Here is a 228571-nt window from a genome sequence, read left to right as displayed (position 1 = left end):
GATCAGCACGTACTTGATGTTGAAGCGGTCCGCGAGCCATCCGCCGCCGATCGCGCCGATCATCGCGCCGAAGTTCAGAACGAGCACGAACGTGAGCGCCGAGCCGAGGCTGTGCCCCGCGCCAGCCATCAGTTTCGTCAGCCACGAACTCAGCGCGTAGACCATGAAGAGGCACATGAAGAACGCGATCCACAACATGACGGTGCTCATGCCGCGTCCTTCGGCGAAGAGTCGCGCGATCGGCGAACCGGGCGCGGCTTCGCGATCGGAAAGCGCGAAGCGGTCGGCCTCTTGCGGCACATAGCGCGGATCGACGCGCGAAAGAATGTCCTTCAGGCGCGCCGCGCGTTCGTTTCGCACGAGGAATGCGAGCGACTCGGGCATGTACTTGAGGATCACAGGCGCGAGCAGCGCCGGAAGGCCCGCCGCGATGAAGACGGATTGCCAGCCGTAGCGCTCGATCATCCCCTTGCCGACGAGCGCCGCGAGCATGCCGCCGACGGAATATCCGCTGAACATCAGCGTCACCATCGTGCTGCGGATCTTGCGCGGCGAATACTCGGTCATTTGCGCGACGACATTCGGCATGACGCCGCCGATGCCCAGTCCCGCGAGAAAGCGCGCGATGCCGAACGTCACGGGATCGCGCGTCAATCCGGCCGCGGCCGTGAATACGCTGAACAGCAGCAGACAAATGACGATGGCGGGCACGCGGCCGATCCTGTCGGCAATCGTGCCGAGAAACACCGCGCCGATCATCATGCCGAGCAGCGCGGAACTCACCATGAATCCGGCGCTCGTCGGCTGAATGCCCATGTCGCTCATGATCGACGGAAGCGCGATCCCGACGACCGCGAGATCGTATCCGTCGAAGATGATGATGAGCGCGCACCAGAACAGAAGCAGCAAATGAAACTTGCTGAACCGGGCATCGTCGCATAGCTTTTGCACGTCTATTTGCCGCATGGGTGTCTCCAAGGATGTAGGACTTGCTTTGATTCCGCGATTTTTAATGTATTGATCAGGCGGAACGATGAACGCGCGCGCGTTCTCCTTGCTGCGTGCATGGCGCAGCAAGGTCGGTTCTTTTTACGTTGACGTTTCTTGCGTGTTACGACGCGCTCGCCGTCACTACGGCGACCGCCTTGATTTCGACGATATAACCCGCGGAACCACCGAGCATATGCGCGCCGATCGCGGTCCACGCCGGCAGCGGATGCGTGTTCAGATAACGCTCGCGCACCTGCATGAACAACGGCAGATCGCGCATGTCGGTATGAAAGCTCGTCACGTCGACGACATCGCTCAACGAAGCACCCGCCGCTTCGAGCACGAGCTCGAGATTGTCGAAAGCCTGCACGATCTGCGCTTCGCGGTCTTCGACCAGTTGCATGTTCGCATCGCGTCCGATCTGCCCGGACACGTAGATCGTATTGCCGGCCTTGATCGCGGGCGCATAGCGGATCTTTTCGTAGACCGCTTCCATTCCCGCGGGAACGATTGCCTTGCGTTCACTCATGATTGCGTCTCCCGTGAGATCAGCCGTTATCGCCGCCGGCGACGGGCAATACCGCGCCGGTGATATAGCTCGCTTCGTCCGATGCGAGGAAGAGAATCGGCGCGATCTGTTCGTCCAGCGTGCCGTAGCGTTTGAAGAACGTCGATTCGGTGACCTGCTTCACCGCTTCGCCCATCCACACTTTTTCCTGCTCGCTGTCGCCGCTCGCATTGCGCGGCACGCGTCGCGCGGGCGCTTCGGTGCCGCCCGGCGCGGCTGCGACCACGCGGATGTTGCGCTCGCCGTATTCCATCGCGAGCGCCTGCGTCATTGCGTTGACGCCGCCTTTCGCCGCCGAATACGGCACGCGACGAATCCCGCGCGTCGCGTTCGAAGACACGTTCACGATGGTTCCGCGCCCGCGTTCGAGCATATGGGGCAACACGGCATGGCACGCGTAGAGCGTCGGCATGAGCGAGCGCCGGATTTCGGCGTCGATCTGCGCGGGTTCGAACTCGGCAAACGGACGCATGCGGATCGCGCCGCCGACGCCGTTGATCAGGATATCGATGCCGCCGAACGTGCGCGCTGCGAACGCCATCGCGGATGCCGCGCCTTCATACGTTTCCATGTCGGCGACGAAGCCGGCCGTATCCGCGCCCTGCGCTTCGGCGGCCACTTCCCCGATGAAGTCCGCGCGATCGACGAGCACCACCTTCGCGCCTTCCGCCGCCGCACGCAGCGCCACGCCGCGCCCGATGCCCTGCGCCGCGCCGGTCACGACCATCACCTTGCCGGCAAATCGTTGCGTGTTCATGCTGCCACCGGCGCGGCGTTGGGCGTGAACTTCTCGTAGTGGAAGCTGTTGGGCTTCACGCCGCTATCGTCGAAGTGCTTGCGCACGGCATCGACCATCGGTGGCGGGCCGCAGAGATACACATCGACATCGCCGTCATTCAGCGATTCGGCGGGCATGTGCTGCGTCACCCAGCCTTTGCGCGGATGGTTCGAATCCGCATCCGCGACGACGGTGCTGAACGTGAAGTTCGGCAACCGCGCCGTATAGGCTTCGATCGCTTCGACTTGCACGAGATCGAGATCGCGCGTCACGCCATAGATGAGGTGAATCTTCTGCTGCGAGTTCGCGCGTGCGAGCACTTCGAGCATCGAGAGGAATGGCGCGAGACCCGTGCCGCCCGCGAGGAACAGCAGCGGACGCTCCACCCCGCGCAGATAGAAACTGCCGAGCGGACCGGTCAGCTCGACCGTGTGACCGGCCTGCGCGGATTCGAGCCATGTGCTCATCACGCCGCCGGGAATCTTCTTGATGAGAAAGCTGATCTTCGTCCCGCCCGGCGCCGACGAGAACGAATACGAACGATGCTGTCCGCTACCCGGGACATCGATATTCACGTACTGGCCCGGCAGAAAAACCGGCGCGGGCGTAGCGGCATCCACATCCAGTTCGAGCACGACGGCGGCGTCGTTGTGCGGCTCGATCTTCGTGACCGTCGCGGCGAACTTGCTCTGCGCGGTCTTGCATGCCGTCGACGATGCCGGGACCGCGATCACGCAATCGCTCGATGGCACCATCTGGCAGGTGAGCACGAGACCGCTTTCCTTTTCGTCGTCGGAAAGCGCGTCTTCGATGTAGTCGTCGCCGAGATCATAGTTGCCGCTTTCGGCGCGGCATTTGCAGGTGCCGCAGACGCCGTCGGAGCAATCCATCGGCAGATTGATCTTGGCGCGGAATGCGGCGTCGAGAACTTTCTCGCCCGCCTTGCATTCGACAAAACGCGTCACGCCGTCTTCGAAATTCAGTGCAATGTTGTAGCTGGACATGTTGCCTCCTACTTCCTGTCTCGTCACCGCGAGTGTCAGACGTGATAGACGTCGAGCACCTGGCGGATATAGTCGTTCTTCAGCACAATCTTCTTGTGCGCAATCACCAGAATGTCGTCGACCTTGCGCAGCGTCACGAAGATCGTGCCGAAGAAATGATCGGTGATCTTGTAGCGGTGATTGAGCGTGTCGAAGTTGTAGCGCACATCCACTTCGTTCTCGCGCTCGGCCAGCACTTCCACGTTGGTGACGTTGTGGCTCGTGCGCGGCTCGGGCATCGAAGCGCCACTGCGCTCGGTCTTGATGCGGAACACGCGATCTTCGAGGCCGCCGCGATCCGGGTAATACATCAACGAGATCTGACTTTCGTGGTCATCGGTGATCTGATCGTCGTCGTCCCATGCGGGCATCCAGTACGTGACGTCTTCCGCATAGCAGCCGAGCCATTCGTCCCATTGACGATCGTCGAGCAGACGCGCTTCGCGATACAGCGTCGCGCAGATTTTCAGGTAGTCGAAGCTCATGCCAGTGCCTCCCCTTGTTCCTTCTTCAACGCGTCGCGCATCACGTTGACCCAGTATTCGTGCTGCACGACGAAGAGTCCTTCGTCTTCGCTGCGCTCGCCCGAAATGAGCGGCTTGATACCCATGTTCTGCGCGTTCTCGTCAGGACCGTGGACCCAAAGCGGCGCGCCGCGCGAGAGGTCGTTCCACATCGCCGTGATGCCCGCATAACCCGACTGGCACGCGCGGAATTCCTCGAGGTCGTCGCTCGTGCCCATGCCGGTCACGTTGAAGAAGTCTTCGTACTGACGGATGCGCGTCGCGCGATCTTCGGCGCTCTCGCCCTTCGGCGCGAAGCAGAAGATGCTGACTTCGGTCTTGTCGACGCCAAGCGGGCGCACCACGCGAATCTGCGTGCTGAACTGATCCATCAGAAAGACGTTCGGATAGAGGCACAGATTGCGCGTCTGATTGACGATGTAATCCGCCTGCACTTCGCCCACGCGCGCCTTGATCTCTTCGCGATGCTGATACACCGGCCGCACTTCCGGATTCATCGTCTTCGTCCACAACAGGATGTGGCCATGATCGAATCCGTACACGCCCGCGACCGACTTGCTCCAGCTATTCGCATCGACGGCCTTGGTGCCTTCGATCTTGCGGCGGCCCATCGTCGCGGCGTAATTCCAATGCACGGTGCTGACGTGATAACCGTCGCAGCCGTTTTCCATCTGCATCTTCCAGTTGCCGTCGTAGATGTACGAGGAATTGCCGCGCAAGACTTCGAGGCCGTTCGGCGCCTGATCGACGATCTGATCGATGATGACCTTCGTCTCGCCGAGATAGTCTTCGAGCGGCATCGAATCCGCATTCAGGCTGCCGAAGAGAAAGCCGCGATAGTTCTGGAAACGCGGCACGCGGCGCAGATCGTGCGAGCCGTGCGTGTTGAACTGGATCGGGTATTCGGTCGTCTTCTCGTCCTTCACCTTCAGCAGCTTGCCGGTGTTGGAGAACGTCCAGCCATGGAACGGACAGGTGAAGCTGCCCTTGTTGCCGTGCTTGCGGCGGCAGAGCATCGCCCCCTTGTGCGCGCATGCATTGATGACCGCGTGCAACTCGCCGGTCTTGTCGCGCGTCACCACGATGGGCTGACGGCCGATCCACGTCGTGTAGTAATCGTTGTTGTTCGGGATCTGGCTTTCGTGCGCGAGATACACCCAGTTGCTCTCGAAGATGTGTTTCATCTCGAGATCGAACAGATCGGCGTTCGTGAAGATGTCGCGGCGGCAACGGAAGATGCCACTCTCCTTGTCGTCCTGGACGGCGTTTTGCAGCAGTTCATCGAGCTGCGTGGCTTTGTCGGTGATGGCGGACATATGAGTTCTCCCTATGCGCGTTCCGGCGACGGAGCGCATGCATCGGTATCGAAGGGGTCGTACGGAGATTCGGGCGGCGGCGGGCTGACCGCCGCTGTTGCGTAATTACGCGGTGACGGATGCGCGCGGGCGCTGGACGAGCTGGTTGTCCTTGCCCTGCACGAGCGGCGTCAACTGGATGTCGAACACGATTTCGTTGTACGCGTCGGCCTTCAGCCCCAGCGCCGTGCCGCCCGTCTTTTCGACGACATGCGGAACGAGTTCTTCGCGAGTCGCATAAGCGAAGTCATCCCAGATCAGCGGATCGCCTTCGATGTTGATCTGCGTCGTCAGCTTGCGATGCTTCTCGCTCGTCGCGAAGAAGTGCACGTGCGCCGGACGATTGCCATGACGCGCGAGCGAGTTCAGCAGTTGCTGCGTCGCGCCGTGCGGCGGGCAGCCGTAGCCGACCGGCATCAGCGTGCGGAATTCGTACTTGCCGTCCGCGCCCGTTTTCACTGCGCCGCGCAGATTGAAATCGCTTTGCGCGCCGGTCGGGTCGAAGTGCGAGTAGAAGCCGTTCGAGTTGGCGTGCCAGCATTCGACGACCGCATTCGCAACCGGCTTGCCATCGTGACCCGTGACCGTGCCGCGAATGACGAGCGGGCCGGCGTTCGCATCGGGATCGAGATCGATCTTCGACACGCCCTCGCGCACCGGCGCACCGGCCACATACAGCGGGCCTTCGATGGTGCGCGGCGTGCCGCCGTGGATATCGGCTTCGCGGTCTGCGGCATCCATGCGGATGTCGAGATACTTCTCCAGACCGAGGCCGGCGGCGAGCAACGCCGCTTCGCCATCCTGACCGAGCTTGTTGAAATAATTGACGCCGGCCCAGATTTCATCGGGCGTCATGTCGAGGTCGTCGATCGCCTTGAAGAGGTCGCTCAACAGGCGATGCGTGATCTCTTTGGCGCGAGCATTGCCGTCCTGACTCCCGATGTTCGCAGCGGCCTTCAGCAGGTCCTGCACTTCCTTCGTATCGAACACTTTGATGCTCATGTCTTCTCCTGAATCTCGCAATTTTCTGGTGGGGGTTAACCCTCGCTTCATCACCTGTGCAGATATGCTCGGAAGGTATAGTCGGGTGTTGAAACAGAGCGTGAAGGCAGGATAATGGACGTAAAGAAGCCCAGTCCAACACTGATTTAGTATCGGGCCATATCCAGGAGGTATTGAATGGAGTTGCGACACCTGCGTTACTTCGTGGCGGTGGCGGAAGAAAGAAACTTCACGCGCGCGGCCGAAAGGCTGCATATCGCACAACCGCCTTTGAGCCGTCAAATACAGCAACTCGAAGAAACGCTCGGCGTGCAACTCTTCGAACGCAACTCGCGGCCGCTCAAGCTCACGGAGACCGGCAAGTTCTTTTATTCGCATGCGGTGCAGTTGCTCGCGCAGACCGCCGAACTCGAATCGATGACGCGCCGCGTAGGCAATATCGAGCGCAGTCTTTCGGTGGGATTCGTCGGCTCGACGCTCTACGGCATGCTGCCGAAGATCATCCGGCGCTTTCGCGACGAGAACGCGACCGTCGAACTGAGCCTGCACGAAATGTCGACGATGGACCAGATCCGCGCGCTCAAGGATGGCCGCATCGATGTGGGCTTCGGGCGCATTCGTCATGAGGATGCCAACATCCGTCGCGTGATCTTGCGCGAAGAGCAACTGATCGTCGCGCTTCCGCTCGGGCACCCGCTCTCGCTCGCGAAGCCCATTCTCTCGCTGCGCGATCTCGTCAACGAGACGCTCATCATCTTTCCGAAGTCGCCGCGCCCGAGTTATGCGGATCAGGTGCTCGCGGCGTTTCAGGATCGCGGGCTCGCGCCGCGCAAGATCTACGAAGTGCGCGAATTGCAGATCGCGCTGGGGCTCGTCGCGGCGGGCGAAGGCATTTCCGTCGTGCCGAGCAGCGTCCACGGCCTGAAGCGCGACGACGTGAGCTACAAGGAACTCGACGATCCCACGCTCGTTTCGCCGGTCATCATGAGCATGCGCGCGCTCGACGAATCGCGCGACATCAAGGAAATGCTCGAACTCATTTACCGGCTGTATGACGAGGAGAAGATTCCTTACACGGCGCGCACGGATCGGGGGCGATGACGCACGTCATACCTGGGGGGTATCGCACTAGACGCGAATGGTCTTGGACAGGCGGCAAACGGGCGCGCAATACTGCATCAACCTCTCCATTCCGACATTTCAGGTATGAACGCCCAAATCACCTCCGTCGAAGCGATTCTGGTTGATCTCCCGACCATTCGCGCGCATCAACTCGCGATGGCGACGATGCAGCAGCAAACCCTCGTCATCGTCCGTCTGCGCACGAGCGACGGCATCGAGGGCATTGGCGAAGCCACGACCATCGGCGGCCTGTCTTACGGCGATGAAAGCCCCGAAGGCATCAAGCTGACGATCGATACCTATCTCGCGCCCGCGCTCATCGGACAGGATGCGAGCAACATCAACGCGGCGATGCTGAAGCTCAACAAGGTCGCGCGCGGCAATCGCTTCGCGAAGTGCGCGCTCGAAACAGCGCTGCTCGACGCGCAAGGCAAGCGGTTGAACGTGCCGGTGTCGGAGTTGCTCGGCGGCGCGGTGCGCAAGACGCTTCCGGTGCTCTGGACGCTCGCGAGCGGCGACACGCAGCGCGATATCGAAGAAGCCGAAATGCTGCTGGCCGAACGCCGTCACAACACATTCAAGCTGAAGATCGGCCGGCGCGGCGTGCGCGATGACGTCGCCCATGTATCGAAGATCAAGGCCGCGCTCGGCGATCGCGCGAAAGTCACCGTCGACGTGAATCAGGCATGGAGCGAGACCGATGCGTCGCTCGGCATCGAAGCGCTTCAGGCAGCGGGCATCGATCTCATCGAACAGCCGACTCCGCGCGAGCAGCGCGGCACGCTCGCGCGGCTCGCGGCGCGCTTCATCGTGCCGATCATGGCCGACGAAGCGGTGACGGGCCCCGAGGACGCGCTCGAACTCGTTCGTCACGCATGCGCCGATGTGTTCGCGCTGAAGATCGCGAAGTCCGGCGGCATCTACGGAATGATGCGCACGGCCGCCATCGCCGATGCGGCGGGCGTGTCGCTCTACGGCGGCACGATGCTCGAAGGCAGCATCGGCTCGATTGCATCGGCGCATGGTTTCAGCGCGTTGCCGCAGCTCGCGTGGGGCACGGAACTGTTCGGGCCGCTGCTGTTGAAGGACGACATCGTCACGGCGCGTCCGCAGTATCGCGACTTCGATCTGCACTTGCCGGAAGGACCGGGCCTCGGGCTTCAGATCGATGAAGCGAAGCTCGCGTTTTATCGTCGCGACAAGCGCGCTTGAATCATCGAATCAACGCATCAACAACGATTGGGGACATCATGCTTTATCTCGTCAGAATGGACGTTCATCTGCCGCACGACATGCCCGCCGCCAAAGCCGATGAAATCAAGGCGCGCGAGAAGGAATACTCGCAGGAACTGCAGCGGCAAGGCAAATGGCAGCAGTTGCATCGCGTGGTCGGCGAATATGCGAACTACAGCGTCTTCGATGTCGATTCGCACGATGAACTGCACACGATCTTGTCCGGCCTGCCGCTCTTCCCGTACATGACGATGCAAGTGACGGCCCTCGCGCATCATCCGTCGTCGATTCGCTGAAGCCGCGCATGTCGATTCCGGTATCGCGGGAAGGAAGCGGGTCGGTATCGGCGGTGAGCGCCGGGTTGCTTGCCGTCATCATCTCGTATGCCGGACCGCTCGCGATTCTCTTCCAGGCCGCGCACGCGGCACATGTCGGCAACGACGTGATCGCGTCGTGGGTCTGGTCCATCTCGATGGGCGCGGCCGTTTCGGGCATCGCGCTGGGTGTGTGGCTGAAGCAGCCGATCATCACCGCGTGGTCGGCGCCCGGTTCGGCGCTGCTCGTCACGCTGTTTCCCGGCATGCCGGTGAGCGAGGCGATCGGCGCGTATATCGTCGCGGGCGCGTGCATCTTCGTGCTCGGCTTGTCGGGATGGTTCGATGAGATCGTCAAGCGCATACCGAAGGGCATCGCCTGCGCGATGATGGCCGGCATTCTCTTTCAGTTCGGCACGAACGTATTCAAGTCGATTGCCGTTACGCCGTGGCTCGCGTTGGGCATGATCGCGAGCTTCCTCGTTTTTCGCCGATGCGCGCCGCGCTACTGCCTCATTCTGGTTCTCGCGTCCGGCTGCGCGCTGGCGATGGCACTCGGCCTGACGCATTTCGAGTCGGTCAGCCTTCATCTCACGCCCCCCGTATTCACGATGCCGACTTGGTCCTGGCAATCGACCGTGAGTCTTGCGTTGCCGCTCGTCATCGTCAGTCTGACGGGGCAATTCCTGCCTGGCTTTTCGATCTTGCGCGTGTCGGGTTATCAGACGCCGACGCGTCCCGTGCTCATGACGACGGGCCTCGCATCGATGCTCGTCGCGTTTTCGGGCGGCATCACGATCGTCATCGCAGCGATTACGGCGGCGCTATGCACCGGGCCCGATGCGCATCGCGACCCGGCGAATCGTTATGTTGCGGGCATCGCCAATGGTGTCTTCTATCTGATCGGCGGATGCTTTGCGGGGACGGTCGTCATGCTGTTCGCCGCGCTGCCGAATGCGTTCGTTGCGGTGCTCGCCGGTCTCGCGCTGCTCGGCGCGATCGCGGCGAACGTCGTGGGGCTGGTGCAGGATGAGGCGCATCGGGAAGCTTCGTTTATCGCGTTTATCGCGACGGCTTCGAATATGAGTTTTCTCGGGTTGGGGTCGGCGTTTTGGGGGATCGTGCTGGGGACGATGGCGCATTTGGTGTTGGGGCGGGCGAGGGACAGGGGCTAATTCGGACTTTGCGTGTACGCCTTCAAAACGCACGGTTATCCCGAGAGCCATCCTCACGACGCGCAAGTCAGGCGGGACGCCGCTCGACTTCCAGAAGTTCACGCTTGAAGACGTGCGTATTAGCGGCGTCGATCCTATTGGATCGGGTGGCTACCATGCCGAGAATGTTTAACTCCCGTTTGCGAGCGTTAAACAGGAATACACCACTCAAAATGCGCAGGGCGGTAGCAATGGTGTCATTACGGCTGCGTTCGATCTTCGGGCACGCTCAATTCGGCAAATGCGTTGATCGTGCTCCGGAGCATGAGTAAGGGACTTGTCGATGGCGGTAGCTTTACGTCGTCGATCGGCGTGCTTACTTACCAAGGACAATATTTCAACTGACTGCAGCCGGCATCGCACCCGCTTGGCCGAATGTACACCTGGTACTTAAGGCCTCCCGACACCAGAACCCAATCGCCGCCCGATTCACCTTCCCTTGCTCGGTAAGCGGCACGCGCTGCACGGCAGCCATCCGCACAACCTTCGCCACTGCGACCCCACACGCCGATTCAAGCGCCCGCATGCAACGCGCGACATCCACACGCCTTCCTGTCCACGGCACCACTACGACATCCCACACATAACCGCGCGCAGCATCGGCCGATGCAACAGCGCGCGCATAGCGCACATCGGGCAACGCACAAAGCGGCGTTTCGATCTGCGCCGGACCGACGACGGCACCATCGATTTCGGCGACATCCCCTCCACGTCCGATCACATGCAGATAACCCCTCCCGTCGATGAAACCGATATCGCCCGTCATGCACCAGCCATCGCGAAACTTCTGCGCCGCTTCGATCGGCTGCCGGTAATAGCCCTGCGCCACCGCCTTCGATTTCACCTCGATCGCGCCGTGCTCGCCATGACGCGCGAACGTGCCGTCGGCGCGGCGAATCCGCACCTCGACGCCCGGCCGGATACGCCCGGCGCTCTCGAGCAGACTCGCATCGACGAGATAGTCCGACGGCGTCAACACGCTCACGAGCCCCGCTTCGCTCGCGCCGTACATGTGCGTGAGCACCGGGCCGAGGCGCTCGATCGCGCGCCGCCGCAAAATCGCGGGCGCCGATCCGCCGATATGCGCGACCGAGCGCAACGAAGACAGATTGCGCCGATGAACGTCCGGATGATCCATCGTTTCGAACAGTTGCGGTTCGACGAGCAAGACGTCCGTAATGCGCTCGGCTTCGATCGTCGCGAGCGTTTCGGCGGGATCGTAGCCTGGCTTCAGCACGACGATGCCGCCGCCCATCAACGTGTTATCGACGAGCACTTGCGACAGATACGCAAGCGCGCCGTTGACAAGCTGCCGCCGATCCTCGGGGCTCGGCGCGCTCACCATCGTCGAATATGCGGCGAAGCTGCGGCGGCTCGCTTTCGGCACGCCGGTCGAGCCGCCCGATGACACCACCACGGCGAGATCGTCGGGTCGTGCGCGGCTCTCAACCGGCAGATCGTGCTGCACGCGCGCCCGGATATCCAGCCGCAAACGCGCCGGCCCCGTTCCGACATACGCGAGACGCGCGCCGCTATGCGCCGGCACGAGATGCTTCGTCTGTTCGAAGGCGATGAGCAACGTCGGCTGCATGCGCGTGACAAACGCGGCGCGCTGTTCCGCGCGCGTGATCGCGGGCAGGAACATCGTCGTTGCGCCGAGCAGGCCGGTCGCGTAGCGGATCGCGAGCGCATCGGGGCAGTTCGGCGCGAACATCGCGACGAACCCGCCGCGCGTGACGCCGAACGACGCAAGCGCCCGCGCATATCGATAGATCGATGCGCGAAACGCCGCGCCGGTCACGTCGTCGCCGAGATAGCGCAGCACCGTGCGATCGGCGTGCGCGTCGAGCTGCTCGAGCAGCCCATCGACATAAGAGCGAAACGTTTCCATGGCTGCATCCCTCCTTCATCAGCGATGGATGCAGTGTGCCCGCGCACAATGAGGCGAAAATGAGCGGCTACGCGATCGCTTTCGACAGCACTTCGCCGATGGCACTTGCGGTCGCATCGACGTTGCGCTCGTTCAGCGCCGCGACGCACATGCGGCCCGAGCGGATCAGATAGACGCCGTGCCGTTCGCGCAGCACATCGACCTGCGCGGCGGAAAGCCCCGTGTACGTGAACATGCCGCGCTGCTCGACGTAACGCGCAAGCATCGCATCGGGCACGTTGCCGGAAAGACGCGCGTGAATCGCGCTACGCATGCGCGCGATGCGCGTGCACATCGACGCCAGTTCTTCCTGCCACGATTGCCGCAACGCGGGCGTCGTCAAGACGCGCGCGACGATCTTCGCGCCATGCGTCGGCGGATTGCTGTAGTTCGCGCGCACGGCGCTCGTCAGTTGACCGAGCACGCGCGCCGCTATCTCCGCCGATTCGCAGATCACCGACAACGCGCCGCAACGCTCGCCGTAGAGCGAAAAGTTCTTCGAGAACGAATTGGCGATCAGCGCGGGCACGTTGCGGCGAACCAGCTCGCGAATCGCGAACGCATCCGCATCGAGTCCCGCGCCGAAGCCCTGATACGCCATGTCGATGAACGGAAGCAAGTCGCGCGCTTTGATGGCGTCGATGAGCATCGCCCATTGCGCATCGTTCAGATCGACGCCCGTGGGGTTATGACAGCACGCGTGCAGCAGCACGACGCTCTTCGCAGGCAGATCGCGGATCGCCGAGAGCATCGCGTCGAACTTCAGGCCGCCGCTCGCTTCGTCGTAGTACGGATACGTGCCGACCGTGAAGCCCGCGCGCTCGAAGATGAAGCGATGGTTATCCCACGTCGGATCGCTCACCCAGACGTGCGACGCCGGGAAATAGCGCTTGATGAAGTCCGCGCCGACCTTGAGCGCGCCGGAGCCGCCGAGCGTCTGCACGGTCGCGATGCGGCCTTCGATGCGCGCGGCGGAATCGTCGCCGAATACGAGCGACTGCACGGCATCGCGATACGCCGCGAAGCCCGCCATCGGCAGATACGGTTTCGCAGCGGGTTCCGCGAGCAACTGCGCTTCCGCTTCGCGCACGGCGCGCATCACCGGCAGACGGCCTTCGTCGTCGTAGTAGATGCCGATGCTCAGATTGACCTTGTCCGCGCGCGGATCCTTCGCGAAGTCTTCGTTGAGCGAAAGGATCGGATCGCCGGGATAGGCATCGATGTGTTCGAACATGACCGTCTCCTTCAGACGCGCGACAAGGCCGCACTCGCGCGACGGCGATTGCGAATCGCATAGCCGACGCCGAGCACCGCGAGCCACACGGGAATCAGATAGACCGAGATGCGCAGATCGGGGATCAGGCACATCACCACGAGAATGCCCGCGAGGAACGCGAGGCACAGATAGTTGGTGAGCGGATAGCCGAGGCTCTTGAACACGGTCGTTTCGCCGTTGCGCGCCTTCACGCGTCGGAATTGCAGATGGATGAGCGAGATCATCGCCCAGTTGATGATGAGCGCCGACACGACGAGCCCCATCAGCAACTCGAACGCCTTGCCCGGCATCAGATAGTTGATGAGCACGCAGACGGCCGTCGCGAGCGCGGAGACGCCGAGCGCGGCGAGCGGAATGCCGCGCCGGTTGACCTTGAGCAGCGCGCGCGGCGCATTGCCCTGCTGCGCGAGACCATAGAGCATGCGGCTGTTGCAATATACGCCGCTGTTATAGACCGAGAGCGCCGCCGTGAGCACCACGGCATTGAGCACATGCGCGACGAAGTTGCTGTTCATCGCATGGAAGATGAGCACGAACGGGCTGCCGCCGGTCACGACCTTCTGCCACGGATACAGCGAAAGGAGCACGCCGAGCGCGCCTACGTAGAAAATCAGAATGCGATAGATCACCTGATTGGTCGCGCGCGGAATCGTGTGCGAGGGATCGTCCGCTTCGGCCGCGGTGATGCCGACCAGCTCCAGCCCGCCGAACGAGAACATGATGACGGCCATCGCCATGACGAGACCGGAGACGCCGTTCGGGAAGAAGCCGCCGTGACGCCAGAGATTGGTCACGCTCGCGTCCGGCCCGGCGCTGCCCGAGAACAGCAGCCAGCCGCCGAAGCCGATCATGCCGACGATCGCGACGACCTTCACGATCGCGAACCAGAACTCCAGCTCGCCATACGATTTCACGCTCGTCAGATTGATCGCGTTGATGATGCAGAAGCAGACGAGCGCGGAGATCCACGTCGGGATGCCCGGCCACCAGTACTGCACGTAGATGCCGACGGCGGACAGCTCGGCCATCGACACGAGAATGTAGAGCACCCAGTAATTCCAGCCCGACAGAAAGCCCGCGTACTGTCCGCAGTATTTGTCCGCGAAGTGGCTGAACGAACCCGCGACCGGCTCGTCGACGACCATCTCGCCCAGTTGCCGCATGATGAAAAAGGCGACGATGCCCGCGATCGCGTAGCCGAGCAGCACCGATGGTCCCGCCGACTTGATCGTCTGCGCGATGCCGAGAAAAAGCCCGGTGCCGATCGCCCCGCCGAGCGCGATCAGCTGAATGTGACGGTTCTTCAGGCCGCGCTTGAGCGTGCCGTGTCCCTCATGTGTCACGTGTCTCTCTCCTTGTGCTCGATTTAGGGGAATCAGTGTAAATTTGTTACGGCACAATATGATTTCCTAACGCGCGCAGACAAACCCTAGTTTGCGCGTCCGGATTTCATCGATTGGTTCATCGGAGAAAGAAAATTGCAGACTATCGAGATCGATCGTATCGACCTGCGTTTGCTCGGGATACTGCAGTCGCGCGGGCGCATCTCCAATCTCGAACTGGCGGAAGCGATCAACCTGTCGCCGGCGCAGACGTTGCGGCGGCATCGGCGGCTGGAAGAGATGGGTGTCATCAAGGGCTACGAGACGCGGCTCGATGCGCAGGCGCTGGGCTTCGGCGTCGTCGCCTTCATTCAGGTGACGATGGAGCGCGGGCACGTGCGCGACCTCGCGAAGTTCAAGGGCGTCGTCGGCAAGCTCGCGGAGATTCAGGAATGCTTCGCCGTGACCGGCGATATCGATTACATGCTGAAGGTGATCGCGCGGGACCTGAAGGGCTTGTCGGAGTTTCTGCTCGACACGCTGATGCGTATTCCCGGCGTGAGCGGCGTGAAGTCGAGCGTATGTCTCGACGAGTTGAAGTGCGTGAGCGCGGTGCCGCTGGAGGGATAGTGAGGGCGGCGCTCACGCCAGGATCAGGTCGAGCCTCGCTGAAGCACCCGCGAAAGCACCTGTTCCTCGAGTTCGGCAAACCCCGGCGCCGTGCGCGTGCGCGGCCTCGGCAGCGGGACGTCGGTATCGAGCGTGATGCGCCCCGCATCGATCAGCACAATGCGATCGCCGAGCGACACCGCTTCCTGCACATCGTGCGTGACCAGCAGCGCGGTGAGCCGATGTTCACGCCACAAACGCTCGATCAAGCCCTGCATTTCGATGCGCGTCAACGCATCGAGCGCGCCGAGCGGTTCATCGAGCAAAAGCAGATCCGGCCGATGCACGAGCGCGCGCGCCAGCGCCACACGCTGACGCTGCCCGCCCGACAGACGCGACGGCCAGTCCTTCTCGCGTTCCGCGAGGCCGACCTCGGCAAGCGTCGCGCGGGCTTCGTCGCGCTTGTCGCGCGGCAGGCCGATCATCACGTTGTCGAGCACGCTCTTCCACGGCAAGAGACGCGCGTCCTGAAACATGATCCGCACTTGCAGTTCGTCCGATCGCGCGGCGGCGTTGCGCTGCAGAATGCCGCCGGTCGGTTGATCGAGACCGGCGATGAGCCGCAGCAACGTCGACTTGCCGCAGCCGCTGCGCCCGACGATCGATACGAAACTGCCGCGCTCGATCGACAAGTCCAGCCGATCCAGCACCGTGCGCTCGCCGAAGCGCTTCTCCACGCCGCGCAGCGACACGGCGATATCGCGCCCGCCGAGCGGCGCGCGCGCATGTGTTTCGACGCGCCTGAACGCGGGCGTCAGCGTGTCGATATCGATCAGATTCATGATTGCGCCTTCGTTTGATACGCCGGATGCCAGCGCAAGGTCGCGCGTTCGATCGCGCGCGCGGCCATGTCGGCGAGTTTGCCGAGCAGCGCGTACAGCAGGATGCCGACGACCACGACATCGGTTTGCAGGAACTCTCGCGCGTTCATCGTCATATAGCCGATGCCCGACTGCGCGGAAATGGTCTCGGCGACGATCAGCATCACCCACATCAGCCCGAAGGCGAAGCGCACGCCGACGAGTATCGACGGCAACGCGCCCGGCAAAATCACATCGCGATACAGCGCGAAGCCGGACAAGCCGTAGCTTCTCGCCATCTCGATCAGGTCGCGATCGACCGAGCGGATGCCGTGATACGTGTTGACGTAGACCGGAAAGAACACGCCCAGCGCGACGAGCACGAGCTTCGCTTCCTCGCCGATGCCGAACCACAGGATCAAGAGCGGAATCATCGCGAGCGCGGGGATGTTGCGGATCATCTGCACGGTCGAGTCGAGCGCGATTTCGGCGGGCTTGAAAAGACCCGTCGCGAGACCGAGCACGAAGCCGATTCCGCCGCCCATCGCGAAGCCCGCGAGCGCGCGGCCCGCGCTGACCTTGACGTTGGCCCACAGATCGCCGGATTCGATCAGCGCCCACGCCGCCTTCACCACCGCGAGCGGTTCGGGCAGCACGCGCGACGACAGTCCGCCCGTGCGCGCGGCGCTTTCCCACGCGATGAGGATCATCAACGGCACGAGCCACGGCAGCGCGCGGCGAGCAATGAATGCCAGTTTCATGATGCCGATGCGCGCGGCAATTCCGACGTGCCGATGACTTCGCCGAACGGCCCCGAGAGCGGCCCGCTCGCCTGCTCGCGCTGCTTGCGCGGCAGAAGCGGAAACACCAGTTCGGCGAAACGATACGACTCTTCCAGATGCGGATAACCCGACAGGATGAACGTATCGATGCCGAGTTCCGCGTACTGTTTCATCAGCCCGGCGACCTGCTCCGGATTGCCGACGAGCGCGGTGCCCGCTCCGCCGCGCACGAGCCCGACGCCCGCCCACAGATGCGGATACACCTCCAGCTTGTCGCGGCTGCCGCCGTGCAACGCGGCCATGCGTCGCTGGCCTTCGGAATCCATCTTCGCGAACGAGGCCTGCGCGCGGCGGATGGTTTCATCGTCGAGCTTGCTGATGAGTTTGTCGGCGTCGGCCCATGCTTCCTCTTCGGTCTCGCGCACGATCACATGCAGGCGAATGCCGAACTTGATGTCGCGCCCTTCCGCTTTCGCGCGGCTGCGGATATCGGCGAGCTTCTTCTCGACGTCCGCGGGCGGCTCGCCCCACGTGAGATACGTGTCGATGTGCTTCGCCGCGATATCGTGCGCCGCCGCCGACGAACCGCCGAACCACAGCGGCGGATGCTGCTTCTGCACCGGCGGATACAGCACCTTGCCGCCCTGCGATTGCAGATGCTTGCCGTCGAAATCGAAGCTGCCGTTGTCGTGCGACTGTTCGAGCAGGCCGCGCCAGATCGTGAGGAATTCGTCGGTGATTTCGTAGCGCGTGTCGTGATCGTGAAAGACGCCGTCGCCCGCGAGTTCGGTCGGATCGCCGCCCGTCACGACGTTGATGAGCAGACGCCCGTTCGAGAGCCGGTCGAACGTCGATGCCATGCGCGCCGACAATCCCGGCGAGCTCAGGCCAGGGCGAATCGCGACGAGAAACTTGAGGCGCTTCGTCGCGGGAATGAGGCTCGACGCGACCACCCACGCGTCCTCGCAGGAACGGCCCGTGGGCAGCAGCACGCCTTCGTAGCCGAGCGTGTCGGCGGCTACCGCGATCTGACGGAAGTAATCGTAATTCGCGGCGCGCGCGCCTTGCGACGTGCCGAGATAGCGGCTGTCGCCGTGCGTGGGGATGAACCAGAAAACATTCATGTTCGTCGTGTCTGAGAGAGGGCTTGCCGCGCGCAGGAATGCAGCGGCGCTCGAACGAGTCTAACGACGCGTCGCGCGCGGCTGAACCATCGATTCGCGCTAAGGATGTGCGTGATCGTGCTAACGCCGGTCGCCGCGTCAGGCAACGTTCCAGCGCGCTTCGGTCACGTCGAGCTTCTTCGGGATGAGCTTGAGGCTCGTGAAGGTATCGGCGATCTGCTGCTGGTACGCGAGCGTGGCTGGATCGATCGGCTGCACGCCGTACGACGTGCGTTTCAACGCCGTTTCGAGGATGCCGGTATCGAGCCCGACGAGCGGCGACAATTGCGCCGCCACGGCGGAGACGTTGTCGCGCGCCCAGCGATCGACCTGATCCAGCTCTTCGAGCACCGCATGCACGAGTTGCGGCTGCGCCGTCGCGATCTTGCGCGTCGCGAGGTAGTACTGCACGTTGCGCACGATGCCTTCTGCGTCGGTCAGTTGACGCGCGTTCGCCTGCTTTTCGGCGGCGGCGAGATACGGATCCCAGATCGCCCATGCGTCGATGCTGCCCTGCACGAACGCGGCGCGCGCATCGGCGGGCGCGAGATAGACCGGTTGAATATCCGACCACGTGAGATTCGCTTTTTTGAGCGCCTCGACGAGCAGATAGTGAACATTCGATCCTTTATTCAGCGCCACTTTCTTGCCGCGCAATTCCGCGATCGAACGGATAGTCGAATCCTTCGGCACGACGATCGCCTCGGCGTGCGGCGCGGGCGGCTCGTGGCCGATATACACGAAGTCGACGCCCGCCGCCTGCGCGAAGATCGGCGGCGTTTCGCCTACCGTGCCGATATCGACCGCGCCCGCATTGAGTCCCTCGAGCAGTTGCGGCCCGGCCGGGAATTCGAGCCATTGCACCGTGACGCCTTGCGCCGCAAGGCGTTTGTCGAGCGATCCGCGCGCCTTGAGCACGACGAAGTTGCCGTACTTCTGATAGCCGATACGCAAGGTCTTCGGCGCATCGGCGGCTTGCGCGATGCGCGTGGCGAGCCCGCCCGACAGCCCCGCACCGAGCGCGGCGAGCGTGAAGAGCGTGCGACGGCGCGCGGGAATGGAAGGCGTGTTCTTGCGGTCGGACATGCGTGTTTCCTCGTTGAGCGAAGGCATCTTTACCGATGCCAATGCTAACAACGCATGCCTCGCGGGCTAAACGAGAAATCGTGATATCGATAGTGCGGTCAGGCCGATGCGTACCGACGTGACTCAGTACGTCTGCACACGTCCCGACGACTCAGTGAGTGCGCCGCACGGCGCGCAGCAGCCAATCGCCATCTTCCGTGATGCGCGGCAGTTGCGCGCCGCTCACGAGTTGTTCCATCGCGATCAGTTGACGTTCGAGAAGCGTGTCGAGCTCGTGCCGGTCGATGATCTGATCGGCGGCATCCTTGACGAGCATGAGGGTTGCGAATTCGTGTGCGCTGAGCATACCTGTCTCCCCATCGTTTGATTAGCTGATGTAGGCATGCGCTTCGGACGCATGACCCGGGGGTACCTCTGGCCGCGATAGCAGCGGGATTCGATAGTAGGACCGGATGCCCGTTCGCGGCAATTCGGGTCGTCCCGGATAGTGGGAGAAATCGGCCGATCGAGACGACTTACGCCGCGACGCGCCTGTCGTTGATCGGCTTTGGACTTTCACAGCCCCGGCATGATCGGATAAGGAATCGTGTGATCCTCGACGCGCTTCACGCCCGGAATGCTTTGCGACGCGATACGCATGGCATCGAGCTGATCTCTCGACCACACCGTGCCCCACAAATGCACGACGCCATCGCGCACGACGATATTGCGCCCCGGAAACGCCCAGCCGCGTCCCGCGAGATCGCCCATCAGCATGGCGCGGATCTCGGCATCGCTGGCGAGCGCCTCGGGCGCGGCTTCGACGGCGAGCGCCGACGCCAGCGCCTGCACCAGATTCGAGCGGCTGACGATGCCGACGAGGCGGCCATCGCGCAGCACCGGCACGCGCTTGATGTGATGGCTTTCGAGCACCGCGGCGATATCGGCCAGCGACGTGTCCTCTTTGACGCAGATGGGTTCGCGCGTCATGATCTCGCCGACCGTCGGGGCATGCGACTTGATGTAGTCGGCCGCGCCGCCATCGGAGCCGAGCAGCTCGAGCCACCACGAGCGGCGGTTGCGTTTCTCGGTGCCGATTTCCTCGCGATGAAGCAGATCGCCTTCGCTGATCATGCCGACGACGCGCTCATCCTGATCGACGACGGGCGCAGCGCTGATGCGGTGCTGCACCAGGAGCCGCGCCAGGTCATGCACTCTCGTTTCGGGCGTGACGGAAACGACAGGGGAAGTCATTACATCGCGTGCTTGCATCATGTGCTCCGGAGGTCGATGAATAAGGTCGCGCATACGCGTCCTGAATCACTCTAAGGAGCGCTGCGCGATCCTCGATTGACTTGCATCAAGCAATCCACCGGAGCACGCGTGCGGCGAACCGACGCGGCCTCGTTCAATGCGCGCCGATGAACGCGACGACGTCGGCGAAAACGGGCGAATCCTTGCGGCGCGACGCCGAGAACGTGTCGATGATCGTGTCGTGGCCGTATCCCGCGTATTTCTTCAGCACGACGGCGTCATGATGCGCGCGCAGCGCTTCCGCGAAGCGATCGCTGTTGCGCGGATCGACATCGGTGTCGGCCGTGCCTGCGGCGAGCAGCATCGGCGGCTCGTCTCCCGATATGAACGCGATCGGCAACGCACCCGCGCGCAACGCCGCCGGAAAGATCTCGTCCATGTGGGGATCGCTCGTCGGGATCGCGGCGTACGGACCGGCGAGTCCGATCATCCCGCGCAGCGAAGTATTCGCGATGCCTTGCGTGGCGAGATAGCGCGGATCGGTTGCGAGCATGGACGCCAAGTGCGCGCCGGAGGAATGCCCCATCAGAAAGATGCGATTGGGATCGCCGCCGTATTCGTGCGCGTGATCGCGTGCCCAGCGCACGGCGGCGGCGGCGTCATCGAGAAAGCCGGGGAAAACGGCTTGCGGATAAATGCGGTAATCCGGCGCGACGGTCACGATGCCGTGCGCGGCGAGCGCCTCGGCAATATTGCGCGAGTCCTTGCGATGGCCGCTTTGCCAGCCTCCGCCGTAGAAATACACGACGACCGGGCGATTTCCCTGCGTGCCCGAATCGGGTGCATAGACGTCGAGCCGCTCGCGCGGATCCGTGCCGTACGCGATACCGTCGGCTCGTTCGCTATCGTGTTCGAGCGCGCGCGCCGCTATGACGCCGCCCACGCATGCCGCCAGCGCGAGGGCAATGAACTTTCTTCTTGCCGGAAAATGCATGTTGCGTTCGGAGTATTTTTTCAGGCGACATGACATGATGCACGACGCTTATTGTCCGTGCTGGAAATATCGTTGCGTGCATCATCTTAGAGCAGCAGGAACCGCACACACTTACGGCGGCCTGACGAATAGCATCACGAATCTTTCATAATCTTTCCAATTAGGAATGCCACGCATACCGGTTATTCGATGTTTATAAGCGTGTCGAATTCACGCATCGCAAATCGCATTGTTTCGGTCGCGCGAGGGCGCGAATTAACTCTTCAGCCCCTGATTAAATAATATGGCATGACCAGCCGGCGATTCGCGTCATTCCTACCGACTCCCAACGCGCTTCATTAATCAGCGAACGACTTGTGTTTCTCTCCGCACATTACCGGGCGATCTGTCTGGATACGCTTAATCGTCGATGGCACATGTCCGCCGGAATCGGACCTATTCGAGAGCGCGAAAAAGCGCCGCAGACAATCCAGAGATTTAAAAAAAGAAGGCAAACCGAGTGCCCAAAGGTATTGCCATAACTGCTGAGGGAGCCACTTCATGGATCGTTCGGAATCGCCCGGCGAGGCGAAGTCGCGTCTGCCGATTTTTGTCCAGGAAACCGTCCAAACCACACCATCGCAGATATCCGCATTCACCGCGGCGCTGCGAGCGCAATCCGGCCAGCCATTAAAAGACTTTAGCGAGTTACACGACTTCTCGATCCGCGATTACCGCGGCTTCTGGAAGTCCTTTCTGCAATGGACGCCGGGATTGACGTGGTCGGGCAAAGCCGAGCCGGTATGCGTCGGCGATAGTTGCGAACACGCGCGGTTCTTTCCCGACGTCACGCTGAATTACGCTGAGAATCTGCTCGGCTTCTCGATTGCGCCCGCGGATTCGCCCGCGCTCACCGCCTGTCACGCCGATGGCCGCCGCGTGCGCTTTACGCGCGGCGAATTGCGTGCGCGCGTGGCTCGTCTCGCCGACGCGCTCACGCAACTCGGCCTGCGCGAAGGCGACCGCGTCGCGGGCGTGATGCGCAACGACGCCGATGCGATCGTCACCGCGCTCGCCGTGACCGCGATCGGCGCGACGCTGTCCACCGCCGCGCCGGAAATGGGCATCGAAACGCTGCTCGACCGCTTCACGCAACTCGAACCGCGCTTCCTGTTCGCGCATACCGCCGCCAAGCCGTTCGACACCGGCACGCCGCTCGACAAGAAGATATCGATGCTCGCCGACGCGCTCCCAACGCTTGCGGGCATCGTCAGTCTCGATGGCGATCCGTCGGCCGTGCACGCCGCGCCGCCCGTCAACTCGCTGGACGCGCTGCTCGCGGCCGGCGATCCGGCGCGGGTCGAATGGAAGCGCTTTAACTTCAATCACCCGCTCTTCGTGATGTTCTCGTCCGGCACGACCGGCAAGCCCAAATGCATCGTGCACGGCGCGGGCGGGAGCCTCATCGAGCATCTGAAGGAGCATCGGCTGCATTGCGATCTCCGGCCGGGCGACCGCATGTTCTTTCACACGAGTTGCGCGTGGATGATGTGGAACTGGCAGTTGTCGGCGCTCGCGTCGGGCGTCGAAATCGTTACCTATGACGGGCCGATCGCATCGGTCGATACGTTGTGGCGGCTCGTCGCCGAAGAACGCGTCAACGTGTTCGGCACGAGTCCCGCGTATCTGAAGATGTGCGAGGACGCCGGGCTCGTGCCGTCGCGCGAATTCGATCTGGGCGGCCTTCACGCGATGATGTCCACCGGCGCGATCCTCTTCGACGCGCAGTTCGAATGGGTCCGCGACAACGTGAAGCCGCTGCGATTGCAGTCGATTTCGGGCGGCACCGACATCCTCGGCTGCTTCGTGCTCGGCAACCCGGACCTGCCGGTTTATGCGGGCGAGGCGCAATGCAAGAGCCTCGCGTTCGATGTGCAGGCGTGGCGCGACGGCGCGCGCACGCAAGGCGTCGGCGATCTGGTGTGCGTGAACCCGTTCCCGTCGCGCCCGCTCGGATTTCTCAACGATCCGGACGGCGAGCGCTTTCACAAGGCGTATTTCAGCGCCAATGCGGGCGTGTGGACGCACGGCGATCAGATCGAGTTTCCGCCGGAAGGCACGGCGCGTCTGCACGGACGCAGCGACGGCGTGCTCGTCGTGCGCGGCATCAATGTCGGGCCGGGCGAGATCTATCGCGTGCTCAACGACATTCCCGAGATTCGCGAGGGCATCGTCGTTCAGCAGCGCGTGCGCGCCGCCGATGCCGATGCCGATGCGCCCGGCAATCCGGTCGGCGAACGGCTCGTGCTGCTCGTGACGCTGAAAGCCGGCGCGCGGCTCACCGGCACGCTGATCGCGCGCATCCGGCGCGATCTCGTGAGCCGCACGTCCGCCGCCCATGTCCCCGACGTGATCGCGGCCGTCGACGATCTGCCGGTCACGCATAGCGGCAAGCTGACGGAAGCCGCAGTGCGCAATGCCGTCAACGGGCTCGATGTGACCAACGCCGCCGCGCTGCGCAATCCGGCATCGCTCGATGCGATCCGTCATCATCCCGCGTTGCAGCCGCGATCCGGCGACGTGCCGCAGAGCTACGCGACGCGCGAGGAACTGGAGCGGCTGTTGCAGACCAAATGGGAGCAGCTCTTCGCGTTCGCCCCGATCGCTCGCGACGACAATTTCTTCGAACTCGGCGGACATTCGCTGCTTGCGGCGCGTCTGCTGGCGGAACTGCAACCGATCATCGGACGGCCAATCCCGCTCTCGACGATGTTGCGCGCGCCGACCATCGCGAAGCTCGCCGATGTCATCGACAACGGCGCGCTGCCGCAGACATCGGAAGTGCTCGTGCCGATGCGCGAAGGCGAAGGCGTCCCGCTCTTCCTCGTGCATAGCGTGACGGGATCGGTGCTCGAATGCACGCGCCTGATCGGCAATATGCGCAAGGAGCGCCCGGTGTACGGCCTTCAGGCGCTCGGGCTCGATGGCGAGACGGCGCCGCAACGCCGCGTCGAGGACATGGCGAAGACTTACGTCGAGCAGATTCGCAAGGTTCAGCCGAACGGCCCGTATGCGCTCGCCGGATTCTCGTTCGGCGGACTGGTCGCGCTCGAAATCGCGCAGCAGTTGTTCGGCGCAGGCGAGCAGACAGAGTTCGTGTGTCTGCTCGACACCTACGTGCAGGAACGCTGGCTGCCGTGGTTCGCGCTGCTCGAATTCCGCCGCGATTACGCGAGCCGTCTATGGAAGACGCTCGCGCGGATGTCGCCGCGCGAACGCGTCGGTTTTGCGGGCGCGAAGTTGTCGGCCGCCGGGAACAAGCTGGCGATGCGCCTCGGCCGCGTGCCGCAGACGCCGGCGCAAGTCGCATCCGCCGATCCGATGCCGCCGGTTTTGCGGCGCATGCGCGACACGTTCCGCGCCGCGATGAACAACTATCGGCCGAAGCCGTACGAAGGCGGCCCGATCGTCTACGTACGGGCCGCGTCGCGCGAGGAAGACCGGGGCGATCCGCTGCCGCTCTGGCGCAAGATTGCGCGCCGTGGGCTGACGGTCGCGGAAGTGCCGGGCAACCATGCGGGCGTCATCGAGGAACCGGGCGTGTATGCGGCGGCTGCCGCGCTCGACCGCGACTACAGCGCCGAGGACGACACCGAAATGCAGCGTCGCGGTCATGGCGTGATGGTGCGGGGCGCGTAGGACTTGCCAGCGGGTCAGCCGCTCGCGCGAACGGAGCGGCTGACTGCCGATGAATCACTGGCTATCGGAACGCGGTGCGGTAGCGGTCGGCGCGAAGCTGGTGAGGAAGAAGTAGCAGATGAAGACGCTCGCCGCGCCCACGCCGGTCCCGAGCAGCACGCCCTGCGATCCGAAAAAGCGGATCAGAATCGCCGTGGCCGCTAGCTTGGTCGCGAATCCCAGCACGGAAATGACCGTGATCGCCTTGTAGCGCGCCTCGCTCGCGAACGACTGAATGAGCACGCACATCCCGAACGAAAACGGAATCTGCGAAAGCCCGCAGCGGAACAGGCTCGTGACCGCGATCGTGTCCTCGCTCGTGAACGCGCCCTTCTGGAACAGCAGCTTGATCGCGTACGGCGCAAGCGCATAGGCGATCATCGCGCCGACCGTTCCCACGCCCAGCATCACGAACGACCATTTGCGCGCCGTGCTGCGCGCCCGCGCGTGATCGCCGCGATGCAGGATTTCCGAAAGAATCGGCAAGGTCGCCCGACTGATCGCGATCGCGCCCATGCTCACGAGCAGCGACAGCAGCCGGTTCGCGTAGCCGAGCGTCGCGATGGCGCCATCGCCCATATGCGCCATGAAGTATTGATCGACGGGAAGCCACAGGTTCGCCACCACCGAGCCGATCAGCAACATGCCGAGCGAGCGCGTCATGCCCGGCCAATGCGGCGCGCGCACGGAGAGACGCGGGCGCGCGGGCACGCCATCGGCGCGCCGGGCGAGGATGCGCAGCCACACGGCCTGAATCACGATGCCGATCGTCGTGCCGACGATGAGCGGCATGATCGACGTGTTGTTGCGCGCGCTCAGCACGAACACCAGCAGCGCGATGGCCGGCACGCATTCCAGCAGCGTGTTGATGTGCCTTTCGGATGCCTGGAGCCGCGCCGCCGAAATGCAGATCGTGAAGGCCAGCACGCCGACCGGCGTCATCCCGACGACCATCTGCCGGCACATTTCGCGCGTCGATTCGGAGAGCGTTCCGGCGAAGAGACCGACCATGTGCGGCCATAAAAAATACAGCAGCAGCGATACCACGATGCCGATGGCAAGCCCCGCGCCCTCGAGCTCGCTGAGAAGCTGGTTCTGCCGGTGCTTGTCGTTCCTGAGCGCGACGAGCGCGGGCACGAGCAGCACGCTCAACTGATTCGTGATCGTCGCGGGCAGCCAGGTGATGATCGTGAGCGCGAGCTGATAGGCATCGACGGTGCCGCTGACGCCGTATCGATACGCGATCGCCATTTCCTTCGATGCGCCGATCAGCTTCCCGGCAAGAACGAACAGCAGCAGGACGAAGGCGCTCCTCGCGATGCGCTTGTGATCCTGATGAACCCCGAGCAGACGTTCTCTTAGCGATTGCACTGTTGCGGTCAGCACTCTCCCTCCGGCAAATTGACCTCGATCCGCGCAAGACGGATGCTTGCTTGCGCACCGGGGGAGAGTGCATCAAACGGCATGCGCGAACTGTTCGCCACAGCACGGCGCGCGCCGATGCCATGCGCGAACCCCGCGATTCTGCACGGTCATGCTGGCACGCCCGGGCAGTTTGCGCGCTTGCCGGGTGCGCTACCGTGCAGAAGTCCACGTTCATAACGTGCGAGAGTGGCGGCTGCGCGCGGCGTCATCGGAGCCTCGTCATCGTGAATCTCAATGCGCGTACGGAAGGCAAATGAAGAAATCCATTTGGGTTGTCGTAATAATGATTGTTGTTTCCGTGCTCGCGATAAACACGCCACGCGTGACGCAGCATGTGCAGACGGTCTACGCAGTCTGGGACGATGGCCGGGTTCTGAACCGGCTGAACTGGCAAACCTTCGTGCGCTGGTGGCATCGGCTGAGGAACGAGAACTACGGCGGCGCGCATCGCGCCACGCTCACGAGTTCGCCGGTCCCGGCGACGCCGAGTTGCCCGCTGACGTCGTTCACGCCGCCGAAGCTCGTCGATCCGCGCAGCCCGAAGGATTTCGGCGCGGCCGGCGACGGCAAGACCGACGACACCAAGGCGTTCCAGGCCGCCATCGATGCCGGCGATGTGCTCGTGCCCGCCGGCACGTATCTGCTCAATCACACGGTCGTCGTCACGGCCAGCAACCGGCATCTACAGTGCGAGCCGGGCGTGACGCTCAGGAAGACGATCCGCAACAACGGCAACATGTTCAATTACGAAGGGCCGTCGACGGGCAACAGTCTCGTCGGCTGCAACTTCGTGGGCGCGAATCCGACGCGTATCCGCGAATGGGATCGCCCCGGCGAATACGACATTCCCGTCCAGACCAATGGCGCGGTCGACAACTTCGTCCTCGCGGGCAACAGCTTCCGCGATTTCTTCGGCCAGTCTATGTTCCAGACCGAAGGCCAGGGCGGCGGCACCGGCGCCGTGCTGATGTTCAACTCGTTCGCCAACTGCCCGCTGTACGGCATCGCGCTCGTCGGCTCGGTGAACGGGCGCGTGGCCTATAACCTCGCCGACAACTGCCGCATGGGCCCCGAGAACAACGACGCCACGCAGGACACCGGCGGCAACGTGCTCGAATGCAACCGCATGGTCAACGGGGGCAACATCACGGGCGGGGCGAATGGCGAAGGCGGCGTCGACTATAGCGGGAACGTCGTGCGTCACAACATCCTGGATGGCGGCTATATGCAGATCAGCCCGCCCACGCACGGCAAACCGGCGAGGTACATCGACAACACCTGCAACGACTGCGGGACGGAATAAGCGGGTTACTGACGCTGGAGTGGGAAGCGCATCTTTCTTGCTTGACGTTGCCATCGATACCCGGAGCCGCGACTTCTTCCTCGCCGGACGACATTCCGTCGACGCGCGCGAAGCCGCCCCGGACAAGGATGAGACGGAGGAGCGATGCGCCAGATCGGAATCACGCCCGGCATTCGCCGCGCAATTTCTGCCGTGCTGATTGCACTGCTTACCTCATGCGGCGGCGGCAGCGGCAGCGATAGCGACTCGGGCGGAACGAGTCCGTCCGCGCCGGCGGGCGGCGTGAAGCTGCAGGTCGTCGCGTTCGGCGACAGCTTGTCGGATGTCGGCACGTACGCGCCCATCGCGAGCGCGGTCAAAGGCGGGCGCTTCACGACCAATCCGGGCCAGGTCTGGACGCAGAATGTCGCGCAGTATTACGGCGACACGCTGACGGCGGCATTCACGATCGACCTCGGACACGAGTTGAAGCCGCAAAGCGGTTTGGGCTACGCGCAAGGCGGTTCCACGGTCGCCACGCCGGCCGATCAGAACCAGTTCCTGACCGATGTGATCGGCGATATTGAAATGCCGGTCAATCAGCAGATTTCGAGCTATCTGTCGTCGCACGGAAGTTTCAATTCGAATCAGCTCGTGCTCGTTTGGGCCGGCGCGAACGATGTTCTGCGCGCGGGCACGCCGCCCGCCGCCAACACGACCGTGCAGACCGCCGCGACGACGCTCGCGCAACTCGTCGGCAAGATCGTGCAGAGCGGAGCCACGCATGTGGTGGTGGTGAACGTGCCGAATATCGGACTCTCGCCCGATGGCCTCCGCCAGTCCGATGGCGGCGGCAACCTCACGCAACTGTCGCAGCTTTTCAATGCGACGCTGACCTCGGCGTTGCAGACGAACGGGCTGCAAGGCAAGGTCATCGTCGTCGATTCCTATACGTGGACGACGCAGACCATCGCGAACTATCAGGCCAACGGATTCACCGTGTCGAACACGGCGCAGGCGTGCGATCCGTCGAAGACGCCGCACGATACGTCGCTGCTGTGCTCGCCGGCGACCTACGTGACGTCGAACGCGGACCAGACGTACATGTTCGCCGACGAACTGCATCCGACGACGCGCATGCACGCGCTCTTCGCGCAGTATGTCGAGCAGCAGATCGCGGCGAGCGGGCTCGGGCGGTGAGTGGGTCCGCCCATTTGCATTCCATGCTTTTGCACATCGATCCAAGAATCCCTTATACATCAATTAAATAGAGGGAAATGCTAACCGCATCAATCCGCACCTTTCCGCGCGAATCCGCTATTATTTTGTGGGTCGATATGTGGGTTCAATCATGGCAAACGCAATCAATCGTCTCTCTCAGGCGTTCGCCAACAAGACTGCCGCGCCGGGAACTACTGTGACGGGAACGGGCTGTACTTACAGATTACAAAGAACGGCGTCAACGTGGCTGTTCCGCTACATGCGGCAGGGCCGCGCCCGATACATGGGTCTCGGGCCACTCCACACGATCGGACTCGCCGACGCCCGTACGCGCGCTCGAATGTCGGCGGCTCCTGCTCGACGGGATTGACCCGCTCGACGCCAAGCAGAAAGACCGCGCCGCCGACGAAACGGCCAAAGCGAAAGCGATCACGTTCGACGAATGCGCCAGCCCTATATAGAAGCGCATCGCAGCGGCTGGAAGAGCGCGCCGCCTAAACAAATTTCTGCGCGAATGCCGAGCGCGACTGGCGAACAACACATGACTCGCATCGACACCCCATGCCCCGAAATGCGCTTCGCACGGGGGGTGGTTGAAAAACGGCGGCGCGGGTCCTTCCTAAATCAGAATCGCTATGCGGGCGCGATGACGCGCAAATACTCAGTAGCTAAGTATTCGCAAAGGTGTACGCATAAACGAATGCACTCATGCTCATTTAGACTGGCACGTTCCGACGCAGGTGCGAATTGGTGCGGACAATGCGAACGCCTCACGCGAACGTTCGCATGTCAATTGCGGACATTCGAGCGATAGACGGTTCCCTTTATGTTCGCGCGCTGGTCTTTGACACGACGCCGCATTTAACAAGCTCATCGAAAAGCTGTTGTTCGGCGGCGTCCATCGGTCGAAGCATGGCGCGCACCGATTGGAAAAGCTGTATTGACAATCTGGCATTTGCCAATGCCGCCAACAGACTGGACTCAACGGCATCCAGCTTTGCCGCCTGTTCAGCGCAAAGCGTCTGCTTCTGTTGTGCGATGATGTCTTGCGTCCGTTTGATAGTCACGGCTGTCTGACTCAGCCGATGCTCGATCCTGACTGTGCCTGTGACAGAATGGACGCTTCGATTACCCATGTCTCACTCCTGTGTGAAGCCCGGAGCCGCGCCCTTCGATGGAAGGGGCGGGCGGGAACAGTGACAAGGGTGGCAGACCGGGTGAGTACAACCATTACCGGCAACCCTTTCGGATTCCCTGCCACGTCCCGCCCATAGGCGTGCCAAAGCACCATGCGTCAACGGTCCTTTTGGCGCTTGGGGTTCTATCGCTTCGCTCGCATTGCGCGACCGTCGCGGGTTGGAAAACTCACTAAAAGCTGCCAAGCCCGTCCCTGCGCAACCACGCGCCAGATTCCGCCGAATACGACAGAACCCCGCAGCGCTGATTTTATGATGCCGTAAAAATTCGTTGATTTCGCCGTGTCTATGTCGTCGGCTGCTTGCGCGTGGTCGCTGCCTTCGTATGCTGACGATGCCGCTCAAACCGGGCGAGCATTCACGACAGGGATAGAAACAAATGCCAAAAAGCAAGCATAACGAATCAATGATCCTTGCCGATAGAGCGGCGAGCATTGCATGACTGACAAGCTGGTTGGAAAAGGCGATTGGACGACTACGCGAGGCCGAGTTCTAGGCGGCTCTTCGTCGTTCTTCGCGGAGAACGGGCGAACGCTCTCACGCCGCAACGACATTGCTAGTTGTGGGAATTGTGAAGGTGGTTTTCCGATATTGGGCACTGCCGACACGATGCTCGACGAAGGGCTACCGCTCGTCAGGCATATGGATCGAGTGCTTTGTCCGTGTGGGCAGAATCGCGTGCTTTCGGGGCATCCCGAGTTCTTGATAAGGGACGGGAAAGGAGACGGGACTCACACATCAACAGATGGTGGTGCTCCAATTGCAGCGCCACCTACACAGGCAGCCCGCGAAGGCAAGCATACGAGTTGGTTCTATGTGCAGGACAGCGTTACCGGTGAGCCGCTACGCGATCAGAAGTATGTTGCGCGCGTGTCCGGCGTCGAACAATCCGGAAAGACAGACGCCAACGGCTACGCAAAAATTGAGACAGATGGCGTGAGTGCTATCGATATCCACGTCTCGTTCTCGTCACCCAAACGGGAGCTAAACCCCGGAAGAGGAGCTTAAGCACATGAGCACGGATTACAAGATCGAACACTGGACATCGAGTCGTTCAGCGCTGGGAAGCAGTAAAGATGATGCGATAGCCATCTCTGTGAATAATCGTGCGGCGACCCGGCAGGCGATCATTAATGCGCTTTCAAGAAAGGGCTACAAGCTGATCGAGCGATCGGAATGTCACGCAAAACCGCCGCGAAAAGTATTGAAGGATAGTTATTGGGACTACCAAGATATTGTTTTGCATCACGCTGGCCGAAGTTATTCGTGTGGCGCGCCCTCTATTGAGGAAATGCAGCGCGTTCAAGCAGAAGACATGAGTAGAAGCCCGCCATTTGATGATGCCGGATACCACTACGCTATTTCGTGCCAAGGTGAAATCTATGAAGGTCGCGATATACGGTTCACCGGCGAGCACGTCGCCGGCGATAACACGGGTAAGATAGGAATAGTTTTTCTTGCCGATCTTGTGCAAGCTGGTGAAGCGTATCAGGAAGAATATAGCCGCTTATCGTTGGTTGATAAGATTAAGAATATTCGCGGAATTTTAACGGACCAGGTTGTTTTGTGGCATGACAAACCAACGCTTGAACAAATAAAGGCAAGCAAAGCGTTGTGTAGCGTGCTCGTGGAATTCTTCGATATTCAAAGGTTAGGCGGGCACCGTGAATATCAGCAACTCGCAACAAAAAAGGGACGCGCGTGCCCCGGAAATCTCGGAATGGATATTGTTAAATTGCTGCGCTCGGAACTGTCACTTGCCGATCCGGGGAAGTAATTTCTATGAATAGAAAGAGAAACGTTGCTGCTATTTTTATGGTTTTTGCTTTGCTCACGCTCGGATTTTGGTTGAGCATCGGATATTACCATTCCTATATCGATCATGAGGATAACGTCATCTACTTCTTGAAAAGGAGGCTGACGCTTCGAAGAGAGTTCGTCAATCCGTTCGCAAATGAGGGAAATCCTTTTCCTGCGAATGAGCTATCACCTGACATCCAAAAAGAGCTTTCTGAATATTGCAAATATGCGTATGGAATAGCGCAGACTGACGAGAAGTCTATCGAAGGTTGCAGAAAGCGGATTGTTCGCGAAGTTCAATAGCCAGAAATAGCTAGCGTCATATTGATGTCGGGTAAGTCCCGCTCTCGCTTGCTCCCCGCTTGCGAGAGCATTCCAAGTCGTGCGAGTTAGCGATGCGTCAGGACGTGTCGCTCTTCGCTCCGACACGCCACAAGAAAGATGTGAGGACCGTTTGTATCAATTCGAACCGCAACGCTCAATGTCAGACCAACGGCACATCAAAGGCCGTGACAGACGTGGGTCATTTTGTGGGTCGCCAAAACAAAATCCCGCAAGTCATTAACTATACGGGATTTTTTTACGGTGCTTTGGCGGTGAGTGGGGCGATTTTGGGCGGAATCGCGTTGCTGCGGGACTGAATATGGTCGAGATTCGGGTGTTCATTCCTTGACTGAATTGACCGTGAACATAGCCGACCCCATGAAACCGACGATCAATCCCTTGCCATCGGGCATACGCAAATCGATCGCGCTGACCACGTCGACGGCGACGAATTCTTCGCGAACCTCGGCGAACTCGACCGCCAACAGAAAATTCGCTAGCGCGTGGCCCGCACTCACCGCCGCGTCGATTTCCGCGCGCCGCGAATGTGCTGACGTTCGGAAGCGGCTATCACCCGCTATCAGCCCAGCGGCGAAATCCGCACGGGCACCTTCGAAGCCCCCCATCGACTGTGATTTAATGTGCTCCGTTCGGGTCCACGGAGCGCATCCGATGACGAGCACCTGGTTGCATAACCTTCCGCTGTGGCAGATGACGCTCGTGGTATTCGGCGCGACGGGCGTCGCGGGGGCGGCGATCCACTTCGTAACGGGCCGGCTCGCGGCCAGCGCGCATCGGCGCGCCTTCACGACGCTTTCGCCGGGCCTGCTTTCGCCGATCGGCGTCATCTTCGGCTTGCTCATCGCGTTCACCGCCGCGCAGGTCTGGAACGACACCGCGCGCGCCAACGGCGCCGTCGATGCCGAAGCCGGCGCGCTGCGATCCGTCGTCGTGCTATCCGCCGCTTTTCCGCCAGACGCGCAGATCCAGTTGCGCAAGCTGATCCGCGAATACATCGAATACACCGTCAATACGGAATGGCCGATGATGGCGCAAGGCGCGGTCACGCTGAAAATCAGTCCGCCGACGCTGAACAAGGCGCTTCAGTTCGCGCTCGCCCTGCCCGCGATAACCCCCGGGCAGCAGACCGCGCAGCGGCAGGTAGCGGTATCGCTGGAACGGGCGCTCGAAGCGCGCCGCGAGCGCATTCTGGTGAGCCGGTCCGAAGTCAGCGGCATCAAATGGCTGTGCCTCGGCTTTCTCGCCGTGTGTCTCGTCTTCGCGATCGCGCTCGTTCATGGCGAAAACCGGCTGACATCGGCCGTCGCGATCGGGCTCTTCTGCGCGAGTCTCGCGACGACCATGCTGCTGATTCTCTCGCACGACCGCCCATTCTCCGGCGAGATCGCGGTGAAGCCCGAGCCGCTCCTGCAGGTCGTCCCCGCGTTCGGCTGATTCACTGAAGATTTTCGAAGATCGCCGCGATGCCCTGACCGCCGCCGATGCACATCGTGACGAGCGCGTAACGCCCGCCGATGCGCTTCAGTTCATAAAGCGCCTTCACCGTGATGAGCGCGCCCGTCGCGCCGACCGGATGCCCGAGCGAAATGCCCGAACCGTTCGGATTCACCTTGCGCGGATCGAGTCCGAGCTCGTTCGTCACCGCGCACGCCTGCGCGGCGAACGCTTCGTTGGCCTCGACGACATCGAGCTGATCGACGGACAGACCCGCCCGTTCCAGCGCCTTGCGCGTCGCGGGCACGGGACCGATGCCCATATACGCCGGATCGACGCCCGCGTGCGCGTAGGACACGAGCCGCGCGAGCGGTTTCGCGCCGCGCCGCTCGGCTTCGCCACGCTCCATCAGCAGCACGGCCGCCGCCGCGTCGTTGATGCCCGATGCGTTGCCGGCCGTCACCGTGCCGTTCTCCTTGACGAACACGGCCTTCAGGCTTTCGAAGTCGCTCGGGCGCGCGTCGTGGCGGACGTGCTCGTCGGTGTCGAAGACGGCATCGCCTTTTTTCGCGCGCACGGTGATCGGCAGAATCTGCTCGCCGAAACGGCCTTCCGCGATCGCACGCGCCGCACGGCGATGCGATTCGAGCGCGAGCGCGTCCTGCGCCTCGCGGGAAATGCCGTATTTGCGCGCCACGTTTTCCGCCGTCACGCCCATGTGGATTGTCTGAAAGGGATCGTGCAGCGCGCCGAGCATCATGTCGACGAGCTTGCCGTCGCCCATGCGCTGCCCGAAGCGCGCGCCCGGCAACGCGTACAGCGCGCGGCTCATGGATTCCGCGCCGCCGCCGATCGCGATGTCCGCGTCGCCGAGCATGATCGTCTGCGCAGCCGATACGATGGCCTGCAAGCCCGATCCGCACAGCCGGTTCACCGTCAGCGCCGGAACGTGCTGCGCGACGCCGCCGTCGATCGCCGCGACGCGCGCGAGATACATGTCCTTCGGTTCCGTATGCACGACATTGCCGAAGACGACGTGACCGACGTCGTCGCCCGCGACGTTCGCGCGCTGAAGCGTTTCGCGCACGATCATCGCGCCGAGTTGCGTCGGAGAGAAATCCTTCAGGCTGCCGCCGAAGTCGCCGATCGCAGTTCGCACGCCGCTTGCCACCACTACTTCACGCATTGCATCGCTCCTGTTGATTTCGCGCGCAGGCGTCAGAATTGCGCCTCGCTCAATGTGAACAGCGGATCGTCGCCGTGCGCCGAGACGATCGCGGTTTCCAGCGCGCGCGCCTGCGTCAGCACGTATTCGGAGAAGCAGTGCGCGGTCGCGATCTTCGCGCCGTGGAACGCCGGATCGTCGGCCCGTCTGGCTTGCGCGACGAGCAGCGCGCGCGCCATCTGCCAGCCCGACAACACGATGCCCGCGAGCTTCAGATACAGCACGCTGCCCGCGAACACCGCGTTCGGATCGCGCTTCGCGGATTCGAGCACGTAGGCGACGACGTTCGCGAGCGCGTCGCGGCCATCGGCGAGACGGCGATGCATCGAATCGAAAACGCGCGCGGCATCGCCGGCATCGACGGATTTCAGAGCGTCGAGCGTCTCGTCGATCTGCGCGAGCAGCACCTGCGCCGTCGCGCCGCGATCGCGCAGCGTCTTGCGGCCGACGAGATCGTTCGCCTGAATCGCCGTCGTGCCTTCGTAGATCGCGAGGATGCGCGCGTCGCGATAGAGCTGCGCCGCGCCGGTCTCCTCGATGAAACCCATGCCGCCGTGAACCTGAACGCCGAGGCTCGTCACGTCGTTTGCCATTTCGGTGCTCCAGCCTTTCACGAGCGGCACGAGGAATTCGTTGAGCGCGAGATGGCGGGCGCGCGTGTCGGCGTCGTCGTGATGATGGGCGATATCCGCGTGCGCGGCCGCGACGTAGGCGAGCGCACGCGCGCCTTCGGTCATCGCGCGCATCGTGCCGAGCATGCGCCGCACGTCGGGATGACGGATGATCGCGACGGAACCCGCGCTCGAACCATCGACGGGACGGCTCTGCACGCGTTCCTTCGCATAGTCGGCGGCCTTCTGATAAGCGGCGTCGGACAGCGCGATGCCCTGCAAGCCGACGCCGAAGCGCGCCGCGTTCATCATCACGAACATGTATTCGAGGCCGCGATTCTCTTCGCCGACGAGATAGCCGGTCGCGCCGCCGTTATCGCCGTACTGGAGCACGGCGGTCGGGCTCGCCTTGATGCCGAGCTTGTGCTCGATCGACACGCAATGCACGTCGTTGCGCGCGCCGAGGCTGCCGTCGTCGTTGACGAGGAACTTCGGCACGACGAACAGCGAGATGCCTTTCACGCCTTCGGGCGCGTCCGGCGTGCGCGCCAGCACGAGATGGACGATGTTCTCGGCCATGTCGTGCTCGCCCCAGGTGATGAAAATCTTGGTGCCGAACACCTTGTAGGTGCCGTCGCCCTGCCGTTCGGCGCGCGAACGCACGAGCGCGAGATCGGAGCCGGCTTGCGGCTCGGTCAGATTCATCGTGCCGGTCCAGACGCCTTCGATCAGCTTCGGCAGATAGCGCGCCTTCAGTTCGTCCGAGCCCGCGAGCAGCAACGCTTCGATGGCGCCATCGGTGAGCAGCGGGCACAGCGCGAAGGAAAGGTTCGACGCGTTCAGCATTTCGATGCACGGCGACGCGATCAGTTTCGCGAGCCCTTGTCCGCCGAATTCGGCCGGATGGCTGATGCCTTGCCAGCCGCCTTCCGTGTATTGACGGAAGGCATCGGCGAAACCGGGCGTCGCCGTCACTTCGCCGTCGCGCCACTCGCTCGGCTGCTGGTCGCCGCGCGCATTCAGCGGCGCGATGACTTCGGCGGCGAGTTTCGCGCCTTCCTCGAGAATGGCAAGCGCTGTGTCCGCGTTCGAATCGGCAAGTCCGGGAAGCTGGCTGATGCTTGCAATATCTGCCAGCTCTTCCATGACAAACATCATTTCCTTGACGGGCGGCGTGTAATTCATCGATGACTCCTGGGCCCACAGCCTTTCGACGAAACGCGCGCTGTGGCAAACAAACGTTGATGTGTTGCGATGCATGGTATCAACGCCGCCGAAATCCTTAGCTACCGGAATCTGCCCTTTCACTGACAAAATCTGCCAAACGCGCCGGCCGCTTTTGGGCGCGTCACTCGCCTTTTCTTTGCCGGTACGCCGCGGGCGTGCTGCCGGTCCAGTGACGGAACGCGCGATGAAACGCGGTCGGATTATCGAAGCCGACGTCGTATGCAATGGCCGCGATGGCATCGTTCGAACGGGTGAGACGCTGGATCGCGATGTCGCGGCGCACTTCGTCCTTGATCGCCTGAAAGGTCGTGCCCTCGGCTTCGAGACGTCGGCAGAGCGTGCGCATCGAATAGTGCAACTGCTGCGCGACGGCATCGACGGTCGGCGTCGACGGCAGGCCCGTCGCGATGCACTGCCGCACGCGATGACACACCATCTCTTCCGTGAACGACACGAAAATCCAGTCCTCCGGCGCGCGCTGAAGAAACGCGTCGAGATCGGACTTGCGCTGACGGATCGGGCGGTCGAGATAGCGCGCATCGAACGCGATGAGCGTGCGGTCGCGGCCGAAACGCACCGGCCCCGGAAACAGGTACAGCAGATCGCCGGGCTGCGCGGGCCGCATGAATTCGAACGCCGCTTCGATGAGTGGAATCTTCGCGCGGATCAGCCACGACGCGACGCCGTGCACGAGCTTCAGCACGAGTTCCCGCGCGAGCGCGCTCGCGGGCGGTCCAGCGGGATTCGCGACGAATTCGACGGTCGCATACGGTCCCTCGCGGCGCGACACGAGCTGGAATTCATCGAGCACCAGATGGAAGAACTGCCCGAAGCGATGCAGCGCGACCTCCAGACGCGGCGCGTCGAGCAGGCTCAAACACAGGAATTTGAGCGTGCCGTTGCGCAGCGGACGCGCGAAGATTCCCGGCATCTCGTCGTCGAGTTCCATCGCAAGCAGGCGATAAAGCGTCGAAAACTGCTCCTGTGTGACGCGCGCGGCTGGCATGCCGAGCAGCTCGTGCGGAATGCCGGAATGCTCCGCGAGCCGGATGACCGCGGCGCGGTCGGCGCCCGAAAGGAAGCCGTTGACGACCGAGATGGGAACGGTTGGGGAAGGAGGCCTCATGAGGCCGATTTTGTCATAGCCGCCGGGCGGCGTAGCGCGGAACGCGTACGTTCGTGCTTCATCGCGAACGTCCGGAGCGGTGCGGACGAATCGCTGGACCTTTCAGATTGAAACTTCTATAACGGGATGTGCAAGCGCCGTCCGAAAGGCATCCGTCCGCGACGAAGCTCGCTCGAATTAGTTAGGAACTCGAACAATATGTTCTGAAGAAAATTTCGGAGGTTGATCATGACCCGTTTCCCCTGTTCAACGAAACTCCTTGCGTTGCCGGTTCTGAGCCTGATGGCAGGCGCATCCGCCGCTTGGGCGCAGACGCTTCCGAAGCAAGGCAATATCGAAGCCACGTACACCGCATCCGGCGCGGATGTGCGCAATATCAGCGTGAGCGGCGATGACGCCGTGTATCTCTTCGAATCCACGCTCCTGATGACGAACAACAAATCGCCGCTGATGCAGAACGTCACCGCGCGCTGCGTCGAAGCTGGCTTCAGCGCGGGCACGGCGACCGGATATTGCGTCTATTCGGACAAGGACGGCGACAAGTTCATCGAGTCCTACACGTATCAGGGCGGCACGCCCAAGGGCAAGGGAACGATCGGCTCGGGCACGGGAAAATACAAGGGCATCGAAGGTCAGTTCGACTGGCAGCAAGTCGTCGCCCTGCCCTCGGACAAAGGGACATATAACTACGTCGGCAAGAAGACCGGCAGCTATCGCATTCCGTGAGCGAGATTCAAAGCTGAAAGATGGACGCCACATGATCGATGAACGCGCGGACGACAGGCGGCAGCCCGCGACGGGTCGTAAAGACGAGGTGGACGATCCCGGTTTCGGTTTTCCACGACGGAAATACATGCACGAGCTCGCCGCTCGCGACCTGCTCGCGACAGACGTGATCCGGCAGCAAGGCGACGCCGAGCCCAGCCATCGTCGCATCGCGCAGTGAGACATAGTCCACGCACGTCATGCGCGGCTCGCTGCGGATCGTATGCGACGCGCCATCCGGTCCGGTGAATTGCCATTCGATCTCGCCCATCTGATCGGTGGTCGCGAGCGTCGGCAATGTCGATAACACCGCAATGTCGCCGCTCGTGCAAAGCGACGCGACGACGGGCGCGGCCACCAGAATGCGGCTCGAATGCCCCAGCGTCCGCACGATCAACGACGCGTCCGTGTCCAGCCTGACGCGCACGCGAATGGCAATGTCGATGCGTTCCTCGATCAGATCGACGGGACGATCCACGGCGATCACCTGCAAGCGCGCCTTCGGAAAGCGCGTCAGAAACGTGTTGTATGCCTTCGACAAAGTCGGCATGAGACCGAGCGGACAACTGCAGCGGATCACGCCGCGCGGTTCGCTGAGCGCTTCGGAGACGACCGAATCGGCTTGCTGCACGTCGAGCACGATCGTCCGGCAACGCTCGTAGAACGCCTGTCCGACGTCGGTCACGCGAAAGCGGCGCGTCGAACGTTCGATCAGGCGCACGCCGAGCCGCGCTTCGAGCCCGGCGATGCGTCGGCTGATCGTCGATTTAGGCGTGCGCAGGACGCGGCTCGCCGCCGCGAAGCCTCCATGCCCGACGACTTCCGCAAATAGAACGTAATCGTTGATGTCCGCCATGCCGAATGCCTCGATTGACCCATTTTTGGAACTATCAAACCCAGTTTCGCAGTCTACCGCGCCGATTGTCTCATCGGCATGATGTCTTCAACGCGACGCAACGTGCGACGCGAAACCAACGGAGAACTCAAATGACTGGCAAATTCGAAAACAAGGTCGTGGTCGTGACGGGCGGCACCAGCGGAATCGGCTATGCAACGGCGGCGCGTTTCGCGGCGGAAGGCGCGTCGGTGTTCATCACCGGCCGTCGTCAGAAGGAGCTCGACGCGGCTGTCGAGTCGATGAAGGGCCGCGTCGTCGGCATCCGCGCGGACATGTCGAACCTCGCGGATATCGACCGCGTCTACGATGCCGTTCAGCAGAAGCATTCGCACATCGACGTGCTGTTCGCCAACGCCGGCGGCGGCTCGATGCTGCCGCTCGGCGCGATCACCGAAGAGCACTACGAAGACACGTTCGGGCGCAACGTGAAGGGCACGATCTTCACCGTTCAGAAGGCGCTTCCGCTGCTGCGCGACGGCGCGTCGGTGATCCTGACCGGGTCGACGGCGGGCAGCGTGGGCACCGCCGCGTTCAGCGTCTATAGCGCGTCGAAGGCGGCCGTGCGCAACCTCGCGCGTAGCTGGACGCTGGACCTGAAGGATCGCGGAATTCGCGTGAACGTCGTCAGCCCGGGGCCGGTGAAAACGCCTGGTCTCGTCGAGCTGGCCGGCCCCGATCAGGCGCAGCAGCAAGGCCTGCTCGACTACATGGCGTCGAACGTGCCGCTCGGACGCGTCGGCGATCCGGACGAAGTCGCGAAGGTCGTGCTGTTCCTCGGATCCGATGAATCGAGCTTCGTCGCGGGCGCGGAATTCTTCGTCGACGGCGGCATCGCTCAGGTCTGAGACGTCACTAAGGCTTGACGAACCTGAGCGTCATGCGATCCGACTCGCCGATGGCGGCGTAACGCGACCGGTCGACATCGCCGCCCCGGTAAGTGGGCGGCAAGGACCACACGCCGTTCGGATAGTCCTTCGTATCCTTTGCATTCGCGTTGATCTCGCTGCGCGCAACCAGCACGAAACCCGCTGCTTGCGCGTGCTCGATCACGAATGCTTCGGTCACGTAGCCGGAATCGATCATTTGCTGCACGGTCGCTCCCGGCCGCGCGCGATGCTCCTCCACGCCGAGCACGCCGCCATGCTTGAGCGCGTCATTGAACGCGCGCAGGTTTGCATCGATCTGGCCGTCCTTGATCCAGTTATGGATGTTCCTGAACGTGAACACGCGGTCGAACCGCTCATGCGCGTTAAAGCCGATGAAGCGCCCCGCGTGCAACGTGCCGACGACGACGTTTCCATACACCGCGGGCGCAGCCGCGAGCTTGCGCCGATAAGCGGCGTCGGTATCGCTGTCCTCGGCGGCGAGGTCGGCGGATATGCTCAGATATTGCGCCTCGTAAAGCTGACCCGAATCGTGCAGATAGGGCGCGAGTATGTCCGTGTACCACCCGCCGCCCGGCGCGATTTCGAGCACCGCCTGTGTCGGAGTCAGCTCGAAGAACTGCAGCGTTTCTCTCGGATGACGATAGACGTCGCGCGCCCTCGCCTTGTCGCTGCGTTGCGATCCGTTAATCGCGGCATCGAGCGACGATTGCGCATCGCGTGAAGAAGACGCGCATCCTGTCAGCGCGAGCATGAAGCTGGCGGCGGCGATGACGATCGCGCGCCGCATGTCGAGGCGAATGAGGTTCATGAAGCACGATGCGAGTCCGAGGTATCCGACACGATACGCGTTTCTTTCGCTATTCGCTCGCCAGGAAACTGCGCACCAGCGGCCCGACTTCGCATGTTCGCGTGATGAGAAACAGATGCCCGTCCTCGATGACATGCAGCGTCGCGCGCCGGATGCGGCGTGCAAGGATTTGCGCGTTGACGAGCGGAACGATGGGATCGTCGTCGCCGTGCATGACGAGCGTCGGCTGGCGCAGGGAGCCGAGCCAGAGCAGGCTGCTCCATCCGCACGTCGCGAGCAGTTGATACATGTATCCGCGTCCGCCCGGCGCGCGAATGTGACGGCCATGTTCCGCCAGCAGCGCGGGATCGCGCCGATAAGCGCCGCCGTAAATCTCCGCGCCCACTTCCCGCAGATAGTCCGGATCGCGGTAACGCCGCGCGCCGACGAGCTTCGACAGCACCGATAGCCGCCCCGGCACCATGATGACGCCCGGCGATGTCGCGGCCAACACCAGCCTGCGGCAGCGATACGGATACATATACGCGAACTGTTGCGCCAGCGCGCCGCCCCACGACACGCCGAGAATGTCGACCGGCCCTTCGTAGCCGAGCTTCCCGAGCAGCTTGTCGGTCATCACCGCGAGCGTCGCGAAGCGATACGGCACGAGCGGCGCGGGCGATCCGCCGACGCCGGGAACATCGAAGACGACGACTTCGACATCGCCGAGCGCATCGGCGAATGGCTGAATCAGTTCGAGATTCGCGCCGATGCCGTTGAACACGACGAGCGGCGGCGAAGTCTCGTTGCCACGCCAGATGCCCACGCGAAGCGTTTGGCCATCCAGCGAAACAGTCTGTATTTCCGGTGCGCGCACGTTTTTCATCTTTGTTTTCCGTTTGGACGCTTCGCTTCAGGCCTCGCTGACATACGTTCCGGGCGCGTCGGCCAGTCGCTTGTGACGCCGGTTGCCGAGGGTTCGCGGCGCGGGACGCAGTTCGCCCGAGCGTTGCGCAAGCCAGTCGCGCCAGTCGTTCCACCACGAATCCGCTTCCGGGCGCGCGCCGGCGAACCATGCATCGGCGTCTTCGGGCAATGCGTCGTTACGGAAGAACTTCGCCTTCGGATTGCCCGGCGGATTGATGAGGCTCTGGATATGCCCGCTCGAACTCAGCACATAGCGCGTCTTGCCGCCGAACGCGCGCGCCGTGTTATAGACGCCCTTCCACGGCGTGATGTGATCGGTCATGCCGGCCATCACATACGTGTCGCACTCGACCTTCAACAGATCGACCGGCGTGCCGAGCACCGTCAGCTTGCCCGGCTCGCTGAGCAGGCTGCGCGTGAAGATGTCGAGCAACTGGCCGTGCAGCTTCGCGGGCAGGCGCGTCGTGTCGTTGTTCCAGTAGAGGATGTCGAAGGCCGGCGGCGCCTCGCCCATCAGATAGTTGTTGACCCAGAAGCTCCAGACGAGATCGTTCGGCCGCATCCATGCGAACACGCGGCCCATTTCCTCGCCGGGCAGCACGCCCTTCGCGCGGCTGTTGCGCTTGGCGACTTCGATGGCTTCGGGCGTCGTAAAGAGACCGAGTTGCGAATCGGCGCTGCTGTCGAGCACGGCGACCATCAGCGTGGCCGCGTGGACCGTCTTGTCGCCGCGCGCCGCCAGATGGCCGAGCAGCGCGGAGATCGTCATCGCGCCGGAGCACGCGCCGTGCAGGTTCACATCCGCGTGACCGGTGATGTCGCCCACCGCGTCGATCGCTTCGATGAGCGCGGCGACATACGTGTCCATGTCCCAGTCGCGCTGCGCCTCGGTCGGGTTGCGCCAGCTCACGGCGAACACCTGGAACTCGCTCTGCACCAGATATTCGACGATGCTCTTCCCCGCCGACAGATCGAAGATATAGAACTTGTTGATCTGCGGCGGCACGATGAGCTGCGGACGCGCGCGGACGTTCGGCGTCGCCGGCGCATACTGGATGAGTTCGAGCACTTCGTTGCGGAAGACGACCGCGCCCGGCGTCGTCGCGAGATTCCCGCCGACGCGAAACGCGCGCTTGTCGACCTGCGAAGGCATGCCCTTGTTGTTGAGCGTATCGGTGAGCATGTTGCGCATGCCGGCGACGACGCTCGCACCGCGCGTGTCGACGAGCTTGCGCAGCGCCGCCGGATTGCCCGCGAGCGTGTTGGTCGGCGCGAGCGCATCGGTCAGGAGCGACATCACGAACTGCGCGCGCTCCTTGCTGGCATCGTCGAGCGCGGACCGATCGATGAATCCGGCGAGCGCATCGCGCCATGCCAGATACCCCGTCAGCGTCGTGCGATACAGCGGCTGTTCGCGCCATGCCGGATCGGCGAATCGCTTGTCGCCTTGCTGCGGCGAAGGCGCGTGAGCGCCGTTGACCGCCGAACTCAGATCGCGGACGAGCGCCGCGGTCTGTCCCATCAGCAACGCGGGATGCAGCATCGCCTGAGCGCCGATCTGTCCCGCAGCCGCAAACATGTCGACCGCGCGCAATCCGACGAACGGGTTGGGTCCGAGCATGCCGTCGGCGGCGCTGGCCGTGAGGCCTTCGTTCTCGTTGATCATTTGAAATTCCTTCCACGCGCCGCCGTTACGCGACGAGCATTGCGAGCGTTTGTGCGATCAGCGCCGGCTTCGTCTCGCCTTCGATCTGCAATTCACTGTCCGTCTTCACGAGGATGCGTCCGCCGTCCTTGCGCTCGACCGCACTGAGCACGACGCGGCATCGCACGCGCTTGCCCGATCGCACCGGCGTCATGAAGCGCACCTTGTCGAGTCCGTAATTCAGCGCGGCGGATGCATCGGGCGGAATGAGGCCGACTTCGATCGCGAGCGTCGCCAGGAGCGACAACGTCAGATAGCCGTGCGCGATCGTTCCGCCGAACGGGCTCTCGCGTTTCGCGCGTTCCTCGTTGACGTGAATCCACTGCATGTCGCCCGTGCATTGCGCGAATGCCTCGATGCGCGCCTGATCGACGATGACCCAGTCCGACACGCCCAATTCCTGGCCGACGAATTCATCGATCGTCGCCATGCTGTATTCCATCGTTCTCATGCAATCTCCGTTATTGCGCGAAATTGCGCCGGACGGTCAGCTTGTTCGTGACAGACGTCACGCCCGGGACGCCTTTCGCCAGCGTTGCAGCCTTCTCGATCTGCGCCGCGTCGGCCGCGGTGCCCGTCAGCGTCACCGCGCCGTCTTTCGCGCTCACGCCGATATCGCCCGCATCGATGCTCTTGTCCTTCGCGAACGCCGCGTACACGAGCTTGCGCAGCGCGCGATTCTCCTTGCGCGTGGCGACAGGTGCGCTCGCGGCCGAGGCCATCGAAGGCGCGCTCGCCGCCGCGATCGACTGGCTCGATTCGAGGCCGGCGCTCATCGACGCCATCACGATCGCTGCGCCGCCCACCGCATTGCGTGACATGATTTTCTTCATGGTTGCTCCGTTTATCGTCTTAGAAGTTGTGCCGCAGGCCGATCATCGCCGCGGTGGTCGACTCGCCCGGAGCCACGGGTTGCCCGTAGACGATCGTCTGGTTCATCGTGCCGTGATTGTCGACATAGCCGACTTGCGCATAAGCGAGCGTGCGCTTCGACAGGCTGTACTCCGCGCCGAGCGCGAATTCGCTCGAATGATTCGTCGAGTTGTTGTTGTCCTTCAGGTAATAGAAGCCCGAAGTCATCTTCAACACCGGCGAGAAGCGATAGCCGAGGCCCGCCGAATAGAGGTCGTAGTCCGCGCGGCCCGCGTTCGCCGGATTCTTGCCGTGGCTGTACGAGCCGGACACCGAAATGTCGCTGAACGTGTACATCGCGCCGAAGTAGACGAGCCGGTTGTTGTTGAGGCCGGTCGCCGCGACGCCGGGCAGCGGGTTCGCATCGTGTCCGTTGTAGTAGACCGCCGCGAGGTTCAGGCCGAAGTTCGAATACTTGACCACGGCGGACTCGCGCGTGCCGCCCTGGAATTCGCCCGGTACGCCGCCCGGCGCGTATTCGAGCGCGAGCGACGCGCCATAGAATTTCGGCGATTCGTAGACGAGCGCGTTGCTGTCGTACAGCGCGCCGATCGGACCGTTCGTGCTGGTGCCCGGCCAGCCGGCGGCCTGATTCATGCCGAGCCACGCGGTGAGAATGCTGCCGAAGTACTGCGCGCCGCGCACGTCGGTATCGAACATTGCGTAGACCATCGGCACGATCTGGCGGCCCGCGTTGAACGTGCCGAACGGGCCGGAAATGCCGAGCGTCGCGAACTGGTTGAACTGCGCGGGCACGCCGGGTGTATCGGACAGACCGAAGCGGCCGCTGCCCGAATCGAAGGTGCCCTGCAGCCTGAAGTTGACGCGATATCCGCCGCCGAGATCTTCGTAGCCTTTAAGGCCCCAGTAGCTGGCGTAGATGCCGCCGTCCTTGTAGCGATACACCTTGCCCAGATTGGGCGCGTTCGGCGCGAACGACGCGGCCGACGTGCTCTGATAAAGCAAGCCTGCATCGACGACGCCGTAAAGCGTCACCGAACCTTGTGCCGCCGCAGCGCCTGAGCACGCGAGCAACGCGGCGAAGCATGGAATTCTTCCGAGTTTCATAAGGTCTCCGTATCTTGTTGCTTCCGGACGTCGTGATCGAAAAGGCAGCCGCGTAATCGGCCGCTTCACGGCGCGTGAAGTCATGTTGCAAGAATACGGAAAGCGCGCGGTCAAAACCCCTCTCGCGGCGGGAGGGGCAACGGCTGCAGATCGCGCCCTCAATATCGCGCCCTCCCCTCCCGACGCGAGAGGGTTGCACGAGACATCTCTCCACTACGATGGGTTCAGGTCAACGAATCCAATTCACAGGAGCGAACATGCAATTCCTCGACGATTCCCTGCACCCCGAAAACCAGGACAAGGTCGTAATCACCGTTGCGCCTTACGGTCCCGAGTGGATGCCGGAAGATTTCCCTGAAGATATCCCCGTGACGATGGAAGAGCAGGTGCAGAAAGCCGTCGACTGCTACAACGCGGGCGCGACCGTTCTCCATCTGCATGTGCGGGAACTCGATGGCAAGGGCAGCAAGCGCCTCTCGAAGTTCAACGAGCTGATCGCCGGCGTGCGCGCGGCGGTGCCGGACATGATCATCCAGGTCGGCGGTTCGATCTCTTTCGCGCCGGAAGACGACGGTCAGGCGGCCAAGTGGCTTTCCGACGATACGCGTCACATGCTCGCCGAACTCGATCCGAAGCCCGATCAGGTGACCGTCGCGATCAACACGACGCAGATGAACATCATGGAGCTGCTGTATCCGGAGTATCTGGCGGGCACTTCGCTCTCCAACCCGGCGTTCATGGCCGCCTACGCGGAAATGACGGTTCCCGCCGGCCCCGCATGGGTCGAGGAGCATCTGCGCCGTCTGCAGGCGTCCGGCATCCAGCCGCATTTCCAGTTGACCGGCATCCACGCGCTGGAGACGCTCGAACGCCTCGTGCGCAAGGGCGTGTACAAGGGGCCGCTGAATCTGACGTGGATCGGCATCGGCGGCGGCTTCGACGGTCCGAATCCGTTCAACTTCTTCAACTTCGTGCATCGCGCGCCGGACGGCTGCACGCTCACGGCGGAGTCGCTGCTGAAGAACGTGCTGCCGTTCAACATGATGGCGATGTCGATGGGCCTGCATCCGCGCTGCGGCATCGAGGATACGATCATCGATCAGCACGGCAACCGTTTCACGTCGGTGCAGCAGATCGAGCAGTGCGTGCGCGTGGCGCGCGAACTGGGACGCGAGATCGCGAGCGGCAAGGAAGCGCGCGAGATCTATCGCATCGGCGTGCAATACGAAACCATCGACGAAACGCTCGCCGCCAACGGCATGGCGCCGAACCGCAAGGCCGGCCAGGTCAATCTGCCGCTGCGCGCGGCCTGACATCAACACTCCACGGCGATGGCGGGATGCTCACGCGTCCTGCCGGAAGCCGGACATCGGAGGAGACAATCTTGGATATTCATTGCATCGAGCCGGCGAAGTGTGACCACAACACCGCCACGGCCAAATCACGCAAATACGCGTGGATCGTTTTCGCGCTGACCTTCGGTCTGCTTTTATCGGACTACATGTCCCGGCAAGTGCTGAACGCGGTGTTTCCGCTACTCAAGCAGGCATGGGGCCTTTCCGACACGCAGTTGGGCTCGTTGAGCGGCGTCGTCGCGCTGATGGTCGGCCTACTCACCTTTCCGCTTTCCGTGCTCGCCGACCGCTGGGGCCGCGTGCGCAGCCTCGTTCTGATGGCGACGCTCTGGAGTCTCGCGACGCTCGGCTGTGCGATCGCGACCAACTACGGCGAAATGCTCGTGGCGCGCGCCTGCGTCGGTCTCGGCGAGGCGGCTTACGGCAGCGTCGGCATCGCGCTGATTCTCAGCATTTTCCCCGCGCACTTGCGCTCCACGCTCACCGGCGCGTTCATGGCCGGCGGTGCGTTCGGCTCGGTGCTCGGCATGGCGCTCGGCGGCTTCGTCGCCATGCACTTCGGATGGCGTGCCTCGTTCGCGGCGATGGCGATCTTCGGCATCGTGCTCGTGATCGTCTATCGTCTGACGGTTTCCGACAAGCGCATCGCCGCGCGATATGGCGACGCGCAACCCGCCACGCGACAGGCGGACGGCATCCGCACGAGTCTGCGCGCGCTGCTGGCCGGACTCTTCTCGACGGTTTCCGTCGTCTGCGCGTACGTCGGCAGCGGCTTGCAGCTTTTCATCATGGGCGCGGTGATCGCGTGGATGCCGAGCTTCCTCAACCGCTACTACGCGATGCCCGCCGACAAGGCCGCGGCAGGCGCCGCCGTCTTCGTGCTGCTCGGCGGAATCGGCATGGTCGCGTGCGGTGTCGTCACGGACAAGATTTGCCGCAACGCGCCGTCGCGCAAGTGGATCACGGCGCTGGCCTATTGCCTGATCTCGATCGTGCTGCTGTCCATCGGCTTCCGCGTTGCGCCAGGCGCATTGCAGCTCGTGCTGCTCGGCGCGGGCATTCTGGTCGTCGCGGGTACGTCGGGGCCGGCGGGCGCGATGGTGGCCAACCTCACGCCATCGACGATCCACGCCTCCGCATTCGCGACGCTCACGCTCGCCAACAACCTGCTCGGCCTCGCGCCCGGCCCGCTCGTGACGGGCGCCATCGCCGACCGCATCGGTCTGTTGGGCGCGTTACAGGTGATTCCGCTCGTCGGCGTGGCGGCAATGGTCGCATTCGCGCTCGGCAGAGCGAGATATGCACGCGATCTCGACAAGATCGACGCGCTGCGCGGACGTGCATCAGAGCAGCAAGCAACCGAAATCAGCCGATAAATTCACGCCACTTCAAGGAGAAACCGCAATGACCGATCGCCTGCACACGGCTTCGTCGACCGAAACCGCCGACACCGTCGAACAATCGAAGCCGGAGGTCCCGTCGACCTCGACGTCCACGCGGACATGGGCGTGGGGAGCGTCATACGGCCCCTACGACTGGATGGACGCGCACACGCCGTGCGATGACCTGAGTCCGTGGCATTGAATCCGCGATGACACGCAAACTATCGATCGCGCCGGAGAACATGCCGCAGACCGGCGCGCGCACGCTCACGTTCGTCGATGGACGCAGCGTCGTGCTCTTCAATATCGAAGGCGTCGTTCACGCGATCGACAATTCATGTCCGCACAACGGCGCTTCGCTCGCGAACGGCCGGCTCGACGGACATATCCTTCAATGCCCCGCGCACGGCCTGCGTTTCGATGTCGTGACGGGCTGTGTCGTCGGGGCGAAAGGAATGTGTCTGACGAAACTCGATATCGAATGACGTCGGACGTTTCATTGCTTTACGCTCTGCGCCAATGCGCGCAGCAACGCAGCGCCGTCACCGCTCCACGCGCTGCCGTGCATGCAGGCGAGCGTGGTCGGAGCGAGTTGCGCGAGGCGCTCGAACATCGCGTCGGCGTTACGCGTGTGAGAGAAGTAATCCATGCTGCGCCGGAACGCTTCGCTCGGGCCCAGAATATCCCCGGTGGTCAACGCGGGCAGCGTCGCGCCGCCTTGCGTGAACAGATCGCCGCATAACAGCGTGCGCGTGCTGTCTTCCATCATGAAGCCGCACTCCCAGGCGTGCGGCAGATGCGGCGTGTCGATCCATCGCACGCGATGACGTCCGAGCGAGATCGATTCTCCGTCGGCGAGCGCGACGGGCGCGCGATCGGCGAGATCGGTGATCGACACCATCGCCGCGACCGTGCCGCACAGCGGCGTGGCATCGGGCGACGCCGCAAGCCACTCGTTGAGCGAACCGCACTCGTCCGCTTCGACGTGCGAGAACGCGATGTGCCGCAAGCGCGCCGGATCGATCACGCTCGCGAGCGCTTCCCGCACGAGCGGGAACATCTTGCGCGGACCGGTATGAAAGAGCAGCGGATCGTCATCGACGATCAGATACTGGTTGAAGGAAAAACCGCCCGCACCGCCGGGCAGCGTCACGGGCGTGTTGATGCGATACACGCCAGCGGCGATTTCCTCGACGTTCGTGCCGGACTGCGAGTTCGTGATGACCATGGATGCCTCCTTGGTTGATCGTTTCCCGCCGCACGCGATTCCTGCGAACCGGTCGCGTTTTCGGATGACGGCGTCATCTCATACTTCGCCCGCGGACGCAGCAGGAAAGTCTGCGTGCGCTGCTCCATGACATGCGCGGCTCAGCCGCCCGTGCGGCTGACGATCCAGATCGCCGTCGCCGATCCGAGCGAATCAGATGTACGAGCCGATCGCCCGCCGCCACGCAACTGAATATATCCGCATTCGTCGATGCCGCCACGCGCGCAGAACGCACGCTGCGGCCCGAGCCAGCCGACGCAACCCGCCATGCTTTGCTGCACGAGACGCGCCGATCTAGGGGTAAACATCCAGTTCGTCGGAATCGCTTTGATATAGTTGGTGTACGGAGTATATTTCAGGCCATCGAGACATCCAGTCAAAGAGGGAGACACCATGCAATTTCATCTCGACGGTTTCCGCGTCGGCGATCCGACGATCGAACCTGCCGCCAGCGACGCGCCTCGCGTCGACATGCCCGAAACGGTCGATGTCCTGATCGTCGGCAGCGGGCCTGCGGGACTCGTGCTGGCCGCGCAACTCTCGCAGTTTCCGACGATCGATACGCGCATCGTCGAGCGCCGTTCCGGACCGCTCTTGATGGGCCAGGCGGACGGCGTCGCGTGCCGCACCGTCGAGATGTTCAATGCGTTCGGCCTGAGCGATCGCCTGCAGCGCGAGGCGTACTGGGTCAACGAAACGGCTTTCTGGCGGCCCGATGCCGAAGATCGCGGCGCGATCAGGCGTACCGGCCGCGTTCAGGATACCGAAACAGGTTTGTCGGAGTTTCCGCACGTCATCGTCAATCAGGCGCGCGTGCAGGACTATCTGCTGGGTGTGATGCGGCGTTCCGCCTTGCGTCTCGAACCGGACTACGATCTCGAAGTCGTCGATGTCGAGCGCGACGACGACGGCGACGGCGACGGCGATCATCCGGTGAAAGTCACGCTGCGGCGCACCGATGCGGCGCGGCTCGACGAGACCGTCACCGTGCGCGCGCGTTATGTCGTGGGTTGCGATGGCGCGCGCAGCCGCGTGCGGACGGCCATCGGGCAAACGCTGCGTGGCGATGCGGCCAATCACGCGTGGGGCGTGATGGATGCGCTCGCTGTCACGGACTTCCCCGACATTCGTCTGAAGGTCGCGATTCAATCCGCGAGCGAAGGCAATCTGCTCATCATTCCGCGCGAAGGCGGGTATCTGGTGCGCTTTTACGTCGATCTGGGCGAGGTCACGGCGGACAATCGCGACACCATCAAGCAGATCAAGGTCGATCGCATCATTCAGACCGCGCAACGTATCCTTCATCCCTATTCGCTCGACGTGAAGGAAGTCGCGTGGTTCTCCGTGTACGAGGTCGGGCAGCGTCTGACGGACCGTTTCGACGATGCCATCGCCGCCGATGGCACGAGTCGCGAGCCGCGCGTGTTCATCGCGGGCGATGCCTGCCACACGCATAGCGCGAAGGCCGGCCAGGGCATGAACGTCTCGATGCAGGACGGCTTCAATCTCGGCTGGAAACTCGGCGCGGTGCTGCGCGGACTCGGCGACGCCGACCTGCTGCGCACCTATTCCGACGAACGTCAGCCGATCGCGCAGGAGCTCATCGATTTCGACAAGGAATGGTCGGCCATGATGGCCGCACCGCCCAAAGACCCGAACCGGCCCGAAGCGGGCGGCGTCGATCCCGCCGAGCTTCAGGCGTACTTCGTGCGCGCGGGCCGCTACACAGCGGGCGTCGCGACGCGCTACCGTCCGGCCATGCTGACGGGCGAGCCGACGCATCAGGCGCTCGCGAGCGGCTTCGCGATCGGCACGCGCTTTCACTCGTCGCCCGTGATTCGTCTGGCCGATGCCAAGCCGATGCATCTCGGACACGTCGCGCGCGCCGATGGCCGCTGGCGTCTGTATGCGTTTTCTGATGCGAACGGCCGCGCGCTGCATGCGCTGTGCGAACATCTTTGCGCTTCGCCCGATTCCGTTCTGCGGCGCGTGACGCCGGAAGGCGCCGATCCGGACAGCGTTCTCGATCTGCGCGCGGTGTTGCAGCGGGATCATCGGGACGTCGCGTTGAATGAACTGCCGGGCATTCTCCTGCCGCGCAAGGGGCGCTATGGTCTGGTCGACTACGAGAAAGCATTTACCAACGATGCGGCGACTGATATTTTCCACGAGCGCGGCATCGATCGCGAACGGGGCGCGATCGTCGTGGTCCGTCCGGATCAATACGTCGCGCATGTCCTGCCCCTGGACGCGTACGCGGAACTGAACGCCTTTTTCGATCCGATCTTTCCGCGTGCTTCAACCCGCTCATGAACTGATCAAATTGCCGAATAAAGAAGATGACCGCGCGCTGTCGCGATACACGGGCAGCCTCGTGCGTCGCGCGCAGCAGCGCCATGTCGCGGTTTGGCTCGCCGAGGTTTCCGCCGAGATTACGAGCGTGCAGTACGCGGCGCTCGAGGTCCTGCACGAAACGCCAGGCGTCAATCAGCGCCAGCTCGGCGATGAACTCGATGTGGACCGTTCGACGATCGCCGATCTCGTCGCGCGCATGGTTCGCAACGGTCTCATCGAACGCTCGGACGATCCCGTCGACAAGCGCAGTTACGTGCTCTTCCTGACGCCGGCCGGAAAGAAGCAACTGGCGGCGCTGCGTCCGCGCGTCGAGGAAGTCGAGCGCATTCTCACCGCGCGGCTGACGAAAAAGGAATGTCTGGAGTTACGGCGGCTGCTTGCGGCGTTGCTGCCCGATCGCGAAGTTTGAGTAAGCAGTTAGTCGCAACGCGACATGCGGATACGCGCGCCGGACAGGTTCCAGGCCGACAACGTCTTGGCGATTTCCGTCCGGCCGCCATGTCCCCGGTTTCATGACAGTACCCTCGCAGGCAATGACAACGACGTCCAGTCGACTTGGGGGAGACATGAACCGGATTCAGGCACGCTTGGCGGCATTGGCCGCCACTTCGTTGCTGGCGGCTTGCGGCGGCGGCGGCGACAGTTCTTCGGGCGTTCAAAGCACGTCCACCGCGACCGCGCCTACGCCGGCTTCAGAGCCTGCTCCCGCTGCCACGCCCGCGGGTTCGTCGCCGAATATCGTTGCCATCGGCGATAGCCTGACGCAGGGAGTCGGATCGGATATCGGCGGATACCCGGCAATTTTGTCCGGCATACTAAATAATCGGACCTTTGCGAATCTCGGCATCGGCGGGCAGACATCGACGCAGATCGCGGCGCGCGTCGGAGCATTGCCATCGACGGTCACGGTCGATGGCGACGCCGTGCCGGCGAGCAACACGGCGGTCCATCTTTCGAGCGTGTCGATCGACATGCTGTCGACACCCGCCGATGACGTCGCTCGGAGCAAGCCGGGCACGCTCTGCTCGGTGCATGGCGCGCTCCAGCGCACAGCGGACGGCGGGCCGCCATCGACGACCGAAACCTATACGTTCGTGCGGGACAGCGCCGGATCGGCAGTGCCTTGCGCCGCCGGATCGGCATTTCTCGGCGATTCGGAAGGCTATGACACATGGACCGCGATCATCTGGGTCGGCCGCAACAATGGCTATGACGCACAGACCGTCCTCGCGGACGTGAAGTCCATCGTACAGTGGCTCAAGCCCGCGGGCGCGCACTTCGCGGTGCTTTCGATCATCAAGGGCGATTTCACCGGCGAGTATGCGGGCGGAGAAGTCGCGAAATATCTCGACGATCTCAACGCGTCCCTGAAGGCGGCGTATCCCGACAATTTCATCGACGTCGAGACTGCGCTCGTCAATGCCTACAATCCGAGCCTTCCTCAGGACGTCATCGATCACAGCCACGACATTCCGCCGTCTTCACTGCGCTCCGACGCGATCCATCTCAACGACGCCGGCTATACCATCGTCGCCGGACAGGTGAAGGCGCTGCTCGCATCGAAGAACTGGTAACGGCGATCGGGACTTCTAGTCGCGGACAGCAGGACGAACACGCGCCGGATTCCCGACCGCCGTGGCGCCGGCGGGCACATCGCGCGTCACGATGCTGCCTGCGCCGATCAGAGCGTCATCGCCGATCGTCACGCCCGGCAGGATGATCGCGCCCGCGCCGATCCACACATTGCGGCCGATCCGCACGGGACGCCCCAGTTCGAGGCCCGTTGCGCGCACGGCAGGATCGCGCGGATGATCGGCGGTCAGAATCTGCACGCCCGTCGCGATCTGCGTCATGTCGCCATCTCCACGGCGACGACATCGAGAATCGTGCAGTTGTAGTTCAAGAACACGCCCGCGCCGAGCGTGATGTTGTAGCCGTAGTCGCAATGAAACGGCGGCCGGACCATCGAGTCCGGACCGATGGCGGCGAACCGTTCGCCGAGCAACCCGTACCGCTGTGCGAGCGGCATGTCCATCGCGCCATTGAAGCGCGCCATCCATGCGCGCGCCGCTGCCTGATCGGCCTGAATTTCTGCGTTGTTGGCCGTGTACAGCTCGCCAGCCAGCATCTTTTCTTTCTCTGTCCGATTCATCTGCAAATCCTCGACTCATGATGGGCGCGCCGCAGAACAATCGTTCGCTCGCGGAGAAATCAGTATTTTCCCCCGAATACGAACCGCCGGAATTCGACAGAAAATAAGTCCCGAAACGATACGACAAGCCGAATGACGGCCTTCGCCCGCGTTAAGCGAACGCCTGAACCGCGTATGACCTTCACTTGATGGAGTGCCCTGTCATGAAAACGTTCGTTTCCCTCTTCGCGGCGTCCGCGCTCTGCCTGGCTCCGCTCATTGCAAGCGCGCAGCAGACCGTCAAGATCGGCCTGTCCGCGCCGCTCACCGGCATCAGCGCCGCGAACGGCAAGGATCTGGAAAACGGCGTGCGGCTCGCGATCGAAGAAGCCAACGCCCAGCACATCAGCATCGACGGACAGCCGGTCCAGTTCGAGCTCGCATCCGTCGACGATCAGGGCGATCCGCGCATCGGCGTTCAGGTGGCGCAGAAACTCGTCGACGATGGCGTCGTTGCGGTCGTCGGCTATTACAACTCCGGCGTCGCGCTGCCTTCCGCGCCCATCTTCGGGAAGGCCGGCATTCCGCTGCTCGATCCCGCGGCGACGAATCCCGCGATTACGCGTCAGGGCTTGAACAACGTGTTCCGCATCATCGCCACCGACACGCAGAATTCCGGCAACGCCGGCACGTATGCCGTGAAGGTCACGAAGGCGAAGCGGATCGCGGTCATGGACGACCGGACCGCCTTCGGGCAAGGCGCGGTCGAAGAGTTCAGGAAGGCGGTGCAGGCGGCGGGCGGCCAGGTCGTGTCGGAGGAATACACCAACGACAAGGCCGTCGAATTCAATGCGCAACTGACGAACATCAAGGCCGCCAACGCCGATCTTCTGTACTTCGGCGGACTCGATGGTCAGGCCGGGCTGATCGTCAAGCGCATGAAGCAGCTCGGCATCCGCGCGCAGTTCGTCGGCAGCGGCGGGATTGCCGACAGCGTGTTCATCAGTTCAGCGGGAAACGCGGCTGAAGGCGCGATGGCCTGGGAATACGGCCGGCCCGTCGATTCATTGCCCGAAGGCCGCGCGTTCGCCGCGAAATTCAAGAAGCGCTTCGGCGCGGAGACGCTGACCTACGCGCCGTTCGCGTATGACTGCGCGTGGCTCGCCATCACCGCGATGAAGAAAGCAAATTCCGTGAAGCCCGCCGCGATCATCGAGACGCTGCGCACGATCCAGTACAACGGCATCACCGGAAATATCTCGTTCGACAAGTTCGGCGATCTGAACAACCCGACATCGACGCTGTATCAGGTCAAGTCGATGAAATGGCAGCCCGTGACGACCATCGGCGCGGAGAAATAGACGCGCTCGCGGGACGTCATCGGGCAACCGATTCAGGCCGCGTTAGCCGCCTGCTTGTCGACCAGCGCGCAGACGGCGGCCGTGACTTGCGCCGTCGTCGCGGTGCCGCCGAGATCGCCGGTGTGCAGCGACTTGTCGGATGTCACGGCTTCGATCGCCTGCATGACGCGTTTGGCCGCGTCGAACTCGCCGAGATGTTCGAGCAGCATCACGACCGACCAGAACGTGCCGACGGGATTCGCCAGGCCCTTGCCCATGATGTCGAACGCGGAGCCGTGAATCGGTTCGAACATCGACGGATAGCGGCGCTCCGGATCGATGTTGCCCGTCGGCGCGATGCCGAGACTGCCCGCGAGCGCGGCGGCGAGATCGCTGAGAATGTCGGCGTGAAGATTGGTGGCGACGATCGTATCGAGCGTCTGCGGACGATTGACCATGCGCGCGGTGGCGGCGTCGACGAGTTCCTTGTCCCATTTGACATCGGGGAATTCGGCGGCGACCTCGTTCGCGATCTCGTCCCACATGACCATTGCGTGACGTTGCGCGTTGCTCTTCGTGATGACGGTCAGCAGCTTGCGCGGACGCGACTGCGCGAGGCGGAACGCGAACCGCAGAATGCGCTCGACGCCCGCGCGCGTCATGATCGACACATCGGTCGCGGCTTCGATCGGATGACCTTGATGCACGCGCCCGCCCACGCCGGAATATTCGCCTTCCGAGTTTTCGCGCACGATCACCCAGTTCAGGTCTTCGGGCTTGCAGCGCTTCAGCGGCGCGTCGATGCCCGGCAGGATGCGCGTCGGACGCACGTTCGCGTACTGGTCGAATCCCTGGCAAATCTTGAGACGCAGGCCCCACAGCGTGATGTGATCGGGCACGTCCGGATCGCCCGCCGAGCCGAAGAGAATGGCGTCCTTGTCCCGGATCGCATCGAGTCCGTTCGCGGGCATCATCACGCCATGCTGACGGTAATAGTCCGCGCCCCAGTCGAAATTCTCGAATTCGAAAGCGAATGCCTGCGTGGACTTGGCGAGCGCTTCGAGCACTTGCTGGCCCGCCGGAACCACTTCCTTGCCGATGCCGTCGCCGGGAATCGTTGCAATGCGATAGCTCTTCATGTCTCCGTCCTTCGATGTTGTCGGGTATGGGCGAACTTTAACCGCATTCCGGCTCCAAAACCGGTGCTAGACTCAAAGCATCTTTAACCTGAAGTTACGAATGAACCGATGCCCGATGCCGTCCAGCCCGCCGATCTGAGCTTCTTCTCCACGCTGTCGGCGGCAGGCAGTCTGAGCGCGGCCGCGCGCGAGCTCGGCCTCACGGCGGCGGCCGTCAGCAAGCGTCTTTCGCAGATGGAAGCGCGCGCCGGCGTGGCGCTCGTCAATCGCACGACGCGGCGGATGATGCTCACGCCGGAAGGCGAGCTGTATCTGGAACACGCGCGCCGGATTCTCGACGAGATCGACGAACTCTCCGAACTGCTCGGCGCCGCCAAGCAAAGCCCGAAAGGTCTGCTGCGCGTGAACGCGACGCTCGGTTTCGGGCGCAGTCACGTCGCGCCGCTGATTTCGCGTTTCAGCAGGATGTATCCGCAAGTGTCGGTGCAGTTGCAGTTGTCGGTCACGCCGCCGCCGCTCACCGACGACAAGTTCGACGTCTGCATCCGGTTCGGCGAACCGCCCGATACGCGCGTGATCGCGCGGCGTCTCGCGGGAAACCGGCGGCTGTTGTGCGCCGCGCCGTCGTATATCGAGGCGCATGGCATGCCGCTCGTCCCGCACGATCTGACGCGGCATAACTGCATCGGCATTCGTCAGGGCGACGAAGCCTACGGCGTGTGGCGGCTCACGTCCGGACGCGGCGCGTCGCGCAAGACGGAAGCGGTGCGCATCGACGGCACGCTCACGACGAACGACGGCGAAATAGCCGTGAAGTGGGCGCTCGAAGGCCACGGCATCCTGATGCGCGCCGAATGGGACCTGAAGCCGTATCTGGCCGATGGCTCGCTCGTGCGCGTGCTGCCCGACCACGAAACGCCCAACGCCGATATCTTCGCGGTCTACTCGCAGCGGCATCAGATGTCGAACCGCATTCGCACGTTCGTCGACTTCATCGCGCAGGAGCTGAAGGGCGACGCGTGAAGCGCCGCTACCACGGCGAGCCGGCGGGCGACGGGCCGTCGGCGTGCTGGCCGAGATAGTGACGCAGATGATCGACGAAAACCGCGACCTTCGGCGACAGATTCAGCCGTTCGGGATAGACCGCGTAGATATCGGCGGGCGGCGTGTCGTATTCGCTCAACACCTGAACCAGCCTTCCGCTGCGCAGATACTTCGCGACGTCCCATTCCGCGCGCATGAGAATGCCGCGCCCTTCCAGCGCCCAGTTCAGCGCCACTTCGCCGTCGTTGGTGCTGAGCTTGCCGTGCACTTTCACGGTCTCCGTGCGCCCGCTGCGCGTCAGACGCCAGTTGCCATAGGCGGCCTCGTTCTGACGCAGCACGATGCATTGATGCGAAGTCAGATCATGCGGATGCGCCGGCTCTCCGGCCACACGCAAATATCCCGGCGACGACACCAGAAGCCGCCGATTCGACGCGATCTTCTTCGCGATCAGCCGTGAATCCGGCATCTCGCCGAAGCGCACGGACACGTCGATGCTCTCGTCCGGCAGGCTGATCGGCCGATCGGTCAGATGCAGTTGCACTTCGACATCGGGAAACGCCTCGCTGAATTCCGAGATCGCCGGACCGATATACGACCGCCCGAATCCCAACGGCGCATTGACGCGCAACAGTCCTTTCGGCGCGGCCCGGCTGCTGGAGACCGTCCGCTCCATGTCGTCGATATCGCTCAATATTCGCTGGGCGTTCGCGAAATACACCTCGCCTTCGCTCGTCAGGCTGATGCGCCGCGTCGTGCGGTTGAGCAGGCGCACGCCGAGCCGGTCTTCGAGCGAAGAGAGCCGCCGCGAGACCGCCGGCGGCGTCAGATTCAGCTCTCGCGCGGTCGCGGCCAGACTGCCTTGCTTCACCAGCAGGCAGAAGAATCCCAGTTCCGAGTCGGTGCCCATTCGTGATTTTTTTGCAATGATGAATTAAGTTTAAGTCGATTCATACGCGATTCCAACGGTTTTAACCTAGGCGTCAGCTCACGTAAAGGGCGACCGCTTCGAGCCGACGTTCGAAGACGGCATCAAAACCGCACCAGACGGTTTCGAACCCTATCAATCGGAATCAGGAGACGTTCCATGGAAATGGACATCGAGAAGCGCACTCTGCGCAAGGTCAGCTGGCGCATCGTGCCGTTCATCATGCTGCTGTACTTCATCGCGTATATCGACCGGGTGAATATCGGCTTCGCGGCGCTCACGATGAAGACCGACCTCGGCTTCACCGCGTCGATTCTCGGCTTCGGCGCGGGCATCTTCTTCTGGGGCTATTTCCTGTTCGAAGTGCCGTCGAACATCGTGCTGCACAAGGTCGGCGCGCGCATCTGGATTGCGCGGGTCATGGTGACGTGGGCGATCATCTCGGCGGCGATGGCGTTCGTCACCGGGCCGACGAGCTTCTACATCATCCGCTTCCTGCTGGGCGCGGCCGAAGCGGGCTTCTTCCCCGGCATCATCCTGTATCTCAGCTACTGGTTTCCCGCGCGGCATCGCGCTGGCGTCGTCGCGTTCTTCATGGCCGCCGCGCCGCTTTCCACCGCGCTCGGCTCGCCGCTGTCCGCCGCGCTGCTCGAAATGGACGGCGTAATGGGACTGCACGGATGGCAATGGCTCTTCATCCTCGAAGCCGTGCCGGCGCTCATTCTCGGCGTGGTCGTCTTCTTCTACATGACCGACAAGCCCGAGAAGGCCAAATGGCTGAAGGACGACGAGCGCAACTGGCTGGTCGATGTCATGAACGCCGAAACCGCCAGCCGCGCGACCACGGCGAAGCACGGCATCATCAGCGGCCTTGCGAATCCCCGCGTAATCGCGCTGTCGCTGATTTACTTCGGCACGTCGGCGGGGCTGTACACGCTCGGCATCTGGGCGCCGCAGATCATCAAGCAACTGGGCGTGTCGTCGATGACCGTCGGCCTGCTCAACGCGATTCCGCCGATCGTGTCCGTCATCGCGATGGTGCTGTGGTCGCGCCATTCGGATCGCACCGGCGAGCGAACCTGGCACGTCGTGCTGGCGTGCGTCGCGGCGGCGGTCGGCCTGATCGTGGCGGCGATGGCCAATAGCGTCGTCGGTCTGATCGCCTCGCTGACGCTGGTGAACATCGGCATCAGTTGCGCGAAGCCGCCGCTCTGGACCATGCCGACGATGTTTCTCTCCGGCGCGGCGGCCGCCACCGGCATCGCGACGATCAACTCGATCGGCAATCTGGGCGGCTTCGCCGGTCCGGTCGTCATCGGCTGGCTCAAGGAATCGACGGGCAGCTATGCGGGCGGCCTCTATTTCGTCGCCGGTCTTCTCGTGATGTCCGCCGTGCTGACCTTGCTTCTCGCCCGCTCGCAGAAGCCTTCGGTATCGACCAGCAACGCCGCCGCACACTGAAAAAGCACGCGCGCGTCCCCCAACTCAACACGTCGTAGAGGAATCAAGATGGAAAAGGAAGCGGCCATTCAGTCCGTCACGGACACCATGGCGAAGTTCACCGCCTATATCGGCAAGCGCCTGCCGAAGGATGTCAAGGCGAAGCTCGCGGAATTGCGCACGATGGAAACCAATCCGCTCGCCAAGTCGATTTACGATTCGATGGACAGCAACCAGGACGCCGCCGACAAGCTGAACCGTCCGAGCTGTCAGGACACGGGCGTGATCCAGTATTTCGTCGAGGCGGGCGCGAATTTTCCGCTGCTCGGCGAGCTCGAGGAAATCCTTCAGGAAGCCACCGCCGGCGCGACGAAGCTCGGGCCTTTGCGTCACAACGCCGTCGAAACGTTCGACGAGAAGAACACGGGCACGAACACCGGCACGCAGATTCCGTGGCTCGACTGGCGCATCGTGCCGGAGAAGGACAGCTGCACGATCGACGTCTACATGGCGGGCGGCGGCTGCACGCTTCCCGGCGCGGCGAAGGTTCTGATGCCGGGGCAAGGCTATGAAGGCGTCGCCGAATTCGTGATGGACGTCATCACCGAGCGCGGCGTGAATGCGTGCCCGCCGCTGCTCGTCGGCGTCGGCGTATCCACTTCGGTCGAGACTGCCGCGCGACTGTCGAAGCTGGCGATCCTTCGTCCGGTCGATTCGAAGAGCGCGAATCCGCGCGCCGCGCTGATGGAAGAGTTGCTCGAACAAGGGCTCAACGAAGTCGGCATCGGCCCTCAGGGGCTCACCGGAAACAATAGCGTGATGGGCGTCAACATCGAATCGTCGGCGCGGCATCCGTCGACCATCGGCGTGGCCATCAACACCGGATGCTGGGCGCATCGCCGCGGCAAGATCCGCATCAACGCAGACATGTCCTACGAAGTGCTCTCGCATGAAGGAGTCGTACTGTGAAGAAGGTTCTGACAACCCCCATCAAAAGCGAAGACCTCGAGGATCTGAAGGTCGGCGACGTCGTCTATCTGACGGGGCGCCTGGTGACGTGCCGCGATGTCGCGCATCGTCGATTGATCGAGCAAGGGCGCGAGCTGCCCGTCGATCTCAACGGCGGCGCGATCTTTCATGCGGGCCCGATCGTGCGCAAGAAGGACGACGGCGCGTTCGAGATGGTGTCCATCGGACCGACGACGAGCATGCGCATGGAGAAATTCGAGCGCGAGTTCATCGAGCAGACCGGCGTGAAGCTGATCGTCGGCAAAGGCGGCATGGGACCGGAAACGGCCGCGGGCTGCATGGAGCACAAGGCGGTTCATGCGATCTTCCCGGGCGGATGCGCGGTGCTCGCGGCGACGCTCGTCGAGGAAATCGAAGGCGCCGAATGGCAGGATCTCGGCATGCCCGAAACCTTGTGGATCAACCGCGTGAAGGAGTTCGGCCCGCTGATCATCTCGATCGATACCAAGGGCAACAATCTCATTCAGGAAAACAAGGCGGTCTTCAACGAGAGAAAGAAGCCGATCCTCGAAAAGATCAGCAAGGAACTCAGCTTCATCAAGTAGCGGCTTTAGACGAGCGCCTCGCGTTGCCGTCTTCGGAATTCGGGGTTCGGGCATACTACTCGGCGGCAGGTTTGCCGAACAGCGTCGATCTGCGACGCCCCTATCCCGAACCACGGACAGAGAGATGAACGCAAGCAACCGCAGCGCCGGCGAACGCTACGTCGTTGGCGTCGACGTCGGCACCGGCAGCGCACGCGCCGGAATTTTCGATACCGCCGGCAACATGGCCGCATCGGCGAAAAAGGACATCACGCTGTTTCATGAAAGCGGCGGCATCGTCGAGCAATCGAGCGGGGAAATCTGGAGCGCCGTCTGCCACGCCGTAAAAGCGGCGCTCGCGCAGGCGGCAATCGCGCCGGAGTCCGTCGCGGGCATCAGCTTCGATGCGACCTGCTCGCTCGTCGTGCTCGGCGATGGCGGCAAACCGCTGCCCGTGGGACCGTCGGAGCAGGCGGAACGCGACATCGTCGTCTGGATGGATCATCGCGCGATCGGGCAGGCGGAGCGCATCAACGCGACCGGCCACGCGGTGCTGAAATACGTCGGCGGCAGGATCTCACCGGAAATGGAGACGCCGAAGCTGTTGTGGCTTCTGGAAAACCGTCCGCGCGTCTTCGACGCCGCATGGCAATTCTTCGATCTCACCGACTTCCTGACATGGCGCGCGACCGGCGATACGTCGCGGTCGGTCTGCACCGTGACCTGCAAGTGGACCTATCTCGCGCATGAACGGCGCTGGGACGAGAGCTATTTCCGGACCATCGGTCTCGGCGCGCTGGCGGACGAGGGCTTCGCGCGCATCGGCCAGCAGGTGGTCGAACCGGGCACGCGGCTCGGCAACGGGCTGACCGAACGCGCCGCCGCGGAACTCGGGCTGATCGCGGGCACACCGGTCGGCGCGGGCGTGATCGATGCCCATGCGGGCGGCATCGGCACCGTGGGCGCACAGGGCGATCCGGAGTCGTGCCTCGCCTATGTGTTCGGCACGTCGTCATGCACGATGACGACGACCGCCGAGCCGGTCTTCGTGCCCGGCGTCTGGGGCCCGTACTTCTCGGCGATGGTGCCGCAGGCGTGGCTCAACGAAGGCGGTCAATCGGTCGCCGGCGCGGCGATCGAGCGCCTGCTCGCGATGCATCCCGCCGCCGCCGAAGCCACGCTTCGCGCGAAAGAGCGCGGCGAATCGCTGCCGGCCATGCTCGCCGGCTTGGCGGCTCAGGCCTCCGGCAGCCTGTCGGACGCGGTGAAGCTCGCCGATGGCCTGTACGTCGTCCCGGAGTTTCTCGGCAACCGCGCGCCCTTCGCCGATCCGCACGCGCGCGCGGTCATCGCCGGTCTCGGCATGGAAGCCGGCCTCGACAATCTGGTCGCGCTGTATGTCGCCGGCGTGTGCAGCATCGCTTATGGTCTGCGGCAGATCATCGAAGCGCAGGCGGACGCCGGCGCGCCGATCGAGCGCGTGATGATCAGCGGCGGCGCGGGCCGGCTCGATCTCGTCCGGCAGCTGCTCGCCGATGCGACCGGCAAGCCGGTGCTGGCCACGCAGGTCGATGAGCCGGTGCTGCTCGGCGCCGCGATGCTCGGCGCGGTGGCGGGCGGCCTGTTCGGCGACGTTCGATCGGCGATGAGCGGCATGGCGCGCGTCGAAAAAACCTACGCGCCGGCAACGGGCGATCTCGCGCGCCTTCACGACGCGCGGTATCGGGCATTCATCCGCTTGCAGCGTTGCGCACGGGAAATCCGCGAAGACTAGCGGGGAAAAGTACGGACGCGCGGTGCGCTCCGTCGTCTTTTTACTTGACATCTAAATTATCCAAACCTAAATTATCACGAGGAAAGACACGAGTCGGAGAGCAAGCATGCGTATCGTCTGCATCGGCGGAGGTCCGGCGGGCCTGTATTTCGCGCTTTTGATGAAGCGCCGCCATCCCGCTTACGACATCACCGTCGTCGAACGCAACCGTCCTTACGACACGTTCGGCTGGGGCGTCGTGTTCTCCGACCAGACGCTCGGCAACCTGCGCGCGGCGGACCCGCCAAGCGCCGATGCCATTCTCGACGCCTTCAATCACTGGGACGACATCGACGTCCACATCGGCGGGCGCACCGTGCGCTCGTCGGGTCACGGCTTCTGCGGCATCGGCCGCAAACGTCTGCTGAATATCCTGCAAGCGCGTTGCGAAGACCTCGGCGTGAAGCTCGTCTTCGAAACGCAAGTCACGAACGACGAGGACTACGACGCCGATCTCATCATCGCGAGCGACGGATTGAACAGCGCGATTCGGCAGAAATACGCGTCGACGTATCAGCCCGATATCGACATGCGCGATTGCCGCTTCGTGTGGCTCGGCACGCACAAGTGCTTCGACGCATTCACGTTCGCGTTCGAAAAAACGGAATGGGGCTGGTTTCAGGCGCATGCTTATCGCTTCGATGAAGACACGTCGACGTTCATCGTCGAGGCACCCGAACGCGTATGGCGTGCGGCCGGCCTCGCCGACATGAGCAAGGAAGACGGCATCGCGTTCTGCGAAAAGCTTTTTGCGAAGCATCTCGACGGCCACGCGCTGATCTCGAACGCCACGCACTTGCGCGGATCGGCGCAATGGATCCGCTTTCCGCGCGTCGTCAATCGCGAATGGGTGCATTGGCGCGAATCCGCGAACGGCAAACGGACGCCCGTCGTGTTGATGGGCGATGCCGCGCATACCGCGCATTTTTCGATCGGATCGGGGACGAAGCTCGCGCTCGAAGATGCGATCGAACTCGCGAACAGCATCGACACTGCGTTCGCGATGAAGAACGGCGATCTCGACGGCGCGCTCGCGCATTACACGCAAGTACGCAGCGTCGATGTATTGCGCATTCAGAATGCCGCGCGCAATTCGACGGAGTGGTTCGAGCATGTGGATCGATACGCGTCGTTCGAGCCCGAGCAGTTTGCATACTCGTTGCTCACGCGCTCGCAGCGCATTTCGCATGAAAACCTGCGCGAGCGCGATGCAGGATATCTCGCCTCATTCGAAGACTGGCTGGCCGCGCGTGCGGGCATCGAGCGCAACGCGCGGCAACGATCCGTTCCGCCGATGTTCACGCCGTTCACATTGCGCGGCGTCACGCTGAAGAATCGCGTGGTCGTTTCGCCGATGGCGCAGTATTCCGCCGTCGATGGCATCGCGGGCGACTATCACCTGATGCATCTCGGCGCGCGCGCGATGGGCGGCGCCGCGCTCGTGATGACCGAGATGACCTGCGTGTCGCCCGAAGCGCGCATCACGCCGGGATGTCCGGGCATGTATGCGCCGGAGCATCTCGCGGCGTGGAAGCGCATCGTCGATTTCGTGCATGCGCAATCGGATGCGAAGATCGGCATGCAGCTCGGCCATGCGGGCGCGAAGGCATCGACGCGCGTGAGCTGGGAAGGCATCGATCAGCCGCTTCCCGATGGCAACTGGCCGCTGGTTTCCGCATCGCCGCAACAGTATCTGCAAGGCGTGAGCCAATGGTCGCGCGAGGCATCGCACGACGAATTGCGCGAGATCGAAACGCAGTTCGTGCGCGCCACGGAAATGGCCGCGCTTGCAGGCTTCGACTGGCTCGAACTGCACTGCGCGCATGGCTACTTTCTGTCGAGCTTTCTCTCGCCGCTGACCAATCATCGCACTGACGAATACGGCGGCTCGCTCGAAAATCGCCTGCGTTATCCGCTCGAAGTATTCAAGGCGATGCGCGCTGTGTGGCCGCAAGACAAGCCGATGTCCGTTCGCATTTCCGCGCACGATTGGGTCGATGGCGGGACGACGCCCGACGACGCCGTCGAGATCGCGCGCGCATTCAAGGCCGCCGGCGCGGACATGATCGACGTCTCTTCAGGGCAAGTCAGCAAGCAGGAGAAGCCTGTGTTCGGGCGCATGTTCCAGACGCCGTTCGCGGATCGCATACGCAATGAAGCGGGTATCGCGACCATCGCGGTCGGCGCGATCTCGGAAGCGGATCACGTGAACAGCATCATCGCCGCGGGACGTGCGGACTTGTGCGCGGTGGCGCGCCCGCATCTCGCGAATCCATCGTGGACATTGAACGAGGCCGCGAAGATCGGCTACTTCGATATCGCGTGGCCGAAGCAATACGCGGCCGCCAAATCGCAACTGGAACGCAATCTCGAACGCGAGCGCGCACTGGCCGCCGACAATGCGCGCCTCACGCCGCAAGAACGCGCGCAACGCGCTGAAGGAACGGTCTGATCATGACGACTCTCGCCGACAAACACGCGGTCGTGACAGGCGGTGGCAGCGGCATCGGCGCATCGTGCGCAGAGGCGCTCGCGCATGCCGGCGCACGCATCACGCTGATGGGCCGCGATCTCGCGCGCCTCGAAGCGCAGCGCGACGCGATGCGCGATTACGCCGACGTCGCGTGCATACGCGTCGATGTGACGAATGAAGCCGCCGTCGCCGAAGCCTTCTCGCGCGCCGGTCCGGCCGATATCCTCGTGAACAACGCAGGCCACGCGCAAGCCGCGCCTTTCACGCAAACCGATGCGGCACTGTGGCAACGCATGATCGACGTCAATCTCACCGGCGTGTTCTTCTGCACGCGCGCCGTGTTGCCGTCGATGCTGGAGCGTGGCTTTGGCCGCATCGTGAATGTCGCGAGCACGGCGGGACAGATCGGTTATGCGTATGTCGCGGCGTATTGCGCAGCGAAGCATGGCGTCATCGGTCTCACGCGCGCGCTCGCTCTCGAAGTCGCGACGAAGGGCATAACCGTCAACGCGGTATGCCCCGGTTATACCGAAACCGAGCTGCTGCGCGCATCGCTCGATCAGATCATGTCGAAGACCGCGCGCAGCGAACAGGACGCACGCGATGCGCTCGTGCGCAACAACCCGCAACGCCGTTTCGTGCAGCCGGAAGAAGTCGCCAACGCCGTGCTATGGCTGTGCGCGCCCGGTTCCGATGCGATGAACGGCCAGTCGATATCCGTATCAGGTGGAGAAGTAACGTGAGCAACATCGCAGGCAACAAGAAGACGAACGCCGCAACCGAGCAGAAAGCGCCGCGCAAGGGCGTGGAGAAACCGGCGGACAACGTCGTCGATCTCGAGATGAGCACCGGCGCCGACAGCCACATGGGACTGCGCTTATGGCTGCGCATGCTGACCACGACGAACCTCGTGCAAGCCGAACTGCGCAAGCGCCTGCGCACCGAGTTCGATACGACCTTGCCGCGCTTCGACCTGATGGCGCAACTCGAACGTCATCCCGAGGGCCTGAAGATGACCGAGCTATCGCGCCGCATGATGGTCACCGGCGGCAATGTGACGGGCATCACGGATCAGCTCGAAAAAGAAGGACTGGTATCGCGTTATGCCGATCCGAACGATCGCCGTTCGACGAGCGTGCGTCTCACGCCGCAAGGCCGCGCCGCGTTCGACAAGATGGCGACCGCGCATGAGCAATGGGTCGTCGAAATGTTCGGCGGTCTCGAACTGAACGAAAAATCGCAGACGCATCAGCGGCTCGGCAAGCTGAAGCAGCATCTGCTGAAGACGCTGAAGGACTAAGGAGACACAGATGAGCTCATCGAGCGCCGATGCGCTTCTCGCCGGCAATCGCGTAACGCTCGCGGACTATCGCGCGACGCACTTCGGATGGTCCGTCACGAACGATGTCGCGACGATCATGCTGAACCGGCCCGAACGCAAGAACCCGCTGACGTTCGGATCGTATGCGGAGTTGCGCGATCTGTTTCGGCAACTCGCCTATGCGACCGATGTGAAAGCCGTCGTGATCCACGGCGCGGGCGACAACTTCTGCTCCGGCGGCGACGTGCATGAAATCATCGCACCGCTGATCGATCTACCGATGCCCGAGCTATTGCTCTTCACACGCATGACGGGCGATCTCGTCAAGGCGATGCGTCATTGCCCGCAGCCGATCATAGCCGCCGTCGATGGCGTCTGCGCGGGCGCGGGCGCGATCCTCGCGATGGCGTCCGACATGCGTCTCGGCACCGCGCGCAGCAAGCTCGCATTTCTCTTTGCGCGCGTCGGTCTCGCGGGCTGCGACATGGGCGCGTGTTCGATTCTGCCGCGCATCATCGGTCAGGGACGCGCTGCCGAATTGCTCTTCACGGGCCGCTCGGCAAGCGGCGAAGAAGGCTATCACTGGGGCTTCTACAACCGCCTTTGCGCACCCGAAACCTTGCTCGACGAAGCCGCGAAGCTCGCGTCCGAACTCGTCGCCGGGCCGACCTTCGCGCACGGCATCACGAAGAAGATGCTGCATCAGGAATGGAGCATGAGCATCGACGAAGCGATCGAATCGGAAGCGCAGGCGCAAGCCATCTGCATGAGCACGCGCGATTTCGAGCGCGCCTATCGCGCGTTCGCGGGGAAGACGCGTCCCGTGTTCGAAGGAGACTGAATGAACGCCGATCCACACAGCGCGCTCGCATGGCCCTTCTTCGATGAGAGACATCGCGAACTCGCACGCGATGCCGATGCATGGGCGAACGAGCATCTGAAGCATGTCGATCACGCCGATACCGACGCGGCCTGCAAGCGCCTCGTGCGCATGCTCGGCGATGCGGGATGGCTCAGGCACTGCATCGGCGGCACCCGATACGGCGCATCGAACGATACGATCGACACGCGCGCCGTGTGCCTGCTGCGCGAAACGCTCGCGAAACACGACAGCCTCGCGGACTTCGCCTTCGCGATGCAAGGGCTCGGCTCGGGCGCCATATCGCTCGCCGGCAGCGATGCGCAGAAAGAGCGCTATTTGCCGCGCGTCGCGAACGGCACTGCATTGGCGGCGTTCGCGTTGTCGGAACCGGAAGCGGGATCGGATGTCGCGGCGATGTCGCTCGATGCGCGCGCCCATGGCGACGCCTACGTGCTGAACGGCGACAAGACGTGGATATCGAACGGCGGCATCGCGGACTTCCATGTCGTGTTCGCGCGCACAGGCGAAGCGCCGGGCTCGCGCGGCATCAGCGCGTTCATCGTCGATGCGGATACGCCCGGCTTGCAGATCGCCGAACGCATCGACGTGATCGCGCCGCATCCGCTCGCGCGCCTGCACTTCGAGAACGCGCGCGTGCCGCGCAGTCAGATGCTGGGCGCCGCGGGCGAAGGCTTCAAGATCGCGATGCGCACGCTCGATATCTTCCGCACGTCGGTGGCGGCGGCATCGCTCGGCTTCGCGCGTCACGCGATGCAGGAAGGGCTCGAACGCGCCGCATCGCGCAAGATGTTCGGCCAGACGCTCGGCGACTTTCAGCTCACGCAGGCGAAGCTCGCGCAGATGGCGTTGACCATCGACACGAGCGCGCTGCTCGTGTATCGCGCCGCGTGGCTGCGCGATCAGGGCGAGAGCGTGACGCGCGAAGCCGCGATGGCGAAATGGCACGCGAGCGAAGGCGCGCAACAGGTCATCGATGCAGCCGTGCAGTTGTGGGGCGGCCTCGGCGTGAAGAGCGGTACGGCGGTCGAATCGCTGTATCGCGAGATACGCGCGCTGCGCATCTATGAAGGCGCGACGGAAGTGCAGCAGTTGATCGTCGGACGCGACTTGCTCAAGGCGCACGGAGCACATCAACGATGACACAACGCTTCGACATGCCGATGCGAATCCGCTTCGCGCACTGCGATCCGGCGGGCATCGTGTACTTTCCGCAATACCTGGTGATGACGAACATGCTCGTCGAAGACTGGTTCGACGATGCGCTCGGCATCGACTACGCGCACATGATCTCGCGGCGCCGCGTCGGACTTCCCATCGTCAAGCTCAATTGCGAGTTCTCGCGACCGAGCCGCATGGGCGAAACGGTGACGCTGTCGCTCGCGGTCGATTCCGTCGGACAGCGCTCGATCCGCATCGACATCGTCTGTCATTGCGACGGCGAAGTGCGCTTTCGCGCGAAGCAGGTCCTCGTGACGACATCGCTCGACGATGGCCGCTCGATCGCCATTCCCGGCGACATCGCCCTCGCGATCGAACGGTTCGCGCCGGGCACGAGCCGCGCACTTCAAGAGGAATCACGCTCATGAAAAAGACCCTTCAGCCTTCGGACTGGATCAAGCCGCGCGGTTACGCGAACGGCGTCGCGGTGCGCGGCACGCAGGTGTTCATCGCGGGGCAGATCGGCTGGGACGAAGAGGCGCGCTTCGTCAGCAACGCATTCGGCGCTCAGGCCGCGCAGGCGCTGCGCAATATCGTGGCCGTGCTGCGCGAAGCGGGCGGCAAGCCGGAGCATCTCGTTCGCATGACGTGGTACGTGACCGACAAGCGCGCGTATCTCGCGGCGGCGAAGGAAATCGGCGCGGCATTCCGCGAGCTGATCGGCGATTACGACATCGCGATGAGTGCGGTGCAAGTCGTCGCGCTCATCGAAGACGATGCGCTGGTGGAGATCGAAGCCACGGCTGTTATCCCCGACTAAGCGGAGGACACGATGGAACGCTCGGCACACATCGATACTTTCGCGCGCGATCATCTGCCGCCGCAGGAACAATGGCCGGTGCTCATGCTCGACAATGCGGACGTCGCTTATCCGGCGCGCGTGAATTGCGCGACCGAATTGCTGGATCGCGCGATCGAAAGCGGACATGGCGATCGCACGGCAATCTGGTCCGATGCGAACGGCGAGCCGCACGCAACGACGTATCGCGAGTTGCGCACGCTCGTGAATCGCAGCGCGCATGTGCTCGTCGATGAAATGGGTTTGCGTCCGGGCAATCGCGTGTTGTTGCGCGGGCCGAATACGTTGCAGATGGCCGTCGCGTTCTTCGCGGCGCTGAAGGCCGGTCTCGTCGTCGTGCCGACGATGCCGCTGCTGCGCGCGAAAGAACTGAAGCAGATCATCGAGAAGGCGCGGATATCGGCGGCGCTATGCGATGTGCGTCTCATGGAAGAACTGCAGCGCTGCACGACGAAAGGCGACGACTTCCATTGCGAAGCGCTCGCGCAAGTGCTGACGTTTCACGACGATGCACCCGCGTCGCTCGAATCGCTGGCTCGAAGCAAGCCCGATCATTTCGATGCCTGCGACACCGCCGCCGACGACGTGTGCCTCATCGCATTCACGAGCGGCACGACCGGCGCGCCGAAAGGCTGCATGCACTTTCATCGCGACGTCCTTGCGATGTGCGATCTGTTCCCGCGACACATCCTGAAGCCCACGGCCGACGATGTGTTCTGCGGCACGCCGCCGCTCGCGTTCACGTTCGGCCTCGGCGGCCTGCTGTGCTTTCCATTGCGCGTGGGCGCGTCGACGATCCTGCTCGAAAAGCTCACGCCCGAAACGCTCCTGCAAACCGTGCAGCGCTTTCGCGCGACGATCATGTTCACTGCGCCGACGTTCTATCGGCAGATGGCGCCGCTCATCGAAGGCTTCGATGTGTCGAGCCTGAAGAAGACCGTGTCGGCGGGCGAAGCGTTGCCCGATTCCACGCGCGCGTCATGGCGCGAAGCGAGCGGCATCGAAATGATCGACGGCATCGGCGGCACGGAGATGATTCATATCTTCGTTTCGTCGGCGGGTGCGGACGTGCGCGAGCACGCGATCGGACGCGCGGTGCCGGGCTATATCGTGCAGGCCGTCGACGATGCGATGCAGCCGGTGCCGCCCGGAACCATCGGCAAGCTCGCGGTGCGCGGCCCGACGGGTTGCCGCTATCTCGCCGATGAACGTCAGTCGAAATTCGTGCGCGACGGCTGGAACTTGCCCGGCGATTCCGTCGTGATCGATGATGACGGTTACGTGTTCTATCAGGCGCGCGCCGACGACATGATCGTATCGGCGGGCTACAACATCTCCGGGCCGGAAGTGGAAAGCGTGCTGATGCAGCATGAAGCGGTGGCGGAATGCGGCGTGATCGGCGTGCCCGATGAAACGCGCGGGCAAGTGGTAAAGGCGTTCGTCGTGCTCAATCCCGGTTTCACCGGCGACGATGCGCTCATCGCTGAATTGCAGGCGTTCGTCAAGCGCACTGTCGCGCCTTACAAGTATCCGCGCATCGTGACGTTTCTAACGGCGTTGCCGCGCACCGAGACGGGCAAGCTCAAGCGCTTCGCGTTGCGCTCGATGTAGCAAGCTCGAAAAACGTTTGCTTGGTAGAGTATGGCTCACGCCCGCCGCGAGGCGGCTTGCCCACTCTTCCGAGCAAACAAGAAAAATGGTTCTGACGCATCGACTCCTTGCCGTTTCCCTCTTTGCCGCATTCGCATTGACGTCGCAAGCCGCATCGGCGGCGAACAAGACGCTCGTGTTCTGTTCCGAAGGCAGCCCCGCCGGTTTCGATTCCGCGCAATACACGACGAGCACCGACTTCGATGCGGGCGCGCATGCGGTCTACGATCAGCTCGTCGAATTCAAGCGCGGCACGCTCGATCTCGTGCCGGGTCTCGCCGAGAAGTGGGATGAGTCCGCGGATGCGAAGACCTTCACGTTTCATCTTCGGCGCGGCGTGAAGTTTCAGTCGACCGCCTGGTTCAAGCCGACGCGCGACTTCGACGCGGACGATGTCGTATTCACGTTCAAGCGCATGATCGATCCGAACGAGCCGTTTCAGAAGGCGAATCCCGTCAGCTTCCCGTATCTGACCGATCTCGGCTACGACAAGAACATTGCATCCGTCGACAAGCTCGACGACTACACCGTGCGCTTCACGTTGAAGACGCCTGATGTCGTGTTCGTGCGCAACATCGCGATGGAGTTCGCATCGATCGTATCGGCGGAATATGCCACGCAACTGCTGAAGCAGGGCAAGCCGGAAGACCTCAATCAGAAGCCAGTGGGCACGGGCGCGTTCGTGTTCCGCGACTATCAGAAGGACGCGACGATCCGCTACGACGCCAATCCGACTTACTGGAACCGCAAGGACGTGCATATCGACAAGCTGGTTTTCTCGATCACGCCCGATGCCGCCGTGCGTCAGCAGAAGCTATCGAGCGGAGAATGCCAGGTGACGTCGTTTCCGCGTCCCGCCGACATTGCCGCAGCGAGGCAGGATCCGAAGCTCACGGTGCTGTCGGGCGTCGGCTTCAACGTCGCGTATGTGGGCTACAACACGACGCACAAGCCGCTCGATAACGTGAACGTGCGCCGCGCGCTCGACATGGCGATCGACAAGCAGGCGATCATCAAGACGGTCTACGAAGGCGCAGCGACCATCGCGACGAATCCGATGCCGCCGTCGCAATGGTCGTATAACAAGGCGCTGAAGGACGCACCGCGCGACCCCGCGAAGGCGAAGGAACTGCTGAAGGAAGCGGGCTTTCCAAACGGCTTCACGATCACGCTATGGGCGATGCCGGTGCAGCGCGGCTATAACCCGAACGCGCGTCTGATGGCGCAACTGATTCAATCGGACTGGGCGAAGATCGGCGTGAAGGCGAACATCGTCACTTACGAATGGGCCGAGTACAACAAGCGCGCGAAGACGAACGGCGAGCACGACGCGATTCTTTACGGCTGGCTCGGCGACAACGGCGATCCCGACAACTGGCTCGGCACGACGCTCGGTTGCGACGCGGTTCACGGCAGCAACATGGCGAAGTGGTGCAACAGGCAGTTCGACGATCTGCTCGCGAAAGCGCGTCTCGTCACCGATCAGAACGCGCGCACGAAGCTCTATGAAGAAGCGCAAGTGGTGTTCAAGGATCAGGTGCCGTACACGCCGCTCGCGCACGCCAACATCTTCCAGCCGATATCGAAACGCGTGCATGGCTATCTGATCAGCCCGCTCGGCGGACATCGTTTCGACGGCATCACGTTCGATTGAGCGATCAGCCACCGCGATACCACGCATCGATGCTGTCGTGCTGCTCGTGTTCGATTGGCGGCGTCTTGGCAGCGTCGGGCATTTCGTGTCCGGTGCTCTTCGCGCGCATCCCGTGAACCGCCCGCGCGCTGTTCTCCTTGTGCGATACATGCTTCACCGCGCTTTCGCACTGCATGTTCGCCGCGCCGCAATCGTGCGCGAACGCAGGCACGGCCGACGACGCCGCGCTCGCGGCGAGAAGAACGGCGATGGTCTCCGCTTTCATGGCAACCCCGTGAATCCGTCGATAAAAAGAGGCGCGATCCGTCGACACGGTTCCCGGAATGAAATCATCGTGCCGGCGGCATCGCGCCCGCTTCATCAAACGCATGGCTCGTGCCAATGACGCGCTGAATCGCTGTGAGCGTTGCGCGTAAAGGGATTGGCGCGTTGAGCGATGATCGCGTCAAGGCGCTCCTGTCGGACCGAGGCCAACGCTTGCGCGTCGCGTGTGCGATGCAATCCGACATTGCAATGATGCGAGTGTCGTTTTCTGCCGATTCAAGGACGCGTGAGCGAAGGCATGCACGCGCCGCGACCCGCACACTCTGATCATTCATCGTGCCGAGGGCCCCGCGCCCCATCGGCGGCCTTCCGCGCGAACGCAACGCAGTCCCTCGCGTTCGCCGCGAAATCAGGAGTGAGACAATTGAGCCTCTCGCACGAGCGCAACGCCCGAAGCAAAACGTCGCCGCATCTCACGCTGGGCGATATCACGGTAGTCGACCATGCCTTGCTGAAACGTGCCGTCGGCGCGATGGCGCTCGGCAACGCCATGGAATGGTTCGACTTTGGCGTGTATAGCTATATCGCCGTCGTGCTGGGGAAAGTATTTTTTCCGTCGAGCAGTCCGTCCGCGCAGTTGATCGCGACCTTCGGCACGTTCGCCGCTGCGTTTCTCGTGCGTCCTGTCGGCGGGATGGTCTTCGGGCCGCTCGGCGACAGGATCGGCCGCCAGCGCGTGCTCGCAATGACGATGATCATGATGGCCGTCGGCACGTTCTGCATCGGCCTGATTCCGAGCTATCACTCGATCGGCATTCTCGCGCCCGTTCTCCTGCTCGTCGCGCGTCTCGTGCAAGGCTTCTCGACGGGCGGCGAATACGGCGGCGCGGCGACGTTCATCGCTGAGTTCTCGACCGATGCGCGGCGCGGCTTCTATGGCAGCTTTCTGGAGGTCGGCACGCTCGCGGGCTATATCCTCGGCGCGGGCACGGTTGCGTTGCTGACCGCCCTGCTCCCGCACGACGCGCTGCTTTCATGGGGATGGCGCGTGCCGTTCATGATCGCGGGTCCGCTCGGGCTGGTCGGCTTGTATATCCGCATGAAGCTCGAAGAGACGCCCGCGTTCAAGAAGGAAGCCGAGACGCGCGAGGCGCATGAACGGTCGCGACCGAAACAATCGTTGGCCGAACTGCTGTCGCGGCAATTCAAGCCGATGATGCAATGCGTCGGCCTCGTGCTGATCTTCAACGTTACCGACTATATGGCGCTGTCGTATCTGCCGAGCTTTCTTTCGGCGACGCTGCACTTCGATGAAACGCACGGCCTGTTTCTCGTGTTGCTCGTGATGATGCTGATGATCCCGATGACGCTCTTCGCGGGCCATCTCTCCGATCTCATCGGCCGCAAGCCGGTGATGATGATCGGCTGCATCGGGCTTTTCGCGCTGTCGATTCCCGCGTTGCTGCTCGTTCAAACGGGCGCGATGCTTCCGGTGTTTCTCGGCTTGCTGATACTCGGCGCGCTGCTATCGACCTTCACCGGCGTGATGCCTTCATCGCTGCCCGCGCTCTTTCCGACGCGCATTCGTTATGGCGCGCTCGCCATCGGTTTCAACGTATCCGTGTCGCTCTTCGGCGGCACGACGCCGCTCGTCACGGCGTGGCTCGTCGATGCGACCGGCAATCTGATGATGCCCGCGTATTACCTGATGGCGGCATCCGTGATTGGCGTGGTGTCCGTGCTCGCGTTGCGCGAGACGGCGCGTCAGCCTTTGCTCGGCTCAGGGCCGTGCGTCGCAACGAAGGCCGAAGCGCTCGCTCTTACGCGCAAGAAGTTGAAGGTGGTGCCGGCGGGCAAGCGCGAGCGTGAGGTCGTGGTGCAGAGGAAGCGAGCGTGAAGGCGTTGGCCGCGAGGACGCAGCCCGTTTTCACCTGATTGGAGCGCGCCGGTAGAGACGTGAAGCCCCCCATATGATGCCTTGGGGGCGGGGGGTTTCAGCGCGGTCAATGAATCATTGCAATCCTAACGGCTGTCTTTCGATGAAACATTCGTATAGGACGCGTCAGGTTCATGCAATCATTGCTGAACGTATTCGAACAAAAGGTTCGTCGAAAGCGATCTGAAGTTCTTGCTGACGTAGAACGTGAACTTGGGCCAGGTCGTCAAGACGAGATGACCCGAGAAAGGCAGCGTCGTTCTTCCGCCGACGTTCTTCGTTTGCGATCCGAAGTAATAAGGATCCGGATAGCTTGGATCTCGCTCCAATTGATCCGGCGGGAGGTTGATATACGCGCGAACCAGGTCGTTATCGCCTGTCGATGGAGCCGCGATTCCAGTGATCAGGCCGGAGACGCGGTACAAACCCTTTGTCTTTATGGCGATAGCACCATCGTTTGCGTCGATCGTGACTGGGTCACCGCCTTGGTTGTTGAGGCCCCAACGACCGTTCCAAACGTTGAAAGTCGAATCATACTCAACCATTTCATCGTCGCGCAGACCGACAAAGAAAATGCAAGACATGGTTATTATCCTTTTGTATCTAGATGTGCATATTGAGCGTCCGCCTCAACAAGACGACAGACGCGAGTAAGCTTAGATATCGATTCGCACGGCGTCGATTGTTGCGAATGAGTTTTTTACAAAAGGAGAAGAGTAACGAAACAAGAATGATCGATGTCAAGCTTTCATGCGGCGGTCAGATCACGAATGGTACACTTCGGCATCCGTAATATTTATGGCAGGGGAAATACGTGAAAAACCACCGCACCGGCATACTCGTCTACGTAGACAATGCTGCCACAATGCTCGAGGAATTCTCGTGGCTGTACAAAAGCTTGATCTTCTCGGGTGCAACTGCGACGTGTGATCTCATCGCCGTCTGCCACCCTGACGCCCTGAAGAAACTTCCTTCAAACGATCGAATTCGATACATCACGGCGCTACCCTTCGCGGACGAGCATGCCACGTGGTCGGACTATAAGTTCATCAATTCGGTAGCAAATCTAGTCAGCCCCGCTGTATTCGACCTCTGTCGTGAGTACGAATACATCCTCAAAACAGATTGCGACACGTTTGTGACTTCTGCGTTAGTCGAGTTTGAGCCATCAGGTCTTTGCCTCGGATTCGGCGCATATGCTTATGCGGAGTCGGTCCGTCGAAAACTAGCCGAATGCAGTGAGCGATGGGGGTTCCCGCATAACGGCACGCACAACGTGGGCGCGTCGGTTCTCGGCCCTACGGAAATGGTGCTGAACTTTTTGGCTTCTCAGATGGAAAATTGCGAACGTCTTCTGCAAGAAGAGTTCGCCGACTTTACGGGCGAGTGGCCGGGCTGGAGCAAGCAGGTTTTGACCATGTACGCTGGCGAACTTGCCCTGCGCCTCACGTATCCGCAACGCTGTTCGCTTGGCTTACTTGATCACTTCACCTCGGGAGATCGAAAAATTGCAAGCGATGTCCTGCACATTCACGCGTGGCACACGGACAGTTATTGGTCGAAGCACGACTTTCGAGCGGGAAAATATGGAACGATCGAACTGGGGCACATTGATCGAACAACCTTGGGTGGCTATTGTCATTGGCTCGCCGCGGCTACATTAGACGAAGTTAAGGCCGCGGCACGAACGTTATCACGCTAGGGCGGCATTCATCCCCCGACCGCATCTCTCAACGCCTCTAGAAACCTGACATAAGCCGTCGCACCGGGATCCGCGTGCCCGATGCTGCGCTCCTGCACCCATGCCGCGCGGCCCTTCTTCGACTGCATCGTGGCAGTCGCGCTGACCTGCTCGCGTGCCTTGGCGACCATGGCATCGAGTGTGTCCGTCGCGCTGCCTTGCGATGCGGCCAGCACATCGAGACTCGGCACGAGCGCATCGAGCACGGTCTTGTCGCCGACCTGACTCTTGCCGCGTTCGATGATGCGCGCCGCCACCGCCTGACCGATCGCAAGCGCATCGTCGCGGCCGATCGCGTCCTTGTCCTTCACCGTCTTCGCCGCTGCAATCAATCCGCCGCCGACGAGCGCCGCGAACGTCGACGGATTCGCCGTCGAGAATGCCTTGGCCGCGGCCAGCATGATGTCGTTCAACGACGCCTCGTCGGGCAATGCGTTCAACGCTTTCACGACTGCCGTCGATCCCGCCTGCACCGTGATGCCGAGATCGCCATCGCCGAGCGCCGCGTCGAGATCGCGCAGTTCATCGGCGTGTGCGGGAAGCGCGTTCAGCGCGCGCGTGAGGATGTCCCGCAGTTCCTTGCTCGTCACACTCATTGCACGCTCCTTTCAGGATTCGGTGCCGTCGCGGAAGAACGGCGAACGCGCGGGCGCTTCGAGCAGCGCCTCGAGTTCGTCGTCGAGCAGCATGATCGTGATCGATGCGCCCGCCATCTCGAGACTCGTCACGTATTCGCCGACATACGAGCGCGCGATTTTCAGCCCTTCATCGGCGATGAGTTTCGCCGAATGCCGGTACAGCAGATAGAGCTCTTCGAGCGGCGTCGCGCCGAGGCCGTTGACGAGCAACGCGACGCGCGAGCCTTTCGGCGCGGCGAGATCGCCGACGATCTGCTTCGTGATGCGCTCGGCGATGGCATCGGCGGATTCGAGCTTGCCGCGATGCGTGCCGGGTTCGCCGTGTATGCCGATGCCGATTTCCATCTCGCCTTCGGGCAGCGTGAACGTCGGTTTGCCTGCGGCGGGCAGGATGGTCGGCGAGAGGCCGACGCCCATCGTGCGGCAATTCGCGTTGGCCTTGGCGCAGATGCGCGCGACGTCGTCGAGCGAATCGCCGCGTTCTGCTGCGGCGCCAGCGCATTTGAATGCGAAGACCATGCCGGCGACGCCGCGTCGGTCGGCGGCGCGGTCTTTCGGTGCGGAGGCGACATCGTCGGTCAGCACGACCGTTTTGATGTCGATGCCTTCGGCTTCCGCGAGGTCCGCGGCGAGATCGAAGTTGAGCACGTCGCCGCCGTAGTTGCCGTAGACGTAGAGCACGCCTGCATCGCCGTTGACTGCTTTCGTCGCTTCGAATATCTGTTCCGATGATGGCGATGAGAAGACGTTGCCTACTGCCACGCCGGCGCATAGGCCCTCGCCTACGTAGCCGAGGAAGCCGGGCATGTGGCCCGAGCCACCGCCGGTGACGATGCCTACGCGGCCTTGCGTCGGGGCGTCAGCGCGGACGAGTGCGCGTTTGTCTTCTGTCGCGGGTTTGATCCATTTTGGATGCGCTATCAGCAGGGATTCGATGATTTCATCGACGAAGGCTTCAGGGTTGTTGATGATCTTCTTCATCTCTTTGTTTGCTCCTTGTTTCGGTTCGGTTCGGTTCTGTTCTGTTCGCTTGCGTTTGTGTGGAAGCCTGATTTCGTGTCGGTCTATTAGCACTGCCCCTGTGCGGGGCGGCACTCACTTTCTTTGCTGCTGCAAAGAAAGTAAGCAAAGAAAGCAGCTTCCGATACGCCCGCGGTCACACGCAATTTGGGTAGTCCTCTCGTCCTTCGTGGGCTGCCTAACGAGTGCCCTCATAGGCCCCATCGGACTTGGCTCGTGCACGGTCCGTCTCATCGCACCACACGCCAAACGGGTTCAGCACCAAATAGCTCCGGCCCGCTTCGCGGCCGACCGGTCAATCGGGAGTGCATGTGCTTCTCTGCTAACGTCTCCATCTCACTGCAATCGCCGCCCTTTGGTTTCCCTTGCATACCCGGCGGCAGCGCGTAGCGCTGTGCCGGAGCTGTTTCGTGCTGAACCGGCGCGCTCGAAGTTATTGGGCGGCGGACCGTGCGCGAGCCAAGCCGGATGGGGCTTATGAGGGCACTCTTTAGGCGAGTGCCGCCGTGGACGAGAGAACTACCCAAATTGCGTGTGACCGCGGGCGGTGACGAGCTGCTTTCTTTGGTTACTTTCTTTGCAGCAGCAAAGAAAGTGACTGCCGCCCCGCACAGGGGCAACGCTAATAGACCGACACGACAGCGGGATCCGGCGATAAAAAGCAGAAACCATCAAACCTTCCTCCGCTGACTAAGCGCATCGAGCAAGACCGCAGCAAAGATGACACCGCCTTGAATGAACTGCGTCCAGAACGGATTCACCCCAAGAAGAGAGAGCCCAACATTGATGACCCCAATCAGCACGACACCGATAAAAGTCCCGACGATGGACCCACGCCCGCCCGCCAGCGAAGTCCCCCCAATCACAATAGCCGCGATAACCTGCAACTCCAGCCCATTAGCCGCCGAAGGCAAAGCGGAATTCAACCGCCCGGCGAGCACGATGCCTGCAATCGCCGCCGTCGCACCGGCAAGCATGTAAGTGAAGAACACCACACGTCGAACCGGAATCCCGGCAAGCCGCGCCGCTTCCTGATTCCCGCCGACGGCGAACACCTGATGCCCGAACGTCGTCTTGCGCAGCAACACATGTCCGACGACGAACACGACGAGCATCACGACCATCGGCATAGGCAAGCCAGCAACGGTCTTCGCACCGAACATCGTGAACGCGTCAGGAAAATCGAACTTGGTGCGGCCGTCGGAAATGGCGAGCGTCAGGCCACGCGCCATGGCCATCGCGGCAAGCGTGACGATGAACGGCACGAGCCTCAGCCACGAAATCACGAGCCCATTCAGCGCGCCCGCGAACGCGCCCACCGCGAGCGCCACGCACAACCCCGCAACGCCCAATCCGACCGCGCCCGGACTCGACCCCGCCATGACGGTCGCCGCGACCATCCCGCTCAACGCAACGAGCGATCCGACAGAAAGATCGATGCCGGACGTGATGATGACGAACGTCCCGCCCACCGCCGCGATGCCGACCACAGACACCTGCACCATGATGTTGGTCAGCGTGCTCGTCGTAAGAAACTCGGGCGATGCAATCGACAACGCAATACAGATGATGACGAGCGCCGCGAACAAAGGTCCGATGCCGCTCCTCAACTGACGGATCACACGGCGCGACAGCGCCTCCGTATCCGAACGATCGGCTGCCGTGGAGGTCATGCGCCTGCTCCTGTCGTTGCCCACTGAATGACCGTTTCCGAATCCGCCTTGTCGCGCGCGATCTCGGTCACGATGCTGCCGCGATACATCACCAGCACGCGATCCGACATGCCCAGCAACTCCGGCAGCTCCGAACTCACCATGACGACCGCCGCGCCCGCGCGCGCCATCGTCACCATGTGCGCGTAGATCTCCGACTTCGCGCCCACGTCGATGCCGCGCGTCGGTTCATCGAGCATGATGACGACCGGACTCGTCGCCGTCGCGCGGCCAAGAATCACCTTCTGCTGATTGCCGCCCGAAAGCGTTCCCGTGATCTGCAACACCGAAGACGCACGCACGCCGAAGCGCGCACTCGCTTCCTGCGCGAGCCTGCGCTTCTTCACGCGGCTCACGAAGCCGCCGCTCGCCAGCGCCTTGAGGCTCGACAGCGCGACGTTCTCTTCGATATTCGCCTCCAGCACCAGCCCTTCGAGCTTGCGATCCTCCGACGTATAGACAAGCCCATGACGCACGCCTTGCGTCGGCGAATGATTGCTGACCTTCTTCCCCTTGACGAGAATCTCGCCGCTCGTCACCGGCAACGCGCCGAAGATCGTCTTCAGCAGCTCGGTGCGTCCCGCACCCGCGATGCCCGCAATGCCGACGATCTCGCCCGCGCGCACCGTGAAGCTCGCATTGCGCAGAAGCGGCGCGCTCGCGAGATTGCGCACTTCGAGCACGACCGGACCATACTCGCGCGGCTCCCACGGATAGAACGATTCGAGATTGCGCGCGACCATCGCCTGCACGAGATCGGCTTCGGTCCATGCGGACATCGGGCGCGCGCCGACGGTCGCGCCATCGCGCATCACGACAGCGGAATCCGCAAGCTCGAACACCTCCTCCAGATGATGCGAGATGAAGATGATGCCCATGCCTTCCGCGCGCAAGCGGCGCACGACCGCATACAGATTCTCGATGTCGTGGCTTTGCAGCGCGGCAGTCGGTTCGTCCATCACGAGGATGCGCGCATCGCGTGCAATCGCCTTCGCCACTTCGACGAGTTGCCGCTTGTTCAACGGCAGATCGCCGAGCCGCATCCAGGGCGGCACGTTGTCGAGGCCGACGCGCGCGAGCGCTTCGCGCGCCATCGTGTTCGCCTCGCGCATCATCACGAAGCCGTTGCGCGAAGGCATGCGGCCGAGGAACAGATTTTCCGCGACCGTCATGTCGTTGATGAGCGAAAGCTCCTGATAAATGACGGCCACGCCCGCATCGATTGCCGCATTCGTGCCACGCGCGAGCGGCATGCCGTCGATCTCGATCGTGCCTTCGTCGGGTTCATATGCGCCCGACAACACCTTCACGAGCGACGACTTGCCCGCCCCGTTCTCGCCGACGATCGCCATCACGTGACCCGCCTGCAACTCCAGGCTCACGCCACGCAGCGCCTTCACGCCGGGGAAGCTCTTGACGATGCCCTGCATGTGCAACAACGGCTTCGCCGCGTGCGAAGCCGTGTGCGCGAGTGCTGCCGTTTCGACTGTCATGTCGCGCGTTCCGGTTGGCCTTACTGCTTCACTTCCTCGGACCACAGGCCGTACTTCTTCACTTCGTCCGAATCGATGTTCGACTTGTCGATGAGCATCGTCGGCCACGCATAGTTCGCGGGCACGTCCTTCTTCGCGTTGTAATCCGCGATGAACTGCAGCGACTTCGCCGCCATCTGGATCGGGTTCTGCGAGATCGTCGCATCCTGCTTGCCCGCGCGAATCGCCGACAGCGCCTGCGCGGTGCCGTCCGCGCCGATCACGAGAATGTGCTCCTTGTCGCCCAGCGGCTTGTAGCGGCCCGCATTGTCGATGGCCTTTTCCGCGCCCACCGTGTTGTCATCGTTGGCGCCGAACACCGCATCGATCTGCGGGAACTTCTGCAGGATGCTCGTCATCGCGTTGAGCGACTTCTCCTGGTCGAACGCGCCTTCCTGACGCGCGACGACCTTGATGTTCGGATACTTCGCGATCTCTTCGCTGAAGCCCTTTTCGCGATCCGTCGCGGCGGTCGTGCCGACAAGACCGATCAGGTCGACCACGTTGCCCTTCTCTTCGCCATAGCGCTTCTTCAGTTGCTCGGCGATCCACTTCGCTCCCGTCTGCCCCAACGCGACGTTATCCGATGCAACGAAGGACGTGACCTTGCCGCCATCCGATCCGCGATCGAGCGTGAAGACGGGTATGTTCATCGAGTTGGCTTTCTCGACAGCGGGAATGATCGCCTTCGAATCGATCGGATTCAGCACGAGCGCCGTCACGCCCTGACTCAGCAGATTGATCGCATCGTTGACCTGCTGCTGCGCGTCGCCGTTCGCGTTGGTCTGCACGAGCTCGAAGCCCTGATCCTTCGCGCCGCGCTCCACGCCCGCCTTCAATCCGACGAAGAACGCGTTGTTCAAAGTCGCGATCGAAAAGCCGATCTTCGTCTTGCCGCCCGCCGAGGTTGCGGCCGGCGCACTCGCCGGCGCGCTAGCCGCCGCGTTCGCGCCCGATGCCGCGTTGGTGCTGCTTGTCGACGACGAGTTGTCGCTCTTCGAGCATCCGCTCAACGCGGCCGCCGCGCAGAGCAACGCCGCGCCCGTGGATTTGCCGAACGTTCCCCAACTGTCGAATCTTGCCGAGCTCCAGGCCATGACTGTCTCCGTTGTACGAGTTGTTCAATGCGATTTGTTCTTGCGATGAGGCATCGCTTCCCGTCACGCGCGTATCAGCGATCCTCCGTATTGCGCTTGCCGTATGTCTTGAACTTCTCCAGCACTTCTTCCATCTGTTGATCGGAAAGCAAAGGCGGTGCGCCGATCTGCAACGCCAGCAGATATTGCTTCGCGAGCACTTCCACTTCATGCGCGAGCCACACGGCGCGCGAGAGATCGGTGCCGAGCGCGATCACGCCATGATGCGCGAGCAGACATGCGCGACGCTCGTCGAGCGCGGCAAGCGCGTGATCCGACAATGCCTGGCTGCCGAAGATCGCATAAGACGCGCAACGTATCGACTTGCCGCCCGCCGCCGCGACCATGTAATGCAGCGCGGGAATGTCGCGGCCATGAATGGCGAGCGCGGTCGCGGCGATCGAATGCGTATGCACGACCGCATGAATATCGTCACGCGCGCGCAGGATGTCGCGATGAATGCGCCATTCCGACGACGGCCGTGCGATGCGAAGAATGTCGGCATCGTCGGTAACGTCGAGCGGCAGCCACACGATCTGCTGCTCGTCGAGCTCGCGCGCCGACACGCCGCTCGGCGTGACAAGAAAGCCATCGCGATACCGCGCGCTCACATTGCCCGATGTGCCCTGATTGATGCCGAGCCGCTCCATTTCGAGCGACGTATCGACGATCGCGCGGCGCAACGCGCTTTCATCGGCCGCGATCATGCGGCGGTCCCCTCTGCGTCGAACAGCGTGCGCAACGAGCGCTCGAACGGCGCGCGCACGATGCCGCGTTCCGTGATGAAGCCGCTGACGAGCGCATGCGGCGTCACGTCGAACGCGGGATTGCGCGCCTGCATCGCATCGGGCGCGATGCGTCGTCCGGCGAGATGCGTGATTTCCTCGGCGTCGCGCTCTTCGATTTCGATGCGCGATCCGCTTGCCGTTTGCAGATCGAGCGTCGATGAAGGACACGCGACATAGAACGGAATGCCGTAGTGATTCGCTGCGATGGCAAGTCCGAGCGTGCCGATCTTGTTGGCGAAATCGCCGTTCGCCGCGACGCGATCCGTCCCGACGATCACGAGATCGACGAGCCCTTGCGACATGATCGATGCGGCCGCGCTATCCATGATGAGCGTGACGTCGACGCCCGCCTGCTGCAATTCGAACGCGGTAAGCCGCGCGCCTTGCAGAAGCGGACGCGTTTCATCGGCGTAGACCTTGAACGCGAGGCCCGCGCGACGCGCCGCATAGATCGGCGCGGTGGCCGTGCCGATGCCCGTCGTCGCGAGCGCGCCCGCATTGCAGTGCGTGAGCACGCCGATGCCTTCGCGTATCAACGGCATGCCATGCTCGCCGATGCCTTCGCACAGCGCGCGATCTTCATCGTGGATTCGCTTCGCTTCTTCGACGAGCGCCGCGTGAAGCGTCGCGCTATCTTTCGCGTCGATATCGCGTGCGTGACGCAGCATGCGCCGCACGCCCCAGCTCAGGTTCACCGCGGTAGGCCGCGCCGTTTCGAGCCAGTTCGCATGACGTTCCAGCTCCGCGCGATACAGCGCAACCGGAAGCGTCGTCGAATCACGCATCGCGATGCAAAGCCCGTACGCCGCCGCCACGCCGATAGCCGGCGCCCCGCGCACGCGCAACTCGCGGATGGCGCGCCATACCGCTTTCACGTCGGCGATGTTCTCCACGACGATCTCATGCGGCAGACGCGTCTGATCGAGCAGCAGCAGATCGCCGTCGCGCCATTCGATCGTCGGGGGAAGCGTGCTGAACAAGGGCTGCGAAGCCATGAAGTCTCCTGTCACATCGTCGCGGTGTCGCGTTGAATTTCGCGCGCGAGCACCGCAACCTGTTCGATATCGCCAAACGTCGCGCGTCCAACGAGCAACGCTTCCGCGCAACGCAGGCAACGCACTTCGATACGCGCGCGCGCCTCGGCATCCGGAATGCGCGTGATCTCCGCCACCTTCGCCATGCCGACGATGCGGCGAATCATCTTGCAGCCCGCGAAGCCCAGCGTATCCGCGAGCAAACGCCGCATGAAATGCGCGCGATACGCGCTGAGCGCGCGGCTTTCCGCTTGCCCGCCGATGAAGCGCCGCTTGCTGCGGCTCTCGTGATCGCGCCACAGTTCGAGAAACTGCGCGCTGAAGCCGGTCCAGATGCGCGTCATCTGTTCGAGCAGCCATTCCTGATACGCGACGGGATCGCGTCCGTCGATGCGGCCGTGCCAGTCGCGCGAGAAATATGCGAGCAGCAGATTCGCGATGAGCGCGCCGACGTCGAAGCCCATCGGTCCATAGAACGCGAACTCCGGATCGATCACGAAGGTTTCGTCTTCGTTGACCATGATCGAGCCGGTATGCAGATCGCCATGCAGCAAGGTCTCGGCGTGATTCATGAACGCCCACTTCATGTCGGCGGCCGCGATGCGCAAAGGCTCGTGCGTTCGCAACCTTTCGATCGCGGCCTTCGGCAAGGCGGGGCTATACATGTTCGACGGATGATCCTCGAACGGATACGTGAAGACGAGATCCTCGGTGATCTTGCATAGCTCCGAGTTGACCGCGGCGCTCGCGGCCTGCTTCTTGATATCGGGCGCGAGAAAGAGATCTGAGCCGTAGAACAGCGTATGCGCGAGATAGCTCGACAGATGATTCGCGAGACGCGGATACGTCGTGCCATCCATCAGACCTTGACGAAGAATGCGATGCGACGCGAGATGCTGCATCACCATCAGAAAGCGCTTGCTGTCGGCGTGATAAACCTTCGGCACATGCTGCGGACACAGCGCGCCGAAGCGCCGCAACGCCGCGACTTCATGCTCCATGCGCTGACATGAAAGCGGCCACGTCTTGCCGACGAGCCGCAGGAACGGCGGCGCCTGCTTGACGACGACACTGCGCTGCGGCGTCTTCGCGTTGGTCACGAAGTACACATAGTTCAGATTGCCATCGCCGACTTCGACGACTTCGAGATCGTCGGGCTCGCCCAGCAACGCGCGCACGTCGGGCACGCCGCCGAGATAGGCAGCGAGTTCCTGCGCGGTGAAAGCTTCAAACTCCATCGGTGTCTCCTCCGATGTTGCCCGTGCGCGCATCGCAGTCAGCGACGCTTGCGCACCAGATCGAACTTGAAGATGCTCGTGTTGTAGTAGTCGTTGCTATAGCAAAGCGGCTCGCCGCTCTGATCGAAATCCACTTCGTCCAGCAGCAGAAACAGACCGAAACCGTCGCCCAGTTCGGGCAGATCGCGCGGCGTGAGAATGGTCGGCTGTATCGACGTATGTGTATGCGACAGCCGCCGTCCCGTGCGCTCGAACATGCCGAAAAGCGATTCGCCCAGATCGCCTTCGGCCGCATCGAACACGCGCTTCGGGATCGTGTCGATGCAATACGCGGCGATGGCGTCGTCCGCGCGCCGCACGCGCTCGATTCGCACGCATGGATCGCCGGGCCTGATCGCGAGCTTTTCCGCGAGACTTTCCGATGCGGCGACTGTGTCCGTGTGGATGCGACTCGTCGATGGCACTGCGCCCACGCTGCGAATCATGTCCGTCACCGACATCAGATCATCGAGTCCGCCGTGCAGCTTCAGCGAAATTTGTCTGATGAAGGTGCCCTTGCCTTGCTGACGCGACAGCAAGCCATGCGAGATCATCTGCGCAACCGCTTCGCGCAAGCTCGACCGTCCGACGCCGAGCAGCTCGCAAAGCTCTATTTCAGTGGGAATCTGGTCGCCGGGCTTGAGCTTGCGCTCGCGGATCATGGTGAGGAGCGACTCCTGGATCTTGTCGCTCATCGATCGCTCGACGCTCAGTCGCATGAGGCTCTCTCGGATGACAGTCCATGAAATATACATCAGACGTCTGATGTTTCCGTAGGGACTTTCCCGAAGCGTTTACTGCTTTATACAAGCGGCTTTCTTTGCGCACGTGCAGCATGAAAAAGCCCGTCGTTCGCAATGCGACGGGCTTTGCGGTGCACGATTTTCGCCACTCAGGCGAGCGCGGCGACGTCGATGTAAGGCGCGATGTTTTTCATCGCGCGCTCGACGTAGTCTTCCTTCTCGCCGACGGGCGCGACGTAATGCATCGCACTGCGCGCCGCTGCGACGCCTTCGACCCGCGCGATCACCCACGCCGCGAGATATTGCGATGCGAGGCACCCACCCGCCGTCGCGACATTGCCGTTTGCGACGAACGGCTGATCGAGCGTGCGCACGCCCGCTTCCTCGACCCACGGCTTGGTCGTCAGATCGGTGCAGGCGGGGACGTCCCGAAGAAGTCCGAGCTTCGCGAGGACGAGCGTGCCCGAGCATTGCGCCGCCAGCAACTGACGCGCGGGATCGAGCCTGATGCGCGCCATCAGCGATTGATCCGCGACGACTTCGCGCGTGAGCATGCCGCTGCCGACGATCACGGCATCGGCCTGCGCGGCGTCTTCGAGCGTGGCTTGCGCTTTGAGCACGACGCCGTTCATCGAACGCGCTTCGTCCGATGGACATGCAATCGACACCTTCCAGCCAGGCTTTTTCACGCGATTGAGAATGCCGAGCGCGATCAGTGAGTCGAGTTCGTTGAAGCCGTCGAACGTGAGAATGGCGATATGCATGTTGTTCTCCTTTCATCGCATGGAACGCATGAGTGCATGCTACGGCGCGAGACGAATACAATCAAACAATTGTCATGGATACATCGGGAATGGGCGCTCATGCCGAAACCACCGCGCTACAAGCAGATCGTCGACAGGTTCGTCGATGACATTCGTTCCGGCCGCCTCAAGCCCGGCACGCGTCTGCCGACGCATCGCGAGCTGGCCGCGCGCGAGCGGCTCGGCATCGTGACCGCGACGCGCGTGTATGCCGAACTGAACGCGATGGGACTCGTCAGCGGCGAAACGGGACGCGGTACGTTCGTGAAGGAAACGACGCTTTCGCGAGCGCTCGGCATCGATCAGGTCGCGATCGCCGCGGACATGGTCGACCTCAACTTCAACTACCCCGCGCTCGCCGGCCAGGCGGAACTGTTGCGCAGTGCGTTGCGGCAGTTGTCATCGGCGGGCGATCTGGAAGCGCTGTTGCGCTATCAGCCGCATGGCGGACGCGCACGCGATCGGGCGACGGTCGCGCGTCATCTCGCGCGCCGTGGTCTCGATGTGAGCGCGGATCGCGTGATGCTCGTCGATGGCGCGCAGCACGGCCTCGCCACGACGGTCATGGCGCTCTTGAAACCCGGCGATGTGGTCGCGGTCGATACGCTGACCTATCCCGGCTTCAAGCTGCTCGCCGACGCGCACCGGATCGAACTCGCGCCGATACGCGCATCGGGCACGGGCCCCGATCCCGACGCGCTCGAGGCGTTGTGCAAGCGGCGCCGCGTGCGCGCGGTCTACACGATGCCGACGCTGCACAATCCGCTCGGCTGGGTGATGACGGCGACGCGGCGCAGGCAACTGGCAGCGCTTGCGCGCAGGCATGGCTTTTTCATCATCGAGGATGCGGCCTATGCCTTTCTCGCCGATGACGCTCCGCCGCCGCTCGCCGCGATCGCGCCGGAACTGACGGTGTACGTATCCGGCTTTTCGAAGAACGTGGCGACGGGACTGCGTGTCGGCTATGTCGTCGCGCCATCCGAATGGGTGCCGAAGATCGAGCGCGCCATCCGCGTGACGACGTGGAACACGCCGGGCGTCATGACGGCCATCGCGTGCGGCTGGCTCGCGGACGGCACGGTCGAGAGACTCGAAGCGGAAAAGCGCGCGGATGCGTCGATGCGCCAGCTCATCGCGGCGCGTGCGTTGGGGCGTTTGAAGCGCGTGACGCATCCGGCGTCGTACTTTCTGTGGCTGCCGATGCCCGAGGAAGTGCGCGCGGATCGCATCGCGGCGGCGCTGATGGAAGAGCGGATTTCGGTATCGACGGCCGAGCCGTTTTGCACGGCGGCGCAGGTGCCGCATGCGCTGCGGCTGGCGCTGGGATCGGTGGATGTGGCGACGTTGGGCGACGCGTTGGGGCGCGTCGCGGAAGTCGTGGCGAGGTATGCGTATTGAATCTGAAGCAACCGCAAAAGCAATAGCGTAATAATCGCCCAATAAACCAATTCGGCGAACCGCATTTTCCGGATAACGAAATAAACCATCCGCCGCGAGGGGTCCTTTCCCGCATCGCAAATCCGAACGCGCGAAAGAAAGCAAGCCGAATTTACCGCCATACGCCCGTCGGCACGGAATTAATACTCACGCAATAAATCCGCGAATGCACAACCGGTCATTTGTCGTACTTATGCCCATAACGGCTTACGATCCAGTCAATAATCCCCGGCATGCCGCCCCGACGCGCTTCATCGGCGGCCCAAGCCTCTAAAAATCTTCTCGAACAGCAAACGATTGCGGCCGTATTTGTGTTCCAATTGAGCGATTAATCCGTCGCAAAAAACCCGATATCTCCGCGACTCGAAGATCGCGAATCCATCGATTGGAAATACCCTATGCGGACTCAATACGAGGCGTCGACACCGGAAAAGAAAATCAAGGCGGAACATACGCGTCAGGCGCATTTCCAGCGATGGTTCGCCACGTTCGCCAGCCTCGCCCATTCGCGGCTCCCGCTTAACGCTTATCTGCAGAAAGTCACTGACACGCTGAGAGAAGTCGCGGGCGTCGCGTCCGCCGTCGTGGAATGGATCGAGGGCGACACGCTCCACTACCGCGCGGCAAGCGGCAAGGCGGCGGCGCACATCGGCGTGCGGCTGCCCACGGCCGGCAGTCTGTCCGGGCTTTGCATCACGCGCCAGCAAGCGCTCATCTGCCGCAATTCGGCGACGGATCATCGCGTCGACCGCGCGGCGTGCAAAGCCGTCGGCGCCGTGTCGATGGTCGTCGCGCCCGTCGTCTACGAAGGCCGCTCGGTCGCCGTGCTGAAGCTCATCTCCGGTGAAGTCGACTATTTCGGACATTCGGACATCAGCATCCTCGATGCGTTTTGCGCGTGCATCGCGGAAACCATCGCGCGCGAGGAGATCGCGCAGGAAAATCGCGCGCTGCTGCGGGAGAAAGCCAGCGTCGCCGCGGATCTCTCCGTCGAGTCGTCGCTGCGCATCGAATACGAGAAGAAGCTCGCCGACGCCCTGCGCCGCCGTCAGACCGTGCTCGATAACGCGCACGTCGCATTCGTATCGATGGACGAAGCCGGCATGGTCGTCGAATGGAACGAGGCCGCGAGCGTGCTTTTCGGCTGGAAACATCGCGAAGTCGCGGGCCGGGAACTCGCGTCGTTCATCGTGCCGGAACGCTTTCGCGACGCACACCGCACGGGCCTCACGCGCTATCTCGCGACGGGCGAGGCGCGCATCATCAACACGCGCGTCGAGTTGCCCGCGCTGCGCCGCGACGGCAGCGAGTTCGCCGCCGAGCTGACGATCAGCGAAGTCTGGTACGAAGGCCAGCGCCAGTTCGCGTGCTTCGTGCACGACATCACCGACCGGCACGTCGCGAACGAGGCGAACGAACGGCTGCGCCTGCTCATCGATTCGGTGAGCGACTACGCGATCTGCATGCTCGACCAGAACGGCTACGTGCGCTCGTGGAACGAAGGCGCGCGCGAGATCTACGGCTTCACGGCGGCCGAAGCGATCGGCCGGCATTTCGCGCTTTTCTACACCTCGGACGAACACGGCCGCGACCGTCCGACCGACGATCTCGCGCTCGCCGCGAAGCGCGGCCGCGTCGAACACGAGGACTGGCACGTTCGCAAGGACGGCACCGAGTTCTGGGCGCACGTCATGCTGAGCGCGCTGCCCAACAAGAACGGCGGCGCGCAAGGCTTCGTCAAGATCACGCGCGACATGACCGCGCGGCGGCGTCTCGAAGAACTCGAAGCGTCGAGCCGGCGCATGAACGAGTTCCTCGCGCTGCTCGGCCACGAGTTGCGCAATCCGCTCGCGCCGATCCGCAACGCGGTCAGCATCCTCAAGCTGAAATCGTCCGACGACGCCGACGTGATCCGCAGCCGTCAGATCGTCGACCGCCAGCTCGCGCATCTGACGAAGCTCGTCGACGATCTGCTCGAAGCGGGGCGCGTCAGCTCAGGCAAGATCCGTCTCTCGACGGACATCGTCGATATCGCGGATGTCGTGCACCTGAGCGTCGAGGCGAGCCAGCCATCGTTCGACGAGCGCGGACAGCGCATCGACATTCAGGACAGCGGCCAGCCGCTTTTCGTCAACGGCGATCCGACGCGGCTCGTGCAGGCGCTCAACAATCTGCTCAACAACGCGTCGAAATTCAGCCCGCACGGCTCGACCATCACGCTCGAAGTCGGCCCGCGCGGGGGCACGGTGCTGGTGCGCGTCATCGACGAAGGCCGCGGCATCTCGCCCGAAGCGCTCGGCACGGTGTTCGATCTGTTCGTGCAGGAGCATCCGCCGGGCGCGCATGCCGACGAAGGCGGGCTCGGCATCGGCCTCACGCTCGTGCGCGCGATCGCGGAACTGCACGGCGGCCACGTCGAGGCGAAAAGCGGCGGCGCCGGACGAGGCAGCGCGTTCTCGCTGTGGCTGCCGCTCGCCGAGCCGCCCGCGCGCGGCACGCCTGCGAGCGGCACGCCGGCCGCTACGGCGGGACGTCAGCTCGATGTGCTCGTCGTCGACGACAATCGCGATTCCGCCGACAGCATGACGCTGCTCGTCGACATGCTCGGCCACAACGCGCGCGCCGCCTACGACGGGTCGCACGCGCTCGAATCGTTCGAAGCGGCGCGGCCGCAGGTCGTGCTGCTCGATCTGTCGATGCCCGGCCTGACGGGTTTCGACGTGATCCGCCGCATGCGTGACGATGGCAAGCACGTCATCGTCGCGGCGATGACGGGCCTCGGCTCCGACGAGGACATGGCCCGCACGCGCGCCGCCGGTTTCGACGCGCATCTCGTCAAGCCGGTAGATCTTCCGGAGCTGGAGCGCGTGCTGGCGCTGGCGGGGCGCGTCTGACGCGTTGCGGCGCGCCCGGCACGGCGCGCACGCGCGCGGGCGTTTTCCTCAGCGGATATGGCTGCTTCAGCACGGCCAGAACCTGCCGTTCGCATCGCGCGGACGAGAGCACGTCGGCGAGGAAATCGCTGTCGTCGAGAAGTTCGTCGACGCGCATCGCCGGCGCGGCGCCCGCGATTGCCCTCGCCGCCGTCGCTTTCGGCCGAACGGCGAATTGCTTTCGCGCGGTCATCCGGTCAGCGCGACCGGGCTCGCGCAGATCGTCGAGTTGACGCAGCAGTTGCGCGGCCGGGCGGGCGCGCGGCAACGGCCAGACGCGAAAGTCGCGCTCGCCGAGCATAACGGCGGTCAGCTCGCAGGCGATTCCGCCGTCGCGCTGGTCACGATTCTTTCGACGCAACCTGCGCCGTCTCCACCGTCACATTCCCCCGCTCTCCGAAGCGCGCGAGCACCGGCGCTTCGGCCCATGCATCGGTGACGAGCGTCCAGTTGCGTTCCAGCGGCGTCCAGTGCTGCTGATTCGCGCGCTCCAGCTTGTTCGACGTGACGAGCACGAACACGCCCGCCGCCTGGCCCGCGATGCATTCCTTCAGAAACGCCTGCTCCGCCGTCGCCTCGCACAGCCCGCGGCCCGCGACGACACCATCCGCGCCGAGAAACGCCTTGTCGAACGTGACGCGCGTGAGCGCCACCTGCGCGATCGGTCCGAGCGTGCTCATGCTCGATGGCCGCACGTCGCCGCCGATCAGCGTCACGCGCACATCCGCCGCCGCGAGCGTGTTCACCGCCAGCAGATTGTTCGTCACGACGTGAATCTCGGTGCGCCCGGCGAGGCAGCGCGCGAGCGCGGCGGTCGTCGTGCCGCCGTCGAGAAAGATCGTGTCGCCGTCCTGAACGTGACGCGCCGCCGCGCGCGCGATCGCTTCCTTCTGCTCGCGATAGCTCTCGCGCCGCGTATCGAGCGATTCTTCCGGCTCGTGCATCCCGACCGACGCCGCGCCGCCATACGTGCGCACGATGCGCCGTTCGTCGGCGAGCGCGCGCAGGTCGCGGCGCACCGTCGCCTCCGACATGCCGAAGTGCTCGCACAGCGCGGCGACATCGTTCATGCCGGAGAGCACGGCCTTCAACATGGCTTCGCGGCGTTTCTCGACTTTCATCCTGTTCCTTTCTTTTGACGGTTCTGGCGGCGACGCACAGTGTAGCGAACCGGCCGGGTCCGTCGAATGCTCGCGGTTCGTGTCGAGCGCACGGCCGATATTTTGATCGATTTGGTCATTCGAGCAGTCGGAATGATCGACATCGATCAGAGTAAACGCCTAGAACGACCAAATTGCGCAAAACAAACGGGAGGACTACACTGCGATTTGATCGATTCGATCAATCGATGATCGAATTGGACAAAGACCACTCAGGAGACTTCATGGCTCAACTTCACATCAAGCGCGCCGTCGAGCGCGTTCCTGGCGGGATGATGATCGTCCCGTTGCTCATCGGCTCGCTGATCGCCACGTTCATGCCGGGCATGCCGAAGTTCTTCGGCTCGTTCACGAACGCGCTCTTCACCGGCGCGCTGCCGATTCTCGCGGTGTTCTACGTATGCATGGGCGCCAGCATCGACGTGAAGGCGACGCCTTATCTGCTGAAGAAGGGCGGCGCGCTGTTCGTGACGAAGGTCGGCACGGCAATCATCGCGGGCATCGTGCTCGGGCATTTCCTGGGCGAGCAGCCGGTTTCATCGGGACTGTTCGCGGGCATTTCGACGCTCGCCGTCGTCGCCGCGATGAACGACACCAACGGCGGCCTCTACATGGCGCTGATGGGCCAGTACGGCCGCTCGGAAGACGTGGGCGCGTACACGATCATGTCGCTCGAATCCGGCCCGTTCCTGACGATGGTCACGCTCGGCGTCGCCGGTTTGTCCGCGTTTCCGTGGCCGACGCTCGTCGGCAGCATTCTGCCGCTCGCGGTCGGCATGCTGCTCGGCAATCTCGATCGCGAGATGCGCGAGTTTCTCGGCCGCGCCGTCCCGGTGATGATTCCGTTCTTCGCGCTGGCGCTCGGCGCGAGCCTCGACCTGCACAAGGTCTGGCAAGCCGGTTTGCTCGGCATCGGACTGGGTTTCGCGGTCGTCATCGTGACGGGCATTCCGCTCTATTTCGCGGATCGTCTGACGGGCGGCACGGGCGTGGCGGGCGCGGCGGCAGCGAACACCGCGGGCAACGCGGCGGCCGTTCCGGCGCTGATCGCGGCGGCGAATCCGGTGTACAACGAGGCGGCCAAGTCGGCGACGCTGCTCGTCGCGGCGTGCGTCGTCGTGACGGCGATCGTGTCGCCGATATTGACCGCATCCATCGCGAAACGCGTGAACGCTCGGCGCGATGCGGGTTCGTCCGCGAAGGCTCGGGGGGCCACGCAATGAAGAGTTTGCTGATCGTCGCCGACGATCTGTCGGGCGCGGCCGATTGCGCGATCGCGTTCGCGGCGGCGGGCCGCAAGACGGTCGTGTCGCTCGACGCGGGCGCATCGGACGCGAACGCGACCGTCGTCGCCGCCGACACCGACACGCGCCGCCTCGCGCCCGCCGACGCCGCGAAGCGCACGGCCGACGCGTGGCACGCGTTGCGCGCGCCGGGCCGGCGTCTCTACAAGAAGATCGATTCGACGTTGCGCGGCAACTGGGCCGCCGAAGTCGCGGCGCTGACGCGCGTCGCCGGTCCGGCGATCGTCACGCCCGCGTTTCCCGCGACGGGCCGCACGGTGCGCGATGCGCGCGTGTTCGTGCGCGGCGTGCCGCTCGAAGACACGGAAACGTGGCAGCTCGAACACGCCGGGCAGCATGCCGGCTTGCGCGAGTTGCTGGACGCGGTCGGCCTGCGCGCCGCGCATGTTCCGCTCGATGCGTTCCGCGCCGCGCCGCAGGAAGTCGCGCTGATGATCGCGTCGGCGGCGGCGTCGGGCAATGGCATCGACGCGATCATCGTCGATGCCGAAACCAGCGACGATCTCGCATCGCTCGCACGCGTGAGCGCTTCCGTCGATGAGCCGTTCTTCTGGGTCGGCTCCGGCGGACTCGCCCGCGAACTCGCCGCGCTGCCCGATCTCTTCGATACCGACGCTTCCACGCAGTCGGCGAGCATTATCGAACCGGCGCAAGGCCCGATTCTCGCGCTCGTCGGCAGCCTGTCGGCCATCTCCGAACGCCAATGCGCGCTGCTGTGCGCCGAAGCCGGCGTGTGCGAAATGATCGTGCCGCCCGCCGTGTTGCGCGACGGCGCGCGTCATCCGCAATGGCAAACGTGGAGCGCGCGCATCGGCGACGCGGTGCGCGGCCAGGAAGACGCGATCGTGCGAATCGGCCGCGACGACGCGTTCGATCCCGCCGAGGGCGCCCGCTTGTCGAACGCGCTCGCCGCGCTCGTCGCGCCGCATTTCGATGCGCTCGGCGGGCTGATCGCGACCGGCGGCGAAACGGCGCGCGCGATGCTCGCCGCCGCGAACGTCGGCAGCCTCGAACTCGTGCGCGAAATCGAAGCGGGCGTCGCGCTCGGACGGCCATCGAACGGCAAAGGGCCGTCGGTCGTCACCAAGGCCGGCGCGTTCGGCAGCGAGCACGCGCTGCTCGGCGCGTACCTGCATTTGCGCGGCGCGGATATTCCCATCGCGCGTTGAAGCGCGTTGAAAACAGACATCACCAGACGAAAATCATGAGCAACTATCTCCCCGTAATCGGCATCACGATGGGCGACGCAAGCGGCGTCGGACCGGAAGTCGTCGTCAAGAGCCTCGCGCACGACGCGGTCTACAAGCAGTGCCGTCCGCTCGTGATCGGCGATGCGCGGCGTCTCGAACGCGCCAACGAAATCGTCGGCGGCAAAGCGACGGTGCGGCGCATCAAGGACGCGACCGAAGCGCGCTACGAGCCGGGCGTGATCGACTGCATCGACCTCGGTCTCATCCCCGACGACCTGCCCTTCGGCGAACTGTCGGCCGTTGCGGGCGATGCGGCTTACCAGTACATCGCGCGCGCCGTGGAACTGGCGCAGGCGAATCAGATCGACGCGATCTGCACCGCGCCGCTCAACAAGGAAGCGCTGCACGCGGGCGGCCACAAGTTTCCGGGTCACACGGAAATGCTCGCGCATCTGACGGGCGTGGAAGAAGTGTCGATGATGCTCGTCGCGCCGCAATTGCGCGTGATTCACGTGACGACGCATATCGGCATCATCGATGCGATCCGCAAGATCGAGCCGGGTCTCGTGCAACGCACGATCGAGCGCGGCAACGCGACGCTCGTGAAGGCGGGCATCGCGAAGCCGCGCATCGGCGTGTGCGGGATCAATCCGCATGCGGGCGAGAACGGTCTGTTCGGTTACGGCGAGGAAGAGGAAAAGATCATTCCCGCGGTGAAGCTCTTGCAGGAACGCGGCCTCGATGTGACTGGCCCGCTGCCCGCCGATACGCTGTTCTATCGCGCGGGGCGTGGCGACTTCGATCTCGTCGTCGCGATGTATCACGATCAGGGTCACGGTCCGGTGAAGGTGCTCGGTCTCGAAGCGGGCGTGAACGTGACCGTCGGTCTGGATGTGATCCGCACGTCGGTCGATCACGGCACGGCGTTCGATATCGCGGGCAAGGGCATCGCCGATGAAGGCAGCATGCTCGAAGCGCTGCGTCAGGGCGCGGAGCTGGCGACGCGGCGTCAATGACGCATATGGCGTGATAATGGGCGCTCCATCGACTCAGGAGCGCCCGACATGACTTCCTCTCTCGATACGCTGCGCAGCTTATGGCGCATCGCCGGCTTGCCCGACGATGCGCTTTCTTTCATCGACCTTCCGGGTCGCGATCCGGTTTTCCCTTCCAGCTTCGCTGTCGGCACGGCGGCGCAGGCGACCATCGGCGCGGCGGCGCTCGCGGCGTGCGAGCTTGGTTTCGCGCGCGGCGTGGAGCGGCAGCGCGTGTCCGTCGACATGACGCACGCGGCGGTCGAATGCACCGGCGCGTTCACGGTGGACGGCAAGGAGCCGGAGACATGGGGACGCTTCTCCGGTCTCTATCGATGCGCCGATGGCTACGTGCGGATTCATGCGAACTTCGAACATCATCAGGATGGCGCGCTGCTTCTGCTCGGGCTCGATCCGCGCATCGCGACGCGTGAGGACGCCGAACGCGCGCTGCTTTCGTGGCGCGCGGGCGACTACGAGAACGCGGCGGCGGAGCGCGGTCTCGTCGTGACGATGCTGCGGACGTTCGACGAATGGGATGCGACGCCGCAGGGCCAGGTTATCGCCGCGCAGCCGTTGATGACGATCACGCGTATCGGCGATGCGCCCGCGCTTGCGTTGCCTTCTTTATCGGCGGATGCGCGTCCGCTCGATGGCCTGCGCGTGCTCGATTTCACGCGCATTCTCGCGGGGCCGGTCGGCGGGCGCGCGCTCGCCGCGTTCGGCGCGGACGTGATGCTCGTGAACGGACCGCATCTGCCGAACATTCCGGCTATCGCGGATACGAGCCGCGGAAAACAATCGGCGCTGCTCGATCTTCGGTCGCCTTCGGATCGCGAGACGCTCTGGCATCTCATCGATGACGCGCATGTGTTCGCGCAGGGGTATCGGCCGGGCGGGATCGCGTCGCTGGGATTCGGGCCGGATGAAGTGGCGCGGCATCGGCCGGGCATCGTTTATACGTCGTTGAGCGCGTATGGCGCCGAGGGACCGTGGGCCGCGCGACGCGGTTTCGATTCGCTCGTGCAGACCGCGATGGGCTTCAACGCGGCGGAGGGAGAAGCAGCCGGCGAGAGCAAGCCGCGCGTCTTGCCGATGCAGATGCTCGACATGGCGAGCGGATTTTTGATGGCGTTCGGCGCGGCGGCGGCGCTGTGGAAGCAGCAGCGTGAGGGCGGAAGCTGGCATGTGGAGGTTTCGCTCGCGCAGACGGGACATTGGTTGCGCGGGCTCGGGCGTGTGGACGGCGGGTTCGCTATCGCAAAGCCGGATCTCGCGCCGTATATGGAGCGGTATGAATCGGGATTCGGTGCGTTGATGGCGGTGCGGCCGAGCGCGCAACTTGCGCGGACGCCGGCGGGGTATGCGAGGGAATCGGCGCCGCCGGGGACGGCGCAGGCGCGGTGGTGAGGGGTGGGCTTGCGCAGTCGAACGAGTAACGAAGGTCGATGGACCGCTTGGTCGACGGAGTCCTTACTTTTATTCAGATAAGTCTCCTTGCGCTCACTGTGATGTCCATCTAAAAGTCGTGGTCAGTGTCAACTCTCGGCCGATCGTCAGGCATTCCGCCTGACATCCCCGATTTCGCACGGATCACGCAATGGAAGCACAATCAAAGCGATCCACCGCGCTCGCGCGCTGGATCACGGGCAGGCAGAACTACTATCTCAAGGTGCGAGGCGCACCGCCGAGCGATGGCCTCTCGATCATCTCCGTCAAGGCGATCGAGCGGCTAGGCAGTCCGTATCACATCACGCTTGAACTGACCGCCAATGTGGAACTGGCGCGCGCCGACTATCTCGGGCACAACGCGACGTTCAGCATCGAGCCGTTACCCGGCGACGGCACGCCGCGCGACTGGAACGGCAACATCACGCGCTTCACACGAACTCGCAAGACGCGCGACTTCTGCGCGTATCGCGTCGTGGTCGAATCGCCGCTTGCGCGTTTGCGCATCACCAAGCGATCGCGCATCTACCAGAACAAGACCGTGCCCGAGATCATCGAGGCGATCTTGCGCGATCACGATTTCCTCACGCATCAGTTCGCGTTCAAGCTGCGGCGCAAGTTTCCGAAGCTCGTCTTTCACATGCAGCACCAGCTATCGGACTGGGCGTTCATCCATCTGTTGATGCGGCAGGCGGGGCTGTTCTGTTACACGCGCCCCGGCGATTTCGGCGATCAGGTCATCTTCGCCGATGACATCGATGGATACGACTATTCGCTGCGCGCCAACGTGCTCTATCGCGAGACTTCAGGGCTGGAAACGGGCCACGAAGCGGTCTTGTCATTGCAGCAGCAGAGCGTGACCGTCGCGCAGTCGATCCGCGTTCGCGACTACAACCCCCTGCGTTCATGGGAGCCGATCGAAGCGCAAGTCAATCTCGCGCGCGACGATAAAACCACCTACGGACAGTCCTATACGTGGGGCAGCCGCCATCTCGACGCCGACGCCGCCAAGTTCGAGGCGCAACTGCGGCACGAAGAAGCGCTGTCCGGACAGATCCGTTTTGACGGCAAGAGCACGGTGTCGGCATTCTGTCCGGGGCTGGTGGTGCGGCTCGACGAGAAGCTGCCCGATGCGCCGCATGGCATGGTGCTGTCGGAAGTGATCCACGAAGCCGGACGCGACAAGTCGTATCACAACACGTTCCGGGCCATTCCTGCCGAGCGCCCCTACCGGATTCCGATGCAGGAGCACTCCTGGCCGAAGATCGTCGGCACGTTGAGCGCGCGTGTTACCACGCGTGACGACAGCGATTACGCCGAGCTGGACGAGAACGGTCACTACACCGTGCGCTTCGACTTCGACACCGATCAATGGCCCAGAGGCGGCGAGAGCGTTCGCCTGCGGCTCGCGAAACCGTTCGCGGGCGCGAATCAGACGGGCTTTCACCTGCCGCTATTGCGCGATACCGAGGTCGGCATAGCCTTCGCGGGCGGCGATCCGCGGTGTCCTTATATCGCCCACGCTCACCACCACAGCCACGCGACCGACCTGATTCACGGCCGCAACGGATGGAACACGCGTAACACCATTCGCACCATCCGCAACAACAAGCTCAGGCTCGAAGACGCCGAAGGCAAGGAAGGCGTGAAGCTCGCCACCGAGTACGGTGGCAAGACGCAACTGAACCTGGGCTACATCGTCAACGCCGAAAGGCAGAAGCGCGGCGAAGGCTATCTGCACGAACCGGGGACGTTCGTGCCGCTCGCGCGTCTCGATGAGAAGCTGGTCGAACCCGCGTTTCTCGCGACGGGCACCGATGGTGGGTTTGTTCAGGTTCCGGCGAAGAGCCGTCATGCGACGCTGTTCTATCAGAATGACCACCTTGGCACGCCGCAGGAGTTGCTCGACGAGTCGGGTAAGGTTGTGTGGCTGGCGCGGTATAAAGCTTGGGGCAGAAGGAAACCAACGCCCTATGGCAAGACGGATCCGGCCGAAGCGGATAACGCGATTCGGTTCCAAGGCCAATACGCGGACGACGAGACGGGACTGACGTACAATCGGCATCGGTACTATGATTCGCAGAGCGGGCGGTTCATCTCGAAGGATCCGATTGGGCTGGCCGGTGGACTCAACGCGTATCAGTATGCGCCGAACCCGATCGAGTGGGTTGATCCGTTTGGCTTATCGAAGACTCCTGCGATAGCGGGACGAAAGCAAACGTCAAACAAGCCGAATCAAAATTCTAAGTGCTCTTGTAGAAAGGAGTGGGAAATAAATCGATTTGATCGAGTTTGCGCAGGCAATGTATCAGGCGTTGGTTACGCTAAATACTTGCGCGATCCGAGCACGGGCATGTGGTGGTCCGAAGATCAAACCGGGCATGGCAATAGCGCTTGGAAAGTCTATGATAAGAATGGAGCTTGGGTCGCTGACGCCGATGTTTACGGCGACTACATGAGTAAACATAAGAGCGATACCGGGAAAAACGTTAATCTTGATTCATTGCAGTGCAAGGACTCAAGATGATCCAGTCTGCTGAAGAATTCATAGCGCTAAGAGATAGTCTCATGAAGGAAGAGTACGACCGAGCCGCTAACGAAGAGGCTCCTGTATCTGTCTGGAAAGATGTGATTTCGAGGTTCCCGGGCTACAGGAAATGGGTTGCTCATAACAAGACTGTTCCGTTGGAAATATTGACGGAGCTCTGCCAGTTTGAATCTGATGTCAGACGTAGCGTTGCCGTAAAGCGGAAACTATCGGTGGAGTTGTTTGAGCTCCTCGCGAGAGATCCGGATCCAGTGGTTCGGCAAGGCATCGCCTCAAACAAAAAGGCACCTATATCGATAGTCCGCGGGCTCTTCGATGACCCAGATGAAGACGTCTCAAGAGTAGCTAGATACAACGTCGAGAATCGCTAATCTTTAAGTTCGAAGGGCCGCTACGCGGCCCTTCGTCTACTCGGCGGTAATGATCAGCCGCCCATGTTCAACATTGACCTTGACGCGCTGCCCTGCTGTGAATCCTGCCTGCTCGATCCATGGCCCGGCGAGTTTGAGCCGCGGAAAACACGGCGGCTCGGTTCGCTGCCAGTAGGGTTTGGTCGAGCGGCTCTCGCGCTGCGACTGCTGAACGGTCACGAAGCGTTCCGTATCGTGTGGACGTGCTTTAAGATTCGCGAGCTTCGCGGAACTGCGCCATCCGCGCGCCAAGAGCGACGAAAAACGAGCGTGGTGAACCGATGACCGTCAAGACCAAGCCCTTCGGGCGCTGCGCGGCCTTGACGGATTCGGGCGCGGTGGGCGAAGACTTGCGCGAACGTGGCGCATCGGTGTGCTTCGGCCAAGTTCCGCCGCGTCTGCGGTCGGCCTGCGGCCGCCGTCAGCCACTGCGGGTAACGAGCAAGCGTTACTCGGACGAGTCGCATAGTTCGGGCTACCGATGAGCGTCTAGAATCGCGTCTACAAAAATAATTCTCTCGTGCATGAGCTCGTCGAGCTGGACGGCTTGCTGGATAAGGGACTGCGGCCTGCCCGCGAGGAGTTTGTGTCCAGGCGAAGTCAGACGGGGCTTCATTACAACCGGCATCGGTACGATGATCCGGCGACGGGCAGATTCATATCGAAGGACCTGATTGACCTTGCGGGCGGACTCAACGCCGTTGCCGCGGATCGGGATATTCAAGTCAAGGTAGACGAATCGAATCGTCGCATTCGAAGAATCATCGAAGGCCGCTAGAGAGACTCGACAATGGAAACATGCCAGAAGGACGGAGCGTCCGTAAGATACACGTCTGCCCGGTGGTCTTGCCGTGGGTGAACATGTCGTTAGCGTCGAGCAAGAAAAGCTACGGGCCTTCTTGAGACGACGATGAACAAAGGAGTTGATCGATGGATATTCATCTCAAGAAGGCGTACGAGATTCATGTTGGTCAAGGCATCGACCAGCAAAGGCTACTCGACGCCATCGCCGCTGAACTTGGCGCTCGCGGTATCAGGCGTGATTCCTACCGCTTAGGTGACGACCCGCATATCGGGTTTGGAGAGTTGCGCCTGTCCGAGGAAGATGGTTACTGGGTCGTATGCGTCGACGAGCGAGGCGCCTCGTTCAATCCTTGCATATTCACCAACTATTTCGACGCGGTGAAATTCTTCATCTTCGAATTGTCCGGCGCAAGCGCTGAACCGATCTGGAAAAACCTCTAACCGCACGATAACGAAAATGACTTCAATCGCATGCATAGGCGACGCAACGACCCACGGCGGCCGCATCATCACGGGCTCCGACACGATGGACATCAAGGGCCGCGGGGTCGCGAGAATGGGCGACTTGGTGACATGCCCCGAACACGGCACGAACCCGATCATTCAGTGTTCCGATATGTTGATCGACACGAACGGCAATGGCGTCGCGCTGGATGGGCATCTGACCGCCTGCGGCAGCCGTGTGCTTGCCGTCGAAAGTCACGGCAGTATTGATTAGAAGCCCTCTTCAGGGAAGGTCATGCGAAGAACAGATAATCGCGTGAGGCCGGTTCCCTAACTCGGGATCGCCCTCCGCGCAAACGCGAGATACCCACCCAATGCCAGCATGACGACGCCCGAGGTCCGCGTGAGCATCCTCGCGCGCGCGACGCGTGCGGCGCTCGACTTCAGCAGACGCGAAGCGGCGAGCACCGCGCCCACGTCGACAAGCGTATTAAGCACGACGCAAATGCTCCCGAGCATCGCCAGTTGCGGAATCAGCGCATGCCCCGGCGAAACGAACTGCGGAAGAAAGGCGAGAAAAAACAGCGCCGTCTTGACGTTGAGCGCTTCGACCAGGACGCCTTCGCGAAACGCACGCCGCGCACCGTGCGATGCCACCGGCGCGACGCCGCCCGCTTCGCCTTCGCGAAACAGAAGCCGAACGCCCAGATAAATCAGATACGCCGCGCCGACGTACTTCACGACGCTAAAGAGCGTCGCCGAGCGCGCGATCAACAGGGATAGCCCGAGCGCCGCCGCGGCCACATGGACGAGACCGCCCACCGCCGTGCCGAGACACGACGCCATGCCTTCGGAACGACCACCAGCGACAGTGCGAGCCACGACATACGCGAGGCCCGGACCGGGCGTAATGGCGAGAACGATCGCCGCGATCAGAAAAGCAATAAAAGCCATGAACTAGTCTCCCGCCCGCCCCATCACCCGTGCCAGCTCCCCTTTCCCCCGCGCGTCGAGCGCATCCGCCGCACCGATCCGATCGCGCGTTTCCTTGTTCTGACTCAGCTTCGACTTGCCGACAAGCGACGTCACCGCGATTTCGATGCCCACGATATTCCGCAGCATCCCATCGATGAATTCGCGCTCGGAATCGCCCATCTTCCACGGCTTCGGCTCGTTCGCCTCGTGCCGCCGCGTCAGACGCGCGACGAGACCGCGCACGAACTGCTCGTCGTCGCGCACGGTGAGCACGCCGTGCGCGTGCACGACTTCGTAGTTCCACGTCGGCACTTGCCGATGCGTCTCATGCTTGCTCGGATACCAGTTCGGCGAGACATAACCCTCCGCGCCGCGAAAAATCACCATGACGGGCGTGCCGCCCGGGCAACGCTGCCACACGTCGTTGGCGCGCGCGACGTGCGCCGTCAGCAAGCCATGCTCGCCCTGCGCCGGATCGAACTCGAACGGAATGTGATTGGCGTCGAGACCGGCGGCGTCGTGCGTCACCAGCATTCCGAGCGGATGCCCACGAATGATCCGATGCAGCTCTTCAGGGCGAGTCTCGGCGAAATGCGGCGGAATATACATCCTGGATGCCCGATGGAAAGTGGCGGAACCCCGTCACTATCGCCCGAAACAGGCACAATAAGAAGATCCAGTTTCGAGCAATTTTCATGGTCCAGTTGAAAGACGCCATCGGCACCGGACGGCGCATTTACGATCTGCTGCGCGCCCAGATCGCCGATGGCACGTTGCCCGCCGGCGCTCCCGCACCTTCGACGCGCGCGCTGGCGGCCGATCTCGGCGTCTCGCGCACGACCGTCACGGCAGCGTACGAACAGCTCGCGGCGGAGGGCTTTCTCGTCACGTCGGCGGGACGCGTGGCGCGAGTCGCCACGCCGCCGATGCCGCTCGCGCCGCCGATTCCCGCGCGCGCCGAACGCACCGCGCCCGCCCTTTCCGCCTATGGCCGGCGCGTTTCTACACTGCCGATGCCCGTTCTCGCGCAAGTGACGAAAGGCAGCATCAACTTCCTGTACGGCGCAGTGTCCGCGCGCGACTTTCCTTCGTTGATCTGGAAACGCGCGTATCAGGCCGAACTGCTGCATCAACCGGACAGCCTCTATTACGTCGCGCCCGAAGGCGATGCGTCGCTCAGGCGCGCGTTGCAGGCGTATCTCGGCCGCGCGCGCGGGCTCGTCTGCGATAGCGATCAGATCGTCGTCGTGAACGGCACGCAGCAGGCGCTCGATCTTTGCGCGCGCCTGCTGCTCGATCCCGGCGACGCCTTCGCATTCGAAGATCCCGGCTATCTGATCGCGCGGCATTGCTTCGAGGCATCGGGCGGCGTGGCGCTGCCGGTGCCCGTCGACGAACACGGTCTCGATACGCGCCGCCTTCCCGCCGATGGACGCGCGCGGCTCGCCTACGTGACGCCATCGCACCAGTTTCCGCTGGGCGGCGTGCTGCCGATCGGCCGCCGTCTCGAATTGCTCGAATGGGCGCAACGGCACGACGCGTGGATCATCGAAGACGATTACGACGGCGAGTTCCGATACGGCCAGCGCCCGATCGACGCCTTGCAATCGATCGATACGAATGGCCGCGTGATCTACATCGGCACGTTTTCGAAGGCGCTTTCGCCGCATCTGCGGCTCGGCTACATGATCCTGCCGCACGATCTCGTGCCGGCGTTCCGTCAGGCGAAGCGGCTCGCGGATCGTCATTCGGCCGTCATCGATCAGCGCGTGCTCGCGGCGCTAATCGAAAGCGGCGCGTATGAGCGTCACGTGCGGCGCGTGCGGCGCGAATACGAACGGCGGCGCGCGGCCTTGCTCGACGCCATCGCCGATCTTCTTCCGAAGCGCGCGCACGCGACGGGCACGGCTGCCGGATTGCACGTCACGCTGTGGCTGCCCTTCATCGACGCGGCGCACGAAGCCGCGCTCGTCGCCGCCGCGCATGCGAAGGGCGTGGGCGTCTATCCGGTGTCGCCGCTTCATGTCGCGCCGTGCGGCGGCACGTCGAACCGGACGGCCGGGCTCATCCTCGGCTATGCGAGCGTGCCGGTCGAGCAGATCCGCAAAGGCATCGAAATCCTCGCCGATGTGATCGCGCATTTTCGAACGTAAGCACTGCCTTCGAGACGCGTCATCGTGAGCGTCATGCCGAATGCGCTTCTGCCCGATTCGAAACGCCCGCGTCGATCGCGACGGGCACGCGCCGCGCGAGCGCGCACATCAACTCGTAGCCGATCGTGCCGGACGGTTCGGCCACTTCATCGACCCGGACGCGTTCGCCCCATAGTTCCACCGGCGATCCGATGCCCGCAGCCGGACACGGCGTGAGATCGACGGTGAGCATGTCCATCGACACGCGTCCGACGATGCGCGTACGCACGCCATCGACGATGACGGGCGTGCCCGTCGGCGCGTGACGCGGATAGCCGTCCGCGTAGCCGCATGCGACCACGCCGATCTTCATCGCGCGATCCGCGGTGAAAGTGCGGCCATAGCCGATCGTCTCGCCCGCCGCGAGCGTCTGCACGCCGATGATGCGGCTCTCGAGCGTCATCGCCGCGCGCAACGGGAAATGCTCGATGTGGCGCGCGCAGCCCGTCGGCGAGGCGCCGTAGAGGATCGTGCCCGGCCGCACCCAGTCGCGATGCGCGCGCGGATGCCACAGCACCGCCGCCGAATTCGACAGCGAGCGCGTGCCGGGAAGATCGCGCGTGGCCGCTTCGAATTCGTCTATCTGCCAGTCGATCGCGCCTTCGTCGGCGTTCGCGAAGTGACTCATCAGGCCGATCGAGCCGATCGCCGCGATATCCGACGCCCTTTTCCAAGCCTCGACGAATTCGCCCGGCCGATAGCCGAGCCGGTTCATGCCCGAGTTCATCTTCAACTGTATGTCGATGCGCTCGTTCGGCCGCGCCGCCTTCAGCAACGCAAGCTGCTCGTCGCAATGCACCGTGACCGTGAGCCGGTGACGATCCGCCGTTTCGACATCCGCGGGCTCGAAAACGCCTTCGAGCAAAAGAATCGGCTTTTTCCAGCCGAGCTCGCGCACGCGCACGGCTTCATCGAGATCGAGCAGCGCGATGCCGTCGGCTTCAGCGAGCGCCGGATAAATGCGCTCGATGCCGTGACCATAAGCATTCGCCTTGATGACGGACCACACGCGCGACGACGGCGCCGTGCGTTTGACAAGTTGAAGATTCTGTCGGATGGCGTCGAGATGGATGCGCGCGGAAATCGGACGTGGCATGACGTGCTGGATTTGTGGTTGAAGGCAGTGGAATGATGAATCGTATCGACCTAATGGCAGTCGTCGTTATTTTATTTGCGCCGATTTTTGGTGGAAACGCCTGCCGCCATCGATGGCTTTCGCGGTGCGATTCGCGGTATCTTGTCGCTCATGTCGCGCCGCCAAGGAGCCGCCATGAACGACGCCCGTCGCCTCGCCTGCCTGCGCATCGTGCTCGCCGTCGTCGGGCTGATCGCGCTCTTCGCCTTCTATCCGCTCATGCTGCTCTGGCCTTCTGGATGGGCGTGGGATGCCGGCCACGAAGGCCATTCGGAATACGCGATGATGATCGTCGGCATCTACGCGACGCTCGGCGTTTTCCTGCTGATCGCATCGCGCGAGCCGATGAGGCATCTGAGCCTCATCTGGTTCACGGTGTGGTCGAGCGTCGTGCACGGCGCGATCATGGCCGTGCAGTCGTTCGGCGGCGCGGGGCGCCACCTCGGTCATCTGGCGGGTGACGTGCCCGCGCTTTTCATCGTCGCCGCCGTGCTCGCGATTCTCACGCCGCGCGGCGGCAAGGCGCGCATCCTCAGCCGAGATGGCCGAGATGTTCGGCCAGAATGACGCTGCCGACGCCGATCAGAATCAGCCCGCCGACGATTTCCGCCCGCTTGCCGATCGTCGCGCCGACGAGCCGGCCGACCATCACGCCGATCGTCACCATCAGCATCGTCGCGAAACCGATGGTCGCGGCCGTCGAGAAGATATCGACATCGATGAACGCGAGGCCCGCGCCGACCGCCATCGCGTCGATGCTGGTCGCGAAACCAGTGAGCGCCAACACCCAGAACGAATGCGAATTGGGCTTTTCCGCTTCGTGGCTCACGCTGCTGAAACCTTCGCGGATCATGCGCGCGCCGAGCAGGAAGAGCAGGCCGAACGCGATCCAGTGATCCCACGCGGTGACATACTGCGCGGCCGCCCTGCCGAGCGCCCAGCCGACGAGCGGCGTCAGGGCTTCGATCACGCCAAAGATCACGCCGGTCTTCAACGCTTCCGCGATGCGCGGCTTGTGCAGGGTCGCGCCCTTGCCGACGGCTGCGGCGAACGCGTCGGTGGACATGGCGAAGGCTAGAAAAATTGTGGAGGCGAGATTCATCGAGTAGCGCTCTGGTCGGGCAAGATGGAACGACAGAACGCGCGCCCGACCGGTCGCGAATTCTGTCGATGGTCTTGCCAACCTTTGATGGCTGCTCATGCCACGGCCTGAACGACCGAGCGTGTTGACATGAGCGCTTTCCCTGTGCAGGAAAGCCGGCTACTCCCCAGCGAAGAACCGAGAGCTTAACATGACTTCGCGACCGTTCCACGGCGTTTCGGCTGGTTGCGGCGCGCTCGCGGCGTCACGCCCGGCGCCGCGTTCGCGCGCCGATCCTATTTCGACAACAGCCCGAACACGGCGACGCCGTTCTTCGTGCCGACATACACCTTGCCGTTCGCGATCATCGGCGTGATGAACTTGTTGCCCGCACCGAACTGGTCGCGCGTGCCGGCGTCGTTGCTGCTGTAGAGCTGGCGCGCGAGATTGGCCGCGTCGTAGGCGCGCAGCGCGCCTGTCGCGCCGTTCTCCGCCGCCCACAGAATGCCGTTCGTCGTGCCGTTCGCGGAAATGCTCGGCGTCGCGCCGGGGAAGCCGAACGCATTCGACGTCTGACTCGTCGACGTCGCCGAAAGCAACGCGTTGCTGACCGCGAACGCCCGAATGCTGTCGCCGACCGCGCCGAAATAGACCGTGTTGTTGAAATACGCGGGCGCGCCGAACATCGCCCCACGAATCTGGCCGACGAGTTCCTGATAGATGTGGTCCGCGTTCGAATCGAACTTGCCCATCGAGAAGCGGTTCACGACGTAGATCGTCGAGTTCTTGCCCGCGCCGATCGCCAGATGCCGGACCGTGCCGCCCGCATCGGTGAAGTCCGGCAGCACCATCGCGCCGCCGGAACCGAGATCTTCGTCCTCGTTCGACTCCTGCACCGTGTTCGACGGCTCGAAATAGTCCTGCACCCTGAGCGGCGACGTTTCCAGCCGCAAAAAACCGTTGCCGAAGTTGCCGTTGATCGGCATCTCCTGCGCGTTTTGCGTCGGATCGAAGGTGCCGTTGGCGTCGAGGAAAAAGATCGCCTGGCCGTCCGATGCGAGGCCCGCGCCGCTCATCCAGATCGAGCCCATCTGGCCGTTCGGCGTGAGGTTCAGCACGCTCGCCTGTTGCAGGGTCGCGGCGTCGTAGCCCATGACCCAGCCGGTGTACGGCATGAAGTCGCAATGCGAAGTCCACGCCGTGTAGACGACGCCGTTCAGCAGCAGCAACGCCGCGCGCTCGGCGTACTGGCCGGGATCGAACGTCAGCGTGCCGTTCTGGCTGCCCGCGCCGTTGCCCGGATACGTCGCCCGGATTTCGGTGGGGCCGTTGAAGAGCTCGGCGCCCGTCGCGACATCGAGCGCGTGAATGCGCTGGTGATACGCGCCCGACGCATCCTTCGACATGCCGACGACATACATCGCGCCATTCGGGCCGCGCGTCCGGTCGATGACCGGCGTCGCCGTGACACCGATGGTCGGCGTGATCTGATGACAGTTGTGGTCGTCGCTCGGCGACTCGCCGCTGCCGAGCGTCGAGACTTTCCACAGCACCGCGCCGCTGTCGGCGTCGAAAGCGTAGACGCTGGCGTTTTCCGTCGCGACGTAGAGCACGTTGCGCGTGCCGCCCGCGATCGGTACGCCCGCCAGAAAGAGCGGCTGCGCGTCGACGGCGCCATCGACGGAAAAGAGCGCGAGCTTGCCGAAAGTACGCTGATTGACGTTCGCCGGCGTGAGGACGGTTTCCGCGAGTTGCTGTCCGGTGCGCGCGATGTCGTTGTGCCAGGTGACGACATCTTTCGACACCGCAGCCAGAGGCGCCGATGCCCCCGCCGGGCTCGATGCCCCCGACGGGTCCGATGCCGCCGCCGGCGCGCCGCCGCTCGCCGCAGACGAAGTGGCGCTATCGCCGGAACCGCCACTGCACGCAACGACGATCGCCGCGATGAGCACAACGGCGCCGATCGCCGCGATACGAGCCGGAAAGTGCGTCTTCATCTGGATGCTCCTTCAGAGCGTTTCGCCTTTGCGTACGGTCAATTCCCCGAAAGATATTTGTTGCAATGCGTCATAATGTGCTAACCTAGGGTTATTACCTAGTTCGTTACCCCTAGTACGGAGTTCATCATGGGAATCATCGCTGCCACGCCGATCGCCCTCGTTTCCTTCATCGTCGCCGCCGTCCGCAATGCGCTGAGCGCGCGCGCCAAGGTCAGCGCGCTCATGGCCGAGGCTTATCGCCGGACGTAACGTGCAGGCGCGGGAGAAAATTCCCGCGCTTTTTTTCGCATTCACTGCAACGTATAGGCGATCACATAGTCGCCCGCCTTCGTGCCGAGCGAGCCATGACCGCCCGCCGTCACGAGCACATATTGCTTGCCGCTTGCATCGGCGTAGCTCATCGGCGTGGCCTGACCGCCCGCCGGCAGACGCGCCTCCCACAGCTTCTTGCCGTCGCGCACGTCGTAGGCGCGCACGTATTGATCGAGCGTGCCCGTCAGGAACGCGACGCCGCCCGCCGTCACGATCGTCCCGCCGAGGCTCGGCACGCCGAGCGGCATCGGAATCGGCAGCGGCGCGCTGTCGACGATGGTGCCGTTCTTGTGCATCCACGCAATCTTCTGCGTGCGCAGATCGACGCCCGCGATGTAGCCCCACGGCGGCGCCTGGCACGGAATCCCGAGCGGTGAAAGAAACGCGCTGATCTCAAAGCCGAACGGCGTACCGCGCGCGAGCTTGATGCCGCTCGTTTCGCTGCCTTTCTTCTCGCCGTTGTCCTCGGGAATCTTGTCACGCGGAATCAGCTTCGACGTGAACGCCATGTAGTCCGGATTCGCGATCAGAATCTGCCGCACCGGATCGACGGAAATCCCGCCCCAGTCGAATACGCCGAAGTTACCCGGAAACACGAGCGATCCCTGCTCCGACGGCGGCGTGTACGGCCCGTCGTAGCGCAGGCTCCTGAACTTGATGCGGCACCAAAGCTGATCGAACGGCGTCGTGCCCCACATGTCCGCTTCCGTCACGCGCGGCGGGTTGAAGTTGAGCGCGGAAACGGCCTGCGTCGGCGCGGTGTGATCGCCTTTCGCCGCGCCGCCCGGCACGGCGACTTCGCTGATCGGCACGATCGGCTGGCCGGTTTCGCGATTCAGCACGTAGATGCTGCCCTGCTTCGTCGATGCGATCAGCGCCGGCTGCGTGCCCTGCGCCGTCTGCAGATCGACGAGCGTCGGCTGCCCGCCCACATCCATATCCCACAGATCGTGATGCGTGAACTGATAGTTCCAGCGCAGCTTGCCCGTCGCGGCATCGAGCGCGACGACGCCCGCGCCGAACTTCTCGGCCTGTGGCGTGCGCTCGCCGCCCCACTGATCGGGCGTCTGGTTGCCCATCGGCAGAAAAATCATGCCGCGCTTTTCGTCGACGCTGAACATCGACCACATGTTCGGCGAATTGCGCACATAAGTGCCGCCCGCCGCGATCGGTTCGGTGGCGTCCGGATTGCCTGGATCCCAGTTCCAGACGAGATGGCCGTCATTGACGTCGAACGCGCGGATCACGCCCGACGGCTCGTTGTTCGATTCGTTGTCGGTCACATGACCGCCGACGATCACGAGATTGCGGAACACCGCCGGCGGCGAGGTCGAGTAATAGCCGCCCGGCGTGAACGGCCCGATATTCGCGCGCAAATCGATTGCACCGTTCTTTCCGAAGCTCGCGCACGGCTTGCCGGTGTCCGCGTCGAGCGCGATCAGGCGGGCGTCGGCGGTCGGAAGGAACAGGCGATGCGGACATTCGGCCTGCGCCGTGGTTTGCGCGGGCGTCTGCACGGGCGCGGAGGCTTCCGTGGGGGCGGATGCGTCGGCAGGCGCGGAGGCCGCATCGGCTTCGGCGGGCGCGCTGGCTTCGGGCGCGGCGGCAGCGGGCATCGGATGCATCGACGCATCGTAATAAGCGACGCCCCGGCAAGTCATGTGCTCCCAATGCTTGAACCCGATCGGACTCCGAATCCGCGGATCGAAACGCCACTTTTCCTTGCCGCTCGCGGCATCGAGCGCGATCGCCTTGCTATGCGGCGTGCACAGGAAAATCGTGTCGCCGACCTTGAGCGGCGTGTTCTCGTCGGTGGTTTCGGTCGGATCGTCGGGGCCGGGCATGTCGCCGGTGCGATACGTCCACGCCACCTTTAGCCGATGCGCGTTATCCGGCGTGATCCGGGCGAGCGGCGCGTAACGCTGCGCGAGCGGCGAGCCGCCATAGTCGACCCAGTCGCCCGCCGCGCGGCCGGTCGCGGCGTTGGCATCGGGCTGATTGGCGTCGGCGGCGACGTTCACGTCGATGCGCCCCGGCCGGTCGTGCGGATGATTGAACCAGGTGCCGACGCCGAGCAGCAGCGTGAGGATGATCGCGGCGGCGAGGGGCGTGCGCGCGGCGCGCGATGTCGAAGGCGGCCCGAACAACGCGCCGCGATGCACGAAGGGAATCAGCAGCCAGATCGCGAGCAGCAGCCAGATCCACAGGCGCGGCATGAGTTGCCAGAAATCGAAACGCACTTCGACGACGGCCCAGATCGTCGAGGCGAACAGGAACAGCGCGAAAAGCAGCAATGCGGAGCGCCGCCGGATCAACAACAAGAGCCCGGTCAGCACGATGGCCGCACCCGCGATCACGTAGTACCACGATCCTTTGAGTGCAACGAGATACGCTCCGCCCGCCGCCAGCAACACGCCGATGACGATAAACACAATGGCCGTAAAGAACGTGAGCGGACTGAGTCTGCCGTTGCCAGCCATGCTGAATCCTCCGTGACGATGAAAGGCGGAACACGGCCGTCGCGCGGTCGTGGTTCGGACGCTGTCGCGTGGAGGAACGGAGCAATCGCTGTGCCGTTCGGCGGGGAACGGGCGCGTGCAAGGCGTGCTTACGGATGACTTGCCGAATGAAGCTTAGATCACAGCGCCCGCGGCCAGAGCCCGCCGTGCGCGCTCGCGGGCATGACGCCTGCGACGAACGCCGCCTTCAGATCGGCGCGTTCGGAGAAACGCGGCGCATCGAACCACGCGAGGAAATCGTCGCGCCAGACGCCCCAGGCGTTTTCGTCGAAATCGAAGTCTTCGTCGAGGCGGCCGTTGTCGCGCAAATAGGCGCCGACCACTTGCGTGCCGTTCCAGTACGCGACGGCGACATCGCTGAGATCGGCCGTCACGCCGCGCGGCAGATCGCGCAGCATCATCGCGACGTGCGCCTTGAACGATTTGAATTCGGTCGGTCTCATCGCCTGCTCCGCTTCAAAAAAGTGCGTGAAAAAACTGCGTGCGCGTGCCCGTTCATTTGAACACGCCCTTGTTCAAGTCTTTTTCGAACGCGGCGGTCCATTGCGTGCCGTGTCCGATGCGATATTCGCGTTCCTTCAACGTGGAACGTCGCGTAATGGTGACGACGCCCTGCAACGGATAAACATCGTCCACGACATCGGACGCGCCGCCTTCGTGCACCAGAAAATCGCTCTCGTCGAGCCGATGGCGCGCGAGAATCGCGAGGAAGTCCGCTCTTTCGACCGGCGCGATCACAGTCATGTCGCCCTCCATGATCGAATGCTGCTTCCATTCAAAGTAGCACACGCGCGGAGGAACGTCGGCGCGTATCTTGCGAGGAGCGCGGGACGGCGCACGCGCTTTTTCCGGGAGTCGATAGCCGATGAATCGCAAAACGATGTTTCTATGCGCAGCGGCGCTGGCCGTCTGCACGCACGCACGCGCCGACGACGCCGTCTGCGGCACGCTCGAAAGCGCCACGAACGGGCAGGACGGCATAATCGCGCTGCGCGAAGGGGAAAGCGTGAATTTCTGGCGGGGCGGCGCCGTGCGGCACGGCGCGCTGCATGTGTACAAGGACGGCGAGGTGTATCGCGTGTACTGGCAGCCGGAAGGAAGCGGCGATGTCTACGTGCTCGCGAACGAAGGCACGAGTGCCGTGCGGCTCATTCTGACGCCGCCGCGCGGCACGAAAGTCGATACGGGACCGGGCAGCCTTCCGCCGCAGAAAGTGCTGTCCTGTCCCGCGATGTAGCGATTTACTTCGCCGCCAGCACCTTGCCGATGGCATCGGCGACGATCTGCACGTTGCTGTCGTTCAGGCCCGCGACGCACATGCGGCCCGAGCGCAGGATGTACACGCCGAATTCCTCCTTGAGCCGGTCGGCCTGATCCGCGACCAGACCCGTGTACGTGAACATGCCGCGCTGCTTGATATACCGCGTGAGCATCTCGCCGCGAACGTGATCCTTCAATCCGTCGTGGATCGCCTGACGCATGCGCGCGATGCGCTGGCACATCGACGCGAGTTCCTTTTCCCACGACTGTTTAAGTTCGGGCGTGTTCAGCACATGCGTGACGATCTTCGCGCCGTGCGTCGGCGGATTGCTGTAGTTCGCGCGCACGGCGCTCGTCAGCTGGCCGAGCACGCGATCGGCTTCGGCGGCATCGTCGCAAATGACGTGCAGGCCGCCGCAGCGCTCGCCGTACAGCGAGAAATTCTTCGAGAACGAATTGGCGATGAACGCCGGCACGCCACGGCGCGCGAGTTCGCGCACGGCGAACGCGTCGTCGTCGAGACCGGAACCGAAGCCCTGATACGCCATATCGACGAACGGCAGCAGATCGCGCTTTTGCAGCACGTCGATGATGTTCACCCATTGCGCCTGATCGAGATCGACGCCCGTCGGGTTATGGCAGCACGCGTGCAGCAGCACGACGCTCTTCGCGGGCAGCTTGTCGATGGCGTCGAGCATCGCATCGAAGCGCAGTCCGCCGGTGGCTTCGTCGTAATACGGATACGTGTTCACTTCGAAACCCGCGCGCTCGAAGATGAAACGATGGTTCTCCCACGTCGGATCGCTCACCCACACTTGCGACTTCGGAAAGTAGCGCTTGATGAAATCCGCGCCGACCTTCAGCGCGCCCGATCCGCCGAGCGTCTGCACGCTCGCGATGCGGCCATCGGCGCGCGCCGGGCTGTCGTTGCCGAACACGAGCGCCTGCACGGCGTCGCGATAATGCGCGAAACCGGCCATCGGCAAATACGGTTTCGGGCCGAGGTCTTTCAGGATCGACAGTTCCGCCTCGCGCACGGCCTGCATCACGGGCAGACGGCCTTCGTCGTCAAAGTAAATGCCGATGCTCAGGTTGACCTTATTGGTGCGCGGATCTTTCTGGAAGTTTTCGTTCAGCGACAGGATCGGGTCGCCGGGGTAAGCATCGATATGTTCGAACATGGTGACTTATAGGACGAGAGAGGACGAGAGATCAGCAAGCGCGGCCGCGTCAGTCTCCGCGCGCGGCCCGAGTTTTGAGATAGTAGCCGATTCCGAGAACGGCCAGCCAGACCGGAATCAGGTACACGGACAGGCGCAGATCCGGAATCTCGTACATCACCCAGACGATGCCCGCGAGAAACGCGAGCACGACGTAGTTCGTGAACGGATGCAGAAAGCTCGGAAACGAGGTCGCTTCGGCGTTCGCGCGCTTCTGCCGGCGGAACATGAGATGGATGATGCTGATCATCGCCCAGTTGATGACGAGCGCCGACACCGCGAGTCCCATCAAGAGGCCGAACGCGCGCCCCGGAATCACATAGTTGATGACGACGCACGCCGCCGTCACCAGCGCCGACACCGCCAGCGCCGCGAGCGGAATGCCGCGTCCGCTCACGTTGAGCAGCGCGCGCGGCGCGTTGCCTTGCTGCGCGAGGCCGTACAGCATGCGGCTGTTCGCATAGACGCCGCTGTTGTACACGGAGAGCGCGGCCGTCAGCACGATCACGTTGAGCACGTTCGCGACGACCGTGCTGTTCATCTCGCGGAAAATCAGCACGAACGGACTGCCGCCGGTCGCGACCTTGTCCCACGGATAAAGCGACAGCAGCACGCCGAGCGCGCCGACATAAAAAATCAGGATGCGATAGATGACCTGATTGGTCGCGCGCGGAATGCTGCGCGACGGGTCTTCCGCTTCCGCCGCCGTAATGCCGACGAGCTCCAGCCCGCCGAACGAGAACATGATGACGGCCATCGACATGACGAGCCCGTGCACGCCGTTCGGAAAGAAGCCGCCGAGCCGCCAAAGATTCGCGACGCTCGCTTCCGGCCCCGCCTTGCCCGACGCGAGCAACCAGCCGCCGAACAGGATCATGCCGACGATCGCCGCCACTTTGACGATCGCGAACCAGAACTCCGTCTCGCCGTAGGACTTCACGCTCGTCAGATTGATCGCGTTGACGATCACGAAGCACGCGAGCGCCGATATCCACATCGGCAATCCCGGCCACCAGTACTGCATGTAGATGCCCACGGCCGACAGCTCCGCCATGCTCACCAGAATGTAAATGGCCCAGTAGTTCCAGCCGGAGATGAAACCGGCGGCGTGGCCCCAGTATTTATCGGCGAAATGGCTGAAGGAACCGGCAACCGGCTCGTCGACGATCATCTCGCCGAGCTGACGCATGATGAAGAACGCCATCAGCCCGGCGATCGCGTAGCCGAGCAGCACGGATGGCCCGGCGAGCTTGATCGTCTGCGCGACGCCGAGAAAAAGCCCGGTGCCGATCGCGCCGCCGAGCGCGATCAACTGGATGTGGCGACTCTTGAGTCCGCGTTTGAGTGTGTGCGGCGAGGGTGTTTCGTTCGTCGTGGGTGAAGCCATGTCGATGTCTGTTGCACTGCAAAAATTACTGCGTTCATGGATCGAACGATCGCGCGTATCGTTTGATCCGACCTTTTAGTCTGCTTTTTGGTAAGAAACTGTTGTTTTTTCGTGCGGATGACCCCACAAGCCGCTGCAAAAAAGGCCGATTATCAGCGGACGGATCTGCGATTTTACCGCCCGGCGGCCGCAAAGCCTTGATGGGCGGGCGTATAGCAGCCGTGCTCCGAATCGCGGAAACGGACATCAAACGAATTGAGGCCGGAATCAGGGCTTGTTCGGAGGATTACTCGAGGCGTCGCGGCGTGAGAATCGCATCATCCACTCACGACGGGGGTCGCCATGTATCGGACGATGGAAGGAAACGCCAGGCCGCATCGAACGGCGCAGCGTTTCGGCGAAGGATCGCAGGACAGCGCGGCGACACAAGCGGAATTGCTGAGCGCGCTGCAGTCGGTGTCGGACAACATCATGCGTCTCGCCGGGAAGCTGCACGGCGATCCGAACGCCACCGACGACGATGCAGAGACCATTACCGAGCAGCATGCGTTCGCGCAAGAGCTGATCGGACGTTTGCTGGCGCTGCCCGCGTCGCAAACGTAACGGACCAACAGGGCCAACAGAAGGCGGGCAGCGGTGACGGCAAAGCCGCCCGCGCTCGGAGCATCGGGGAGAAGGATATGAGCTACTTGACGATCATCGCGGTGGTCTGGGCTGTTTGCGCGGTGGGTGCGGTGTTGTTCATCCGCGGCGCGGCGCAACGCAATCACGAACCGCTGCGCAAGCAGAGCGAACGCGAGCCGGTCGCGCCCGCGTCGAAGGATTTCAGTCGCCCGGCCTGACCCGATGACACGGCGAAGCGCCCACACGCTTCGCCGTGAAGGCATCGGCCTTATTTGATCGCGGCGACTGCTGCGCGCAAGCCCAGCAAGTAGCTATCGACGCCGAAACCGGAAATTTGCCCTCGCGCAATTTCCGCGAACACCGATTTGTGGCGGAACTCCTCCCGCGCGTGCACGTGCGACATGTGCACTTCGATGATCGGCGCCTTCAGGATCGCGAGCGCATCGCGGATCGCGTAGCTGTAGTGCGTCCACGCACCCGCGTTGATGACGATCGCATCGACGTTTTCTTCGAACGCGCGATGAATGCGCGAGCACATCTCACCTTCGATATTCGTCTGGTAGCACTCCACCTCGACGCCGAGTTCCTTGCCGAGCGCGGCCATCTGCTCGTCGATTTGCGCGAGCGTCGCCGTGCCGTACTGCTTCGGGTCGCGCTTGCCGAACATGTTGAGGTTGACGCCGTGCAGCGTCAGGATCGTTGCCATGTGATTTCCTTGAACTGGAAGGGGAATTGAAAAGATTCAGGCGGTCTCGACGATCCTGCCGCTCGTGGCGGCAAGAACGATGGCCTCGGTGATCCGCAGATTCTGCAGTCCGTCGCGCGCGCTGACAATAGGTTCGGCTTCCCCGCGCGCCACGCGCCCGAAATGTTCCATCTGATGCGCGAGCGGATCGTCGCGCTGCATCGCCACGACGTCTTCGTCGAACGGCTTCCACCATGATCGATCTTCGGCCTTCGCGTAGGACTTGAGACGCATCGTCGGCACGGAAAGCGAGCCGAACGTGCCCGCGATCACGTAGCAGTCTTCGTCGGGATACGTGGAATACGCCTTGTTCTCCTGCGACGTCTGCTCCCAGCTTCGCGGGCACGCGGCGGTGTCGGACAGCATGAACGTGCCGAGCGCGCCGCTCGCGAAACGCAGATTGATCGCGACCGTATCTTCGACGGGAAAGCCGCGCGTCGCGTGCGATGCGAACGCCTGCACCGCGACGATATCGCCGCACAGCATCCGCAAGTTGTGCACCTCGTGGATCATGTTGAGCAGGATCGGCCCGCCCCCCGGCTCGCGCCGCCACGGCGCGCTGGCGTAATACTCGTCGGGCTTGAAGAACACCGCGCTGCCCATCACCGCGACGAGCTTGCCGAGCCGCCCTTCGTCGATGACCTGCTTCGCGCGCGCCATGATCGGGCTGTGCGCGCGATGATGGCCGATCAGCACTTTCGCGCCGGAACGCTCCACTTCATCGACGAGCATCTGCGCTTCCTCGACCGTCGGCGCGATCGGCTTCTCCAGCAGGATCGGCACGCCCGCCGCGATGCACACGCGCGCATGTTCGACGTGCAATTGATTCGGCGTCGCGAGCACGATGCCGTCCGGGCGATCCTTCGCGAGCAGTTCGTCGAGCGTTTTGTAGAGCGGCACGCCCGCCTTCTGCGCGATGTCGACGGCGGCGGGCGCCGGATCGACGATGGCCGAGAGCGTGCACGTCGTGCTCGCCTGCGCGACGCCCACGTGCGCCTGACCGATATAGCCCGCGCCCGCCACCGCGATACGCGTCTTGCCTGAGTCTGTATTCACTTCGATTTCACCGTGTTGAAAAAGCGCGAGTTCACCCCGGCGGCGCTGTCGCGCGCCGCCTGAGCAAGGAAAGAGGACATGAGCTTCAGGAAGTGCGCGCGTTCGCGACCGATTCCGCGCGCAGGCGGTCGTACTCGGACTTCTCGACCGGCCGCGCGTCCGGCTCGCCGAGCTGGTTGAGCGGAATCCGGTACGTCTCCCGCGCGCTCCACGCGGCGATCGCCGAGATGATCGTGACGGCGAGCGTGATTGAACCGATCATGACCGGAATGTTCGTCGATCCGGGCGGCGCGACGCTCGCGAACAGCGCGGGCAACAGCGCCGTGATGGTCGTGCCGATGTTCTGCGAGATCGCCATCGCGGAGACGCGCGTGCGCGTCGGGAAGAGTTCGGGATAGAAGCTCGGGAAGATCGCGTTGTAGCCCTGATAGACGATGCCCCACATCAAGAGCGACGCGACGATCGCCATGCCGACGTTGTGAATGCTGATCGCGTAGAGATACAGATACGACAGCAGCCCCGAGGCGATCGCCCCGACGATGATCGGCGGCCTGCGCCCGATCTTGTCGGAGAGATTGCCGACGATCGGAATCACGATGACGGCGAGAATATTGCCGACGACCGGAATCCACAGATACACGCTCTTGTGAAAGCCGATGCCGTACGCCGCCTGCACCGCATACGCCGCGCCGAAGATCGTCGCGACCACGGGAATCACGTTCATCAGCGCCATGCAGACGACGCGGATCATGTCGGGCAGGTTGTACTTGAAGGCGTCGACGATTGGCGAGCGCGGCACCGCGCCCTTCTCGCCTTCCTTCTCGAACGCGGGCGTCTCGTGCACTTCGCGCCGGATGATGTAGCCGGCAACCAGCACGAACGCCGAAAGCAGGAACGGAATGCGCCAGCCCCATGAATTGAACGCGTCCTCGGGCATGTAGTACGCGAGCGGCAGGAACACGGCGGCGGCGAGAATCTGTCCGGCCTGCACGCCTTGCAGCGTGAAGCTCGCGAAGAAACCGCGGCGTCCGAATGGCGCGTGTTCGAGAATCATCGAGCTCGCGCCGGAGATTTCGCCCGCGACCGCGAAGCCCTGGACGAGCCGCAGGATCACGAGCAGCGTCGGCGCGAGCATGCCGACGCTGTGATACGTCGGCAAAAGTCCGACGGCCATCGTCGAGAAGCCCATCAGGAACATGCACAGCACGAGCACGGTCTTGCGGCCGTGCGTATCGCCCCAATGACCGAGCACGAATGCGCCGATCGGACGCGCCACGTAACCGACGCCGTAGGTCGCGAGCGACGCGACGATCGCCACTTTCGGATTGCCCGAAGGAAAGAAGAGTTGCGGAAAGATCAGCGCGGCGGCTTGCGCGTAGATGAAGAAGTCGTAGTACTCGAGCGCGGAGCCGATCCAGCCGCTCGCGGTCGCCTTCTTCGTCTGCTTGTGGTGCTCGGCGTGCGACCCGCCTTTTGCACCGGGTGAGAGAGAGTTCGTGTCCATGACGTCTCCTTTTATGAATCGCCCGACGGTTTCTGTGGCCATCTTTCCGCGAAACTGCTTCTTTCATCCTCACCGACGACGCCTTCGCGGCATGGCGCGCAGGACATCAAACATGATCGTCTCTGAAACGAAAGCTTTCGATGAGGCAAAACCCGGCGTCAGGCCAGGTTGAAAGACTTGAGCCCTAAATTACTATGTCCGCGCGAAAACGTAATCCGGCTCGAAGGAAAGTCAGAATGCGCTCTCAGCGAATAATCGACGCTCACCACGCCTGAGCCGCCGCTAAGTCCTGCCTAAAGAACACGCAGACGCCGCCGTATACACGATTACCGGCGGTGATCGCATCACCGCCGCCTTCGTATTCATCCTCTCGCCGGCCCGGTCTTGCGTATGTCAGGCAATCCGTCCTTGATCGATTCGATTCTGGCCACGCCGGCGACCGCGGACGGACGGATCACGCCTGCCGTTCGCGCATCGCTGCTGTCGACGCTTGTCGAAGACATCCGCCCGCTGCTGCTGTCCGGCATCTCCGGCGCGTTCGTCGCGATGATCGCGCTCGGACGCCAGCCGTCCCTCTGGACGATGCTCTGGCTCGCCGCCGACGCGCTTCTGCTCGCCACCCGCCTTTCGATCGTCGGCCGATATCGCGCGTTGAGCCGCACGGACGCGCCGCAGCCCGGCCGGTGGGCCGCGCGCTATGCGCCGTTCGGGCTGCTGGCCTGTCTCGTGACGGGCCTCGGCGCGATGGGCTGCGTGATCTCGGGCGACGCCGTGCTCGCGTCGCTCGCGATCATGGTGACGGCCGGCCTGCTCGGCGGCGTCGCGTCGCGCAACGCGGGCACGCCGCATCTGGCGATCGCGCAGGTGTGCCTCGGCGCGCTGCCGATCGGCGTCGGCGGGCTGTTCGGGCCGTCCGGCTACTGGATTCTCGTGCCGCCGCTCGTCCTCTATATCGCCGCGATGTGCGCGGTCGTGCAGCGGCACTATCGCGGCCTCGTCGCGCTGATGACCGCCAAGGAAAGCCACGCCGAAATCGCCACGCGCTTCGACGCGGCGCTCGCGCACATGCCGCACGGCCTCTGCACCGTGGATGCGTCGGGCAGGGTGGTGATCGCGAATCGCAAGGCGGCGGAGCTGTTCGGCGCGACCATCGACATGCTGCGGCTGAACGTGTCGCTGCCGGAGTTCATCGGCTATGCCGCGCTCGCGAAATTCGGCGAGACGCCGCGCGCGCAGCTTGCCGAGCGATGCGCGCAATGGCTCGAAAGCGGCCATCCGACGCTCGACCTGCCCTTGCGCGACGGACGGCATCTCGAACTGAGCCGCAATCCGGTGCCCGACGGCAGCGCGGTCATCATCATCGAGGACGTGACGGAGCGCCGCAAAGCCGAAGCGAGAATCCTGCAATGGGCGCATCACGATTCGCTGACGGGCCTGCCGAACCGGCGCTATCTCGGCGACCAGGCCGGGCGTCTGATGGCGGGCGGCGCGGGCCGCGAGAAAGTGACGGTGATGTACGTCGATCTCGACGGCTTCAAGCACGTCAACGACACGCACGGCCACAATGCCGGCGACGAACTGCTGAAGCTCGTCGCCGACCGCCTGCGCAACGCGATGCGCCGCGGCGAGCTGGTCGCGCGTCTGGGCGGCGACGAGTTCGCGATCGTCGCCACGTATATCGCGCACGCGGCCAACGTGGTTTTCGCGCGCAAGATCATCGGCGAGCTGTCGGCGCCGTACACGCTCGAATCCGGGCAGACGGTGCGCGTGGGCGTGAGCGTCGGCATCGCGCTGGCGCGTCCGGCGGAGTCGTTCGAAAGCGCATTGAAGCGCGCCGATGCCGCGCTGTACGAAGCGAAATCGGAGGAACGCGGCACCTATCGCTTCGCCGATCGCGACGGCGACTCCATCGCGAGCGACGAACAAGCCGTCGCGAACGACCGCGGCCGCGCCTGGTAAGCGAGCCTACGCCTCTTCCGGCCCGGCGATCAGCGCTTGCTCGTTCGACGCGCGCCACGCGTCGAGCCACGCTTCGAGCTTCGCGGGGGGCAGCGGCCGGCTCAGGTGATAGCCCTGCGCCAGATCGCAGCGCAGCGCCTTCAGCCGCTCCAGCATCTCTTCGGTTTCGACGCCTTCCGCGACGACCTTCAGTCCCATGTTGTGCCCGAGATCGATTGTCGAGCGCACGATGGTTTCATCGTCCTTGTGCTGGAACATGCCCATCACGAACGATTTGTCGATCTTCAGCTCATCGACGGGCATGCGCTTCAGATACGACAGCGACGAATACCCAGTGCCGAAATCGTCGATGGACAGGCGAATGCCGAGCGCGTGCAGCCGGTCGAGCGTCTCGATCGCGTGATTCGGGTCGTCCATGATCGCGCTCTCGGTGATCTCGATCCAGATCGATTCCGGCGCGACGCCGTGCTTGTCGAGCAGTCCCTGGAAGATTTCGGGCAGCGTCGACTGGATCAGCTCGCGCGCCGACACGTTCACCGACACGGCCAGCTCGATGCCCTGCCGGCGCCACGCGGCGCATTGCGCGATGGCCTTGTCGGCGACCCAGCGCGAAATCGTCTTGATGTAGCCGGTCTGCTCCGCGAACGGGATGAACTGGTCGGGCGAGACGAAGCCGCGCGTCGGATGATCCCAGCGCACGAGCGCCTCGACATATTTCACGCGATGCGTCGCGAGATCGACCTTCGGCTGATAGTAGAGCGTCAATTGATCGTGCTCGACGGCCTGCCGCAGCTCGCTCATCAGCGAAAGACGCTCGGCGTTGTTCTGGTCGTGACGTTCGTCGTAGAGCGCGTAGCCGAGATTCGAGCGCTTCGCCACGTACATCGCGATATCGGCGCGGCGCAGCAGCACGTTCATGTCCGTGCCGTTCTGCGGAAACGTGACGATGCCGATGCTCGCGCCCACATCGACGAGTTGCCCTTCGATCGTGATCGGCTCTTCGAGCGCGTTCAGCATGCGCGTGGCGAGAAGACGCGCGGACGCCAGATCGTCGGTCGGCAGAAGGACGGCGAATTCGTCGCCGCCCAGACGCGCGACCGTATCGGTCTTGCGATGCAGCGCCGCGCGCAGGCGCTTCGCCACTTCGCACAGCAGCATGTCGCCGATCGGATGCCCGAGCGTGTCGTTCACGTACTTGAAGCGGTCGAGGTCCATCATCATCACGGCGAGCGGGCGCTTGCTCCGCGTCGCCGCGCCGATCGCCTGCTGCAGGCGGTCGTTGAAGAGCGCGCGATTCGGCAGGCCGGTGAGCCGATCCATGTACGCGAGCTCGGTGATGCGTTTCTCGCGCTCCGAAATGCCGTCGCGCATCTGATTGAACGCGCGCGCCAGCTCGCCGATTTCGTCGTTCTGGCGAATCTCGATGGGCGCGGCGTAATCGCCCTGCCCGATGCGCTTCGAAAACTGCGTGAGCGCCGCGATCGGCCGCGTGACCGAGCGCGCCATCAGCACGCTGCCGACGATCGACACGAGCACGCCGAGCAGCGTAATGAGCAGCAGCGTCGTCTGCAGGCGCTTGAAGGGCGCGAGCGCCTCGTTGAGCGAGCGTTCGAGCAGCACGGCGACCGTGCGCCCTTCGGAGTGCAGCCGCATGACGCGCGTCGCGTAGCCGTTCGCGGCGAGTTGCGCCTGATCCGTCAGCGCGTCGCGTGCGTCGTGGGGGAGCGAGCTTGCGAGCACGCCCCATTTGCCGTCGTCGCCGACGGTGAGAAACGACACGTCGAGCGACGTAAGCGAGCTCAGATCGCGTGCGAGCGCATCGTCGACCGCGAAGCCCATCACGACCCACGCGATCGCGATGGGCGCTTTCACCGGCACCGCGACGAGCTGATACGCGCGCGGCCCGATCATGCCGAACGACGACGCATCGCCCTTCGTCGCGACGGTCCTGATGAGCTTCGGGAACGGAAACGCCATGCCTTCGCGCCCGACGCCGCCGCTATCGGCGATCAGCTTGCCGTCGAGATCGACGAGCATCACGACGTCCGCATGAACGCGGTCGCCGTGATTGCGCAGCGCGGACGCGACCGTCTTGCTGTCGTGCGTCGCGACCGCTTCGCGAAAGCCGAAGTCGAGCGCGACCACGCTCGCCGCCTGCGTCAACTGTTCGCTATTGCCGCGCAAAATCTGCGCGAATACGCGCTCGGCCACCGACAGTTGCTCTTCGGCGTTGCGATGCGCGTTCTTCAGAATCACCGAGTTGATGACGAGAAACGCCGCCGCCTGCGCGACGAGCATCAGCACGACGAAGACGAGCGCGATTCGCGCGCGCAGGCTGTGAAAGAGCATCGTGACGGGCGTCCTATTCGGCGGGGCGCAGTTGCAGCGCGAATTTCACCGCGCCGTCCGCGTTGACCTTCTGCGTCGGCTGCGCGTTCGGATCGCTCTGGCGGAAATGCCACGCGATCACCTTGTACGCATCGGCGGGCAGATTGTCGATGGTCGCGGCGCCGTGCGCGTCGGTCTTCGCGAACCACGGCGTATCGACGATCAGCAGATACGCGACCATCGAATCGTGGATGTTGCAGCCCATCACGACGAGGCCGGGCTTGTCGAACACGACCGGATTCGCGGGAATGCCGTGATACAGATTCAGCTCGAAGCGCTTGGGCGGCGAGAACGAATAGACGTCGTGCTCGATGTTGTCCTTGTTCGGGAACGCCACCGACGCGCCCGTCTGCACGACGGAGACCATCGGCACGAAGCGCCGCTTGATCTGATCGATGACCGCGCTGGCGGGCTTCGTCGCGGGCGGCTTGCCGTTGACGGGCAGCGCATAGACGATGGCGTCGGGCACGGGCGCGCCGGCCTGATCGACCACTTGCACGCGCACGCTCCCGGCGTGGGCGATCGTCGCGCCGAACGCCAGCAGCGTGATGAAAAATTTGAGCATGTTCATTCGCGGTCTTGCACGTCGCGGTACATCGGCGCGAGCTTCGCCAGGAGTTTGTTTTGCGCGTGGAACGGCACGCCGTTCTTGTCCATCGCGGCCTGCAAGTCTTCGACGAGCGCGTTGAACGCGGCCCGGTCGATGTTCTGTCCTTCGTGCGTGCGGCGCATCGGGCGGCCGGTGTAGACGCACGGGCCGTCGAGCAGCACGCAGATCTGCTCGACGAGCTTCTGCTTGATGCGCTTGACGGGCGCGTTGTCGAAATACGGCGCGGTGCGCGGATCGGCGAGCACGTTGTCGTACATGTCGTCGACGATCTTCGTCAGCCCTGCTTGCTCCCCGAACTGTTCGTAGAGCGCCTCGTCGGCGTGCGCGTTCGCGCAGGCGAGCGTGAGAGCCAGCATTGCGGCGTGGCGGATTTTCATCGTCAGAACCCCGCCTGCATCGAAACGTAGAGGCCGCGCTGATTCTTCACCGTCGCGATGTCGCCGAGCGCGACATACGCCGCCGTCAGCGAGACGTGCTTGTTCGGCGCCCACGCGACGAACGCGTCGTACGCGTCCTGCTCGCGCGCGAACGAGAGATTGTTCGGCTTCATCCGATATTCCCCGCCGATCGCGACGTTCTTCGTCAGCAGATACGCCACCGACGACTCGAATTCCGGGTGATACGCGTTCGACTTGTCGCCGCCGAACCCGAGCAGGCCGAACTGGTTCGCCTTCGTGAAGCGCAGCGTGCCGTTCAAGAGGAGGCTTTGCGCGAGCAGCAGCTTCGTCGCGGACAGATAGAAATCGGTGCCGGAATTGCTCGCCGCGCCGACCGCTTTCACGATATCGCCCTGTTCGTTGTGCTTGAACTGCAGCCCCGCGGCGATTTGCGGTATCCACGTGTCCTGATCGAGCACCGCGTCGCCGAACAGCCGCACCTTCACGCCGAAGATGTTCTGATTGAACTTGAAGTTCTCGCCGAGGCCGAGTTTCGCGCCGACATCGCGCGTATCGAAACTTTGACGCGCGAGCGACAGCTCGACGCGATTCGCGACGCCGACGGTCAGGCCCCACGTGCCGAGCGCGTAATCCTGCGTGCGGATGTAGGTGCCGTGCGCGTTCGCGCCGAGTTGGCGCGCGGTGCCGTATCCGCCGATGACGGCCCACGGCGTGAGGCCGCCGCCCGCCGCGCCTTCGACTTCCGAGACGCCGCCCGTCAGCAGCAGCTTGCCGCCGGTGAGCGGCACGGCGGGCGGATCGTCGGCGAAAGCGGACGACGAGAACGAAACGAGCGACGCCACGGCCAGACTGGCGAGGCGCATCTTTGAGTAAATCTGACGCATGCGGGAGACATCGAGCGGTTGTCGGGGTTGCCGTCGCCGCCTCGGGGTGCCGCGCGACGCGTCGCGGCGAGCCAGGCGCTCTGGGAAGGTCACTCGCCAGGTAGGCGGCGCCTTTTCATATGCGTGTAAACGGCCGCTGACGGTCGAACTTGACGGCCGTTCGTCAGTTTTTGCGGGCCGAACGTTTGCAATCCGGGATGGGTCAGCGCGTCGGCCTAACCGTGGATCGTGTCGCGATGCAGGTCGCGCAGTTCGAGAAGGTCCGAGCGAATCAGCGAGACGTATGTCTCGACGTCCTCGACCCAGTTGCCCGCCTCCCTCAGCGTCGCGCGCAATTCCTCGCACTCATCGAAGAGCATGGACGGGCCGAGCACCGACAGCCCGCCCGCAAGCTTGTGCGCCCAGCGGCGCAGCGCCGGGGCGTCGCGCTGCGAGCAGATCGCGTCGAGCGCGGCGATGTCTTCGCCGATCTGCTGGACGAAGGCGGCGACATACGGCGCCGGCACCGTCGGCAATCGTGGCGGCGACGCATCATCGGCCGATGCGTTTCCTTCATCGACGGCTAACGTGCGCAACACGTCAGCGAGCACGGAGAGCGCAACCGGCTTTGTCAGATAGTCGGTGAAACCGGCGTCGCGACCACGTTGAACATCGGTCGCGCTCGCACTCGCGCTCACCGCATAGACACGCATCGACGGATCGAGGGCACGCGCGGCCGCCAGGAGTTGCGCGCCGTTCATCTTCGGCATGTCCATGTCGGTCAGCACGAGGTCCACGCGGTTCTTGCGCAGCAGATCGAGCGCTTCCTCGCCGTCGGCTGCTTCGATCACGGATGCGCCGAGCGTCAGCAACTGGTCGCGCAACAAACCTCGGTTGAGGCGATTGTCCTCGGCGATCAGCACTGTCGCGCCGGGATTCGCCGAAGCGGGTTGCAGAGGCGCCGACCGAATGGGCGACGCGGAGATCGCGTGATGCCTCCCGTCTCTGACAATCTGCACCGCTTCCCGGAACTCCTTGGCCGCGAAGATGCTGACGGCTATTTCGCCGTTCTCTCTCGCCACCGGCACGAGCGGGCCGTCCTGCGTCACGCGGATGACGCGCGCGCGATCTGTCCATCGCGCATCGATCTCGTCATCCGAGATTTCGTCGGTCGCGATGAGACAGTCGCAACCCTCCACGTTCGCCGCCGCGCCCTCGTTCGTGATGTACGTAATCGAACTGCGCTCTGCATCGAAGAGTGCGTCGAACCACTCGCGATGCTCGTTCGCCCGATACAGGATGGCGGGCCGGCCGACGAGCAAGGCATCGGCTTCGTCCGGCGACGACTCAGCCACTTGCAACGGCAGCGTGACGGTGATGCGCGTGCCGACGCCCTCCGTGCTTTCAAGCGCGATGCGCCCTTTCATCAGCCGGCACAGATGCTCGCAGATCGAGAGCCCGAGCCCGGTGCCGCGCGCTTGAGTCAGCCGGTGCGCGTCGCCCTGGACAAACGGCTGAAAGAGCATCTGACGCTGCGCTTCCGGAATGCCAATGCCCGAATCGGCCACACTCAGTGCGAGCGCGCCGTCGACCCAGCGCGCACGCACGACGACCTTGCCCGAATACGTGAACTTGAGCGCGTTGCCAAGGAGGTTGTTGAGTATCTGCGCGACGCGAATCGGATCGAGCCATAAGCGTGACGGGCACTCGCGGTCGATCACGACGAACAAACGCAAGCCCTGGCGATTCGCGATGGGCGAATGACCGACCATCACGCGCATGACGATGTCGCGTATCGACGCCGGCTCTTCGCTGAGACGCATTTCCCCGACGTCCATCTTCGAGAAATCGAGAACATCGTTGACGACCTGCAGCAGCGCGCCCGCCGACGCCTGCATCGCACCGACGCGGGCTTCCTGTTCCGCCGCCAGCGGGCCCCTGGCGACGAGTTCGAGATTGCCGACGAGCGACGCCAGCGGCGTTCTGATCTCGTGGCTCATCGAAGCGAAGAAATTCAGCTTGGCCTTGGCGGCGGCGTCGCTGGTTTCCTTCGCTTCGCGCAGCAGGCGTTCGGCTTCGTGATGCTCCGTGATGTCGGCAATGGCGCAGAACAGCACATCGGTCTTGTTGACGACCGCCGACGTGTAGGAAATCTTCAGGTGACGCGACGACTGGTCCGCTTTCTCCAGCGTGCATTCGAATTGCCAGATCACGGCGGCGTCGCCTTTTGCGGGCAAGCTCATGCCATGTTGATGGAAGGCCACACATAGCGCGGCGGGCAGATGCATCGCGCTGGCATCGAGGTCGAGCAGGTTACGCGCGACCTGATTCGCGGCAATGGCGCTGAAATCGCTACGCAGCGCAATGCACAAACCGACCGGCGTCACCTGCACCTGCAGATGATTTAGAATCTCGCCTTCCACCGCGCGGCAAGCCTGCTCATAGGTACGCGTCAGGAAGCGGTAGTTCCAGTATCGGTATAACGCCACGAGCATAGTTGAGAGCGCCGCTTCCACCAGAACGATAACCGACACTTCCGTACGCTTGACAGCGAGATTGGTCGCCGTCGGCAAGGAAACGACGATGTGGCCGACGCCGAGCGCAAGCGGTTCCATTCGCGCGCCCCATCCGTGTCCCATGATCCAGTGGGATACGCCAGGCGGCCCCTTCTCGAGATGTTTGTCGACGAATCGCGCGTCTCCCGATGCATCGCCCGCCAGCACCGTGCCATCGTCGCTAAAGATCGTTATTTCCGAATTGAGGGCGGCGGGCCGGACCAATTTCAGCACACGCTCGACGTCCACCTTCGTGAAGACAAACGCAACGGGTCGATCGTTCTTCTCGACCACCATGAACATAACGATCGTCGAACTCTCGAAACCCAGCAGGGCCGGTGCACGGAACCATAGAACGCTATGTTCTCGTGCGACGCTTACGGGATCGAGGCCGCGAGAACTCATGGTGGCCTTGGCGGTATCGACGAGTGAGCGCAATCGTTCGGTGCCGGGTCCCTCATCGGCGTCGCGCTTGGTGAAAAATTCAAAACCATACGACGCGCTTCCGTCGAACCGTGCGAATTGCAGGGAGAACGGCAAGCTCCCGTCGGGAATAGCACGCAGTGCCGCGCTGCAAATCCGGCTCATCGATGCGTCTTCGCTGTCCGAAGGTAAGGGCGCGCACGGCAGCGCGGCCCGAGGACCGTTGGGCGATGGATGGTAGTCCTGCGGGGTGACTTCGAGGAGTAGCTCGCCCGTCTTCAGCATGTTGTAACGACTGAAGATACCGATATTCACGCCGCGCATGACGGACTGGACGTCGGCAAGCTCGGTCCTGAGCACTATTGACCAGAAAAACGATGGCCGCGAAAGCGGCACACATCGAAGAGAAAATCAGCAAGCCGATGGCGACCGCGAAAATGCGTCGCTCGCGTTTGAGATTGTCCTCGAGCATTCGCAGCATCTGCAGAGGAGAATCTCGCGATGCGGCGAAAACATGCTCCATCAGGCTAGTCCTGCTCTGGCCGCGTATTTGACGAGATCGACGTGGTTCTCCACATGCAGCTTGCGCATGGCCGATCGCTTCTGCGTGGCGACGGTCGGCACGGATCGGTTCAGCGTGCGCGCGATTTCAGTCACCGAAAGGCCCTGCGCGAAGAGGCGCACCACTTCCAGTTCGCGGGGCGAAAGCGGCTGCTCGCGCGCGAGGTCCTGCAGGGTCGATCCATCGCGCGCCAGACGGTGTTGAATCTTAGGCGAAATGATCGTCTCTTTCGTGCTCAATGCACGAAGCGTGACCTGGCTGAGCTCGCTGGCGGGCTCCTCCTTGCTCATGATCGCAGCGACGCCCAGCTTGCACAATTCGTGGTAGATGCCGCCGCTCGTCATCATGGTCAGCACAATGACGGGTATGTTCGGAAAGGACCGCTTGAGCTTGCTGATCAGCCGCAAGCCGTCTATGTCCGTCTCGTCTTCTCCCTGCATCACGAGATCGGTGATGATAAGGTCGACGGGCTCCTTTTCGAGTACGCGAAGCAACTCGGCGCCGGAATGAGCCATGGCGGCGATCGTAAAACCCGGAATTTTCGAGAATTGGTCGGCTACAGCCAACAGCACGATCGGATGATCGTCCGCCAAAACCATCCGAATCTTGTCCCCTCGTGCGTTCATATAACAACCGTTTTTTGAGTTGCCGCTCTTCGAGTCCAAACCCGAAACGTACGGCTCATTTATTGATGTAAAAGCAACTCACGAATGTCGGGCGGGCCTGAGCTATCCCGCAAAGGAAGCCTATCGGATTTTAGGACGTGCTCAATCCGGGAGAAACATCGGCGGTGTCAGAAGTGCGTTTCGCCCGGCGAAACGAATCTTCCCGGCGACACCGGCTTCACGTCCCGCACGCACTTTGTCTGCAGCGCGGACGTTTGTGCATCCTGACCCGCGCTGCTCATGCTCATTGCTTCCACGAAGCGAACTCGCGAGCTGGTCGAGCGGAATCGATGTCACCGGTGGCCTGGCCTCACGTTCGTACTTACGGCTTTCGGATAGCAGCATGCAAGCAAAGATGATCATCGAAAGGCTGAATACCAAAGCAATCGGCACGATCAAATTCCAACTCGATACCCCTAGCGCTGCCAGAAGCAGAAACGACAAGCCGAAATAAACCGACGTGAGAATCGACGACGCGCGCCCGGCCATTGCGCAGTAATGCCGAAATTTTCGGCTCAGAAATTCGAGAATTGACATGGCGATATTCAGTGCAATGGGCACGACGGTCGACCCCGGCTCATACAGGATCCGAAGGAAGACAGTGCTTACTCAGGCCAGCACGCAGGCAGAGCGAGTGCCCATCGCTCGTGACTTGCGCCCTGCCACAACGATGGTCGAATTTAGCCGACGGGCTCTCCGCTCGATATAGAAAAATATCGAAAGCCCGATATGGTCAAAATATCCGCACGATTCATCCGGGAATGGTCTTGCTTCGATCTGCGAACTTATGTAGGGAGATCGTTTTTTTCGTCATTTCCGAAGACGAAAACACCGAAGCGCGAGAGGGTCTATCGCGGAGTCTTCGGTGATTGGGCACAGGACGCAAGACATCCCGCAGACTCGCGTCTTGAGGATGTCTTATGAATTTCTCAGACGCACGTGGTATCGGCCCTTAGCATCTTCAGATGCCCGGCGATGCGCGCGACCACTTCCGACCAGTCGCAACCGTGACGCTTGCGGAAGAGACGCATCGTCGGATACCAGGGACTGTCCTCGCGGGTGTAGTGCCAGCGCCAGTCGCCGTAGAACGGCAGCATCATCCACACGCGCTTGCCCATCGCACCGGCGACGTGCGCCACCGACGTATCCACCGTGAGCACGACGTCGAGTGACTCGATGGCTTTCGCCGTCTCCGCCATCGTCGTGACTTGCGCGCCTACATCGTGGAAGTTCGCGTGCTTCTGCGCGTAGTCGGCGGCTTCGTCGGCTCCGGCGCCCTTCTGCAGGCTGAAGAACTCGATGTCCGGAATCCTGAGCAGATCGTCGAGCACGGCAAGCGAGGGCAAGGAGCGCGCGCGATCGTTCTCATGCGTGGGATTGCCCTTGAACACCAATCCCACTTTCAGCTTGTTCGGCGCGACGATCGGCAGCTTCGAAGGCACAGCGGACGGCGCACGAAGATACGGCACTGCTTTTGGCAACGCTTCGAGATCGAGCGTCAAATGAGCCGGAATCGCGTGCGGATACACCCAGTAATCGATGTCCGGAAGATTCGCGGCCGATTCGGTGCTCACGACTTCGTCCGCCTCGCCCGACGCCTCGTAAAGCTCGACGAGCGGCGGCTGACACATGACGATGACGCGTTTTGCCCCGCACTGCTCGCGGAAGAATCTCGCGAAACGCAGGAAGAAGATTTCGTCACCGAGGCCGAACTCGCTCCAGATCGCAATCGCTTTCCCCTCAAGCGACTGGCCGCTCCACTCCGTTACATGACGCGGCGGCTCGACGGTCGTGCGGCGCTTCCAGCCGAAGCGTGCCATCAATTCCTCGCGCATGCGAAAGCCCTTCTGCAGCCGTCCGCGTGCGATCTCGTGCAGCACGTGATAAAGGCGCGGGTGATGTTCCCCAGGCAGGCGCTTCACGCATTCCTCCCACATCGAGTCGACTTCTTCCAATGCGTCCCAGCGCAGCAGTTCCAGCAACACGTATCGATAAAGATCGAAGTGATACGGATACGTACGCAGCGCTTCCCTGCATGCAGCGACACCTTCCTGCACGCTGCGCGCACGCGACGCGGCTTGCGCCAGTTCACGCGGCGACGCCACAGCGCGCTTGCGCAACACGATCTCGATCGCGCATTCCGCAAGACCCTTCGCGGTCTGGTCCTCATTCGCGTCGCGCTCGTCGTAGCCGTTGCGCACGAGCGTGACTCGCTCACAGTGCGCGACCGGCGACATCGTCTGAATCAGTTCCAGCACGTTGACGGAACGCGGCAAGCGCTTGTCTGATTTGTGGACCGTGAAGCTCCACTTATGGCGGCGATTGAAACGGCTCGGCCATGTGCCCTTACCGTAGAGATCCTCGTCCGGCACGGTCACGACCGCATGGCCGCCCGGCTTCAGCAGCTCCAGCCAGCGCGACAACGCCTTATGAGGATTAACGAGCTCGGCGAGACTATGGCTGGAATGCAGGAAGTCCAGTGTCGACTCTTTCACGCCCTCCATCTTCGTGAGATCGCCCTGCGACGAAGGATAAGACGCGGCGTTGCGCATCTTCGGGAACATGGCGACGTGAGCGGAAAGCGGATCGTCCGCAGGTCCGATGTCGATGCCCTCACCGACGAAATAGTGGTTCACGAAGGCCGGATCATGCGAACGGCGCAGGCTTGCTTTACTGGTCTCTTTCATCATTGCCTCACAGTGCTTCTGCTACGACTTGCGTATCCGCCTTCTCCTTCAGCAAAGCACGGATGCGCTCACCGAGAATCTCCGGACGGCCTTTGAAAATGAGCTTCTCCACTGCCTTGCGGCCCGCGAACTTGCGCGCGAGCTGGTTGCGCTCTTTCGAATCGTCGATGAGACGCAACGCCGCCGCCTTGTACTCTTCGGTCGTCTTTGTGATCATCCACTCCGGGAAGCCGAGACGACGGAACATACCTTCATCGATATGCTCATGCACTTCGCGGCCGGTCTTGCATACGCCGACGAGACCCGCCCACACCGTATCGACGATGCCGTTCGTGTTGCCGAACGGGAACGGATTGAGGAACATGTCGCAATCCGCGATGACCTTCATGTAGTTCGCATAGCTCTGATGCTTGTGGACGACGCCCTTGTCGCCCATCAGGCGGCGTACCAGATTGCGCACTTGCGGGAACGTGATGCCCGTCGCCTGGCCCACCAGAAAATGGAACTCGACAGGCACCGATGCTTCATTCGCGATATCCGCGCATGTCTGCAGGAAACCGGGGTTGAGCTTGATCGTCGTGGCCGCGACCGCGATCTTCACCGGGTCCGACTTGGCGCGCTTGCGCGGCTCGAGCTCGACTTCGAGCATCGCGGCGGGCGGACGATACGGCATGCCGTCCTGCGGCAGCTTCAGGAGCTTCTCGCTGAAGCACGCTTCGTCGCCGACGTAGTCTTCTTCCACGACGACGTAATCCATCGCATGACCATGCGTCGTGGCCGGATGACCGAGCGCCATCAACTGCAGCGGCGCGACGCGCAGGCATGCGAGTCCCATCGTGATAGGGAACATGCCGACGCTCGGCATGTACATCGCCTGCGCCTCGCGCGCTTTGCTCACGTCGCGAACCTGGCGCATGTTTTGCCACAAGTCGCCCTGCAACGGGATGAACTCGTGGAACACTTCGCGGCCCGCTTCATCCACACGCCCGTCATAACCCATGCCGATGATGTGGAACTTGTCGCGCATCGCGACGATGGTCTGCGAATGCGTGCGATAGATCGAATGATTCTTCGAGAACCATTCGAGCACGACCAGCAACACCGGCTTTTGTCCTTCTGCAGCGGGCCGCGCCTGGCGCTCGACATCATGAATGCCGAGGCTCGCGAGCTTGCGGCGGATCAGCGTGTTGATCGGCTTCTTGATGTCGTGCTTGCCCGGCAGGTCCGCGTAACTGCAATGCATGTACATGTCGTGCAGCACGCCCATCGGCAGGGCATCCACGCTTTCGATCTGATCGAGCCGCTCCGGCAGCCAGCGCAGAATCAGCTCGCGCTTCTGATGCGCCGCCGGCGTGCCCAGAAAGCGCGACGACAGGATGGTCGTGGCAAGGCCGGCAGCGGCGACCTTGTCATGCTTCCACAGCGCGTCCCAGTCGAGCCGCACTTCGGATTCGGGCGTGTAAAACAGCCGGAACTTGTCGATGTCCGACTTGCGCAGTTCCACGGAATAGCGTGCATCTTCGTTGACGCCCAACGAACGCAGAATGTGATCGGCATTGCGGAACGAACTCGCCGCGAACAGTCCCGCGATCCAGCGCTGATAAACCAGCGTCCTCGCAATGCCTTCTTCCGAGAAGCGAAAGGCCGGGTCGCTCAAAAGCGAAGTGATCGCGGACGTGATGCGCGTGAGCAAGTGCTCGTCCAAGATGTCCTGCGCCTCGCCGGATTGCGACCAGCTGTCGACGTCCATCAGCACGCCGTAGTTGGCGTCGATGAGCGCAAGCAGCTTGAGAAGCTCGCGGCCCGCAGCACCGTGATCACGGCGATAGCAAAGATATTCGAACTTGTTGATGCTGAATTGCATGATGTCTTCCTTCATCCTGATAGGGTGCGATGCGTTTGCCGAAGCAGCGACGACGCGCGGAAATGAACGTTAGTGATTCCAGGAAACCGAGAGCCAGACCTGCGCCGGCTTCTTGCCGGGATCGACCCACGAGGTCTGCGAAAATCCATAAGCCTTGGAGACCGCGACCGACGCGGTCGCGCCCCACGGCGTCAGCCAGTCGACGCTCACGCCGTAGCCTGCGAGCGTGCGTGTGTTCTGCACGCCCGGCACGTTCACGTAGCTTTGCTCCCAGTTCGTCCACGGCGAGTGATTCACGCGGCCATACGCAAGATCGGAGAAGACGCCGAACTGAAGCTGATGTCCCGCGGCGACCGGCACGCGCTGATACAGGCCGAGGTTCGCCACCACGCCTTCATCGAGCGAGCCTTCGTCGGCACGATAGGCACGCACTGCATTGGGACCGCCGATGCTGAGCTTCTCGCTCGCGTCGAGGTTCTTGCTCGACACTTGCGCGTTCACGCGCGCCGCGAGGAAGGTATTGCCGCTTGGCGACAGTGCGTAGGTGCCGAAGCCGCCGCCGTAGAGCTTGGCGTAGTTGCCGGCGACGTTCCCGCTCATGCTGTCGAACGATCGGTAATCGTTGCTTTGATGGCCGAGAGTCAATGCGAGCTGGCCGCTCCATTGGTTCGTGCGAAGTTGCTTCGCGCGGTCTCCGTTGTCGGCTTGCAAGGAGAGCTGAAGCGAATCGAGCTTGCTGTGCTGAGCCGGAAAGTCCTGCAGCGAAGTTGAGGTGTTGCTGTGCAGATAGGATGCGTGCCCTGATTGATGGTCATCGTGTTGGAATTCTGCGAGATCGAAGCCTGACCTGCGGTGACTTGACCGCCGGTCGGCAGTGCCTGCGCGAAGCTCGTCGCAGGGGTCGATGCGAACATCGCGAGCGCAAAGGCCGTCATCGTTGCAATGACGCCCATTTTCGCGCTTTGAGGAGAAGAGGAGGAGGAAGCGTTGCCTTCGCCGGGCGCCTTGCCCTGGCTTGTTACGTCTTCCGCAACGGCGACCAGCATGCCATGACGCTTACTGAAAACACGACGAAACCGATTCTTGTTCATCCGAAAATAAACCTAGTAAATGAGATTTAGCCGTCCCGGATATCGAGTACGGCGCAACGTGTGACAGGAATTCGCTCAGCTCGACGCACGCGCAGTCGCGCACCTTTTTCACACTCAGGAACCGGTGCCAGAAAGCAGACCAACTCCACGGATCGAATGCTATTGATCGACGCCGCGTCGCCATATAGAAGAAATTCGAATGCCCTCACGGCTGCCCGAGCGGGTACCGTGGATCAAAGGCCCGGCGGGCCAAGCGTCGATGGAATTCAGAATGTTCCCCAATCGACAGAGCGTGAACTTCGAGACAGCCGGCAGTTAGCGGCGCGCGCACCTCGATGCGCGCCATCCAGCCCGGTACACCGATAAGGGATCGTGGGAGAAACGCGCCGTTTCTGTACGCGACGCCGAAACGCGTGCGCCCGGTCTGAATAGACCGGGCATCGGCACGCCGCCCGAATCAGGCTGCGTGAGAAAGGTCGCCCGGACCGAACCGGTCCAGCTTCAATCCAAGGTTCGATGCGAAGCGATGCAGCTCAGAAAGCCGGTCGAAGCCCAGCAAGCTGCGTACTTTGATACTCTGCGAGCTGATCGCGCTCTTGCGACGTTGCATCGAACTCGCTATCTCGCGGCCTGAAATGCCGCACAGCATGAGCCCGGCGATCTCCATCTGGCGCGCCGTCAGCATCCCGAAGCGCTGTAGCTCCGGATTACTCCGGTACTGATACAAAGCCGCGCGCGCGGTCGGCGACAGATATGACGCGCCGCGCTCGAGCTCCCGCACCGCAGTCAACACCTCGGACATCTCGTCGGATTTGCTCACGATCCCTGCCACACCGCGTTGCTCGAGCGATCCAACGAGAAACGGCTCATGAAATTCGGTATAGACAAGAATCCGCAGATCGGGAAATTCGCGCGAAACAATGGAAAGGAATCGCCATCCGTCTGGCGATCCTCTGCCCGGCATCGAATAGTCGGCGATCAAAATATCGCATTCGCGGTGTGCCAGTAAATCCATCAGATCGGAGACGTCGTGCGTCGTGCCGACCACATCGCAGCCGGCCTCATCCAATGCCTTGTGGAGACCAAATGCGACGAGTGGATGATCATCCGCGATAACGACCTTCAGCTTCTCGCGATTGCCAGTCATGACATTTACCCCCGGATCGCGTCGAATTCGACGCCGATTTGCGAACGCTCCAACGACAATCCGTGACTCGCCGCGAAGCGATACATCTCGGATTCCCGGGAAAACCCCAGTCGCTTGCAAGCCGCCGCACGCTGAGAGCTGATCGTATTCATTCGGCGATCGAGCAGGCGCGCCGTTTCGCATACAGAAAGACCACATAGCATCAAGCCCGCGATCTCCATTTGCCGACGCGTGAGCGCGGTGAAGCGGCTCAACTCCGGCGACACATTGAAGCGCTCTACTGCCGATTGCGCGACGGGAGACAAATAGCGCCCGCCAGCGAAGAGCGTATGGATCGCGACAAGCATTTCAGACATGTTTTCGCGCTTGCTGACCACGCCAGCGACGCCGCGTTGCGCGAGACTTCCCACGAGAAATGGATCGTCGAATTCGCTGAAAACGACGACGGGCAACTTCGGGTATTTGCTCGACAAGGCGGTCAGAAATTGCCAGCCGTCCAACGAGGAAGCATCCGGCATCGAATAATCGGCCACGACCACATCGCACGCTTCATTTTCAAGGACGTTCATCAAACCGTCGGCGCTGCTTTCCACGCCACGTACGTTGAATCCCGCTTCAAGTAATGCTTTATTGAGGCCGCACAGGACGATCGGATGATCGTCGACTATTGCGACTCGAATGTCTTTCGCCATCGTTTCATCTCCCCGAAATCTGCTTAGCTCAACCGTACTGAATATGGATAACGATCCGGATGAACAATATCGACCGGGATTTCGGCTCGATATAGAACGACTTTGAAACGAACCGGGAAGGACGAAACGTTCGACTTGCGTCATGAAAGCCGATGGTTTGCCGAGCAAGGCGCATCGCCGTATTGCGGATAGCGGACGTACACACGAAAAAAAGCCGCCGGGCTAACGCAACGGCGGCTGAACGGGGGCAGACTTAAAACTACGACGGGAGATTACGCGCGATCCGGGCGCCGATATATCGATCGATTTCGAAATGGCGAAGACCTGCCTTGCTTGCATCAAACGTTCGTATAAGCACGCCGAGCCGTTCGTAGAATGGCGCGCGCGCATGCGCTTCTCTAAGCTGACGTCATGGTCACGCATCGGGAGCGCATCATGGGCGATACATCGACACGCAGGCTGTTATCCGCTTGCGCCGCCGTTCTGGCGTTCGGAACGTGGTATTCGCTGAGCGCGCCGCACGACTGGAGCGCGCTCGATCGCGCCGGTTACGACACGCAGTTGCCGCTCGAACGCATCGCGTTGAGCGAAGAAACCGCGCCCTCGATGATGCAAAACCGCTAGGCGCGCGGCGGCGTCGATGCGCCTTGCGGCATCTTCACGCCGAGCGCTTCGGCTTTTAGCACCAGGTCGGCCAGCGAACGCGCGGCCATTTTCTTCATCGCCTGGCCGCGATGAATCTTCACCGTGATCTCGCTCAGATTCATCTCCGCTGCGATCTGCTTGTTCATCAGACCCGACACGACGAACGCCATCACCTCGCGCTCACGCGGCGTCAGCGACTCATACGCGCGCCGCAAGTCCGCGACCGAGCGGCTCGCCGCGCGCCGTTCTTCATCGGCTTCGAGCGCCTGCGCGACGGCATCGAGCATGTCCTGATCGCGGAACGGCTTCGCGAGAAAATCCTTCGCACCCGCTTTCATCGCTTTCACGGTCATCGCTATGTCGCCGTGCGCCGTCATGAAGACGATCGGCAAGCCGAGCTGGCTCGCGGCCATCTGCTCCTGCACGGCGAGACCGCTCTGCCCTTTCAGTCGCACGTCGAGGATCAAACAGCTCGGCACTTCGGGCATGTCGTGCGCAAGGAACTCGTGCGCGGACGCGAACGTCGTCACGTTCAGTCCGACCGAACGCAGCAGCATGCGCAGCGCATCGCGCATCGATTCGTCGTCGTCGACCACGTAGACCATCGCGGCGTGCTTGTCATTGCTCATCGTCTCTTCTCTCGTTTTCGGGCAGCACGAAAAGCAGACGCGCGCCGCCTTCATCGGGCGATTCCGCCCATATCCTGCCGCCGTGCGCCTCGATGATCGAACGGCAGATCGACAAGCCCATGCCCATGCCTTCGGCCTTCGTCGTAAAGAACGCATCGAACAGACGCCGCGCGTTCTCGTCGCTGATGCCCGTGCCCGAATCCTGCACGACGATCTGAGCGTAACCGGGATCGCTGTCGCTCTCGCGCGTCGCCACACGCAACACACGCGGCCCGTTCACGGCGGACATCGCCTGCGCCGCGTTCATCATCAGATTGATGAGCACCTGCTGCAACTGCACGCGGTCGCAACGCACCGTCGGCGACGGCGTCGCGAGATCGGCGCGCACATCCACGCGATGACGCGCGAGTTCGCGCCGCACGAGCTCGATCGTCTCGCCGACGATCTCGGTGACTTCGAGCGTCGCGGGCTGGCTGTCGCGCTTTCTCGCCATCGCGCGAATGCGTGCGATGACTTCGCTCGCGCGCTTGGCGTCGCGGACCATCTGCGCGATCGATTGCTGCGCCTCCGCGATATCCGGTTGCGCGCGATTGAGCCAGCGCAAGGCGGCGCCGCCGCTCGTGACGATCGCGGCCATCGGCTGCGTGACTTCGTGCGCGATCGACGCGGCCAGCTCGCCCAGCATCGTCACGCGCGTCACATGCGCGAGTTCGGCGGTCGAGCGCGCGAGCGCTTCCTGCGCGAGCTTGGTTTCGGTGACGTCCATCAGCGCGCCGACGTATTCGCCGCCGTCGTTTTCGCTCGATGCACGATGCGCCACGTAATGAACGTGCTTCACGGTTCCATCCGGCAGCAGCAGCCGATGCTCGACATCGATATCGCGCACGCTGGACAGCGCCGCTTCATGCGCGCCGCGCACGATCGCGATGTCGTCGGGATGCGAGCGCGCGAGAATTGCATCGATGGAAGGCGTCATGTCGCGCGGATAATCGAAGATGCGATACGCCTCGTCGGACCACCACATCGTCCCGGCGGGCAGACGCGTCGCGATGCTGCCGGTAAGCGAAAGCCGCTGCGCATCGAGCAGGAACGCTTCGCTGCGCTTCAATGCATCGCGCTGACGCTGCAACTCGGCTTCCATGCGCTTGCGCTGCATCGTCGTGGCCTGAATGCGCAGCGAGAGAACGGCGGTCGTGCCGATTGCGAGCAGGCTCACCGCGCAGCGTGCGAGCGCGCCGCCCGAGACGTTCTCGTCGTGCGAAAGAATGAAGCCGACGAGCGTGAGGATGACGCAGCCCCACGCGGTCGCGACCGTCGCGGTGCGATTGCCCGTCGATGCGATCAGCAGCACGACGACGACATACAGCACCGCGATGGCGATATCGAGCGGCGTGAGCGCGTCGATCAGAAACACGGCGAGCGCGATGGCCGCCGCGAGCATCGACACGATGCGCGTATCGTGACGCACCGCGCGCGGCGCGCTCTGGAATGTCTCCATCAATCAATCATCGGCGTTCGTTGGAAAGGTCCGGGCCCGCGCCAGATTACGCGAAGCATTCTAATCCTTCAAAAATCCTTGCCGAATGCGTTCGAGGCAATCGGCGACGGCGGTTCCATCGACGGGCTTGCTGAGAAAGCACACCGCGCCGCCGTCGAGCGCCTGACGGCGCGCGGCATCGGATGCGAACGCGGTGATGAACATGACCGGCACGTTCAGATTCAGCTCGTGCAGACGTTGCTGAAGTTGCAGGCCGGACATGCCGGGCATGTTGAGATCGGTGATGATGCACGCGAGGCCGTCGAGCGGATCTGCGTCGAGAAACGTCTCCGCCGACGCGTACAGGCTGACCTCCCAGCCGAGCGAGCGCAGCAGACTGGAAGAGGCGACGCGGACGGATTCGTCATCGTCGATCACGGAAACTCTGGAAGGCGATTGCAAGGGCGTTGTCCTGTTTCGGCGCGCAATGAACTGATCCACGCCTGATTGGAAGCCATCTTACGCACGCGCCTCGTGCCGCGAAATAACATGAAGGTATAGGTCCGAAGCGCCCGCTTTCATCTGATGAAACGGCGTGAGCCCTTTCTGCGGGAAATGCGCCGACAACGTATAGTCCCGTTCTGCTACCTCAGGGTCTGTTTACATGCCGGCTTCAGCTTCGACCACACGCGACGGCGGCAAGCACGTCGAACTCACGCGCGGCCTCATTGCGCTCTTCGCCTTCTGCTGCGGCGCGATCGTCGCGAATCTGTATTACGCGCAGCCGATCATCGAACTCATCGCGCCCGATCTGCACATGGCGGGCGGCACGGCGAGCCTGATCGTGTCGCTCACGCAGATCGGCTATGCGCTCGGGCTGTTCTTCATCGTGCCGCTCGGCGATCTGCTCGAAAACCGCAAGTTGATGATCGCGACCGCGCTCGTGTCGATCGCGAGTCTCACGGCCGCCACGTTCACGCACACGCCCGGCTGGTTTCTCCTGATCTCGCTCGTGATCGGCTTTTCGTCGGTGGCGGTGCAGATTCTGATTCCGCTCGCCGCGCATCTCGCGCCGGACGAATCGCGCGGCAAAGTGGTCGGCACGATCATGAGCGGGTTGTTGCTCGGCATTCTGCTGTCGCGGCCGATATCGAGTCTCGTCGCGGGCCACTTCGGCTGGCGCGCGATGTTCGGCGCGGCCGCCGTGTTGATGATCGGCATCACGAGCGTGCTCGCGTACACGATTCCGAGCCGCAAGCCAGATCATCAGGCGACGTATTTTCAGCTCATCGGCTCGCTCGGGCATCTCGTGCGAACGATGCCGGTGCTGCGTCATCGCTCGCTTTATCAAGGGCTGATGTTCGCATCGTTCAGTCTCTTCTGGACCGGCATTCCGATCGAACTGACGCGTCATTACGGGCTTTCGCAGACGGCCATCGGCATCTTCGCGCTGATCGGCGCGACCGGGGCGACATCCGCGCCGATCGCCGGGCGTCTCGCCGATGCGGGCCACACCGTGCGCGCGACCTTCATCGCGCTGATTCTCGCGGCGATCGCGTATCTTCCCGTGGTGATTCATCCCGCGTGGGGCGTGGGCGCGCTTGTCGTGACGGGCATCGTGCTCGATTTCGCCGTGCAGATGAACATGGTGCTCGGCCAGCGCGAAATCTACGCGCTACACGCCGCGAGCCGCAACCGGCTGAACGCCGTTTACATGACGAGCATTTTCATAGGCGGCGCATTCGGCTCGGCGTTCGCGAGCCAGCTTTACGAGCACGGCGGCTGGACGCTCGTTGCGAGCGTCGCGACGTGCTTTCCGCTCATCGCGCTCGCGCACTTTCTGCTGATCGGGCGGCATCACGCGGCTTCGGCCAGCGCCTGATCCTCACGGCTTGGGAATGCGGATGCGGCTGATCATCAGCGAGCCGGAGATCGCGTAGATCAGCACGAGCGGATGCAGCGTGAAGCCGCCGAGACGCACCGTGCCGAGCCACATGCTTTCGCCGATCGCGCCGGACCACGCGCCGATGGTCAGCAGCAGCACGATGAGAAACGATGTGGGAATCGGCGTGCCTTCGAAGTGCGTGACCTTGCCGCTTGCGCCCGACATCTCTTCGGTCGTGACGTTGTAGCGCGCGAGCCGCGACACGCCGCACGCGACGAAATAGGCCAGTATCACGCGGTCGTAGAGGCCGCGCATGCCGAACCCATAGCCGATGATCGCCGGCGCGACGCCGAACGAGATCACATCGGCCAGCGAGTCCAGCTCCTTGCCCAAGAGCGACGCCTTCTGACGCCAGCGCGCGATGCGGCCGTCGAGCACGTCGAACACGAGCGCCGCGAACACGAGCGCGCAAGCGAGATAGATATGCAGCACATCGGAGTCGTCGAGATAGGACATCGACGAGAAAAGCGCGCCCGTGCCGCACACCGCGTTGCCCAGCGTGAACCAGTCGGCCAGATGGAAATCGCGGATCATCGAGAATCGTTTGGCTTTCATTCGTTTCTGTTTTCGTGACGTTCGGGCAGCGCCGATGGCCAGCGCCGCGAGACTTTCAAGTCTATCATCGCGCCCTCTTTCCCTTAGCACTCCGCATGCCACGCATCGTGGCAAACGGCGTGAGGCAGTATCATCACCGCACGCAAAGGAGGACCGCGACGATGATGTTCAAACGCGCCCTGGCGCTCGCGAGCCTGATGCTCGCCTGCGCGTCATCGATGGCCGCATCGCTCACGATCAACGTCGGCGGCGAGCGCTCGCTCACGGCCGATCAATTGCTCGCGCGCCCGGATGCCGCGATCATCCGCGTGCCGAACGACGTCACGTTTCATCGCAGCATGACGTATCGCGCCGTGCCCTTGCGCGCGCTGCTCGGCATCACGGAACTGCCCGCGGGCAAGGAGCTTCAGGTCACGGCCACCGACGGTTTCGTCACGCACTTTTCCGCGAAGCTGCTGTTCGGCGATGCGAAGAAGCGCGCCGAACCGTGGCTCGCGATCGAGCCGGCGGACGACCCTTGGCCACAGGTGCCGGGCAGCGGCGATGTCGGTCCGTTCTATGTCGTGTGGATCGATCCGGCCGCGTCGGGCGTCACGAGCGAGCAGTGGCCGTTCAAGGTCGACGCGATTCGCATTGCGCCGACGCTCGCCGCGCGCTTCCCGCAGATCGCCGTCGACAAGAGCGTGCCCGCCAATTCGCCGATACGTCGCGGCATGACCGTCTTCACGACGCAATGCATGGTCTGCCACAAGCTGAACGGCGCGGGCGATGCGTCGGTCGGCCCGGACCTGAATCGTCCGCATAATCCGACCGAATATTTTCAGCCGTGGGCGCTGAAGGGGTACATCCGCGATCCGAAGTCGATTCGCGCGTGGGCCGACATGAAGATGCCCGGCTTCGACAAGAACGCGATCAGCGATAGCGATCTCGATGCGGTCATCGCGTATCTCGGCTACATGGCGAAGCGCAAGAAGTAGCCGGGTACGTTACGCGCGCGCGTCGAAAATCGCGTTGAGATCGTTGCCCGCCGCGGCGTCCTTGAACCCGTCGAAGCGGCCATCGACAAGTCCTTGCGCCGCGCGCATGAACCCGCCCCACGCGACGCGCGCAAGCCCTCCGCCGACGCTCACGCGCCGCACGCCGAGCGCGGCGACGTCGCTCAGCGTGAACTCGGACACGCCGCCGATCAGCAGATTCACCGGCTTCGGCGCGACCGCCTTCACGACAGCTTCGATCTGCTCGCGCGTCTTGATGCCGGGCGCGTAGAGGCAATCGGCGCCGGCATCGGAATACGCCTTGAGACGCGCGATGGCATCGTCGATATCGGGCTTGCCCGCGAAGAAGTTTTCCGCGCGGCCGACGAGCAAGGTGTCGCCGCCGCTTGCGTCGATCGCGCGCCGCGCCGCCTTCATGCGCGCCACGGCGACATCGAGCGCAAAGAGCGGCGCGGATGCGTCGCCGGTCGAATCCTCGATCGACAAGCCCGCGACGCCCGCCTCCACCGCGAGCATCACGCTTTGAGCCACTTCGTCGGGCGTCGCGCCGAAGCCGCTTTCGAAGTCGGCGTTCACGGGCAAATCCGTCGCCTCGACGATTTCGCGCAGATGAGCGAGCACGGCGTCGCGCTGCATGTGATTGTCCGCGTGACCTTTGGACCATGCGAAGCCCGAGCTCGTCGTCGCGAGCGCCTTGAAGCCGAGCGTCGCGAGATAGCGGGCGGAACCGACGTCCCAGGGATTCGGCAACATGAAGCAGCCGGATTCGTGCAGCGCGCGAAAAGCGGCGCGTTTCTCGGCGACGGTGCGGGGCATGGCGTGGCTCCTTGTGGATGAACGGGTCGGAAGGTCGACGATACGCGAAGGGGCGAAATGGTGCTCGTACTAAGCCGCTCCTAAGCCCTTACCCCTACGCTCGAGGCTTTCCTCGCATGAGAGACGACATGGAGCGAACAGAAAATGCACTCGCCAAGGTCCCCGAACTGACCCTGGCGTTCTGGATCATCAAGATAGCGGCGACGACGCTCGGCGAAACCGGCGGCGACGCACTCTCGATGTCGATGAACCTCGGCTATCTGGTGAGCACGTTCATCTTCGCGGCCGTGTTCGTCGTCGCGGTGATTGCGCAAGTCAAGGCGGAGCGATTCCAGCCCGCGCTCTACTGGATCACGATCATCGCGACGACGACCGTCGGCACCACGCTCGCCGACTTCGCGGACCGCTCGCTCGGCATCGGCTATGCAGGCGGAAGCGCGATCTTGTTCGCGTTGCTGATCGCATCGCTCGCGGTGTGGCATCGCGCGATGGGATCGGTCTCCGTATCGACGATCGCATCGCCGAAAGCGGAAGCCTTCTACTGGGTCACGATCATGTTCTCGCAGACCCTCGGCACCGCGCTCGGCGACTGGACCGCCGACACCGCGGGCTTCGGCTACACGGGCGCCGCGATGATCTTCGGCGGCGCGCTGTTGCTGATCGTGCTCGCGTATCGCTTCACGAACGTTTCGCGCACCCTGCTGTTCTGGAGCGCGTTCATCCTGACGCGGCCGCTCGGCGCCGTAGTCGGCGATTTTCTCGACAAGCCGGTCGCGAACGGCGGTCTCGCGATGAGCCGCTACGGCGCGTCGATCGCGCTCGCGATGTTCATCGTCGTGTGCGGATTTCTCTTCAAGCAGCGGCCCGCGCGCGTCGCACATTGAAGCGCGTTGCAAGAAGAAACGGCGGCCCCGAAGGACCGCCGCGTTGCCTGCAGCTTCTACCAGCCTGGCCGCTTACTTCTTCAGATCGAAGCGGTCGAGGTTCATCACCTTCGTCCATGCCGCGACGAAGTCGCTGACGAACTTCTCCTTCGCATCGCTGCTCGCATAGACTTCGGCGAGCGCGCGCAGCACCGAATGCGAGCCGAAGATCAGATCGACGCGGCTGGCGGTCCACTTGCGCTGCCCCGACTTGCGATCGCGCCCTTCGAACACATCGCGGCGCGACGACATCGGCAACCACTCCGTATTCATGTCGAGCAGGTTGACGAAGAAGTCGTTCGTCAACGTTTCGGGCTTGTCGGTGAAGACGCCGTGCGCGTTGTCTGCGGCGGTCACGTTGAGCGCGCGCAAACCGCCGATGAGCGCTGTCATCTCCGGCGCGGTCAGCGTCAGCAATTGCGCCTTGTCGATCAAAAGCGTCTCGACGGGCACGCGCACGTTCGACTTGACGAAGTTGCGAAAGCCATCGGCGACCGGTTCGAGAGCAGAGACCGAGAGCACGTCTGTCTTGTCCTGCGACGCGTCCATGCGGCCCGGCGTGAACGGCACCGTGACCGTGTGGCCCGCCTTCTCCGCCGCCTTCTCGATCGCCGCGTTGCCCGCCAGCACGATCAGATCGGCCATCGAGATCTTCTTGCCGCCCACTTGCGCGCCGTTGAATTCTTTCTGAATGCCTTCGAGCGTCGACAAGACCTTGCCGAGCTTTTCAGGCCTGTTCGCCTCCCAGTCCTTCTGCGGAGCGAGACGAATGCGCGCACCGTTCGCGCCGCCGCGCTTGTCGGAGCCCCGGAACGTCGATGCCGATGCCCACGCCGCCGACACCAGATCGGTAATCGACAACCCCGACGCCAGCACCTTCTGCTTGAGCCCCGCGACATCCTGATCACCGACGAGCGGATGATCCACCGCCGGAATCGGGTCTTGCCACAGCAGTTCTTCCTGTGGCACTTCCGGCCCGAGATAGCGAGCCTTCGGACCCATGTCGCGATGCGTCAGCTTGAACCACGCGCGGGCGAAGGCGTCGGCGAACTGGTCTGGATTCTCCCAGAAGCGCTTCGCAATCTTCGCGTATTCCGGATCGAAGCGCAGCGACAGGTCCGTCGTCAGCATCGTCGGCCTGATCTTCTTCGACGGGTCGTGCGCGTGCGGGATGGTTTCCGTCGAATCCTTCGCGATCCACTGATTCGCGCCCGCGGGACTCTTCGTCAGTTCCCACTCGTAACCGAAAAGGTTCTCCCAGAATCCCTGGCCCCACTTCGTCGGCGTCGTGGTCCAGGTGACTTCGAGGCCGCTCGTGATCGTGTCCGCGCCCTTCCCGCTTCCGTAGCTGTTCTTCCAGCCGAGGCCCATGTTTTCCAGATCCGCCGATTCCGGCTCCGGACCGACGTTATCGGAAGGCCCCGCGCCGTGCGTCTTGCCGAACGTATGGCCGCCGGCGATCAGCGCGACGGTTTCTTCGTCGTTCATCGCCATGCGGGCGAAAGTCTCGCGGATGTCATGCGCCGCCGCGAGCGGATCGGGATTACCGTCCGGGCCTTCCGGATTGACATAGATCAGGCCCATCTGCACCGCGCCCAGCGGATTCTCCAGGTTGCGGCCGCCGTCGGTGCGGCTGACTTCTTCGCCGTGCTTCTGTTCGTCGGCGGTGATGACGCCCTGATCTTCATCGTTGCCGGCCGCGCCCTTGCCGTAGCGGACATCGCCGCCGAGCCAGGTCTTTTCATTGCCCCAGTAGACGTCCTGATCCGGCTCCCATGTGTCTTCGCGTCCGCCCGCGAAGCCGAACGTCTTGAAGCCCATCGTTTCCAGCGCGACGTTGCCGGCGAGGATGATCAGATCGGCCCATGAAAGATTCTGTCCGTACTTCTGCTTGACGGGCCAGAGCAGGCGGCGCGCCTTGTCGAGGCTGACGTTGTCCGGCCAGCTATTGAGCGGCGCGAAACGTTGCTGGCCGCGTCCGCCGCCTCCCCTGCCATCGCCGATGCGATACGTGCCCGCGCTATGCCACGCCATCCGGATGAACAGCGGACCGTAGTGGCCGAAGTCGGCAGGCCACCATTCCTGCGAATCGGTCATGACCTCCGCGAGATCTTTCTTGACCGCGGCGAGGTCGAGGCTCTTGAATGCTTCGGCATAGTCGAAACCCGAGCCGAGCGGATTCGACTTGTCGGAATGCTGACTCAGCAGATCTACCCGCAGTTGCCGCGGCCACCAGTCACGGATGGTCGTTCCGGTGCCGGCGGCATGCGTAAACGGGCACTTCGATTCGTTTGACATGCGTTATCTCCTTGCGAGGACGTACCCACTAGTACTAGTTCTTGTGCTACTGACTACCATGGCGTCAGATCCATGCGAGGCGCTGCACGAACCTGGTCCGATAAGGGATTTCGCGGCGTGCATCGGGCGATGCGTGGTTCATCCCGACAGCCTTGTGCAACTTAAAAAATACGTGAGAGCGGCGCTCAATAGAATGCGATTTTTGCAATGCCGCCGATAGGTGACGGCTATAAGGCGATGGCGCGTTTGTTTCGCGCGGGCATGTTGCAGTGCGGAATCGCGGGCGGCGCGTCTGACTTCTTTTCGTCATGAAAGCGCGCAGCTCGACGCGCGTGTCAGTCTAGCAGCGTCTCGCGAGCTTGGCAGCGAAGGTGTGTCAAGTCGCCCGTTCGGGGAATGGCGGGCGGCGGCCGGGTGTTGGAGTATTTGACAACACACTATGGCGTTGTCAGAACGTCCAACAGAAAAGCTCCGCTCGTCCTGGGTGCGCGAGAGGAGATGCCTTCCGGTGGTTTCGTCGAACTAACGATATGGCATGTCCCTGAGCCTGCTCCAGGATGCACACATTCATATAAATACAGGCTTGCGTATGTCGTCGCTGGCGAGTGCGTGCTGCGTTACGACAACGAGCGAGGCAAAGGCGATCACCGTCACTTCGCGAACGTCGAGACACTTTATGAATTTACGTCGGTCGAGCAGTTATGCGCCGACTTCTTCACGAATGTGCAAGTCTGGAACAGATGGAGGTCAGGATGATGAAGACCGTCACGATCGGCATCGCGTCGCTGGAAGAGTTCAGCGAGCGCGTTCTTGCCACGGTCAAGAGCGGCAAGTTCCCAGGAAGGTTCTTCTCCTACGCCACGCCCGAACTCCTCTTCCGCACCTTCACCACGCCCCGCTGGCAAATCATCCGTGCGATGACCGGCGCCGGCCCGATGTCGATCCGCGAGCTGTCGCGCCGGCTCGAACGCGACGTGAAAGGCGTGCATCGCGACGTGCAAGCGCTTCTCGAAGCCGGCTTGCTGGAACACGATGAGCACGGCGCCATCGTGTTTCCGTACGACAGCGTGCGCGTCAACTTCACCTTGAAAGCGGCCGATCTCGCGCCGCCCGCCGCGCAGCGCAAATCCGCCGGCACCGCCATCGGCGAAGATTGCGCACCGTCGCCGCACAGCCCGCGTCGGCGAGCGGCGCCACGAAAGCGCGAGCCGCGTCCGGCGGGAAACCGCTGAGCCGCGGAATTCAGCTCCAGTCGTCCATGTCGTGCTTGATCGTGTGGCGATTCGCGATGAGTTCCTCCACGCTCGGCTCGTTGCTCATGGCGCGCTGAATGGCGAGCTTGGTCGCTTCGTAATTCGTGCGGTACATGTCCTTCTTGTCGATGTTCGCGTCCGTCGCGCAACGCGGATCGATCCACACCAGACTGATGATGCACAGATCGTTCGCCTGATCCTTCGGCAGGATGCCTTCTATCAGGCAATCGACGACCGCATCGGCGGTTGCCGACTGCACCACGCCGCCGAACAGATCGATGTTCGCCATGTCCTTCAGCGTCACTTTCGGCACGATCATCGTCGCCGGGCGCACCATCTGATTGCACGCGCGTATCGCGAACATCGCCGTGTGTCCTTTCGATTGCGCCATCATGTTGGCGAACGCGTGGCCGACCGGCCCGTCGACGCGGCCGATGAGAATTTCGGGCATCGCGTCGGTCGCTTGTCCCGGCGCCGCCAGCACGGTTGCTTCGCCTGCGCGGAAGGTCAGATCCAGACTCATGAGCACTCTCCTTTCAGGGCTGAACGATGGTTCGATAGTCCGAAGGAAGAACCGTTTGCAAGGACGATGCCATCCGCGTGATGCACGGCGCGCCGGCAATCCAGGCAACGAGGCGGCGAACAGTCTGCGCCCGCCGCGTGACACACTGTGCGGGACGGCGTTTTCCCTGTCCTCCCTGTTTCGGGTGGGGGTGCGGTTCGTCACGCGCACTTAACGTGGCGACGTGCAGCTTGCACTCCGCGCGAGCGCGCGCGGCGAAACCTACAACGCACCCCGCGGCCCGAACGGGCGCCGCATTTTTGAGCCGATCCGACCCATGAACTCACTCGACGGTTACAGGCCACGCGCGGCGTGGTTGACGACGCTGATGCTGACGGCGCTTGCCCTCATCAATTTCCTCGACAAGATCGTGCCCGGCATGGTGGCCGTGCCGCTGATGCGCGATCTGAACCTGTCGCCGGCGCAATTCGGTGTCGTCGCGGGAAGCTTCTTCTGGCTGTTCGCCGTATCGACGGTGCTGGTCGGCTTTCTGTCGAACCGCATCCAGACCCGCTGGCTACTGCTCGCGATGGGCGTCATGTGGGCCGTGCTGCAGATTCCGCAGGCGCTCTTCAGCAGCATGGCCGCATTTCTCCTGAGCCGCATGGTGCTCGGCGCGGCGGAAGGCCCGTTCTATCCCGTTTCCGTACACGCGCTCTACAAATGGTTTCCCGACGAAAAGCGCAACATGCCGGTCGCCTTGCTCAATCAGGGCGCGATGGTCGGCCTGCTGCTCGCGGGCCTGCTCATTCCGGTGATCACGCATCACTGGGGCTGGCGCATGAACTTCATCCTGCTCGGCATCGTCGGCGCGTTGTGGAGCGTCGTGTGGCTGTTCGTCGGACGCGAGGGCAATCTTGCGCGGCGTCCGCGCGGCAACGCCAGTGCCGACGCCGCGCCTCAGAAAGTGCCGTATCGCAAGCTCCTGAGCAATCCGACCGTCCTCAGCGTGTTCATGCTCGGTTTCGCCGCTTACTGGATGCTCGGCGCCAACACGACCTGGCTGATGAGTTACCTCGAAAAAGCGCTCGGCTTCTCCGGCATCGCGTCCGGACGCTGCTTCGCGCTCGTGATCGCCACCGCGGCGCCGTTCAGCCTCGGGCTCAGTTGGCTGTCGCAGCGCATGCTCGCTCGCGGGGCGTCGTCTCGCAGCGCACGCGTGCGTTTGCTGTGCGCCGCGTTCGCGATATCCGCGTGCCTTTTCTTCGCGCTGATGCTGCCGGGCCTCAGCTCCGCGCAGAAGGTCGCCGTGTTCGCGGTGGCCGGCGCGCTGCCGGCCGTGTGTTTCGCGCTCGCGCCCGCCGTGCTGTCGGAAGTCGTGCCGGATGCGCAGCGCGGCGCGCTCATCGGCATCCACACCGCGCTCGCGAGCACGGGCGCGGCGATCGCGCCGATGGTCATCGGCCGCATCGTGCAGGCGCACGGCAGCACGAGTGCCCACGCCTACGAACTGGGCTTCGCGACGACCGCCGCCATGCTGATCGTCGCCACGCTCATCGCGCTGCGCTGGATGCATCCGGATCGCGCGCCGCGCGCTTCGACCGAGCCGGTCGCGACGAGCGCCGCCTGAGCGCGGCTAGCGCGACACCTTCGCCTTGTACGCGAAGCGGTCGCCGCGAAACAGCAGTTCGGCGCAGCACAGCGCCTTGCCCTGAATGTCGAAAGGCGTGCACCGGACGCGCAGAAGCGGCGCGCCCGGATCCACCTTCAGCCGCCGCGCGTGCTCTTTCGTGGCGGCGATCGCGGCGCTCTCGGTTTCCAGATGCTTCAGCCGATAACCGAGGCGTTCTTCGAGAATGCTCGTGACGTCGTTCGTTTCGAGGTCTTCGGCGACGAGTGCGTCCATGAGCGCCGGGTCGGCCATCACCATGAACATGGCGACGGGCGCGGCGTCCCACAGACGCAAGGTCGTCGCGCAGACGAGCGTGTCGCCTTCGCTTAAGCCGAGCGCTTCCATCGCGAACGGCGGCGGCGTGATCGTCCGCACCGACAGCAGTTCGCCGTTGGCCGTCTGGCCGCGCTTGCGCGCCGCTTCGTAGAAACCGGTCAGTTGTCCGAGATCCGAGCGCTCCGACGGACGCGTGACGAAACTTCCCTTCCCGTTGATCTTCTCGATCAACCCGCTCGCATGCAGCCCGGCGAGCGCCTGCCGGATCGTGATGCGGCTCGCGCCATATTGTTCGACGAGTTCCGCTTCCGACGGCAGCTTGACGCCCGGCGCGAGATCGTTGGCGATGATCTGCTGCCGCAACGCTTCTTCGATCTGCCTGAAACGAGTTTGTGTCATGGCGCCCTTTTATCTTGTCCGGTGGATCGAAACACTGACGGCGATTGTAGCTGTCATGACAGGCTACGGGTTTTAACCGGTACACCTGTTATGACAGGTTGTGCGACCATGCTCGCGAGCATCGCGGCTCGGGCGCCTTTTTTGGCGACGCCGCATCAACGGGAGATCGACATGCAGCAAGCCGGTTCGACCATCGAAGCACGCACTTCCGATTCGGCTCCAGGCGAAATCTGGCCGTTCACCGTCACGCAGGCCACGCCCGCGATCGGCGCTTACGTGAGCGACATCGACCTGCGCCAGCCGCTCGACGAGCCGACGTATCTCGCGCTGCGCCGCGCGCTGATCCGCTACAAGGTGCTGTTCTTCCGCGATCAGGACATTACGCCCGCGCAGCACGTCGCGCTCGGGCAGCGGTTCGGCAATCTGGAAGTGCATCCCGTCATCGCGCATCATCCCGATCATCCGGAGCTCGTCGTCTTCGACAAGTCCGACAAGAAGCGCGGCCGCGAAAACATCTATCACAGCGATGTTTCGTGGCGCGAAGTGCCGTCGATGGGCTCGATCCTGCGTTGCGCCGAATGTCCGCCAACCGGCGGCGACACCATCTGGGTGAACATGGCGCTCGCCTACGAGAACCTGCCCGCCGAAGTCAAAGCGCGTCTCGAGGGCCTCATCGCCGTGCACGATCTGATGCCGCTCTTCGGCTCGATGCTGCCGCCCGAACAGCGCATCACCGTGCGCGCGCAAAACCCGGCCGTCACGCATCCGGTGGTCCGCACGCATCCCGAATCCGGCCAGAAGCTGCTCTTCGTCAACGAGGCATTCACGACGCATTTCTCCAACTACGCGGAGATCGCGGGCTATCGCTTCGGCTTCGATCTCAAGCTGGCCGAAATGGACCTCCTTCAGTATCTGTTCCGGCAAGCGGCCGCGCCGGAATATCAAGTGCGCCTGAAATGGGAGCCGCACACGATCGCGTTCTGGGACAACCGCGCCACGCAGCACTATGCCGTTCAGGACTACTATCCCGCCGTGCGCCGCATGATGCGCGCGACGATCATCGGTGAGCGCCCGGTCTGAGCGCGTCATCACGCAATGGAGAAACCGTGAAAGAGTTGAACAAGTTCTATATCGGCGGACGTTGGGTCGAGCCGGCCGCCGGCGCGCATTTCGCCGACATCGTCAATCCCGCGACGGAAGACGTCATCGGCCGCGTGGCGATGGGCACGAGCGCCGACGTCGACGCCGCGGTCGCAGCGGCGCGCGCCGCGTTTCCCGCGTGGTCGCGCACGAGCGTCGCGACGCGCGCGGCGTTGCTGAGCCGCGTCATGACGCTGTACAAGGAACGCATGGGCGCGCTCGCCGACGCGATCACCACGGAAATGGGCGCGCCCGCATGGCTCGCGCGCGAGAAGCAGGCGCCCGCCGGACTCGGCCAGTTTCACGGCACGCTGACCGCGCTGCAGGACTTCCCGTTCGTCGCCACGCGCGGACGCACGCAGATCGTGCGCGAGGCGATCGGCGTGGCGGCGCTCATCACGCCGTGGAACTGGCCGCTCAATCAGATCGCGGCGAAAGTCGCGCCCGCGCTTGCGGCGGGCTGCACCATCGTGTTGAAGCCATCGGAAATCACGCCGCTCGACGCCGAGCTTTTCGCGCAGATTCTCCACGACGCGGGCGTGCCAGCCGGCGTGTTCAACATGATTTACGGCGATGGCGCCGACATCGGCGGGGCGCTCGCGAGCCATCGCGGTGTCGATATGGTGTCGATCACCGGATCGACGCGCGCGGGTGTCGATGTCGCGATGAAAGCGGCGCCGACCGTGAAGCGCGTCACGCAGGAGCTGGGCGGCAAGTCGCCGAACCTGATCCTCGACGACGCCGATCTGAAGAGCGCCGTATCGAACGGCGTGATCTTCTGCATGCTCAACTCCGGCCAGACGTGCATCGCGCCGACGCGCATGCTGGTGCCGAAGCGTCTGCACGACCACGCCGTTGCAATCGCTGCCGCGACCGCGAACGCGCTGACGGTCGGCGATCCGGCGCATCCCGATACCAAACTCGGCCCGATCTCGAATCGGCGTCAGTACGAGCGCGTACAGCAGATGATCCAGCGCGGCATCGACGAAGGCGCGACGCTCGCAGCCGGCGGCCCCGGCCGGCCCGATACGCTCACGCGCGGCTTCTACGCGCGCCCGACCGTGTTCGCCAACGTGCGCAACGACATGAGCATTGCGCGCGAGGAAATTTTCGGTCCGGTCGTCGTGATGATTCCGTATTCGAGTGAAGACGAAGCCATCGACATCGCCAACGATACCGACTTCGGTCTCGCCGCCTACGTGTCGTCATCCGACGCGGCGCGCGCGCGTCGCGTCGCGGATCATCTGCGCGCGGGGGCGGTGATGCTCAACGGCGCGACGCTCGACCTGAACGCGCCTTTCGGCGGCTACAAGACATCCGGCAACGGTCGCGAGTTCGGCGAGCACGGTTTGTCCGAGTTCCTCGAAACGAAGTCGATCGCCGGCTGCGCGTAATGCAAACGCCCCGCGTCGGCGCAAACCGGCGCGGGGCGACGAAGGAACGTTCAAGCGCTATCAGAACGTCGAGAGCGTCAGCGTGTTGCGCACCGTTTTCACGCCCGGCACGCCCTGCGCCACGCGCGTCGCCTGCTCGATCTGCGCGACTTCGGGAACCCAGCCTTCGAGCAGCACGTCGCCGTCGGTGGCGCGCACAGTGATGCCGGCCGCGCGCATTCCCTTTGCGTCGGCGAGCGCGGTGAGGATCTTCCGGCGCAGCGCGCGATCCGCCGCTTTCGACGAAGTCTTGCCGCCATTCGCCGCCGATGCCATCGCCGGCACGGACGCGCTCACGGGCGCCGACGCGCCGCTCTGCGCGTTGCCATAAAACGATGCGCTGACGGCGGCGACGCCGATCATCAGCTTTGCAGTTCGAAGTAATTTCATAGTGTGATTTGCCGCCATGTTTGTTGTAACGATGCTCGATGCGATGAATGCCGAACGGCGCACTCCGCCGCGCCCGCAGGTTCGGACGAAGCGCGCCCGCTGTCAATCAGAAGCGATGCGACATGCCGACGCCGACGAGCGTCTGATTCTCGCCCGCGGTCGTCGTGTAGCCGGGCCAGGCGGTCGTCGCGAGGCCGTTGTTCTTCATGAAGCCCGCGCGCGCATAAAGGGTCGTGCGCTTCGAGAGGCTATGATCCGCGCCGACCTGCACGCCCCAGGTGTTGTCATGCACGCCGCGCGCGAGGCGCTGAAAGCCGGCGATTTCGATGGCGTCGGCGGGCGTCGCCTGAATCGTCGCGCCGATTTCCGCGACGCTGAACGGATGCGCCGCGTTCAGCCGCGCCGCGACGGAACCCGCGGCCGGATTCTCCGGCTTGTGATACGTGTAGTTGGCCTGCAGATTCACGATGCCGATGCGATACGCGAGCGCCGCCGTGTAATGCTCGACGGACACCGTGTTCACCGCAGCCGGCAATCCCGGCAAGGTCTTCGATCCGGGATGCTGGAACTGATACGACACGCCTGCGTACAGCCCGTAACCGGAGTACGTGGCGGCCACATCGAGCATGTTGCCCGTGCTCTGCGGATACGGCTGCGTCACGGACGCCGCGAGCGCATACATGCCCCAAAGCTGGAATCCGCTGAGATTCGGCGACTTGTAGACGATCGCATTGCTCGAACGGCCGCCGCCCGTCTGCGTGGCGATCGTGTTTCGGTCGATGGAATTCGCCGATGCCGCGAGCGGCGAGAGCACTTCGTTCGCGCGAAACGGATCGGTCGGATAGAGCGACCAGAACGTCGGCTGATACTGCCGGCCGAACGTCAGCGAGCCGTACTTTTCGTGCGACAGACCGACCCACGCCTGACGATAGAACATCACCGAGGAATCGGCGAAAGCGGTGCCGTTGTTGATGTTGAAGCCGCTCTCCAGCGTGAACACGGCCTTCAGGCCGCTGCCGAGATCTTCGCTGCCCTTCAGGCCGACCATCGAACCGCTGTTGCCGCCGCTTCGCATCGACCAGGAATGCTGGCCGCCGTTGTCGTACCACTGAAAGAATGCGTCCGCGACGCCGTAAAGCGTGACGCTGGACTGGGCCGCCGCGCCGCTCGCCACGACCGCAAGGGCCGCACCGGCAACGCTCTTCCTGACGATACACATAGCTGTCTCCTCGTTATGGGTTTTTGGTCTCCCCGGCGCGTTTGTCCGATGCACGCGACGCACGCCGACGCCCCTCCGATCCCGTCCGATTCAGTGTTGCAGGGCGTCTTCGCGTCACCACTACCCGAATCGAGTAGGCGCGGGAATACCCCAGTTCGTTCGTCGAGCGAACCATTGCCGTACTCCGATAGTTCCCGCGCCGGACTACGCGTGTTCCCTAGCGGGCACGGCGCGTCGTGAACGCTAGAATCGCCGGCATCGGAGTTTTGTCCCACCTTGAAAGACGCAGGTGCTTGATGACTGAAACGATCCTCCTTCGCTATCCGAATCATTCCGACGACGACACCGCGCGGGCATCCGCGTCCGATCCGGCCTGCGCATCGCCGCGCATATCGACGCGCATCATGGGCCGCGAGCGGCTCGTCGCGCAGCTCGTCGAAGCCCGGCGCAAGCGCTGCATCGTGATGCAAGGCCCGGCGGGCTACGGCAAGACGACCGCGCTCATCGCGTGGCGCGAGGCGCTTTATCCGCTAGCGTTTCAGGTCGCGTGGCTCACGCTGTCCGATGAAACCGACGACCTCGCCCGGTTCCTCGACGCACTGGCCGCGAGCCTCGCGCAAGTCGATCCGTCGATCGCCGGCGACGCCGCCCTGCTCGGCGGCCGCGGCCTCGACGACGAAGCGGTCGAACGCACGATCATCGCGCTGGTGCGCGGCATCGCGGGCCGTCAGGGCGATCTCGTGCTCGTGCTCGACGATCTGCATCGGCTGACGGATCGGCGCTGTCATCAATCGCTGCAATGGCTGCTCGATTACGCGCCGCCGAATCTGCATGTCGCGATCGCGTCGCGCGGCGCGATTCCGCTGTCCGTCGGCCGCATTCGCGACGAAGGTCTGCTGCTCGAACTCGACATGCGCGATCTGCGCTTTTCGATGGCGGAATCGTTCGCGTTTCTCAAATCGCAGCTTCGCGACATCGCCCCGCGCGACGCGCGCCGCATGCACGAAATGACCGATGGCTGGATCGCCGGGCTGCAGCTGATGGTGGTCGGCGCGAAGCGCGGGAACGTCGCGCCGAAGCAGCTCGCGCTCGATGAAGCGTTCGCGGACGCTCCGCTGCTCGACATCCACACGTTCGCGGAGTATTTCGGACGCGAAGTGCTGTCGCGGCTCGCCGCGAGCGAATGCGAGCTGCTCATGCGGATGGCCGTGTGCGAGCGGCTCTGCGCGCCCTTGTGCGTCGCGCTGATCGGCCGCGCGGATCATCCCGACAGCGTGCTCAAGCTGCTCGCCCGTCTGGAAAGCGACAATCTCTTTCTCGCGCCCGCCGGTCAGGATGCACGCAATGTGTGGTATCGCCTGAATCCGCTCTTTCGCGAGACCTTGCTGGAGCGTTTTCGCGCACGCAGCGAGGCGCAGCAGCGGCAAGTGCATCACACGGCATGGCAGTGGTTCCGCGAGCACGATTACGCCGATGAAGCCGTGCGTCACGCCGTGCTCGCCGGCGAACCCGCCGCCGCCGCCGATCTCGTCGCGCAGATCGCGCGCGCCCTGCAGCCGCGCGGCGAACTGCGCCGGATCGTCGCGCTGATGCGTCTCTTGCCGCAAGCCGAGATTCAGGCGCGCGTCGGGCTGCGGCTCTGGATGATCCATCTGCATCTCTACAATCGCGAGTTCGACGCTTGCGCGAGCGAGATCGAACGGCTGCGCGCCGATCTCGCGCACGACGACACGCACTCGCGCTATCGCGTAACGCTGCTGGAAGCCGCGCTCGCGGTCCAGCGCGACGATCTCGACGCCGCCTGCACACTGCTGCCGCAGTTGCGCACGCTGCCGGACGACGCGCAAGGCATCACCATCGGCGCGCACAACAATCTGCTGACCTGGGCGCATACGCTGCGCGGCGAATTCGACGAAGCGCGCCGCGCGCAGACCGACCGCGCGCCCGTGCTCGCGGACGGCACGCCGCTCATGAGCACGTCGGCGGGCGTGCTGAGCGGGCGCGCGCTCGTGGGTTTCGGTCATCTGCTGGAAGGCGATCTGCTGCGCACCGAGCGCGTGTGCCGCGACGTGCTCCACGAGGCCGAACCGCGTGGCAGCGCCGCGGCGGAGGCGTCCGCGCTCGCCGCCGCGCTGCTCGGCGAAGTGCTCTACGAATCCGGCGATGCCGATCAGGCGTGCAAGCTGCTCGAAGAACGTCTCGACGTCATCGAGCGCGTGTCGTTTCCGGATGCGGTGACGAGCGTGCTCACGGTGCTGTCGTCATCGCGCTGGCTCGCGGGTCATCGGCTCGATGCGATCGCGTGTCTCGATCGGCTCGAGGATTACGCCGCGAAGCACGATCTGCGGCGCGCGCTCGCGCATTGCGTCGCGCAGCGCGTCCGGCGCGACTTGCAGGGCGGCCAGTTCGACGCCGCGCACGCGGGCCTCGCGCGGCTCGACGAACTGACCGCGCGCGCCGGCTCGCTCGCGCACGCGGCCGATTTCCGCTTCGTCGCGCAGCAGGCGCACATCGACTGGCGCATGGCGCACGAGGATCACGACGCGGCGGCGCATGCGCTCGCGCCGCTCATCGAACTGTGCCGGGCGCGCGGCTGGCAGCGACGCACCGTGTCTCTGGAAGTGCGCAGGGCTGTCACGGCGCACGTTCGCGGCGACGCGGATTCGGCGCGCCAGGTCATGCTGGACGCCGTGCGCCACGGACATCGCCTGGGCCTCGTGCGCACGCTGCTCGATGCGCATCCCGCCGCGCTGGATCTGATCGGCGCCGCCGTCCGGACCGAACCGCAGGGCGCGGTGTTGCAGTTCTACGCCGATCGTCTGCGCAGCGCGCAAGCGCGCGCGACGGCGAAGCGGCCGGACGCGCCAGGATCAGGCGTGCGCGCCGGCGAGGCGAAGGCGCCGGAAATCCTGAGCGTGCGGGAAACGAAGGTGTTGAGCCTGCTCGCGCAGGCGTTGCCGAACAAGAAGATCGCCCGGACGATGGGCATATCGCCCGAGACGGTCAAATGGCATCTGAAGAACATCTACAGCAAGCTCGGCGTGTCGAGCCGCGACGAAGCCGTCGCGCGCTCGCGGGACCTCGCGCTGAGCGACGGCGCGTGATCCCGGACGCGCGCGTCTCACGCGGCGCGCGCGCGTGCCTCCGGCTCGATCGGCAGATTCGCCAGCACGTCGGCGTGAAATTCCGCATCGCCCAGACGTAGCGACGCCACCATCAGCGACTTGAAGTAATCGCCGACAGCCAGTTCCGCCGTAACGCCCATGCCGCCGTGCAACTGCACGGCCTGCTCGCCGACGAAACGCGCCGCGCGGCTCACGATCAGCTTCGCCGACGAAATCATGCGACGCCGCTCGATGACGCTCGGATGATCGATGGCCGATGCCGCCAGATGCGCCATCGACAACGCCAGTTCCTTTTGCACGGCCATGTCCGCGACGCGATGGCGCAACGCCTGAAAGCGCGCGAGCGGCTGGCCGAACTGCTTGCGCGTGCTCAGATATTCGGCCGTCATCTCGACGAGGCGTTCCAGCGCGCCCGCGCTTGCCGCGCATTGCGCCGCGATGCCGAGTTCGAGTGCGCTTTCGAGCATCGCTTCGCCGCGCGCGGTATCGCCGATGAGCGCGCTTTTCGGCACGCGCACCGCCTTCAGCGTGACTTGCGCATCGTGCGTGCCGTCGAGCGTCGGATAGGCGCGAATCGTCACGCCGGCAGCCGACGACGGCACGACGAACAGCGACATTGCCTGCGCCGACGCGTTCCACGCCGATACGATCAGCGATTGCGCGACGGCGCCATGCCATACGTGAACTTTCTCGCCGTCGAGCAGGAAGCCGTCGTCACGCGCTTCGGCTACCGTCGACGGACGCGCGAAGTCGTAGCGGGCACACGGCTCCTGATACGCGAGCGTCACGATCTCGCGGCCTTCGGCGATCGGCGGCAGCCACGCTTCGCGTTGCGCTTCGGTGGCGTATCGCTGAATCAGCCCGGCCGCCATGACCGCGCACGGAATGAGCGGCTCTGGCAAGCACGCGCGGCCCGCTTCGAACTGAATGGCGAATGTGTCCGTGGCTTGGCCATCGAAACCGCCGTGCTCGGAGCCGATCACGAGCCCCAGCACGCCGAATTCCGCGTAGGTTCGCCACGCGTCGCGGCTGAAACCGTTCGCCTTGCGGCGCGCCTCCAGCGGATAGCGCTCTTCCGTGAAGCGCCTCAGGCTGTCCGCGAGCTGGCGCTGTTCTTCGCTGTATGAAAAGTCCATGTCCGATCTCATCCCTCGATGACCGCTTTCGCAATGATTTCCTTCTGCACCTCGTTCGTGCCGCCGTAGATGGTCGGCTTGCGCATCTCCAGATAGAAGCTGCCGATGCTCGCGCCATGACCGGGATCGGGCGTCCATCCGTCGAAGCCGTCGGCGAGCCAGTCGGGCGAGAACGGCACCGCATTCGGCCCGGCGATATCGAGTTGCAGCGCCGACAACGACTGCTGCAGTTCGGACCCGCGAATCTTGAGGATCGACGATTCCACGCCCGCGCCGCGCTGACTCGCCTGCGACGCGACGCGCATCAGCAGCATTTCGAGCGCCAGCACTTCGGCCTCGATGCACGCGATCTTCTCGCGCACGCGCACGTCGTCCGCGAGCGGCTTGCCGTGGCGGCGCTCGCGCTGCGCCAGCGCCTTCACGTAATTCAGCTCGCGTCTGCAATTGCCGATGCCCGCGATACCCGTGCGCTCATGGCCGAGCAGGTATTTCGCGTAGGTCCAGCCGCAGTTCTCCTCGCCGACGAGGTTTTCGACGGGCACCTTTACTTCGTCGATGAAGACTTCGTTGACATCGGTGAGGCCTTCGAGCGTGCGGATCGGACGCACGGTGATGCCGGGGCTTTTCATGTCGATCAGCAGCAGCGAGATGCCGCTTTGCGGCTTCGCTTCGGGATCGGTTCGCACGAGACAGAACATCCAGTCGGCGTGCTGCGCGTAGGTCGTCCAGGTCTTTTGCCCGTTGACGATGTAATGGTCTCCGTCGCGCACCGCCCGTGTTTTCAGCGAGGCGAGATCCGAACCCGCGCCCGGTTCGGAATAGCCTTGACACCACCAGTCCTCGGCGGTCGGAATGCGCGGCAGGAAGCGCGCCTGCTGCGCCTTGCTCGCGAACTTCATCAGCACCGGGCCGATCATGTTGAGGCCGAATGGAAGCTGACGCGGCGCACCCGCGATGCCGCATTCGATATCGAACAGCAGCCGCTGCAACGCACTCCAGCCCGTGCCGCCGAACTCGGCCGGCCAGCCGGGCGCGCCCCAGCCATGCTGATACAGAATGCGCTGCCAGCGCACGAAGTCGTCGGCATCGAGGTGACGATGATTGAGCACTTTCTCTCGCAGATCCACGGGCAGGTTCTCTGCGAGAAAGCGGCGTACCTGGTCGCGGAACGCGAGATCCGCGCTTGAATAGCTGAGGTTCATGGCACTTCCTTCTGGAGGCGCCCCTTCGCGGAGCGCCTGAGTTAGCGTCGGCTGGCGGCTCAGCGCGTGCGTGAGCGCGCCGGAATTTCGTTGCGCTCGTCCTGCGTCAACACAAGATCCCAGATTTGCTGCGCGACCGGGTTCTGACGCTCCTCGTACAGATGCGCGATGAGCCCCGCCGCGCGCCCGACGAGCATGAAGCCGCGCGCGAGCAGCGGATCGAGCGACATGTCCGCGACGATCGCACCGATCGCGCCCACGGCGTTGAGCGGCAGGTTCTTGCCGTGCTCGTCGCGCAGCACGCGCTCGATCGCGAACACGAGCCGCCAGTGCTTGCCGAAATAGCCGTTGTCGCGCGATGCCTGCGCGAGCGTCGCGACGCGCGGATCGCCGTGGATGTGGATCGGATGCCCGACGCCGTAGATCGGCTGCTTCGCTTCCTTCGCGCGCCGCACGGTCTCGCGCGCGCACGCGGTGATGTCGTCCTCGCTCGCGTCGTCGCGCAATTCGCGACCGGCCTTGATAAGCATCTCCGCCGCGTTCTGCGTCGTGCCGAGAAAGACGCTGCCCGCGCCGAGGAGCCCAGCCGCGACCGCCGCCTGCATCGCCTCGGGCGCGCCGAGATACGTGAGACGCGCGCTCATCGCGGAAGGCGTCAGGCCGTGATCGCACGCCGTCACGAGAATGAGATTGACCATGCGCTTTTCGCGCTCGTCGGGCACGCGGTTCAGGATCGTCAACATCATCGTTTCGACGAAGTCGAGTTTGCCCAGAATGTCCTTCGACAGATCCTTGCCGCGCACGGTGATCCTGTCGATCGTCGTGTAGCCGATTTCGGTGCTGACCATGCTGTCTCCTTATGAATCGTTCTGCGCGCGGCGCAGGACCATCATGCGTACGTCGCATTCGCAGACGGTCTCGCCGCGCTGATTGACCGCCACACGCCTGAAATCGACGATGCCGCGCGCCGGGTTCGACGTCTCGCGCCTGTCGCTGATTTCGATGCGCGCCTTGATCGTGTCGCCGATGAGCGTCGGCTTCGGAAAGCGGATGCGCGTCTCCAGCATGCCGATCAGCGACGGCTCGAGCAGTTGATTGACCACCGTGCGCGTGTTCAATCCCGACACGATCGACGCGACGAGCATGCCGTGCGCGATGCGCGCGCCCCACGGCGTGCTCGCGGCGTATTCGGCATCGACGTGCACGCGGTTGTAATCGGCGGAAAGCGCGGCGAAGCTCACGACGTCCGCTTCGGTCACGGTGCGGCTCGCCGTTTCGAACGAGAAGCCCGGCTCCAGGTCTTCCCAGTAGTAGCGCGCGGTGTCGAGGTCGCGCGGCGCGAGCATGTTTTCCTGGTTCATGCGCGCCTCACACGATCGCCGACATGCCGAGCACTTCGCGCCCGACGATCAGCGTCTGCACTTCGGCGGTGCCTTCGGGAATGGTGCCGCCGCTCGTGTCGCGGAATATGCGCTCCAGCGGATACTCCGTCGAATAGCCGATGCCGCCGTGCACGCCGATCGCGATCTTCGCCACTTCATGCGCCGCTTCGGCAGCATAGAGCTTCGCGATCGAGCATTCGATGCGCGCGGGCAAACCCTTCTGCAACGCGACGGCCGCCTTGTAGCCGAGCGCGCGCGCAGCTTCGGTGCGCACCATCATGTCGACGATATGCTTCTGCACGAGCTGGAACTGGCCGATCGGCTTGCCGAACTGCTTGCGCGTCTTCGCGTATTCGACGGACAGATCGAGCGCCGCCTGCGCCGCGCCGACCGCGCCCATCGCAATATTCATGCGGCCGTAGTTCAGTCCGATCGCCATCACCTTGAGGGCGCCGCCTTCCGCGCCGAGCAGGTTTTCCTTCGGAATGCGCAGATCGTTGAGAAAAAGCTCGGACGTGCCCGACGCCTTCAGCACCATCTTGTCGACGAGCCGCGCCTCGACGGGCGTCTGCGACTTGTCGACCAGAAAGAGCGAGTGGCCGCCGTCGCACGTCTTGCTGTGCGTGCGCGCGAGCACGATGGCGTAATCGGCCGCGACGCCGTTCGTGATCCACAGCTTCGTGCCGTTGAGCACGTAGTGATCGCCGCGATCTTCGGCGCGCGTTTCGATGCCCGCCGGATTCGAGCCGTGATTCGGCTCGCTGAACGCGACGCACGCGCCCTTTTGCGACGCGAGCACGGGCGCGAGAAAACGCGCCTTCTGCTCGTCGTTGCCCTGATGCGAAACGAGCCGGCAGAACACGTTCGTGATATTGACGATGGTGCGCAGCGAGCCCCAGAAATAGCCGCATTCTTCGAGCATCATCGCCCAAGTGACGAAATCGAGGCCCATGCCGCCGTCTTCTTCCGGCAGCAGGCCGCCGATATAGCCGAACTGGCTCACGCCCGCGAGCAGGTCGAGCGGAATGCGCCGCGCCTTCTCGCATTCGTCGATGCGCGCCACGACTTCATTGCGCATATAACGGCGGATGCTGTCGCGCAGCGCGACCTGATCCGCGTCGAAATCAAAATCCATGTGCCACCTGCGTCTTCGAATGATGGGTAAATGAATGCGCGTTCAGGACGAGAAGCGCCCGCCCGTGACGTACAGCGTGACGCCGGAGATGTAGCGCGCGCGCTCCGACGCGATGAACGCAACCGCCGACGCGATGTCGCCGGGCATGCCGAGAAAGCCGACCGGCGTTTTGGCGATCGCCGAGTCGCGCAGCGTTTCGTACGTGGGATTGGCGCGCATCAGTTCGGTCTCGACGAAGCCCGGCGCGACCGCGTTCACGGTGATGCCGAACTTCGCCTGTTCGAGCGCGAGCGCGCGCGTGAAACCGATCAGGCCGAGTTTGGCGGCGCTGTAGTTGGTTTGCCCCGGATTGCCGAACACGGAGCGCGAAGAGATGTTCACGATGCGCCCCCACTTGCGCGCCATCATGCCGGGCAACACCGCGCGGCTGCTGTGAAACGCGCCTTTCAGGATCACGTCGACGACGGAGTCCCATTCGGGCTCGGTCATCTTCGTCAGATAGCGGTCCTTGTTGAAGCCCGCGTTGTTCACGAGGATGTCGACGCCGCCGAAGGCTTCGTCCGCCGCGTTCGCGACGTGCCGCACTTCGTCCTCGCTGCATACGTCGCAGCGCACCGCGATCGCCTGCGCGCCGCTCTTTTGCAGACCGCTTGCGACTTCGTCTGCGGCGGCGGCGTCGATATCGGACACGACGATGCGCGCGCCTTCCGCCGCCAGCATGCGCGCGACTTCCGCTCCAATGCCGCGTCCGCTGCCCGTGACGAGCGCGACCTTCCCGGCGATACCCAGATCCATGACGTCTCCCTTTGATTCGATGGCTTCACCGATGCGCGTTTTCAGCGACTTCGCGTTGTGCCGCATCGTGGAATGAAGATACGCTGCGGCGCCACAGGAGCCGCCACCCACCTCGGGTGGTCGCCGCCTTGCGCGCAAGCCGTATGCTTCTGAAAAGTGCAGAGCGCTCGAATCAGGCACCCAAGCCCGATCGGAAAGAAGCCAAACATGCTCAGGAGACAGGCGTAATGAGTACGTTAGAAGCAAGCGACGCGACGAAGCCGCGATATCGTCCCGTGCGGTTTCCGCAACGCCGCACGCTCGTGGAGCGCCGCGCCGACGGCACGCTGATTCTTCGCTGCGACCGTCCGTTGCCGGACATCGCGCAGCGTTCCTTCGCCGATTTCATTCCGCTCTGGGCCGCCGAACGCGGCGACACGCCCGCCTTCTGCGAGCGCGGCGAAGACGGCGCGTGGCGCGCGTTGAGCTGGAGCGAACTGTGGCGGCAAGTCCGCACGGTCGGCGCCGCGCTGCTCGAAATGGGCCTCGGCGCGGAACGTCCGCTGATGCTGCTGTCCGGCAACTCGATCGAACAGGCTGTCGTGCTGCTCGCCGCCGAATACGCGGGCATTCCGAGCGCGCCCATTTCGCCCACTTATGCGCTGCTCAGCAAGGACTTCGCGCGACTCAAGGCGATTTGCGAACGCGTGCCGCCCGGCGCGGTGTTCGTGCAGGAAACCGGTCCGTTCGCGCGGGCGCTCGCGGCGCTGCCGCTGAACGGCGCGCCTGTCATCGCAGTGAAACAGGCGCTGGCAGGACACATCGCATGGGACGCGTTGACCGCTCTTCCTCTATCGGACGCGCGGCTGCAAACGGTCGAGCAAGCGCATGCGGCCATCCAAAACGACGACACCGCGCGCGTGCTCTTCACCTCCGGCTCGACCGGCGCACCGAAGGGCGTGCGCCTCACGTACCGCAATCTCGGCGCGGTGGCGGCCTACTATTCGGACAATCTCGCGTGGCTGCGCGAATCGCAGCCCGTGTTCCTCGACTGGCTGCCGTGGCATCACGGCCTGGGCGGCGTGCTGCATCTCGGGCGCGCAATCCAGTTCGGCGCGACGCATTACATCGACGATGGCCGGCCGCTTCCCGGCATGATCGAGCGCACGCTGCGCAATCTTCGCGACGTCGCGCCGACCATCTATACGAGCGTGCCGTCCGCCTGGGCCGCGCTGTCGAACGAACTCGAACGCGATCCGCTGCTCGCACAGAATCTCTTCGGCAAAGCCAGCTTCTTCGGATATGGCGGCGCGAGCATGCCGGTCGAAGTGTGGAACCGCATTCAGGCCGTCGCGGAGAAGACCATCGGCGAGCGCATGACGTTCTGCTCGGGACTCGCGGCCACGGAAACGTCGGGAATGGGCACGTACTGCGGCTGGGCGACCGACACACCGGGCAATATCGGCACGCCGTCGCTCGGCACCGAAGTCAAGCTGCTGCCGCTTCCGGGCGGCGACGGACGCTATGAAATCCGCATGCGCGGCCCGAACGTGTTCGGCGGCTACATCGGCCAGCCGGATTTGACCGCCGCCGCTTTCGACGAAGAAGGCTTCTTCCGTTTCGGCGATGCCGTGCGCCTCGCCGATCCCGCCGATCCGGCGAGGGGCATGGAGTTCGCGGGCCGCACCGTCGAAGACTTCAAGCTCGCGAACGGCAGTTGGGTGCGCGTCGGCGCGTTGCGGCTCGCGCTCGTCGACTGCTGCGCGCCGCTCGTTTCCGACGCCGTGATCTGCGGTCACGACCGCGACTATCTCGCGGCGCTCGCCTGGCCGAACGTCGCGGCATGCCAGCGCCTCGCGCCCGAGCTGGCGTCGCTGGATGCGAAGTCGCTCATCGCGCATCCGCTCGTCATCGGAGCTTTGCGCGAACGGCTCGTGCGGCAAAAGCCCGCCGGCGCGACGCTCGTCATCGAACGGCTCATGCTGATGGCCGAACCGCCATCGCTCGATGCCAACGAAATCGCCGACAAAGGTTACGTCAATCAGGCGACCACGCGCGCGCGCCGGGCGCATCTGATCGACGAGCTGTACGGGACCGAACCGGGCCAGCACATCGTCCGCGCGCGCCGATAACAAAACAAGAGGAGCTTGCAATGCACATCAATCGAACCGTCTTCAGAGACGATCACGAAATGCTTCGGACTACTGCGCGCAGATTCTTCGAGCGCGAATGCGTTCCGCGCCAGGCGCAATGGGATAAGGCCGGTTGCGTGGATCGTGAAACATGGCTCAAGGCCGGCAAGCAAGGGCTGCTGTGCACGTCGATTCCGTCGGAGTACGGCGGCGGCGGCGGCGACTTCGGGCACGTCGCCGTGCTCGTCGAAGAGATGGCGCACACGGGCGTGAGCGGACCGGGCTTTGGCGTGCACTCGGACATCGTCGCACCGTATATCGCGCGCATCGGCAATGAAGAGCAGAAGCAGAAATGGCTTCCCGCGATTTGCGCGGGCGAGCAGATTCTCGCGATCGCGATGACCGAGCCCGGCGTCGGCAGCGATCTCAAAGCCGTGCGAACCACCGCGCGGCGCGAAGGCAACGAGTACGTCATCAACGGCAGCAAGACCTTCATCACGAACGGTCTGAACTGCGATCTGATCGTGGTCGTCTGCACGACCGATCCGGCTGCGGGCGCGAAGGGCGTGAGCCTGATCGTCGTCGAAGCGACGCGCGAAGGCTTTCGCCGCGGCCGCAAGCTCGACAAGGTCGGATTGCACGCGCAGGACACCGCCGAACTCTTCTTCGACGACGTGCGCGTGCCCGTCGCGAACCGGCTCGGCGACGAAGGCAAGGGCTTCGCCTATCTGATGGCGGAATTGCCGCAGGAACGGCTCTCGATCGCGGTGAGCGCGGCGGCGCGTCTCGAAACCTGCCTGCAGCACACGATCGATTACGTGAAGGACCGTCGCGCGTTTGGACAGACCGTGTGGGACTTTCAGAACACCAAGTTCAAGCTCGCGGACATCAAGGCGCAGGCGATCGCGGTGCGTCTGATGATCGATCACTACATCGGCGAGCACACGCACCGCCGGCTGACGCTCGAGGAATCCGCGATCGCCAAGCTCTATTCGACCGAAGCGCTCGGCAAGGCGCTCGACGAGATGGTGCAACTGCACGGCGGCTACGGCTACATGCTGGAGTATCCGGTGGCGCGCGCATTCGTCGACGCCCGTGTCTCGCGCATTTTCGGCGGCACCAGTGAAGTCATGCGAGACCTCATCTCGCGCAAGCTCTGAATCCATCGAATCCTCAATCACTGAAGGAGAAGCACATGAGTCGCAAGGTGTATGTCGCGGGCGTGGGAATGATTCCGTTCAAGAAGCCGGGTGCAAGCGAGACGTACGACGTGATGGGCGAAATCGCGATCCGCGATGCGCTCGCCGACGCCGGCCTCGACTTCAAGGCCATCCAGCAGGCTTACGCGGGTTATGTGTACGGCGATTCGACGTGCGGCCAGAAAGCGCTTTATCGCGTCGGCATGACGGGCATTCCGGTCATCAACGTCAACAACAACTGCGCGACGGGTTCGTCGGCGCTCTGGCTTGCGCGCCAGGCCGTGGAAAGCGGCGCGGTCGATTGCGCGCTCGCCTTCGGCTTCGAATTCATGCAGCCGGGACCGCTGCTGCCGAAATGGCCGGATCGCGCGGCCGCGCTCGAGCGTGCGATCAGCCTGACGAACGAACTCGTCGACAACACGGAAGTGCCCACGGCGATTCGCCAGTTCGCGGGCGCGGGCCAGGCGCACATGCGCAAGTACGGCACGAAGCTCGAAACGTTCGCCCGCATTCGCGCGAAGGCGAGCGAGCACGCGGCACGCAATCCGCTCGCGGTGTTCCGCAACGTCGTGACGACCGAAGACGTGATGAACGCGCCGATGCTCTGGGAAGGCGTGCTCACGCGCCTGATGGCCTGCCCGCCGACATGCGGCGGCGCGGCGGCGATCGTCGTGTCCGAGGCCTTCGCGCGCAAGCACGGCCTGCGCACCGACGTGCTGATCGCCGGCCAGTCGCTCGCCACCGATCTGCCGAGCACGTACGAAGCGCGCGACATGATCCGCGTCGTCGGCTTCGACATCACGCGCAACGCGGCGCAGCAGGCATACGAGCAGGCGGGCGTCGGTCCCGAAGACATCGACGTGATCGAACTGCACGACTGCTTCGCGCAGAACGAACTGCTGACCTACGAAGGACTCGGCCTGTGCAAGGAAGGCGAAGGCGAGCGCCTCGTCATGGATGGCGACAACACCTACGGCGGCAAATGGGTGACGAATCCGTCGGGCGGCCTGCTTTCCAAGGGGCATCCGCTCGGCGCGACGGGTCTCGCGCAATGCTACGAGCTGACGCATCAGTTGCGCGGCACGGCCGGCGACCGTCAGGTCAAGGACGCGAAGATCGCATTGCAGCACAACCTCGGGCTGGGCGGCGCGGGCGTCGTCACCATCTACAAGAAGACTGCGTAATGGCGATCGACAAACAACACATCGGCATGAAGTTGCCGGTCTATTCCGCGACGGCGGACGCGTGGCGTCTGCGCTTCTTCGCGAAGGCGATCGGCGAAACCAATCCGGTCTACTTCGACGAAGCCGCCGCTCACGACGCCGGTTATCCGGCGCTGCCGCTGCCGCCGACGTTCCTGTTCTCGCTCGAATTCGAGCAGCCGTCGACGGCGTGGCGCGAGGCGATCGGCATCGTCTCGTCGCGCATTCTCCACGGCGAGCAGTCGTTCACGTATCACCGCATGGCGTATGCGGGCGACGTGCTGCGCTTCGAGAGCCGCATCGCCGATATCTACGACAAGAAGAACGGCGCGCTGTGGTTCATCGTGCGCGAGACGCGTGTCACGAACCAGCGCGGCGAGCACGTTGCCGATCTGCGCAGCGTCGTCGTTCAGCGATAAGCGGGGAAATGCGAATGAGCACCATCAATTTCGATTCGATCCAGATCGGCGACAGCTTGCCGCCGCTCACCCTTCCGCCCGTCGACCGCACGATGCTCGCGCTGTTCGCGGGCGCATCGGGCGATCACAACGCCATTCACATCGACACCGACTATGCGCGGCGCGCCCGCGTGCCGGACGTGTTCGCGCACGGCATGTTGTCGATGGCCTGGCTCGGCCGGCTGTTGACGTCGTGGGTGGAGCAACGGCAGCTTCGTGCGTTCGGCGTGCGCTTTGTCGGCATCACGCAGCTCGGGCATGTCGTGACGTGCACGGGCAAGGTCACCGAAAAATTCGAAGCCGACGGCGAACGCCGCGTGCGGCTCGAGATCCAGACCGTCAATCAATATGGCGAACCGCGCGTGCTCGGCGACGCGGTGATCGCGCTCTGACTTCAATCATCAGGAAGACATCATGGGAAAGCTCGAAGGCAAAGTGGCATTGGTAACCGGCTCGGGACGCGGCATCGGTCAGGCGATCGCGATGAAGCTCGCGAGCGAAGGCGCGCGCCTCGTCATCAACGATCTCGATGCCGAACCCGCGCAGGAAACCGTGGAACTGCTGCGCAAGCAAGGCACGGAAGCGGTGGCGTGTGTCGGTAACGTATCCGCGCCGGATTTTGCGGACCGGTTCATCGGCACGGCGATAAATTCGTTCAAGGGCATCGACATCATCGTGAATAACGCTGGTTTCACCTGGGACGACGTCGTGCAGAAGATGACCGACGAGCAATGGTACGCGGTGCTCGATTGCCATCTGACCGCGCCGTTTCGCATCCTGCGCGCCGCGTATCCGCACATCAAGGCGCTGCACGCCGCCGACAAGGAAGCCGGACGCGACAATTACCGCAAGATCGTGAACATTTCGTCGACGTCCGCGCTGAACGGTAACGCCGGTCAGATGAACTACTCGTCGGCGAAAGCGGGCGTGATCGGGATGACGCGCGCGCTGGCGCGCGAATGGGGCCGCTTCAACGTGAACGTCAACGCCGTGGCTTTCGGGCTCATCCATACGCGCATGACCGTGAGCACGGAGCAGGCGCAGACCGTGAAGATCGACGGGCGCGACATCCGTGTCGGCCTCAACGCCGACATGCTGAAGACGCACGCACAGCGCAATCCGCTCGGTCGTGGCGGCACGCCGGAAGAAGCCGCGGGCGGCGTCTATCTGTTCTGCTCGCCCGAGTCGAATTACATTACCGGCCAGACGGTGGCGGTTGCGGGCAACTTGCAGTAGAGCGATCGATTTTCCTTGGAGTGGCTGCTTCTCTTTGGCACGTTCGGATAGAGCCGAACGTGCCTTTTTGCTTTTTATCGCCATGGGAACGCGATAAGTTTTCGAAGTCCATAATTGACCGCCTTCGCGTCAGCCCGGTCATTAATTCGTGAATAGCAGGAGAACTGAAGTATTAAGTTCTTGTTGAAACAAGATATAGCAGGGAAAATCTGCTGAATTGAACCATGCACCGGTTTGGCAATAGTCAATGACCCTGATGCGTGCATGCGATGCACCAAGTAGAATCCCTAAGCCGTTCTACTGAAAAAGGTCTCGAAGCTGGGACTGACAATACATGCAAGCACCGCCAAAAATCAGTGTCCTGCTGCCCGTGTACAAAGTCGAGCCGTACATTGAAGAATGCCTCGACTCGCTATTGTCACAAACCTCCACCGACTTTGAGATTATTGCCGTCGACGACAGCAGTCCTGATCGATCCGGCGAAATGACTTCACGCATTCTGGAAAAGCAAAACAGAATATCGTGGAAACTCATCAAGAATCTCAAGAACAAAGGACTGGCCGAAACCCGCAAAATCGCCGCAATGGCGGCGCGTGGCGAATACGTTTTGTGCGTCGACAGTGACGATCACATTCATCACGACACCATTCGCCGTGTGATCCAGGAAGCCGACAAGCACAATGCAGACGTCGTGGTCTTCGCCGCCGAGAATCTGACGCCGGATGGCAAGGTCAATTACCGCATCGAGACGGGCGACGCCGTTATCAGCGGCGTGCAGGCGGTCGAGAAAATCCTCGATTTGTCCTTGCAGGCGTATTGCTGCAACAAACTCGTGCGCCGTTCGATTTTTCTCGCCGTGGAACATCCGACCGGACTGATTTACGAGGATATCGTCGTCTCGGTCCAGACGCTCGGGAAGTCGAAAATCGTGCGGCTGATGCCCGATACCTTGTACGCGTATATGTATCGGGAAGCGGGAATTTCGACGCGCTTCAATCCGAAGATCGTGGATCTCTTTGCGATTGTCGATCGCGTGGAGAGACTCACGGCGTCGATGCCTATACCGAATTACCGGCGTCTGCTGTTCCGGTTGAAGTACATCTATGCGTATCGCACAATTGCGTTTCAGGCGGCGATGAAGGCGCCGACTTACGGTTCCGCGAAGCCGATTCTACGCAGCGTGTCAGAAAAGTTGCGCATGGCGCATTTGCTCGGCATGTATTCGGACAGTCGGCCGAAGCTGTCGATCGTCATGGCGATGCTGAAGATTCATCCGTGGATTTTCTATTGCTTCGTCCGGCGATTCGGACAAAGGTAATCCTGCCACAGCGGCCGCGCTCCACGCGGCCGCTCGTCCCGCCGATCAATCTTCCGCGTTGAATCCCAATCCGCTCGCGCGCAAACGCGTCAGTTCCGCGTCGTTCAACCCCCAATCCCGAAGTGCATCGCGCCCGCCTTCGCCGCGTTGCGGCGCGGGGCGCGAGATCGCGGATGGCGTCGCGGAAAAGCGCGGCGCGGGCGCGGGCTGTACGACGCCATCGAACTCGACGAAGCTTCCGCGCGCCCGATGATGCGCGTGCGCCGGCGCTTCCGAGAAGCCGAGCACGGGCGCGACGCACGCATCGCTGCCATCGAACACGCGGCACCATTCGTCGCGCGTGCGCTCGGCAAAAGCCGCCGTGAACCGCGCCTTCAGCACGGGCCATCCGGCGCGATCGTGCTGCGCTGGCAAACCCGCATCGGCGAGCCCGAGCTTCTGCAGCAGTTCCGCATAGAAGCGCGCCTCCACTGCACCGACCGACATGTAATGCCCGTCGCGGGTGCGATAGCTGTCGTACCACGGCGTGCCGCCATCGAGCAGATTGCTTTCGCGCGTCTCGCGCCAGTTGCCCGATGCGATCAAGCCCCAGACGGTCGTGCCGAGTTGCGCGGCGCCTTCGATCATCGCGGCATCGACGACCTGACCCGCGCCGCCGCGCTGCACGTTGAGAAGCGCCGCCACGACGCCGAGCGCGAGCAGCATGCCGCCGCCGCCATAATCGCCGACGAGGTTGAGCGGCGGCACCGGCGCTTCGCCCGCGCGGCCGATTCCCGACAGCACGCCCGACAACGCGACGTAGTTCAGATCGTGCCCGGCGCTTTGCGCGAGCGGCCCCGTCTGTCCCCAACCGGTCATGCGTCCGTAGACGAGCTTCGAATTGCGCGCGAGCGCGGCGTCCGGGCCGAGGCCGAGACGCTCCATCGTGCCCGGACGGAATCCTTCGATGACGACATCCGCCTTCGACATCAGTTCGAGCGCGGCCTCGGCCGATTCGCGCTTTTTCAGATCGAGCGTGACCGAGCGCCGGCCGCGCCCTGTCAGATTCTTGTGCTTGCCGCTGACCTTCGGACCGAGATCGCCGGGCGCGACGGCCCGATCGATACGCAGCACGTCCGCGCCCATATCGGCGAGCAACATGCAGCCGAACGGCGCAGGACCGATCGCCTCGAATTCCAGAACCTTTATCCCGCTCAATACGCCCATGACTGCCCGCCTCCGCGTTTAGAAGTTTTGCAATCTTGCCAGTAGGCCAGACGCGCGAACGCGCCGCGCCACCCGCTTCGGGTAGACTGCGCTGACATCCCTCCGCGCTGCGTCAGCGAATCCGATGCTCACACTTTCCCCACGCGACACCGCCATGCTCAACGGCGATTTCGGCGATGGCCTCGCGCTCGCGATGCGTATCGTCGCGGCGACGGCGCGCGTCATGGATGCCGATGCGCTCATCGATATCTCGGGCGCGCATATCGACGGCTGTCTGTATCACGGCGCGGCGAGTCTCGATTTCGTCGAGCGCTTCGTCGCGAGCGGCGCGAAGGTCGCCGTGCCGACCACGCTCAATGTCGGCTCGCTCGATCTCATTCACCCGGAACTCTTTCGCGGCGACGCCGGTATCGCGAGCGCTGGCAAGCGGCTCATGCAGGCGCATCTAGAACTCGGATGCGAAGCCAGCTTCACCTGCGCGCCGTATCAATTGAAGCATCGTCCGAAGCTGGGCGATCAGATCGCGTGGGCCGAATCGAATGCGATCGTTTTCGCGAACTCCGTGCTCGGCGCGCGCACGAGCCGTTACGGCGATTTCCTCGATCTCGCCGCCGCCATCACCGCGCGCGTGCCGGATGCGGGCCTGCATGTGACGGCGAATCGCGCGGCGCGCATCGTGATCGCCGCGCCCGATCTGCGCGCGTCGCCGCATCGCGATGCCGATTTCGCCGCGCTCGGCTTTCTGCTCGGCGGCATTGCCGGCGCGACGGTCGCCGCGATCACCGGCCTGCCCGGCGACACCACCGAAGACGAACTCAGAGCGCTCGGCGCGGCGGCGGCATCGAGCGGATCGGTGGGGCTGTTCCATGCGGTCGGCATCACGCCGGAAGCCGCGACGCTCGATGCCGCGCTTCAGGGCCGCGCGCCCGAACGCACGATTGCCGTCAGCGCAGCCGATCTTCACGACGTGCGCGCGGGTTGGTCGCACGCGAAACCCGGCGATGCGCTCGCCGCGGTGAGCCTCGGCACGCCGCACTTTTCCGTCGATGAATTTCGCACGCTTGCCGCGCTCATGGGGCGTCACGACGGCGCGCCGCGCTGCGATATCTACGTGAACACGAGCCGCTTCGTGCTGTGGCAACTCGAGGAAGAAGGCATTGCGCAGAAGCTCGCGGCACGCGGCGTGCAGATCGTCGTCGATACCTGCACGTACATCACGCCGGTGATGAAGCAGGTGAGCGGCCTCGTGATGACCAACTCGGGCAAATGGGCGCATTACGCGCCGGCGAATATCGGCGTGACGGTCGCGTTCGGGAGCATGAGCGAATGCGTGCGATCGGCGTTCGAAGGAAAGGTGTGCATCGATGAACACGTTTGAGGCCGTCACGCTCGTTCCGGGCCACGCGCGCGCGTCGGGAATCGCGTTGCCGCCGCTCAGCTTCTGGGGCGGTTACGACGCTGAGCGCGGCCTGATCGTCGATGCGACGCATCCCGGTCACGGCCAAAGTCTCGCGTCGCGCATTCTCGTGATGCCGCGTGCGCGCGGATCGAGTTCGAGCAGCAGCGTGCTCGCCGAAGCGTTGCGCAACGGCACCGGGCCCGCGGGCATCGTGCTCGCGGAGCGCGATCTGATTCTGTCGATCGGCGCGATCGTCGCGAACGAACTCTATGCGTCGAACGTGCCCGTCGTGATGGTCGATGAAACCGCGTTCGCGCACATCGCCGCCGCCGGCGATGCTCACATCGAAGTCGATGCGCGCGATGCGGCGAGCGTGCGGCTCGTCCTCAACCCTGACGCGACATGATCGTCTCCACGACCGAGATGATCTGCTGCGCCGCCGTCTTGACGTGCTGTTCCAGCAGCTTCGCGCCGAGCTTCGCATCGCGCTTCTTGCATGCGTCTATCAGGTTCATGTGTTCTTCGTGCGACTGCTCGCGGATCGGCACCTGCACCACCTGAAAGCGGAAATAGCGGTCGCTGCGATCGTGCAGCACGCGCAGCATCTGCAATGTGATGTCGCGCCGCGCCGGCAGATAAAGCGTCTCGTGCAGACGCCAGTTCAACTGGCCCCAGACGCCCGAATCGGCGGTATCCATTTCGGCGACGAGCTTTTCGGCTTTCGCGATCTCGGCATCGGTGATATGCGGGATCGCCTGCGAAAACAGCCACGGCTCCAGCCGAATGCGGATTTCGAACGTCTCCTGCACTTCTTCGATCGACAGCTCCGCGACATACGCGCCCTTGTGCGGCACCTTCGTCAGCAACCCTTCTCCGGTAAGCCGCGTGATCGCTTCGCGGATCGGCACGCGGCTCACGCCGAGTTCATCGGCGAGCGCTTCCTGGCGCAGCACTTCGCCCGGCGCGAGATCGCCCGACAGAATGCGTTGCCGGATCGCGGTCGTGACGAGTTCGACCGTCGTCGTGCGCACGATCCTGTGCGTGAAGTCGCTCTCTTTTCGAAGGGATTTGGCGGCGACCGGAGACATGTTTTATCGGCTTAGGCGTGAAGGTGCGGCATCGTAACACGCGTGTTCACAGCAACTTCTCGCGTACCCACGCACCGTTTTTCATCACGCCCGCGATGCGCTCGCCCTGCCCTGTCAGCACGCGAATATCCTTCAGCGGATCGCCATCGACGACGAGCAAATCCGCGTACGCGCCCGCCGCGACGACGCCGAGCTTGCCCTTCATGTTGACGATCTCCGCGCCGATGGCCGTCGCCTGACGAATCGCCTCGAAGGCGCCGACGATATTCGCGCGTATCGACAACTCATCGCTTTGATACTGATGCATGTCGCCGAGCAGATCGCTCCCGAGGCCGATCTTCACGCCGCGTTCGTGCAGCATCGCGAGCGCTTCGAGACCGCGCTTGCGCACCGATTCATTCTTGTCGAGCGTGTCTTGCGCGAGGCCCATTTGCGCGCCGACCTTTGACATCGCGTCATAGGTGACGAGCGTCGGCACCGCGTAGGCGCCGTGTTCGGCCATCACGCGCGCGGCATCTTCATCGATCAGATTGCCGTGCTCGATCGTGCGCACGCCGAGCTTCACGACACGCGCAATCGCCTTCGCGGTGTACGCATGCGCCATCACATACGTCTGATGCGATTCCGCTTCTTCGACGGCGGCCTTCACTTCGTCGACGGAGAATTGCAGATTGCCGATGGGATCGGTCGGCGAAGCCACGCCGCCCGACGCCATGATCTTGATGTGATTCGCACCCGCGCGCATCTCCTCGCGCACGGCCTTGCGCATTTCGTCGACGCCGTCGACCACGCGCCCGATCGCGCCCATGTTGCGATTGCAGCCGCACGGGTCCGGATCGGCGTTGTCGAAGCGCTCGCGAAAATCGCCGTGGCCGCCCGTCTGCGAAAGCGCCTTGCCCGCGACGAACAAGCGCGGCCCCGCGATTACGCCGTCTTCGATCGCGCGCGACAGCGCATAGTCCGCCCCGCCCGCATCGCGCACGGTCGTGAAGCCGCGATCGAGCATGCCCGCGAGGATCGGCACGGCGCGCAGCACGGCGAACGTGTTCGGCAGACGGCTGTTGTTGCCGAGATGCGCGACCGATGCAATGACATGCACATGGCAATCGATCATGCCGGGCATCACCGTCTTGCCGCCGACATCGATCACTTGCGCGCCGCTCGCCTCGACCGGTTCGCGCGTGACTTCGCGGATCGCATCGCCGTCGATGACGATGGAATAGCGGCCGTCGTCGCGTTCGTGGTCGGCGTCGAGCACGCGGGCGTTCTTCAGAATCAGCATGCGTTTTCTCCGTTATTTCAGCAGGAATCCGTGCGCGAGCGGATCGCGGTCATCGACGAAAATCGTGTTGTGGCCCGTCACGCGCGCCCATCCTTCGATGGCCGGCACGATCGCATCGTATTCGCCGACGCGCGCCGCTTCCATCGGCACGCCTTCGAACAAGGTGCCGATGATGCTTTCATGCACGAAGCGCTCGCCGATCTTCAACTGCCCTTTCGCGACACGCTGCGCCATGCGCGCCGACGTGCCCGTGCCGCACGGCGAGCGGTCGATGGCTTTGTCGCCGTAGAACACCGCGTTGCGCGCGCTCGCGCCTTCCACCGTCGGCTCGCCCGTCCACATGACGTGACTGAGGCCGCGTATCGCATCGTTTTCCGGATGCACGAACGCGTACTTTTCGTTCGCCTTCTGACGCAGGATCGGACTCAGACGCTGAATGTCCGATGGCTTCAGCGCGTGCAGCCCTTCGTAGTCGCGCTGCGGCTCGACGATCGCGTAGAAGTTGCCGCCATACGCGACATCGAAACGAATCTCGCCCAGGCCCTCGACGTCGACGGACAAGTCTTGCGAATGCAGAAACGAAGGCACGTTGACGAGCTGCACCGAATCGACATGCTCGCCGTTCATCCTGTAACGCGCGATCACGAGACCGGCGGGCGTGTCGAGCCGCAGCACGCCCGGCTCGCGCGGCCGCACGAGTCCGTTTTCGATGGCCGTCGTCACCGTGCCGATGGTGCCGTGCCCGCACATCGGCAGGCATCCGCTCACTTCGATGAAGAGAATCGCGAGATCGCAGTCGGCGCGCGTCGGCGGATAGAGAATGCTGCCGGACATCACTTCGTGGCCGCGCGGCTCGAACATGAGCGCGGTGCGTATCCAGTCGAACTCGCGCAGGAAGTGCGCGCGCCGTTCGATCATGTTCGCGCCTTCGAGCGGCGGCGCGCCGCCCGCGACGACGCGCACCGGATTGCCGCATGTGTGTCCGTCGATGCAGAAGAACGTCGATTTCATTGCGCGAGCGCCCGCACGTTGGCGATCGCCTTCTCGACGATCTCGATGGTCCGTTGCCGTTCCGCGCCTTCGAGCAAGAGGCGCGGCGCTTTCACGTACTCCGGATAACCCGCCGTGATGTTCTCCGCGAGCTTGATGTACTGCACGAGCTTGACGTGCGTGTCGAGATGGAACAAGTCGATCAACGCGCGATAGAGCGCGCGCGCCTTGTCGTATTCGCCGTTGACCGCGTAATTCAGCAGATCGACGGATTCCTTCGGCATCGCGTTGGCCATGCCGGAAACCCAGCCCTTCACGCCGAGCGCGACGGATTCCACGATCAGATCGTCGACGCCGCAGAACACGACGAAGCGGTCGCCGAAGCGCGCGTAGAGATCGGTGACGCGCGTCGTGTCGTAGGTCTCTTCCTTGATCGCGACGACGTTGGGTTCATCCGCGAGTTGCGCGAGCAAGTCCGGCCGCATGTCGACGCCATAGCCGCGCGGATTGTTGTAGATCATGAGCCCGAGCTTCGTCGAGCGCGCAATCGACCGATAGTATTCGACGGTCTCGCGATCGTCCGATCGATACGTGAGGCCCGGAAACACCATCAGCCCTTGCACGCCGATGGCTTCCGCGTCTTTCGCGAACTGCATCGCGTTGGCCGTGTTCAGTTCCGCCAGTCCCGAGATCACAGGCACGCGCCCGTTCACGGTTTCGACCGCGATCTTCAGCACCGTGCGCTTTTCCTCGGGCGTGAGCTGCGCGTTCTCGCCGACCATGCCCATCATCACGACGCCGCCGACACCGTTGTCGATCAGACGGTTCAGGCCGTTCACGATAGCGTCACGATCGAGCGAGCCGTCCTGCTTGAGCTTCGTCGTCACGGCGGGGAATACGCCTTTCCAGTTCACTTGCATGTTTGCTCCTCCAATTTAGAAACGTGCGATCGAGTAAGGCGTGAGCGGCACGCGCGGCGTGCGTCCCGCGAGTACATCGGCGACGAGCGCGGCGGTCGTCGCCGATTGCGTGAGGCCGAGATGACCGTGCCCGAATGCATGGACGACCGATGGCATGCGCGGCGATGCGCCGATCACCGGCAGCGAGTCGGGCGTCGCGGGGCGATGGCCCATCCATTTCACGGCGTCCGTATCGTCGATGCCTTCGATGAAGCGCTTGCCCAGTTCGAGCAACGCGTCGCTGCGACGATAGTTCGGCGGCGCGTCGATGCCCGCGAACTCCGCCGCGCCGCCGATGCGCAAGCCAATATCGAGCGGCGTCGCCACGAACTTGCGCTCCGCGAAGATCACTTCGCGCGTCAGTGCGACGCCGTGCTTTGGCAGCGTCGCGTTGTAGCCGCGTTCGCTTTCGAGCAACACGCTATCGCCGATCGACCTCGCGAGCGCCGCCGACCATGCGCCCGCCGCGATCACGATGCGTCGTCCGTTGACGCGCGTGCCGTCGTCTAGCACGACGGATTCCGGCGCGTCGATGGCGCGCGCGATGCCCGTCACGAAGCGCGCGCCGAGCGCACGCACGCGCTCGCGCAATAGCGTGACGATGCGGCGCGGATCGCCGATATGCGACCAGTCGTCGAGGAACACGCCATGCCTGAAGACCGGCGCGAGCGACGGCTCGCATTCGCGCACTTGCTGCGCGCTCAACGCGTGCCAGCGCGCGCCGAGTTCGCGCTTGAAGGACCATTCGGGCTGATCGGCGGCGAAGGCTGCATCGGTTTCATAGACCGTGAGCGCGCCCCGCCGATACAGCATCGCGCTTGCGCCGATATCGTCGAACATCGGCAGGATGTCGTCGTAGACGCGGTTGTTGAGCAGCGAAAGCGCATGCGAGATCGCCCGAAAGCGCGCCGGCTCGCTCGCGCGGCGAAACGCCATGAACCACGGCAGCGCCTTCGGCACATGCTTCCAGTCGAGCGCGAGCGGCCCGAGCGGGTCCATCAGCCATTTCGCGGCCTTCGTGAACATGCCGTGCACGGCGATCGGCGTGCTCTCCGTCACCGCGATGCCGCCCGCATTGCCGTGCGATGCGCGATCGCCTTCGAAATCGCGATCGACGAGCGTCACGCGCGCGCCCTCGCGCAACGCGGCCCACGCGCACGCGAGTCCTACGATGCCCGCGCCGATCACGATGACGTCCGTCATGTCTTCACTCGCCACGTTGCGAACTCACGCGCGATTTGATGAGCTTGTCGTCGACGGCTTCGCACCATGTGTCGGCGAGCGTGAAGCCGGTCTGGAAGCGATCGGTCGGATCGACGCCGACCTGCGAGATCGCCGTGATCCACGCCTGTCCCGCGACGACGGGCACGACGGCGGGAACATCGCCCAGACGCGTCGTGGACTCGATGCGGCTTTCGAACACCGATCCGATAATCGACTCGTGCAGAAACGTCTCGCCGACATCGATCAGCCCTTTCGCGTGCATGACCGCGAGCCGCGCGGACGTGCCCGTGCCGCACGGCGAACGATCGCAGCGTCCCGGCGACACGATCACCGTGTTGCGCGATTTCAGCACGCCGTTCTCGCGCGAAATCGGGCCGACGAACTCGGTCATCGTGATGCCCTTGATGAGCGGATTGAGCGGATGCGGCGAAGGCAACTGCGCCGCCGCCGCGGCCTTGATGACTTGCCCCAGCTCGCACAGTTCGCGCGCTTCATCGGGCGTGATGCGAAAGCCGAGTTTCTCCGCATCGACGATCACATACGTCATGCCGCCATAGCCGACATCGACGGTCAAACTGCCGATGCCTTCGACCTCGATCGTCTTGTCGAGATGATTCGCGAACGCGGGCTGGTTCGTGAACTCGACCTTCGTGACCTTGCCGTTCGCGCACGAGCAGCGCAGATGGATGAGGCCCGCGGGCGCTTCGAGCACGAGTTCGGTGACGGGCTCGGTCATCGCCAAGATGCCGGTTTCGAGCAGCACGGTCGCGACGCACATCGTGTTCGAGCCGGACATCGCCGGATATTCGGTCGATTCCGCGATCACGTAGCCCATCTGCGCGCGCGGATCGGTCGCGGGCAAGATGAAGTTGACGGTCTGATTCGCCGAGCCGCGCGGCTCGAATATGCAGATGCGCCGCAAGTCGTCGCGCGCTTCTTCGAGGTGCATCATCTTGTCGAACATCGTGGCGCCGGGCACGTCGAAGACGCCGCCGGTCACGACATTGCCGACTTCACCTTCGGCGTGGCAGTTCACTACGGTGAGCGTGCGATTCCAGCGCATGTTTATTGCAGCGGCGCGTGCGCCGTCTCCTTGATGGTGGCGACCGTGATCGTCGAAAGCAACGCCGCGAGCATCACGAAATACGCGGGCGAAAGCGGCGAGCCGGTTGCCTTGATGAGCGCGATGGAGATCATCGGCGCGAAACCGCCGAACACCGCGTTGGCGATGCCGTAGCCGATCGACATCCACGTCGTGCGGATTTTCGTCGGGAAAAGTTCGGAGAGCACGGCCGGCCCCACACCCGAAAATATGCCGATGACGACGCCGCCCAGCACCTGCACCGCGCCGACGATTGCCGCCGACTTGTACGTGAGCATCAAGTGAAAGATCGGATACGGCAGCACGAGAAACGCGATGCAGCCGATCGCATAGATCGGCTTGCGGCCGAAGCGATCCGACGCCGCGCCCCAGAACGGAATCGACGCGGTCATCGCGATGAGGCCCGCCGTGTTGAGCCACAGCGCCGTCGACGGATGCATGCCGACGTATTTCGTCGTGAACGACGGCAGATAGTTGAGCAGCACGTAGAGCGAGACCGTCCACACGATCACGAGCCCGCACGCCTGCAGACCGAGCAGCGCGGGCGCGCGGCCTTTAGTCTTCGGCGCTTCGTCGCTTGCGCTTTGGTAGGCGGGCGTCTCCTCGCTGCGCTTTCTGATGATCCAGCCGATCGGCCCGATCACGATCGCACCGATGATGAACGGCACGCGCCAGCCCCAATCGAGCATCGCTTGAGGCGAGAGCAGCGTCGTCATGAGCGCGGCCGCGCCCGAGCCGAGCAGCATGCCGCCGAGGGTGCTGCATTGCTGGAAGCTGCCGTAGAAGCCGCGCTTGTTCGGCGGCGCCCATTCGACGAGAAACGCGACCGCGTTGCCCAGCTCGCCGCCGACGGAAATGCCTTGCAGCATGCGCGCCGCGACGAGCAGGATCGGCGCCCATATGCCGATGGCCGCATACGACGGCAGCAGCGCCATGAAGAGCGTCGCGGCGGCCATGAGCGGCATGACGAAGGTGAGCGTCCACTTGCGGCCTTTCTTGTCGCCGAGCCAGCCGAAGATGATCGCGCCGAGCGGACGCGCCGCGAAGCCCAGGCCGAATGCGCCGAATGTGCCGAGCATGGCGGCGAAGTCGTCGCCGGTGGGGAACATCACTTTGGCGATGACGGTCGCGAGGAACGCGTACGTGCCGAAATCGAACCATTCGAGGATATTGCCGACGACGGCGGCGGTGACTGCACGGCTGGTTTTCGATGAGACCCGCGGGCTGTCGCTCGCGGCATAGGGGTTCGCAACGGCATTGGCTCGGTCGGTCATGGGGGCTCCGTCGGCAGCGTTGGGTGCGGCGTGGGGGTGATTGTGCGCCCATGTCAAAATTGAATCAAGGATTTTGGATCCAAAATCAAAGCCCGCAAACCGCCGGATTTTCTGACGACCCGTCGGCTTTCAGCGCGCCGTCTGCGCCGCGACGGTCTGCGTGACGGCCGGCGCCCCATAAAACATCTGCGCCATCGCGATATCCGTCGCGCTCAACTGTCCGTTACCGTTCCATTGCGGATTGCAGTAATTCATGATCGACGCCAGATCCCACGCGCCGATCATCGTGTCGCCGTAAGTGCCTTGCGCGGGCTCCTTGCATGTCGTCGATGGCGTGTCCGGCCGATTCTGCTCATGCGCGAATCCCAGCGCATGACCGAACTCGTGCGCGGCGATGGCGCGAACACAATACTCCTCGCGTCCGATGCAACTCGTACTCCAGTTTCTGAACGTGAAGTTGAAGACCATGCCGCCGGCGACATTGTTGATCTGCGTTCCCAGACCTTGCGTATGCGGTCCCGTCTTGGCGCTGTCCTCGACCGATATCCGAATGCCGTAATAGTTCGGCGCGTTGGTGCATTGCTGCCATCCCGCGAATACGACGCCCGAATGCGCCTCCCAGCTTTGCTGAACCGCGAGCTGACTCCAACTGCGTTGATTGGCGTACATGGCGAAATCGGCGTTGCTCAGATCCCAGCACACGTTGATCGGAAACTGCTTCCAGATGACCGTCGATAATGCGAAACCCTTGTTCGTCCCATTCATCTGGGAATCTTTCGCGGATGAATTCACGGCATCCGATGCGCCGTCGCCTCCGCCGCATGCGCCAAGCAGCATTGCTAACAATAATGCGAATAGGCACGCGCCGATTCGTCTCATCTTCTTCTCCGCTGCGATAGTTTCGCTGCAAACGAGAAGTATATTTTCAAAGCAGCGGTGAAATTCGTTTGGTCATTCCATAGCATTTACGAAAGATGCGCGAAGCGCACCGTCACGACCACCCCACGATCCGGATGCTCGCGCTGCGCCAGCACGATCTGCCCGCGATGCGCCTGCACGATCTCCTTCGCAATCGCGAGTCCGAGGCCGGTTCCTTCCGTATCCGCCGATGCGCGATAAAACGGCTCGAACACGCGACTGCGCGCTTCGGCGGGAATACCGGGGCCATCGTCGATGACGGTGAGCGTCACGCGTTGCGCATCGCGCATGACGGCAACGGTCACGTGCCCGCCCGGCTGCGTATAGCGAATCGCATTCTCGACGACGTTGTACACGAGCGCCGACAACAATCCTTCATGGCCGATGATCCACGCCAATTCAACCAGCTCCGCGCCGAGATCGATCTCGCGCTTCTGCGCGAACATCGCCAGATCCTCGATCACGTCCTGCGCGATGGCGGCAAGATCCACCTTCTGCCGCGCGAGTTGCGCGTAGTCCGCGGCTTCGGCCTGCGCGAGCAGCAACAGCTTGTTGGTGAGACCGACCATCGAACGATTGCTTCGCTGCATCGCCGCGAGCGTTTCATTCAGCGACGGCTCCATCGCGCGATGCTGCCGCGCGAACTGCAATTGCGTCTCCAGCAGCGTGAGCGGCGTGCGCAACTGATGCGCCGCATCCGCGATGAAACGCCGCTGCGCCGCGACCTGAAGCCCGAGCCGCGCGATGCACTGATTGATCGCATCGACGATCGGCCGCAACTCCGTATGCAAGCGCTCCACGCGCAGCGGCTCGAGCTGCATCGGATCGCGGTCCATCACTTCTTTCTTCACCTTCAGAAGCGGCCGCAGCTCGAACGTCAGTCCGATGCAGGCGAGCGCCACGGCCAGCAACACCATCTCGATCTGCCGCACGAGCTGCGGACGCCATAGCTCGCGCACCATCGCATCGCGCGAAGCCTGCGTCTTGCCGACCGAAACGAGCACGCGGCGAATCGCGCCGTTGTCGTACATCTGGCGCACGAAGCCGACGGCGCGTATCGGCTTGCCGTGGAGATCGGCGTCGTAGTAATCGGGCGCGTCGTGGCCGGCGGCGTCGCGCGTCGGGAAATCGGGCACGCCAGCGAGCAGACGGCCATCGTCGACGCTCACGTTGTAGAACACCTGATCGCCCTGCGGCGACGCGAACACTTCGAGCGCGGCCGGCGGAATATCGACGAGCAAGCGTCCGTCCGACCATTCGACCTCGCCCGCGATCATCCGCGCCGATGCAAGCAGCGTGTTCTCCTGCACGAGATCGGCGGTGTGGCGCGCGTTGTCGTAGGCGGCTTTGCCTGTCACGAACACGTAGATCGCGAGCGGCACGAGCAGCCACCATAGAAGACGGACGCGCAGGCTATTGGTCATCGTCCTTTTTGCGCAGCAGATAGCCGAGACCACGCAGCGTGACGATCGCCGCCGAACTGCCATCGAGCTTCTTGCGCAGCCGCGACACGTAGATTTCGAGCGCGTCTTCGCTCGGGCTGTCTTCGTGCGTGAAGATCGTATCGAGCAGCGACGCCTTCGACACCGTCTTGCCGAGACGCAGGATCAGCGCTTCGAGCACGCTGCGTTCGCGCGGCGTCACGTTGAGCGGCGCGCCTTTGAGCGTGAACTGGCGCGTGTCGATATCGAACACGAGATCGCCGCACGACACCTCGTTCGCCGTCGATGAACTGCGCCGCCGGATCATCACCTTCACGCGCGCGACGAGCTCTCGCACTTCGAAAGGCTTCACCAGGTAATCGTCCGCGCCCGCGCCGAGCAACTCCACCTTCTCGTCGATGGAACCGCTCGCCGTGAGGATCATCACCGGCGTTGCGTCGCCGCGTTGACGCATGCGGCGCAGCACGTTCTTGCCGGAAAGACGCGGAAGGTTCAGGTCGAGCAGCACGACGTCGTAAAGATTTGCGCGCAGGAGCTGATCGGCGGATTCGCCATCCTGCACGGTTTCGAGCGTGAACGACTCCTGTTCCAGCATCTTCGCGAGCCAGAGCGAAAGCGTCGGATTGTCTTCGATCAACAGCAGTTTCATGGTGGCGCGATTGTATTGGCTTCGACGAACGATGAAGCATCGGGTTAACACCCATGATTTCGCATCGGCGCAGAAAGCTGGCAGAAGGTTTCGCGTTCCTATAATCGCCGCACAACTGAAAAAGCGGGCCATTCCCAACTTCACGGCCCACATTAAGGAGACTCCTGATGCGTACTCTGCGCCAGATCGCTGCTGTGTCCGGTATCGCTTTCGCCCTCGCCGCCGCTTCCGTATCCGCTCACGCCGAAAAGATTTCGATCATGGTCGGCGGCGCAACCAAGATCATCTATCTGCCCGCGAAGCTCACCGAGCAACTCGGCTATTTCAAGGACGAAGGGCTCGACGTCGAGATCCTGTCGCAACCCGCGGGCGTCGATGCCGAGAACGAATTGCTGGCCGGCGCGGTGCAAGGCGTCGTCGGCTTCTACGATCACACCATCGATCTGCAAAGCAAGGGCAAGGAAGTCCAGGCGCTCGTGATCTTCGGTCAGGTGCCGGGCGAAGTCGAATTGGTCTCGACGAAGCAGGCCGACAAGATCAAGAGCATGGCCGACGTGAAAGGCAAGACGCTCGGCGTGACCGGCCTCGGCTCGTCGACGAGCTTTCTGACGCAATATCTCGCGCAGCGCGCGGGCGTCACGTCGAAGGAATACACGCTGCTGCCGGTGGGCGCGGACGCGAGCTTCATCGCAGCGATCAAGCAGGAGCGCATCGATGCGGGCATGACGACCGAGCCGACCGTCTCGCAGTTGCTCAAGACCGGCGAGGCGAAGGTGCTCGTCGACATGCGCACGCTCGAAGGCACGCGCGCCGCGCTCGGCGGCACGTATCCGGCGTCGAGCTTCTACGTGCAGCGCGCGTGGGCCGAGGCGCACAAGCCCGAAGCCGCGAAGCTCGCGCGCGCGTTTGCGAAGACGCTGAATTTCATCGCGACGCATAGCGCCGAAGAAATCACCGAGAAGATGCCGAAGGACTATTACGCGAAGAACAAGGACCTGTACGTGGGCGCGCTGAAAGCCTCGCTGCCGATGTTCACGAAGGACGGCAAGATGCCCGCCGACGGTCCCGAAACCGTTCTGAAGGTGCTCGCCGCGTTCAATCCGTCGGTGAAGGGCAAGCATATCGATCTCGCGCGCACGTATTCGAACGAGTACGTGTCGGGCACGGCGACCGCGTCGAAGTGAGGCTTTCACGATGAATCAATCGAATCAACCCGCGATCGAACTGCGCCACGTATCGTGCCGCTTCATCTCGCCGGACGGCAAGGCGACGGTCGCGCTGCGCGATTTCAGCATGTCGGTCGCGAAAGGCGAATTCGTCGCGATCGTCGGGCCGACCGGCTGCGGCAAATCCACGACGCTCAGCATGATTACCGGTCTGCTCAAGCCGACGACGGGCGAAGTGCGCGTGATGGGCCAGCCGGTCGATGGAATCGATCCCCGCATCGGCTTCGTCTTTCAGGCCGATGCCGTGTTTCCTTGGCGCTCGGTGCTCGACAACGTCGCAGCCGGCCCGCTGTATCGCGGCCGCTCGAAGTCCGCCGCTTACGACGAAGCGCAGTCGTGGCTGCGCCGCGTCGGTCTCGACAAGTTCGGCAAGCACTATCCGCATCAGTTGTCGGGCGGCATGCGAAAGCGCGTCGCGCTCGCGCAGACGTTCATCAACAAGCCCGAAATCCTGTTGATGGACGAGCCGTTCTCCGCGCTCGACATGCAGACGCGCACGCTGATGCAGGACGAATTGCTGCAGCTCTGGTCGGCGAATGCGGGCTCGGTCGTGTTCGTCACGCACGATCTCGAAGAAGCGATCGCGCTCGCGGACCGCGTGTTCGTGCTGACGGCGCGCCCCGCGACGCTCAAGAAGGTCTACGAGATCGACCTGCCGCGTCCGCGCATCACGTCGGAGATTCGCTATCACCCGCGCTTCATCGAAATTTCGCGCGATATCTGGCACGACCTGCGCGAAGAAGTGCAGATCGGTTGAACCCGCCTCAAAGGAACATCACTATGTCCACGCCTCAACAAACGATGCCCTCGGGCATCGATCCCGGCACGCTCGCGCAAGTCGAACGCGAAGCGCAAAAGCGCATCAGGCAGCGCAATGCGCTCGTCATCGGGCTGCGTATCGCGGTGCTCGTGTTCGTGCTCGGCGGCTGGGAACTCTCGGCGCGCCTGCACTGGATCGATCCGTTCTTCTTCTCGATGCCGTCCGCGATCTTCGATCAGATCGTCGAATGGTTCGTCGACGGCACGTCGCAAGGACCGCTGCTCACGCAAGTCTGGGTGACGCTCGAAGAGACGATTCTCGGCTTTCTGATCGGTTCGGCCGGCGGCATTTTCTGCGGCATCGTGTTGGGCCGCAACAAGCTGCTGTCGGATGTGTTCAGCATCTACATCAAGATCGCCAATTCGATTCCACGCGTCGTGCTCGGCTCGGTGTTCGTGATAGCGCTGGGTCTCGGCATGGCGTCGAAGGTCGCGCTCGCCGTCGTGATGGTGTTTTTCGTCGTGTTCGCGAACGCGTTCCAGGGCGTGCGCGAAGCCGACCGTTACATGATCGCGAACGCGCAGATTCTCGGCGCATCGCGACGCCAGGTGACGACCTCGGTCGTGATTCCGTCGGCGCTTTCGTGGATTCTCGCGAGCCTGCACGTCAGCTTCGGCTTCGCGCTGGTCGGCGCGGTCGTCGGCGAGTTTCTCGGATCGAAGCAGGGCATCGGCTTGCTGATCTCGACCGCGCAGGGCGCGTTCAACGCGAGCGGCGTGTTCGCGGCGATGATCGTGCTCGCGGTCGTCGCGCTCGCGGCGGATTATCTGCTGACGGCGGTCGAGCAGCGTCTGTTGAAGTGGCGGCCGACGGCGAACTGACGCGTCGAATTTCAGGCTCATAAAACGACAAACCCCACGGCGCGTGGGGTTTGTCTTTTCTGGCGTTCAGCGCAGGCCGACTTCCTTCGCCCGCTTGACGGTGCAGCCCGCGTGCTCCGTATAGACCACGCGATTCTGATTGTTGTAATACACGGACCAGCGGTCGGTGCCGTGCTTCTTGAACGCGTATTCGGTGCACAGCGAATGCCACGGTCCCCAGTTTCCGTCAGGCGGGCCGAGGCTGTCCTCGACTTCCGCGCGCGTCATGCCGACCTTCACGCGGCTCATGTATTCCTGCGGATCGGGATCCTTGACGAAGGCCGAACATCCGTTCAGACCGATCAGCACCAGGGCCATGGCCACCGCGCCATACGCTTTCGATTCGAGCATCGTTTCAGCCTCGCAAAAGGTCTGAAACTAACGTCTACGGATGCGCGGAACAATCGAACTAATCCTAAAGCGTCCGGCTACGTCGCCGCACGAATTCCGCCGCGCCGATGCACGCCGCGAGCCACGCGCCGCCCGACGCGAAACCGCCGACCACATCGCCGGGAAAATGCACGCCCATCACCACGCGGCTCACGCCGATCGTCAGCACGATGAAGCACGCGAGCGCGACGATGAGCGGATCGCGGCGCGTCGGCGCGAGGCGCAGCAGCACATAGGCGCACATGCCGTAGCAGACGATCGAGCCGAACGTATGTCCGCTCGGGAACGCGAAGCTTTCGGGCAACGGCACGGTCGCGCCGGTGGGACGGTCGCGGCGCATCATCGACTTGAGCGCCTGATTGAGCAGGCCGCCCGCGCTCGTGACCGCGGCGAAATAGACAGCGAGACCGAAGCGCCGCGTCAGCAGCAGCCACGCGCACATGAGCGCCGACAGCAGCGTGAGGAACCAGGGATCGCCGAGATGCGTGAGCGCGGCGAATCCTCGCGCGGCGAATGCGGGCGTGCCGTCGCGCAGAGCGTCGACCATGCGCTGATCCGCCGATGAAAACGCCGTGCCATGCGCGATGCGCGTCGCGATGGCGATGAACACCGCCGCGCCCGTCGCGCTGACGATGCCCGCCGTAACCGCGACGGCCGCGCCGGAAGCGCGCCGTCCGCGCGCGGCGAAGGCCCACGCGACCGCTGCGAGCGCCGGGCCGGCGAAGAGCGCGATCGCGATGATCGCGGCCGCGTGGCGTTGTGCGAGCGCCGTGTATTCCATGATGTCCTGTTTTCTCCCGATCCCGATCCGTGATTACACGGCGCTCGCGGGCTCAGGACGCGGCTGCGTTGCCCTCCGCTTCGAGCGGCCGTTCCCAGCCGAACGCCTGCACGCGCGCGACGGGCTTGTCCAGGACGAGCACGCCGCAGATGCCGCCGGGCATCGGCAAGGTGAGTCCGTGCCAGTCGGCGTCTGTGTCGCCGCGCTGCGCACGCGACTTGCCGATGCGCGCCGCTTCGTCCCACATCGATTGTCTGGCGGCAGCGTCATGCGCGCCCGTCGATTCGACCGTCAAGCCAAGCCCTATTCTCGCCGATGCCACCGCGACCACGATCCAGATGCCCGAATACGCGACATCGACGTGAACCGGGCCGTCGTCATGCGGATGCGTCACGACGATGCGATCGTCCGGTTCGTCCTCGACGCCCACTTCGTGTGGCTCGCAATGGAACATGTGCGAAAGCACGAGCCGCAGCGTCGCGCGCGCGACGGAAAAGCGCCGCCCGAGCGCGGAATTCGGATGCAGCCGCGTGCGTTTTCGTTCGGCGGGACTGAGCCAGTTCCCGATATTCGATGCCGATGCGAAGCGGAATTCGCTCGGCACCAGCCACAGAAAGACTTCGCCGGGCGCGGGCGGTTCGTGGATCTGCACGCGCGATTTGGCGAGATCGTAGTAGCGCCACGCGACATCGGTGACGGGAAGCGGGGAGATGCGATCGATGGAAGACATGTGCGTCAGCGGACCCGGCGGCGCGCTCACGCCGGAATAATCCGCATTCAGAACAAACTCACATTTTGGGCGCTGGAAGCTTATGGGACGCTTATCCCGCCTACGGGTGATTCCCGAGTTGAGCTTTCATCAATCCGGTCCTCAAAAATCGTCGATTCCTCCCCGCGCGATGCCCGCCGCAGAATGCCTCACATCCACCGCAACGGTGGTTGAACTGCACACATCACGCGGACACAAGGAAGGAGTCAATGGAAAAGAATCTGTTCATCGGCGAAGGCTTCGAAGGGCCGGGCGTCAATCTCGCGCACATCAACGTGCTGGTCGGCCCGCGCAACGGCCCGGCCGGTCAGGCTTTCGCGACCGCGCTCGCGACGCCGTCCGCCGGGCACGCGCCGTTCGTCGTGATCGCGCAGCCGGGCGTGCCGACCAAGCCGCTCACGCTCTATGTCAACAAGGCGCAGATCGACGGCGATTTCCACGGCAACGCGACGTGGGGCGCATCGCAGGCGGGCATCGCGAAGGCGGTCGCCGAATCGCTCGAAAACGGCACGCTGCCGCCGGAAGCGGAGAACGACTGGGTCGTCGTGTCGGCGAACTGGGTCAATCCGAAAACCGACGATCTCGACGCCGTATTCGAGAACAACTATCGCGCGTGCCGTAACGCGATCATCGCCGCGATGGAAGGCCTGCCGCGCAAGGAAGCCGTGTTCAAGGCCGCGCGCGATGTGTCGAATCCGTTCTACACGCCGAAGAAGTAAGGAGTTTTCGACAATGGAATATGTGCGTCTCGGCCAGTCCGGCCTGAAGGTTTCGCGCCTGTGCCTCGGCACGATGAACATGGGCACGCCGCAATGGAAGCCGTGGATTTTCGATGAAGCGCAAAGCGAGCCGATCGTGAAGCACGCGCTCGACTACGGCGTGAACTTCATCGACCTGGCGGATTTCTATTCGACGGGCGTCGGCGAGGAAGTCGTCGGCCGCATTCTGAAGCGGCTCGTTGCGCGCGAGGAAGTCGTCGTGACGACGAAGGTCGGCTACGACATGGCGAGCCATCCGAACGCGGGCGGCCACTCGCGCAAGCACATCATGGACGGCATCGACGGCTCCCTGAAGCGTCTCGGCATGGACTACGTCGATATCTACATGCTGCATTACTTCGACGTGAACACGCCCGTCGAAGAAACGATGCACGCGCTCGACGACATCGTGCGCGCGGGCAAGGCGCGTTACATCGGCGTATCGACGATGTATACGTGGCAGTTCGCCAAGATCGTGCAGGCGTGCGAGCGCCACGGCTGGCACAAGCCGATCAACATGCAGTTGCAGTTGAACGTCGCGTATCGCGAGGAAGAGCGCGAGATGATTCCGTACTGCATCGATCAGGGCGTCGGCGTGTCCGTGTTCAGTCCGCTCGCGCGCGGCCTGCTCACATCCGACGCAAAATCCACGCGCAACCAGACCGATTTCTTCACCGCGCAAATGTATGGCGATCGCGCGTCGCAGGACATCGCGGCATCGGTCGCGCGCGTCGCGGCGCGGCGCGGCGTGCCGGCCGCGCAGATCGCGCAGGCGTGGGTGTTGAGCCGTCCCGGGATTGCGTCCATGCTCGTCGGCGCGGATTCGCCGGCGCAATTCGACAGCGCCTTCGCCGCGCTGGACACGAAGCTCGACGACGACGAACTGCACGAGCTGGAGCGCAACTACACGCCGTGCGATCTCATCAACGACTACACGGCGGGGCGGCGCATCGCGCGCGAGGCGCGTGCGGCGCAAGGCGTGTTCGAACAAGCGATGGAGCGCGCGGCATGATCGATCTGATGCGGACGAATCACTACATCGACGGCACATGGCGCGAAAGCGCGGGCACGTATCCCGTGCGCAATCCGGCGACGGGCGAGTCCATCGCGAACGTCGCGCGCGGCGGTCGTGCCGAAGCGCAGCAGGCGATCGATGCCGCGAAGCGCGCCTTCCCCGCATGGCGCGCGCTGACCGCGAAGGAACGCAGCGCGCGCGTGAAGCGTTGGGGCGAACTGATGCTCGCCAATCGCAACACCCTCGCCGAACTGCTGACTCGCGAACAAGGCAAGCCGCTTGCCGAAGCGCTCGGTGAAGTCGCGTACGCGGCGAGTTTCTTCGAATGGTTCGCGGAAGAAGCGAAGCGCAGCTACGGCGACATCATCCCGAGTCCGAAGCCGAACGCGAAGATCGTCGTGACGCGCGAGCCGGTCGGCGTCGTCGCCGCCATCACGCCGTGGAATTTCCCGCTCGCGATGATCACGCGCAAAGCCGGTCCCGCGCTGGCCGCGGGCTGCACGATGGTGCTGAAGCCGTCCGAGGAAACGCCGCTGTCCGCGCTCGCGCTGGCGGTGCTCGCGGAGCAAGCAGGCATTCCGGCAGGCGTGTTCAACGTCGTGTCGGGCGATGCGGTCGCCATCGGCGAGACGCTGACCGCATCGCCCGATGTGCGCAAGCTCTCGTTCACCGGCTCGACGCGCGTCGGCAAGCTGCTCGCGAAGCAATCGGCGGATACCTTGAAGAAGCTGTCGCTCGAACTCGGCGGCAACGCGCCCTTCATCGTGTTCGACGACGCCGATATCGACGCCGCCGTGCAAGGCGCGATCGCGTCGAAGTTCCGCAATACCGGGCAGACGTGCGTGTGCGTGAACCGCTTCTACGTGCAGGACCGCGTCTACGATGCCTTCACGCAAACGCTGACGCGCGCGGTGCACAAGCTGCGCGTCGGCAACGGGCTCGAAGGCGAGTTCGATCAGGGGCCGCTCATCAACGAAGCCGCGCTGATGAAGGTGCAAGCCCATGTCGCCGATGCCGTGAGCAAAGGCGCGAAGGTGCTGACGGGTGGCAAGCCGCACGCGCTCGGCGGCACGTTCTACGAGCCGACGGTGCTCGCGGACGCCACGCCTTCGATGCTCGTCGCCGATGAGGAAACCTTCGGTCCGGTCGCCGCGTGCTTCCGCTTCGCGACGGAAGAAGACGTCATCGCCGCCGCGAACGACACGCCGTACGGCCTTTCCGCGTACTTCTACACGCGCGATCTGGGCCGCGCGTGGCGTGTCGCGGAGGCGCTGGAGAGCGGCATGGTCGGCATCAACGAAGGCATCATCTCGACGGAAGTCGCGCCGTTCGGCGGCGTGAAGCAGTCGGGACTGGGCCGCGAAGGTTCCAAGTACGGACTCGATGAATACACGGAACTCAAGTACATGATGATGGCCGGACTCGGCCGCTGAATCATCGCCATACCGCGCATGCACGAAACATAACGCTATCGCGTGCGCGGTTTTCTTGCGGCGTCGATGCGCCGCTCCACTCGAGGTGGAGGAGATACTCTTGGACATGCAAAGCCTGAGCGCGCAGCCGCTCGCCCCGGGCGCCGCCGCGCCCTTCGATACGACGCGCAATCGCGTCGCGCTCGACGATGTGCCGCTGAACCGTTTCCACATCAAGATCGCGGGCCTCACGTTCGGCGCGCACTTCACCGAAGGTTATGCGCTCGGCACGATCGGTTATGCGCTGTCGTCGCTCAACAAACAGATTCCGCTCGACGCGTTCTGGATGGGCCTGCTCGGTTCATCCGCGCTGATCGGCATTTTTCTCGGCAGTCTCGTGTTCGGCTGGCTTTCGGACAAGCTCGGACGTCAGAAGATTTTCCTGTTGAGCTTCATCATCATCACGGCGGCCGCGTTCGCGCAGTTCTATGCGACGACGCCCGCGATGCTCGTCGGCTTGCGCGTGCTGATCGGCTTCGGCATGGGCGGCGATTTCGCGGTCGGTCATGCGATTCTCGCGGAGTTCTCGCCGCGCAAGCATCGCGGCGTGCTGCTCGGCTCGTTCAGCGTGATCTGGACGATCGGCTATGTGATCGCGAACGTGCTCGGCATGCATTACGCCGACGCGACGCCCGATGCGTGGCGCTGGCTGCTGGCCTCCGCCGGCGTGCCGGCGTTTCTGGTGCTCATCATGCGCGTGGGCACGCCGGAATCGCCGCGCTGGCTGCTCGGCAAAGGCCGCGTCGATGAAGCGATGCGCATCGTGCGCAAGCACTTCGGCCCGAACGTCACGCTCGAAGCCGATACGGGCGAGCATTTCGCGGGCAAGGGCGGCTTCGCGCGGCTCTTCAAGCCGGATCTGATTCGCCGCACGATCTTCAATTGCGCGTTTTTCGTGTGCCTCGTGATTCCGTACTTTGCGATCTACACGTTCCTGCCGAGCATTCTCACGGCGATCCGTCTGCCCGAAGGATCGGGCGCCGATCTGCTGCTCAATGGCTTTCTCGTGCTCGGCGCGCTGATCGGCATCTGGCTGACCATCAAGCTGTCGCGGCGCTCGTTCCTGATCGGGTCGTTCGCGGTGTGCTGCCTGTCGCTGTTTGCGTTGAGCGTGCTGCCGTCGTCGGCGAATGTGGGGATGATCGTCGCGTTCGGCGTCTTCACGCTGACGATGTCGGCATTCTCGAATCTCGTCGGCGTGTTTCCGCCGGAGTGCTTTCCGACCGAGGCGCGGGCGTGCGGTGTGGGACTGTCGATCGCGTGCAGCAGGTTGGGATCGGCGGTGGGGACGTTTCTTTTGCCTATCGGGATCGCGCAGGCCGGCGTGCAGATGACGATGCTCGCGCTCGCGGCGGTGTTGCTCGTCGGGATGATCGTGTCGATCGCGTGGGCGCCGGAGACGAAGCATCTGACGTTGAGTGAGGCGAGTGGGGGGTGAGGCCAGGTGCAGTAACGCGCGGCAACGGAAACGTTGCCGCGTTTCATGGCAGATTCGGAATAAACGCGTCGAGGCCGTCCGACATAGTTGTTACCGTTGAGGTGAGCGCCGAGAGGACAAGGCGCGAAGCGGGACGTTGACTCGCGTCATTGCCGACAGAGATTTTCCTGTCATTTGACAGTCTCGTCATTCTGAACATCTCGATCGTTTTCGCCATGAGCTATATCAGTTCAAACTACAAGAACTCACCCTCGGCGCGGCTGAACACTTGGGTATGCGCCCCATGATCCGCACACGGTCCTTACGACGATGCGCCACCCGATGGTCGCACTGGCCACCCGGACTATTGCGGCGGATGCGTCTCCTATGTCAAGCAAGTATGTCCGTCGCTGCCGGCCACGATTGCATGGAAAAAAGGAGCTGCTATTAAAAACAACCCGCACATCGTTGAGCGGACCGTCATCGCCACATTCGACAATCACCGACACTTCCACGGGCACGCTGCAATCTATGTCAGTCAGAGTCCCGTCGGCGTAACGGTATATGACCAATACGCGCATCCGCCCAAGCCCATTGGACCGCGCATCTTGCGCTGGGGCCAAGGCTCCGACGTCAACAACGGAGACAAATTCTATGTCGTCGAGTAAGACGCTCGCCTGTCTGACGACATTGCTCCTCGCCGCAAGCGTCAGCGGACTCGCGAAGGCGGAAGCGATCGCGTGTCCCGCGTTGCCGGGCACGCATCTCCAATACGTCGCGGCCTTCGACGGAAAGCCGGAAGAACACGTCCGGCTCATTGCGGATCATGGCGATGCCAAGCGGGGCTATTGGAAACTCGGCTACGTCTACGATCACGGCCGCTCAGTGACCGTTCAGTGCGTCTACGCCGACAAGGAAACGCGGGACTTCACCCTTGAGAAGCGAGTCGATGAGTGCCGATATCGGATCGACGAGCCAGGATCCGCCGAACTCGATTGCAAGTAACGCAAAGGCGAAGGCCGCGCACTCAATCCCGCGCCGCCTTCGCTCCCTCCCCGCGCAGCCATTCCGCGAACGCCTGCACGGAATCCGCCCCGGCGAACGAAGGCGCGATATCCAGCCAATATCCGTAAGGCCCTGTCGACTCCACCGGCGACAGCAGAACCAGCGACCCGTCATGCAGTTCATCCGCGATCATGTTGCGATCGACGACCGCCAGCCCCGATCCCGCGCGCGCCGCGTGAATCGCCTGATCGAGTGTCGAGAACTCGATGCCGTTCTCGCCGAACGCGCGCGGCAAACCGGCGGCATCGAGCCAGTTGGGCCAGAGCGTGAGCCGCGCATCGTTGTGCAGCACATGCAGCGCGGGCAGCCGCTTCAGCAGCGCTTCGACCGGCTGCCCCGCCAACTTCATCGCGCCGACGAGCACATGCCGCTCGATGAACAGCAGCTCCGACCGATGATCCGCCCGCGCCTCGTATCCGAAGCGAATGCTGCACTGACGGTCTTCGACGGCATCGGTGCGAACGGAGAGATCGATGTCGGGCACGGCGTCCATTAGCGAACCCAGTCGCGGCGAGAGCCAGCGCGTCGCGAAAGTCGGCGGCGCGATCACGGTCAGACGCTTGCGCTCGCTGCGTTGCACGTTGGAAAGCGAACGCGTGACGCGCTCGATCGAATCGAACGCCTCCGACAGGCAAGCAAGCAATTCCGCGCCCTGCTTCGTGAGCCGGATGCCCTTGTGATCGCGATCGAAAAGCTTCGTGCCGAGCGCATCTTCGAGCAGGCGAATTTGACGGCTGACCGCGCCCGGCGTCACGCACAACGCCGCCGCCGACTTGTTGAAGCTCATATGGCGCGCGCTTTCCTCGAAAAAGCGCAACGCGGTCAGAGATGGCAAGCGCCGCACGGTCGGCTCCTTCAGACGAACGCGCTACGCTTGCCGCCGAGCGCCTGCGTCTGTTTCCCGATCTCGCCGCGCAGCCATTCACGAAACAGCGCGACTTGCGGCGCGTCGTCCTGGCCGGTGCGCGTCACAAGCCAGTAAGACTGATGCCCGTCCACTTCGACATCGACGATCGGCACGAGCGTCCCCTGCCGCAACTCGTGCCCGATCATGTGGCGATCGGCGATGGTGACGCCGAGGCCGTCGGTGGCCGCGCGAATCGCGTTGTCGAGCAGATCGAATTCGTAGCCGCCGCGCGTATCGACATTGTCGATGTTCGCCGCCTTGAGCCAGTGCTGCCACGTCAGATAGCGCTGATCGCTCGCCGCGAGCACATGCAGCAGCGTGAACGCGTTCAGATCGATGCCGGTCGTATCGCACTCGGCGAGCAGCGCGGGCGAGCACACGGCGATATGCCGCTCGTTCATCAGCAACTCATTGTCGAGGCCGTCCCATTCGCCATTGCCGAAGCGGATGGCGCAGTCGAGTGCGCCCGATTCGACGAGATCGTCCTTCAGGCGCGTAGTCAGCGTGATTTCGAGTTCCGGCGCGGCGGCGCGCAGCGATTGCAGCCGCGGCATCAGCCAGCGGCGCGCGAAGGTAGGCGGCGCATTGACGCGCAAGCGCGTCAGATGAGTCTTTTCCTGAATGCTGCGCACCGTGAGTTCGATGCGATCGAACGACATTCTGAGCGCCTGCAGCAAGAGCCGCCCCGTCGCCGACAACTCCAGATAATGATGGCGGCGCAACAGCAGCGGTTCGCCGAGCTGCGTTTCGAGCTGACGCACCTGCCGGCTCACCGCGCTTTGCGTCACATGCAGCATTTCCGCCGCGCGCGTGAAGCTGCCGGTGTGCCCGGCGACTTCGAAAGCCCTGAGCGCATTCAGGGCAGGCATTTTTCGCTTCAATTCCGTCTCCTCTTCCTGGCGTTCGACGGGCGCATTGAACACGTATCCGCGCCGGAACGTATCGCTCTTGGGCGACATTTTACGAATCGAGGCAAATTATGCCGCTTCGGGGCGCGAAGACGTTTCATGTCTCGCGCCCGCGTGCATCACGCGATCGCGGCAGGCTCCGCAGGCGCCGACACCTGTTCGATGACCGTGCGGGCATCGTCGAGAATCATGTCCGCGCCTTTCTCCGCGACCATCATCACCGGCGCGTTGAGATTGCCCGACGTGATGTTCGGAAAGATCGACGCATCGACGATGCGCAGGCCTTGCATGCCATGCACGCGCAGGCGCTCGTCGACGACCGCGGTGCGCGCGTCCGGTCCCATCGCGCAGGAACCGCACAGGTGATAGATCGAGCCCGACTGCTCGCGGAAATACTCGAGCATGTCGGCATCGCTTTCGACTTGCGGTCCCGGCGAAATCTCTTCTGCCGTAATCGCCTGCAGCGCGGCCGAACTCATGATCTTGCGCACGAGCTTGCTGCCCTGCACCGCTTCGCGGATGTCCTTCGGCGTCGTCAGCGCGTTGATGCTGATCTTCGCGGCATCTTCCACGCGGTTCGACGCGATTTCGATCGATCCGCGGCTCGTCGGACGGCACGGATTGAAGCACAGCAGGAAGCCCGAATACGGCTCGGGTTCGAGCTGCGCCTTGCTGCTCTTCGGAATCCGATAGGAAAGCGGATTGAAATAGAGCTGCAGGTTCGGCTCTTTCTCGTCGTCATCGCCTTTGAAGAAGCCGCCCGACTGGTTCACGCTCATCGAGAGCGGGCCCTTGCGCGATGTCAGATACCGCATCGCCGCCTTGACCTTGCCGAAGAGCGAGGAGAGTTCGTCGTTCAGCGTCGGCACCGTCGCGCGATAGTAGAAGCTCACGCACAAGTGATCCTGCAGATTCTTGCCGACCGCCGGCAACTCGTGCACGACCGGAATGCCGTGGTTCGCGAGCAGCGCCGCGTCGCCGAGACCGGAAAGCTGCATGAGCTTCGGCGTATCGACCGCGCCCGCCGACAGAATCACCTCGCGCTTCGCACGGAACTGCAGCGATTCGCCGTTGCGCGTGGCGATGACGCCGGTCGCGCGCTTGCCGTCGAACGTCACGCGGCTCACGCTGACATTGCGCTCCACGCGCAGATTCTTGCGCCCGAGCACCGGATGCAGATACTCGAAGCTGCTCGACGAACGCTCGCCATTGCGCGCGTTGATGTCATACACGGTCGCGCCTTCGTAATCGGGGCCGTTGATGTCGCCGGTCACGGGAAAGCCCGCTTGCCGCGCGCCTTCGAGGAACGTGCCGCAGATCGCGTGCGCGCCCTCTTTCATCGACGAAATGCTGATCTTGCCGTTCGCGCCGTGATACGGCGTGTCGCCGGCCCAGTGCGATTCGAGGCGGCGGAAATACGGCAGCACGTCCCGATAGCCCCAGCCCGCGTTGCCGGCGCGCGCCCAGTCGTCGAAATCGTGCGGCTGGCCGCGCACGTAGATCATCGCGTTGATCGAGCCGGAGCCGCCCTGCACCTTGCCGCGCGGGCAATACAGCGAGCGGTCCTTCAGTTGCGCTTCCGGCTCGCTGTAGTACATCCAGTTGTATTGCGGGTTGGAGTAGGTCTTCGTGAAGCCGACCGGCACCTTGAACCAGAACGAATCGTCCTTGCCGCCCGCTTCGAGCAGCAGCACCGAATGCTCGCCGGACTCGGTGAGACGATTGGCGAGCACGCAGCCCGCCGATCCCGCACCTACGATGATGTAATCGAATTCCATGTTTTCTGCTTTTCCGTTCAGCCCTTGGCGGGCGCGAGATCTTTCACGTCGGCGGGCTTCGCGGCCATCTGCAGATGCAGACGCTCGCCCGTGTACGGCGTATGCGCGCGCACGACGTCCATGTTCAGTTCGACGCCCAGGCCCGGCTCAGTCGACGGAATGATGTAGCCGTCTTCCCAGCGAATCTTCGTCTTGAGCACTTCCGCGTGGAATCCGCCCCACGTCTCGATGCTTTCCTGAATCAGGAAGTTCGGCGAGCACGCGGCGATCTGAATGCTCGCCGCCGCGCCGACCGGACCGTTGTAAAGATGCGGCGCGATCTGCGCGTAGTACACCTCGGCGAGACTCGCGATCTTCTTCGCTTCGAGCAGACCGCCGACGCGTCCCACGTTGAATTGCAGGATCGACGCGGCTTTCGCTTCGAGCAGCTTGAAGAACTCGTACTTCGTCGTGAGGCGCTCGCCGGCCGCGATCGGAATGCTGGTTTTCGCGGCGACTTGCGCCATCGCGTCTTCCTGTCCCGGCGGCACCGGTTCCTCGAACCACAGCGGATCGAACTTCTCGAGGCGCTGCGCAAGACGGATCGCCGACGACGGCACCATCTGACCATGCGTGCCGAACAGCAGATCGGCCTTGCTGCCGACCGCCTCGCGCACCTTGCGGCAGAACGTCTCGCAGCGGTCCATCACTTCGAGCGAAATCTGATGCCCCGAATACGCGGTGTACGGGCCGGCCGGATCGAACTTGACGGCCGTGAAGCCGAGCGCGACGTTGTGCGCGGCGCATTCGGCGGCGAGATCGGGATCGTCGTAGTCGTATTCGCCGCGCGCGTTCTTCGGATAGAGATACGTGTACGAACGCAGACGTTCATGCACGCGTCCGCCGAGCAGTTCGTAGACGGGCTTGCCCGCCGCCTTGCCGATGATGTCCCAGCACGCCATTTCGAGGCCGCTGACGACGCCCATCATCGTGAGATCGGGGCGCTGCGTGAAGCCGCTCGAATACGCCTCGCGATAGAAGCGCTCGACATGATGCGGATCGTGACCGAGCAGATAGCGCTCGAACACGTCTTCGATGATCGGCGCCATCGCTTTCGGATGGAACGTCGCCGAATAAATCTCGCCGACGCCCTCGATGCCGCAGTCCGTGCGCAGCTTCACGAAAATCCAGTACATGCCGCCGATATGCGGCGGCGGCACGGCGACGATATGTGTTTCCAGTGCGGCGATCTTCACTGTTGCGCTCCCAGCTTCCTGAGTCGAAGTTTGAACATGATGGCCGCCACGCCGCCGAGCGCGGACATGAAGGCGATATAACCGAAGTACAGCTGATATCCGTACACGCCCGGATAGTTCTGCGTCAGATAGCCGTTGATGAGCGGCAGGACCGCATCGGGCGAATAGCCGACGACGGACACGAGGCCGATCGCGAGGCCCATCGTTTCGGCGGGCACCTTGCATTGATCGAGCAGCGACCAGTAAAGCCCGCGAATCGCGTACGTCATCACGCCGATGAACAGCACGAGCACCGCGACGAGCACATGGCTCGAAATGCCGGGCGCGGCCATCAGCACGATGAGCGCGGCGGATGCGGAGAAGAGCGCGACGATGAGCACGGTCGTCTTCGAGAAGCGATCGCCGAGAAAGCCGCCGCCGATGCCGCCGATCGGGCGCATCCAGAGTTTCAGCGTCGTGATGAAGCCGGCCAGAACCACCGACAGCCCGATCTCCTTCTCATGCAGATAAGCGGAGAAACTGTAAGTCGACCAGAAGACCTGATAGCCGCAGAAGACGATCGCGGAAAGCAGCGCGAGTTGCGGATTCTTCATCAGCGAGATGAGATCGCGCAGCACATTGCGCTTTTCGCGCTTCGCCGCAGCCGCCGCCTGCGCGCCTTGCGGATCGCGCACGAGGCCGAGCACGACGCCGAGCCCGATGCACAGGAACGCGTACATGTAGACGACGAGCCGGAAGCCCGCGACCGTCGAATCGCCGCGCGTCTGCGTGACCCAGGCGAACAGCCCGATCGCGATGGTCGCGAGCAGCGCTTCGATCAGGCCGCGCCCGCCGTCGAGAAAGCCGAAGAAGCGGCCTTGCTCGTCGGCGGCGGCGATCGTCTGCACGCGCTTGATGATCGCGGCCCAGAACGTGAGGCCGGTCGTCAGGCCCCATCCGCCGAAGATCACGATCAGCGAGGCGAACGACGGCGCGGTGGAATACCACAGCCCGAGCGCGCCCGTCGCGATCAGCGAGAAGCTGATGAGCAGGCGCGGCGCGACGCGATCCGCGAGCCAGCCGCTCGGCAAATAGCACACGAGGAAGATCGTGCCGAGCGCGGAGTAGAGATAGCCGAGTTGCGCTTCGGTGATATGGAAGACTTCGAGCATCGTCGGCTGATACACCTGCCGCAGATACAGAATCGGATAGATGGCGCCGGCGGCGATGACGAGCAGCGCGAGCTGGATATAGCGGTCGGCGCGCTTGCCTTCGCGCGGCGTCGCCACGCTTTGGCCGGATTGAGCGGGATTCGATGACACAGGCGTGCTCCTCGAAGGGCAGCGGCGCGCGGCGTGCGGACGCCGCGCGGCTGGGCCTTCACTATGTTTTTGTAGAGTGTGAGAAAAGGAATGCGGCCGGAAACGGCCGCGAGAATCAGTACTTCATGACGACGAGACGCGTCTGCGTGAACTCGAGCATGCCGTGCTTGCCGTCGTCGCCGCCGATGCCGGAGCGCTTCCAGCCGGCGTGAAAACCTTGATACGGATCGGCGGGCGTGCGGTTGATGTACAACTCGCCCGCTTCGATCGAATTCGCGACCTTCATCGCCGTGCGGTAGTTCTCGGTGTAGAGCACCGACGAAAGGCCGAACTGATGATCGTTCGCCATCGCGATCGCTTCGTCGATCGTCGCGTACTTCAGCACCGCGAGCACCGGGCCGAACGTCTCTTCCTGCACGATTTCCATGTCCTGACGGCAGTTCGACAGCAGCGTCGGCGGATAGAAAAAGCCCTTGCGATCCGGCACTTCGCCGCCGGTTTCCAGCGTGGCGCCCGCTTCGATCGCGCGGCGGACCATCGCGTGAATGCCGTCGCGCGATGCCTTGTTCACGAGCGGACCCATGTGGCTCGCGTCCTCGTAGCGATCGCCGATCGCCTTCGCCTTCATCTGCTCGCGCAGCAGGCCGACGAATTCGTCGTGGATGCGCTCGTGCACATAGACGCGTTCGATCGCCGTGCAAAGCTGACCGCTGTGCGTGAGCTTCGATGCGACGAGTTCGCGCGCGGCCTTCTGCAGATCGGCGTCCGGCTCGACGATCGCGGGCGTCTTGCCGCCCAGTTCCAGCGAAGGTTTAGCGATGTTCGCCTTGCAGTATTCGAGCACCTTGCGGCCCGCGTTGACGCTGCCCGTCAAGGTAATCATGCCGACCTTCGGATGCGTGCAGACGACCCCGGCGGTCGCGTGATCCATCGCGAGCACATTGATGACGCCGGCGGGCAAGGCCGCACGCTCGACGGCGCGCGCCAGTTCGAACGCCGACAGCGGCGTGTTGTTGCTCGGACGCACGACGACCGTGTTGCCCGCGATCAGCGCCGGCGCGACCTTGCGCATCAGCGTGTAGATGGGGAAGTTGAACGGAATCAGGCACGCGACAACGCCGATCGGCTCGCGATGCAGCACGAGATTTTCGTTCGGCGTATCGCTCGGAATGACTTCGCCTTCGATGCGGCGCGCCCATTCCGCGTGATAGCGCGTGATCTGCGCGGCGTAGACGGCTTCGTTGGTCGCGTCGAGCAGGCTCTTGCCGGACTCGGCCGCGAGCGCCGCGCCGATATCGGCGGAGGCTTCGACGATGGCATCCGCGAGGCGCTGCATATGCGCGCCGCGCTCCGCGGCAGGCATCGCGCGCCACAGACGTTGCGCGTCGGCGGCCTGATCGACGGCGAGCAGCGCCTGCTCGCGCGACGCATTGTGAACGTGGCCCAGCACCTCTTCGGTCGCGGGATTCAGGACGGCGGTTACGTCATCGCTCACGGGCTCGACGAAACGTCCGTTCACAAAATTGCGTTCTGGCTTCATGTGGCGGTTTCCTTGATCGCTGCGCGCCACGACGCCCGGCCGCCGGGAAATCGGACGACCGCTGCGACAAGGCAACGCATTTGCGGGCCATTCTTTCGTGCCTCGCGCTGCAACGACAAGCGAAGAATTCGCTGGAAAAACATTCAAAAAACTCGCGCTCGCTGTTCGACTAAATCCTTTTGCGGCGTCCCTTTAATCGCGCACAATCCGTCGCTCGCCGTCCTCGCCGAGCCTCATGGCTAGGACTTCTTGACGAATAAGTAAAAGACTTGAGACTTTCATGAGAATCAAAGTAATCGCCCTCGCCTCGCTCGCCTGTATCGTGACTTCAGCTCATGCTCAAAGCAGTGTCACGCTGTTTGGCGTCCTCGATGAAGGCTTCGACTACACGAGCAATGTCGGCGGGAATCGTGTCTATGAGCTGACGAGCGGCTATGCGTCGGGAAGCCGCTGGGGCCTGCGCGGCGTCGAAGATCTCGGCGGCGGCACGAAGGCCGTGTTCCAGCTCGAAAGCGGCATCAATTTGAGCAACGGCGCGGCGGGCCAGGGCGGACGCATGTTCGGGCGGCAGGCCTACGTCGGCGTCACCGATAACCGTCTCGGCTCCGTCACGCTCGGCCGTCAGTACGATTCGGTGGTCGACTATCTCGCGCCGACGACGGCCAACGGCAACTTCGCCGGCTATCTCTTCGCGCATCCGTTCGACAACGACAACACCGACAACTCGTTCCGCGTGAACAACACGGTCAAGTACGCGAGCCCGTCGTTCGGCGGCTTCAGGTTCGGCGGCACGTACAGCTTCAGCAACGACACGAACTTCGCGAACAACCGGCAGTACAGCATCGGCGCGTCGTATGCGAACAGCGGCCTTCTGATCGGCGCGGCTTACTTGCGCGCGGATGGCGTCGGCATGAACGCGAACGGCGCAATCGCCACAAACGACGCGAGCTTCATCGCGCAGCGCATGCAGATTTTCGGCGCGGGCGTGAACTACACGTTCGGCAAGGCGACGGCGGGCTTCGCGTACACGAACTCCAGCTATCGCGATCCGGTGACGAACGGCTATATCGGCGGGTCGCTGGCATCGGCGGGCAACACGCTCAACAACCTGCGCTATCAGAACTTCGAAGTGAACGGGAAGTATCAGTTCACGCCGGCGTTCTTCGTCGGCGGTCAGTACGTCTATTCGATGGAAACGTACGACTCGACCGCCGGCACCGTGAAGCCGCACATCCATTCGGCCGGTCTGATGGCGGATTACTTCCTCTCCAAGCGCACCGATGTCTACGTGCAGGGCGTCTATCAGAAGATCGCGGGCAGTTCGACCGGTTCGGTGATGGATCAGGCGTTCATTCCCGGCACGCAGGGTGTGTCGTCGAATTCGGAGCAGTTCGTCGCGCGCGTCGCGTTGCGGCACGCGTTCTGACGGTCGAATCGATGAAATCGCTGTCCGCGTATTAAACGCGGACAGAAAATTCCTAAGCATTTCCTAAGCTTTCGTCTTCTAATCTTGCGGCTTTCCCGAACGCCAAGACGCCGCAAGATGAATCACACGCTCGCCCCAGCCCCCGCGCGCCGCCGTCGGACGCCATGACTGCCCGGAGACACGCCATGAGGGTATTGCTCGTCGAAGACGATCGCATGATCGGCGAATCGGTTCAGAACGAACTGCGCGACGGCGGCTACGCGGTCGACTGGGTGCGCGACGGCAAGCTCGCGCTCACGACGCTCACCACGCACGTCTACGACGCGATCCTGCTCGATCTCGGCTTGCCCGGCGCCGATGGCTTCGCGGTGCTGCGCGCCGTGCGCAGCGGGGCGAATCACGTGCCGCTCATCATCGTCACCGCGCGCGATTCCGTCGATGAACGCATTCGCGGACTCGACGAAGGCGCCGACGATTACCTCATCAAGCCCTTCGACATCTCCGAGCTCAAAGCGCGCATGCGCGCGGTGATCCGCCGCCGCGGCGGGCAGGCCGCGCCGATCATGTCGAACGGCGTGCTCACGCTCGATCCGGCCACGCGCGAAGCCACCTCCGGCGACATCGCGATCCGACTTTCCAGCCGCGAATTCGCGCTGCTGCAAGCGCTGATGATCCGCCCCGGCGCGATTCTCTCGCGCGCGGAAATCGAAGACCGCATCTACGGCTGGAACGAGGAAGTGGAAAGCAACGCCGTCGAATTCCTGATCCATTCGCTGCGCAAGAAGCTCGGCGCGACGGCCATCAAGAACGTGCGCGGCGTCGGCTGGATGGTCTCTAAGCAGCCATGACGCGTTCGCTTCAGTTCAGGCTGTCGGCCTGGCTGTCGGCGCTGATCGTCGCGATCGCGGCGGCGGGCGGCGTCATCGCGTTCCAGACGGCTTTCCACGAGGCCAACGAATTGCAGGACGGCCAGTTGAAGCAGGTCGCCGCGCTCGTCACGCCGCGCACGCTCGCGACGATGCAGCGTGAAGCGCTCGGCCGCGTCGACGGCGCGGATCCTGAGTCGAAGCTCGTCATCCAGACGATCGGCGAGCGAGCGCCGCTGCCGGTCGCGTCCGATCTGCGCGACGGCCTGCAGAACGCGATCGTCAAAGGCACGCGCTGGCGTCTCGTCGTGAAGACGCTCGATGACGGCACGCGCGTCGTGATCGGCCAGCAGACGGCGGGCCGCGACGAGATCGCCCGCAACGGCGCGCTCGCCACCGTGATGCCCTTCGCCGCGCTCGCGCTCGTGCTGCTCGCGGCGCTGCATCTGATCGTGCGCCGCATGTTCCGGCCGCTGAGCGCGCTGTCGGCGAGCCTCGACACACGGCCCGAACACGATCTCTCCGCGCTTTCCCGCGACGCGCTGCCGAGCGAGATCGCGCCCTTCGTCGTCGCGATCAACCGGCTGCTCGCGCGCGTGGAGGCGTCGGTGGCGCTGCAGCGCCGCTTCGTCGCCGATGCCGCGCATGAACTGCGCTCGCCGCTGACCGCGCTGTCGCTGCAGGCCGAGCGCCTCGACGCCGCCGAGTTGCCCGACAGCGCGCGCGAACGGCTCGACGCGCTGCGGCGCGGCCTTGCGCGCACGCGCTCGCTGCTGCATCAACTGTTGACGCTCGCGCGCCTGCAGCAACGCACCGACGCCGATACCGCGCGTTTGCGCGTGCAGGACGTCTTCCGCAATGTTCTCGAAGATCTGATGCCGCTCGCGGAGACGAAGGACATCGACATCGGCGTATCGAGTAGCGACGACGTGTTCATCCACGCGCCGCAAGCCGATCTCACCATCATGGTGAAAAATCTCGTCGACAACGCGATTCGCTATACGCCGGCGGCCGGCCGCGTCGATCTCGCGGCGGGCGTTTCGAATGCGCGGCCGTGGATTCGCGTGGCGGACAGCGGGCCGGGCATCGCGCCCGAGGAACGCGCGCGCGTCTTCGATCCGTTCTATCGCGTGCTCGGCGGCGACGCGGACGGCTCGGGCCTCGGGCTCTCGATCGTCGGCACGATCGCGGCGCGCATCGGCGCGACGATCGAACTCGCGGATGCCGCGCCGCGCGGGCTCGTCGTGACCGTCACGATCTGAAGGCGTCGGCTGCCTGAAGCGACATGCACGACGCGCCGGACCATACGCGCCCGCGCGTGTCCGGCGCACGCGCGGCGTGCTATCGTCGATGCGTCATTCCGACGTGGCATTCCGATGCCGCCATCATGAGTCAAGTGCGCTATCCCCTCGGCCCCGATGACCGCGTGCATCTGCTCTGCTGGCTCACGTGCGGATTGCTCGGCGCGTACTACATCGAAGGCGAATGGCCCGATACGTCGTTTCAGGTGCGCGCCGCGCATCGCTGGCTCGACCGGCATCATCGCGCGGCCGACTGGATCGAGACCGCGCGGCTTTCGGTGGCGGCGCACGCGCTCGCCGCGCGCTTCTCGACGATGCTTGACGCCGACGCCTCGCGCAGCGACATCGAACGCATTCTCGAAGGCGAGGATCTCGACTACGAAAGCGTCCTCGTGCAGCGCATCTATCACGAGTGCTGGATCGAGTTGTCGAGCGGACGAAAGCCGTCGCAGTAACGCGTTCCTCCGATCAATTTCCGTGCCGCGCCGCGCGCGTGCCTTGGCGCGTCTCGCGCGCGGGCACGGACATTTTTTTGCGCTGGCGGAATGTGCGGAACCCCACATTGGCGCTCAGGGCGCGGCGATACCATCGGCGCGCCTGCTCGCACGTCGATGTTCGCGCCTCCCGCCGATGTCCCCAATCGCCGGGCTGAAAAGCGGCTACACCGTCAGCGGCCAAAAACGATGACAACAATCGACACCGACTGGAGGTCGCCATGCAGCGCAGCATTCGTCCGCTTGTTTCTCAAACCGCGATTCGTCGTGCGCGCCTGCGCCCGCTCGCGATCCTCGTGCCGATCGTCGCGGGCCTGACTTGCGCGAGCATCGCCGATGCCGCGCCGCCGCTGCCCGCCGGCGGCCAGTTCGTCGCGGGCAGCGGCGCGATCAGCGGCGGCGGCACCGGTTCGACGCTCACCATCAATCAGACGACGACGCGCGGTGTCATCGACTGGAACAGCTTTTCCATCGGCAGCGGAAGGCAGGTCACGTTCAACAACGGCAGCGGCGCGACGCTCAATCGCGTGACCGGCGGCAATGCTTCGGTCATTCTCGGCCAGCTCAACGCGACGGGCAGCGTGTATCTCGTCAATCCGCAGGGCGTGCTGGTCGGGCCGGGCGGCGTCGTCGCGACGGGCGGGCGCTTCGTTGCGTCGGCGCTCGACATCGGCAACGATGCGTTCATGCAGGGCGGCCCGCTCACGCTTTCGGGCGGCGGCAACGGCATGGTCATCAATCTGGGCACGATCGGATCGAGCGGCGGCGACGTGTTCCTCGTGTCGCGCACGGCGGCGGTGAATGGCGGCAGCATCAACGCGCCGCAGGGCACGGTCGAAATCGCGAGCGGCAATCAGGTGCTTCTGCAGGATTCATCCGGTGGACAGCAGGTTTTCGTGCAGGCGGGCAGCGGCGGCACGGCGATGAACGGCGGCGTGATTCGGGCGGCGCAGGCGAGCCTCCAAGCCGCCGATGGCAACGTGTACGCGCTCGCCGGCAACAGCAGCGCGATCCGCGCGACCGGCACCGCGACGCGCGATGGCCACGTCTGGCTCGTCGCCGATCAGGGCGCGGTCCACGCGAACGGCACGCTCGCCGCGACGAACGCAGACGGCAGCGGCGGCACGGTCGAAACGCGCGCGAATACGCTCGATGTCGCGGGCGCGAACGTGACGGCGCGTACATGGAAACTCGGCGCGCCGTCGTTCACCGTCGATCAGGCGAACGCGGATTCCCTCGCGCGCGGCCTTGCCAACGGCACATCGGTGGATGTCGAAGCGAGCACCGGCGATCTGAACGTCGGCGGCAACGTCCAGTGGAACGGCAACGCGTCGCTGACGCTCGGCGCGGCGCACAGCGTGGCCATCGGCGCGGGCGCGACCATCGGCAACACGGGCAACGGCAATCTCACGCTGCGCGCGGATTCGGGCGGCATCGACAACGGCGGCGGCGTGGCGAACGGCGGCACGATCGACTGGTCGAAGAGCGGCGGCATCGTCAGCGCGCTTTACGACATGAACGGCAGCTATGCGCCGGGCACGCTGCTCACGAACAGCGGATGGACCGCCGCGCCGTACAGCGGCGTGCGCACGCAGGCGACCGCGTACCGGCTCGTGAACAATCTCGCGGATCTCTCGAACGTGACGCAGGATCTCGCGGGCAACTACGCGCTCGGCAAGGATATCGACGCGAGCGCGACGTCGTATCCGAACTATTTCACGGCGATCGGCTCCAAGACGACGCCGTTCACCGGACAGTTCGACGGCTTCGGCCACACGATCGACAGGCTCGCGTCGACGCCCAATCTCAACGACGACCGTCAGGGCCTGTTCGGCGTGATCGGCGCGAACGGCGTCGTGCGCGATCTGAATCTCACGAACTCGAGCACGGGCGGCTACGCGTCGGGCGCGTACGGTTTGCTCGCGGGCCAGAACGACGGCCTCGTCACGTACGTCAACACGACGGGCGGCGTCGGACAGAACGGCTTCGGCGGCGCGGGCGCGGGCGGGCTCGTCGGCGTGAACAACGGGATCATCGAGCGCTCGTCGAGCACGGCGGATGTCGGCTATCAGATTCCTGCGGGCGGGCTCGTCGGCGTGAATAACGGCACCATCGTGCAGTCGTATGCGACCGGCACGACGTACGCCGGAAATCACGGCCAGACCGCCGGGCTCGTCGCGTACAACAACGGACTGATCACGCAGTCGTATGCGACGGGCGGCGTGGGCGGCTTCGGCGGCGGCGGGCTCGTGTTCGACAACGGCGCGACGGGTGTCATCAACGAGTCCTTCGCCGTGGGGCAAGTCGGCGGCGGCGGGCCTCCGGGCGACGCATACGGCGGTATCGCGGCGTACAACGAGGGCGCGATTCACAACAACGTCTACTGGAACAAGGAGACGACGATCCGCACGAGCGCGGCCGGTTCGAACTCGGGCACGACGCCGCCGGACTCGAACGGACTCACGACCGCGCAGATGAGCAATGCGTCGAATTTCCTCGATTGGGGCATTCCGTCGGGCGGCGTCTGGGCGATGCCTACCGGCGCGACGCATCCCGTTTTGCAGTGGCAGCAGGCGCAGCCTTGAGGGGCGTGCCGAGCGGATCGTCAGCTTCCGATCACGAGGAATATCTCCCCCACCGGCGCCTTCGATCCGTTCGGCACGACCGCCTTCAACGGAAACCCATACGTTCCGCGAAAGCTGACGAACCTTCCGACCTGCACACGCACGCCCACACCGACGCTCGCCAGCGAAGCATTGTTCACTTCGCCGAATTCCGCGATGCGATTCCACACGTGACCCGCATCGAAGAACACGAACGGCTGCATCGCCGCCAATCCCGCGCGTCCCGCGCTTCCCGCCGATATCGCCGGCGCACGCAATTCGGTTTGCAGGTTCCATCCGCGATCGCCCTGCGCGGAATACGGCTCGTAGCCGCGCACGGTGGCATCGCCGCCGAGTCCGAGTTCCTCGCTCGGCAATAGCGTGCTGCCCGTCCACTGCAACAATCCGCGCGCCGATATCGAGAATCCCGACTTGCCGAGCGGCATGTCACGCTGCGCCGACAACTGCATGTACTGATAGCGCGGCTTCGCGCCGAGACGAGCGGCATCGTAGGCTTCGTCGTTGCTGTTGCTGTCGAAGTAACCGGGACTCGCGAAGAGCGCTGCGTTCAGATGCGTATCGCCCGATGCATCGCTATTCGAAAGATCGTAGGCGATCACGAACTGATGGATATGCGTGTTCGCATTGAACACCTGAAAGCCGCCGAACTCGAGATCGTTGTTCGAGCGCTTGAAGTCGTAGCCGAGCTGCACCTGCTGTTGCCACGCGCCCGCGTTGTCGAGCGGCGGCAGACGCCAGTCATAACGAAAACTGAGCTGCGCGCTGAGACCCGTTTGTCCGTAACTGTCGGGCAAACGCGGCGTGCTTTGCGCGAACACGCCGAACAACTCGATGCGATCGAGCCACGGCAACGGCGCAACGGCATTGAACGCGTGCGCGATGTAGCGCGGACGATCGGGCCGCCCTTCGATATCCGGATTGCCGCTCAACAGATCGTTACTCGCGGTCATCTGATAGCCGATGCGCGCATCGATGCCGAACAGATTGCCGTAATCGAATCCCGCGAGAATGCGATCGCGGCCGAGGTCGCGCACGCCGTCGTTGTTATAGCCGCCGTAAATGCGGAACGGAAAGCGGTCTTCGGTTTGCAGCACGACGTCGGTCGTATCGGGCGCGGTGCCGGGCGCATAAATCACGTCCACGCGCCGATACGGATTCGCGTTGAGCAACGCGAGTCCCGCGGCGACATCGGCTTCGCGGATCGGCTCGCCGCGCGCGAGCGGCATCTCGCGGGCGAGCAGCGCATCGGAGAAATGGCGGTTGCCCTTCGGCATCACGCGCCCCGCGCGAAACTCCGCGATGGCGACCTTCACGACGCCATTGCTCACGTCCTGCTCGGGCACGTACACATCGACGAGCGGCTGGCCCGCCGCGCGATAACGTTGCACGACGGCGCGCCGGATTTCCGCGAGACGCGCGAAGGTCAGCGGCTTGTGGAGATCGGCGGAGAAGCTGTCGAGAAAATCGGGCGTGAGAAAAGGCGCGCCCGCCGATGTTATCGCGCCGTTCGCGCCCGATTGCGTCGCATCTGATGTAGCATCCGCACGCACGAACGCGATGCCGCGCAGATCCTGAAGCGCGATTCTGTGCGAGTCGTCGCTCGGCTCGGGCGGCGACGGCGACGCGCGCGGACGCTGCTCGGCGGGCGGCGCAATCGGCGCGACATCGCGATACGACTGCGCGGCGGCGTCGCGTTCGGCAACGATGCAGGCGATCGCGGTCGATAGCACGGTCACGGCGACGCGTGTGCGGTTCAAATCATGTCTCCTCGGCGCCGGCCGCGTAGGTTGGCCCCGCATGTTATCAGCGCACGGAGCGGAACGTTTCATGCGTCGGGCGCGCATGACCGGTCGCAAGAGAAAGATGCTCGCACCGTACCTGTTAGCGTCGCGAACGCGCGTAGAAATGACTCGACGCGAACGGCCGAGCCAGTAGAAAACACCGCAGCGACATTGGCCTTTCTTCCGACCGCGCAACGCATCTATGATTCGGAGATGATCGGCGCGATGAGCAGCCGAACCGCATTGTCAGGACGAGGATGGACAAAACCTCCAACGCAGAAATCACCGATTCCGCTTCGCTCGATGCATCGGTCTACGCGCAATGCGCGCGCGAGCCGATCCACATTCCCGGCGGCATTCAGCCTCACGGCGTGCTCTTCAGCGTCGACGCGCATTGCCACATCCTGCAGGCGAGCGCCAACGTCGCGCAGCTCGCGCACATCGCGCCCGAAGCGTGTCTCGGCCGCGCGCTCTCGACGGTGCTCGGCCAGCACGCGGCCGAACGTGCGAGCGCGGGACTGAAGCAACTCACGCGCGACGGCGCGGCGATCCACGTCGGCAACGTCGTGCTCGACGGATGGACGCCGGACGGTCCCGTCGCGATCGTCGTGCATCGGCATGACGGGCTGTTGTTCGTCGAAGTGGAGCCGGCGCGCGACACCGCCGACGTCTTCTCGACGATGTATCCGCTCGTGCGCTCCTTCGTGAGCGATGTCCAATCGATGCACACCGTCGAGCAGATTTGCCAGTTCGCCGCGAACGAGATCGCGCGCATCACGGGTTTCGGCCGCACGCTCGTCTATCAGTTCGACGAGGAAGGCAACGGCAACGTGCTCGCGGAAAGCGTCGAGCCGGGCTATCCGTCGTATCTGAAGCAGCACTTTCCGGCATCGGACATTCCCGCGCAGGCGCGCGAGCTGTATCGCAAGAATCGCATTCGGCTCATATCGAACGCGAACTACGAAGCCGCGCCGCTCGTGCCCGCGCTGCATCCGGCGACGGGCCGCCCGACCGACCTCACGTACGCGTCCTTGCGCAGCGTGTCGCCCGTGCATCTGCAATACATGCGCAACATGGGCACGCTCGCGTCGATGTCCATGTCGATTCTCGTCGACGACAAGCTCTGGGGCCTCATTTCCTGTCATCACGCGACGCCGCGTCTGCCGCCGTTCGAAGTCCGCACCGCGTGCGAGCACGTCGCGCAGATCGTCTCGCTGCAGATCGAAGCGCGCGAGACGCAGGCCGAAGCGCATTACCGGCTCGAATTGCGCCGCATGCTTTCGAAGCTGCTGTCGTCGATGGCGAACACGGACAGCTTCGTCGAAGCGCTCGTCAGCGACGCCTCCGATCTGCTCGGCTTCACGCGCTCGTCGGGCGCGGCCGTGATCTTCGAAGGACGCACGTCGCTCATCGGCGTGACGCCGAGCGCGCACAGCGTCACGGCGCTCGTCGACTGGCTCGACAATCAGAGCGAGGACGTCGTGATGTCCGACCGCGCTTCGCAGGATTGCCCCGCGCTCGCGGATTCGCCCGAAGTCGCGGGCTTTCTCGCGGTGTCGATCTCGAAGATCTACCGCAATTACGTGATCTGGTTTCGCCGCGAAGTCGTGCAGACGATCGAATGGGCGGGCGATCCGCGCGCGAAGCTGACGGGCCTCGCCGCGTCGCTTTCGCCGCGCGTGAGCTTCGATACCTGGACCGATGTCGTGCGCGGCCGCTCGCTGCCGTGGCGACCCGCCGAGCGCGAGATCGCGCTGGAATTTCGCGCCGCCGTGCTCGGCATCGTGTTGCGGCGCGCGGAGGAAATTGCGCAGCTCGCGACGGAACTCGGGCGCGCGAATCACGAACTCGAAGGATTTTCATACACGGTGTCGCACGATCTGCGCGCGCCGCTGCGGCATATCGTGAGTTTCGCGGACCTGCTAAAGCAGATGGACGGCGAAAAGCTGTCGGAGCGCGGGCGCGGCTATCTGGAGCGCATCGTGACGTCGGCGCGTTTCGGCGGGCGTCTCGTCGACGATCTGCTGTCGTTCGCGCAACTCGGCCGCGCGGCGCTGCGTCCGCACACGGTCGACGTCCACGCGCTGGTGCATACGGTGATTCAGAACGATATCGACGAACAATCGTCCGCACGCGTGCATTGGAAGGTGGACGCGTTGCCGCGCGTCGAAGCGGATCACGTGTTTCTGCATGTCGCGTTCGCGAACGTGATGTCGAACGCGGTGAAGTTCAGCGCGCAACGCGAAGAGCCGACGATCGAGGTCGGCGCGCACGATGGCGTCGGCGAGCTGATCGGGCATGTCGTCTATTTCGTGCGCGACAACGGCATCGGTTTCGATATGCGTTATGTCGACAAGCTCTTCGGCGTGTTCCAGCGTCTGCACGTCAACGAGAAGTTCGACGGCACCGGCATCGGGCTCGCGAACGTGCGGCGCATCATCGAGCGGCATGGCGGCAAGGCATGGGCGGAAGGCGCGCCCGATGGCGGGGCGACCTTCTATATGGCGCTGCCGAAGCAGTTCCGCCCCGAAAGCGGCGTGCGGCGCGATACGGCCGCGACCGCGCTGGCGCGGCTCGCCGCGGGCACGGGCGGCGCGGGGCACGACATCGGCCAGCTCATCAAACGTTCGGAGCAGGACAAGAAGTGACGCGCAATGCAAAACGGCCGCGATCTTGTGGATCGCGGCCGTTCTTTTTCCTACGACGCTGCGCTTAGAAGCGGTGACGCAGGCCCACGGTCGCCGCGACCTGATTCTGCGTCGACGACGGCGACAGCGTGTTGATCATCGCGACGTTGGCGCCCGCATTGCCCAGCTCGCCCGACGCATGCTGGTACACGCCTTCGACGTACACATCCGTGCGCTTCGAGAGCGAGTAGTCAGCCTGCAGCGAAACGGTGTGCCACTTCGGATCGCCCGAGCCGTTCGCGCCCGTCACCTTGCCGTCCGTGTACGTGTACGCGGCGTCGAGGCTCAATGCCGGCGTCACGAGATAGCGGCCGTTCAGCTCGAAGTTGTTCATGTGCAGGTTCGAGTTGCCCGGCAGCGCGAACGTCGTGCCGCCTTGCGATGCGGCGAGCAGGTTGTCGTAGTGCGTGTTGGTCCACACGAAGCCGACCGTCGCCGGGCCGTACGTGTAGTTCACGCCCGCGCCGAACGTGCGCTGCAGTTCAGCCGTCAGATTCGCGTTGTTGCCCTGACCCGCCGACACCGCGCCGCCCGTGTTCGCGTTGTTGCGCGAGTTGTTCGTCTGCAAGTAGGCCGCGGCGAAGTTCAGCGGGCCGTTGCCGTACGACGCGCCGGCGCTCCATGCGCGGTTGTTCGCGAACTGGCCTGCGTCGTTCGAGAAGCCATACAGGCCGCCGAACTTGAAGCCCGCGTAATTCGCGCTCTGATACTTCACCGAATTGCGGATCGAGAACGAGTGATCGAGATTGTCGTTGTCGAACGGATGCGCCGTCAGGTTATTGCCATAGCCCGCGCCTGCTTCGGCGAGCGGCGACAGATAATCGACCATCGAATCATATTGACGGCCGAGCGTGATCGTACCGAATTGATCGTGCTGAAGGCCGACATATGCCTGACGGTTGAACATCGTGCTGTTTTCGGTATAGCGGCCGTTATTGAGGTTGAAGCCGCTCTCCAGCTTGAAGAGCGCGTGCAACCCGCCGCCGAGATCTTCACTGCCTTTCAGGCCGAAGTAAGTATCCGAAACCGCGCCGCTGCCTTGCTGCCAATTGTTATGGCCACCGGCGTTGTTCGTATAGACGAGACCGGCATCCAGCGTGCCGTACAACGTGACGCTGCTCTGAGCGTGGGCTGCTGCTGCGAAGGTGCCGAGAATGCCCGCGATGAGAAGGGTTTTTTTCATGGTTCTCTGTGTCCTGTTTAATGCGAAAGCTTCCAGGGACTGAAAGAGCCCGGGAAACTGGGACACACTGTATGCGACGGGCGCTTGAATGTGACCGCGTATCCGGCGCAATAATCATTTGCTGATTCTGCGAACCGGCGTGCAGATCCCTTCATAATCTTTTAAGGTCAAGTGCTTAGCGGCGATTCGGAGCTCAGATAATCCAAATGGCTGTTGCACATCGACGACGTTATTACTGCGCATTCTGGAGAAGTCCATTGCGTCGCATGCGGTTTATAGCGGCCGAGGCGTTTTGCTAAGCTTCTCGGGTCTGAAGATCTCCACGCAGATATCTCGAGGACACGGAGCGGTTTCGCGAGAGGGAGCCGCTCCGTTTTTATTCCCGACGCGGCGATTAATCCGAGCGCTTTAGACGGTCTCAGAACAGCGGCCGTCGAAATCACTCAGTTACCCGAAGTACCCGAACGATTTTCCCGATTCTTGATGCCGACCGTAAAGGTTACGCGCCCACCGCGAACGGAACGAATCGCATTTAGATGAATCGAATCAACGAGTAACGCGATATGTTTCTCTAAATATCTCGACGTTTTGAAAATTTTGCGCGAGATAGACGGGCAAATCAGGCGACGAAATTACGTCCTGTGACGGCAAATTTCGGAAATTCGCGAACAAGTTCTTCACTAAATGTAACCGTCGCGCAAACGTTTGCTACCGCACAGAACGGGACCGGGCGTTCTGCTCGTTTCATTTCGAAACAATCTGAAGGAGCTTGAATCGCCTCTGCGGAACGCTGCTTGCTTTAATAGAGGCCTCTGTAAAATCTAGCCGGATATAGCCACATGAAAAGAAGCGCCAATGCCACGACCGTCCCAGCATTTCGACAGCGGCGGCCCGCTCAGCTCGCTGAACGCGAGCTTCTGCATCTGGAAATGATTCTCTCGAGTGTCGTCGAAGGGAACTCGGCTTCCGATCGCCTTCCCGCCAGCTATTGGGATATGCGGATTTCGCAACTGGACGCGGAGTACGACCTCGTCCCGTCGCAAAGTCAGCGTGTAGCATCGCTTCAACGCAAACTCGCGTTACTCGACAACGCGCTCGCCACCGCTGCCGACGCGCAGGAAGGGCAACAGAACCGGCGCGTCGCTGCCTGATCCGGGTTCGTCGCGCGGCGCTAATTTATAGTGCCGCCCGCACCCATTCGTCGACCAGCGTGCGCGCCTGCGTGTGCGCGCTCATCAGCGCGTCCTCGGCGGATGCGAAATTCGAATAGCGTGTGTTCTCGATCAGGAGTGGCGAGAACGCAGTGACCGGCCTTCCCGAACGGCTGATCGTCACGATCGCCAGATAGCGCAATTCGCCCGGCGGCGGCACGAGCCGGCTGCTCGTTTCGATCGCGACTTCGAGCACGAAGCCCTTGTGGTTGTACGACCGTATCATCCGGACACCCCGTACGCGCCGTGGATATGGCGTGCTTCCAGCATGAGATATACCCGTTCGAAGCGCTGCTACTTCGCGCGTCGAAGCGCCGTGCGCGCGATGTCAGCGGCGAGATCGGCGCGCAGTTCGGCCCATTTGCCGAGCAGCGTGGCGTCGTCGGTGAAGAAGTAAGGCGCGTGCGTCCAATGGGCGACCTTTCCGCCCGCGACGGCCAACTCGAAGATACGCATGTCCTGGTCATCGCTGACGCCTGCGCTCACGAGTTCGCGAAACGATCGAATATCGTGCAGCGAGACGTTCTGTATGCCGACGCCGTGCACCACCGCCATCACCGTCTTGCCGATGCGCCAAGCGGCCTCGCGGCTATCGGCGAGCACGAAAGCGACGCTTTCCAGAGGCGTCTCGAACTTCAGCCGATACAGCCGCGCCCTGCATTGTTCACTGAGTTGCGTGTTCATTTGACTGAAGCCCGCGTCGCTCGCCTGGAGCGACGCGCAGCAGGAATCGATCCCGCTTCAGCATAGGATGCCGCGACCCCGAACGTATGTCCGATTGCACTGCGTTTCGAACGCACGCGCGCGCGTCACCTGATTCACCGGTTCAGCTCCTCGAGCCGCAGCCCGTTGGTCTTCGGACCGAACAAGCCGATTGCCAGCGCCACGAGCAGCATGCAAACCGTAATGCCGATGAACACGCCCGGCACGCCGAAATCCTTCAGCAGCGACGCGATGATGAAGCCCGACATCATCGCGCCCGCGCGGCTCGCCGAGTAGACGATTCCGCTCGCCCGGCAGCGCACGGCCGTGGGAAAAAGCTCGGTCTGATACGCGTGATAGCAGACCGAGATCGTCTGGCCGGCGAGCGAGATCAGCACGCCGAGCGCGATGAGCGCAACGGGCGATTTCATCTGCCCGAACGCGAGACCGCTCGCGATCACGACGAGCGCACCGCCGACGATCAGATACTTCCGCTGCACGCGGTCGGCGTAGAACATCGCGAAGAGCGGTCCGAGCGGCAGCGCGAACGCGATGATGAACGAATACAGCAGGCTCTTCGTCACGGTGATGCCCTGCCCGATCAAGAGCGTCGGCACCCAGTTCGCGAAGCCGTAGTACCCGATCGCCTGACAGAAGTTGAAGACGATGAGCATCACGAGACGCGAGCGATACGGCGCGACGAACAGCTCGCCGAGCGACGCCCGCCGATGCGCCGGCTGCTCGACGACAGGCGCGGGCGGCGGCAATGCGGCGCCCGATTCGCGCTCGACCACGCGCTCAATGTCGCCGACGACGCGTTCGCTCTCCTCGAGCCGGCCATGCATCGCGAGCCAGCGCGGGCTTTCCGGCACCGCGCGCCGGATGAACCACACGATCACCGCGCCGACCGAACCGGCGAGCACGACGACGCGCCATCCATCGAGACCGAACACGGTTTCCGGCACGAGCCAGTATGAAAGCAGCGCGGCGACGGGCGCCGCCGCGAACATCACCATCTGATTGAAGGCCATCGCGCGGCCGCGCATGTGCTGCGGCACGAGTTCCGTCACGTAACTGTCGATCGTAATGATTTCGATGCCCACCCCGATGCCCGTCACGAAGCGCCAGAAGATCACGCCTTCGGGGCTCGTCTGGAACGCCATGATCGCGGAGCCGATCGAGTACCACAGCAGCGAGAACGTGAACACGCTGCGCCGTCCGTAGCGGTCCGGCAGCCAGCCGAAGAAGAACGTGCCGATGAACAAGCCCGCGAACGTCGCCGCGATGAATCCCGCAATGCCGGTGAAGCCGAAGAACGCATGCGTCGTCGTCTGCAAAAGTCCGCTCTTCGCCATGCCCGGCGCGATATAGCCGGTGAAGATCAGATCGTAGATTTCGAAAAAGCCGCCGAGCGAGATGAGCAACACGAGCATCCAGAGATGCCGCGTGATCGGCAGTCGATCCATGCGCGCGGAGATTTGCGCGCCGGGCGTCGTGGCGACGCGAACGTCGGGCGTTGCGAGCGGCTCGGCGACCGCGCTGAAAGTGGGCTGCATTGTCCTGTCTCCTGTGTTGGCGACGGCGCGTGTTTTTTATATGCGCCTGTCGCAATGCCTCATGCCGTGACGCGTTTCGTCAGTTGCCCGAGCACTTCGTCCGTGTGCTCGCCGACGCGCGCGAGCGGCTGCCGCACGCCGGGGCGGCGTCCGCCCATCGTGAGCGGGAGCAAAACCACGTCGGTCGTGCCGCCGTCGTCGGTCTGCATCGGCACGAGTCCGCCGCTCGCTTTCAGATGCGGATCGTCGAGCAACTGTTCGGGGCGCATGATCGGCGCGTAGGGAATGCCGGCCGCTTCGAGCTTCGGCGCGAGCTCGTGGGCGCGGTGATCCGCGAGAATCTCGCCGAGCCGCGCGAGCAATTGCGGCCGCACCGCGACGCGCATCGCATTGGTCGCGAACTCGGGCGCCTGCGCGAGATCGGGACGTTCGAGCACATCGCAAAGCGTAACGAATTGCTTGTCGCTCACCGCGCCGATGAACAACTGCTCGCCTTCGGCCAGCGTGAATACGTCGTACACGCTCCATGCCGATACGCGCGACGGCATCGGCGGCGGCGCTTCGCGCGTCATCGCGTATTGCTGCATGTGTTGCGCGGAGAGAAACACGCAGTTCTCGAAGAGCGCGCTCTGCACTTCCTGGCCGCGTCCGGTGAGATCGCGTTCGCGCAGCGCGGCGAGCACGCCGATCGCGCCGAACATGCCGCCCATGATGTCGTTCACCGACGTTCCCGCGCGCAGCGGCCTGCCCGCCGGACCGGTCATGTAGGCGAGGCCGCCCATCATCTGCACGACTTCATCGAGCGCGAGACGCTTCTCGTACGGCCCCGGCAAAAAGCCCTTGTGCGACACGTAGATCAGTTTCGGATGCGCCTTCGACAAGGTTTCGTAGTCGAGACCGAGCTTCGTCATGAGGCCGGGGCGGAAATTTTCGAGCAGCACATCGCATGCGCCGATCAGTTCGAGCGCGCTGTCACGCCCTTCTTCCGTGTTGATGTCGATGACGACGCTCTTCTTGTTCCGATTGAACGAGCGAAAGAAGCCGATGCCGAGACCCGGCAGATTGCGCGTCTTGTCGCCGCCGGGCGGCTCGATCTTGATGACTTCCGCGCCGAGATCCGCGAGGATCATGCCGCAGGTCGGGCCCATCACCATATGCGTGAACTCGATCACGCGCACGCCTTCGAGCGGCAGGGTTGAATGACTCATGACGTCCTCAGGCTTCGATTGCAGTTTTCGATTCGTGATTGACCGGCAAGCCCGCGAGCGCGAGCGCGCCGTGCAGCGTTTCGCCGTCGAGCCAGCGCGCGAGTTTCGCGCGCACGTCCAGCAACGCTGAAATATCGATGCCGGTCTCGATGCCCATATCGGCGAGCATGAACGCGAGGTCTTCGCTCGACGCGTTGCCGCTCGCGCCCGGCGCATGCGGACAGCCGCCGATGCCCGCGAGCGTCGCATCGAAACGCGCGACGCCGGTTTCGAGCGCGGCGTAGACATTGGCGAGCGCGAGGCCGCGCGTGTCGTGAAAGTGGCCGCACCAGAAGCGCTCGCCGGCGATGTCGCGCGCCTTCTCGAAGAGCTCGCGCACCGCACGCGGACCGGCGTATCCAACCGTATCGGCGATGCTCACGCGGTCCGCGCCCGCATCGAGCAGCGCCTGCATGTAGCGCAGCACATCGGCGTGATCGACGCGGCCCTGAATCGTGCAGCCGAACGCCGTGCCGATGCCGCCCTCGATCAGCGTCTTCGCGCCCGACGCATCGCGCGCCGCACGCATGCGCGCGACTTCATCGACGACTTCCTCGGGCGTCTTGCGCAGATTGGCGAGACTGTGCGCGCGGCTCGCGGAAAGCGGCACGAGCATCAGATCGGCGTGCGCTTCGATGGCGCGCTCCGCGCCTTTCAGATTCGGGACGAGCACCGAAACCAGCAGGCCCGGCAGCGTCGTTGCGTAGGCGACGAGTTCGGCGGTATCGGCGAGTTGCGGCAGAAGGCGCGCGGGCACGAACGAACCGACTTCGATTTCGCGCTGACCGGCGGCGTAGGCATCGCCGATCCATTCGATCTTGCGTTCGGTCGGCACGACCGTGCGAATGCTCTGCAGGCCGTCGCGCAGGCCGACTTCGCGGATTACGGCGTTCTGCGGGAACGCGGGCATGGCTTTGTCTCCGGTCTTATGTGTATGGTCTCGACTTTAGAGATTCCGCAAATGGCCTAAAAGCGGTAATTTGGAAGGCTCATGCTTCCCGTTCGGAACGTCAGAGGAATCCGGTCACATGCGCGATATCGATTTGAAAACGCTGCGTCTCTTCGTGACGGTCTGCGAGCACCAGAACATCGCGCGCGCGGCGCACGAGGCGCATATCGAACCATCCGCGATCAGCAAGCGCATCGCGCAACTGGAAACATCGCTCGGCGTGCCGTTGTTGTCGCGCTCGCGGCGCGGCGTCGAACCGACGCCCGCGGGCATCGCGCTGCTCGAACACGCGCGCAGCGTGCTGTTCACGATGGAACGCATCGCCAACGACGTCGCCGCGTTCGGCGGCGGTCTCATGGGGCGCGTGAGCATTTGCGCGTCGGCATCGGCGATTGCGGAAGCGTTGCTCGACGATATCGCGTCGTTCATGCGCGAGCCGTCCAACAAGAACATCAAGGTCGATGTCGAAGAACGGCTATCGAACGATCTCGTGCGGCAGTTGCGCGAAGGCGTGGCGTCGGTGGGCGTGTGCTGGGACAGCGTCGATCTGCACGGGCTGCAACATCGCGCTTATCGGCACGACCGGCTCGCGCTCGCGGTGCCGGCGGATCATCCGTTCGCGAAGCGGCGTTCGGTGAGCTTCGAGGAATCGCTGGAATTCGAGCACGTCGGTCTGCCGCCCGCGACCGCCGTGCATACGATGCTCCAGCGCGCGGCGGCGCAAGCGGGCAAGTCGATGTCGTATCGCGTGATCGTGTCGAGTTTCGATGCGGCGTTTCGCGTCGTCGCGGCGGGGCTCGGCATCAGCGTCGTGCCGATGGAAGTCGCCGGAACGTATCGGCAGGCGCTCGGCATCGAAGCCGTGCCGCTCTCCGATGCGTTCGCGAAGCGCCGCTTCGTCGTATGTTTTCGCGACTTCGAGGCGTTGCAGCCGGCCGCGAGGCGGCTCGTCGAGCATCTCGAAACGCGTGCGGCGCGTTAGGCGGGCGCGTCGCAGAACACGGTTTGCGTGTCCTTTTTCTCGATCGTCAGATTCACCGAACGCGCGCCGCCCGGGCGCGTGCAATGCGGCTTGCCCGCGGGCACGGTCAGCAATTGCCCGGCGCGCAATTCGACGGCGCCTTCCTCGAACTCGATGACGAGCGTGCCTTCGACCGCCACGAAAGTCTCGTCGGAGTTCGGATGAAAGTGCCATCGATACGGCGCGTCCATCACGCTGATATGGACGTCGTGATCGTTGACGTTTGCGATGACGCGATTCATGTAGCCATCGCGCGCGGCATCGGCGATGGCTGCGTAGTCGATTGTGCTGTTCATCGTTTCAGGCTAACGCCGCGCGCGAATCGGCACAAACGAATCGTTTTGACTTTCATGTGAGCGCGATTCACACGCCTGCCGCGTTCGCGTGCCCCATGATCGCCGAGATATTGCCGATGGCCGGTCGCGCGTACCGCACCGGCGGCGCATCGGGCGGCAGCGGCGCGGGGCCGGAATCCGTCGCGTGCGCATAGACCGGCAGCGGCGGCGCACTCTGCACGCTCGATGCGACCGGGAACACCGGCCCGCCCACAATGCCCACGCCGATGAACGGATGCGCCTGCGCCACCGTCACGAGGCCAAGGAGTTTCACGCCCACCATCACATGTCGGATCGTCTTCATTTCTCGTCTCCCGCGCTGCGTTGTTCGTCGATGGAGGCATTCTGAGCGGCGAAAATGAGCAAAGAATGAGAGCGCGGCGGGCGTCAGACCATGTGAACTACACTTTCGAGACGTCACGATGCGTTCCACGGTCCCTTCATGCAAAGCCGATTCACCGCGATTCTCGTCGCCCTCACCGCGGCCGCGCTCTTCGGCGCGACCACGCCCATCGCGAAAGCGCTGCTCGGCCCGATGCCGCCGTTCATGGTCGCGGGCCTGTTCTATCTCGGCAGCGGCGTCGGCCTCGGCGCGATTCTGCTCGCGCGCGGAATCTGGCGCGAAAAAACCGAAGGCATGCGCGCTCGGGAAATCGCATGGCTGTGCGGCGCGATCGCGTTCGGCGGCGTCGCCGGGCCGGCCTTGCTGATGCTGGGCCTGACCAGCACGCCCGCCGCGACGAGCTCGCTCTTGCTCAATCTCGAAGGCGTGCTGACGGCGGCGATCGCGTGGATCGTCTTTCGGGAAAACGTCGATGTATCCGTGTTTCTCGGCATGGCCGCGATCGTCGCGGGCGGCGTCGTGCTCGCGTGGGAACCGGGCGCCGCCCATGCGACGACCGGCGCGATCCTGATCGCCCTGGCGTGCCTGTGCTGGGCCATCGACAACAATCTGACGCGCAAGATCTCGACCGCCGACGCAATGGTCATCGCCTGCGCGAAAGGGCTCGTCGCGGGCGCGACGAATCTCGGCATCGCATTCGCGATGGGCGCGCACTTGCCCGCGCCGCCTATCGTCATCGCCGCGATGGCGACGGGCTTCGGCGGCTACGGCGTGAGCCTCGTGCTGTTCGTGATCGCGTTACGGCATCTCGGAACGGCGCGCACCGGCGCGTACTTCTCGGTCGCGCCGGTGTTCGGCGTCGCGCTCTCCCTCGCGATCTGGCCGCAAACGCCGGGCATGCCGTTCTGGATCGCCGCCGCGCTGATGACGCTCGGCGTGTGGCTGCACGTACGCGAACGGCACGAGCACGAGCACACGCACGAGCGCCTGGAACATACGCATCGGCATGTGCATGACGAGCATCATCGGCATACGCACGACTTTCCGTATTCCGGCGACGAACCGCACACGCATCCGCACGCGCATCTGCCGATCACGCACTCGCACGCGCACTTCCCCGACATTCACCACCGGCATTCGCACAAGCGCGGCTAGAACACCTTGCCGGGATTGAGCAGGCCGTGCGGATCGAGCGATGCCTTGATCGCGCGCATCGCCGCGATATCGGCTGCGCGGCGCGCGAGATGAAGATATTCGCGCTTCTTCACGCCGATGCCGTGCTCCGCCGAAATCGATCCTTCGAACTCGCGCGTGACGTCGTAAATGACGGCATCGACATCGTCGTGATCCTGTTTTCCCCGGCCGGGAATATCCACGACGATGTGAATGTTGCCGTCGCCGAGATGGCCGTAGGTCATCACGATGGCGCCCGGCCAGCGCGCGCGCAGACGCGCTTCGCATTGCGCGGCCGCATCGCCGACTTGCGCGATCGAAAAGCTCACGTCGTACGCCGCGTAGTTCGGGATGAAGCGATCGTATTCGCCGGGCGCATCGCGGATCGCCCAGAAATCGCGCGCGTGCGCTTCGTTCGATGCAATGGCCGCGTCCGTCACGATGCCCGCTTCGAGCATGCCGCCGAGAAATTCCTCGAACGCTTCGCCGTGCCGCGCGGGATCGGTGCCGACGCTTTCCAGCAGCACGTAGAACGGATGCGCATCGGCGAGCGGCGCGCGCAGGTTTTTCAGATTCGCGATGACCGTATCGTGATAGCCGGCCCACATCACTTCGAACGCGGACACGCCCGGCGCGAGGCTCGCCTGCGCGCGCGTGAGCAGCGTCGTCACCGCGGCGAAATCGGGCAGGCCGCACCATGCGGTCGCGGTCGCCGTGGGCTTTGGACGCAAGCGCAGCACGACCCGCGTGATGACGGCGAGCGTGCCTTCGCTGCCGATCAGAAGATGGCGCAAGTCGTAACCGCTGTTGTTCTTGATCATCTTGTTGAGCCCGCCGACGATCTCGCCGCTCGCGAGCACCGCTTCGACGCCGAGCACCTGATCGCGCATCATCCCGTACTTGATGACGCGGTTGCCGCCCGCGTTCGTCGCGAGATTGCCGCCGATGGAACAACTGCCGCGCGCGCCGAGATCGAGCGGAAAGTAGAAGCCCGCCGCGCTCGCCGCTTCCTGCACGACTTGCAGCGGCGTGCCGGCTTCGACGGTCATCGTCCCCGAGATTGCGTCGATCTCGACGATGCGGTTCATGCGGTCGAGACTCAGGCTCACTTCGCCGCCGAGCAGATTCGCGCCGCCGACGAGTCCGGTCAATCCGCCTTGCGTGACGACCGGCTGCTTGTGCGCCGAGCAGATGGCGAGCGCCTGCGCGACTTCATTCGTATCGCGCGGACGGATGATCGCGAGCGGCGTCGCGCCGGGCATGCCGCTCCAGTCGGCGACGCGCCGGTCGCCGAATTCGTCGGGCAGCGCCACGACCTGTGCGCCGAGCGCTTCACGCAATGCCATCACTGCTTCGCTTACTGCCATGCGTCGTCTCCTTCGTTGTTTCGGTTCGGTATCGGATGCGATAGTTTGAACCAAAACGCGCGAGAATTATTGGCAACGATTCGGGAGAAACGCGACGATGGAACGGGCAGACTACGAAAGCGCGCTGGCACAACTGGTCGGCGCGGCGCAACTGGTTGCGTCGGGCGCGGATAAAGATCGGCGCGCGCAGGCGTTCGAGATGCTGGCGTTTTATCGGCTGCGTCAGGGACGAATCGGGGAAGCGGACGCGCTCGTCACGTCGAACGACGAGCTTTTCAAGGACACGGCGATCGCCGCGCTCACGATGGCGGGCCGCAAGGAATTTCTCGCCGCCGCCGCGTTGCTCGAACAGGCGCGCGGACTATTGACGAACTGAACTACGCAAGCTCGAGGAAATTGCGCACCACCGCCGATGGATCGTCGCGCCGCGACGCCAGCGCGAGCCGCGCGCGCAAGCCTCGCGCGACGATCGGACGGTAGACGACGCCCGCGACGCGCACCTGCGTGATCGCCTTCGGCACGATCGATATGCCGAGCCCCGCCGCCACGAGCGTCACCGCCGACGCCATCTGCGGCGCGGGTTGCGCGAGACGCGGCTCGAAACCCGCCGCGGCGCATGCGGCAACGATGTCGTCGAACAGCGTGCCGCCCGCCGCGCGCGGCACTTGCACGAAGGGCTCGTCGATCAGTTCCGCCAACTCGATGCGCCGGC

General features: G+C 63.5%; 216 protein-coding genes, 1 pseudogene and 1 riboswitch (2 of these 218 cut by a window edge). Of the genes and pseudogenes, 95 read left to right on the top strand and 122 right to left on the bottom strand.

The genetic code is table 11. The features are described from left to right. From NCS02_RS24435 to catA, 7 genes are all read right to left on the bottom strand, one after another. On the bottom strand, window positions 1–966 hold the 5' portion of the coding sequence (locus NCS02_RS24435) for an MFS transporter (RefSeq protein WP_008347599.1). 375 nt of this gene lie to the left of the window's left edge; 966 of the gene's 1341 nt are visible here — the first part of the coding sequence; its start codon is at window positions 964–966; its stop codon lies off the left edge, out of view. Between the two features lie 145 nt (window positions 967–1111). Further along, a complete protein-coding gene (locus NCS02_RS24430) occupies window positions 1112–1519 on the bottom strand; it encodes a RidA family protein (protein ID WP_033536407.1) in 408 nt (135 codons plus the stop codon). Between the two features lie 19 nt (window positions 1520–1538). After that, the gene (gene benD / locus NCS02_RS24425; RefSeq protein WP_250458636.1) at window positions 1539–2315 is read right to left on the bottom strand and encodes a benzoate diol dehydrogenase BenD; all 777 of its coding nucleotides are present in this window, start codon (window positions 2313–2315) and stop codon (window positions 1539–1541) included. Next, the gene (gene benC, locus NCS02_RS24420; protein WP_250437142.1) at window positions 2312–3340 is read right to left on the bottom strand and encodes a benzoate 1,2-dioxygenase electron transfer component BenC; all 1029 of its coding nucleotides are present in this window, start codon (window positions 3338–3340) and stop codon (window positions 2312–2314) included. Before benC ends, benD begins: the two co-directional genes overlap by 4 nt. Window positions 3341–3375: 35 nt before the next feature. Beyond that, window positions 3376–3864 carry a benzoate 1,2-dioxygenase small subunit gene (gene benB / locus NCS02_RS24415; RefSeq protein ID WP_008347590.1) on the bottom strand — a complete coding sequence of 163 codons (489 nt, stop codon included), beginning with the start codon at window positions 3862–3864 and terminating at the stop codon, window positions 3376–3378. Further along, window positions 3861–5219, bottom strand: a complete 1359-nt coding sequence (locus NCS02_RS24410; RefSeq protein WP_033536408.1) for a Rieske 2Fe-2S domain-containing protein — start codon at window positions 5217–5219, stop codon at window positions 3861–3863. Before NCS02_RS24410 ends, benB begins: the two co-directional genes overlap by 4 nt. A 105-nt stretch (window positions 5220–5324) precedes the next feature. Then, a complete protein-coding gene (gene catA / locus NCS02_RS24405; protein ID WP_008347586.1) occupies window positions 5325–6260 on the bottom strand; it encodes a catechol 1,2-dioxygenase in 936 nt (311 codons plus the stop codon). 177 nt (window positions 6261–6437) lie between these two features. Between catA and NCS02_RS24400 the strand changes: the two genes are divergently transcribed. The 4 genes from NCS02_RS24400 (at window position 6438) to NCS02_RS24385 (ending at window position 10104) form a co-directional block, all read left to right on the top strand. Further along, window positions 6438–7361 (top strand): LysR family transcriptional regulator, encoded by a 924-nt coding sequence (locus tag NCS02_RS24400; protein ID WP_008347585.1) that lies wholly within the window; start codon window positions 6438–6440, stop codon window positions 7359–7361. A gap of 105 nt (window positions 7362–7466) precedes the next feature. Beyond that, the gene (locus NCS02_RS24395; RefSeq protein WP_008347583.1) at window positions 7467–8594 is read left to right on the top strand and encodes a muconate/chloromuconate family cycloisomerase; all 1128 of its coding nucleotides are present in this window, start codon (window positions 7467–7469) and stop codon (window positions 8592–8594) included. Window positions 8595–8632: 38 nt separating this feature from the next. After that, window positions 8633–8911: a muconolactone Delta-isomerase gene (gene catC, locus NCS02_RS24390; protein WP_008347582.1), complete on the top strand. Its 279-nt coding sequence runs from the start codon at window positions 8633–8635 to the stop codon at window positions 8909–8911. Window positions 8912–8919: 8 nt separating this feature from the next. Further along, window positions 8920–10104 carry a benzoate/H(+) symporter BenE family transporter gene (locus NCS02_RS24385; protein ID WP_250523315.1) on the top strand — a complete coding sequence of 395 codons (1185 nt, stop codon included), beginning with the start codon at window positions 8920–8922 and terminating at the stop codon, window positions 10102–10104. A gap of 376 nt (window positions 10105–10480) precedes the next feature. Here NCS02_RS24385 and NCS02_RS24380 read toward each other — a convergent pair whose 3' ends face one another. The 3 genes from NCS02_RS24380 to NCS02_RS24370 all read right to left on the bottom strand — a co-directional run bounded on the left by NCS02_RS24380 (window position 10481) and on the right by NCS02_RS24370 (window position 14692). Beyond that, on the bottom strand, window positions 10481–12034 hold the full coding sequence (locus tag NCS02_RS24380; RefSeq protein ID WP_250503556.1) for a class I adenylate-forming enzyme family protein: 1554 nt from the start codon (window positions 12032–12034) through the stop codon (window positions 10481–10483). 67 nt (window positions 12035–12101) lie between these two features. Continuing rightward, entirely contained in the window at window positions 12102–13307 is a 1206-nt protein-coding gene (locus NCS02_RS24375) for an amino acid aminotransferase (RefSeq protein ID WP_250503555.1), read from the bottom strand. A gap of 11 nt (window positions 13308–13318) precedes the next feature. Further along, on the bottom strand, window positions 13319–14692 hold the full coding sequence (locus NCS02_RS24370; RefSeq protein WP_008347574.1) for an amino acid permease: 1374 nt from the start codon (window positions 14690–14692) through the stop codon (window positions 13319–13321). A gap of 135 nt (window positions 14693–14827) precedes the next feature. Between NCS02_RS24370 and NCS02_RS24365 the strand changes: the two genes are divergently transcribed. Then, window positions 14828–15301, top strand: a complete 474-nt coding sequence (locus NCS02_RS24365) for an Lrp/AsnC family transcriptional regulator (protein ID WP_175980527.1) — start codon at window positions 14828–14830, stop codon at window positions 15299–15301. A gap of 23 nt (window positions 15302–15324) precedes the next feature. On the opposite strand, the gene NCS02_RS24360 is transcribed toward NCS02_RS24365, so the two are convergent. The 7 genes from NCS02_RS24360 to NCS02_RS24330 all read right to left on the bottom strand — a co-directional run bounded on the left by NCS02_RS24360 (window position 15325) and on the right by NCS02_RS24330 (window position 21398). Beyond that, the gene (locus NCS02_RS24360; RefSeq protein WP_250458612.1) at window positions 15325–16122 is read right to left on the bottom strand and encodes an ATP-binding cassette domain-containing protein; all 798 of its coding nucleotides are present in this window, start codon (window positions 16120–16122) and stop codon (window positions 15325–15327) included. Continuing rightward, on the bottom strand, window positions 16119–16901 hold the full coding sequence (gene ssuC / locus NCS02_RS24355; protein WP_008347569.1) for an aliphatic sulfonate ABC transporter permease SsuC: 783 nt from the start codon (window positions 16899–16901) through the stop codon (window positions 16119–16121). Before ssuC ends, NCS02_RS24360 begins: the two co-directional genes overlap by 4 nt. Continuing rightward, window positions 16898–18046 (bottom strand): FMNH2-dependent alkanesulfonate monooxygenase, encoded by a 1149-nt coding sequence (gene ssuD / locus NCS02_RS24350; protein ID WP_008347568.1) that lies wholly within the window; start codon window positions 18044–18046, stop codon window positions 16898–16900. The genes ssuC and ssuD overlap by 4 nt, the downstream gene beginning before the upstream one ends. Window positions 18047–18184: 138 nt before the next feature. Continuing rightward, window positions 18185–19171, bottom strand: coding sequence for a sulfonate ABC transporter substrate-binding protein (locus tag NCS02_RS24345; protein WP_250503554.1), 987 nt, complete (start codon window positions 19169–19171; stop codon window positions 18185–18187). A 151-nt stretch (window positions 19172–19322) separates the two neighbouring features. Further along, entirely contained in the window at window positions 19323–19517 is a 195-nt protein-coding gene (locus NCS02_RS24340; RefSeq protein ID WP_008347565.1) for a hypothetical protein, read from the bottom strand. Between the two features lie 209 nt (window positions 19518–19726). Continuing rightward, complete coding sequence (locus tag NCS02_RS24335) at window positions 19727–20422, bottom strand: CBS domain-containing protein (RefSeq protein ID WP_250503659.1); 696 nt, start codon at window positions 20420–20422, stop codon at window positions 19727–19729. A 136-nt stretch (window positions 20423–20558) separates the two neighbouring features. Then, window positions 20559–21398 (bottom strand): alpha/beta hydrolase, encoded by an 840-nt coding sequence (locus NCS02_RS24330; protein WP_250520025.1) that lies wholly within the window; start codon window positions 21396–21398, stop codon window positions 20559–20561. 540 nt (window positions 21399–21938) lie between these two features. On the opposite strand from NCS02_RS24330, the gene NCS02_RS24325 reads away from it, so the two are divergent. Continuing rightward, window positions 21939–25076, top strand: a complete 3138-nt coding sequence (locus NCS02_RS24325) for an acetoacetate--CoA ligase (RefSeq protein WP_250520024.1) — start codon at window positions 21939–21941, stop codon at window positions 25074–25076. Window positions 25077–25130: 54 nt separating this feature from the next. On the opposite strand, the gene murJ is transcribed toward NCS02_RS24325, so the two are convergent. Next, window positions 25131–26501, bottom strand: coding sequence for a murein biosynthesis integral membrane protein MurJ (gene murJ / locus NCS02_RS24320; RefSeq protein ID WP_008347555.1), 1371 nt, complete (start codon window positions 26499–26501; stop codon window positions 25131–25133). Window positions 26502–26793: 292 nt separating this feature from the next. On the opposite strand from murJ, the gene NCS02_RS24315 reads away from it, so the two are divergent. Together NCS02_RS24315 and NCS02_RS24310 are read left to right on the top strand one after the other, a co-directional pair. Next, a complete protein-coding gene (locus NCS02_RS24315) occupies window positions 26794–27843 on the top strand; it encodes a glycosyl hydrolase family 28-related protein (protein WP_144403709.1) in 1050 nt (349 codons plus the stop codon). Window positions 27844–27987: 144 nt separating this feature from the next. Further along, on the top strand, window positions 27988–29022 hold the full coding sequence (locus NCS02_RS24310) for an SGNH/GDSL hydrolase family protein (RefSeq protein ID WP_008347551.1): 1035 nt from the start codon (window positions 27988–27990) through the stop codon (window positions 29020–29022). Between the two features lie 845 nt (window positions 29023–29867). Here the strand turns inward: NCS02_RS24310 and NCS02_RS24305 are convergent. Further along, on the bottom strand, window positions 29868–30179 hold the full coding sequence (locus NCS02_RS24305; RefSeq protein WP_250503552.1) for a hypothetical protein: 312 nt from the start codon (window positions 30177–30179) through the stop codon (window positions 29868–29870). Between the two features lie 498 nt (window positions 30180–30677). Between NCS02_RS24305 and NCS02_RS24300 the strand changes: the two genes are divergently transcribed. The 3 genes from NCS02_RS24300 to NCS02_RS24290 all read left to right on the top strand — a co-directional run bounded on the left by NCS02_RS24300 (window position 30678) and on the right by NCS02_RS24290 (window position 32680). Next, window positions 30678–31247, top strand: coding sequence for a PAAR domain-containing protein (locus NCS02_RS24300; protein ID WP_175980519.1), 570 nt, complete (start codon window positions 30678–30680; stop codon window positions 31245–31247). Window positions 31248–31251: 4 nt separating this feature from the next. Beyond that, window positions 31252–32016: a peptidoglycan recognition protein family protein gene (locus NCS02_RS24295; RefSeq protein ID WP_250523314.1), complete on the top strand. Its 765-nt coding sequence runs from the start codon at window positions 31252–31254 to the stop codon at window positions 32014–32016. Window positions 32017–32434: 418 nt separating this feature from the next. Beyond that, window positions 32435–32680: a hypothetical protein gene (locus tag NCS02_RS24290; RefSeq protein WP_250503550.1), complete on the top strand. Its 246-nt coding sequence runs from the start codon at window positions 32435–32437 to the stop codon at window positions 32678–32680. 21 nt (window positions 32681–32701) lie between these two features. Here the strand turns inward: NCS02_RS24290 and NCS02_RS24285 are convergent, their stop codons facing one another. After that, window positions 32702–32989 carry a hypothetical protein gene (locus NCS02_RS24285; protein ID WP_250503549.1) on the bottom strand — a complete coding sequence of 96 codons (288 nt, stop codon included), beginning with the start codon at window positions 32987–32989 and terminating at the stop codon, window positions 32702–32704. A gap of 46 nt (window positions 32990–33035) precedes the next feature. On the opposite strand from NCS02_RS24285, the gene NCS02_RS24280 reads away from it, so the two are divergent. Beyond that, complete coding sequence (locus NCS02_RS24280) at window positions 33036–33818, top strand: bestrophin-like domain (RefSeq protein ID WP_008347548.1); 783 nt, start codon at window positions 33036–33038, stop codon at window positions 33816–33818. 1 nt (window position 33819) lies between these two features. On the opposite strand, the gene bktB is transcribed toward NCS02_RS24280, so the two are convergent. The 3 genes from bktB to NCS02_RS24265 form a co-directional block, all read right to left on the bottom strand. Then, a complete protein-coding gene (gene bktB / locus NCS02_RS24275) occupies window positions 33820–35004 on the bottom strand; it encodes a beta-ketothiolase BktB (RefSeq protein WP_008347546.1) in 1185 nt (394 codons plus the stop codon). Between the two features lie 32 nt (window positions 35005–35036). Then, window positions 35037–36839 (bottom strand): acyl-CoA dehydrogenase, encoded by a 1803-nt coding sequence (locus NCS02_RS24270; protein ID WP_250503548.1) that lies wholly within the window; start codon window positions 36837–36839, stop codon window positions 35037–35039. 163 nt (window positions 36840–37002) lie between these two features. Further along, on the bottom strand, window positions 37003–38007 hold the full coding sequence (locus tag NCS02_RS24265) for an AraC family transcriptional regulator (protein WP_250523313.1): 1005 nt from the start codon (window positions 38005–38007) through the stop codon (window positions 37003–37005). Between the two features lie 228 nt (window positions 38008–38235). On the opposite strand from NCS02_RS24265, the gene NCS02_RS24260 reads away from it, so the two are divergent. Then, entirely contained in the window at window positions 38236–38733 is a 498-nt protein-coding gene (locus tag NCS02_RS24260; RefSeq protein WP_051079011.1) for a hypothetical protein, read from the top strand. A 7-nt stretch (window positions 38734–38740) separates the two neighbouring features. Here the strand turns inward: NCS02_RS24260 and NCS02_RS24255 are convergent, their stop codons facing one another. Continuing rightward, window positions 38741–39628: a LysR substrate-binding domain-containing protein gene (locus NCS02_RS24255; protein WP_175980514.1), complete on the bottom strand. Its 888-nt coding sequence runs from the start codon at window positions 39626–39628 to the stop codon at window positions 38741–38743. A gap of 131 nt (window positions 39629–39759) precedes the next feature. Here NCS02_RS24255 and NCS02_RS24250 point away from each other — a divergent pair, with 131 nt between their 5' ends. Continuing rightward, window positions 39760–40515, top strand: coding sequence for an SDR family NAD(P)-dependent oxidoreductase (locus NCS02_RS24250; protein WP_033536410.1), 756 nt, complete (start codon window positions 39760–39762; stop codon window positions 40513–40515). 7 nt (window positions 40516–40522) lie between these two features. On the opposite strand, the gene NCS02_RS24245 is transcribed toward NCS02_RS24250, so the two are convergent. The 6 genes from NCS02_RS24245 to NCS02_RS24220 are packed head-to-tail and all read right to left on the bottom strand — an operon-like array spanning window position 40523 to window position 45956. Continuing rightward, window positions 40523–41365, bottom strand: a complete 843-nt coding sequence (locus tag NCS02_RS24245) for a class I SAM-dependent methyltransferase (protein WP_175980512.1) — start codon at window positions 41363–41365, stop codon at window positions 40523–40525. Window positions 41366–41414: 49 nt separating this feature from the next. Next, entirely contained in the window at window positions 41415–42230 is an 816-nt protein-coding gene (gene phaZ / locus NCS02_RS24240) for a poly(3-hydroxyalkanoate) depolymerase (protein WP_008347529.1), read from the bottom strand. A gap of 27 nt (window positions 42231–42257) precedes the next feature. Then, window positions 42258–43937: an alpha/beta fold hydrolase gene (locus tag NCS02_RS24235; protein ID WP_250503547.1), complete on the bottom strand. Its 1680-nt coding sequence runs from the start codon at window positions 43935–43937 to the stop codon at window positions 42258–42260. 25 nt (window positions 43938–43962) lie between these two features. Beyond that, window positions 43963–44427: a MaoC family dehydratase gene (locus NCS02_RS24230; RefSeq protein WP_033536411.1), complete on the bottom strand. Its 465-nt coding sequence runs from the start codon at window positions 44425–44427 to the stop codon at window positions 43963–43965. 10 nt (window positions 44428–44437) lie between these two features. After that, window positions 44438–44809 (bottom strand): BON domain-containing protein, encoded by a 372-nt coding sequence (locus NCS02_RS24225; RefSeq protein ID WP_008347525.1) that lies wholly within the window; start codon window positions 44807–44809, stop codon window positions 44438–44440. Window positions 44810–44828: 19 nt separating this feature from the next. After that, window positions 44829–45956: a porin gene (locus NCS02_RS24220; RefSeq protein WP_250437119.1), complete on the bottom strand. Its 1128-nt coding sequence runs from the start codon at window positions 45954–45956 to the stop codon at window positions 44829–44831. Window positions 45957–46213: 257 nt separating this feature from the next. Here NCS02_RS24220 and NCS02_RS24215 point away from each other — a divergent pair, with 257 nt between their 5' ends. From NCS02_RS24215 to NCS02_RS24200, 4 genes are all read left to right on the top strand, one after another. Next, a complete protein-coding gene (locus NCS02_RS24215) occupies window positions 46214–47269 on the top strand; it encodes a beta-keto acid cleavage family enzyme (protein ID WP_008347521.1) in 1056 nt (351 codons plus the stop codon). A 71-nt stretch (window positions 47270–47340) separates the two neighbouring features. After that, complete coding sequence (locus NCS02_RS24210; RefSeq protein WP_284504382.1) at window positions 47341–48687, top strand: MFS transporter; 1347 nt, start codon at window positions 47341–47343, stop codon at window positions 48685–48687. A 28-nt stretch (window positions 48688–48715) separates the two neighbouring features. Next, window positions 48716–48895 carry a hypothetical protein gene (locus NCS02_RS24205; protein ID WP_033536412.1) on the top strand — a complete coding sequence of 60 codons (180 nt, stop codon included), beginning with the start codon at window positions 48716–48718 and terminating at the stop codon, window positions 48893–48895. A 7-nt stretch (window positions 48896–48902) separates the two neighbouring features. Beyond that, window positions 48903–49178, top strand: coding sequence for a Rieske (2Fe-2S) protein (locus tag NCS02_RS24200; protein ID WP_250503546.1), 276 nt, complete (start codon window positions 48903–48905; stop codon window positions 49176–49178). Between the two features lie 11 nt (window positions 49179–49189). Here the strand turns inward: NCS02_RS24200 and NCS02_RS24195 are convergent, their stop codons facing one another. Beyond that, a complete protein-coding gene (locus NCS02_RS24195) occupies window positions 49190–49921 on the bottom strand; it encodes an oxygen-binding di-iron domain-containing protein (RefSeq protein ID WP_250520022.1) in 732 nt (243 codons plus the stop codon). 140 nt (window positions 49922–50061) lie between these two features. Beyond that, on the bottom strand, window positions 50062–50268 hold the full coding sequence (locus NCS02_RS24190; RefSeq protein ID WP_175980495.1) for a hypothetical protein: 207 nt from the start codon (window positions 50266–50268) through the stop codon (window positions 50062–50064). Window positions 50269–50353: 85 nt separating this feature from the next. Between NCS02_RS24190 and NCS02_RS24185 the strand changes: the two genes are divergently transcribed. The 3 genes from NCS02_RS24185 to NCS02_RS24175 all read left to right on the top strand — a co-directional run bounded on the left by NCS02_RS24185 (window position 50354) and on the right by NCS02_RS24175 (window position 53889). Beyond that, window positions 50354–52273, top strand: coding sequence for an FAD-binding monooxygenase (locus tag NCS02_RS24185; RefSeq protein WP_250503544.1), 1920 nt, complete (start codon window positions 50354–50356; stop codon window positions 52271–52273). A 10-nt stretch (window positions 52274–52283) separates the two neighbouring features. Beyond that, entirely contained in the window at window positions 52284–52724 is a 441-nt protein-coding gene (locus NCS02_RS24180; RefSeq protein WP_033536433.1) for a MarR family winged helix-turn-helix transcriptional regulator, read from the top strand. Window positions 52725–52881: 157 nt separating this feature from the next. Then, window positions 52882–53889, top strand: a complete 1008-nt coding sequence (locus tag NCS02_RS24175; RefSeq protein WP_250503543.1) for an SGNH/GDSL hydrolase family protein — start codon at window positions 52882–52884, stop codon at window positions 53887–53889. Window positions 53890–53904: 15 nt separating this feature from the next. Here NCS02_RS24175 and NCS02_RS24170 read toward each other — a convergent pair. Beyond that, window positions 53905–54443: pseudogene (locus tag NCS02_RS24170) on the bottom strand (DapH/DapD/GlmU-related protein); the annotation flags it as partial. A 227-nt stretch (window positions 54444–54670) separates the two neighbouring features. On the opposite strand from NCS02_RS24170, the gene NCS02_RS24165 reads away from it, so the two are divergent. After that, window positions 54671–55807 (top strand): branched-chain amino acid ABC transporter substrate-binding protein, encoded by a 1137-nt coding sequence (locus NCS02_RS24165; protein ID WP_008347507.1) that lies wholly within the window; start codon window positions 54671–54673, stop codon window positions 55805–55807. Between the two features lie 32 nt (window positions 55808–55839). On the opposite strand, the gene NCS02_RS24160 is transcribed toward NCS02_RS24165, so the two are convergent. Next, window positions 55840–56925, bottom strand: coding sequence for a tartrate dehydrogenase (locus NCS02_RS24160; protein WP_250503541.1), 1086 nt, complete (start codon window positions 56923–56925; stop codon window positions 55840–55842). Window positions 56926–57033: 108 nt separating this feature from the next. Here NCS02_RS24160 and NCS02_RS24155 point away from each other — a divergent pair, with 108 nt between their 5' ends. Next, on the top strand, window positions 57034–57948 hold the full coding sequence (locus tag NCS02_RS24155) for a LysR family transcriptional regulator (RefSeq protein WP_008347503.1): 915 nt from the start codon (window positions 57034–57036) through the stop codon (window positions 57946–57948). A gap of 7 nt (window positions 57949–57955) precedes the next feature. Here NCS02_RS24155 and NCS02_RS24150 read toward each other — a convergent pair whose 3' ends face one another. Further along, entirely contained in the window at window positions 57956–58879 is a 924-nt protein-coding gene (locus tag NCS02_RS24150) for a LysR family transcriptional regulator (protein WP_008347501.1), read from the bottom strand. 177 nt (window positions 58880–59056) lie between these two features. Between NCS02_RS24150 and NCS02_RS24145 the strand changes: the two genes are divergently transcribed. The 13 genes from NCS02_RS24145 to NCS02_RS24085 all read left to right on the top strand — a co-directional run bounded on the left by NCS02_RS24145 (window position 59057) and on the right by NCS02_RS24085 (window position 73701). Next, entirely contained in the window at window positions 59057–60358 is a 1302-nt protein-coding gene (locus NCS02_RS24145; RefSeq protein ID WP_008347500.1) for an MFS transporter, read from the top strand. 48 nt (window positions 60359–60406) lie between these two features. After that, window positions 60407–61306 (top strand): L(+)-tartrate dehydratase subunit alpha, encoded by a 900-nt coding sequence (ttdA, locus tag NCS02_RS24140; RefSeq protein WP_008347498.1) that lies wholly within the window; start codon window positions 60407–60409, stop codon window positions 61304–61306. Further along, window positions 61303–61911, top strand: coding sequence for a L(+)-tartrate dehydratase subunit beta (gene ttdB, locus NCS02_RS24135; protein ID WP_175980506.1), 609 nt, complete (start codon window positions 61303–61305; stop codon window positions 61909–61911). The genes ttdA and ttdB overlap by 4 nt, the downstream gene beginning before the upstream one ends. 124 nt (window positions 61912–62035) lie before the next feature. Then, window positions 62036–63664 (top strand): FGGY-family carbohydrate kinase, encoded by a 1629-nt coding sequence (locus NCS02_RS24130; RefSeq protein ID WP_250523312.1) that lies wholly within the window; start codon window positions 62036–62038, stop codon window positions 63662–63664. A 106-nt stretch (window positions 63665–63770) separates the two neighbouring features. Beyond that, window positions 63771–66155 carry a bifunctional salicylyl-CoA 5-hydroxylase/oxidoreductase gene (locus NCS02_RS24125; protein ID WP_008347493.1) on the top strand — a complete coding sequence of 795 codons (2385 nt, stop codon included), beginning with the start codon at window positions 63771–63773 and terminating at the stop codon, window positions 66153–66155. A 2-nt stretch (window positions 66156–66157) separates the two neighbouring features. Continuing rightward, the gene (locus tag NCS02_RS24120) at window positions 66158–66919 is read left to right on the top strand and encodes an SDR family NAD(P)-dependent oxidoreductase (protein ID WP_008347491.1); all 762 of its coding nucleotides are present in this window, start codon (window positions 66158–66160) and stop codon (window positions 66917–66919) included. After that, window positions 66916–67476 (top strand): MarR family winged helix-turn-helix transcriptional regulator, encoded by a 561-nt coding sequence (locus NCS02_RS24115; protein ID WP_008347489.1) that lies wholly within the window; start codon window positions 66916–66918, stop codon window positions 67474–67476. Before NCS02_RS24120 ends, NCS02_RS24115 begins: the two co-directional genes overlap by 4 nt. A 10-nt stretch (window positions 67477–67486) precedes the next feature. Then, complete coding sequence (locus NCS02_RS24110; protein ID WP_008347487.1) at window positions 67487–68338, top strand: enoyl-CoA hydratase family protein; 852 nt, start codon at window positions 67487–67489, stop codon at window positions 68336–68338. Then, the gene (locus NCS02_RS24105) at window positions 68339–69520 is read left to right on the top strand and encodes an acyl-CoA dehydrogenase family protein (RefSeq protein WP_250503540.1); all 1182 of its coding nucleotides are present in this window, start codon (window positions 68339–68341) and stop codon (window positions 69518–69520) included. Next, window positions 69517–69966 (top strand): acyl-CoA thioesterase, encoded by a 450-nt coding sequence (locus NCS02_RS24100; protein ID WP_008347484.1) that lies wholly within the window; start codon window positions 69517–69519, stop codon window positions 69964–69966. The genes NCS02_RS24105 and NCS02_RS24100 overlap by 4 nt, the downstream gene beginning before the upstream one ends. Further along, window positions 69963–70358: a RidA family protein gene (locus NCS02_RS24095; protein WP_008347482.1), complete on the top strand. Its 396-nt coding sequence runs from the start codon at window positions 69963–69965 to the stop codon at window positions 70356–70358. The genes NCS02_RS24100 and NCS02_RS24095 overlap by 4 nt, the downstream gene beginning before the upstream one ends. 12 nt (window positions 70359–70370) lie before the next feature. After that, a complete protein-coding gene (locus NCS02_RS24090) occupies window positions 70371–72008 on the top strand; it encodes an AMP-binding protein (protein ID WP_250458536.1) in 1638 nt (545 codons plus the stop codon). 85 nt (window positions 72009–72093) lie between these two features. Next, window positions 72094–73701 carry an ABC transporter substrate-binding protein gene (locus NCS02_RS24085; RefSeq protein WP_250503539.1) on the top strand — a complete coding sequence of 536 codons (1608 nt, stop codon included), beginning with the start codon at window positions 72094–72096 and terminating at the stop codon, window positions 73699–73701. A gap of 4 nt (window positions 73702–73705) precedes the next feature. Here NCS02_RS24085 and NCS02_RS24080 read toward each other — a convergent pair whose 3' ends face one another. After that, the gene (locus tag NCS02_RS24080; RefSeq protein WP_175980500.1) at window positions 73706–73966 is read right to left on the bottom strand and encodes a hypothetical protein; all 261 of its coding nucleotides are present in this window, start codon (window positions 73964–73966) and stop codon (window positions 73706–73708) included. Between the two features lie 423 nt (window positions 73967–74389). Between NCS02_RS24080 and proP the strand changes: the two genes are divergently transcribed. After that, window positions 74390–75862, top strand: coding sequence for a glycine betaine/L-proline transporter ProP (gene proP, locus NCS02_RS24075; RefSeq protein WP_175980499.1), 1473 nt, complete (start codon window positions 74390–74392; stop codon window positions 75860–75862). 179 nt (window positions 75863–76041) lie between these two features. Here the strand turns inward: proP and NCS02_RS24070 are convergent, their stop codons facing one another. Then, complete coding sequence (locus NCS02_RS24070; RefSeq protein WP_250503538.1) at window positions 76042–76485, bottom strand: hypothetical protein; 444 nt, start codon at window positions 76483–76485, stop codon at window positions 76042–76044. Between the two features lie 230 nt (window positions 76486–76715). On the opposite strand from NCS02_RS24070, the gene NCS02_RS24065 reads away from it, so the two are divergent. Beyond that, a complete protein-coding gene (locus NCS02_RS24065) occupies window positions 76716–77603 on the top strand; it encodes a DUF7164 domain-containing protein (RefSeq protein ID WP_250503537.1) in 888 nt (295 codons plus the stop codon). Between the two features lie 8 nt (window positions 77604–77611). Here NCS02_RS24065 and NCS02_RS24060 read toward each other — a convergent pair whose 3' ends face one another. From NCS02_RS24060 to NCS02_RS24015, 10 genes are all read right to left on the bottom strand, one after another. Continuing rightward, window positions 77612–78238, bottom strand: coding sequence for a DAK2 domain-containing protein (locus tag NCS02_RS24060; protein ID WP_250503536.1), 627 nt, complete (start codon window positions 78236–78238; stop codon window positions 77612–77614). Between the two features lie 12 nt (window positions 78239–78250). After that, window positions 78251–79261 (bottom strand): dihydroxyacetone kinase subunit DhaK, encoded by a 1011-nt coding sequence (locus NCS02_RS24055; protein ID WP_008347470.1) that lies wholly within the window; start codon window positions 79259–79261, stop codon window positions 78251–78253. Window positions 79262–79971: 710 nt separating this feature from the next. Further along, the gene (locus NCS02_RS24050) at window positions 79972–80973 is read right to left on the bottom strand and encodes an ABC transporter permease (protein WP_175983266.1); all 1002 of its coding nucleotides are present in this window, start codon (window positions 80971–80973) and stop codon (window positions 79972–79974) included. Further along, window positions 80970–82505, bottom strand: a complete 1536-nt coding sequence (locus NCS02_RS24045; protein WP_175983267.1) for a sugar ABC transporter ATP-binding protein — start codon at window positions 82503–82505, stop codon at window positions 80970–80972. The genes NCS02_RS24050 and NCS02_RS24045 overlap by 4 nt, the downstream gene beginning before the upstream one ends. 20 nt (window positions 82506–82525) lie before the next feature. Continuing rightward, on the bottom strand, window positions 82526–83641 hold the full coding sequence (locus NCS02_RS24040) for a sugar ABC transporter substrate-binding protein (RefSeq protein ID WP_008347464.1): 1116 nt from the start codon (window positions 83639–83641) through the stop codon (window positions 82526–82528). A 74-nt stretch (window positions 83642–83715) separates the two neighbouring features. Then, window positions 83716–84387: an L-fuculose-phosphate aldolase gene (locus NCS02_RS24035; RefSeq protein WP_250503535.1), complete on the bottom strand. Its 672-nt coding sequence runs from the start codon at window positions 84385–84387 to the stop codon at window positions 83716–83718. Then, a complete protein-coding gene (mtnA, locus tag NCS02_RS24030) occupies window positions 84384–85463 on the bottom strand; it encodes an S-methyl-5-thioribose-1-phosphate isomerase (RefSeq protein ID WP_175983268.1) in 1080 nt (359 codons plus the stop codon). Before mtnA ends, NCS02_RS24035 begins: the two co-directional genes overlap by 4 nt. A gap of 11 nt (window positions 85464–85474) precedes the next feature. Then, on the bottom strand, window positions 85475–86740 hold the full coding sequence (gene mtnK, locus NCS02_RS24025; RefSeq protein WP_250503534.1) for an S-methyl-5-thioribose kinase: 1266 nt from the start codon (window positions 86738–86740) through the stop codon (window positions 85475–85477). 38 nt (window positions 86741–86778) lie between these two features. After that, complete coding sequence (locus tag NCS02_RS24020) at window positions 86779–87474, bottom strand: GntR family transcriptional regulator (protein WP_239295565.1); 696 nt, start codon at window positions 87472–87474, stop codon at window positions 86779–86781. A 197-nt stretch (window positions 87475–87671) separates the two neighbouring features. Then, window positions 87672–88286, bottom strand: a complete 615-nt coding sequence (locus NCS02_RS24015) for a DJ-1/PfpI family protein (protein WP_250503533.1) — start codon at window positions 88284–88286, stop codon at window positions 87672–87674. Between the two features lie 99 nt (window positions 88287–88385). Between NCS02_RS24015 and NCS02_RS24010 the strand changes: the two genes are divergently transcribed. The 3 genes from NCS02_RS24010 (at window position 88386) to NCS02_RS36620 (ending at window position 93134) form a co-directional block, all read left to right on the top strand. Then, complete coding sequence (locus NCS02_RS24010; RefSeq protein ID WP_250520021.1) at window positions 88386–89723, top strand: aminotransferase-like domain-containing protein; 1338 nt, start codon at window positions 88386–88388, stop codon at window positions 89721–89723. 437 nt (window positions 89724–90160) lie between these two features. After that, window positions 90161–92656, top strand: coding sequence for a hybrid sensor histidine kinase/response regulator (locus NCS02_RS24005; protein ID WP_250503531.1), 2496 nt, complete (start codon window positions 90161–90163; stop codon window positions 92654–92656). 4 nt (window positions 92657–92660) lie between these two features. Beyond that, window positions 92661–93134, top strand: a complete 474-nt coding sequence (locus NCS02_RS36620; protein WP_502800897.1) for a thiolase C-terminal domain-containing protein — start codon at window positions 92661–92663, stop codon at window positions 93132–93134. Here NCS02_RS36620 and NCS02_RS23995 read toward each other — a convergent pair. Then, on the bottom strand, window positions 93037–93816 hold the full coding sequence (locus tag NCS02_RS23995; protein ID WP_250503530.1) for a DeoR/GlpR family DNA-binding transcription regulator: 780 nt from the start codon (window positions 93814–93816) through the stop codon (window positions 93037–93039). The two genes, NCS02_RS36620 and NCS02_RS23995, sit on opposite strands and share 98 nt — an antisense overlap. 263 nt (window positions 93817–94079) lie before the next feature. Here NCS02_RS23995 and NCS02_RS23990 point away from each other — a divergent pair, with 263 nt between their 5' ends. From NCS02_RS23990 to NCS02_RS23965, 6 genes are all read left to right on the top strand, one after another. Further along, window positions 94080–95078 carry a 2-keto-3-deoxygluconate permease gene (locus NCS02_RS23990; RefSeq protein WP_250503529.1) on the top strand — a complete coding sequence of 333 codons (999 nt, stop codon included), beginning with the start codon at window positions 94080–94082 and terminating at the stop codon, window positions 95076–95078. Further along, window positions 95075–96328, top strand: a complete 1254-nt coding sequence (locus tag NCS02_RS23985; protein WP_250503528.1) for a four-carbon acid sugar kinase family protein — start codon at window positions 95075–95077, stop codon at window positions 96326–96328. The genes NCS02_RS23990 and NCS02_RS23985 overlap by 4 nt, the downstream gene beginning before the upstream one ends. Before the next feature lie 35 nt (window positions 96329–96363). Further along, window positions 96364–97365, top strand: coding sequence for a 4-hydroxythreonine-4-phosphate dehydrogenase PdxA (gene pdxA, locus NCS02_RS23980; protein ID WP_008347439.1), 1002 nt, complete (start codon window positions 96364–96366; stop codon window positions 97363–97365). Window positions 97366–97413: 48 nt separating this feature from the next. Continuing rightward, window positions 97414–98793, top strand: a complete 1380-nt coding sequence (locus NCS02_RS23975; protein ID WP_250503527.1) for a CoA transferase — start codon at window positions 97414–97416, stop codon at window positions 98791–98793. Window positions 98794–98983: 190 nt separating this feature from the next. Further along, a complete protein-coding gene (gene vgrG, locus NCS02_RS23970; protein WP_250520020.1) occupies window positions 98984–101359 on the top strand; it encodes a type VI secretion system tip protein VgrG in 2376 nt (791 codons plus the stop codon). Beyond that, window positions 101356–101751: a hypothetical protein gene (locus NCS02_RS23965; RefSeq protein ID WP_175981960.1), complete on the top strand. Its 396-nt coding sequence runs from the start codon at window positions 101356–101358 to the stop codon at window positions 101749–101751. Before vgrG ends, NCS02_RS23965 begins: the two co-directional genes overlap by 4 nt. A gap of 36 nt (window positions 101752–101787) precedes the next feature. Here the strand turns inward: NCS02_RS23965 and NCS02_RS23960 are convergent, their stop codons facing one another. Next, entirely contained in the window at window positions 101788–101970 is a 183-nt protein-coding gene (locus NCS02_RS23960; RefSeq protein WP_239295583.1) for a SymE family type I addiction module toxin, read from the bottom strand. 340 nt (window positions 101971–102310) lie between these two features. Here NCS02_RS23960 and NCS02_RS36345 point away from each other — a divergent pair, with 340 nt between their 5' ends. From NCS02_RS36345 to NCS02_RS23950, 3 genes are all read left to right on the top strand, one after another. Further along, window positions 102311–102568: an RHS repeat-associated core domain-containing protein gene (locus NCS02_RS36345; RefSeq protein WP_350029900.1), complete on the top strand. Its 258-nt coding sequence runs from the start codon at window positions 102311–102313 to the stop codon at window positions 102566–102568. 152 nt (window positions 102569–102720) lie between these two features. Further along, window positions 102721–103035: a hypothetical protein gene (locus NCS02_RS23955; protein WP_250503521.1), complete on the top strand. Its 315-nt coding sequence runs from the start codon at window positions 102721–102723 to the stop codon at window positions 103033–103035. Window positions 103036–103051: 16 nt separating this feature from the next. Further along, the gene (locus tag NCS02_RS23950) at window positions 103052–103312 is read left to right on the top strand and encodes a PAAR domain-containing protein (protein WP_250441119.1); all 261 of its coding nucleotides are present in this window, start codon (window positions 103052–103054) and stop codon (window positions 103310–103312) included. Window positions 103313–103368: 56 nt separating this feature from the next. On the opposite strand, the gene NCS02_RS23945 is transcribed toward NCS02_RS23950, so the two are convergent. Both NCS02_RS23945 and NCS02_RS23940 read right to left on the bottom strand, forming a co-directional pair. Continuing rightward, window positions 103369–103992, bottom strand: a complete 624-nt coding sequence (locus NCS02_RS23945) for a LysE family translocator (protein WP_250503520.1) — start codon at window positions 103990–103992, stop codon at window positions 103369–103371. A 3-nt stretch (window positions 103993–103995) separates the two neighbouring features. Continuing rightward, window positions 103996–104622 carry an FMN-binding negative transcriptional regulator gene (locus NCS02_RS23940; protein WP_008347418.1) on the bottom strand — a complete coding sequence of 209 codons (627 nt, stop codon included), beginning with the start codon at window positions 104620–104622 and terminating at the stop codon, window positions 103996–103998. Between the two features lie 86 nt (window positions 104623–104708). Between NCS02_RS23940 and pdxR the strand changes: the two genes are divergently transcribed. Continuing rightward, a complete protein-coding gene (pdxR, locus tag NCS02_RS23935; RefSeq protein WP_250437056.1) occupies window positions 104709–106166 on the top strand; it encodes a MocR-like pyridoxine biosynthesis transcription factor PdxR in 1458 nt (485 codons plus the stop codon). Window positions 106167–106197: 31 nt separating this feature from the next. Here pdxR and alr read toward each other — a convergent pair whose 3' ends face one another. Beyond that, window positions 106198–107301, bottom strand: a complete 1104-nt coding sequence (gene alr / locus NCS02_RS23930) for an alanine racemase (protein ID WP_008347416.1) — start codon at window positions 107299–107301, stop codon at window positions 106198–106200. A 174-nt stretch (window positions 107302–107475) separates the two neighbouring features. On the opposite strand from alr, the gene NCS02_RS23925 reads away from it, so the two are divergent. After that, the gene (locus NCS02_RS23925) at window positions 107476–107907 is read left to right on the top strand and encodes a DUF6632 domain-containing protein (protein ID WP_008347415.1); all 432 of its coding nucleotides are present in this window, start codon (window positions 107476–107478) and stop codon (window positions 107905–107907) included. Here the strand turns inward: NCS02_RS23925 and mntP are convergent. Further along, window positions 107873–108442 carry a manganese efflux pump MntP gene (gene mntP / locus NCS02_RS23920; protein WP_250437052.1) on the bottom strand — a complete coding sequence of 190 codons (570 nt, stop codon included), beginning with the start codon at window positions 108440–108442 and terminating at the stop codon, window positions 107873–107875. The genes NCS02_RS23925 and mntP overlap by 35 nt on opposite strands. An 8-nt stretch (window positions 108443–108450) precedes the next feature. After that, a riboswitch (yybP-ykoY riboswitch) is annotated at window positions 108451–108617 on the bottom strand. Between the two features lie 100 nt (window positions 108618–108717). Continuing rightward, window positions 108718–110418 (bottom strand): outer membrane protein assembly factor BamB family protein, encoded by a 1701-nt coding sequence (locus NCS02_RS23915; RefSeq protein ID WP_250503519.1) that lies wholly within the window; start codon window positions 110416–110418, stop codon window positions 108718–108720. Window positions 110419–110547: 129 nt separating this feature from the next. Here NCS02_RS23915 and NCS02_RS36340 point away from each other — a divergent pair, with 129 nt between their 5' ends. Continuing rightward, complete coding sequence (locus NCS02_RS36340; RefSeq protein ID WP_268811544.1) at window positions 110548–110670, top strand: hypothetical protein; 123 nt, start codon at window positions 110548–110550, stop codon at window positions 110668–110670. A 41-nt stretch (window positions 110671–110711) separates the two neighbouring features. Here the strand turns inward: NCS02_RS36340 and NCS02_RS23910 are convergent, their stop codons facing one another. The 3 genes from NCS02_RS23910 to NCS02_RS23900 form a co-directional block, all read right to left on the bottom strand. Next, the gene (locus NCS02_RS23910; protein WP_250520018.1) at window positions 110712–113213 is read right to left on the bottom strand and encodes a glucose/quinate/shikimate family membrane-bound PQQ-dependent dehydrogenase; all 2502 of its coding nucleotides are present in this window, start codon (window positions 113211–113213) and stop codon (window positions 110712–110714) included. Between the two features lie 158 nt (window positions 113214–113371). Further along, window positions 113372–113695, bottom strand: coding sequence for a hypothetical protein (locus NCS02_RS23905; protein ID WP_175981977.1), 324 nt, complete (start codon window positions 113693–113695; stop codon window positions 113372–113374). Window positions 113696–113747: 52 nt separating this feature from the next. Continuing rightward, window positions 113748–113996 (bottom strand): hypothetical protein, encoded by a 249-nt coding sequence (locus tag NCS02_RS23900; protein ID WP_250503518.1) that lies wholly within the window; start codon window positions 113994–113996, stop codon window positions 113748–113750. Window positions 113997–114117: 121 nt separating this feature from the next. Here NCS02_RS23900 and NCS02_RS23895 point away from each other — a divergent pair, with 121 nt between their 5' ends. Continuing rightward, on the top strand, window positions 114118–114489 hold the full coding sequence (locus tag NCS02_RS23895; RefSeq protein WP_250503517.1) for a hypothetical protein: 372 nt from the start codon (window positions 114118–114120) through the stop codon (window positions 114487–114489). Window positions 114490–114493: 4 nt separating this feature from the next. On the opposite strand, the gene NCS02_RS23890 is transcribed toward NCS02_RS23895, so the two are convergent. Both NCS02_RS23890 and NCS02_RS23885 read right to left on the bottom strand, forming a co-directional pair. After that, window positions 114494–115693 carry an amino acid aminotransferase gene (locus NCS02_RS23890; RefSeq protein WP_250460175.1) on the bottom strand — a complete coding sequence of 400 codons (1200 nt, stop codon included), beginning with the start codon at window positions 115691–115693 and terminating at the stop codon, window positions 114494–114496. 49 nt (window positions 115694–115742) lie between these two features. Then, a complete protein-coding gene (locus NCS02_RS23885; RefSeq protein WP_008347403.1) occupies window positions 115743–117119 on the bottom strand; it encodes an amino acid permease in 1377 nt (458 codons plus the stop codon). 342 nt (window positions 117120–117461) lie between these two features. On the opposite strand from NCS02_RS23885, the gene NCS02_RS23880 reads away from it, so the two are divergent. Next, the gene (locus NCS02_RS23880) at window positions 117462–117722 is read left to right on the top strand and encodes a hypothetical protein (RefSeq protein ID WP_175981985.1); all 261 of its coding nucleotides are present in this window, start codon (window positions 117462–117464) and stop codon (window positions 117720–117722) included. Between the two features lie 86 nt (window positions 117723–117808). Continuing rightward, window positions 117809–117961 carry a hypothetical protein gene (locus tag NCS02_RS23875; protein WP_162483411.1) on the top strand — a complete coding sequence of 51 codons (153 nt, stop codon included), beginning with the start codon at window positions 117809–117811 and terminating at the stop codon, window positions 117959–117961. Between the two features lie 50 nt (window positions 117962–118011). On the opposite strand, the gene aroQ is transcribed toward NCS02_RS23875, so the two are convergent. From aroQ to NCS02_RS23860, 3 genes are all read right to left on the bottom strand, one after another. Further along, window positions 118012–118449, bottom strand: a complete 438-nt coding sequence (gene aroQ / locus NCS02_RS23870; protein ID WP_175981987.1) for a type II 3-dehydroquinate dehydratase — start codon at window positions 118447–118449, stop codon at window positions 118012–118014. A gap of 36 nt (window positions 118450–118485) precedes the next feature. Beyond that, window positions 118486–119544 (bottom strand): Gfo/Idh/MocA family protein, encoded by a 1059-nt coding sequence (locus NCS02_RS23865; protein WP_250503516.1) that lies wholly within the window; start codon window positions 119542–119544, stop codon window positions 118486–118488. Window positions 119545–119629: 85 nt separating this feature from the next. Next, complete coding sequence (locus NCS02_RS23860; RefSeq protein WP_008347399.1) at window positions 119630–121048, bottom strand: MFS transporter; 1419 nt, start codon at window positions 121046–121048, stop codon at window positions 119630–119632. Between the two features lie 390 nt (window positions 121049–121438). Between NCS02_RS23860 and NCS02_RS23855 the strand changes: the two genes are divergently transcribed. Further along, complete coding sequence (locus tag NCS02_RS23855) at window positions 121439–123007, top strand: sensor domain-containing diguanylate cyclase (protein WP_250523311.1); 1569 nt, start codon at window positions 121439–121441, stop codon at window positions 123005–123007. Between the two features lie 6 nt (window positions 123008–123013). Here NCS02_RS23855 and NCS02_RS23850 read toward each other — a convergent pair whose 3' ends face one another. The 13 genes from NCS02_RS23850 to NCS02_RS23790 form a co-directional block, all read right to left on the bottom strand. Next, window positions 123014–125356 (bottom strand): bifunctional diguanylate cyclase/phosphodiesterase, encoded by a 2343-nt coding sequence (locus tag NCS02_RS23850; RefSeq protein ID WP_250503515.1) that lies wholly within the window; start codon window positions 125354–125356, stop codon window positions 123014–123016. A gap of 13 nt (window positions 125357–125369) precedes the next feature. Next, a complete protein-coding gene (locus tag NCS02_RS23845; RefSeq protein ID WP_250520017.1) occupies window positions 125370–125960 on the bottom strand; it encodes a methylamine utilization protein in 591 nt (196 codons plus the stop codon). A gap of 2 nt (window positions 125961–125962) precedes the next feature. After that, window positions 125963–126382 (bottom strand): group I truncated hemoglobin, encoded by a 420-nt coding sequence (locus NCS02_RS23840; RefSeq protein ID WP_250437036.1) that lies wholly within the window; start codon window positions 126380–126382, stop codon window positions 125963–125965. Between the two features lie 2 nt (window positions 126383–126384). Then, window positions 126385–127287 (bottom strand): DUF3034 family protein, encoded by a 903-nt coding sequence (locus NCS02_RS23835; protein ID WP_250503513.1) that lies wholly within the window; start codon window positions 127285–127287, stop codon window positions 126385–126387. A gap of 215 nt (window positions 127288–127502) precedes the next feature. Continuing rightward, window positions 127503–130568, bottom strand: coding sequence for a hybrid sensor histidine kinase/response regulator (locus NCS02_RS23830; protein ID WP_250523310.1), 3066 nt, complete (start codon window positions 130566–130568; stop codon window positions 127503–127505). Window positions 130569–130766: 198 nt separating this feature from the next. Next, on the bottom strand, window positions 130767–131405 hold the full coding sequence (locus NCS02_RS23825; RefSeq protein ID WP_008347384.1) for a response regulator: 639 nt from the start codon (window positions 131403–131405) through the stop codon (window positions 130767–130769). 168 nt (window positions 131406–131573) lie between these two features. Beyond that, window positions 131574–132008 (bottom strand): hypothetical protein, encoded by a 435-nt coding sequence (locus NCS02_RS23820; protein ID WP_175982002.1) that lies wholly within the window; start codon window positions 132006–132008, stop codon window positions 131574–131576. 392 nt (window positions 132009–132400) lie between these two features. Beyond that, on the bottom strand, window positions 132401–134107 hold the full coding sequence (locus NCS02_RS23815) for a methyltransferase domain-containing protein (RefSeq protein WP_350029899.1): 1707 nt from the start codon (window positions 134105–134107) through the stop codon (window positions 132401–132403). Window positions 134108–134165: 58 nt separating this feature from the next. Next, complete coding sequence (locus tag NCS02_RS23810; protein ID WP_250523309.1) at window positions 134166–136022, bottom strand: peptide transporter; 1857 nt, start codon at window positions 136020–136022, stop codon at window positions 134166–134168. Between the two features lie 69 nt (window positions 136023–136091). After that, window positions 136092–136622, bottom strand: a complete 531-nt coding sequence (locus tag NCS02_RS23805) for a BamA/TamA family outer membrane protein (protein ID WP_250503511.1) — start codon at window positions 136620–136622, stop codon at window positions 136092–136094. A gap of 41 nt (window positions 136623–136663) precedes the next feature. Continuing rightward, window positions 136664–137113, bottom strand: coding sequence for an ESPR-type extended signal peptide-containing protein (locus tag NCS02_RS23800; RefSeq protein WP_250503510.1), 450 nt, complete (start codon window positions 137111–137113; stop codon window positions 136664–136666). Between the two features lie 457 nt (window positions 137114–137570). Then, window positions 137571–138260, bottom strand: coding sequence for a response regulator transcription factor (locus tag NCS02_RS23795; protein ID WP_250523308.1), 690 nt, complete (start codon window positions 138258–138260; stop codon window positions 137571–137573). Window positions 138261–138265: 5 nt separating this feature from the next. After that, the gene (locus NCS02_RS23790; RefSeq protein ID WP_008347376.1) at window positions 138266–138952 is read right to left on the bottom strand and encodes a response regulator transcription factor; all 687 of its coding nucleotides are present in this window, start codon (window positions 138950–138952) and stop codon (window positions 138266–138268) included. A gap of 435 nt (window positions 138953–139387) precedes the next feature. Between NCS02_RS23790 and NCS02_RS23785 the strand changes: the two genes are divergently transcribed. Continuing rightward, entirely contained in the window at window positions 139388–139576 is a 189-nt protein-coding gene (locus NCS02_RS23785; RefSeq protein WP_250497424.1) for a hypothetical protein, read from the top strand. Here the strand turns inward: NCS02_RS23785 and NCS02_RS23780 are convergent. From NCS02_RS23780 to NCS02_RS23770, 3 genes are read right to left on the bottom strand one after another with little or no spacing between them, the layout of a single operon-like run. After that, the gene (locus tag NCS02_RS23780; RefSeq protein ID WP_008347372.1) at window positions 139573–140226 is read right to left on the bottom strand and encodes a response regulator transcription factor; all 654 of its coding nucleotides are present in this window, start codon (window positions 140224–140226) and stop codon (window positions 139573–139575) included. The genes NCS02_RS23785 and NCS02_RS23780 overlap by 4 nt on opposite strands. After that, window positions 140216–141724 carry a sensor histidine kinase gene (locus NCS02_RS23775; RefSeq protein WP_008347370.1) on the bottom strand — a complete coding sequence of 503 codons (1509 nt, stop codon included), beginning with the start codon at window positions 141722–141724 and terminating at the stop codon, window positions 140216–140218. Before NCS02_RS23775 ends, NCS02_RS23780 begins: the two co-directional genes overlap by 11 nt. A gap of 60 nt (window positions 141725–141784) precedes the next feature. After that, window positions 141785–142165, bottom strand: a complete 381-nt coding sequence (locus tag NCS02_RS23770) for a response regulator transcription factor (RefSeq protein ID WP_033535859.1) — start codon at window positions 142163–142165, stop codon at window positions 141785–141787. Between the two features lie 202 nt (window positions 142166–142367). Here NCS02_RS23770 and NCS02_RS23765 point away from each other — a divergent pair, with 202 nt between their 5' ends. Continuing rightward, entirely contained in the window at window positions 142368–143585 is a 1218-nt protein-coding gene (locus tag NCS02_RS23765) for an MFS transporter (protein ID WP_250503508.1), read from the top strand. A 3-nt stretch (window positions 143586–143588) separates the two neighbouring features. Here the strand turns inward: NCS02_RS23765 and pssA are convergent, their stop codons facing one another. Continuing rightward, window positions 143589–144203, bottom strand: coding sequence for a CDP-diacylglycerol--serine O-phosphatidyltransferase (gene pssA, locus NCS02_RS23760; protein ID WP_033535860.1), 615 nt, complete (start codon window positions 144201–144203; stop codon window positions 143589–143591). 161 nt (window positions 144204–144364) lie between these two features. Between pssA and NCS02_RS23755 the strand changes: the two genes are divergently transcribed. Beyond that, window positions 144365–145180 (top strand): cytochrome c, encoded by an 816-nt coding sequence (locus tag NCS02_RS23755; RefSeq protein WP_008347363.1) that lies wholly within the window; start codon window positions 144365–144367, stop codon window positions 145178–145180. A 9-nt stretch (window positions 145181–145189) separates the two neighbouring features. Here the strand turns inward: NCS02_RS23755 and NCS02_RS23750 are convergent, their stop codons facing one another. Beyond that, a complete protein-coding gene (locus NCS02_RS23750) occupies window positions 145190–146014 on the bottom strand; it encodes an isocitrate lyase/PEP mutase family protein (protein ID WP_175982014.1) in 825 nt (274 codons plus the stop codon). Window positions 146015–146142: 128 nt separating this feature from the next. On the opposite strand from NCS02_RS23750, the gene NCS02_RS23745 reads away from it, so the two are divergent. After that, entirely contained in the window at window positions 146143–146898 is a 756-nt protein-coding gene (locus NCS02_RS23745) for a COG4705 family protein (protein WP_250437025.1), read from the top strand. A gap of 72 nt (window positions 146899–146970) precedes the next feature. Here NCS02_RS23745 and katG read toward each other — a convergent pair whose 3' ends face one another. After that, the gene (gene katG, locus NCS02_RS23740; RefSeq protein WP_250503507.1) at window positions 146971–149235 is read right to left on the bottom strand and encodes a catalase/peroxidase HPI; all 2265 of its coding nucleotides are present in this window, start codon (window positions 149233–149235) and stop codon (window positions 146971–146973) included. Between the two features lie 396 nt (window positions 149236–149631). On the opposite strand from katG, the gene NCS02_RS23735 reads away from it, so the two are divergent. Both NCS02_RS23735 and NCS02_RS23730 read left to right on the top strand, forming a co-directional pair. Continuing rightward, entirely contained in the window at window positions 149632–149991 is a 360-nt protein-coding gene (locus NCS02_RS23735; RefSeq protein ID WP_350029898.1) for a toxin-antitoxin system TumE family protein, read from the top strand. Then, window positions 149988–150467, top strand: coding sequence for an HVO_A0114 family putative DNA-binding protein (locus NCS02_RS23730; RefSeq protein WP_250503505.1), 480 nt, complete (start codon window positions 149988–149990; stop codon window positions 150465–150467). Before NCS02_RS23735 ends, NCS02_RS23730 begins: the two co-directional genes overlap by 4 nt. A 10-nt stretch (window positions 150468–150477) precedes the next feature. Here NCS02_RS23730 and fae (NCS02_RS23725) read toward each other — a convergent pair whose 3' ends face one another. Further along, on the bottom strand, window positions 150478–151011 hold the full coding sequence (gene fae / locus NCS02_RS23725) for a formaldehyde-activating enzyme (RefSeq protein ID WP_008347352.1): 534 nt from the start codon (window positions 151009–151011) through the stop codon (window positions 150478–150480). Between the two features lie 316 nt (window positions 151012–151327). Here fae (NCS02_RS23725) and NCS02_RS23720 point away from each other — a divergent pair, with 316 nt between their 5' ends. Next, window positions 151328–152620, top strand: a complete 1293-nt coding sequence (locus NCS02_RS23720; protein ID WP_250520014.1) for an MFS transporter — start codon at window positions 151328–151330, stop codon at window positions 152618–152620. Window positions 152621–152626: 6 nt separating this feature from the next. Here NCS02_RS23720 and NCS02_RS23715 read toward each other — a convergent pair whose 3' ends face one another. Further along, window positions 152627–153337 (bottom strand): GntR family transcriptional regulator, encoded by a 711-nt coding sequence (locus tag NCS02_RS23715; protein WP_008347350.1) that lies wholly within the window; start codon window positions 153335–153337, stop codon window positions 152627–152629. 171 nt (window positions 153338–153508) lie between these two features. Between NCS02_RS23715 and NCS02_RS23710 the strand changes: the two genes are divergently transcribed. Both NCS02_RS23710 and NCS02_RS23705 read left to right on the top strand, forming a co-directional pair. After that, window positions 153509–154417 (top strand): TauD/TfdA dioxygenase family protein, encoded by a 909-nt coding sequence (locus NCS02_RS23710; RefSeq protein ID WP_250503504.1) that lies wholly within the window; start codon window positions 153509–153511, stop codon window positions 154415–154417. A gap of 26 nt (window positions 154418–154443) precedes the next feature. After that, on the top strand, window positions 154444–155871 hold the full coding sequence (locus NCS02_RS23705; protein WP_175982023.1) for an aldehyde dehydrogenase family protein: 1428 nt from the start codon (window positions 154444–154446) through the stop codon (window positions 155869–155871). A gap of 60 nt (window positions 155872–155931) precedes the next feature. Here the strand turns inward: NCS02_RS23705 and NCS02_RS23700 are convergent, their stop codons facing one another. Together NCS02_RS23700 and NCS02_RS23695 are read right to left on the bottom strand one after the other, a co-directional pair. Beyond that, a complete protein-coding gene (locus NCS02_RS23700; RefSeq protein ID WP_063828775.1) occupies window positions 155932–156300 on the bottom strand; it encodes a BON domain-containing protein in 369 nt (122 codons plus the stop codon). Window positions 156301–156406: 106 nt separating this feature from the next. Then, window positions 156407–157519 (bottom strand): porin, encoded by a 1113-nt coding sequence (locus NCS02_RS23695; RefSeq protein WP_175982025.1) that lies wholly within the window; start codon window positions 157517–157519, stop codon window positions 156407–156409. Window positions 157520–157815: 296 nt separating this feature from the next. Here NCS02_RS23695 and NCS02_RS23690 point away from each other — a divergent pair, with 296 nt between their 5' ends. Further along, window positions 157816–160623 (top strand): winged helix-turn-helix domain-containing protein, encoded by a 2808-nt coding sequence (locus tag NCS02_RS23690; RefSeq protein ID WP_250520013.1) that lies wholly within the window; start codon window positions 157816–157818, stop codon window positions 160621–160623. Window positions 160624–160640: 17 nt separating this feature from the next. On the opposite strand, the gene NCS02_RS23685 is transcribed toward NCS02_RS23690, so the two are convergent. The 6 genes from NCS02_RS23685 to NCS02_RS23660 are packed head-to-tail and all read right to left on the bottom strand — an operon-like array spanning window position 160641 to window position 166294. Then, the gene (locus NCS02_RS23685; protein WP_250503502.1) at window positions 160641–161780 is read right to left on the bottom strand and encodes an acyl-CoA dehydrogenase family protein; all 1140 of its coding nucleotides are present in this window, start codon (window positions 161778–161780) and stop codon (window positions 160641–160643) included. 8 nt (window positions 161781–161788) lie between these two features. Then, the gene (locus NCS02_RS23680; protein ID WP_250503501.1) at window positions 161789–162982 is read right to left on the bottom strand and encodes an acyl-CoA dehydrogenase family protein; all 1194 of its coding nucleotides are present in this window, start codon (window positions 162980–162982) and stop codon (window positions 161789–161791) included. Window positions 162983–163041: 59 nt separating this feature from the next. Continuing rightward, entirely contained in the window at window positions 163042–163830 is a 789-nt protein-coding gene (locus NCS02_RS23675) for a citryl-CoA lyase (protein WP_008347332.1), read from the bottom strand. Window positions 163831–163839: 9 nt separating this feature from the next. Further along, a complete protein-coding gene (locus NCS02_RS23670; RefSeq protein WP_250503498.1) occupies window positions 163840–164343 on the bottom strand; it encodes a MaoC family dehydratase in 504 nt (167 codons plus the stop codon). 7 nt (window positions 164344–164350) lie between these two features. Beyond that, the gene (locus NCS02_RS23665) at window positions 164351–165499 is read right to left on the bottom strand and encodes an acyl-CoA dehydrogenase family protein (RefSeq protein WP_250437016.1); all 1149 of its coding nucleotides are present in this window, start codon (window positions 165497–165499) and stop codon (window positions 164351–164353) included. A 42-nt stretch (window positions 165500–165541) separates the two neighbouring features. Beyond that, window positions 165542–166294 (bottom strand): SDR family NAD(P)-dependent oxidoreductase, encoded by a 753-nt coding sequence (locus tag NCS02_RS23660; protein WP_033535894.1) that lies wholly within the window; start codon window positions 166292–166294, stop codon window positions 165542–165544. A 227-nt stretch (window positions 166295–166521) separates the two neighbouring features. On the opposite strand from NCS02_RS23660, the gene NCS02_RS23655 reads away from it, so the two are divergent. From NCS02_RS23655 to NCS02_RS23625, 7 genes are all read left to right on the top strand, one after another. Then, complete coding sequence (locus NCS02_RS23655; RefSeq protein ID WP_250437014.1) at window positions 166522–168405, top strand: feruloyl-CoA synthase; 1884 nt, start codon at window positions 166522–166524, stop codon at window positions 168403–168405. A 20-nt stretch (window positions 168406–168425) separates the two neighbouring features. Beyond that, window positions 168426–169565, top strand: a complete 1140-nt coding sequence (locus NCS02_RS23650; protein WP_250503494.1) for an acyl-CoA dehydrogenase family protein — start codon at window positions 168426–168428, stop codon at window positions 169563–169565. A 35-nt stretch (window positions 169566–169600) separates the two neighbouring features. Then, window positions 169601–170788: a lipid-transfer protein gene (locus NCS02_RS23645; protein WP_008347320.1), complete on the top strand. Its 1188-nt coding sequence runs from the start codon at window positions 169601–169603 to the stop codon at window positions 170786–170788. Beyond that, entirely contained in the window at window positions 170788–171225 is a 438-nt protein-coding gene (locus NCS02_RS23640) for a MaoC family dehydratase N-terminal domain-containing protein (protein ID WP_008347319.1), read from the top strand. Before NCS02_RS23645 ends, NCS02_RS23640 begins: the two co-directional genes overlap by 1 nt. 14 nt (window positions 171226–171239) lie before the next feature. Further along, complete coding sequence (locus NCS02_RS23635) at window positions 171240–171656, top strand: MaoC family dehydratase (RefSeq protein ID WP_008347317.1); 417 nt, start codon at window positions 171240–171242, stop codon at window positions 171654–171656. A gap of 22 nt (window positions 171657–171678) precedes the next feature. Then, complete coding sequence (locus NCS02_RS23630) at window positions 171679–172500, top strand: SDR family NAD(P)-dependent oxidoreductase (protein ID WP_250503492.1); 822 nt, start codon at window positions 171679–171681, stop codon at window positions 172498–172500. A 334-nt stretch (window positions 172501–172834) separates the two neighbouring features. Continuing rightward, window positions 172835–173818 (top strand): glycosyltransferase family 2 protein, encoded by a 984-nt coding sequence (locus NCS02_RS23625; protein ID WP_250458064.1) that lies wholly within the window; start codon window positions 172835–172837, stop codon window positions 173816–173818. Window positions 173819–173863: 45 nt separating this feature from the next. On the opposite strand, the gene NCS02_RS23620 is transcribed toward NCS02_RS23625, so the two are convergent. Then, the gene (locus tag NCS02_RS23620; protein WP_250503490.1) at window positions 173864–175024 is read right to left on the bottom strand and encodes a CaiB/BaiF CoA transferase family protein; all 1161 of its coding nucleotides are present in this window, start codon (window positions 175022–175024) and stop codon (window positions 173864–173866) included. A 124-nt stretch (window positions 175025–175148) separates the two neighbouring features. Between NCS02_RS23620 and NCS02_RS23615 the strand changes: the two genes are divergently transcribed. Together NCS02_RS23615 and NCS02_RS23610 are read left to right on the top strand one after the other, a co-directional pair. Beyond that, window positions 175149–176402, top strand: a complete 1254-nt coding sequence (locus NCS02_RS23615) for an aconitase X (protein WP_250520011.1) — start codon at window positions 175149–175151, stop codon at window positions 176400–176402. Beyond that, window positions 176389–176829 (top strand): aconitase X swivel domain-containing protein, encoded by a 441-nt coding sequence (locus tag NCS02_RS23610; RefSeq protein WP_250503487.1) that lies wholly within the window; start codon window positions 176389–176391, stop codon window positions 176827–176829. The genes NCS02_RS23615 and NCS02_RS23610 overlap by 14 nt, the downstream gene beginning before the upstream one ends. Here the strand turns inward: NCS02_RS23610 and NCS02_RS23605 are convergent. The 10 genes from NCS02_RS23605 to NCS02_RS23560 all read right to left on the bottom strand — a co-directional run bounded on the left by NCS02_RS23605 (window position 176810) and on the right by NCS02_RS23560 (window position 187351). Beyond that, entirely contained in the window at window positions 176810–177511 is a 702-nt protein-coding gene (locus NCS02_RS23605) for a GntR family transcriptional regulator (protein ID WP_250503483.1), read from the bottom strand. The genes NCS02_RS23610 and NCS02_RS23605 overlap by 20 nt on opposite strands. A gap of 46 nt (window positions 177512–177557) precedes the next feature. Continuing rightward, the gene (locus NCS02_RS23600; protein ID WP_250441158.1) at window positions 177558–178793 is read right to left on the bottom strand and encodes a metal-dependent hydrolase family protein; all 1236 of its coding nucleotides are present in this window, start codon (window positions 178791–178793) and stop codon (window positions 177558–177560) included. A 12-nt stretch (window positions 178794–178805) separates the two neighbouring features. Beyond that, complete coding sequence (locus tag NCS02_RS23595; RefSeq protein WP_008347309.1) at window positions 178806–179804, bottom strand: 4-hydroxyproline epimerase; 999 nt, start codon at window positions 179802–179804, stop codon at window positions 178806–178808. Further along, window positions 179801–180703, bottom strand: coding sequence for a dihydrodipicolinate synthase family protein (locus tag NCS02_RS23590; RefSeq protein ID WP_008347307.1), 903 nt, complete (start codon window positions 180701–180703; stop codon window positions 179801–179803). The genes NCS02_RS23595 and NCS02_RS23590 overlap by 4 nt, the downstream gene beginning before the upstream one ends. Before the next feature lie 15 nt (window positions 180704–180718). Further along, window positions 180719–181945, bottom strand: a complete 1227-nt coding sequence (locus NCS02_RS23585) for an NAD(P)/FAD-dependent oxidoreductase (protein WP_175982044.1) — start codon at window positions 181943–181945, stop codon at window positions 180719–180721. Between the two features lie 4 nt (window positions 181946–181949). Beyond that, entirely contained in the window at window positions 181950–183029 is a 1080-nt protein-coding gene (locus NCS02_RS23580) for a proline racemase family protein (protein ID WP_250441160.1), read from the bottom strand. Between the two features lie 2 nt (window positions 183030–183031). After that, window positions 183032–184342 carry an MFS transporter gene (locus NCS02_RS23575; protein WP_008347300.1) on the bottom strand — a complete coding sequence of 437 codons (1311 nt, stop codon included), beginning with the start codon at window positions 184340–184342 and terminating at the stop codon, window positions 183032–183034. 129 nt (window positions 184343–184471) lie between these two features. After that, window positions 184472–185107 (bottom strand): M12 family metallopeptidase, encoded by a 636-nt coding sequence (locus tag NCS02_RS23570; protein ID WP_250458072.1) that lies wholly within the window; start codon window positions 185105–185107, stop codon window positions 184472–184474. A gap of 200 nt (window positions 185108–185307) precedes the next feature. Next, complete coding sequence (locus NCS02_RS23565; protein ID WP_250503475.1) at window positions 185308–186684, bottom strand: sensor histidine kinase; 1377 nt, start codon at window positions 186682–186684, stop codon at window positions 185308–185310. Next, complete coding sequence (locus NCS02_RS23560; protein ID WP_008347294.1) at window positions 186674–187351, bottom strand: response regulator transcription factor; 678 nt, start codon at window positions 187349–187351, stop codon at window positions 186674–186676. Before NCS02_RS23560 ends, NCS02_RS23565 begins: the two co-directional genes overlap by 11 nt. A 167-nt stretch (window positions 187352–187518) precedes the next feature. On the opposite strand from NCS02_RS23560, the gene NCS02_RS23555 reads away from it, so the two are divergent. From NCS02_RS23555 to NCS02_RS23545, 3 genes are read left to right on the top strand one after another with little or no spacing between them, the layout of a single operon-like run. Beyond that, window positions 187519–188535 (top strand): ABC transporter substrate-binding protein, encoded by a 1017-nt coding sequence (locus tag NCS02_RS23555; protein WP_008347292.1) that lies wholly within the window; start codon window positions 187519–187521, stop codon window positions 188533–188535. A gap of 10 nt (window positions 188536–188545) precedes the next feature. Further along, complete coding sequence (locus NCS02_RS23550) at window positions 188546–189334, top strand: ABC transporter ATP-binding protein (RefSeq protein ID WP_008347290.1); 789 nt, start codon at window positions 188546–188548, stop codon at window positions 189332–189334. A 23-nt stretch (window positions 189335–189357) separates the two neighbouring features. Then, a complete protein-coding gene (locus NCS02_RS23545; RefSeq protein WP_008347288.1) occupies window positions 189358–190218 on the top strand; it encodes an ABC transporter permease in 861 nt (286 codons plus the stop codon). Between the two features lie 66 nt (window positions 190219–190284). Here NCS02_RS23545 and NCS02_RS23540 read toward each other — a convergent pair whose 3' ends face one another. The 3 genes from NCS02_RS23540 to NCS02_RS23530 all read right to left on the bottom strand — a co-directional run bounded on the left by NCS02_RS23540 (window position 190285) and on the right by NCS02_RS23530 (window position 192158). Further along, window positions 190285–190608, bottom strand: coding sequence for an outer membrane protein assembly factor BamE (locus NCS02_RS23540; protein ID WP_250503473.1), 324 nt, complete (start codon window positions 190606–190608; stop codon window positions 190285–190287). A 64-nt stretch (window positions 190609–190672) separates the two neighbouring features. After that, window positions 190673–191428 carry a phosphatase PAP2 family protein gene (locus tag NCS02_RS23535; RefSeq protein ID WP_008347285.1) on the bottom strand — a complete coding sequence of 252 codons (756 nt, stop codon included), beginning with the start codon at window positions 191426–191428 and terminating at the stop codon, window positions 190673–190675. Window positions 191429–191480: 52 nt separating this feature from the next. After that, the gene (locus NCS02_RS23530; RefSeq protein WP_239294990.1) at window positions 191481–192158 is read right to left on the bottom strand and encodes a 4'-phosphopantetheinyl transferase family protein; all 678 of its coding nucleotides are present in this window, start codon (window positions 192156–192158) and stop codon (window positions 191481–191483) included. Between the two features lie 248 nt (window positions 192159–192406). On the opposite strand from NCS02_RS23530, the gene fae (NCS02_RS23525) reads away from it, so the two are divergent. The 6 genes from fae (NCS02_RS23525) to NCS02_RS23500 all read left to right on the top strand — a co-directional run bounded on the left by fae (NCS02_RS23525) (window position 192407) and on the right by NCS02_RS23500 (window position 197864). Further along, on the top strand, window positions 192407–192916 hold the full coding sequence (gene fae, locus NCS02_RS23525; protein WP_008347281.1) for a formaldehyde-activating enzyme: 510 nt from the start codon (window positions 192407–192409) through the stop codon (window positions 192914–192916). Window positions 192917–192929: 13 nt separating this feature from the next. Continuing rightward, entirely contained in the window at window positions 192930–193967 is a 1038-nt protein-coding gene (locus NCS02_RS23520; protein ID WP_250503471.1) for an aldo/keto reductase, read from the top strand. Further along, window positions 193964–195403 carry an NAD-dependent succinate-semialdehyde dehydrogenase gene (locus NCS02_RS23515; protein ID WP_250503469.1) on the top strand — a complete coding sequence of 480 codons (1440 nt, stop codon included), beginning with the start codon at window positions 193964–193966 and terminating at the stop codon, window positions 195401–195403. Before NCS02_RS23520 ends, NCS02_RS23515 begins: the two co-directional genes overlap by 4 nt. 106 nt (window positions 195404–195509) lie before the next feature. Then, a complete protein-coding gene (locus NCS02_RS23510; protein ID WP_008347276.1) occupies window positions 195510–196880 on the top strand; it encodes an MFS transporter in 1371 nt (456 codons plus the stop codon). A gap of 389 nt (window positions 196881–197269) precedes the next feature. After that, window positions 197270–197527: a BPSL0067 family protein gene (locus NCS02_RS23505; RefSeq protein WP_284504390.1), complete on the top strand. Its 258-nt coding sequence runs from the start codon at window positions 197270–197272 to the stop codon at window positions 197525–197527. Next, window positions 197514–197864, top strand: coding sequence for an STY0301 family protein (locus tag NCS02_RS23500; RefSeq protein WP_250523307.1), 351 nt, complete (start codon window positions 197514–197516; stop codon window positions 197862–197864). The genes NCS02_RS23505 and NCS02_RS23500 overlap by 14 nt, the downstream gene beginning before the upstream one ends. A gap of 22 nt (window positions 197865–197886) precedes the next feature. Here NCS02_RS23500 and NCS02_RS23495 read toward each other — a convergent pair whose 3' ends face one another. From NCS02_RS23495 to aldA, 6 genes are all read right to left on the bottom strand, one after another. After that, window positions 197887–198768, bottom strand: a complete 882-nt coding sequence (locus NCS02_RS23495) for a LysR substrate-binding domain-containing protein (RefSeq protein ID WP_175982054.1) — start codon at window positions 198766–198768, stop codon at window positions 197887–197889. Window positions 198769–198779: 11 nt separating this feature from the next. Further along, window positions 198780–199700 (bottom strand): LysR substrate-binding domain-containing protein, encoded by a 921-nt coding sequence (locus NCS02_RS23490; protein ID WP_033535896.1) that lies wholly within the window; start codon window positions 199698–199700, stop codon window positions 198780–198782. A 158-nt stretch (window positions 199701–199858) separates the two neighbouring features. After that, a complete protein-coding gene (locus tag NCS02_RS23485; RefSeq protein WP_250523306.1) occupies window positions 199859–201517 on the bottom strand; it encodes a GMC family oxidoreductase in 1659 nt (552 codons plus the stop codon). Between the two features lie 17 nt (window positions 201518–201534). After that, window positions 201535–202752 carry a mandelate racemase/muconate lactonizing enzyme family protein gene (locus tag NCS02_RS23480; protein WP_008347267.1) on the bottom strand — a complete coding sequence of 406 codons (1218 nt, stop codon included), beginning with the start codon at window positions 202750–202752 and terminating at the stop codon, window positions 201535–201537. After that, on the bottom strand, window positions 202749–204053 hold the full coding sequence (locus NCS02_RS23475; protein WP_250503461.1) for an MFS transporter: 1305 nt from the start codon (window positions 204051–204053) through the stop codon (window positions 202749–202751). Before NCS02_RS23475 ends, NCS02_RS23480 begins: the two co-directional genes overlap by 4 nt. 115 nt (window positions 204054–204168) lie before the next feature. Next, window positions 204169–205593 carry an aldehyde dehydrogenase gene (gene aldA / locus NCS02_RS23470; protein WP_250503460.1) on the bottom strand — a complete coding sequence of 475 codons (1425 nt, stop codon included), beginning with the start codon at window positions 205591–205593 and terminating at the stop codon, window positions 204169–204171. Between the two features lie 280 nt (window positions 205594–205873). Here aldA and NCS02_RS23465 point away from each other — a divergent pair, with 280 nt between their 5' ends. The 5 genes from NCS02_RS23465 to NCS02_RS23445 all read left to right on the top strand — a co-directional run bounded on the left by NCS02_RS23465 (window position 205874) and on the right by NCS02_RS23445 (window position 212265). Further along, the gene (locus NCS02_RS23465; RefSeq protein ID WP_175982058.1) at window positions 205874–207019 is read left to right on the top strand and encodes a porin; all 1146 of its coding nucleotides are present in this window, start codon (window positions 205874–205876) and stop codon (window positions 207017–207019) included. Window positions 207020–207204: 185 nt separating this feature from the next. Further along, window positions 207205–207867: a response regulator transcription factor gene (locus tag NCS02_RS23460; RefSeq protein WP_250458076.1), complete on the top strand. Its 663-nt coding sequence runs from the start codon at window positions 207205–207207 to the stop codon at window positions 207865–207867. Beyond that, window positions 207864–209147, top strand: a complete 1284-nt coding sequence (locus tag NCS02_RS23455) for an ATP-binding protein (protein WP_250503458.1) — start codon at window positions 207864–207866, stop codon at window positions 209145–209147. Before NCS02_RS23460 ends, NCS02_RS23455 begins: the two co-directional genes overlap by 4 nt. 125 nt (window positions 209148–209272) lie before the next feature. After that, window positions 209273–209641, top strand: a complete 369-nt coding sequence (locus NCS02_RS23450; RefSeq protein ID WP_250503457.1) for a hypothetical protein — start codon at window positions 209273–209275, stop codon at window positions 209639–209641. A 260-nt stretch (window positions 209642–209901) separates the two neighbouring features. Next, on the top strand, window positions 209902–212265 hold the full coding sequence (locus NCS02_RS23445) for a beta strand repeat-containing protein (protein ID WP_250441173.1): 2364 nt from the start codon (window positions 209902–209904) through the stop codon (window positions 212263–212265). A gap of 20 nt (window positions 212266–212285) precedes the next feature. On the opposite strand, the gene NCS02_RS23440 is transcribed toward NCS02_RS23445, so the two are convergent. Next, window positions 212286–214061 carry a ShlB/FhaC/HecB family hemolysin secretion/activation protein gene (locus NCS02_RS23440; protein ID WP_250503456.1) on the bottom strand — a complete coding sequence of 592 codons (1776 nt, stop codon included), beginning with the start codon at window positions 214059–214061 and terminating at the stop codon, window positions 212286–212288. 281 nt (window positions 214062–214342) lie between these two features. On the opposite strand from NCS02_RS23440, the gene NCS02_RS23435 reads away from it, so the two are divergent. After that, window positions 214343–216733 (top strand): ATP-binding protein, encoded by a 2391-nt coding sequence (locus NCS02_RS23435; RefSeq protein WP_008347252.1) that lies wholly within the window; start codon window positions 214343–214345, stop codon window positions 216731–216733. 64 nt (window positions 216734–216797) lie between these two features. Here NCS02_RS23435 and NCS02_RS23430 read toward each other — a convergent pair whose 3' ends face one another. After that, a complete protein-coding gene (locus tag NCS02_RS23430) occupies window positions 216798–217955 on the bottom strand; it encodes a porin (protein WP_008347250.1) in 1158 nt (385 codons plus the stop codon). 839 nt (window positions 217956–218794) lie between these two features. On the opposite strand from NCS02_RS23430, the gene NCS02_RS23425 reads away from it, so the two are divergent. Then, window positions 218795–219106 carry a hypothetical protein gene (locus NCS02_RS23425; RefSeq protein ID WP_075583514.1) on the top strand — a complete coding sequence of 104 codons (312 nt, stop codon included), beginning with the start codon at window positions 218795–218797 and terminating at the stop codon, window positions 219104–219106. 25 nt (window positions 219107–219131) lie between these two features. On the opposite strand, the gene NCS02_RS23420 is transcribed toward NCS02_RS23425, so the two are convergent. The 5 genes from NCS02_RS23420 to NCS02_RS23400 form a co-directional block, all read right to left on the bottom strand. Next, entirely contained in the window at window positions 219132–219392 is a 261-nt protein-coding gene (locus tag NCS02_RS23420; protein ID WP_008347246.1) for a hypothetical protein, read from the bottom strand. Between the two features lie 68 nt (window positions 219393–219460). After that, a complete protein-coding gene (locus NCS02_RS23415; RefSeq protein WP_008347245.1) occupies window positions 219461–219850 on the bottom strand; it encodes a hypothetical protein in 390 nt (129 codons plus the stop codon). 134 nt (window positions 219851–219984) lie between these two features. Beyond that, the gene (locus NCS02_RS23410; RefSeq protein WP_250458081.1) at window positions 219985–221424 is read right to left on the bottom strand and encodes an MFS transporter; all 1440 of its coding nucleotides are present in this window, start codon (window positions 221422–221424) and stop codon (window positions 219985–219987) included. A gap of 59 nt (window positions 221425–221483) precedes the next feature. Then, entirely contained in the window at window positions 221484–222632 is a 1149-nt protein-coding gene (locus NCS02_RS23405; protein WP_008347241.1) for a CaiB/BaiF CoA transferase family protein, read from the bottom strand. 7 nt (window positions 222633–222639) lie between these two features. After that, window positions 222640–223581, bottom strand: a complete 942-nt coding sequence (locus tag NCS02_RS23400; protein WP_250520010.1) for a hydroxymethylglutaryl-CoA lyase — start codon at window positions 223579–223581, stop codon at window positions 222640–222642. A 118-nt stretch (window positions 223582–223699) separates the two neighbouring features. Between NCS02_RS23400 and NCS02_RS23395 the strand changes: the two genes are divergently transcribed. After that, complete coding sequence (locus NCS02_RS23395; protein ID WP_175982065.1) at window positions 223700–224602, top strand: LysR family transcriptional regulator; 903 nt, start codon at window positions 223700–223702, stop codon at window positions 224600–224602. On the opposite strand, the gene NCS02_RS23390 is transcribed toward NCS02_RS23395, so the two are convergent. After that, window positions 224599–224937, bottom strand: coding sequence for a cupin domain-containing protein (locus tag NCS02_RS23390; protein WP_008347234.1), 339 nt, complete (start codon window positions 224935–224937; stop codon window positions 224599–224601). The two genes, NCS02_RS23395 and NCS02_RS23390, sit on opposite strands and share 4 nt — an antisense overlap. A gap of 67 nt (window positions 224938–225004) precedes the next feature. Continuing rightward, window positions 225005–225280 carry a hypothetical protein gene (locus NCS02_RS23385; RefSeq protein WP_250503452.1) on the bottom strand — a complete coding sequence of 92 codons (276 nt, stop codon included), beginning with the start codon at window positions 225278–225280 and terminating at the stop codon, window positions 225005–225007. 138 nt (window positions 225281–225418) lie between these two features. Between NCS02_RS23385 and NCS02_RS23380 the strand changes: the two genes are divergently transcribed. Beyond that, window positions 225419–226474, top strand: coding sequence for a DMT family transporter (locus NCS02_RS23380; RefSeq protein ID WP_175982066.1), 1056 nt, complete (start codon window positions 225419–225421; stop codon window positions 226472–226474). On the opposite strand, the gene NCS02_RS23375 is transcribed toward NCS02_RS23380, so the two are convergent. Next, complete coding sequence (locus NCS02_RS23375) at window positions 226471–227859, bottom strand: FAD-binding oxidoreductase (protein ID WP_250436985.1); 1389 nt, start codon at window positions 227857–227859, stop codon at window positions 226471–226473. The two genes, NCS02_RS23380 and NCS02_RS23375, sit on opposite strands and share 4 nt — an antisense overlap. Window positions 227860–227956: 97 nt before the next feature. Here NCS02_RS23375 and NCS02_RS23370 point away from each other — a divergent pair, with 97 nt between their 5' ends. Beyond that, the gene (locus NCS02_RS23370) at window positions 227957–228235 is read left to right on the top strand and encodes a hypothetical protein (RefSeq protein ID WP_250503451.1); all 279 of its coding nucleotides are present in this window, start codon (window positions 227957–227959) and stop codon (window positions 228233–228235) included. 1 nt (window position 228236) lies between these two features. Here NCS02_RS23370 and NCS02_RS23365 read toward each other — a convergent pair whose 3' ends face one another. After that, window positions 228237–228571, bottom strand: partial view of a LysR family transcriptional regulator gene (locus NCS02_RS23365; protein WP_250503450.1) — the final stretch only. It continues 538 nt past the right edge of the window; the window shows 335 of its 873 coding nt (coding positions 539–873); the start codon falls outside the window, past its right edge; it ends in the stop codon at window positions 228237–228239.

The sequence above is a fragment of the Caballeronia sp. NCF2 genome (assembly GCF_023631205.1).
Lineage (GTDB): Bacteria > Pseudomonadota > Gammaproteobacteria > Burkholderiales > Burkholderiaceae > Caballeronia > Caballeronia zhejiangensis.
Note: the sequence above shows the minus strand (reverse complement) of the source record. Positions and strands in the feature narration are given on the sequence as shown.

Bases quoted from the DNA above. Each gene is read 5' to 3' on its own strand.
- NCS02_RS24430 (WP_033536407.1), bottom strand. From the start codon at position 1,519: ATGAGTGAACGCAAGGCAATCGTTCCCGCGGGAATGGAAGCGGTCTAC.
- benD (WP_250458636.1), bottom strand. From the start codon at position 2,315: ATGAACACGCAACGATTTGCCGGCAAGGTGATGGTCGTGACCGGCGCG.
- benC (WP_250437142.1), bottom strand. From the start codon at position 3,340: ATGTCCAGCTACAACATTGCACTGAATTTCGAAGACGGCGTGACGCGT.
- benB (WP_008347590.1), bottom strand. From the start codon at position 3,864: ATGAGCTTCGACTACCTGAAAATCTGCGCGACGCTGTATCGCGAAGCG.
- NCS02_RS24410 (WP_033536408.1), bottom strand. From the start codon at position 5,219: ATGTCCGCCATCACCGACAAAGCCACGCAGCTCGATGAACTGCTGCAA.
- catA (WP_008347586.1), bottom strand. From the start codon at position 6,260: ATGAGCATCAAAGTGTTCGATACGAAGGAAGTGCAGGACCTGCTGAAG.
- NCS02_RS24400 (WP_008347585.1), top strand. From the start codon at position 6,438: ATGGAGTTGCGACACCTGCGTTACTTCGTGGCGGTGGCGGAAGAAAGA.
- NCS02_RS24395 (WP_008347583.1), top strand. From the start codon at position 7,467: ATGAACGCCCAAATCACCTCCGTCGAAGCGATTCTGGTTGATCTCCCG.
- catC (WP_008347582.1), top strand. From the start codon at position 8,633: ATGCTTTATCTCGTCAGAATGGACGTTCATCTGCCGCACGACATGCCC.
- NCS02_RS24385 (WP_250523315.1), top strand. From the start codon at position 8,920: ATGTCGATTCCGGTATCGCGGGAAGGAAGCGGGTCGGTATCGGCGGTG.
- NCS02_RS24380 (WP_250503556.1), bottom strand. From the start codon at position 12,034: ATGGAAACGTTTCGCTCTTATGTCGATGGGCTGCTCGAGCAGCTCGAC.
- NCS02_RS24375 (WP_250503555.1), bottom strand. From the start codon at position 13,307: ATGTTCGAACACATCGATGCCTATCCCGGCGATCCGATCCTTTCGCTC.
- NCS02_RS24360 (WP_250458612.1), bottom strand. From the start codon at position 16,122: ATGAATCTGATCGATATCGACACGCTGACGCCCGCGTTCAGGCGCGTC.
- ssuC (WP_008347569.1), bottom strand. From the start codon at position 16,901: ATGAAACTGGCATTCATTGCTCGCCGCGCGCTGCCGTGGCTCGTGCCG.
- ssuD (WP_008347568.1), bottom strand. From the start codon at position 18,046: ATGAATGTTTTCTGGTTCATCCCCACGCACGGCGACAGCCGCTATCTC.
- NCS02_RS24345 (WP_250503554.1), bottom strand. From the start codon at position 19,171: ATGTCCGACCGCAAGAACACGCCTTCCATTCCCGCGCGCCGTCGCACG.
- NCS02_RS24340 (WP_008347565.1), bottom strand. From the start codon at position 19,517: ATGCTCAGCGCACACGAATTCGCAACCCTCATGCTCGTCAAGGATGCC.
- NCS02_RS24335 (WP_250503659.1), bottom strand. From the start codon at position 20,422: ATGCAAGCACGCGATGTAATGACTTCCCCTGTCGTTTCCGTCACGCCC.
- NCS02_RS24330 (WP_250520025.1), bottom strand. From the start codon at position 21,398: ATGCATTTTCCGGCAAGAAGAAAGTTCATTGCCCTCGCGCTGGCGGCA.
- NCS02_RS24325 (WP_250520024.1), top strand. From the start codon at position 21,939: ATGGATCGTTCGGAATCGCCCGGCGAGGCGAAGTCGCGTCTGCCGATT.
- NCS02_RS24315 (WP_144403709.1), top strand. From the start codon at position 26,794: ATGAAGAAATCCATTTGGGTTGTCGTAATAATGATTGTTGTTTCCGTG.
- NCS02_RS24310 (WP_008347551.1), top strand. From the start codon at position 27,988: ATGCGCCAGATCGGAATCACGCCCGGCATTCGCCGCGCAATTTCTGCC.
- NCS02_RS24305 (WP_250503552.1), bottom strand. From the start codon at position 30,179: ATGGGTAATCGAAGCGTCCATTCTGTCACAGGCACAGTCAGGATCGAG.
- NCS02_RS24300 (WP_175980519.1), top strand. From the start codon at position 30,678: ATGACTGACAAGCTGGTTGGAAAAGGCGATTGGACGACTACGCGAGGC.
- NCS02_RS24295 (WP_250523314.1), top strand. From the start codon at position 31,252: ATGAGCACGGATTACAAGATCGAACACTGGACATCGAGTCGTTCAGCG.
- NCS02_RS24290 (WP_250503550.1), top strand. From the start codon at position 32,435: ATGCGTCAGGACGTGTCGCTCTTCGCTCCGACACGCCACAAGAAAGAT.
- NCS02_RS24285 (WP_250503549.1), bottom strand. From the start codon at position 32,989: ATGGGGGGCTTCGAAGGTGCCCGTGCGGATTTCGCCGCTGGGCTGATA.
- NCS02_RS24280 (WP_008347548.1), top strand. From the start codon at position 33,036: ATGACGAGCACCTGGTTGCATAACCTTCCGCTGTGGCAGATGACGCTC.
- bktB (WP_008347546.1), bottom strand. From the start codon at position 35,004: ATGCGTGAAGTAGTGGTGGCAAGCGGCGTGCGAACTGCGATCGGCGAC.
- NCS02_RS24270 (WP_250503548.1), bottom strand. From the start codon at position 36,839: ATGAATTACACGCCGCCCGTCAAGGAAATGATGTTTGTCATGGAAGAG.
- NCS02_RS24265 (WP_250523313.1), bottom strand. From the start codon at position 38,007: ATGAGGCCTCCTTCCCCAACCGTTCCCATCTCGGTCGTCAACGGCTTC.
- NCS02_RS24260 (WP_051079011.1), top strand. From the start codon at position 38,236: ATGACCCGTTTCCCCTGTTCAACGAAACTCCTTGCGTTGCCGGTTCTG.
- NCS02_RS24255 (WP_175980514.1), bottom strand. From the start codon at position 39,628: ATGGCGGACATCAACGATTACGTTCTATTTGCGGAAGTCGTCGGGCAT.
- NCS02_RS24250 (WP_033536410.1), top strand. From the start codon at position 39,760: ATGACTGGCAAATTCGAAAACAAGGTCGTGGTCGTGACGGGCGGCACC.
- NCS02_RS24245 (WP_175980512.1), bottom strand. From the start codon at position 41,365: ATGAACCTCATTCGCCTCGACATGCGGCGCGCGATCGTCATCGCCGCC.
- phaZ (WP_008347529.1), bottom strand. From the start codon at position 42,230: ATGAAAAACGTGCGCGCACCGGAAATACAGACTGTTTCGCTGGATGGC.
- NCS02_RS24235 (WP_250503547.1), bottom strand. From the start codon at position 43,937: ATGATCAACGAGAACGAAGGCCTCACGGCCAGCGCCGCCGACGGCATG.
- NCS02_RS24230 (WP_033536411.1), bottom strand. From the start codon at position 44,427: ATGAGAACGATGGAATACAGCATGGCGACGATCGATGAATTCGTCGGC.
- NCS02_RS24225 (WP_008347525.1), bottom strand. From the start codon at position 44,809: ATGAAGAAAATCATGTCACGCAATGCGGTGGGCGGCGCAGCGATCGTG.
- NCS02_RS24220 (WP_250437119.1), bottom strand. From the start codon at position 45,956: ATGAAACTCGGAAGAATTCCATGCTTCGCCGCGTTGCTCGCGTGCTCA.
- NCS02_RS24215 (WP_008347521.1), top strand. From the start codon at position 46,214: ATGCAATTCCTCGACGATTCCCTGCACCCCGAAAACCAGGACAAGGTC.
- NCS02_RS24205 (WP_033536412.1), top strand. From the start codon at position 48,716: ATGACCGATCGCCTGCACACGGCTTCGTCGACCGAAACCGCCGACACC.
- NCS02_RS24200 (WP_250503546.1), top strand. From the start codon at position 48,903: ATGACACGCAAACTATCGATCGCGCCGGAGAACATGCCGCAGACCGGC.
- NCS02_RS24195 (WP_250520022.1), bottom strand. From the start codon at position 49,921: ATGGTCATCACGAACTCGCAGTCCGGCACGAACGTCGAGGAAATCGCC.
- NCS02_RS24190 (WP_175980495.1), bottom strand. From the start codon at position 50,268: ATGTTTACCCCTAGATCGGCGCGTCTCGTGCAGCAAAGCATGGCGGGT.
- NCS02_RS24185 (WP_250503544.1), top strand. From the start codon at position 50,354: ATGCAATTTCATCTCGACGGTTTCCGCGTCGGCGATCCGACGATCGAA.
- NCS02_RS24175 (WP_250503543.1), top strand. From the start codon at position 52,882: ATGAACCGGATTCAGGCACGCTTGGCGGCATTGGCCGCCACTTCGTTG.
- NCS02_RS24165 (WP_008347507.1), top strand. From the start codon at position 54,671: ATGAAAACGTTCGTTTCCCTCTTCGCGGCGTCCGCGCTCTGCCTGGCT.
- NCS02_RS24160 (WP_250503541.1), bottom strand. From the start codon at position 56,925: ATGAAGAGCTATCGCATTGCAACGATTCCCGGCGACGGCATCGGCAAG.
- NCS02_RS24155 (WP_008347503.1), top strand. From the start codon at position 57,034: ATGCCCGATGCCGTCCAGCCCGCCGATCTGAGCTTCTTCTCCACGCTG.
- NCS02_RS24150 (WP_008347501.1), bottom strand. From the start codon at position 58,879: ATGGGCACCGACTCGGAACTGGGATTCTTCTGCCTGCTGGTGAAGCAA.
- NCS02_RS24145 (WP_008347500.1), top strand. From the start codon at position 59,057: ATGGAAATGGACATCGAGAAGCGCACTCTGCGCAAGGTCAGCTGGCGC.
- ttdA (WP_008347498.1), top strand. From the start codon at position 60,407: ATGGAAAAGGAAGCGGCCATTCAGTCCGTCACGGACACCATGGCGAAG.
- NCS02_RS24130 (WP_250523312.1), top strand. From the start codon at position 62,036: ATGAACGCAAGCAACCGCAGCGCCGGCGAACGCTACGTCGTTGGCGTC.
- NCS02_RS24125 (WP_008347493.1), top strand. From the start codon at position 63,771: ATGCGTATCGTCTGCATCGGCGGAGGTCCGGCGGGCCTGTATTTCGCG.
- NCS02_RS24120 (WP_008347491.1), top strand. From the start codon at position 66,158: ATGACGACTCTCGCCGACAAACACGCGGTCGTGACAGGCGGTGGCAGC.
- NCS02_RS24110 (WP_008347487.1), top strand. From the start codon at position 67,487: ATGAGCTCATCGAGCGCCGATGCGCTTCTCGCCGGCAATCGCGTAACG.
- NCS02_RS24105 (WP_250503540.1), top strand. From the start codon at position 68,339: ATGAACGCCGATCCACACAGCGCGCTCGCATGGCCCTTCTTCGATGAG.
- NCS02_RS24100 (WP_008347484.1), top strand. From the start codon at position 69,517: ATGACACAACGCTTCGACATGCCGATGCGAATCCGCTTCGCGCACTGC.
- NCS02_RS24095 (WP_008347482.1), top strand. From the start codon at position 69,963: ATGAAAAAGACCCTTCAGCCTTCGGACTGGATCAAGCCGCGCGGTTAC.
- NCS02_RS24090 (WP_250458536.1), top strand. From the start codon at position 70,371: ATGGAACGCTCGGCACACATCGATACTTTCGCGCGCGATCATCTGCCG.
- NCS02_RS24085 (WP_250503539.1), top strand. From the start codon at position 72,094: ATGGTTCTGACGCATCGACTCCTTGCCGTTTCCCTCTTTGCCGCATTC.
- NCS02_RS24080 (WP_175980500.1), bottom strand. From the start codon at position 73,966: ATGAAAGCGGAGACCATCGCCGTTCTTCTCGCCGCGAGCGCGGCGTCG.
- NCS02_RS24070 (WP_250503538.1), bottom strand. From the start codon at position 76,485: ATGTCTTGCATTTTCTTTGTCGGTCTGCGCGACGATGAAATGGTTGAG.
- NCS02_RS24060 (WP_250503536.1), bottom strand. From the start codon at position 78,238: ATGAGTGTGACGAGCAAGGAACTGCGGGACATCCTCACGCGCGCGCTG.
- NCS02_RS24055 (WP_008347470.1), bottom strand. From the start codon at position 79,261: ATGAAGAAGATCATCAACAACCCTGAAGCCTTCGTCGATGAAATCATC.
- NCS02_RS24050 (WP_175983266.1), bottom strand. From the start codon at position 80,973: ATGACCTCCACGGCAGCCGATCGTTCGGATACGGAGGCGCTGTCGCGC.
- NCS02_RS24045 (WP_175983267.1), bottom strand. From the start codon at position 82,505: ATGACAGTCGAAACGGCAGCACTCGCGCACACGGCTTCGCACGCGGCG.
- NCS02_RS24040 (WP_008347464.1), bottom strand. From the start codon at position 83,641: ATGGCCTGGAGCTCGGCAAGATTCGACAGTTGGGGAACGTTCGGCAAA.
- NCS02_RS24035 (WP_250503535.1), bottom strand. From the start codon at position 84,387: ATGATCGCGGCCGATGAAAGCGCGTTGCGCCGCGCGATCGTCGATACG.
- mtnA (WP_175983268.1), bottom strand. From the start codon at position 85,463: ATGGCTTCGCAGCCCTTGTTCAGCACGCTTCCCCCGACGATCGAATGG.
- mtnK (WP_250503534.1), bottom strand. From the start codon at position 86,740: ATGGAGTTTGAAGCTTTCACCGCGCAGGAACTCGCTGCCTATCTCGGC.
- NCS02_RS24020 (WP_239295565.1), bottom strand. From the start codon at position 87,474: ATGAGCGACAAGATCCAGGAGTCGCTCCTCACCATGATCCGCGAGCGC.
- NCS02_RS24015 (WP_250503533.1), bottom strand. From the start codon at position 88,286: ATGCATATCGCCATTCTCACGTTCGACGGCTTCAACGAACTCGACTCA.
- NCS02_RS24010 (WP_250520021.1), top strand. From the start codon at position 88,386: ATGCCGAAACCACCGCGCTACAAGCAGATCGTCGACAGGTTCGTCGAT.
- NCS02_RS24005 (WP_250503531.1), top strand. From the start codon at position 90,161: ATGCGGACTCAATACGAGGCGTCGACACCGGAAAAGAAAATCAAGGCG.
- NCS02_RS23995 (WP_250503530.1), bottom strand. From the start codon at position 93,816: ATGAAAGTCGAGAAACGCCGCGAAGCCATGTTGAAGGCCGTGCTCTCC.
- NCS02_RS23990 (WP_250503529.1), top strand. From the start codon at position 94,080: ATGGCTCAACTTCACATCAAGCGCGCCGTCGAGCGCGTTCCTGGCGGG.
- NCS02_RS23985 (WP_250503528.1), top strand. From the start codon at position 95,075: ATGAAGAGTTTGCTGATCGTCGCCGACGATCTGTCGGGCGCGGCCGAT.
- pdxA (WP_008347439.1), top strand. From the start codon at position 96,364: ATGAGCAACTATCTCCCCGTAATCGGCATCACGATGGGCGACGCAAGC.
- NCS02_RS23975 (WP_250503527.1), top strand. From the start codon at position 97,414: ATGACTTCCTCTCTCGATACGCTGCGCAGCTTATGGCGCATCGCCGGC.
- vgrG (WP_250520020.1), top strand. From the start codon at position 98,984: ATGGAAGCACAATCAAAGCGATCCACCGCGCTCGCGCGCTGGATCACG.
- NCS02_RS23965 (WP_175981960.1), top strand. From the start codon at position 101,356: ATGATCCAGTCTGCTGAAGAATTCATAGCGCTAAGAGATAGTCTCATG.
- NCS02_RS23955 (WP_250503521.1), top strand. From the start codon at position 102,721: ATGGATATTCATCTCAAGAAGGCGTACGAGATTCATGTTGGTCAAGGC.
- NCS02_RS23950 (WP_250441119.1), top strand. From the start codon at position 103,052: ATGACTTCAATCGCATGCATAGGCGACGCAACGACCCACGGCGGCCGC.
- NCS02_RS23945 (WP_250503520.1), bottom strand. From the start codon at position 103,992: ATGGCTTTTATTGCTTTTCTGATCGCGGCGATCGTTCTCGCCATTACG.
- NCS02_RS23940 (WP_008347418.1), bottom strand. From the start codon at position 104,622: ATGTATATTCCGCCGCATTTCGCCGAGACTCGCCCTGAAGAGCTGCAT.
- pdxR (WP_250437056.1), top strand. From the start codon at position 104,709: ATGGTCCAGTTGAAAGACGCCATCGGCACCGGACGGCGCATTTACGAT.
- alr (WP_008347416.1), bottom strand. From the start codon at position 107,301: ATGCCACGTCCGATTTCCGCGCGCATCCATCTCGACGCCATCCGACAG.
- NCS02_RS23925 (WP_008347415.1), top strand. From the start codon at position 107,476: ATGAACGACGCCCGTCGCCTCGCCTGCCTGCGCATCGTGCTCGCCGTC.
- mntP (WP_250437052.1), bottom strand. From the start codon at position 108,442: ATGAATCTCGCCTCCACAATTTTTCTAGCCTTCGCCATGTCCACCGAC.
- NCS02_RS23915 (WP_250503519.1), bottom strand. From the start codon at position 110,418: ATGAAGACGCACTTTCCGGCTCGTATCGCGGCGATCGGCGCCGTTGTG.
- NCS02_RS36340 (WP_268811544.1), top strand. From the start codon at position 110,548: ATGGGAATCATCGCTGCCACGCCGATCGCCCTCGTTTCCTTCATCGTC.
- NCS02_RS23910 (WP_250520018.1), bottom strand. From the start codon at position 113,213: ATGGCTGGCAACGGCAGACTCAGTCCGCTCACGTTCTTTACGGCCATT.
- NCS02_RS23905 (WP_175981977.1), bottom strand. From the start codon at position 113,695: ATGAGACCGACCGAATTCAAATCGTTCAAGGCGCACGTCGCGATGATG.
- NCS02_RS23900 (WP_250503518.1), bottom strand. From the start codon at position 113,996: ATGACTGTGATCGCGCCGGTCGAAAGAGCGGACTTCCTCGCGATTCTC.
- NCS02_RS23895 (WP_250503517.1), top strand. From the start codon at position 114,118: ATGAATCGCAAAACGATGTTTCTATGCGCAGCGGCGCTGGCCGTCTGC.
- NCS02_RS23890 (WP_250460175.1), bottom strand. From the start codon at position 115,693: ATGTTCGAACATATCGATGCTTACCCCGGCGACCCGATCCTGTCGCTG.
- NCS02_RS23885 (WP_008347403.1), bottom strand. From the start codon at position 117,119: ATGGCTTCACCCACGACGAACGAAACACCCTCGCCGCACACACTCAAA.
- NCS02_RS23880 (WP_175981985.1), top strand. From the start codon at position 117,462: ATGTATCGGACGATGGAAGGAAACGCCAGGCCGCATCGAACGGCGCAG.
- aroQ (WP_175981987.1), bottom strand. From the start codon at position 118,449: ATGGCAACGATCCTGACGCTGCACGGCGTCAACCTCAACATGTTCGGC.
- NCS02_RS23860 (WP_008347399.1), bottom strand. From the start codon at position 121,048: ATGGACACGAACTCTCTCTCACCCGGTGCAAAAGGCGGGTCGCACGCC.
- NCS02_RS23855 (WP_250523311.1), top strand. From the start codon at position 121,439: ATGTCAGGCAATCCGTCCTTGATCGATTCGATTCTGGCCACGCCGGCG.
- NCS02_RS23850 (WP_250503515.1), bottom strand. From the start codon at position 125,356: ATGCTCTTTCACAGCCTGCGCGCGCGAATCGCGCTCGTCTTCGTCGTG.
- NCS02_RS23845 (WP_250520017.1), bottom strand. From the start codon at position 125,960: ATGCTCAAATTTTTCATCACGCTGCTGGCGTTCGGCGCGACGATCGCC.
- NCS02_RS23840 (WP_250437036.1), bottom strand. From the start codon at position 126,382: ATGAAAATCCGCCACGCCGCAATGCTGGCTCTCACGCTCGCCTGCGCG.
- NCS02_RS23835 (WP_250503513.1), bottom strand. From the start codon at position 127,287: ATGCGTCAGATTTACTCAAAGATGCGCCTCGCCAGTCTGGCCGTGGCG.
- NCS02_RS23830 (WP_250523310.1), bottom strand. From the start codon at position 130,568: ATGCGCGGCGTGAATATCGGTATCTTCAGTCGTTACAACATGCTGAAG.
- NCS02_RS23825 (WP_008347384.1), bottom strand. From the start codon at position 131,405: ATGGTTTTGGCGGACGATCATCCGATCGTGCTGTTGGCTGTAGCCGAC.
- NCS02_RS23820 (WP_175982002.1), bottom strand. From the start codon at position 132,008: ATGTCAATTCTCGAATTTCTGAGCCGAAAATTTCGGCATTACTGCGCA.
- NCS02_RS23810 (WP_250523309.1), bottom strand. From the start codon at position 136,022: ATGCAATTCAGCATCAACAAGTTCGAATATCTTTGCTATCGCCGTGAT.
- NCS02_RS23805 (WP_250503511.1), bottom strand. From the start codon at position 136,622: ATGAGCGGGAACGTCGCCGGCAACTACGCCAAGCTCTACGGCGGCGGC.
- NCS02_RS23800 (WP_250503510.1), bottom strand. From the start codon at position 137,113: ATGAACAAGAATCGGTTTCGTCGTGTTTTCAGTAAGCGTCATGGCATG.
- NCS02_RS23795 (WP_250523308.1), bottom strand. From the start codon at position 138,260: ATGACTGGCAATCGCGAGAAGCTGAAGGTCGTTATCGCGGATGATCAT.
- NCS02_RS23790 (WP_008347376.1), bottom strand. From the start codon at position 138,952: ATGGCGAAAGACATTCGAGTCGCAATAGTCGACGATCATCCGATCGTC.
- NCS02_RS23785 (WP_250497424.1), top strand. From the start codon at position 139,388: ATGGGCGATACATCGACACGCAGGCTGTTATCCGCTTGCGCCGCCGTT.
- NCS02_RS23780 (WP_008347372.1), bottom strand. From the start codon at position 140,226: ATGAGCAATGACAAGCACGCCGCGATGGTCTACGTGGTCGACGACGAC.
- NCS02_RS23775 (WP_008347370.1), bottom strand. From the start codon at position 141,724: ATGGAGACATTCCAGAGCGCGCCGCGCGCGGTGCGTCACGATACGCGC.
- NCS02_RS23765 (WP_250503508.1), top strand. From the start codon at position 142,368: ATGCCGGCTTCAGCTTCGACCACACGCGACGGCGGCAAGCACGTCGAA.
- pssA (WP_033535860.1), bottom strand. From the start codon at position 144,203: ATGAAAGCCAAACGATTCTCGATGATCCGCGATTTCCATCTGGCCGAC.
- NCS02_RS23755 (WP_008347363.1), top strand. From the start codon at position 144,365: ATGATGTTCAAACGCGCCCTGGCGCTCGCGAGCCTGATGCTCGCCTGC.
- NCS02_RS23750 (WP_175982014.1), bottom strand. From the start codon at position 146,014: ATGCCCCGCACCGTCGCCGAGAAACGCGCCGCTTTTCGCGCGCTGCAC.
- NCS02_RS23745 (WP_250437025.1), top strand. From the start codon at position 146,143: ATGGAGCGAACAGAAAATGCACTCGCCAAGGTCCCCGAACTGACCCTG.
- katG (WP_250503507.1), bottom strand. From the start codon at position 149,235: ATGTCAAACGAATCGAAGTGCCCGTTTACGCATGCCGCCGGCACCGGA.
- NCS02_RS23735 (WP_350029898.1), top strand. From the start codon at position 149,632: ATGGCGGGCGGCGGCCGGGTGTTGGAGTATTTGACAACACACTATGGC.
- NCS02_RS23730 (WP_250503505.1), top strand. From the start codon at position 149,988: ATGATGAAGACCGTCACGATCGGCATCGCGTCGCTGGAAGAGTTCAGC.
- fae (WP_008347352.1), bottom strand. From the start codon at position 151,011: ATGAGTCTGGATCTGACCTTCCGCGCAGGCGAAGCAACCGTGCTGGCG.
- NCS02_RS23720 (WP_250520014.1), top strand. From the start codon at position 151,328: ATGAACTCACTCGACGGTTACAGGCCACGCGCGGCGTGGTTGACGACG.
- NCS02_RS23715 (WP_008347350.1), bottom strand. From the start codon at position 153,337: ATGACACAAACTCGTTTCAGGCAGATCGAAGAAGCGTTGCGGCAGCAG.
- NCS02_RS23710 (WP_250503504.1), top strand. From the start codon at position 153,509: ATGCAGCAAGCCGGTTCGACCATCGAAGCACGCACTTCCGATTCGGCT.
- NCS02_RS23700 (WP_063828775.1), bottom strand. From the start codon at position 156,300: ATGAAATTACTTCGAACTGCAAAGCTGATGATCGGCGTCGCCGCCGTC.
- NCS02_RS23695 (WP_175982025.1), bottom strand. From the start codon at position 157,519: ATGTGTATCGTCAGGAAGAGCGTTGCCGGTGCGGCCCTTGCGGTCGTG.
- NCS02_RS23690 (WP_250520013.1), top strand. From the start codon at position 157,816: ATGACTGAAACGATCCTCCTTCGCTATCCGAATCATTCCGACGACGAC.
- NCS02_RS23685 (WP_250503502.1), bottom strand. From the start codon at position 161,780: ATGGACTTTTCATACAGCGAAGAACAGCGCCAGCTCGCGGACAGCCTG.
- NCS02_RS23680 (WP_250503501.1), bottom strand. From the start codon at position 162,982: ATGAACCTCAGCTATTCAAGCGCGGATCTCGCGTTCCGCGACCAGGTA.
- NCS02_RS23675 (WP_008347332.1), bottom strand. From the start codon at position 163,830: ATGGTCAGCACCGAAATCGGCTACACGACGATCGACAGGATCACCGTG.
- NCS02_RS23670 (WP_250503498.1), bottom strand. From the start codon at position 164,343: ATGAACCAGGAAAACATGCTCGCGCCGCGCGACCTCGACACCGCGCGC.
- NCS02_RS23665 (WP_250437016.1), bottom strand. From the start codon at position 165,499: ATGGATTTTGATTTCGACGCGGATCAGGTCGCGCTGCGCGACAGCATC.
- NCS02_RS23660 (WP_033535894.1), bottom strand. From the start codon at position 166,294: ATGGATCTGGGTATCGCCGGGAAGGTCGCGCTCGTCACGGGCAGCGGA.
- NCS02_RS23655 (WP_250437014.1), top strand. From the start codon at position 166,522: ATGAGTACGTTAGAAGCAAGCGACGCGACGAAGCCGCGATATCGTCCC.
- NCS02_RS23650 (WP_250503494.1), top strand. From the start codon at position 168,426: ATGCACATCAATCGAACCGTCTTCAGAGACGATCACGAAATGCTTCGG.
- NCS02_RS23645 (WP_008347320.1), top strand. From the start codon at position 169,601: ATGAGTCGCAAGGTGTATGTCGCGGGCGTGGGAATGATTCCGTTCAAG.
- NCS02_RS23640 (WP_008347319.1), top strand. From the start codon at position 170,788: ATGGCGATCGACAAACAACACATCGGCATGAAGTTGCCGGTCTATTCC.
- NCS02_RS23635 (WP_008347317.1), top strand. From the start codon at position 171,240: ATGAGCACCATCAATTTCGATTCGATCCAGATCGGCGACAGCTTGCCG.
- NCS02_RS23630 (WP_250503492.1), top strand. From the start codon at position 171,679: ATGGGAAAGCTCGAAGGCAAAGTGGCATTGGTAACCGGCTCGGGACGC.
- NCS02_RS23625 (WP_250458064.1), top strand. From the start codon at position 172,835: ATGCAAGCACCGCCAAAAATCAGTGTCCTGCTGCCCGTGTACAAAGTC.
- NCS02_RS23620 (WP_250503490.1), bottom strand. From the start codon at position 175,024: ATGGGCGTATTGAGCGGGATAAAGGTTCTGGAATTCGAGGCGATCGGT.
- NCS02_RS23615 (WP_250520011.1), top strand. From the start codon at position 175,149: ATGCTCACACTTTCCCCACGCGACACCGCCATGCTCAACGGCGATTTC.
- NCS02_RS23610 (WP_250503487.1), top strand. From the start codon at position 176,389: ATGAACACGTTTGAGGCCGTCACGCTCGTTCCGGGCCACGCGCGCGCG.
- NCS02_RS23605 (WP_250503483.1), bottom strand. From the start codon at position 177,511: ATGTCTCCGGTCGCCGCCAAATCCCTTCGAAAAGAGAGCGACTTCACG.
- NCS02_RS23600 (WP_250441158.1), bottom strand. From the start codon at position 178,793: ATGCTGATTCTGAAGAACGCCCGCGTGCTCGACGCCGACCACGAACGC.
- NCS02_RS23595 (WP_008347309.1), bottom strand. From the start codon at position 179,804: ATGAAATCGACGTTCTTCTGCATCGACGGACACACATGCGGCAATCCG.
- NCS02_RS23590 (WP_008347307.1), bottom strand. From the start codon at position 180,703: ATGCAAGTGAACTGGAAAGGCGTATTCCCCGCCGTGACGACGAAGCTC.
- NCS02_RS23585 (WP_175982044.1), bottom strand. From the start codon at position 181,945: ATGACGGACGTCATCGTGATCGGCGCGGGCATCGTAGGACTCGCGTGC.
- NCS02_RS23580 (WP_250441160.1), bottom strand. From the start codon at position 183,029: ATGCGCTGGAATCGCACGCTCACCGTAGTGAACTGCCACGCCGAAGGT.
- NCS02_RS23575 (WP_008347300.1), bottom strand. From the start codon at position 184,342: ATGACCGACCGAGCCAATGCCGTTGCGAACCCCTATGCCGCGAGCGAC.
- NCS02_RS23570 (WP_250458072.1), bottom strand. From the start codon at position 185,107: ATGAATGGGACGAACAAGGGTTTCGCATTATCGACGGTCATCTGGAAG.
- NCS02_RS23565 (WP_250503475.1), bottom strand. From the start codon at position 186,684: ATGACCAATAGCCTGCGCGTCCGTCTTCTATGGTGGCTGCTCGTGCCG.
- NCS02_RS23560 (WP_008347294.1), bottom strand. From the start codon at position 187,351: ATGAAACTGCTGTTGATCGAAGACAATCCGACGCTTTCGCTCTGGCTC.
- NCS02_RS23555 (WP_008347292.1), top strand. From the start codon at position 187,519: ATGCGTACTCTGCGCCAGATCGCTGCTGTGTCCGGTATCGCTTTCGCC.
- NCS02_RS23550 (WP_008347290.1), top strand. From the start codon at position 188,546: ATGAATCAATCGAATCAACCCGCGATCGAACTGCGCCACGTATCGTGC.
- NCS02_RS23545 (WP_008347288.1), top strand. From the start codon at position 189,358: ATGTCCACGCCTCAACAAACGATGCCCTCGGGCATCGATCCCGGCACG.
- NCS02_RS23540 (WP_250503473.1), bottom strand. From the start codon at position 190,608: ATGCTCGAATCGAAAGCGTATGGCGCGGTGGCCATGGCCCTGGTGCTG.
- NCS02_RS23535 (WP_008347285.1), bottom strand. From the start codon at position 191,428: ATGGAATACACGGCGCTCGCACAACGCCACGCGGCCGCGATCATCGCG.
- NCS02_RS23530 (WP_239294990.1), bottom strand. From the start codon at position 192,158: ATGTCTTCCATCGATCGCATCTCCCCGCTTCCCGTCACCGATGTCGCG.
- fae (WP_008347281.1), top strand. From the start codon at position 192,407: ATGGAAAAGAATCTGTTCATCGGCGAAGGCTTCGAAGGGCCGGGCGTC.
- NCS02_RS23520 (WP_250503471.1), top strand. From the start codon at position 192,930: ATGGAATATGTGCGTCTCGGCCAGTCCGGCCTGAAGGTTTCGCGCCTG.
- NCS02_RS23515 (WP_250503469.1), top strand. From the start codon at position 193,964: ATGATCGATCTGATGCGGACGAATCACTACATCGACGGCACATGGCGC.
- NCS02_RS23510 (WP_008347276.1), top strand. From the start codon at position 195,510: ATGCAAAGCCTGAGCGCGCAGCCGCTCGCCCCGGGCGCCGCCGCGCCC.
- NCS02_RS23500 (WP_250523307.1), top strand. From the start codon at position 197,514: ATGTCGTCGAGTAAGACGCTCGCCTGTCTGACGACATTGCTCCTCGCC.
- NCS02_RS23490 (WP_033535896.1), bottom strand. From the start codon at position 199,700: ATGCCTGCCCTGAATGCGCTCAGGGCTTTCGAAGTCGCCGGGCACACC.
- NCS02_RS23485 (WP_250523306.1), bottom strand. From the start codon at position 201,517: ATGGAATTCGATTACATCATCGTAGGTGCGGGATCGGCGGGCTGCGTG.
- aldA (WP_250503460.1), bottom strand. From the start codon at position 205,593: ATGAAGCCAGAACGCAATTTTGTGAACGGACGTTTCGTCGAGCCCGTG.
- NCS02_RS23465 (WP_175982058.1), top strand. From the start codon at position 205,874: ATGAGAATCAAAGTAATCGCCCTCGCCTCGCTCGCCTGTATCGTGACT.
- NCS02_RS23460 (WP_250458076.1), top strand. From the start codon at position 207,205: ATGAGGGTATTGCTCGTCGAAGACGATCGCATGATCGGCGAATCGGTT.
- NCS02_RS23455 (WP_250503458.1), top strand. From the start codon at position 207,864: ATGACGCGTTCGCTTCAGTTCAGGCTGTCGGCCTGGCTGTCGGCGCTG.
- NCS02_RS23450 (WP_250503457.1), top strand. From the start codon at position 209,273: ATGAGTCAAGTGCGCTATCCCCTCGGCCCCGATGACCGCGTGCATCTG.
- NCS02_RS23445 (WP_250441173.1), top strand. From the start codon at position 209,902: ATGCAGCGCAGCATTCGTCCGCTTGTTTCTCAAACCGCGATTCGTCGT.
- NCS02_RS23435 (WP_008347252.1), top strand. From the start codon at position 214,343: ATGGACAAAACCTCCAACGCAGAAATCACCGATTCCGCTTCGCTCGAT.
- NCS02_RS23430 (WP_008347250.1), bottom strand. From the start codon at position 217,955: ATGAAAAAAACCCTTCTCATCGCGGGCATTCTCGGCACCTTCGCAGCA.
- NCS02_RS23425 (WP_075583514.1), top strand. From the start codon at position 218,795: ATGAAAAGAAGCGCCAATGCCACGACCGTCCCAGCATTTCGACAGCGG.
- NCS02_RS23420 (WP_008347246.1), bottom strand. From the start codon at position 219,392: ATGATACGGTCGTACAACCACAAGGGCTTCGTGCTCGAAGTCGCGATC.
- NCS02_RS23415 (WP_008347245.1), bottom strand. From the start codon at position 219,850: ATGAACACGCAACTCAGTGAACAATGCAGGGCGCGGCTGTATCGGCTG.
- NCS02_RS23410 (WP_250458081.1), bottom strand. From the start codon at position 221,424: ATGCAGCCCACTTTCAGCGCGGTCGCCGAGCCGCTCGCAACGCCCGAC.
- NCS02_RS23405 (WP_008347241.1), bottom strand. From the start codon at position 222,632: ATGAGTCATTCAACCCTGCCGCTCGAAGGCGTGCGCGTGATCGAGTTC.
- NCS02_RS23400 (WP_250520010.1), bottom strand. From the start codon at position 223,581: ATGCCCGCGTTCCCGCAGAACGCCGTAATCCGCGAAGTCGGCCTGCGC.
- NCS02_RS23395 (WP_175982065.1), top strand. From the start codon at position 223,700: ATGCGCGATATCGATTTGAAAACGCTGCGTCTCTTCGTGACGGTCTGC.
- NCS02_RS23390 (WP_008347234.1), bottom strand. From the start codon at position 224,937: ATGAACAGCACAATCGACTACGCAGCCATCGCCGATGCCGCGCGCGAT.
- NCS02_RS23385 (WP_250503452.1), bottom strand. From the start codon at position 225,280: ATGAAGACGATCCGACATGTGATGGTGGGCGTGAAACTCCTTGGCCTC.
- NCS02_RS23380 (WP_175982066.1), top strand. From the start codon at position 225,419: ATGCAAAGCCGATTCACCGCGATTCTCGTCGCCCTCACCGCGGCCGCG.
- NCS02_RS23375 (WP_250436985.1), bottom strand. From the start codon at position 227,859: ATGGCAGTAAGCGAAGCAGTGATGGCATTGCGTGAAGCGCTCGGCGCA.
- NCS02_RS23370 (WP_250503451.1), top strand. From the start codon at position 227,957: ATGGAACGGGCAGACTACGAAAGCGCGCTGGCACAACTGGTCGGCGCG.